The organism is Streptomyces sp. NBC_00414, assembly GCF_036038375.1.
In the GTDB taxonomy this organism is placed as follows: Bacteria; Actinomycetota; Actinomycetes; order Streptomycetales; family Streptomycetaceae; genus Streptomyces.
In genome coordinates, this window is sequence record NZ_CP107935.1 from 2,408,736 (window position 1) to 2,639,421 (window position 230,686).

A 230,686-nucleotide genomic window follows, 5' to 3' on the forward strand; every position below is an offset into this window, starting at 1 on the left:
GAGGGCGGCCGCGTGCTTGCAGGGGTGGCCGGAGTCGGGGCAGCTGCAGCGCGGGACGAGGTCGCCGGCGCCTGGAAGCAGCTCGACCCCGCTGTCGGCGAGCGCCTGGGGCAGGTCCTTGTCGAGCAACGCGGCGATGTGCGCCGGGCGTTCGGCGGCGGCGTCCAGGAAACGCTCCCAGTCCTCGTCCGAGAGCGTACGCATCCGGATCTGGACCCGGTACGGCCGCGGACGGCTCCCGTGCACGTAGGCGAGCACGAGCCCCGGGGTGACGGTGATGGCGTCGACGTGCCCCTCCCCCGCGTACGACTTCCCCCGCCCGAGCCGTGCCGCGTCGAGCGCCATCTCCTCCAGCGCGGCCACCCACGCGTTGCCCCACCATGTCTCGGCGAACCCGCCCTCGCCCGGCGCCCGCGCCGCCAACGCCGGGAACGTACGCCGCAACTCACCGTCCCTCGCCGGGGCGGCCATGGACCGCCCGGACACCGGGACGCTGCGCTGTGCGGGGGCGGGGGCGGGGGCGCTGCGGAGGGTGGGGGCGCTGTCGGGGGCCGCGTAGGGGTCAGGAGCCGCGTAGGGAGCGGGCTCGGCGTGAGAGGCCTGCGCGTCGAGGAGCCCGGCGTCGGCTGTGGCGGAGACCTCGGTGTTCGCGTCGGCGCCGGTGTCGGTGTCCGCGCCCCGACCCGCCCCTGTGCCCGTACTCGTGCCCGTGCCCGTGTCGGCGTCCGTGGGCGCCGCCGGGCGCGTGGTGCTCGGCTCAGGGTCGGGCTCGTCCGCCCGCTCCTCCCTCTCCAGCCGGGACGACAGGTCGAGGGTGTTGCCCAGCAGCTCGGCCAGTTCCCGGACCTGGGCCGCCGCCTCGCGGCTCGGCGCGGCGGGACAAGTGCCGCGGGTGGCCTCGGCGCCCCCGCGCCGCTTCCGGGCTGCCCCGGCTCCCTTGGCCTGAGCGGCGGTTCGCTCCCGCTCCGCCTGGACCCGGGCAGCCCGCAGGGCCTCCCGGGCCACGTCGCCGGGGCGGGCGGTTCCTGAAGGAGCGTCGGGCCGGTCGCCCGCGGGCGGCTCGGAATCCTCGTCGGGCCGGCCCGCCACCGTCGAGGCGGGGGCCTCATCGGGCGTGACCGTCACCGTCGCGTCGGAGGCCGGACCCGGGTTCTGCGCGGCGGGCTTGTCGGCGGCAGCGCGCCGCAGTGCCTCGCGCGCGATGTCGCCCGGCCGGGGCCCGGCCGCCGTGGTCCCTCCGGTGGCTCCCCGCCCCTGTACGCCGGTGGCCGCAGGGGGCGCGTCCGGCGCGTCGGAGTGCGGCTCCGCCGGTTCGGCACCCGGGACGGCGGCGGCATCACCGCGCCGAGCCGCCCGCAGCGCACGCCGGGCGGCGTCGGCGGGCCGCTCCTCACCGGTCTGGGGGAGTTCCTCCACCGCGTCGTCCACCGCATCCGGCTGGTCCGGCCGGTCCGGCTGATCCGTCGGAGACATCACGTGGACCTCCGGAGCGAGACCAGGTCGGACAGGTCGCGGTCGGTCAGTTCCGTCAGGGACGCCTCGCCGGAGCCGAGGATCGCGTCCGCCAGGGCCCGCTTGGAGGCGAGCATGTCGGCGATGCGGTCCTCGACGGTGCCCTCGGTGATGAGGCGGTGCACCTGCACGGGCTGGGTCTGGCCGATGCGGTAGGCGCGGTCGGTGGCCTGTTCCTCGACGGCCGGGTTCCACCAGCGGTCGAAGTGGATGACATGCCCCGCGCGCGTGAGGTTGAGGCCGGTACCGGCGGCCTTCAGGGACAGGATCAGGATCGGCGTCGCTCCGCTCTGGAAGCGGTCCACCATGTGTTCGCGCTCCGGCACCGGCGTGCCGCCGTGGAGCAGCTCGACGGGGACCGCGCGCGCCGTGAGGTGGTTCGTGATGAGCCGGGCCATCCCCACGTACTGGGTGAAGACGAGCGCCGAGCCGTCCTCGGCGAGGAGCGTGTCCAACAGCTCGTCGAGCAGGGCCAGTTTGCCGGAACGGGCTGCCTGGCGAGCCGTGCCCGAGCCGCTGGGGAGTCCGTCCGGTTCCTCCTTCAGGTACAGCGCCGGGTGGTCGCAGATCTGCTTGAGCGCGGTGAGGAGCTTGAGGACGAGGCCCCGTCTGGCGATGCCCTGCGTGGTCTCGATGGCGAGCATCGACTCGCGGACCACGGCCTCGTACAGGGAGGCCTGTTCGCGGCTGAGGGGGACCGGGTGGTCCGTCTCCGTCTTGGGAGGGAGTTCGGGGACGATGCCCGGGTCGGACTTCTTGCGCCGGAGGAGGAAGGGCCGGATCAGCCGGGCGAGGCGGGCCACGGCCTCCTCGTCCTCGCCGTTCTCCACGGCGCGCGCGTGCCGGGCGCGGAAGGATTTCAGCGGGCCGAGGAGACCCGGGGTCGTCCAGTCGAGCAGCGCCCACAGCTCGGAGAGGTTGTTCTCCACCGGTGTGCCGCTCAGGGCGACCCTGGCCGGTGCGGAGATCGTCCGCAGGGCCTTGGCCGTCGCCGAGTACGGGTTCTTCACGTGCTGGGCCTCGTCCGCGACGACCATGCCCCAGGTCTGCCGGCCGAGCAGCGCCGCCGTCGAGCGCATCGTGCCGTAGGTGGTCAGGACGAAGCCGCCGTCCATGTCCGCCAGGGAGCGGTCGGGGCCGTGGAAGCGGCGCACGGGCACGCCTGGGGCGAACCGCTCGATCTCCCGCTGCCAGTTGCCCAGCAGCGAGGCGGGGCAGATCACGAGGGTCGGCTCGGTGCGCGCCCGCTTCAGATGAAGGGCGATGAGGGTGACGGTCTTGCCGAGGCCCATGTCGTCGGCGAGGCAGCCGCCGAGACCGAGCGAGGTCATGAGGTCGAGCCAGGCAAGCCCACGCAGCTGGTAGTCGCGGAGGGTCGCCTTGAGGCCGGGGGGCGGTTCGGCGGGCCGCAGTCCGGCCGTGAGGCGGTCGCGCAGCGCGGCGAGCGCTCCGACGGGCACCGCTTCGACGCTCTCCCCGTCGACGTCCACGGTGCCGCTGAGCGCTGCGGAGAGGGCGTCGACCGGGTCGAGCAGACCCAGTTCCCGTTTGCGGGCCTTGCGGACCAGGGCCGGGTCGACGAGCACCCACTGGTCCCGCAGGCGGACGACGGGTCGGTGTGCCTCGGCGAGGGCGTCCATCTCCGCCTCGCTGAGCGGGTCGCCGCCCAGCGCGAGCTGCCAGCGGAACTGGAGCAGTTCCTCGCTCTCGAAGAAGCCCGTGCCGTCCGTGGCCGAGCCCGGCGCGGGGCGCACGACCGCGGCGGCACTCAGGTCCTGGGCGAGGTCGCGCGGCCAGTGCACGGCGACGCCTGCCGCGCCGAGGCGGGTCGCCGCGACCCCGAGCAGGTCCGTCAGCTCGTCCTCGGACAGTGCCAGTACGTCCGGCACGTCCTGCGCGGACAGCCGGTCCAGGGGCGGCCAGACGCGGGCCGCGCGGCGCACGGCCAGGGCAGCGTCGACCCGGGCGCGCGGGCCGAACGTGGCGTCCGCGGTACCGGCCCACAGGCCCGCCGCGTCGACGACAAGGGTGGGGTCGGCGAGGCTGTGGACCTGAACGACGGCCGCGCCCGCCCGCCGGGTGTCCTCGCTGTCGTCGAAGAGCTCGTAGGCGGACAGGTCCAGCCGCAGGGAGATCCGGACCCCGGCGTCCATGCCGGCTGCGACCTCCGCCGCCCAGTCCTGGGCGCCCGGCAGCCGCTGGGCGCCGGCCGCCGCGAAGGGCTTCCCCGCGGCGTACGGAGCGGCCGGGGTGCGGGGCAGGGCGTCGGCGACCGCGTCCAGGAAGGCGCGTGTCAGCGCTTCCGGGTCGGGCAGCCTGAGCGGGCCGCGGCCCGGCAGGGGGACCGCGTGTCCCTCGTACGGGAGAGCCGCCGCGACCGCTCGGAGGTGAGCGATGTCGTCCGGGTCCAGGGGACCGGCACGCCACGCGTCGAATCCTTCGGGCGTCAGTCCGGGCAGCAGCCGGCCGCGCGCCACGAGCCGCAGCGCGTGCAGGGCGGCGGCGCCCCAGCAGGCCGTGGCGGGATGCGCGGCGGGGTCACGCCTGGCCCGGACCAGCAGCGGCAGTGCCTCGGTGACCGGCATGGTCTGCGCGGGCACCGACTGCCGCCGGGCCCCCGTGCCGTGCGGCCGGACGACCGTGAGCTCGGTGTCCGGCGCGGGGACCGGGATCCCGCCGTCCGGGTCCCAGAAGGCGAACCGTCCGCTGCGGGGCAGCGCGGCGGGCAGGAACACGGCGGCCAGCCGCACGGACACCTCGGGCCCGGTGTCGGTGCCGGAATCGGCACGCGTCTCCCCCGCACTCATGCTCCCGGCCACCTCCCTCGTCCCGGACGGATCACTCGTCGGACCGGTCGCCCGATCACGACCGACCGGTCGGCTGATCAATCGGCTGATCAGTCGTCGTCGACTCTACGGGCCGGGTCTGACAATGCGGTCCGGCGGCGGGGCGGGGCGGGTCAGGGCGTCGTTCTGGAGACCACGTAGACCATGGGATGGCCGGGCTTCGCCCAGTCCACGACGATGTGATGCGTGGGCGTCGGGTTCTTCCGCTCGTGGTTCAGGCCCGACCAGGGGCCGGGGCCGGTGAACTCCCAGCCGACGACCCGCCGGTCGCGGGCGCTGATGGCGATCTCGTCCTTCTCCAGGGCGTCGAGGCTGGTCCCGATGGTCCTGAGGAACTTCTCCAGACCCTCGTCGCTGGTGAGGAACTGGACGTAGAGACGGCTGGTCTTCCAGTTGTTCGTCTCGTAGTACGCGACCTCGGCCGAGTAGCCCGGGATGGGCACCTGGTACAGGCGGCGCTGGACCCGGGAGGGCCAGCCCGGTGTGAGACCGGTCGCCGAGTACTTCGCCTCCTTGTCCTTGCCGCTGTCGCGGCTCTGGTTGGCGGAGATCACCAGATAGCCGGCCGGGACGCCGATGAGCAGCACGATGATCAGCAGGGTCAGGGCCCGGCGGCGGATCCGGTGCCCCGGCTCCTCGGGCGGGCGCGACGGCTCGTCCGGGGGTGAGGCCTGGCGCGGCAGCGAGGCCGTCACAGCGTCTCCTGGGCCTCGCGGCGCGACTCGGCGAACCGCTCGTAGCGCTCGTACCGCTCGACCCGGCGCCGGTTGGCGCGGCGGAAGCGGCGGGCCACCAGCCGGGCGAGGTCCGCGGCGCCGACCATGCCTGCCTCGGGGCCGAGCTGGGCGCGGGCGATCCGGGCCTCGGGACGGTAGCCGCGCCCGGTCAGCTGGCGCCGGAAGGCGTCCCGCGCGGGGCCGATGAGCAGGTCGTCGGCCGCGCTGACGCCACCCCCGATGACGAAGCAGGAGGGGTCGAGCGCGGCCGCGAGGTTCGCGATGCCGACGCCGAGCCACTGGCCGATGTCCTGGAGCAGCTCGATGCACATCGCGTCGCCCTCACGGGCCAGCTCGGTGATCATCGGGCCGGTGATCTCGGCGATGTTGCCCTTGACGTGCTCGATGATCCCGTAGGCCACCGGGGAGTCGGCGGCGGCGAGTTCGCGGGCCTCGCGGACCAGGGCGTTGCCGGAGCTGTACTGCTCCCAGCAGCCGCGGTTGCCGCACGGGCAGCGGTGGCCGCCGGGCACGACCTGCATATGGCCGAACTCGCCCGCCACGCCGAACTTGCCGCGCTTGACCTGCCCGTCCTCCAGGATGGCGCCACCGATGCCGGTACCGAGCGTGATCATGACGAGGTGGTCCTCGCCGCGGCCCGCGCCGAAGCGCCACTCCGCCCAGGCGGCCGTGTTGGCGTCGTTGTCGACCAGGACGGGGACGGCGAGGCGTCCGGCGATCCGGTCCCTCAGGGGCTCGTTGCGCCACGAGAGGTGCGGCGCGAACAGGACCCGGTTGCGGTCCGCGTCGACCCAGCCGGCCGCGCCGATGCCGACCGCGTGCACGTCGTGCCGGTCGGAGAGGTCCAGCACCAGTTCGACGATGGTGTCCTCGACGACCCTGGGGCTCTTGGACTTGTCGGGGGTCTCGGTGCGGACCTTCTCCAGGATGTTGCCGTCCGCGTCGACCACGCCCGCCATCACCTTCGTACCGCCGATGTCGATGCCGACGGTGGGAACGCGCGGTGCCGTCAGGTGGGAACGGCGCTCGCGCGTGCCCACGGTGCGCAGGGCGGTGGCACGGCGGGAGCCGATGGGGGCGCCCGCGGCTCTGGCGGAGCCGAGCGCCCTGGGCAGGGCGAGGTCGCGGTAGGTGCTCATCGCGCCGATTCTGCCGCACGTGGGGGTTTGGCCGCACGGCGGCGTCCCTCGCCGCGCTTCGGGTTGCCCCGGGCAGCCGCGGTCGTCTGTCATCCGCGGGTACGCCGTGGCTGGTCGCGCAGTTCCCCGCACCCCTGAAGGGCGCTCCTTACGGGGGCGCCCTCGGGGGTTGCTACGGGGTGCTGCTCTCCAGTTCGTGGCGGAGGTCGTCCAGTTCCGTGCCGCCCGCCATTTGGCGGGTCAGTTCGTCCAGGGTGATCTCTTCGCGGGTGTGGTTGCCGACCATCGTGCCGCGTTTGAGGAGGACGAAGCGGTTGCCCACGAGGTACGCGTGGTGGGGATTGTGGGTGATCAACACAACCCCCAGGCCCGCGTCACGTGCCGCGGCCACATATTTGAGGACCGTGCCGGACTGCTTCACGCCCAGGGCCGCGGTGGGCTCGTCGAGGACGAGGACCTTGGCGCCGAAGTGGACGGCCCGGGCGATCGCCACGCACTGGCGCTCGCCGCCCGAGAGGGTGCCGATGGGCTGGTTGACGTCGCGCAGGTCGATGCCCATGCGCAGGAGCTCCGCGTGGGTCGTGCGGCGCATGAGGTCGACGTCCAGACGCTTGAAGGGCCCGGAGCCCTTCCGGGGCTCGGAGCCGAGGAAGAAGTTCCGCCAGACCGGCATCAGGGGGACGACGGCCAGGTCCTGGTAGACCGTGGCGACACCGCGGTCCAGAGCCTCCCGCGGGGACGCGGGGCGGGTGTCCTCGCCCTCGATGCGGAAGGTGCCGGTGTCGTGCCGGTGCAACCCCGCGATGATCTTGATCAGGGTCGACTTGCCCGCGCCGTTGTCGCCGAGGACGCAGGTGATCTCCCCCGCGTGGACCTCCAGCGAGACACCCTCCAGGGCGCGGATGTTGCCGTAGTACTTACTGACGTCGTCGAGCTCGACCAGGGGCGTGCGCCCGGCGGCGGACGTCGTCGCGGTGGGCTGCGTCATGCCGTGGCCTCCGCGCGCTTGCGGACCCAGGCGTTCAGCAGGGTCGCGAGGAGCAGCATCGCTCCCAGGAAGAACTTGAACCAGTCGGGATTCCACTCGGCGAACACGATGCCCTTGTCGGTCATGCCGAAGATCAGCGCGCCGACCGCCGAGCCCACGGCGGAACCGTAACCGCCCGTGATCAGACAGCCGCCGATGACCGCCGCGATGATGTACGTCAGCTCCTTGCCGACGCCCTCTCCGGACTGCACGGCGTCGAAGGAGAAGAGCAGGTGCTGCCCGGCGATCCAGGCCGCGAACGACACTCCCATGTAGAGGCCGATTTTGGTCGCGGCGACCGGGACGCCCACCGCGCGGGCCGCTTCTTTTCCGCCACCGACGGCGAAGATCCAGTTGCCGACGCGGGTGCGCAGCAGGATCCAGGAGGCGAGGGCCACCAGGCCGAGCCACCACAGGATGGTGACCTTGAAGTCGACGCCGCCGACGGTGAGGACGGACGCGAAGAGCGCCTTGGCGGAGGCGAAGCCCTCCATGTCGGCGATCGACTTGGTGGAGACGGTGCCGCTGATCAGCTTGGTGAAGCCGAGGTTCATGCCCGTCAGCATGAGGAAGGTGCCGAGCGTGATGATGAAGCTGGGCAGCTCGGTGCGGGTCAGCATGAAGCCGTTGAAGAAGCCGATCGCGAGGGTGACCAGCAGCGAGACCCCCACTCCCACCCAGACGTTCGCGGTCATCCGGTAGCTGAACATCGACGAGATCAGCGCGGACGACGTCACCATGACGCCTGCCGACAGGTCGAACTCGCCGCCGATCATCAGCAGGGCGACGGGCACCGCCATGATGCCGATCGTGGAGGCCGCGTACAGCACGGTGCTGAGCCCCGCGGTCCGTACGAAACCGTCCGCGACCAGCGCGAAGAAGAGGAAGACGGCGAGCGCGCCGACCACCGAGCCGAGCTCGGGACGGCCGAGCAGCCTGCGCAGCGGTGAGGTCCGCAGCAGCCGTTCGTCCGCCGTGGGGATCGTCGACGTCATCGGGTCCCCCGGTCCGCGTAGCTCTTGAGCTCGGCGGCCTGGTCCCTGGTGATGATCTGCGGGCCGGTGAGGACGGGCCGGCCACCGCCGAGCGTGTCGGCGTTGTACCGGTACAGCCAGAGCAGGTCCACGGCCTCGTACCCCTGGAGGTACGGCTGCTGGTCGACGGCGAAGCCGAGGGTGCCGTCCTTGAGCGAGGCGGCGACCTTGGCGTTCAGGTCGAAGGTGTCGATCTCGGCCTTGCTGCCCGCATCCTCCCTGGCCTTGACCGCGGTGTCGGCGTAGGGCGCGCCGAGGGTGACGACCGCGTCGACGGACGGGTCGGCCTGGAGCTTGGCGCCGACGGAGGACTGGACGGCCGACATGTCGGTGCCCTCGACGTACAGGTTCTGCACGGTGCCGTCGAAGGTCTTCTTCACGCCCGCGCAGCGCTGTTCATGGCCGACATTGCCCTGTTCGTGGAGGACGCAGACGGTCTTTTTCCGGCCACGCCTGTTCAGCTCGTCCCCGACCGCCTCACCGGCGATCGTCTCGTCCTGGCCGACATGGGTGAGCGCGCGGAACTCCTTGGACTTCTCGGAGCCCGAGTTCACGGTGATCACGGGGATGCCGGCCTTCACGGCGCGCGCGACCGCGCTCTTCATGGCGTCGGGCTTGGCGAGCGTCACGACGATGCCGTCGACGCCCTTGTCCACGGCGGCGTCCACGAGCTGCGCCTGCTGCTGTCCCTCGTCGTCGTGGGAGTACAGGAACTTGATGTTGTCCTTGTCGGCGGCCTGCTGTGCGCCGTTCTGGACGATGTCCCAGAAGGTGTCGCCGTCACCCGAGTGGGTGATCATCGCGACGGTCCAGCGGGGCGTGCTCACCGCGCCCCCGCCCTGGGCCGACGCCGCTTTGCGGGCGTCCTCGGCGCGCTTGCCGCCGGTGCTGCTGCACCCGGCCAGGGATGCGCCCAGCGCCCCTGCCACCGCGATGCTGACCCAGGTCCGAAACCGTGCCACGAGGCCGTGCCCTTCTTGAAATCCGATACATGGAACAACCAAGTATCGGATACGGAGTGAAGGATTCCGGACAGCGGGGCCGTCGGTACCGTCGCGCGAGCGCAGGCGGGAGTGCCCGGAGTCGGCGCCGGGGCCTGTGGAGTCTTACCAGCTCAGGGGCGTACGAGCAGCTGGAACTCGAAGGAGTAGCGCGAGGCGCGGTAGGTGTGGGAGCCGAACTCGACGGCTCGGCCCGTGTCGTCGAAGGTGGTGCGCTGCATGGTGAGCAGCGGGGCGCCCGTGGACTCGTCGAGGCGCTCGGCCTCCGTGGCCGTGGCGGCCCGGGCGCCGACGGACTGGCGGGCGCTGTGCAGCGTGATGCCCGCGACCCGCATCAGCCGGTACAGCCCGGTGGCCTCCAGCTGCGAGCTGTCGAGGTCGAGCAGGCCGGGGGGCAGGTGATTGCAGAGGTACGCCATCGGGTCGCCGTGGGCCAGCCGCAGCCGCTCCACCCGGTGCACCTCGCTGCCCTCCGCCACCGACAGGGCCGCCGCCACCTCGGCCGTGGCCGGGACGACCGTGTTGACGAGGACCCGGGTCCCCGGGCGCTGGCCGGCCGCCTCCAGGTCGTCGTAGAGGCTGCTCAGCTCCAGTGGGCGCTTCACCTGGCTGTGGACGACCTGGGTGCCGACACCCCTACGGCGTACGAGGAGGCCCTTGTCCACCAGTGACTGGATGGCCTGGCGGACCGTGGGCCGGGAGAGACCGAGGCGTCCGGCGAGCTCGATCTCGTTGCCCAGCAGGCTGCCCGGGGTCAGGGCACCACGCTCGATCGCCGCTTCGAGCTGCTGGGCCAGCTGGAAGTAGAGCGGCACCGGGCTGTTCCGGTCGACGCTGAGCTGGAGCGGCGCGGTCGGGTCCACATCTGGTTTGGGCACGGGCCCGAGCGTAGCTCCGGTGCATGATGACGGGAAGTTGTGAGGTTCGATTGTCCGGACAAAGAGTTGACAGGGTGTAGGATCCGCCCTCAACTTTGTCCCATGCGCATCGGACTCATCGGGACGGGTCGTATCGGTACATTTCATGCGACCGCCCTCAGCCGCCACCGCGAGGTGGGCGGCTCCCTCATCGTCACGGACGCGGATCCCGCACGAGCCCGCCGGCTCGCGGACCGCTTAGGCGCCACCGCGGCGCCCGGCGTGGACGAGATCTTCACCTGGGGTGTGGACGCCGTGGTCATCACCGCGGCCACCTCGGCACACGGCGAACTGATCGGTCGGGCAGCACGGGCCGGGCTGCCCGTGTTCTGCGAGAAGCCCATCGCCCTCGACCTGACAGGCACCCTCACGGCCATCGCGGAGGTAGAAGCAGCGGGAACGATCCTGCAGATGGGCTTCCAGCGGCGCTTCGACTCCGGCTACACCGCCGCGCGTGAGGTGGTGCGCTCGGGGCAGCTCGGCCGGCTGCACACCGTGCGCGCCATGACCTCCGACCAGTCGCCGCCGCCGGCCGAGCATCTGCCGCTGTCCGGCGGGCTGTACCGGGACACCCTGGTGCACGACTTCGACATGCTGCGGTGGGTCACCGGGCGGGAGATCACCGAGGTCTACGCGATGGGGTCGGACGCCGGGCCCCCGATGTTCCGCGACGCGGGTGACATCGACACGGCGGCGTGCGTCCTCACGCTGGACGACGGCACGCTCGCGACGGCCACGGCGACGCGGCTGAACGGGGCCGGGTACGACGTGCGCATGGAGCTGGCCGGGGAGCTGGACCAGATCGGGGTCGGGCTCGACGACCGGACGCCGATCGCGTCCACGGAGCCGGCGGGGCCGCCTGCCGCGACCAAGCCGTGGACGGGGTTCCTGGAGCGGTTCGGGCCCGCGTACGAGGCGGAGCTGCACGCGTTCGTCGAGGTGGTCCGGGGGGAGCGGGCCAATCCTTGCGACGGGCGTGAGGCGTTGCACGCGTTGCGGATCGCGGAGGCTTGTGAGGTGTCTCGGCGGGGGCGGCGGTCCGTACCGCTCGCCGAAATCCCGGGCGGACGGGACTGACGGCCGCGGGGCCGCTGTTCGCGGGGGACGCGTGGTCGGCTGCGGCGCCGCCGTGGCCGGGCGCGCCGTTCCCCGCGCCCCTCAAAGCTTCGATCGGCTGCGGCGCCGCCGTGGCCGGTTGCGCCGTTCCCCGCGCCCCTAAAAACCTCGGTCGGCTGCGGCGCCGCCGTGGCTGGGCACGCCCGCTGGAAGCGGGGCTGCGCTCCAGCTTTGGTCTTTGGGGGGGGCGCGGGGAACTGCGCGGCCAACCCCCACCGGGCCGACGCACGACGCACGACGTACGGTCGTCACCCCCACCCCCACCCCCACCCCCACCGAGCAGGCAGGCCGTCCGCAGGGGTCAGCCGTCGTCGTCCTCCAGGAGGCCCGCGTCGTACGCCAGTAGAGCGATCTGTACGCGGTTGTTGAGGTCGAGTTTGGCGAGGATGCGGGAGACGTGGGTCTTGACCGTGGCCACGCTCATGAACAGCCCCGCCGCGATCTCGGCGTTCGAGCGCCCTCGCCCCACGGCCACGGCGACCTCGCGCTCACGGTCGTTGAGCGCGGCCACGCGCGTACGCGCACTCGCGTGCCGGGTGTCGGGCGCGGCACCCGCGGCGTGTGCCATCAACTGCCGCGTCACGGTGGGCGACAGCACGGGATCACCCGCCGCGACCCGGCGCACCGCGTGCAGGATCTCCGCGGGAGGCGTGTCCTTGAGGACGAAACCGGCGGCCCCCGCCCGCAGGGCCCGCAGCACCTGCTCGTCGGCGTGGAAGGTGGTGAGGACGATGACCTGGGGAGCGTCCTTGCGGCCCCTGAGCCGTTCCGTGGCGACCAGCCCGTCCACCGTCGGCATCCTGATGTCCATGAGGACGACGTCGGGGCGCGTGCGGTCGACGACGGCCTCGACATCGCTGCCGTCGGCGGCCTCGCCCACGATCTCCAGGTCGTCGGCGCCGCCCAGCATGAGGGAGAGGCCGGCTCTGACCAGCGGGTCGTCATCGACGAGGAGCAGACGGATCGGAGTCATGCGCCTACCGTAGTGATACGCCGCAGGGACACGTCATCCCCAGGGAAGCCATGCGTGCACCAGGAAGCCGCCGCTCCCTTCGGGGCCGTGTTCCAGGTGTCCGCCCGCCAGTGTGGCCCGCTCGGTGAGACCGATGAGACCTTGCCCCGAGCCCGGGACATGGGGGACGTCGCCGGGCGGCGGCGGATTGCGTACGGAGATCGTGAGGCCGGTGCCCGGGGCCCCGGCCACGGTGACCGTGACCTCCGCGCCGGGGGCGTGCTTGCGGGCGTTGGTCAGGCACTCCTGGGCGATGCGGTACGTGGTGCGGCCCACCGAGGCGGGGACGGTCTCCGCGTCGACGACCCGGTTGTCGAGCGTGACCTTCATGTCGGCCTCCCGGCTCTCGGAGACCAGCGCCTCCAGGGCGGCGAGCGTCGGCTGCGGCCGTCCGGACTCGTCGGCGTCGTCCCCGGAGGCCCGGAGCACCCCGATGATCTCCCGCAGGTCCTGCAAGGCCTCGTGCGCGCTCTCGCGGATCACCCCGGCGGCCCGCGCGACCTCCGCCCAGGGGGCGTCCGGGCGGATCTCCAGCGCTCCGGCGTGCACGCTGAGCAGCGTCAGCCGATGGGCGAGGACGTCGTGCATCTCGCGTGCGATCGCCTCCCTGGCCAGCCGCTGCGCCTGCTCGGCACGGAGCGCCGCCTCCGTCTCGGCCCGCCGCGCGCGGTCGCGCAGGCTCAGCATGAGCTGCCGCTTGGACCGCGCGAGCATGCCCCAGCCGACGACCGCGATGGTCAGCAGCACGCCGAGGCCCACGACCACGAGGTACGGGAGGTCGGAGTCCGGTCGCCACCAGGAGAAGAAGGGGAGCAGTACCAACTGCGCCCCGCCCACCCAGGCGACGTACTTGAAGGGGCGGTGCACGGCGAGCGTGAACAGGGCGACCAGCCCCGCGCCGCCCGCGGTGTTGGAGACGAAGCAGACCGGAACCATCGCCACGGCGAGGCCCACCGGCCAGCGCCGCCGGAGCCAGACGGCCGCACAGGCGACGGCGCCCAGCAGCTGGTCGATGACCTCCACGGCGTACGGGATGTTCGGGTCGCCGTCCGTCTGGTCCGCACCGAGCAGGCCGATCCCGACGGCGATCAGGAAACAGGCGAAGTCGACGGCCCAGTCCCGTGCGGTGCGCCGGGGGCGCCCCTTGCGGTCGGTGTGTTCCGGGTCGAGTGCCGAGGTGACGGCCGACGGCAGAAACCACCGGCGGACCGGGGGGTTCGAGGGCTTCGGCAGCGGCGCGATATCACTCACAGTCGCCAAATCTACGCATCGACATCGACCGGCGCCGCCCCCGTCACCCGATCTTCTACCAAAGTCGGGGACACGTCAGACTTTCGTCGTGCCCCCGGCGTCACCCCGGGACTTCCGGCGTCCGCGCCGGGCCCTGCGGCCGATGAACACGACGGGGCCGCGGGGCGAGCATCGTTGTATGAAGCAGGTTCTGGAGTTTCTCGGAGTGATCGCCCTTCTGCAGGGCGGGGTCGGCCTGGTGCACGAGTTCACCGGCCGGCTGCGCGGCTGGGGCCTCGTCCAACGGCTCGACTTCCTCGACGGCCGTGAGATCTACGGGAGTGTCGCGCTCCTCGTGCTGTCGTTCGCGCTGTTCGCGGCGGCCGAGAGCCAGAAGTCCGGCTGAGGTGAGGTAGGTGTCCGTTCGCCGCCAGCGTCCGGGGAGCGTGGCGGCTGGGATGGACCCATGACTTCAGAGACGACTCGGCAGACCTCGCAGACGCCTGCTCCATCAGCTCTTTCGACTTCACCGGCTTCGTCACCTTCTACAGGTTCGTCAGCTTCTTCAGCTTCTTCAGCTTCTTCAGCGATGCTCGGAACCGTGGCCCTGGTGACCGGCGGCAGCCGTGGGATCGGTGCGGCGACGGCCGTACGGCTCGCCCGGGAGGGCGCCGATGTGGCGTTCACGTATGTACGCGACAAGGACGCCGCGGACGTTGTCGTGGCCCGGATCCGGGCGGTGGGCCGGCGGGCGCTCGCCCTGCGCGCGGACTCCGCCGACGCCGAGGAGGCGGCGGGTGCCGTGCACCTCGCCGCGGAGGAGTTCGGCGGGCTCGACGTCCTGGTGAACAACGCGGGTATCGGGCTGCTCGGACCGTTGGAGAGCCTCTCCCTCGCCGACGTCGACCGGGTTCTCGCCGTGAACGTACGCGGTGTCTTCCTCGCCTCCCAGGCGGCGGCCGGCCGGATGGGGCGTGGCGGGCGGATCATCACCATCGGGTCGTGCGTGACCCAGCGGGTGCCGGGGCCCGGCGGCACGCTGTACACCATGGGGAAGTCCGCGCTCGTCGGGCTGACCAAGGCTCTCGCGAGGGAGTTGGGCGGGCGGGGGATCACGGCGAACATCGTTCACCCGGGGCCGGTCGACACCGACATGAATCCGGCGGACGGGGCGATCGCGGCGGGGCAGGTGGCGATGACCGCGGTGGGGCGGTTCGGGGTGGCTTCCGAGGTGGCTTCCGCGGTTGCCTATCTGGCGGGGGTCGAGGCCGGGTATGTGACGGGGGCGGAGTTCTCTGTGGACGGGGGCCACGCGGCCTGATCCGCAGGGGTTTTTCGCCCCCGCCGCCCCTACCCTCCCCCAGTCTCGGCTTCGCTCGACCGGGGGGACCTCCATCGTCACCGCATGGGGGCTGCGCCCCCTCGCCCCCCGAGATCGCGCTGCGCGCTCGTCCTCAAACGTCGGACGGGCTGAAGATGGCTGCCGGTCCGGCTACGTCTCAGCCCGTCCGGCGTTTGAGGACCGGGGGTTCGGGGGCGGAGTCCCCGAAACCTCAGCCCCCCAGCTCCTGGTACCGCGCATCCAAGCGTGCCGCCCCGTCCTCCGTCAGCGCCCCGAACAGCCGCAGCCGCGAGATCCCCCCGTCCGGAAAGATGTCCACGCGCGCGTGCGTCCCGAACGCGGGGGCCGCGAGGGCGAACCGGTGGTTCGTGTCGGGCTGGAGACGGGTCCGGGGCAGAACCTCCGTCCAGTCGCCACCCGAGCCTTCGGAGTCGCCGGATCCATCCGAGCCGTCACGCACGGATACGGACGCCCAACCCGCCGAGTTCCCCTTCAGATACGCCGTGTCGATCTCGATCGCGCGGATCTCGGACCGTCCGACGAGCTGGTAGCGGATCCAGTCGTTGCCCTGGTCGCGGCGCCGCCGTGTCTCCCAGCCGTCGTCCATCTTGTGTGAACGGCCGGGCTGGATGGTGTTGGTGGGGGGCGAGTAGAAGCGGTTGGAGGCGTCCTCGACCTGGCCGCCGTTCTCCAGGGCGACCACGTCGAAGGTGCCGAGGACCGACAGCCACTTCGGGTCCGGCACGACCTCGCCGTGGACGCGAAGGCGCGCGATGCCCCCGTCGGGGTGCTGGTTGACGCGGAGATGGGTGATGCGCTGTTCGACGTCGACGGCGAACCCGTTGGCCGCGTGGCCGCCGACCTCCGTACGGGGTACGAGAGTTGTCCACTTGACGTCGTCCGCGAGGAGGTCCTCAGGGGACGGGGAGCCGGGCGCCGAGGTGCCTTCGACGGACACGGCCTGTGGGTAGTTGCCGCGGAAGTGGGCGGTGTCGACGACGATGCCGCGTACGACACCGGGGGCGCCGAGGCGTACGAGCGCCCAGTCGTGGTCGTCGGCGGTGGGCCACGGGTGGGCGGTGGAGGCACCACGTCGGCGGCGGGTCTCCCAGCCGTCCATGATCTTGCCCTTGTGGCCGAAGTGCTCGGGGTCGAACTCGGCCCGGCCGGGCAGCAGCAGGTTCTCGCGCTGGGCGAAGAACTCGTCGTTGGCGGCGACGACCCCGGCGCCGAGCTGCCGGTCGGCGAGGTTGGCGTACCGGGTGAAGGGGAAGTCGGCGGTGCGGTGGTCCGCGTACGGGTCGCCCCCTCCGTAGGGGTTCGCGTCGCCGGTGAATCGAGCCAAGGAGGGTCGCTGCTGCTCGGTCACGTGATCAGGTCTTCCTTTCGGGGTCGGCCGCCGCGGGTGCCGGGTGCACGTCCCGGGTGCGGGGCGGTTCGTGGGTGTCGGTGAGGAACTACCTCCGCCGGGACAGGAGTTGACCGGTCGGGCCGGTGAACTCGCCGTCGGACATGACGCGTTCGCCGCGCAGCCAGGTGGAGCGGACCACGCCGTGCAGGGTCCGGCCCGCGTACGCGGTGATCCGGTTGCGGTGCTGGAGCGCGGCCGGATCGACGGTGAAGGTCTCGTCGGGTGCGAGGACCGCGAAGTCGGCGTCGCGGCCCGCCTCGATGGCGCCCTTGCGGTCGTCCAGGCCGACCAGCTCGGCCGTGCGGGACGACATCCAGCGGACCACGTCCTCCAGGCCGTGTCCGCGCCTGCGGGCCTCCGTCCAGACCGCCGACAGGCTGAGCTGGAGTCCGGAGATGCCGCCCCACGCGGTCGCGAAGTCGTCGGTCTTCAGGTCGGCCGTCGAAGGTGAGTGGTCGGTGACCACGCAGTCGATCGTGCCGTCGGCCAGCGCCTGCCACAGGAGGTCCTGGTTGGCGGCCTCCCGGATGGGCGGGCAGCACTTGAACTCACTTGCCCCGTCCGGGACTTCCTCGGCGGTGAGCGTCAGATAGTGCGGGCAGGTCTCCGCCGTGACCCGTACGCCCTCGCGCTTGGCGGCGGCGATCAGGGGGAGCGCGTCGCTGGACGACAGGTGCAGGACGTGGACGCGCGCGTCGAGGCGCCCGGCCTGGGCGATCAGGCTGCCGATGGCCGTGTTCTCGGCGTCGCGCGGGCGCGACGCCAGGAAGTCCGCGTACTTCCGGCCGCTCTTGCGGGGAGCCGCCGCGAGGTGGTGCGGGTCCTCCGCGTGGACGATCAGCAGTCCGCCGAATCCGGCGATCTCCGCGAGGGACTGGGCCAGTTGGTCCTGATCGAGTTCCGGGAACTCCTCCACCCCGGAGGGTGAAAGGAACGCCTTGAAGCCGAAGACGCCCGCGTCGTGCAGGGGCCGCAGGTCCTTGACGTTGTCGGGCAGGGCGCCGCCCCAGAACCCGACGTCGATGTGTGCCTTGGAGCGGGCCACGTCCTTCTTGGTACGGAGGTGGTCGACCGTCGTGGTCGGCGGAAGGGAGTTGAGGGGCATGTCGACCAGGGTCGTGATGCCTCCCGCCGCCGCGGCGCGCGTGGCGGTCCAGAAACCCTCCCACTCCGTGCGGCCCGGATCGTTGACGTGCACGTGGGTGTCGACGAGCCCGGGCAGCAGGACGTCGTCACCGAAGTCCTCCAGCCGGGCGCCGGCGGGCACCTCGGCGTCGTGCGCGAGCACGGCCGTGATCTTCCCCGCGGAGACGGCGACCGAGGCCGCCCGCGTCCCTTCGGGAGTGATCACGCGCGTCGAGCGCAGAACCAGTTCGACCAGGCCGTCTTCGGACACCGGGACTCCTTTCCATGCCGGATGTCTCATGCGGACGTCTCATGCGGACTTATCCGGCGGGCGCGTTTCCAGCGGACGTCTCCTGCGGGCGTCTGCGGCCGCCGTTAACTTCCACGTAACGGAATTCAACGTTCTGTTGAAGGAGTCTTCACTCCGCGCTCCGCGCCGTCAAGAGTCGGCCTCTCACCTTGCCCCGCAGGCGGCAGCCACTGGACGTTTCCACAGAGCGGAAATAGACTTCCGTAGAGCAGAACTTAATCACACGCAGCCGTGCAGTCAACCAACTGCCGGGTAGGCTTCCCACCTGCCTGCCCGTCTGAAAGGACCGCGCCCGTGCCGACGCCCAGCGCCAGCGACGCCCCCGCCGAGGTCGCCACCAAGCCGGCTGCCGCCAGCGGTGGCGTCCAGTCCCTAGAGCGCGCCTTCGACCTGCTGGAGAGGATGGCGGACGCGGGCGGCGAGGTCGGCCTGAGTGAACTCTCCGCGAGCAGCGGCCTGCCGCTGCCGACCATCCACCGCCTCATGCGCACGCTCGTGGTCTGCGGTTACGTACGCCAGCAGACCAACCGGCGTTACGCGCTCGGCCCGCGGCTGATCCGCCTCGGCGAGTCGGCGTCCCGGCTGCTCGGCACCTGGGCCCGCCCCTATCTGGCCCGCCTGGTCGAGGAGACCGGCGAGACGGCCAACATGGCACTGCTCGACGGCGACGAGATCGTGTACGTGGCACAGGTGCCGTCGAAGCACTCGATGCGGATGTTCACCGAGGTGGGCCGCCGGGTGCTGCCGCACTCCACCGGCGTCGGCAAGGCCCTGCTGGCCCATGTCCCGGACGACGAGGTGCGCGCGCTGCTGTCCCGTACGGGCATGCCCGCCGCGACGGACAAGACCATCACGACGCCGGACGGTTTCCTCAGCGCGCTCGAAGAGGTGCGCCGGGCCGGTTACGCGGTGGACGACAACGAGCAGGAGATCGGGGTCCGCTGCCTCGCCGTCTCCGTGCCCGACTCCCCCACCGCCGCGGCGATCTCGATCTCCGGGCCGGCCGGCCGCGTCACGGAGACGGCCACCGAGCGGATCGTTCCCGTGCTCCAGCAGGTCGCGGTGGAGCTGTCGCAGGCACTGGCGAGCTCCGGCCCGGCCGCCTGAGCCCACCCCTCCTCCCCGATCTGCCTCCAACCAGCCTGCGCGACAAGGGAGTTACCCGGAACGAGGAAGAGAAGTCACCCGGCAGGGAGCCACCCGGCACAGGGAGTCACCCGGTTTGGGGAGTCACCCGACACAGGGAGTCGCCCTGCCGGGCTCGGACGCAGGCACGCACACTCTCAGTTGCGCGGCGGCTCTCCGAAGAGCTCGACCGCGCTGCGTACGGCGGCGAGTCCGGTGGCCAGCGCGCTGACCGAGCCGATCGAACCGGCGACCAGCAGGAGCGAGCGGCGCAGGCGCGGAATCTCCGGCAGGCCGCTGCCGGCCATCGCGGCGAGCGCGGCGAGTTCGTCCTCCGCGATGCCACGGTCGGGGAACTCGGCCGGAAGCGCGGCGAGTTCACGGCGCAGCCTGGACACAGCGGTGCGCAACTCCGCCACTCTCGGATCTTCGTCGCTGCCGGTCACTGACCTCTGCCCCAAGCTCCGCAACACGGCTCTCCCCCTCGCGCACCGCTCGGCGCACGGCCTCGTCTCTCCCGCCCGACCGTCCCGTGACGCTGGTCGGGCGCCGGGGACGCGGGCCAGTAAACGCCACCCGGTGCGGTGGGCGCCACTCCACGGACCGAAATTCAGACCCCGGACATCCTGTTCTCGCCCACGGGTCAGGTATGCAGGAGGAATGACGGACAACCACGGCCAAGTGGCCGGACTCCTCCTCGCCGCCGGCGGCGGCCGGCGCCTCGGCGGACGCCCCAAGGCCCTCCTCGAACACCGGGGGCGCCCCCTGGTGGAGTACGCGGCCGGGGTGCTGCGCGAGGCCGGCTGCACCCGCGTCCACGTGGTGCTGGGGGCACGGGCCGACACCGTACGGGAGCGGGCGGAGCTGCCCGGTTGCGTACTGGTGGACAACCCGGAGTGGGAGGAGGGCATGGGGTCCTCGCTGCGGGCCGGGCTCGCGTCCCTGCGGGAGACGGGGGCCCGGGCCGCCCTGGTGTCGCTGGTCGACCAGCCGGGCATCGGACCCGAGGCCACGGCCCGGCTCCTGGCCGCCCACCGGTCCCCCGCGACGCTCGCCTCGGCCGCCTACGACGGGAGGCGGGGGCATCCCGTCCTGCTCGGTGCCGACCACTGGGCGGGCATCGCCGCGACTGCGACCGGCGACCGGGGGGCACGCGCCTATCTGCAGACCCACGCGGACGCGATCACGCTCGTCGAGTGCGCGGACGTGGCCCAGCCGTACGACATCGACACGGTGTCGGATCTCGCCCAGTACCTACAGTGATCGGGGTGGCACTGAGCGCCGCCTTGTCTCGATCCGGAGAGTCTCGACATCAACAAAACATTGAACTTCCACCATGAGGAAACTACTATCCACTGTTCAGAAGCGTCCGTCCTCTCCACGGGCGTTCACCGCCGTACCCGGTCGACTGGCACCCGGTGCCACGTTCGCTGAAGGAAGTGACAGCTCATGTCCGCACCAGCGCCGTCCCCGCTGGCCATCGTCGACGCCGAGCCCCTGCCCCGGCAGGAGGAGGTCCTCACCGACGAGGCCCTCGCCTTCGTCGCCGAGTTGCACCGGCGGTTCACCCCCAGGCGTGACGAACTGCTGGCCCTCCGCGCCGAGCGCCGCGCCGAGATCGCCCGTACCTCCACGCTCGACTTCCTCCCGGAGACCGCCGCCGTCCGCGCGGACGACTCCTGGCGGGTGGCCCCGTCGCCCGAGGCCCTGAACGACCGCCGGGTGGAGATCACCGGGCCCACCGACCGCAAGATGACCATCAACGCCCTCAACTCGGGCGCCAAGGTGTGGCTCGCGGACTTCGAGGACGCCTCCGCGCCGACCTGGGAGAACGTGGTCCTCGGCCAGGTCAACCTGATCGACGCCTACACCCGCTCCATCGACTTCACGGACGAGCGCACCGGCAAGTCGTACGCGCTGAAGGCGCCGGAGGAACTGGCGACGGTCGTGACGCGCCCGCGCGGCTGGCATCTGAACGAGCGCCACCTCGTCGACACCGACGGCACCCCGGTCCCGGGCGCGCTCGTCGACTTCGGCCTGTACTTCTTCCACAACGCGCAGCGGCTGCTCGACCTCGGCAAGGGTCCGTACTTCTACCTCCCCAAGACCGAGTCCCACCTCGAAGCCCGCCTCTGGAACGAGGTGTTCGTCTTCGCACAGGACTATGCGGGCATCCCGCAGGGCACCGTCCGCGCGACCGTCCTGATCGAGACGATCACGGCGGCGTACGAGATGGAGGAGATCCTCTACGAACTCCGTGACCACGCCTCGGGGTTGAACGCGGGCCGCTGGGACTACCTCTTCTCCATCGTGAAGAACTTCCGTGACGGCGGGCGGAAGTTCGTCCTCCCGGACCGCAACGCGGTGACGATGACCGCCCCGTTCATGCGCGCCTACACCGAACTGCTCGTGCGCACCTGCCACAAGCGCGGGGCGCACGCGATCGGCGGCATGGCGGCGTTCATCCCCTCGCGGCGCGACGAGGAGGTCAACAAGGTCGCGTTCGAGAAGGTCAAGGCCGACAAGGACCGTGAGGCGGGCGACGGTTTCGACGGGTCGTGGGTGGCCCACCCGGACCTCGTCCCGATCGCGATGGCGTCCTTCGACGCCGTGCTCGGTGACCGGCCGAACCAGAAGGACCGGCTGCGCGATGAGGTCGACGTGAAGGCCGCCGACCTCATCGCCGTCGACTCCCTCGACGCCCGGCCCACGTACGACGGACTGGTCAACGCCGTACAGGTCGGCATCCGTTACATCGAGGCCTGGCTGCGCGGACTCGGCGCGGTCGCGATCTTCAACCTGATGGAGGACGCGGCCACCGCGGAGATCTCGCGCTCGCAGATCTGGCAGTGGATCAACGCGGGCGTCGAGTTCGAACACGACGGGAAGACCGTCAAGGCGACGCCCGAGCTGGCCCGTGAGATCGCGGCCCGGGACCTGGCGGACATCCGCGCCGAGATCGGCGAGGAGGCCTTCGCGGCCGGCCGCTGGCAGCAGGCCCACGACCTGCTGCTGACGGTCGCGCTCGACGGTGACTACGCGGACTTCCTGACGCTGCCGGCGTACCAGCAGCTGACCGGCTGAGCGAGCCGCCGCCACGTACTCAGATCGCGCACTACCTCTCCGAGTGGCCCAGGGATTTCTCCGGGGCCACTCGGTCGCGTACCAGGCGCTTCACGGCCGTCGGCTCGGGGAAACCCTGCTCGCGGCGGTCCCAGACCACCTCGTCGTCGACGCGGACGACGAAGACGCCACCGGTGCCGGGCTTGAGCGCCAGCTCGGTCAGCTCCTGCTCGAATGTGGTGAGGAGTTCCTGGGCGAGCCAGGAGGCCCGGGGCAGCCAGCGGCACTGGGTGCAGTACTCGATCTGCACGCGGTGCGGCTGCCCGGCCGGAGCAGCGGGGGCGGGCGCGGTCGCGGGGGGTGTGTTGTCCGTGGTCATCCGAGGTGTACCGACCAATCCTGTTCCGCCGCCGGTTTGCCGTGCAGGTCGGGGACCCGCTTGAGCCAGTTCGGCCGGCCCTGCTGGGTTTTCGCGGCCCGGCGGGCGTCGTCGGCCGCGAGCTGTTCCCGGGTGGGGAAGTCCGTGGGAAGCCAGGCCGCCGAGGCCCGGACACGGGCCAGGAGATAGCCGACGTACGCCTCGCGGACCTCGTCCGGACCCGCGAAACCGGGCTCGTCGGCGAGCCAGGCGTCGGGCACCTCGGCCGTGATCGCGCGCAGCAGTTCCTCCGTCACCCGGGGCGCGAGTTCGGCGTCCGCCGCGCGGGTGTCGGGGGTGTGGCCGCCGAGCGCGTGCCGCCGGAAGTCGTACGCCTTCTCCGGTGACGACTTCTCCGGGGCCGACGCGTCCCAGCGGTGGTGGAAGACCAGCGCGGCGCCGTGGTCGATCAGCCACAGTTTCGGCGGCGCGACACCGAGCGTGGGCCAGATCATCAGGTTCGAGCTGTGCGTCGTGCGGTCCACGTTGACCGTGAGGGCGTCCAGCCAGACGATCCGGCCGGCCTCCAGCGGATCGACGGCGAACCCCTCGGCGACCTCCGGGGTGAAGTCCACGGCGCCCGACAGATAGTCCATGCCGAGATTGAGCCCTGCGCTGGCCCGGAGCAGGTCCTGGACCTCCTGGTGCGGTTCGTGCGCGCCGATCGCGGGGTCGAAGTGCACCAGCACCAGCTCGGGGAACCGCAGCCCCAGAGCGCGCGCCAGCTCGCCCACGATCACCTCGGCGACGAGCGCCTTGCGCCCCTGCGCCGAGCCGGTGAACTTCACGACGTACGTCCCCAGGTCGTCGGCCTCGACGACTCCGGGCACGGAGCCGCCCGCCCGCAACGGGGTCACGTATCGATCGGCGGTCACTTCGCGCAGCACACTCGCCACTGTAATTCAGCCGCTCAGGGTTGCGATCAGCCGCTCGTCGTGCCGATCAGGCGTCCGGCGCGCGCAGGGGGTCGTACTCGGGATCGCGCAGGGGGTTCGGGACGGGGCGGTAGCGGGCGTCGGCGCCGTTCGCCCCGGTCCAGCGAAGCAGCAGGTTCGTCTTGCCGGGCAGGGTCGGGGAGCGGAGGAGTTCCGTCACCTCGGGCAGCTCCGCGGCGTACCGGGTCAGCTCCCGCCGTGCGGGGTACCACGGGTCCAGCCCCGGGTGCCGCTCCCGCAGGGCCTCCGCGATCTCCAGCAGATTGTTCACGACCAGGCAGTACACGAGCCGCTCCCAGCCGGCCGCCCGCGTCACGTCCGGCAGCAGCTTCACACCCTCGGCGTCCCGGAACAGCGCCCGTACCGGCATGCCGTCGCCGTCCACGGCCACCACCGTGTTCTGCAGATGCGCTTCGAGTACGACCCCGTGCCGGGCGAACAACTCCAGCGCGGGCGGGACGACTTGGCGCAGATATGCCGTCCACCAGGCGGCCGGATCGGCGAGGGTGTCCAGAGGGTTCCCGTCGAAGCCGCCCCTGTCGGCCGGGCCCGCCGGGGCGTACGGGCCTGTCGGGTCGTACGAGCCTGTCGTGCCCTCCGTCAGCGCGGCCGCCAGCAGGGGGGTGGAACCGGGGGTCACATGCTCGCGCAGACCGTCACGCACGAGGACGGCCAGTTCCTCGAAGGCGAAGTCCGCGGTGCGGTAGCCGCGGTCGCTCAGCCATGCGGCACCGCCGGGGAGGGTTCGGAAGGCCTCCGTCACCGCGGCGTCCGTACGGCGCAGGGCGAGGAGGTCGTGACGCCACAGGCGGCGGATGTCGTTGGTGATGCGGACGTCGAGGCTGAACTTCACGAAGAGGTCGGCGTCGGGGGCGTACAGGGTGCGGACGGCCGCCGTGGGCCAGGCGGACCACGGGGAGGGCCCCAGGTGTACGAGGCGGCCGTCGGCGAACGCCTCGCGGATCTCCGGGCCGCCGCCGACGAGGTCGAGCTGCCACGGGTGGGCGGGGAGGAGCCGGTAGCCGTCGGGGGCCTCACCCAGTGCGTCCAGGGCGCTCGTGTCGCCGTCCTGCACACAGGCGTCCTCGCGCAGGCCGAGCAGCGTCAGCGGGAAGCGGGCGTACGCCTCCGGGGCGTACGGGAGCCAGCCGGTGGCCGGGCCGCCGCCGCGCGCCTTGGGTGCGGGGTGGTGGGGATGCCCGGTGATCAGGGACTGCTCGGAGCGGCGGTACGGGTCGGCGGGCGGGTCCATGCCCTCGCGGGCCGCCAGGATCGCCGCCACCGCGTCCCGGCTGTCGGTCATCTCGGCGGGCAGTTCGGAGTTGGACAGGCCGGTGTGCAGGCGCAGCTCCTCGGCGGTGAGCTTGACCAGTTCGGGGTGGCCGAGTCGCTGCCAGGCGCCGTCGGCGAACAGCTCCGGACCGCGGGGCCGGCGCCCGTCGCGCACCCGCAGGAGCCGCTCCCCGGCCGGCAGCCGGTACACACGCCGTGCGCCCGGCGTCCGCCGCCCCGCCTCGGGCCCGGGCTCCAGCTCGGGCCCCGGCCGGGGCTCGCCGATCTCCCGCAGCAGACAATTGAGCAGCGGTGCCGACGCGATCGCGTCGGCCGCCTCGGCGACACCGTCGGTGATCTGCACGGAAGGCACGGAGGGGACGGATGGCACGGAAGGCACGGGCCGCAGGGGCTGCATGGGGGGCTTGGGCTGCATGGAGGGCTTGGGTGGCATGAGATCCACGTGATCCGTTCGTTGCATACGGTGCACTTGCGCTGAGTATGTCCGGATGTCCGGCGTCGTACCCCGGCCGCGACGGCGCCCCCTCACCTTAGGAGCCCTTGTGCACCCTCCCCGCACCCCGGCCGAGACCGAGACCGCTCTCGCCGCCGAGCTGCGCACGGTACGCCCGGCCCTGCTGTCCCCGTACGCGGCCGAACTCCCCGGCGCCCGTTCCGCCGTGCTGTCCCGGCTGTGGCGTGGACTCGCCCATGAGCCGCTGCCGTGGGTCACGCGCCGCGAGGCCGGGTCCGACGGGCTGACGCTCCGGCTGGCCGACGGCCGCCGACTGCACGGGCCGCGCTCGGACCCGTACGCGACGGCCTCGACCGTCACGGAGATCGAGCTGGACGGCACGGCGTACGACCGTCCGGCCGCGCTGATGACGGCGCTCGGGCTCCCGCACGGCCGGGCCTTCGCCGTCGAACTCGCCGACAGCGTGGCCTCGTTGGCCCTGTCCCGCGCCGACCAGGTCCCGCCAAGGGGTCCGTCGGACGAGTCGCCTGGCGGTTCCTCGGAGGGGCCGCTGTACGGCTCCCGGGCGTTCTGGGAGTGGGAGCAGCAGGTCGTAGACGGCCATCCCTTCCATCCCAACTGCCGTTCCCGGCCCGGGTTCTCGGTGGCCGAGCAGCTGGCGTACGCGCCCGAGCACCGGCCCGTGGTCGAGCTCGGCATGGTCGCCGTACGGGAGGGCGACTGCCGGTCGACGGGCGAGTGGCCGTACCGGAAGGCGGGGCAATTGCTCATCCCCGTGCACCCGTGGCAGGTACAGCATGTACTGAAGGACGAAAGGTCCCTCGGGGAGGCTGGGGAGGGAATGGCCGCGCATCCCCTGATGTCCCTGCGCACCCTGGCCGTACCGGGCGGACCGCACGTCAAGACCGCGCTCAGCGCCCGGCTGACCTCCTCCGTGCGGGACATCTCGGTGTACTCGATCACGTCGGCGGCGACGGTGTCGGCGTTCATGGAGTCGATGGCCGGGCGCCTGGACGGACTGCTGCACATCACCCGGACCCTCGGCGCGGTCACCGCCGACTCCCCCGATCTGGCCGCCGTCGTACGGGAGTCGCCGGAGCTGTACGCGGGACCGGGCGAGCAGGTCGTCCCGGTCGCCGCCCTCGCCGCGGGCGTCCTGCCCCAGTCCCCGCGCTGGCTGGCGGAGTTCAGCCGGCTCGCGCTCACCGTGGGGCTGCGCCTCCTCGACCTGGGCGTCGCGCTGGAGGCGCACGGCCAGAACCTGCTCGTGGTGCTCTCCCCCTCCGGCGCCCCGGTGCGGCTCGTCTACCGCGACCTGGCGGACATCCGGATCAGCCCGGCCCGGCTGGCCCGCCACGGCATCCCGGCCCCCGACCTGACGGGCCGTATCGTCACGGACGACGAGTCCGTCCTGCGCAGCAAACTGTTCGGCTCCCTGGTCGCGGGCACGCTGGCGGCGACGGCGGGTTCGGCACCGGCGCTGCGCGAGGCACTGTCCACGGCCGTACGGGATCTGCCGCGCACCCCGGACCTCACCGCGCTGCTCGAAGAGCCGCTGCCCGCGAAGGCGTTGACGCTGATGAGGCTGTCGCCCGAGCGGCCCGGAGACATCTGGGCGCGCCTGCCCAACCCGCTCACCGGCCCCGACGACCCGGACGACTCGTCGATCTGAGCGTCGACCGGTGGGCCCGACGGCCCGTCCGCCGGTCGCTCGTTTTGAAGCGCGGTGCCTTTGCTCCATAGGATCCTTCGATGATCACAAGACAACGGCTGGCGGCGGGCGCCTGCGCCCTGCTCGCCGCCCTGACGGCCGGGATCGCGCTCCCGGCCGACGCCGTCGCCGGCGAACCCTCGGGGACCGCCGCGCCCAAGGTGAACCTCCTCCTCGACGTCAGCGGCTCCATGCGGGCCCGGGACATCGACGGCCAGACCCGGATGGCGGCAGCGAAGCAGGCCTTCAACGAGGTCCTCGACGCGACCCCCGAAGAGGTCCGGCTGGGCATACGGACACTCGGCGCCAACTACCGCGGCGACGACCGCAAGACGGGCTGCAAGGACACCGAACAGCTCTACCCCGTGGGGCCGTTGGACCGCACCGAGGCGAAGACGGCGGTCGCGACCCTGTCGCCCACCGGCTGGACCCCGATCGGCCCCGCGCTCCTCAAGGCCGCGGACGACCTCGAAGGCGGTGAGGGCTCCCGCCGTATCGTCCTCATCAGCGACGGCGAGGACACCTGCGCCCCGCTGGACCCGTGTGAGGTGGCCCGTGAGATCGCCGCGAAGGGGATCGGCCTCACCATCGACACGCTCGGCCTGGTGCCGAACACCAAACTGCGGCAGCAGCTGAGCTGCATCGCGGAGGCGACCGGCGGCACGTACACCTCGGTCGAGCACACCGACGAACTCACCGACAAGGTCAACCAGTTGGTGGACCGTGCCGCCGACCCGGTGGTGACGCCGGTCGCCGTAGAGGGCGCCGACGCGTGCGCGAAGGCACCCGCGGTCAAGTCGGGGCTCTACACCGACCGCGAGGAGTTCGGGCAGCACCGCTGGTACCGGGTGGACCTGCCGGCCGGTTCCGAACTGCGCGCCTCGGTGAGCGTCGCGGCCGACCGCCAGGTCAACCGGGACTACGGGGTGTCGTTGCGGGCGGTGACCGCGAACGGCCGTGAGATCGTGCGCGGCGAGACGACCGGCACCGGGCGGACCGATGTCATGTCGGCCGGTCTGCGCTATCCCAAGGCGGAGAGCGACGACTCCGACGACGAGACCACGACGGAGGTCGTGTGCCTCCAGGTCGCCAACTCCTTCTCGGCGGCCTCCGGGGTGAAGACCACACCCGGTCTGCCGCTGGAGCTGACCATCGACGTCGTGGACGGACCCGACGCGTCGGGCGACGTGGCCTCCTTCGGCCTCGGCCGCGGCTGGTGGCTGCTCGGCGCACTGGTGCTCACCGGCTTCGTCGCGGGTGTGCTGTGGGGCTGGGTCTCGCGCTGGCGTGTCGCGGTCTGGAGGACCAACTGATGGGTGGCAGAACTGTGTTGAGTCTCGGCGGCGCGAGGGGCCTGGCCCGTGCGGTCGGTGCCGGGCTGCTGCTGGCCGGGGTCACGGCGGTTCCCGCGGCGGCCGACTCCTCCCCCTCCGCGAGCCCGTCGGACGACTCCGGCGCGCCCACCTCGGCGGGGACGTCCTTCCGTACGGCGGCCGAGGTCGACCAGGGCCGGCGGGCGACCGCCGGGGCCTCGGCGGGCGACTACCTCTACTGGTCGTTCCCCGCCGACGCGGGCCAGCGGCCCACGGTGAGGGCGAAGGTGAAGCTACCGGACGCGCATGCCTCCGTGACCTGGCAGATCGACGTGTACGACGGGCTGCGGCGGCGGCAGGCGTGCCAGTACGGGGCGCAGACTCGGACGGCGGCGCAGGACGCGGCCTCCGTCGAGCTGTCCTGCACGCTGCGGACGGTGCGGGCCTGGTCGGAGCCCTGGGCCGATGATCCGCTGCCGGGTACGTACTACATCCGGCTGACCACGGTCGGGCTGGCGGCGGCCGATCTCGGGCTGCCGGTGAGTACCGAGGTGCGGGTCGACTCGAAGGACATCGGTGGGGCCGCGGCGGTTGACGGCTCGTTGAGCGAGCCGTTGGTGCCGGGGATCGCCGTTGCGGCCGAGTCCGAGGACGGTGACGAGGAGTCCGACACTCCTGGTGCCGTGCTGTCCAGCATCGAGCCCGACGACGGGTGGGCCTCCGGGTGGTGGTCCGACCGGTGGGTCTGGACCGGCGTCGGGGGTGTGCTTGCCGCTCTCGCGGGGGTCGGCGGGTATTCGCTGACGCGGGGAGCGGGGCGGCCCCGGCCGTAACTTCTCGCTGCGGCCCGCTACGGGCGGCCGCGCCGTTCCCCGCGCCCCTTCAAGGCGCGTCCGTGCGTCATGGGGTGCGGGTCCGCCGTGGCTGGCCGCGCAGTTCCCCGCGCCCCTTCGGGGCACGTCCGTGCGACGTCGGGTGCGGGTGCAGCGTGGCTGAGCGCGCCGTTCCCGGCGCCCCTTCGGGATGCGTCCGTGCGCCGTCGGGTGCGGGTGGTCCGTGTGGGGTTCAGTGTCGCTTTCCCGCACCCCTGGGCAGGCCCGGCAGTGCCTGCCCAGGGGCGCGGGGAACTGGGCGGCCGGCCATAGCGCGCCCGCAGGCAAAAACACACCCGGCCCGCAGGGTCCGCCGTCGCAGGCCCGCCAGGCCTGTGAAGGGGCGCGGGGAACTGCGCGGCCGGCCACGGCGCACCCGCACCCGATAACGCACCGGCGCGGTCAGCGCAGCGCACCCGCACCCCGTCAGCCCTCCCGCAGGGCCTTCGCCAGCGGGCCCTCGCCCGATACCGCGATCCGGCCGACCCGTATCGCGTCGGAGAGCGTCAGGTCGCCCCGACCGAGCGCCGTGCACGTCTCCGTGTCGAGGGAGAGCCGGGCATCGGGCTCCTCGGGCGCGGGCCCCTCCCCGTACACCGGCCCGTCCGGCGCCGCGCCGAGGTGAATGTAGAACTCGCCCTCGTCCAGGCACACTTGGACGACCCCGTCACCGAGCCCCTCCAACGACCGCAGCAGCGGCAACGCGAACCAGTGCGCGCGTACCGCGTCGGTGGGCCGCCGTTCCGCCAGCAGCGGCGCCCCCCACTCACCCAGCGCCTGCAGCACGGGCAGCAACTCCCGCCCACGGCCGGTGAGTTCGTACACGTACACCGCACCCGGCGGAGGCATCCGCCGCCGCGTCGCCAGACCGTCCCGTTCCATGTCCTTGAGGCGGGAGGCGAGCACGTCCGTGCTCACACCGGGCAGGTCCGCGTGCAGGTCGGTGTAGCGGCGCGGACCGGCGAGCAGCTCGCGGACGATCAGGAGGGTCCACCGGTCACCGACGGCGTCGAGCGCCCGGGCGGCGGAACAGTACTGGTCGTAGCTTCGGCGAGGTGACATGCGACGCAGTCTAGACAACTTGTTGGACTTTCCAAGCGAGAACTTGGTAAAACCAAGCAACACCACAACCTGGAGGTGCGCACCGCATGGAGTTCCGGCAGTCGAGCAAGCTCAGCGAGGTCTGTTACGAGATCCGGGGCCCGGTCATCGAGCAGGCGAACGCACTGGAGGAGGCAGGCCACAGCGTGCTGCGCCTCAACACCGGCAACCCCGCGGCCTTCGGCTTCGAGGCACCGCCGGAGATCCTTCAGGACATGATCCGGATGCTCCCCCAGGCACACGGCTACACGGATTCGCGAGGCGTCCTCTCGGCCCGCCGGGCCGTGGCGCAGCGCTACCAGGAGCGGGGCCTCGAAGTCGGCGTGGACGACGTCTTCCTGGGCAACGGCGTCTCCGAACTCGTCTCGATGGCCGTCCAGGCCCTCGTCGAGGACGGCGACGAAGTCCTCATCCCCGCCCCGGACTTCCCGCTCTGGACGGCGGTGACGACGCTCGCGGGCGGCAAGGCCGTGCACTACCTGTGCGACGAACAGGCCGACTGGTACCCGGACCTGGACGACATGGCGTCGAAGATCTCGGACCGCACCAGGGCCGTCGTCATCATCAACCCGAACAACCCCACCGGCGCGGTCTACCCCAAGGAGATCATCGAGGGCATCCTCGACCTGGCCCGCCGGCACGGCCTGATGGTGTTCGCGGACGAGATCTACGACCAGATCCTGTACGACGACGCCGTGCACCACTCGGCCGCCGCGCTCGCCCCCGACCTGGTGGTCCTCACCTTCTGCGGCCTGTCGAAGACGTACCGCGTGGCGGGCTTCCGCTCCGGCTGGCTGGTGGTCACGGGTCCGCGCCAGCACGCGAAGAGCTATCTGGAGGGCCTCACCATGCTGGCCTCCATGCGGCTGTGCGCCAACGCCCCTGCCCAGTACGCCATCCAGGCCGCGCTCGGCGGCCGGCAGTCCATCCACGAACTCACGGCGCCCGGCGGCCGGTTGCGCGAACAGCGTGACGTCGCGTGGGAGAAGCTGAACGAGATCCCCGGCGTCTCCTGTGTGAAACCGAAGGGCGCGCTGTATGCGTTCGCTCGTCTGGACCCCTCGGTGCACAAGATCCACGACGACGAGAAGTTCGTGCTCGACCTGCTGCTGCGGGAGAAGATCCAGGTCGTCCAGGGCACCGGTTTCAACTGGCCCCGCCCCGACCACTTCCGCATCCTCACCCTCCCGTACGCCGACGACCTCGACGCGGCGATCAGCAGGATCGGGCGGTTCCTGAGCGGCTACCGGCAGTAGGACATCGCCGGGGATGTCAGACCCGGGTCGTACTCTTCGAATGGGTCCGCCCGGTGATCGGCGAGCGGAGCGGGCCCGCCGTGGCCCGAAGAGGAAGGAGCACCCCGTGACCCGACCGCCGACCGCCGCGCAGCGGCGCGTCATCGACGCCGCCGATCCCGTGACCGGGCGCCTCAGGGGTACGGAGAGCCAGCTCGCGGCGCTGGTGAGGCATGGACTGGCGTTCCGGCACCCCCGTCCGCCGCACGGCCACTTCCTCACACCGGCCGGGCACCGGATACGCGAGGAGGCGGCCACGGCCGGGGCGAGCGCCCCCGAGGCCTCCGTACCGGCCTCCGAGCCCTCCGGTGTGTTCAGCGCGCGGATCGGTGGCGAGGAGGCCGCCGACACCGGTCCGGCGCGAGTACGTGAGGTGCGCAGCGCCTGGCAGGGCCTGCTGGAGTTGCGGCGGATGACCAACACGGGCGGCGCCATGGACCGCCCGTGCGCATGGGAGCGTACGCATCTGGTGCAGGCCGCTGCCCTGGCGCTGGAGGCGGCGGGACTCCGCCCGGCCGGGACGGGCACCGACGGCGGGGGCGGGGGGTACCGGGTGCGTGCGACGCCCCAGCCGGAGGCCGTCGCCGTGCGTGAGCCGGACGCGGCGGCCCTGAGGGAGTGCGCCGTGACGCTGGAGAAGGCGGGGTGGCAGGTCAGCGAGCACACGGAGCCGCGGACGGGGTCGCGCTATCTGCTGGCCTCGCCCCGCCGGTCGTGAAGGCCCCGAAACGCCGCGCGGTCGGTGGAAGTTGACGCCGCCCGCCATCCGTAATCCGCCAACTGCGGGAGCAGGACGAGGACAGGACGCTCCTGCGCGTCGGTCGGCCGCGGACTCACGGCTGTTCGGCCTCTGACCGCCAAGGCCGCCCCTCGGGTCAGTCCGGTCGATGGCGGGCGTCGTACGTGGCGCGCGCCTCGGCGATCGTGACGCGGTGCCGTTCGGCCCAGTCGGTCAGCCCCAGCAGCGTCGCGTGCAACTCATGTGCCACCGGCGTGAGTTCGTACTCGACCTTCGGCGGGACCGTCGGGTGGACGGTGCGTGTGAGGAGTCCGTCGCGCTCCAGATTGCGCAGGGTCAGCGTCAGCATCCGGCGGCTGATGCCCTCGATGCTGCGCTCCAACTCGGTGAAGCGGATGGCGCCGTGTGCGGCGGCCACGATGATCAGAACGCTCCATTTTCCGGCGACCCTGTCAAGAACCTCGCGGACGGGACACGCGTGCGCGTTCACGACCTGCGAGGTAACACGGGTGTTCCCCTGGGACATTCGGGTGCCTCCTTACGACTGGTCTCCACGGTCACTCACGATGTTCTCCGTTACAAGTCGTGCACCTATGGATCGTCCAGCAACTATACGGAGGCCGTGGCCATGTCGTCCCGGATCGGAGCCCTCCCGGAAGGGCTCCCACAAGGCTCTGCGGACCCAGCGCAGCACTCGCGAACGCACTCCCGGTGGGCGTCTCTCGTCGTGCTGTGCGGGGGTGCGCTGATGACGATCCTCGACGGCAACGTCGTGACGGTGGCGATGCCCGCGATCCAGAGCGACCTCGGCTTCTCGTCCTCGGGGCTCGCCTGGATCGTGAACGCGTACCTGATCCCCTTCGGCGGGCTGCTGCTGCTCGTGGGGCGGCTCGGCGATCTCATGGGTCGCCGGCGGATGTTCACCGCGGGGCTCGCCCTGTTCACCGCGGCGTCCGCGCTGTGCGGGGTCGCCACCGGCCAGGGCATGCTGATCGCGGCGCGGGCACTGCAGGGGGTCGGCGGGGCGATGACCTCGGCCGTCGTCCTGGGCATGCTGATCGCGCTCTTTCCCGAGCCGCGTGAACAGGCCAGGGCCATCGCGGTGTTCAGCGCGGTCGGCGCGGCGGGCGGGGCGCTGGGGACGCTCCTCGGCGGGGCACTCACCCAGGCGCTCAGCTGGCACTGGATCTTCCTGGTCAATCTGCCGATCGGGGTCGTGGCGTGGATCGCCGCCCTGCGTGTCCTAGCTCCCGACCGCGGCGCGGGACTCGGCAAGGGAGCCGACTATCTCGGGGCCGCGCTGGTCACCGGCGCGCTGATGCTCACGGTCTACGCGATCGTCGGTGCCGGTCAGCGGCCGGTCGGCGTCACGTCGGTCCTGGCCGTGGTCTCGCTCACGCTGTTCGTGGCCTTCACCCTGCGGCAGGCACGGGCCGCGCGGCCGTTGCTGCGGCTGAGGCTGTTCCGCTCCCGGCCGCTCACCGGCGCCAACGGTGTGCAGATCCTGATGATCGCGACGATGTTCGGCTTCCAGTACATCGGGGCGCTCTACCTCCAACGGGTGCTGGGATACAGCGAGTTGCGGACCGGGCTGGCGTTCCTGCCCGCACCCGTACTGATCGGGGTGCTGATGCTGGGCCTGTCGGCGCGGACGATCGGCCGCTTCGGCCCGTACCGGGTGCTGCTCGTGGGGCTCGGGCTCATCACCGGCGGGATGGGGCTGCTGAGCCGGGTGCCCGTGTCCGGTTCGTACGTTGCCGATGTGCTGCCTGCGATGTCGCTGCTCGCGGTCGGCTTCGCGGCCGCGATGCCCGCGGTGACCGGGCTCGCCATGGCCGGGGTGCTGGCGGAGGATGCGGGGCTCGCGTCCGGGCTCTTCAACACCACGCAGGTGGTGGGGGGTTCGCTGGGGCTTGCGGTGCTCACGACTCTTGCGGCCGGGCGCACGGACGGGCTCCTTCGTGGAGGTGAGTCGTTCGCCGTGGCAACCGCCGACGGGTATCGGCTGGCGTTCACCGTTGCGACGGGGATCGCTGTGGTGGGCTTCGCGGTCGCGGGGGTGGTGTTGCGGCCGGCGCGGGATCCTCTCGCCCCCGCCGCCCCTACCCGTTCCCGTCATTGACTCAGGGGCTCCGCCCCCGAACCCCCGGTCATCAAACGCCGGACAGGCTGAGACGCAGCCGGACCGGCGACATCTTCAGCCCGTCCGGCGTTTGATGACGAGCGCGCAAGCTCGACGGGGGTCTGGGGCGCAGCCCCAGGGGACGGGAAGGCCGAGGGCGGCGGGGGCGAAGAACCGGCTTGACGGGTATACGTCACTCCCATTCTCTGGTAGGAAACTTTCCTAACAGTACGGAAGAGCGACTCCCACCCCCACTGGAGGTCCCGTGCACACCCCCCACACCCCCATAGGCTCCTCGCGACGAACCATCCTCGCGCTGATCGGAGCATCCCTGGTGGCAGGCCCCGTCATCGCAAGCAGCCCCGCGAGCGCCGCGGCCACCGGCCTCGACGACCCGGCGAAGAAGGAGATCGCCATGAAGCTGGTGTCCAGCGCGGAGAACTCCTCGCTGGACTGGAAGGCGCAGTACGGATACATCGAGGACATCGGCGACGGCCGCGGCTACACCGCGGGCATCATCGGGTTCTGCTCGGGCACGCACGACATGCTCGACCTCGTGGAGCTGTACACCCAGCGCAAGCCCGGCAACCCCCTGGCGGGATACCTGCCCGCCCTGCGCCGGGTCGACGGCACCGACTCGCACGACGGCCTCGACCCCGGCTACCCGGCGGCGTGGCGCCGGGCGGCCCAGGACCAGGCCTTCAAGCAGGCCCAGAACGACGAGCGGGACCGCGTCTACTTCAACCCCGCGGTACAGCGGGGCAAGGCCGACGGGATCGGCACGCTCGGCCAGTTCGCGTACTACGACGCCATCGTCATGCATGGCAACGGCGGCGACAGTACGAGCTTCGGCAGCATCCGCAACCGGGCGCTGGGCCGGGCCAGGCCCCCGGCCCAGGGCGGCGACGAGGTGACGTACCTCAACGCGTTCCTCGACGCCCGCGTGTGGGCGATGAAGCAGGAGGAGGCCCACTCGGACACCAGCCGGGTGGACACCGCCCAGCGGGTCTTCCTCCGGAACCGGAACCTGAACCTGAACCCGCCGCTGGACTGGCAGGTCTACGGGGACAGCTTCCACATCGGCTGAGGGCCCCGGCAGAATCCCGATCCTGAAGGGTCCCGATCCTGAAGGGTCCCGGTCCAAAGGTCCCGGTCCTGAAGCTCCGGGCCGGTGGGCGCTCGTTCGTCAGCGAGCGGCCACCGGCTCCGGACCCTGGCCCGTACCCGTACCCGTACCCGGAGCCGGACCCGAAGTCGTCCCCGGCCCCGGCTCCATCGGGGTCGTGACCTCGTCGCACTCCCGGCTTCCGCCCAGGTGGTTGAAGACCAGGTTCAGAACGACGGCCGCCACGCACCCGGTCGAGATCCCCGAGTCCAGGATGATCTTCGCGGTCTCCGGGAACGCGTGGTAGAACTCCGGCGCCGTGATCGGGATGATGCCGACGGCCAACGAGACCGCCACGATCAGAACGTTGTTGTCCTTCTCCAGGCCCGCCTTGACGAGGGTCTGGATACCGCTCGCGGCCACCGAGCCGAACAGCACCACGCCCGCCCCGCCGAGCACGGGGCGCGGCACCACGGCGATCAGTGAGGCGGCCATGGGACACAGGCCCATCAGGACGAGGAAGCCGCCGCCAGTGGCCACGACGTACCGGCTGCGGATGCGGGTCATCGCGACCAGGCCGATGTTCTGGGCGAAGGCACTGCACATGAAGCCGTTGAAGAGCGGGCTGACGGCCGAGCCGAGGGTGTCGGCGCGCAGGCCCGCCGCGATGGTCTTCTCGTCCGCCGGCCGGCCGACTATCTCCCCCAACGCCAGCATGTCCGCGGTCGATTCGGTCATCGACACGACCATGACCACGCACAGCGAGACGATCGCGGCGAGCTGGAACTGCGGGGCGCCGAAGTGGAACGGCGTGGGGAAGCCGACGACCGCCGCGTCCGCCACCGGCGCGAAGTCGGTGACACCGAACGGGACGGCGACGAGTGTGCCGGCGACCAGGCCGAGCAGCACGGCGATCTGCTTGACGAAGCCGCGGGTGAAGCGGCGCAGCAGCAGGACGATGACGAGGGTCGCGCCCGCCAGGCCCAGGTTGGTGGTCGAGCCGTAGTCGTGCGCCGTCGGGTCGGGGCCCTGGGCCCAGCCGAAGGCGACCGGCATCAGGGATATGCCGATGAGGGTGATGACCGTGCCGGTGACGACGGGCGGGAAGAAGCGGACCGCCTTGCTGAAGAACGGGGCGGCGACGAAGCCCAGTACGCCCGCCACGATGACGGCGCCGAAGATGACCGGCAGCGCGTCGCGCTTGTCGTCGGTGGAGTTGACGACCGCGATCATCGGGGCGACTCCGGCGAAGGTGACGCCGTTGACGAAGGGCAGGCGGGCGCCGATCTTCCAGATGCCGAGGGTCTGCAGGAACGTGGCGAGTCCCGCGGTGAACAGACAGGCGCCGGTGAGGAAGGTCAGTTCGGTCGCGGTCAGGCCCACGGCGGCGCCGACGATCAGGGGCGGGGCGACCACTCCCGCGTACATGGCGGCCACATGCTGCAGACCGCTGGTCGCCATCTTGAGGGCGGGGAGTTTCTCGTCGACCGGGTGTTTCTGCACTCCGGTTGCGTTTACGTCCGTACTGCTGGGCGTGTGCTGGGCAGCCACGGCGGCTCCTCCGGTCGGTTACACGTCGGCGTTGACGTGGGTGTCAGGGAGGTCGGGGGACGGTGCCCGTCACGGAGGGGACGCGGCGGGGCGTGAAGGGGTACGACAGGGGGCGGCAGGGCGCCGCAGGGGTGATGAGGGCGACGGGAAGGGACCGTTCCGGGGCGCGGGCAGTTCGTGCCCGCGCCCCGGAGACGGTCACCGCGGACCCCGTTCGGGTCCACGGCCACCGGCCGAGGGCCGTCCCCCTCGGCCGGAGATCTGTGCGAGGTCAGGCCTGCGCGGTGATCCGCGCGAGGCGCTGGGCCTCGTCCCGCGTGGAGCGGGCGATGGTGTCCTCGTCGACGTGCAGCAGCCGACCGTTCTCGACGACCTGCTCACCGTTGACGAAGGAGGCGGTGACCGGCGCCGCCGCGCCGAAGACGAGGGCGGTGACCGGGTCGGCGATCGACGCGTGGGCCAGGGTGTCCAGCTTCCACAGCACCAGGTCGGCGAGCTTGCCCGGTTCCAGGGAGCCGATCTCCGGTGCGCGGCCCAGGACCTGGGCCCCGCCGTACGTGCCGAGCCGCAGCGCCTGACGGGCGTTCAGGGCGGCCTCGCGGTGGGCTCCGAGGCGGTTGATGAGCAGTGCGTTGCGCAGTTCGGTGTGCAGTTCGCCGGACTCGTTGGACGCCGTGCCGTCGACGCCGAGGCCGACCGGGACGCCGGCCGCGAGCATGTCGGGGACGCGCGCGATTCCGGCCGCCAGGCGGGCGTTGGACGACGGGCAGTGGGCCACGCCCGTCTTCGTACGGGCGAACGCGGCGATGTCGGAGTCGTTCATGTGGACGCAGTGGGCCATCCACACGTCCTCGCCGAGCCAGCCCGTCGATTCGAAGTAGTCGGTCGGGCCCATGCCGAACAGCTCCTTGCAGAACTGCTCCTCCTCGATGGTCTCCGAGCCGTGGGTGTGCAGCCGCACGCCCTTGCGCCGGGCCAACTCGGCTCCCTGGCGCATGAGTTCGGTCGACACGGAGAAGGGCGAGCAGGGGGCGACGGCCACCTGGGTCATGGCACCGAAGGAGGCGTCGTGGTGTTCGTCGACGGTGGCCTCGGTCGCGGCGAGGGCTCCTTCGAGGGTCTCTACGGCGAAGTCCGGGGGCAGCCCGCCGTCCTTCTCACTGCGGTCCATGGAACCGCGGGCCAGGGTGAAGCGGACGCCCATCTCGCGTGCGGCGCGGATGATCGAACCGGACAGGTCGCCGGAGCCCTGGGGGAAGACGTAGTGGTGGTCCATGGCGGTGGTGACTCCGCCGCGGGCCATCATGCCGAGGGAGCCCTGGGCCGCCGCGTACGTCATGCGCTCGTCGATGCGCGCCCAGGTCGGGTACAGGGCGACGAGCCAGTCGAAGAGGTTGTGGTCCGTGGCGAGGCCGCGGGTGATCCACTGGTAGAAGTGGTGGTGGGTGTTGACCAGGCCCGGGGTGACGAGGTGGCCGGTCGCGTCGATCCGGCGTACGACGTTCTCCAGGCCCTCGGGGGCCCTGCCCGCGCCGAGCGACTCGATGCGGTTGCCCGCCAGGACCAGGTGGCCCGACGTGTACTCGGTGTCGTCGGCGTCCACGGTCGCGATCGAACAGTTCTCGATGACGATGCGCCGGTCCGCCGCCGCGGTGTGTCCCGCCGCCGTGGTGCGTCCTTCTGCCATGGTGCGTCCCTTTCGCTGTCGGAAGTGGGCACGGCAGGACCCTGGGAGGTTTGAGTGCCGCGGCCCGGTGGACGGGCCGCGGGTGCCGAAATGGGTTGTCGGTGTGGCGAGTTGTTCCGAACGGATGCGTCGGAAGCTTCCGAACGGATGCGTCAGAGGCTGGTGAGGTCCACCGGTATGAGCGCCTCGCAGCCGTCCCGCAGGATCGTGGCCTCGATCAGGCCGTACGGCCGGTCGGCGGCGAAGTACACCTCGTTGTCGTTCTTCAGGCCGAAGGGCTCCAGGTCGACTAGGAAGTGGTGCTTGTTCGGCAGCGAGAAGCGGACCTCGTCGATCTCACCGCGGTTCTCGATGATCCGCGCGCCCATCTGGTAGAGGGTCTGCTGCAGCGACAGTGAGTACGTCTGTGCGAAGGCCTGGAGCATGTGGCCGCGCACCTGCTCGTAGGACTTCTCCCAGTCGGGCATCCGCTGCTCGTCGTCGGTCCAGTTGAACCGCCAGCGGGCGGAGACCTCGGTGGCGAGGATGCGGTCGTACGCCTCTTTCAGCGTCGTGTACTTGTCCTTGACGTAACCCCAGAACTCGGAGTTCGTCGAGTTCATCACGACCAGGTCCTTGAGGCCGGAGACGACCTCCCACGAGGAGCCGTCGTAGGTGATCTGCGTGACGCGGGTCTCCTGGCCCTTGCGGGCGAAGGAGTGCCTGGCCTCCTCGGCGCCGACGGGCAGCGGGTCGGCCCCGGAGGCTTCGATGCGCTCCCAGGAGTACTCCTCGATGCGGATCCGCGCCTGCCCTATCGGCTCCTGCGAGGTCACGAAGTGCCGGGCGAGGTGGATGCCGAACTGCTCGGCGGATTCGATGCCGTGCTCCTTGGCGAAGGCGTACACCGTGTTCTTGGTGGTGTCCGTCGGCAGGACGTTCGCGTTGGAGCCCGAGTAGTGGACCTCCTCCATGTCACCGCTGAGGGCGACGGAGACGTTCAGGTCCTTGATGTGGTGGGTGGCGCCGTCCCTGGTGATCCGGACGACGCGGTTCTCGGCCTTGCCGTACTGGTTCTGGGCCAGCACCGCCGGGCGGGCAGGACGGGAAGTGGAGGTCATGTCTGCTAGCTCCCTCGGTAAACGGAGTAGCCGAACGGGTTGAGCAGCAGCGGTACGTGATAGTGCTCCCCCGGATTGACGGCGAACGTGATCGCCACCTCGGGGAAGAACACCTGTGCGGCACCGCTGTCCCGGTTCGCGGGGGCGTCCTGCTGCGCCTCGGCTTGCTTGTTCTCTGACGTGCTCTCGGACTCGTCGACAGCGGACTCGTCGCGCTCGGACTTGTCGCGCTCGGACTTGTTCTCGAAGTACGCCTCGACGGCGAAGTCGAGCCGTACGTGTGTGGTGCCCTGCGGCAGGGCCGGCAGGTCCTTGCACCGGCCGTCCCCGTCGGTCGCGGAGGCGCCGAGTGCCTGCCAGTCCGCGTCACGGCCGCCGCGGGCCGCGAGCCGGACGGCGACCTCCCCGGCGGGGCGGCCGACGCTGGTGTCCAGGATGTGGGTGGACACCGAAGCGACCGGAGCGGCGGGAGTGACGGAAGCGGTGGTCTCGGTGCTCATGCGGGTGCGTCCTCTTCGGCGGATGGAGCGACGAGTGGGGCGAGCCGGATACGGTTGATCTTGCCCAGTTCGGCGCGCACGATCTCGCGCTCCTGGCCGGGCGTGTTCTCGATCCGCTCCTTGAGGGCGTCGCGCATCTGCTCGCCGGTGAGGCCGGTGGCGCAGATCAGGAAGACATGGCCGAACCTCTCCTGGTACGCCAGGTTCAGTTCCAGCATCTCCGCCCTGAGTTCGTCGGAGGCGCCGGCCATGCCGCGCTGCTCGCGGGAGGAGGTCGGGTCGCCCGGCTTCGGACGTCCGATCGGCGGGTGTCCGGCCATCGCCTCCGCCAGGTCGGCGGCGGTCAGATCGGCCATGGCGGCGTCGCTCTGCGCGAGGAGGTCGTCCCCGGTGGCGTACGGACGCCGGGTGAGCAGCCGGTGCGCCCACGTCGCCGAGGCGCACAGCTCGTGGAGGGCGGCGCGGGCCGCGGGTTCCTCCAGGGCGTTGAACCGGGCGAGACCGCCAGGTGTCGTACTCGACGTCACGGGAAGCCTCCGTGGCCTTGTGCTGGACGGGCTGCGGCCAGCTAACGCCCTCGGAAACTTCACGTCAACACTTTGTTGAAAATTCCGGGTAACGAAGGCGCCCTCCAGTCAGGCACCCCGCTCCCACCCCAAGCACCCTTCCCCAGCTCAGGCGTCCTTCTCTCGGTTCAGGTAGTTGTAGACGGTGAACCGGCTGACGCCGAGCGCGCTCGCGACGGTCTCCACGCCGTGCCGCACGGAGAAGGCTCCGCGCGCCTCAAGTATCCGTACGACCTCCTGCTTGGCCTTGCGGTCCAGTTCGGCCAGGGGCTTGCCTCGCTTGCGCTCCAGGGCGGCCAGGATGTGGTCCAGCGAGTCGGCGAGCTGCGGCAGACGGACGGCCACGACGTCCACGCCCTCCCAGGAGAGCACCACGTCGTCGGGTCCGGCCTGGTCGGCCGGCAGCATCTCGGCACCCATGGCGTCGACCAGCGGCTTGACCGCCGAGACGAAGGGGTCGTCCGCGGACCGGGTCACCTGCCGTCCTCCCCGATCACGTTGACCTGCAACGAGACCCGGGTGGCGCCCGCGTCCAGGGCCTTGCGCAGCAGCGCGTCGACCGCGGTGAGCACCGAATCCGCCCCGCCTTCGGCGGTGTTGCCGAACGGACCGACGTCCACCGAGTCCAGCTCGGCCGCCTCGATGACCTCGCGAGCGACCAGCGCGTGCGGCGGCGCCTCGTCGAGGTCGAAGGGTTCGGTCGTGAACTCCACTCTCAGTCGCACTGTGCCCCCATGGCATCACTTCGGCCCGTATCTCCCGGCGGCGCCGGCCCGGCCGACCGCAGAGCGACCCTAGCCCAACCGGGATCCGCCCCGACGGGGACACATGTGGAGCGGTTCGCGGGCGCGGCCCGCCTGTGACAAGTGGCCGTTTTCCCCGCCGCCCCCTCTTGACAAGGTTCCGCCACCCAGGCAGCCTTTCCATCAAGCAGAAAAGAACTTCCGCAATACGGAATCACCGGAACTGCTGAAAGTGCTGAAAGTGCTGAAAGTGCTGGACCAGCCGGACCAGCCGGAACCACTCGACACGGAAGGGAGCGCCGACCCACATGCCCGGTTTCTCGATGGATGCAGCCGCAGAGCAGCGCTTCAACGTCAACCTGTCGATCCTCTTCACCGAGCTCCCGCTCCTGGAGCGCCCCGCGGCCGCCGCCGCGGCGGGCTTCACCGCGGTCGAGCTCTGGTGGCCCTGGACCGACACCCCCACTCCCGAGCGCGCGGAGCTCGACGCCCTGAAGAAGGCGATCGAGGACGCCGGGGTACGGCTCACGGGCCTGAACTTCTACGCCGGGCAGCTGCCGGGCCCGGACCGGGGCGCGCTGTCGATCCCCGGCGAGGAGTCCGAGCGGTTCCGCGCGAACATCGACGTGGCCGCGGACTTCGCGCGGTCGCTGGGGTGCACGGCTCTCAACGCCCTGTACGGCAACCGCGTCGAGGGCGTCGAGCCGGCCGAGCAGGACGAACTCGCCCTGCAGAACCTCGTACTGGCGGCCCGCGCGGCCGACCGCGTCGGCGCGGTCCTGTTGATCGAGACGCTCAACAAGCCGGAGTCGCCGCTCTATCCGCTGGTGACCGCCGAGGCCGGGATCGCCGTCGTCGACCGGGTCAACGAGGCGACGGGACTGGGCAACGCCCGGTTCCTGATGGACCTCTACCACCTGTCCATGAACGGCGAGGACCTGCCGTCGGTGATCGAGCGGTACGCGGCCAGGACCGGCCACGTCCAGATCGCCGACAACCCGGGCCGTGGCGCCCCCGGCACCGGCTCGCTCCCCCTGGCGGACCTGCTCGGCCTGCTGCGCAAGCAGGGTTACGAGGGCTGGGTCGGCCTGGAGTACAAGCCGGGCGACCGGCCGAGCGCGGAGGCCTTCGATTGGCTCCCGCGCGAGGCCCGCGCCGCCCGCATCGCGCGCTGAGCGGCAACTCCCGGACATAGCAGCGCAGTTGGTCCAGCACAGCGTTGGACCGGCACGGCAGTCGACGTAGCACAGCAGTCAGCAGTCAGAGAGGCATCCTCACCATGAGCAACCTTGCCGACAGTTCCCACGCGTCCCGTCCGACGATCGCCTGGATCGGCCTCGGCATCATGGGCTCCCCCATGTCGGAGAACCTGATCAAGGCCGGATACGACGTCACCGGGTTCACCCTGGAGCAGGACAAGCTGGACCGCCTGACCGCCGCGGGCGGCACCGCGGCCGGCTCGATCGCCGAGGCCGTCCGGGACGCCGACGTCGTGATCACGATGGTGCCCGCCTCCCCGCAGGTCGAGGCCATCGCGTACGGGCCCGACGGCATCCTGGAGAACGCGAGGTCCGGCGCGCTCCTCATCGACATGTCCTCCATCACCCCGCAGACCTCCGTGGACCTGGCGAAGGCGGCCAAGGACAAGGGCATCCGGGCCCTGGACGCCCCGGTGTCCGGTGGCGAGGCGGGCGCCGTCGAGGCCGTGCTGTCCATCATGGTCGGCGGCGAGCAGGCCGACTTCGACCAGGCCGAGCCGATCTTCGAAGCGCTGGGGAAGACCATCGTGCTGTGCGGTCCGCACGGCTCCGGCCAGACCGTGAAGGCCGCCAACCAGCTGATCGTCGCCGTGAACATCCAGGCGTGCGCCGAGGCCGTGGTCTTCCTGGAGAAGTCGGGCGTCGACCTGAAGGCGGCCCTCGACGTACTGAACGGCGGTCTCGCCGGCTCGACCGTGCTGACCCGCAAGAAGGACAACTTCCTGAACCGCGACTTCAAGCCGGGGTTCCGGATCGACCTCCACCACAAGGACATGGGCATCGTCACGGACGCCGCCCGCAATGTGGGCGCCGCCCTGCCCGTCGGCGCCGTGGTCGCCCAGCTCGTCGCCTCCTTGCGCACGCAGGGCGACGGCGGCCTGGACCACTCCGCGCTGCTGCGCGCGGTCGAGCGCCTCTCCGGCGCGCGGGTCTGACCCGCCCGCCCCCACAGACCCGGGCGGCGCCGGCGCTGACACCTGTCCTGTCGCGCCCAAGCGGCGGCGCCGCCCGGCACCACACATGAGGACGAGGTACGCGACCCACAGACTGCGGCCGGTGTCTGACGGGAGGTCGGACGCCGGACGCACCGCCCGCGAGGACCGTGGACCCGGATGAGGGGTAGTCCACGGAACGAGCGGGCAAGGCGAGGACCGCGGCGGTGCGCACGCCAGTGCGGTGGTGAAGGCCCCGAGGCCCCCTTCTCGACATGAGGGGAGGGAAGCCCCGGAACCGTCGCGCCGCCGCGGTCCCGGCCGAGAACCGAAGACCGGCCGAGAGCCGAAGACCGATTGCGCCGAAGACCAGGAGCGCCGAGTACGGACAGTCCCGTACTCGGCGCTCTTCGCCGTGCGTACGTCCGCGGGAGTACGTCTGTGGGCGTACCCCCGCTACGGAACCCTCAAATCAACCTCTGAACATGGCCTCCAGGGCTTCAACTCACCGTGGCGTTGGGCACATTCTCAGGACAGGGCCCGCCGGCACGGGGGCGGCGGGCCCTTTACGGGGTACACACCGCGGGCTGGACCAGAAACGGGGGTGGGACGCATGGGCAGCCGGTTGAGGCTTCGGTACGAGCCGTACGCGGCGCTGTCGCGGGGCGGGCCTCCTGCCGCGGTGACGTTCACCCCACCCGACGTACCGCTCGGGGGGAAGCACGGGGGCGCCGGGTTCGGCTCGGGTCGCGGCGGGGGCGGCCGGGACTGAACACGGCGCGAGGCCCCGTCCTGATGACTCAGGACGGGGCCTCGGCTTGTCGGTGTCGGTGTCGGTTCGGCGGGGTCTGTTCGGCGGGGTCGGTCAGACCTTGAGGGTCCTGATGGACGTGGGCGCGTGGCCCGGCTCCGTCGCGATCTCCTCGAACTCCACGACGTTGCCGATGTCGTTGGTCGTGGACATCGAGATGTTGGTGACGCGCTCCAGGATCGCCTCGACGATCACCGGCACCTGGAACTCGGCGGCCAGCTTCTTCGCCTGCTCGAAGGCCGCGCCCAGTTCACTCGGGTCGGTGACCCGGATCGCCTTGCAGCCGAGCCCTTCGACGACCTTGACGTGGTCGACCCCGTACACGCCCAGCTCGGGCGAGTTGATGTTCTCGAACTCCAGATTGACCTGGAAGTCGATGTCGAACCCCCGCTGGGCCTGCCGGATGAGGCCCAGGTAGGCGTTGTTCACCAGCACATGCACGTACGGGATCCGGTGCTGCGCCCCGACGGCCAGTTCCTCGATCATGAACTGGAAGTCGTAGTCGCCGGAGAGCGCGACCACCTGTGCCCCGGGGTCGGCCTTGGCGACGCCGAGCGCGGCCGGGACGGTCCAGCCGAGGGGGCCCGCCTGACCGCAGTTGATCCAGTGGCGGGGGCGGTAGACGTGCAGCATCTGCGCGCCGGCGATCTGGGAGAGGCCGATGGTGGTGACGTACCGCGTCTCCGGGCCGAAGGCCTTGTTCATCTCCTCGTAGACGCGCTGCGGCTTGATGGGGATGTCGTCGAAGTGCGTACGCCGCTGGAGGGACGCCTTCTTGTCCTGGGCGGCCTGCGCCCACGCCGACCGGTCCGGCAGCGTGCCCGCGGCCTTCAACTCCCGTGCCACCGCGACGAAGAGCTCCAGCGCGGCCTTCGCGTCGGACGCGATGCCGTAGTCCGGGGCGAAGATCTTACCGATCTGGGTGGGCTCGATGTCGACGTGCACGAACTTCCGCCCGGCCGTGTAGACGTCGAGCTTTCCGGTGTGGCGGTTGGCCCAGCGGTTGCCGATGCCGAGGACGAAGTCGGACTCCAGGAAGGTCGCGTTGCCGTAGCGGTGCGAGGTCTGCAGACCCACCATGCCCGCGTTCAGCTCGTGGTCGTCGGGCAGGATGCCCCAGCCCATGAGCGTCGGGACGACCGGGACACCGGTCAACTCTGCGAACTCCACGAGGAGCTCACAGGCGTCGGCGTTGATGACGCCGCCGCCCGCGACGATCAGCGGCCGCTCGGACTCGCCCAGGAGTGCGATCGCCTTCTCGACCTGGGCACGGGTCGCGGCCGGCTTGTAGACCGGCAGCGGCTCGTACGTGTCCGGGTCGAACTCGATCTCCGTGAGCTGGACGTCGATGGGCAGGTCGATGAGGACCGGGCCCGGACGCGCCGAGCGCATCAGGTGGAAGGCCTGCTGGAAGACGCCCGGGACCTGCGCGGCCTCCAGCACGGTGACCGCCATCTTGGCCACCGGCTTGGCGATCGACGCGATGTCGACGGCCTGGAAGTCCTCCTTGTGGATCACGGCGGTCGGGGCCTGTCCCGTGATGCACAGGATCGGGACGGAGTCACCGGTCGCGGAGTACAGACCGGTGATCATGTCGGTGCCGGCGGGCCCTGACGTCCCGATGCAGACGCCGATGTTGCCGGGCGCGGTGCGGGTGTAACCCTCCGCCATGTGGGAGGCGCCCTCGACATGGCGGGCAAGGGTGTGGCCGATGCCGCCGGAGGCCTTGAGCGCCGCATAGAAGGGGTTGATCGCCGCGCCCGGGACACCGAACGCGTTGGTGACGCCCTCACGCTTGAGGATCTCAACTGCCGCGCGGGCAGCGGTCATACGAGCCATTGCGTACTCCTGCTTCGGCCGTCGGATTCGGGCTCCCGTCGCGCCCCGCGGGAAGCTTCAAATTCCGCAATACGGAAACTAACTTCTACTATCTGGAAGCAATGTAGGTGCGGGGCCGAAGGGCGTCAAGAGCGGGAGGCGGGCCCGGGGCGGAGGAATTGGCACGGGGTCTCCGATCGATTCCCTGCCGGAGGGCGCAGTTCCGGAGGACGATGGAGAGGCGGTCCCCCCGCTGTGTCGTGTCACGTGTTGTGGAGAGGGTCATGGCCGAGAGCGTGCCGGTGACGTGTCCGGCCTGTCGGCGCGAGCATGTCTATGCGGCGCCGACGTACCCGTGCGCGTGCGGTGCGCCGGTCACTCCTGCCCTCGATCCGCGGGCACACCCCGAGTCCGTCACCCACCACACCTGGGACGAGGGCTGGGTGACGATCCCCTGCGGGACCTGCGGGCGCGCGGACCAGTGGCCACGGCCCGAACTGGGATGCCCGTGCGGAACGGTGCTGCGGGTACCGGTGGCCGGGACCGTCCTCGATGAACGCGAGCGTGAACGGGCCGGGCGGGAGGGGGCCGTGCGTGAGGGCACCGGGAGTGAGGGCACCCACGCGCATCCCGGCCCCGACGACGAAGCACACGCCTGCGGTACGGACGGCCCGAACTGCGCAAACGACAGGGAGGGGCACGGCGGGAACGGCGGGGACGGCGGGGACGGCGGGGACGGCCGGGAGAGCGTGGCCGACCCGGACAACAGGGAAGGCACCGAGAGCGGCCAGGCCCCGGAAGCCGCTCCTGAGGATGCGGGCGCTCCCGAGGATGCGGGCCACCGCCCGTCCCCGAAGTCCCGGCCCCAGCGTCTGCCCGCCGCCGTCTCCCTCCCGCTCCCCCGCACCGAACCGGCGCCCCGCCCCGCGTTCCAGCCGGTGACCATCCGGACGGCCCGGGACGCCGTGACCGCCGCCGCGCTCTATCTGCGCTGGCTCGGATACCGGGACATCAGGCGGGCCGACCAGCGGCCGCCCTCCGGCATCGGACTCGCGGCCCGCGGGATCGTCGCCCAGGTGGACCCGACCGTGCGCCCGGCCTCCCTGCGGGACGTGGAGTGCCTCTGGCTGACGGCGATGACCGAGTCGGCCGGCTGCGTCTACTTCTCGCTGGCCGGTTACGAGAAGGACGCCCGCGCCTGCGCCGACTCCCTGGGCATCCCCCTGTTCGTACTGGACCTCACCGGCACCCCGCAGCCGGCGAACAGCCTCGCCGACGAACTCGTCGCGACCGGCGCGTGATCGACCCAACTCGCCGAAGCAGTCGCATACTTGACCCCATGACCGTCAGAGCGGCCACGTCCGCCGACCTCCCACTGCTCCAGGACATCGAACGTGCCGCGGGTGAGCCCTTCCGCATCTTCGGCATGCCGGAGATCGCCGACGACGAGCCGCCCTCGCTCGACGTGCTGGAGCGTTTCCGCAAGTCGGGCCACGCCTGGGTCGCCGAGGACTCCACGGGCCGGCTCGTCGGATACCTGATCGGTGAGCCCCTGGACGGCGCCTTCCACATCGAGCAGGTCTCCGTGCACCCGGACGCCGCGCACCAGGGCGTGGGCCGGACCCTGATCGCGTACGCCGCCGAGCGCGCGCTGGAGGAGGGGCTGATCGGACTCACGCTGACCACGTTCTCGGAGGTCCCCTGGAACGCGCCCTACTACGAGCGTCTCGGCTTCCGCGTCCTGGCGGAGCCCGACCTCACGCCCGGGCTGCGCAGGATCCGCGCCGGGGAGGCCGACCACGGTCTCGACCGCCGGCCCCGCGTGTGCATGTACCTGCCGATGGAACAGCCCGGACGGCACGTCTAGGACTCGCCCGGGACGGGCTCAGGGCGTCCGGTGGTGGATGCCGGAGCCCTCGTCCGCGTCCAGGGAGCCGCGGGCGGCCACCACGTCCGCCCGTGGCCCCGTCGCGAGCTGTGCCTGGAGCCGCAGGTGCCGGAACTCGAATCCCGCCCCCGACTGGCGCAGCACACCCCGTTGGTGCGCCTCGTCCAGGAACGCCATCAGCCGCCACGGAAGCTGCCCGGTCGCCGCCAGCCAGGCGCGCGCGACGAGGAAACGCCCCCAGGCGCTCAACGCCAGCGCCGCCGTGCCGAGCGGCAGCCACAGCTGGGTGCCCAGGTGCACCAGGCCGCCCCAGTCGCCGGGCGTCGCCACCACCGGTACACAGACGCAGGCCACGAGCAGTGCCACCATCCCGCCCCGGGTCAGCGACGCGGTCCGGTCGGTGCGCAGCGAGAGGCCGGGGCTCGCGGCGCGCATCAGGTCCGACGGCACGCTCAGCGCCCGGTAGACCCCGCACACACAGCCGCCCACCACGCCGATCAGCAGCCCCGCGACCAGGACCGGGGGCAGATCACGGGCCAGTACGCCCGCCGCGGGTCCCCGGGTCAGCCAGTCCCGGCCCTCGTCCGGCAGCACGGAGCGCAGGTTCGCCGGATGGACCGCTGTCATGCCCGGTCCGGCACCCCGGGTGATGAGCGCGACCACGTCGCCGTCGCGCGACTCGAAGACCGTCCGCCGTGAGACGAAGTCCACGCACCGGCGCCGGGGCAGCAGGGGCATCGTGCAGTTCGGCGGCCGTGCCGTCCCGGCGAAGGCCACCGGGCGCGCTCCGTCGCCGGGCAGCAGCAGCCCGCCCTCCAGCGGCCGTTGTGTGACGGCGCTGCGTACCCCCGCCCGTTCGGAGAAGTACCAGCCGTCGATCTGCTGGCCCGTCAGGTTCACCGCCGTACGGGACTTGAGCGCGGTCACGCCCACCGCCGCGAACCCGCCCGCCGTGCAGGAGGCGACCCCGATCAGCATCGCCGCGGCGGTGCCCCTGACCGTGCCCGTCACGAACCGGCGGGCGACGCGTCCCGCAAGCGGAGTGTGTGCCCCGTCCTGTCCGCCCCGGTGCGTGCCGCTGACCGTCAGGGCGGTGCCCGCCGCCGCGCAGGTCGTGCCGAGCAGCACGGTCCACGGACTGCCGTCCCGGCCCAGCAGTGCCACGCCCGCCGTGACCGTGCCGGCCACCGCCAGCGCGGCCCCGCCCAGCCGGGCCGCCGCCCGGCTCATGCCCCCGCTCCAGGGCAGCCCGAGCGGTGTCGGCCGGCGGGAGAGTCCCGCGATCCCGAGGAACAGGGTGAACAGCTGCGAGAACAGGAATCCGCCGATCAGATCCGGCATCCAGCCGTCGGTGACCCCGCCGAAGCGGAACCCGAAGCGCAGATCGTCGAAGTACGCGAACCCCGCCCACATCAGCGCGCTCACCCCGGTCGTGACGAGCGCCTGCCGCCGCCGGAAGCGCCGGTCCGTGCGACGCCGGTCCGGCCCTCGCCAGTCCGGGCCCGGCCGGCCCCGGCCTCGCCGGTCCCTGCCGTGCCACCCGGTCGGCAGCAGGTAGCGGACCCCGAACGCGAACCCCAGGGTCTGGCCGATCAGCAGGGCGACCAGGGACACCACGTTCTCCAGCCCGGCCAGATCGCCGACCGCGCGCGCCAGGGTCACCGGCAGCAGGAACAAGGAGAGCACGGTGAGGGCCAGCAGCCCCGGCGCGTACACCGCGAGGGTCGGTGGCACCAGCGACTCCAGCTCCCACCAGGCCAGCCGGCCCGTGCCGCGGCGCTGCAGCCCCCGGGCGAGCACGGTGAACCGGCGTGTCGCGTCGGCTGCGGCTCTCGGCCCGGCGTCCGCGAACGCCGCGGGTACGAACGCCTCCAGGAGGTGTCCCTCCACCGCGGCCACCGTGGGGAAGCGCCGTGGGTCGAGCAGCGGTGCGGGGTCGCGGGAGGTGTCGCCGTAGACCGTGCGGGCCAGGGCGACCATCAGCGGTGTGGTGAGTGTCTGCGCCAGCGGCAGGTCCGGGCGTTCGGCCAGTTTCCGCAGCACCGGTGTCCACACGGTGCGCGGGGCGCCGTCCGCCGACGGGTGCAGCGGTCGCGCCGAGCGTTCCAGGTGGGCCCCGGCCCCCGCGAGGTCCAGTGGGCGCAGCTCCACCACCTCGGCCCCGGTGAGTACGTCTCCCTCGTCCACGGCGGCCGTCCAGGCATCGCCCCGGCTGGTCAGCATCAGCGGCGCGCCCGAGTCGAGTTCGGCGTTGATCCGCCGCACGGCGGTCGCGTAGGCGGGCCGGGGCAGTTCGTCGAAGCCGTCGAGGACCGGCGCCACCAGACCTGTGTCGACCAGGACGCGGGCCAGGGTGCGCCGGTCGTCCGCCTGGGCGGCCAGCGGCCGGTAGTCGGCGGCGAGCCGGTCCGCGAGCCAGTCGCGCAGCGGTGAGCGCAGGGGATCCCACGAGGCGAGCGGGAAGATCACCGGGACGGGGCCGCCCTCCTGGCGCGCCGCGAGGCGGCCGAGGACGTAGCGCATCGCCAGCACGCTCTTGCCCGAGCCGGGCCCGCCCAGGACGACGACACGAGGGCCGGGCGGCGGGGCTGCCGGGCCCGCGGTCCCTCGCGGACCGCCGCCCGCACGGGGGCCCGGCAGCACGGCACCGGACGGGATGTTGTGCGGATGGTCGGCCAGGCGGCGGTCCGCGAGGGACCAGTCCACCTCCAGCGGCACCGGGTCCTGGAGGCGCCGCAGCCGCGCCTCGGCCGCCCACTGGTCCCGTACGGCCTCGGCCAGTTCCTCGACGGCCCGGCGCCGGTGCGCCCCGTCGCCGTCCGGCCGGGGGGCGGTGTCGCCGCGCAGTACGTCCGCCATCAGCGCCGCCACCGACATGAAGGCGCCGAGTGCCGTCAGCAGGACCCCCGCGGTGGCGGAGTCCTGCCACCAGAACCGCAGGATCGCGGCCAGCGCCGCGAGGGCCACCGCGCACACGGCGAACCACAGGCGTCTGCGCGCCTGCGCACTGTGCCATCCGACTCGCATCCTCACCGCTCCCCCGTCGGACCCCTCGGTCACGTGACTGCCGAAGTGACCTGTTGTAGTCCTCGCGGCGGCGGCAAACAGGCTGTTCGAGACACGTGTGAGTGAGCGCGTGGGGGTATTCAGGGGGCGGTCGGGAGCACGCCGGGACTTCCGGTGCAGTGGTCAGAGGCATACCCAAAGAGCATGAGCAGGCAGTTCAGGGGCCTTTGCGGTCGTGTTCCGCGAACTTCTCCCGCAGCTCGATCTTGCGCACCTTCCCGGACACCGTCATCGGGAAGGACTCCATGATCCGCAGCCGGCTGGGCACCTTGTAGTGCGCCAGCCGCCCCTCGCAGAAGGCCCGCAGCTCCTCCAGCTCCGGCGGGTCGGCGGGGTCGCGCGGGATGACGCAGGCGAGCACCTCCTCGCCGTACCGCTCGTGGGCCACGCCGACCACCTGGACGTCGGCGATCTTCGGGTGCGCGTACAGGAACTCCTCGATCTCGCGCGGGTAGATGTTCTCGCCACCCCGGATGATCATGTCCTTGATCCGGCCGACGATCTGTACGTATCCGTCGTCGAGCATCACCGCGAGGTCGCCGGTGTGCATCCACCGGCCGGCGTCGACGGCCTCGGCGGTCCTCTCGGGCTCGTCCCAGTAGCCGAGCATCACGCTGTAGCCCCGGGTGCACAGTTCGCCGGAGGAGCCGCGCGGCAGGGTCACGCCGGTCGCCGGGTCGACGACCTTGACCTCGATGTGCGGCAGGACGCGTCCGACGGTGCCGGTGCGGTGTTCCAGGTCGTCGTCGCGCCGCGTCTGGAGGGACACGGGCGAGGTCTCGGTCATGCCGTAGCAGATGGACACCTCCGCCATGTGCATCTCGGAGACGACCCGTTTCATCACCTCGACCGGGCAGGGCGAGCCCGCCATGATGCCGGTCCGCAGGGAGGAGAGGTCGTACGCCGCGAAGTCCGGGAGGTTCAGCTCCGCGATGAACATGGTCGGCACGCCGTACAGCGAGGTGCAGTGCTCCTCCTGCACCGCCCGGAGCGTCGCCGCGGGGTCGAAGGAGGGCGCGGGGACGACGATGCACGCGCCGTGCGAGGTGGCGGCGAGATTGCCCATCACCATGCCGAAGCAGTGGTAGAAGGGCACGGGTACGCAGATGCGGTCCTGTTCTGTGTAGGCGATCGACTCGCCCACGAAATAGCCGTTGTTGAGGATGTTGTGGTGGGAGAGGGTCGCGCCCTTGGGGAATCCCGTGGTGCCCGAGGTGTACTGGATGTTGATCGGGTCGTCGCAGGACAGTTCGCGGGCGATCGCCGTCAGTCGCTCGTGCAGTTCGGGCGTGGCCCGGCCGAGCAGTTCCTCCCAGCTCGGGTCGCCGACGTACACGGTCTCCCTGAGCTCGGGGCACTTGCCCCGCACTTGGCCGACCATCGCCCGGTAGTCGCTCGTCCTGTGGCTGAGGGAGGCGAACAGGAGGGAGATCCCGGCCTGCTTCAGGACGTACTCGACCTCGTGGGTGCGGTAGGCCGGGTTGATGTTCACCATGACGGCGCCGATGCGGGCGGTGGCGTACTGGACGAGCACCCACTCGGGGCAGTTGACCGCCCAGATGCCCACCCGGTCGCCCTTGACGACGCCGCTCGCGAGCAGCGCGCACGCCAGCCGGTCGACGTCCGCGGCGAACCGGGCGTACGTCCAGCGCCGGCCCGACGGCACGTCGACGAGCACCTCACGGTCCGGCCAACGGCCCACCGCCCGCTCCAGGTTGCCCCCGATCGTGTCCCCGAGCAGGGCGGTACCGCTCGTCCCGTGCGCGTACGACTGCGCGTCCGGGAGTTGTACGTGTGCCGGTTGCTCGTGCGGCGGTTCGGTGGGCGGTGTCTGTGGGCGCGTCGGTTCGGTCACCGGAAGTCCTCCTCGCGGTACTCGGCGTCGGAGCCCGCGGCCGTGGCCTCGCGCAGCTCGATCCGCCGGATCTTCCCGGACACGGTCTTGGGCAGCTCGCCGAACTCCAGCCGGCGGATGCGCTTGTACGGGGCGAGCACGGTGCGCGAGTGCTCGAAGAGCACCTTCGCGGTGCCGGGTCCGGGCTCCCAGCCCTCGGCAGGCACGATGTACGCCTTCGGGACGGCGAGCCGCAGCTCGTCCGGCGCGGGCACGACGGCCGCCTCCGCGACGGCCTCGTGCTCCAGGAGCGCGCTCTCCAGCTCGAAGGGGCTGATCTTGTAGTCGCTGGCCTTGAAGACGTCGTCGCTCCGGCCCACGTACGTGATGTAGCCGTCGGCATCACGCGCGCCGATGTCACCGGTGCGGTAGTAGCCGCCCGCCATCGACTCGGCCGTGCGGTCCGGGTCGCCGTGGTAGCCGGTCATCACGCCGACGGGCCGCACGGACAGGTCGAGCGCGATCTCGCCCTCCGCCGCGCCGGGGGCGCCCGTCACCGGGTCGAGCAGCTCGACGCGGTAGCCCGGGCTCGGGCGCCCCATCGACCCCGTCTTCAGTGCCTGGCCGGGGCTGTTGGACACCTGGACGGCCGTCTCGGTCTGCCCGAAGCCGTCCCTGATCGTGACCCCCCAGGCCCGGCGCACCTGCTCGATGACCTCGGGGTTGAGCGGTTCACCGGCGGCGACGGCCTCGCGCGGGGGTGTGCCGAGGCGGCTCAGGTCGGCCTGGATGAGCATGCGCCACACGGTGGGCGGCGCGCAGAACGTCGTCACGCCGACCCGGTCGATCTCCGCCATCAGCCGGCTCGCGTCGAAGCGCGTGTAGTTGTGGATGAAGACGGTCGCCTCCGCGTTCCAGGGGGCGAAGAGGTTCGACCAGGCGTGCTTGGCCCAGCCGGGCGAGGCGATGTTCAGATGCACGTCACCCGGCTTGAGACCGATCCAGTACATGGTCGCCAGATGGCCGACGGGGTACGACACATGGGTGTGCTCGACGAGTTTGGGGCGGGCGGTGGTGCCCGAGGTGAAGTACAGCATCAGCGGGTCGTCGGCCCGGGTCGGCCCGTCCGGCACGAAGGGTCCGAAGTCACGGCCCCGGACGTCCTCGTACGCCCGCCAGCCCGCGCGTTCACCCCCGACGCCCCCAACGGCTCCCACCGCTCCGACGGCTCCGACGGCTCCGACGGCGATACGTGTGTAGTCGCCGGGCACCTCGTCGAACTTGGCCGTGTCCTCGGCGCGCACGATGACATGCCGGACCTGACCCCGCTCGACACGGTCGCGCAGGTCGGCCGGGCCCAGGAGGGGGGTCGCGGGGATGACCACGGCGCGCAGCTTCATCGCGGCCAGTGCGGTCTCCCACAGCTCGGCCTGGTTGCCGAGCATGACCAGGACGCGGTCGCCGGCGCGGACACCCAGCTCGCGCAGCCAGGCGGCGGCCCGGTCGGAGCGGCCGGAGAGTTCGGCGAAGGACAGCTTCGTCTCCCGGCCGTCCTCCTCGACGATGTGCAGGGCGGTCCGGTCGTTGCCGGCCGCGATGACGTCGAACCAGTCGAGTGCCCAGTTGAAGTACTCCGGGCGGGGCCAGGAGAAACCCTCGTAGGCCGTGATGTAGTCCTCGCGGTGCTCCAGCAGGAAGTCCCGTGCGCTGCGGAAGCTCTCCGTCGGCGTCGTCGGCGGCGTCGTCATCTGTCCTCCTCGGTCCCGGACCATTGCCGGGCGGCTCTCTCACATCGTGTAATCCGTGATGCGGATCTCACTACCCCCGGACGGGGGGTCCGTGACGGAGAAGGGACGGGCACGTGGCAACTGGTGCCGCCGATGCGGTGGAGATGCGCGGCGCGCTGATGCGGCTGCGGCGGGAGACGGGTCTGGCCGTCGCGTTCGGCGGGCTGGTCGAGCCGGGCCGCGCCCAGGTCCGTATCAGCGAGCTGAACGGCACGACGACGGCCGCCCTGAGCGCGCTGGCGGTGTCGTCGGGCAACGGTCTGGGCGGCAAGGCGGTCGCCCTCGCCCGGCCGTGCGCCGTGACGGACTACTCCTCGTCCCGGCGGATCAGCCACGAGTACGACGTCGCGGTCGCCGCGGAGGGCCTGAGGTCCGTCCTCGCGGTGCCCGTCGTCGTACGCCGCCGGGTGCGCGGTGTCCTGTACGGCGCCCTGCGCTCGGCCCGGCCCCTGGGCGACCGGACCCTGTCCGCGGCGGTGGAGGCGGCCCGGGACGTGGAGCAGTCACTGGTCGTACGGGACGAGGCGTACGACCTGCTGGCGGCGGCGCGCCTGCCGGAGGCGGCCGGGGGTTCAGTGAGGCACACGGGGGCGCAAGGGGCTCAGGGCGCGGCCTGGGAGCGGCTCCGGGAGGCGCACGGGGCACTGCGGACGCTGGCTCCGCGCGTCGTGGACCCGGTGCTGCGGGCCGAGCTGCTCTCGGTGTGCGAAACGCTGGCGGCCTCACCAGGACCTGCGCGGTCCTCCGGCTCGGCGCAGTCGGCGGGGCGGGTCCGGCTCACCCCGCGTGAGCTGGACGTTCTCACCTGTGTGGCCGTCGGCGGGACCAACGCGGCCACCGGGGACCGGCTCGGGCTGCGCACGGAGACGGTGAAGGCCTATCTGCGGTCGGCGATGCGCAAGCTGGGCGCGCACACGCGACTGGAGGCCGTGGTGGCGGCGCGGCGGGCGGGGCTGCTGCCGTGAAGGTCCGTACCTCTCCGCGCGTCCTATACATGTACAGGCGCGGTGAAATCTCGTATACCGAATCCCTGTTATTTCCCTCACGGTGCAACCCCCCGAAATTCAGGGCCTCTTTGCATAATATTGATCCGGACACGACTTGAAGGGAGCGGTGCGCGTGCGACGGGATTTCGAAGAGCCTGTCAGACCCCGTTCCGAGCAGGTCATCGGGCGGGAGGAACTGCTCGTACGAGCACGTGGCCAGCTCTCCAGAGGGGGCAGCCTCCTCTTGCACGGTCCGCCCGGAATAGGAAAGTCGACCGTCCTGCGGGCAATTACTGGGGAATACGCCGAATCGGCCCGGACCGTGTTGCGCTGCGCGGCCACCGAGTCCGAATCGCATCTCCCCTTCCTGGCGCTGGTCGATCTGCTCGGCCTGGTCGCCGGCGAGGTCGCGGACGCGCTGCCCGCACCGCAGCAGGCCGCGCTCGAAGCGGCGCTCACCGGGCGCGCCGAGTCGTCCCAGCACCAGGACGGCCTGGCGCTACGGCTCGCCGTGCTGTCGGTGCTGCGCGCGCTGGCGGCCAAGGGGCCCGTCCTCCTGGTCGCCGACGATCTGCAGTGGCTGGACGCGCCGAGCGCCGAGCTGCTGGCGTTCGCCGCCCGCCGCCTGGGCGGCATGCCGGTGCGGATGCTCGGCGCGGTGCGTACCGGGACGGAACCGAAGGAGCAGGAGCACGACCCGTATCTACGCGCGTATCCGCCGGAGACGCTCGCATTGAGGCTTCCCCCGCTGTCCCGGCCGCAGACCTCCGAGCTGCTCGGCGTCCGCGGATACACCGGTCTGCGCCGCTCGACCCTGCGGGACATCCACCACACCAGCGGCGGCAACCCCCTGTTCGCGCTGGAGCTCGGCCGTGCCCTGGCCGAGAGCCCGACGCCGCCCCGGCCCGGCGAGCCGCTGCCCGTGCCGACCTCGCTGCGTGCCCTCGTGCTCAGCCGTCTGGAGCTGCTGTCCGCCGAGGCCCGGCAGACGCTTCTCGTGGCGAGCGCGGGGGCCCGCCCCACCCAGTCTTTGCTGGGGTCCGCGGGCCGTACGAACGCGGAGTCGGAGATCGCCCTCGCGGCCTCGCTCGGGCTGGTCGCGGCCCAGGGCCAGGACGGTCAGGGCCCGGACGGCCAGGAGGGTGCCGTGCGGTTCGCGCATCCCCTCGTCTCGGCCGCGCTGTACGCCCAGGCGACACCGCAGGAACGGCGGGCCGCCCATGCCGCCCTGTCCACGGCCGCCTCCGAGCCGATCGAGCGGGCCCGGCATCTCGCGCTGGCCACCACCGGCACCGACGAGCAGGTCGCGGCCCGGCTCTCCGAGGCGGCGGCACTGGCCCGGGACCGCGGCGCGCCCTCGGTCGCGGCCCAGCTCGGGCTGCTCGCCGCCCGGCACACCCCGGCGGACGGCAGGCCCGGCGCGGACGAGCGGCGGTTGCGGTCCGCCGAGGACGCGCTGACCTCCGGCGAGATCGACCTGGCCCGCGAGGTGGCCCGTGACGTCCTGGAACGGGCGACGGACCCGGCGGTCCGGGTGCGTGCCTGGATGGTCGTGATCGACTCGGCCGGGCAGGCGATGGCCGACGTCGAGGCGGTGTTCCCGCAGGCCCTCGCGGACGCGGGCGAGGATCCGCGGCTGCTGGCTCTGGTCCGCTACCAACTGGCGTGGCGGGCGCTGCTGGTGGAGGGCGCGATGGGCAAGGGCCGCGAGGAGGCGGCCCGCGCGGCCCGACTGGCGGCCACGGCGGGCGACCGCAGCACGGAACTGCTCGCCCTGTCCTTCCAGGCCCAGATGGAGACCCTGATGGGTCACCCCGCGGCCCCGGTGACGCTGGAGAAGGCCCTCGCGGAACCGCAGGACCTGCGGGTGGCCTGCGACCACAACGGCGCGGGCGCCACCCGTTTCCGCTGGCTGATCATGAGCGACCAGCTCACCGACGCCCGGGTCTCGATCACCCGGCTGCTCGGCGAGGTCCGCAGGCGCGGCATCGTCGAGAGCGAGGTGCACTTCCTGCGCGGGCTCGCCGAGACCGAACTGCGGTCCGGGCACTGCGGGCGGGCGCTCGACCTCGCCCACGAGAGTCTGCGGCTCGCCCGGGACACCGGCATCGGCGAGGCCGCGGGCAACATGTTCACCTCGCTCGCCGAGGCCGCGGGCGGCGATGTGCACCGGGCGCTCGTGCTGGCAGGCGACGCGGTGCGCCGCGCCGAGGACGACGGCGACCTGATCTACCTCTCGCGAGCCCTGGGGGCGCTCGGACACGCGCAGCTGGTGGCCGGGGACGCCGCCGGCACGGTCCACTCCCTGCGCAGGGCGCGGGAGTTGGAGCAGGGGCTCGGCATCTCCGACCCTGCGCGCGGCCGTTGGCACGGCGACCTCGCCGAGGCGCTCGTCCTCATCGGCGAACCGGCGGAGGCGCAGGACGTCATCACCGCGACGCGCGAGCACGCGGTCCGGCTGCGGCGGGCGAGCGTTCTGGCCGTACTGGACCGGGCCGAGGCCCTGGTGAAGGCCGCGACCGGTCAACACGAGGCGGCTGAGCGGCAGTTGACGTCAGCGCAGGACCGGCTGGCGCAGCTCGGCTACGGACTCGAAGAGGCGCGGGCCGCCTTCGCGCTGGCCCGGCTGCGCGCGGAGCAGTCGGGGCGGGGCTCGTACGACGAGGCGGCGCGGCTGTTCCGGCGCTGCAGGGCGATGCCGTGGCTGCGCCAACTGGAGGCGATCTCGGCGGCGGCCTCGGCCCCCGCCTCCACCGCCGTCTCCGCGCCGACGGCCCCCGAGTCGGTGCTGCCGCATCTCGACCGGCTGGCCTCGACGGAACGTCAGGTCGCGGCGCTCGTCCTGGAGGGCGCCACGAACCGCGAGATCGCCGCACGCCTGTTCATCAGCGTGAAGACGGTCGAGGCGACCCTCACCCGCGTCTACCGAAAACTGGGCATCCGCTCCCGGGTGGACATAGTAAGACTGGCAGCAGGCCAACACCGAGGAGACTGAACACCCGCCCCTTGACAGGCACTTGACCGCCTGACGCCGTTCCCCGCGCCCCCAGCTGCGGACCCCCTGGGGGTGCGGGGAACGACGCAATCCTTAGGCATTCAAGGGGCGCGGGGAACGGCGCAGTCTTGTCGCTTTTCAGGGGCGCGGGGAACGGCGCAATCTTTTGCCTTCAGGGGCGCGGGGAACGGCGCGACAAGCCCCCACCGGCGGCCACCGGACACACAACCCCCAACCAGCCGGCCGCCAGGCCAGCCCAAGAAGATGACCGAGGGTTATCCCTCGGTAACTGCCGCAGGGAGTTCCCTCATTGGGCAGACCCCCGCTCAACTCCTAGCGTGAGACCCGCCCCGCAGGCCGTCGCACCACCCCACAGTGCATCCCCCCACCGGCACTCCTGAGGAGATCCATGTTCGGGCTCACCCTTGCCAAGAAGGCCGCCGCCGTCACCGCGGCGGTCGCCGCCGCGGCGACGACCTGTCTTCTCGGCGCGACCACCGCAACTGCCGCTCCCCAGCCCATCGTCGGCGGTTCGACGACCACGGCCGCCGCGTACCCGTACGTCATGCAGATCACCACCGCCTCGCAGAGCCAGTTCTGCGGCGGCACCCTCGTGTCGGCCACCAAGGTGGTCACCGCGGCCCACTGCATGGTCGGCGAGACCCCGAGCGGTATCCGCGTCGTGGGCGGCCGTACGTACCGCAACGGCACCAACGGCACCGTCGCCCAGGTCAGCAAGATATGGATCAACCCCAGCTACACGGACGCCGAGGAGGGCGACGACGTCGCCGTCCTGACCCTGTCGTCGTCCATGCCGTACACGCCGATCAGCTACGTCTCCGCCTCCGAGACCAGCCTCTACACGGCCGGCACCACCGCCCGCATCCTCGGCTGGGGCACCACCAGCTCGGGCGGCTCGTCCTCCAACCAGCTGCGTACGGCCACGGTTCCGACCGTGTCCAACTCCACCTGCTCCTCGGCGTACGGCTCGTCGTACATCGCCTCCGACATGGTCTGCGCGGGCTACACCTCCGGCGGCGTGGACACCTGCCAGGGCGACAGCGGCGGCCCGCTCATCATCGGCGGCAAGCTCGCCGGCATCACCTCGTGGGGCTACGGCTGCGCGGACGCCGGCTACCCGGGCGTCTACACCCGCCTGACGACGTTCTCCAGCCTCGTGACGGCGCAGGTCAACTCCTAGTCCGAGGGATCCACCCCGAGTACTCCCTGAGCGCGACTCAGGTAGAGCCAGGGGGCGTTGCGGGCCTCCACGAGCGGCCCGCAACGCCCCCTATCCACATGCCCGGCCGCATCGGACCGCCTCACCGCCGGACAGCCTCGCCTCCCCACATCCGCCCCTCGGCTTCGTCAGCCTCGTACGACGGTGCCGAACCGGATGTCGTACGAGGGCGCACCGCTCAGCATCGCGAGCATGCGCGCCGCCTCCTCGGTCACCTCCTCGCGCTGCCGCTCGGTGAGCGTGCCGAAGGGCTCGACGGTGAGCACGGCCCGGTCGCCGGTCTCCTCCAGCCGCCACAGGCCCGCCAGGAACCCGTCGACGAGCAGGGTGCAGTACGCCTGGTTGCCCTGCCAGGTACGGCCCTTGTAGTCGGTGGACACCACCCGGGAGCGGTCGGCGTGCGAGAGGAGCAGGTTGTCGAACTCGGGCAGCAGGCGCACCGGCGCCGGGGTGTCCGCGTCCGGGCGGGGCGCGTCCGGCAGGTCGAAGAGCTCGACACCGTGCTCGTCGACGAAGGTGACCAGCTGGGGCCGCAGCCGTTCGAAGGCCTCGCGCAGCCGGGTCAGGCCGGCCCAGGTCTGCATGTCCTTGACGGAGGCGGGACCGAAGGCGGCGAGGTAGCGCAGGACGGTGGCGTCGGGGGCGGGAACCGGTTCGGCCCGCCTGCCGAGCCAGTGCTCGGCGGTGGTGAGCGCGACCTGGCCGCTGCGGCCCCACAGTCCGCGCGGGGTGACCTGGACGAGGGGCAGCCGGCAGCGGGCGGCGATCGCCAGGGCCTGCGGATCGGCGTTTGGCCACTCGGTGAGCAGCGCCTCCCGAAGCTGCTTCATCGTGCGCGGCTCGGCCTCGACCAGCTCCCGGCTGATCGCGGCGAGCCGGTCGAGGTCCACTCCGGTGAGCCCTTTGCGGAAGCCGTACAACTCCCTTTCCCGGGCGGCCTGTACGAGCGGACGCAGCGTCAGGCAGTCGTCGGCGGTGTGGGTGTGGATGGTTGACCGCATGGTGACGATGCGGACGACCTCTCGCGCCTCCATGGCGGCCGAGAGCTCCTCGGGCGTGAAGCCCTCCAGGCGGGCGGCGAGCGCGAGGTACGGGGGCTTCACGTTCTGCGCCTGGAGACCGACGAGGTGCTCGACGGCGTCCTTCGCGGACAGGGCGGCCCGGCGCAGGAGCAACTGCCGGGCGAGGGTCGCACGGTTCAGTTCACGGACGCTCAGTACGGGAGCGGTCGAGGTCTTCGTCATGCTCCGCACGCTACCGGGGCTTGCGGACACCCTCTGTCCGCAAGCCCGGCCGTTCCCTCCCCCATGGTGATCCCGCCCCCAAGGCCCTCCCCCTCTCCTTCCCCTTCCGCTCCCCGCCGCTCAGCCGCTCCGGCCATTTGACCCGTATATCCTGCCCGTGATCGGTAAGACAGGCGTGCGAACAGGCACGCGACACGTTCGACACGGAGGCAGCCGCGATGCCGGAGCGCCGAGCCCGCCCCGTACCCGTCACCAAGGGCAACCGGAAGTCGATGTGGCGACGCGCGGTGGCCATGCCCCCCGCCGCGCCGTCGGAACCCCCGGCACCCGGCCCCGCCCCGGCCGACGCGAAAACGGACGCCGCGGAGTCCGGCAGCGTCGTACAGGCGGCTCTCTACCGCGACGGCGTGCGCGTCGCGACCCCCGCTTCCCTCGCGGACACCTTCCGTGAGCTGCGCGACCAGCCGGACGGCATGGCGTGGATCGGTCTGGCCCGCCCCACGGAGAACGAGATCCTCACCCTGGCGGCCGAGTTCGACCTCCATCCGCTCGCCGTCGAGGACGCGATGGAGGCGCATCAGCGGCCCAAGCTGGAACGGTACGGCGAGACGCTCTTCGTCGTCCTGCGCGCCGCCCGCTACCTCGACGCGTCCGAGGAGGTCGACTTCGGCGAACTGCACGTGTTCCTCGGCCCCGACTTCCTCATCACCGTCCGGCACGGCGCCGCTCCCGACCTCTCCGCCGTGCGCCGCCGCATGGAGGAGACCCCGGAGCTCCTGAATCTCGGCCCCGAGGCGGTGCTGTACGCCATCCTCGACGCGGTCGTGGACGGCTACGCGCCGGTCGTCTCCGGTGTCCAGAACGACATCGACGAGATCGAGACCGAGGTCTTCGGCGGCGACCCCTGGGTCTCACGCCGCATCTACGAACTCTCCCGCGAGATGGTCGAGTTCCAGCGCGCCACCCGCCCCCTGGTCGGCATGCTGCACGGGCTGATGGCGGGCTTCGCCAAGTACGGCACCGACGAGGAGCTCCAGCGCTACCTCCGCGACGTCGCCGACCATGTCACGCACACCAGCGAACGCGTGGACGGTTTCCGCCAGGCCCTCACCGACATCCTCACCGTCAACGCGACGCTGGTGACCCAGCAACAGAACGCGGAGATGCGGGCGTTGGCGGAGGCGGGCTTCGAGCAGAACGAGGAGATCAAGAAGATCTCGTCCTGGGCCGCCATCCTCTTCGCCCCGACTCTCGTCGGCACGATCTACGGCATGAACTTCACGCACATGCCGGAGTTGCACTGGGCACTCGGATACCCCTTCGCGGTCGCCCTGATGGCGGTCGTCTGCACCAGCCTGTACGTCATCTTCAAGAAGCGGGACTGGCTCTGAGCGGCCGAGGGGCGGTGGCCGAGTACGTGTCGGCACGCACGGGCAGCCGCGGGGACAGAGACAGGGGCGTCCACGGGACACCAGGACCCAGGACGCCCTGGTACCCGTCCGCGCACCTGTCCCACGTACAGCACACCCACGGAGACCGTCATGGCGCCGCCGCTCGACGACTTGGGAACCGTCGTCCCCCTCCCCCGCCCGCCACGGCGGGTGGTGTCACTCGTGCCGTCGCTGACGGAGGCGATCGCGCACAGCCGGCCGGACGTCCTCGTCGGGGCGACCGACTGGTGCACCCACCCCGGCGACCTCGACGTGACACGGGTGCGCGGCACCAAGAACCCGGACCGCGCGGCGATCGCCGGGCTGCGGCCGGATCTCGTGATCGCCAACAAGGAGGAGAACCGCGAGCTCGACGTCACCCGGCTGCGCGCCGCGGGGGTGCCGGTGTGGGTGACCGTCATCGAGACTCTCCCCCAGGCCCTGACCTCGCTCGAACGGATGTTCGTCGAGGCCCTGAGGGACCCCGTCCCTGACTGGCTCAGCGAGGCTCGGACCCTGTGGTCCGGTCCTCTGCCCGACGTCGCCGCGACCGTGGCGGTGCCGATCTGGCGGGATCCCTGGATGGTGGTCGGCAGCTCCACCTTCACCGGCGACCTGCTGCGCCGGGCCGGTCTCGCCAACGCGTTCGCCGCGCACGCGGACCGCTATCCGCACATGGCGCTGGAGCGGATCGACCGGCCGGACGTGGACTTCGTACTGCTGCCCGACGAGCCGTACACGTTCAGCGGGCAGGACGGCCCCGAGGCCTTCCGCCAGGCCCCGACACGCCTGGTGAGCGGCCGGCTGATCACCTGGTACGGACCGTCGCTGCTCCAGGCGCACACCGTGCTGCACCAGGTCGCACAGGGGCACTGAGCGCACACCGGGCCCTCGACGCAAGCCGCCCGCTCCATCCTCTTCCGCGCTTCCGGTCACACCGCCTCCCCGCAAAGTACTAGGACGTCCTACTATCTTCGGTGTGAGTACTCTTCCGAACTCTTCCGATGTGCTTGGGAAGGCCCCCCATGAGTGATCTGCACCGACCCGTGCACCCCGTCCGGCTGGTCACGGCCTCGGCCCTCTTCGACGGACACGACGCGTCGATCAACATCATGCGGCGGATCTTCCAGTCCCAGGGCGCCGAGGTGATCCACCTCGGGCACAACCGGTCGGTGCAGGAAGTGGTGGACGCGGCGCTCGAGGAGGACGTGCACGGCGTGGCGGTCTCGTCCTACCAGGGCGGACACGTGGAGTACTTCGAGTACCTGGTCGAATCACTGCGCCGGCAGGGAGCAGGCCACATCCGGGTGGTCGGGGGCGGCGGTGGTGTGATCGTGCCGGAGGAGATCACCCGGCTGCGCGCGAGCGGAGTGACCATCTTCTCCCCCGAGGACGGCCAGCGCATGGGCCTCGCCGGAATGGTCAACTCCGTCATCAAGGACTGCGACTTCGACCTCTGGGACAGCAGGCCCGCCGACGCCACCGCCCTGCTCGCCGGCGACCGGTTCGCCATCGCCCGCGCCATCACCGGCGCCGAACTGGGCAAGCTGCCCGCGGAGCTGCTGGAGCGGGTGCGCTCCGCCGCCGCGGAGCGGGTCACGCCGACCCTGGGCATCACCGGCACCGGCGGCTCCGGCAAGTCCTCGCTGACCGACGAGTTGGTGCGCCGGTTCCACCTCGACCAGCGCGGCAAGCTGCGGATCGCGGTGATCGCCGTCGACCCGACCCGCCGCCGTGGTGGCGGAGCACTGCTCGGCGACCGGATCCGGATGAACTCCCTCGACGGGGACCAGGTCCTCTTCCGGAGTCTCGCCACCCGCGGCAGCCACGAGCTGCCGGAGCACCTGAACGACGTGATCGACGTCGTCAAGGCGGCCGGCTTCGACCTGGTCATCGTGGAGACGCCGGGTATCGGCCAGGGGGACGCGGCGATCGTGCCGTACGTCGACGCCTCGCTGTACGTGATGACGCCGGAGTTCGGCGCCGCCTCGCAGCTGGAGAAGATCGACATGCTCGACTTCGCCGACGTGGTCGCCATCAACAAGTTCGAACGGCGCGGCGCGAAGGACGCGATGCGCGACGTGGGCCGCCAACTGGTGCGCAACCGCGAGGCGTTCGGCATGAAGCCCGAGGACATGCCGGTGTTCGGCACCTCCGCGGCGACGTTCAACGACGACGGCGTGACCGCGCTGCACCAGCACCTGAAGACCGTCCTGCACGAGCAGGGGCTGCCGGTCGCGGAAGGCGCGCTGCCGCAGGTGGACGTACGCCATTCGTCCGGAATCCGGCAGGTGGTGCCCGCGGACCGGGTGCGCTACCTCGCCGAGATCACCGAGACGATCCGCAAGTACCACGCCGAGACAGAGCGGCTCGCCGAGGCGGCACGGCGTGTGGAGCGGCTGGAGGCGGTGAGGAACGAGCTCCTCGGAGCCGGCTCCGAGGCCGGGAACGTGGAGTCGCTGCTCGACCCCGCCCGTACGCGGCTTCCGGCCGACGTCACGGAGCAGATCGAGAACTGGCCCGCAGTCGTGGAGGCCTACTCCGGCGACGAGCAGATCGTGAGGATCCGGGACAAGGAGATCCGCACCAAGCTGACCCGCGAGTCCCTGTCGGGCAACAAGGTTCCGCGCGTGGCGCTGCCGGGCTTCACCGACCACGGAGAACTGGTGCGGTTCTGGCGGCGGGAGAACCTGCCCGGCCGTTTCCCGTTCACCGCCGGAGTGTTCCCGTTCAAGCGCGACGGTGAGGACCCGGCCCGGATGTTCGCAGGCGAGGGCGACCCGTTCCGTACCAACCGGCGCTTCAAGCTGCTGTCCGAGGGCCAGCCGGCCACCCGGCTGTCGACCGCGTTCGACTCGGTGACCCTCTACGGCCGCGACCCCGACGAGCGTCCCGACATCTACGGCAAGGTCGGTACCTCCGGTGTCTCGGTCGCGACCCTGGAGGACATGAAGGCGCTGTACGACGGCTTCGACCTGGTCGCGCCGACGACCTCGGTGTCGATGACGATCAACGGCCCGGCGCCCACCGTGCTGGCGTTCTTCCTCAACACCGTCATCGACCAGCAGACCGAGAAGTTCACCGCCGCCGAGGGCCGCGCCCCCTCCGCCGAGGAGGCGGCCGGCCTGCGCGCGCACGCGCTGGCGACCGTGCGCGGCACGGTGCAGGCCGACATCCTGAAGGAGGACCAGGGCCAGAACACCTGCCTGTTCTCCACCGAGTTCTCCCTGCGGATGATGGCCGACATCCAGGAGTGGTTCATCACCAACCAGGTCCGCAACTTCTACTCGGTGTCCATCTCCGGCTACCACATCGCCGAAGCCGGCGCGAACCCCATCAGCCAGCTCGCGTTCACCCTCGCCAACGGCTTCACCTACGTCGAGGCCTACCTGGCCCGCGGGATGAGCATCGACGACTTCGCGCCGAACCTGTCGTTCTTCTTCTCCAACGGCATGGACCCGGAGTACTCGGTCCTCGGCCGGGTCGCCCGCCGGATCTGGGCCGTCGCGATGAAGGAGAGGTACGGCGCCAACGAGCGTTCGCAGAAGATGAAGTACCACGTCCAGACTTCCGGCCGCTCCCTGCACGCCCAGGAGATGGACTTCAACGACATCCGCACCACGCTGCAGGCGCTGACCGCCATCTACGACAACGCCAGCTCGCTGCACACCAACGCCTACGACGAGGCCGTCACCACCCCGTCCGAGGAGTCGGTGCGCCGGGCCCTGGCGATCCAGCTCATCATCAACCGCGAGTGGGGCCTGGCGATGAACGAGAACCCGCTGCAGGGTTCCTTCGTCATCGACCAGCTCACCGACCTGGTGGAGCAGGCCGTACTGGCCGAGTTCGACCGGATCAACGAGCGCGGCGGTGTGCTCGGCGCCATGGAGACCGGCTATCAGCGCGGCCGTATCCAGGACGAGTCGATGCTGTACGAGCAGCGCAAGCACGACGGCTCGCTGCCGATCATCGGTGTGAACACCTTCCGCCGGCCCGGCGGCGACGCCCCGGCCGGGGAGGTCGAACTCGCCCGCGCCACACAGACGGAGAAGGAGTCGCAGCTGGCGCGTGTCCGCGACTTCCAGAGCGCGCACGGGGAGGAGGCCGCGCTGGCGATCACCCGCCTGAAGGAAGCGGCCATCAACGGCGACAACGTCTTCGAGGTCCTCATGGACGCCGCCCGGGTCTGTTCGCTGCGGCAGATCACCGAGTCCTTCTTCGAGGTCGGCGGGCAGTACCGGCGGAACGTGTGAGCGTCGGGCCGACGCCATGAACTGATCGGGCAGGTCTCACCCAGGGGGTACCGGCACACCTTGCCGGTACCCCCTTCAGTCACGCCGTCACGCCGTCAGGCGGCCAGGGCGGCGGCCGGTTCCTCGGCCTCGGGGAGCAGGCCGGTCCCGGCCAGTGCGTCGGTCGCGCCGACTGCTTCGGCCCCGGCGAGTGATTCGGCCTCGGCGAGCCGGCCGATGAGGGTGGCCCGGGCGCGGGCCACCCGGGAGCGGACCGTTCCTACGGGGCAGCCGCACAGCTCGGCCGCCTCCGCGTAGGGCAACCCCATCAGCTGCGTGAGGACGAACGCCTCACGCCGCTCGTCGGGCAGCGCGGCCAGCAGGTCGAGGAGCACGACCCCGTCGTCGAAGCCGGGCAGGCCACGCGGCTGGGCCCGTTCGATCGCCAGCCGCCAGTCCGACACGTCGGACAGGCGCGGCCGGGTGGCGGCGTACCGAAGGCTGTCGACCACCGCACGACGCGCGATGGCCAGCAGCCACGTACGGGCCGAGCAGCGGCCCTCGAACCTGTGCAGGCTGCCCAGCGCCCTCAGGAACGTGTCCTGGGCCAGGTCGTCGGCGGCCTGGGGGTCGGCGGAGAGGTGCGCGACATAGCGCACGACGTCACGGTGCAGGGCACGCACGAAACGTTCGACGGCCTCCGGGTCGCCGCCCCGGGCGGCCAGCGCCCACGCGGTTATCGACTCGTCGACGGTCGGGACAGGAGTAGTCACCAGGTGTCCTTCTCGGGTCATCCGTGATCCGGACGGACGGCGCGCACGCACGTGCGCACGCACGTCGGTCCGGTGAGGTGGTACGGCCGTACGCGCAGGTACGGCCGACGCCCGAGGCGCGCGTGACGGCGCCTCGGGGATCCGGCTGTCTAAAGAGCAGCGGACCCCGCGGGCGGACCCCGAGAAGTGAGGGCGTGGACGAGAAGGAACAGCCGCGGCGACCGGTCGGAGGAACCGCGGCGAACACGGATACGCGGGCGGTGCGGGGGTGTGGGCAGCGCGAGCAGCAGCCGCAGGGGTGCGGCCAGCCGTCCGGCCACCGCGCGCAGGATGCGGAAGGCGGCGCGCTCGCCGTAGGCCAGCCAGAGTCCGCACAGCAGCGCGGCCAGCAGGTGGGCGGCGAGCATGCCGAGTGAGGACGTTCCGTCCATGTCGTGCGCCGACTGGCCCATGGTGCCCGAGCCCATGTGTCCGGCACCCATGTGCTCCGCAGCCATGTGTCCGGAACTCATGTGTCCGGAGCCCATGTGCCCCGCGTGCCCCATGTCCATGGAGTCCATGGCTCCCATGCCGGCCATGGCGTCCGTGGAATACGTCCGCGCCGAGCCCGTCCCCCGGCCGGAGGCCACCGGCCCCGCCGCCGACTGCGCGAGCGAGAACGACCAGTGGAGCAGGCCCTGGACGACGACCACCACGGACACGATCAGCGGGAGTCCGCGCTCCCGGCCGGCCAGGCACCAGCCCGCGCCGCCCGTCGCCACCGTCCCGGCGGCCATCGCCCACCAGGCCACCGGTGAGCCGGACATGAGCACGTGCCCCAGGGCGGCGAGCAGCACGCAGACGACCGCGAACACCGCGGCCCGTACCGTGCGAACACCCCACCCAGCAGTCATGACGGGCCTCATCCTCGCATTCGTCGCGCGTGCGTCGTGGTGAGGTACGGGAATTGCCCCTGCCCCACGCTCAACACGCGCCACGTGATCCAGGACACACGGCCGTCCGGTCGTCCGGGCCCCTGGTCACCCGGGCGCGCGTGCGCCTCCCACGCGAGCGGGCATCCGCACGTCCACCGCCGTCAGTGCCATCGCCAGGGGTCCGGGGGCCAGGAACGCCAGCGGCAGCAGCATCCACGCGCACATCACGGCCGCCGCGAGGGCGAGCAGAATGAGGCCGCTGCCGCCCGCGTCCCCGACGGAGTCCCGGGCGGCGCCACTGACCGCCGTACGCCAGTCGGTGAGCGACTCGGGGCGCCCGCAGGCGCGCAGGCCGACGACAGCCGCGTACCCGCCGATCGCCGCCGCGACGACCGCGAACACCGGGGCGCCGGGAAGTCCGGCGCGGGCCAGGGCCAGGTCCGCCCAGAGCAGCAGGACGCCGGCCAGGGCCAGCGCCCCGGCCGCGAGGTCGGCCAGGCGCAGCCGTCGTCGCAGAACCGTCAAGTACCGTCCCGCCGTGGCCGGTCGGTCCTCGCGTGCGCCACGCAGGACCGCGCACGCCGTGGACAGGGCCGCCGGCAGGGTGACGACCGGCAGCGACGCGAGGGCCGTGCACACGCCCACGCTCAGCACGTCCGCGAACAGCGTCATACGCGGCCCGAAGACCTCGCCCGCCTCCCGGGCCTGACCGCCGTTCATGCCCCGCCTCCGCTCGTACCTCGGCTGCCGCTCATCCCCAGGTCTCCGCTCATCCCTTGATCCCGGAGTTCGCCATGCCCTCGACCAGGAACCGCTGGAAGGCGAGGAAGAACAGCACGATCGGCAGCAGGGCGATCACCGACATCGCGAACATCGGGCCGAAGGCCGAGGTGCTCGACGCGTCCACGAACGACCGCAGGGCCAGCGTGAGCGTGAACTTCTCCGGTGAGAAGAGGTAGATCAGCTGGGTGAAGAAGTCGTTCCAGGTCCAGATGAAGGTGAAGATCGCCGTGGTGATCAGTGCGGGCCGGGTGAGCGGCAGGACGACGAGGAAGAAGCTGCGGAACGGCCCGCAGCCGTCGATCCGCGCCGCCTCCTCCAACTCGCGCGGCAGCCCCCGCATGAACTGCACGATGAGGAAGACGAAGAACGCCTCCGTGGCGAGGAACTTGGGCAGGATCAGCGGCCAGTAGGTGTTCACCATGCCGAGCTGGTTGAAGATGATGTACTGCGGGATCAGCACGGCGTGGTGCGGCAGCATGATCGTCGCGATCATGAAGGCGAAGAGCGGCCCGCGGAAGCGGAACCGCAGCCGCGCGAAGGCGTACGCGGCGAGGGAGCAGCTGAGTACGTTGCCGACGACCGCGCCGCCCGCGATGAGCAGCGAGTTGCCGAGCAGCCGCCACACGGAGACGTCGTTCACCCCGTCGAGGGCGGTCGAGTAGTTGGACCACTCCAGGCTGCCGGGCAGCAGGTCGAGGCTGGCGATCACCTCGTCGGCCGGCTTGAGCGACGTCGCGAGCAGCCAGGCCAGCGGGTACAGCATCACGAGGAGCGCGGCGAGGGCGCCGAGGTGCAGGACGACGCGGCGCCGGGCAACCGGCCTGCGCACGACGGCGGTTGCGGCACTCGTGCCAGTTGTGGCATCGGTGCCGGTCGAGGCATCGGTGTCGGTCGAGGTGGTCATCGGTCCCCCTCGGACGCGTAGAAGACCCAGTTGCGTGAGGTGCGGAACAGCACCGCGGTGACGGCGCCGATGACGAGGAGCAGCACCCAGGCCATCGCGGACGCGTAGCCCATGTGGGAGGCGACGAAGCCGCGGTCGTAGAGGTAGAGGGTGTAGAAGAGCGTCGAGTCGGCGGGTCCGCCCTTGCCGCCGCTCACCGCGAAGGCGGGGGTGAAGACCTGGAACGCCTGGATGGTCTGGAGCACCAGGTTGAAGAAGATCACCGGGGAGAGCATGGGCACGGTGATGGACAGGAACTGCCGCCACCTGCTCGCCCCGTCCACGGACGCCGCCTCGTACAACTCGGTGGGGATCTGCTGGAGTCCGGCGAGGAAGATGACCATCGGGGCGCCGAACTGCCACACCGTCAGCAGCGCGACGGCGAACAGTGCCCAGCCGGGCCGGTTGACCCAGCCGCCGGTGCCCAGCAGGTTGTCGACCGTGCCGCCGTCGTTGAAGAGGGCACGCCACACGAGGGCGATGGATATGGAGGCGCCGAGCAGCGAGGGCGCGTAGAACGCCGAGCGGTAGAACCCCCGGCCGCGCCGCATGGACTTGAGGGCGAGCGCGACGACGAGGGCGAGGCCCAGTTGCAGGGGCACGGCGATCACCACGTAGGTGAGGGTCGCGCCGACCGAGCGCCAGTAGCGGGGGTCCTCGGTGAACATCTGCGTGTAGTTGCGCAGGCCCACCCAGTGGGGCGGGTTGAACAAGTCGTAGTCCGTGAAGGACAGACAGAGCGAGACGGCCATCGGGAGGAGGGTCAGCACGGCGGCGCCGAGCACCCATGGGGAGAGGAACACCCAGGCGGCGCCCTCCCGTCGGCGTCCGCCCGGCCGCTTCGCGGGCATGCTCCTCGCGGCGGGGACGGTCACGGGAGTGTCGGTGGTGGTGGTCATGACCGCAGCTCCGCCTTCGCCTCGGTGACGTAGTCCTCGGCCGCCTCGCGGGGCGACATCCGCTCGTACGACACCTGGTCGTAGTCCCGCTGGAAGGTGGTCTGCAGCGCGCTGTCCCCCGAAGGCGGGGCCTGGGGCGGGGCGTTGAGCTTTCCTTCCAGGGATGCCTGGTAGTCGAAGACCGTCTTGTCGAAGTCCTTGAGTCCGGGGGCGATCTGCTCGCGGAGCGCCTCGTTGACCGGGATGCCGCGGGTGGCTCCGAGGATCTTCGCGGCGTCCGGGTCGTTGAGCATGAAGTCGACGAGCCGCACGGACTCCTTCGGGTGACTCGTGTCGGCGGCGACGCCCATGAACATCGAGGGCTTGAAGTACTGCCCCGGTGTGCCGTCCTCGCCTGACGGCATGGGCGCGAGGGTGACCCCGTCCGGCACGAGTGCGACGAACCCGCTGGAGGGAGCGTCCCAGTTGGTGTCGGAGATCGCCCTGCCGCGCCCCAGCGGGGTGTTCTCGACCGTCCCGTCGAGCTGGGTGGTCTGCTCGGCGGGCGAGACGGCGCCCTCCCGGCGGAGCCCGTCGGCGAAGGTCCACCAGCGGGTCAGGTCGTCGACGGTGAAGCCGAGGCGGCGGTCCTCGGTGTAGAGGGTCTTGCCCCGGCCGCGCAGCCAGACCTCGAAGGCGTCCTCGCTCTGCCCGGGGTCGGTGGCACCGGGTCTGCCGGTCCGCTTCGCCAGCTCCCGCATGGCGTCGGCCCATTCGCTCCAGGTCCAGCCCTGACGCGGCAGGTCGACCCCGGCCTTCTTCCACCGGGTGGCGTCGTACACCACGGTCTCCGTGCCGCGGGCCTGCGGGATCGCGTACTGCTTGCCGTCCACCTTCCCGGTGGCCAGCAGACCCGGGTCGAACTCACCGGTGTCCAGCGCGGCGCGCTGCTCGGCGAAGTCCAGCAGGACGCCCCCGGAGGCGTACTGGTCGATCATCCGGTAGTCGAGCTGCATGGCGTCGGGGGCGTCGCCGCCCGCGGCCTGGGTGGCGAGCTTCTGCTTGTAGGCGTCGTAACCGGAGAACGACGTCTGCACCTCGATGTCCGGATGCTTCTTCTCGAAGAGGTCGACGACTTCCTGGGTTCTGGCCGCTCTGTCCGGATTGCCCCACCACGTGTAGCGCAGGACCACCTTGCCACCGGCACCGCTCGCCCCGTCCGACCCCGAGCAGCCGGCGAGGACCGAGCAGGACACCAGCATCGCCGTGGCCGCCGCGATGCGGGGCTGCCAGGACTTCCTTGTCCTGTTTCCGGGCATGAGTGGGTCACCTCAATCGCTAGAAAGCGCTTCCACCCCCCTGGACCCGACTCTAAGGATGGTCCTGATGTCAGAACAAGCCCCGCGCATCGGTTCCCGTTCCGGTACCGGTTCCCGCCCTGCCACCGACCCCGACCCCGACTCCGACTCCGGCTCCGACTCCGGCTCCGGTTCACGTCGCCGCTGTGCCGTGGTGGGCCTGGGTGCCCGGGCCCGGATGTTCACGGAGGCACTGGCCGGGACATACGCGGACAGCGTCGACCTCGTCGGATTCTGCGACGTCAACGCGCACCGGATGGCGGTCCACAACGGCTGGCTCGCGGACGACCATCCCGGCCGCGAGCCCGTACCGGCGTACGCCGCCGAGGACTTCGACCTGATGCTGCGGCGCGAGCGGGTGGATCTCGTGGTCGTGTGCAGCGTCGACCGGACCCATGACGACTACATCGTGCGCGCACTGGAGGCGGGCCGCGATGTGGTCACCGAGAAGCCGATGACCACCGACGCCGACCGCGCCCGCCGCATCCTGGCGGCCCGGCAGCGCTCCGGCCGCGAGGTGCGGGTCGCGTTCAACTACCGCTACAACCCCGTGCATTCGGCCGTACGGGAGCTCGTCGCGGCCGGGGAGATCGGCGAGGTCGGCTCGGTGCACTTCGAGTGGCTGCTCGACCTGCGGCACGGCGCGGACTACTTCCGGCGCTGGCACCGCGACAAGGCGAACTCGGGCGGCCTGATGGTCCACAAGGCGACCCACCACTTCGACCTGGTGAACTGGTGGCTGGGCACCGAACCGGAGACCGTCTTCGCCCAGGGCGGCCTCTTCTTCTACGGCGACGAGGCCGGCGGGCGACGCGGGCTCGCCCGGCCCTACACCCGCGCCCACGGCTCCCCCGCCGCCCAGGGGGACCCCTTCGCCGTACACCTCACGGACTCGTCCGTGCTCAGCGCGCTGTACCTGGACGCCGAGGGCGAGGACGGCTACCACCGCGACCAGAACGTCTTCGGGCCCGGCGTGACCATCGAGGACGACATGGCGGTCCTCGTGCGGTACGCGTCCGGGGCGTCCCTGACCTACCACCTCACCGCCTACGCGCCCTGGGAGGGCTATCGCGTCGCGTTCAACGGGAGCAAGGGGCGGCTCGAACTGCTCGTCGAGGAGTCGACGTGGCTGCGCCCCGAGGTACGGACCGACGGCGCGAGCGCGGTCATGCACGGCGCCGACGTGGGCGACGGGGCGGGCCGCACCGAGATACTGCTGCGCCGGCACTGGGAACGGCCGCGCGAGGTGAAGGTGCCGACCGGCGAGGGCGGGCACGGCGGCGGGGACGCACGCATGCTCCAGGACCTGTTCGGCCCCCGCCGCTCGGCCCCGGACCCGCTGGGCCGCGCGGCGGACGCGACCGACGGAGCGAAGTCGCTGGTCACGGGGCTCGCGGCCAATGAGTCGTTCACTACGGGGGTGCCGGTTCGGGTGCGGGATCTGCTGGACGTCTGAGACCCCCGTGACACCCGTGACACCCGTGACAGCCACGGTCCGGTCCGGCGGACGGGGGGTGGCTCCGGCAGCGACAGCGGCGCGTCGTCGCCGCCGTGTGCATACGATCCGGGGGTGGCTCTATTTCTTGTGCGCCGGGACACCCCCCTGAGCGCCGATGAGGCGTGGCGGCGGCTCACCGTGTGGGAGCGGCATGCGGACGCGGTGCCGTTGACGCGGGTCCGGGTCGTGACGCTGCCGCCGCGCGGGGCGGGCACGGTGTTCGTGGCGCGGACCGGTGTGGGGCGGGTGGCGTTCGACGACCGCATGGAGGTCGTCGTCTGGCGGCCGCCCCGGGACCGCACGCCCGGGCTGTGCCGGCTCGTCAAGCGTGGCGGCCTCGTCCTCGGGTGGGCCGAGATCGAGGTACGGCGGACGGCGAACGGCGGCTCACAGGTGCTGTGGCGGGAGGAGCTGCGAGTGCGAGGGCTGCCGCGGGTCTTCGACCCCGTGCTGGGGCGGGCGGGCCGGTGGATGTTCGGACGGGCGATGGACCGGCTGCTGTCGCACCCCTGACGGCTGAGCCTCGAAGGAAGCCGCCACCCGTCACCCGTCACCCGTCACCCGTCACCCGTCACCCGTCACCGGAAGCCCTACCTCCGGAAGTCTTGCCTCCGGAAGTCTTGCCTCCGGAGGGCTCTCCGCCGGGGGTCTCTCCGCCCAGGAGTTTCACCGCCTCCCCCACCACCACCTCCAGCATCGCCTCCGGGTCCGGCGCCCGGGCGAGGAGCATGCCTCCCTCGCGCAGGGCCCCGAAGACGAGCTGACAGCGGGCCGTCAGGGCCGCGTCGGGTGTGCCGCCCTCCTCGCGCGCCGCGTGCTCCATGGCCTCGCGCAGGACGCGCAGGGCGTGCTCGTACTCGATCTCGCGGACCACCTCCCAGCCGAGGACGGAGGGACCGTCGAGGACTGGGCGCGCCGGCCGATTCGGGCATCTTCGAACTCACCCTGCCCGGCTGACCGTCAGGGGCCGGCACCGGCGGTTCGTCGACGCTCCGCCGGCCCGGCCGACTCCCCGACACGGGTACCGGCGACGCCCTCCGCCGAGGCTCCCGCGGTGTGCCGGGGCGAAAGTCTGTGGATCGGGTCCGCTCGGAGTTGCGAGACTGGGACTCATGAACGACACGGGGCGGTTCCGGCAGGCAGTCGTCGAGTGGGCGGCAGGCGGCGCGGGGGCATCGGAAGCAGGCGCGAGCGCACGGGAGCTGGCGGCCGGCGCCGGGCTACGTACGGTCGTGCTCGTCGAGGGCGGCAGCGACCAGGTCGCCGTCGAGGCGCTGGCCGCCCGGCACGGCCGGGACCTCGACGAGGAGGGGGTGTCGGTCGTGCCGCTCGGGGGCGCGACCAGCATCCGGAGGTTCGTGGATCTGTGCGGGCCCCAGGGGCTCGACGTACGGCTGGCGGGTCTGTGCGACGTCGCGGAGGAGAGGTTCTTCCGGCGCGCGCTCGAGCGGGCCGGGATCGGCTCCGACCTGACGGCCGACGGGCTGGAGTCGCTCGGGTTCTACATGTGCGACGCGGACCTGGAGGACGAGCTGATCCGTTCGCTGGGTGCCGACGTCATCCAGCAAGTGGTGGAGGAGCAGGGCGAGTTGCGTGCGTTCCGCACCTTCCAGAACCAGCCCGCGCAGCGGGGGTGGACCGTGGAGCAGCACCTGCACCGCTTCATGGGGACCCACGCCGGCCGCAAGGCCCAGTACGCGCGGGAACTCGTCACGAGCCTGGACCTCGACCGGACACCGCGCCCGCTGGAACGGCTCCTCGCCCACCTCTGACACCCCGCGCCACGTGCCCGACCGGGAGAGGTCAGGCCACCGATCCGATGCGGCGCACCGGCGGCGACGACCCGTCGTGGTGGATCGGCGTGTGCGCCCCGGTGAGCGACACCCCGCTCCCGCCCCGCCGGTTCGCGACGATCTCCGACGCGATGGACAGGGCGGTCTCCTCGGGCGTACGGGCGCCGAGGTCGAGGCCGATGGGTGACCGCAGCCTGGCCAACTCCAGGTCCGTCACGCCCACTTCACGCAGGCGTTCGTTGCGGTCGAGGTGCGTGCGGCGCGAACCCATCGCCCCGACGTACGCGACCGGCAGCCGCAGCGCCAGCGCGAGCAGCGGTACGTCGAACTTGGCGTCGTGGGTCAGGACGCACAGGACCGTACGGGCGTCGACCTCCGTGCGCTCCAGGTAGGTGTGCGGCCACTCGACGACGATCTCGTCCGCCTCCGGGAAGCGCGCGGCCGTGGCGAACACGGGACGCGCGTCGCAGACCGTCACGCGGTAGTCGAGGAACTTGCCGATGCGGACCAGGGCGGAGGCGAAGTCGATCGCCCCGAAGACGATCATCCGGGGCGGTGGGACCGAGGACTCGACCAGCACGGTGAGCGGTGCCCCGCAGCGGGAGCCCTGCTCCCCGATCTCCAGGGTGCCGGTGCGGCCCGCGTCCAGGAAGGCCCGCGCCTCCTCCGCCACCGTGCGGTCCAGTGCGGGGTGCGCGCCGAATCCGCCCTCGTACGGGCCGTCGGGGCGTACGAGGAGGGCGCGGCCCAGTAGTTCCGGCGGGCCGGAGACGACGCGGGCCAGTGCGGCGGCCTGCCCGGCGGCGGCTGCGGAGGCCGCCGACGCGAGCACCTCCCGGGCGGGTGAGGCGGCGTGCACCGGGGTCACCAGGATGTCGATGATCCCGCCGCATGTCAGGCCCACGGCGAAGGCGTCCTCGTCGCTGTACCCGAAGCGTTCGAGTACTGGGTGGCCGTCCTCCAGCGCCTGTTGGCACAGGGCGTAGACCGCGGCCTCCACGCAGCCGCCGGAGACCGAGCCGATCGCCTTGCCGGCGGTGTCCACGGCCAGGGCCGCGCCGGGGCGCCTCGGCGCGCTTCCGCCCACGGCGACGACGGTGGCCACGGCGAAGTCGCGGCCCTGCGCCACCCACCGCTGCAGTTCCTCGGCGATGTCCAGCATCTCTCGGTCTCCTTTTCCCTGCGGGTGAGTTGTGACCGGCCGCGCGGTTCCCCGCGCCCCCGTTGGTGCGGGCCGGTGGGGGCTCGCTGCGCAGTTCCCCGCGCCCCCTAAGGGCAGAAGCTGGGGCGCAGCCCCGTTTTTGAGGGGCGCGGGGAACTGCGCGCTCAGCCCTCACCGGCCCGCGGGTTGTTCATCGGCGCCCCCACCGACCCGCAGGTTGTTCATCGGCCCCCCAAGCGGAGGAGCGCCTAGTGGATGCCCATCCAGCTCTCGATCGGGCTCAGGGCGAAGAAGACCAGGAAGATCACCGTCAGGCCCCACATGAGCGCCCCGGTCTCCCGCGCCTTGCCCTGGGCGACCTTGATGGCGACGTAACTGATGACCCCGGCCGCGACACCCGCGGTGATGGAGTACGTGAACGGCATGATCACGACGGTCAGGAAGACCGGGATCGCGGTCGCGCGGTCGGCCCAGTCCACATGGCGGGCGTTCATCATCATCATGGCGCCGATGACGACCAGCGCCGCCGCCGCGACCTCGCCGGGGACGATCGCCGTCAGCGGGGTGAAGAAGAGGCAGGCCGCGAAGAACAGCCCGGTGACCACGGAGGAGAGCCCGGTGCGGGCACCCTCGCCGACCCCCGTCGCCGACTCGACGAACACCGTCTGGCCGGACGCACCCGCGACCCCGCCGATCGCGCCGCCCGCGCCGTCGATGAACAGCGCCTTGGACAGGCCCGGCATCCGGCCCTTGTCGTCGGCGAGACCGGCCTCGGTGCCGACCCCGATGATGGTGGCCATCGCGTCGAAGAACCCGGCGAGCACGAGCGTGAAGACGATCATGCCGACCGTCATCGCGCCGACCGAGCCCCAGCCCCCGAACTCGACGTCGCCGAAGATCGAGAAGTCGGGCATCGACACCGCGCTGCCGTGCAGTTCGGGTGCGCCGCTCGCCCACTGCTTCGGGTCGATGACGTCGAGGGCGTTGAGGACGACGGCGAGTACGGTGCCGCCGACGATGCCGATCAGGATCGCGCCGGGGATGCCGCGGGCCTGGAGCATGAAGATGGCGAGCAGGGTGACCGCGAAGAGCAGCACCGGCCAGCCGGCCAGTTCACCCGTCGCGCCGAGCGAGACCGGGGTCGCCTTGCCCTGGTGGACGAAGCCCGCCTTCACCAGGCCGATCAGGGCGATGAACAGCCCGATGCCCATCGTGATCGCGTGCTTCAGCGCCAACGGGATCGCGTTCATGATCATCTCACGCAGTCCGGTGACCACCAGAAGCATGATCACCACGCCGTACATCACGCACATGCCCATGGCCTGCGGCCAGGTCATCTGGGGCGCGACCTGCGAGGAGAGCACGCCCGAGACGGACAGTCCCGCCGCGAGGGCGAGCGGCACCTTGCCGAAGAAGCCCATCAGGAGCGTGGTGAAGGCCGCGGCGAACGCGGTCGCGGTGATCAGCGCCTGCTGGCCGAGCGTGTTCCCCGCCGCGTCCTTGCCGGACAGGATGAGGGGGTTGAGGAGGAGGATGTACGCCATCGCCATGAAGGTGGTGACGCCGCCGCGCACCTCACGCGCGACCGAGCTTCCTCTCAGGGATATGTGGAAGTAGCGGTCGAGCCAGGACCGGCCGGCCGGGACGCGGGTTCCTTCACCCGCGTCGTCGGCGGTGGTCCTGGGCTCCAGTGACTGCTGGGTCATGGTGCCTTCTCCCAAGGTTCATAGGGGCACCCGCGGCTCGCTCTCTGCTCGCGCGGGTTTTGGGAAGGTGCACGACCCGGGGGACGGCCCGGACGCTGTGCTGCTTGAACGGGTACCGGTCGCCGTCGGATGAGCGGCAACCGGTACCGGGGTGACCGTCGGTGCGGCGGCTACGCCGTACCGGTCAGATGCTCCGGCCGGACGGGCGTCCTGTTGAGTTCCAGGCCCGTCGCGTTGCGGATCGCCGCAAGGACGGCCGGAGTCGACGACAGGGTCGGGGCCTCGCCGATGCCGCGGAGCCCGTACGGCGCGTGGTCGTCGGCGAGTTCGAGCACGTCGACGGGGATGGTCGGCGTGTCGAGGATCGTGGGGATGAGGTAGTCGGTGAAGGACGGGTTCCTGACCTTCGCCGTCACGGGGTCGACGATGATCTCCTCCATCACCGCGATGCCCAGGCCCTGGGTGGTGCCGCCCTGGATCTGGCCGATGACGGACAGCGGGTTGAGCGCCTTGCCGACGTCCTGCGCGCAGGCCAGTTCGATGACCTTCACCAGGCCGAGTTCGGTGTCCACCTCGACGACCGCGCGGTGTGCGGCGAACGAGTACTGGACGTGTCCGTGGCCCTGCCCGGTGCGCAGGTCGAAGGCCTCGGTCGGCCGGTGCCGCCACTCCTCCTCGACCTCGACGGACGCGTCCTCCAGTACGTCCACGAGGTCCGCCAGCACCTCGCCGCCGTCGGTGACGACCTTGCCGCCCTCCAGGAGGAGTTCGGCGGTGGCCCAAGCCGGGTGGTACGTACCGAACTTGCGGCGGCCGATGTCCAGGACCTTCTCGCGGACCAGTTCGCAGGCGTTCTTCACGGCGCCGCCGGTGACGTACGTCTGACGGGACGCCGAGGTCGAACCGGCGGACCCCACCTGGGTGTCGGCAGGCTGGATGGTCACCTGGGCGACGCCCAGTTCCGTGCGGGCGATCTGCGCGTGGACGGTGACACCGCCCTGGCCGACCTCCGCCATCGCGGTGTGGACGGTCGCGACGGGTTCGCCGCCGACGACCTCCATCCGGACCTTGGCGGTGGAGTAGTCGTCGAAGCCTTCGGAGAAGCCGACGTTCTTGATGCCGACCGCGTAGCCGACACCGCGTACGACGCTCTCGCCGTGGGTGGTGTTGGAGAGGCCGCCGGGCAGCTGGCGGACGTCCGCCGCCTCGCCGGCCGCGAGCCACTGCTGCTCCGGCGGCATCGGCATCGCCTTGACGCGGCGCAGGAGTTCGGCGACCGGCGCGGGCGAGTCGACCGGCTGGCCTGTGGGCATCAGCGTGCCCTGCGACATCGCGTTGAGCTGCCTGAACTCCACCCGGTCCATGCCCACCTCGTCGGCGAGCTTGTCCATCTGCGCCTCGTAGGCGAAGCACGCCTGGACCGCGCCGAAACCTCGCATGGCGCCGCAGGGCGGGTTGTTGGAGTAGAGCGCGACGGCCTCGATGTCGACGTCTTCGAGGACGTACGGGCCGACCGCCAGGGATGCCGCGTTGCCGACGACCGCCGGGGAGGCGGAGGCGTACGCGCCGCCGTCCAGGACGATCCGGCACTTCATGTGGGTCAGCCTGCCGTCCTTCGTCGCCCCGTGCTCGTAGTGGAGCTTCGCGGGGTGGCGGTGGACGTGACCGAAGAAGGACTCGAATCGGTTGTAGACGATCTTGACGGGCTTGCCCGTGCGGAGCGCGAGCAGGCAGGCGTGGATCTGCATCGACAGGTCCTCGCGGCCGCCGAACGCGCCGCCGACGCCGGAGAGCGTCATCCGGATCTTGTCCTCGGGCAGCCCGAGGACCGGGGCGATCTGGCGCAGGTCGGAGTGCAGCCACTGGGTGGCGACGTAGAGGTCCACGCCGCCGTCCTCGGCGGGCACGGCGAGGCCCGACTCGGGGCCGAGGAACGCCTGGTCCTGCATGCCGAAGGTGTACTCGCCCTCGACTACGAAGTCGGCGCGCTCGCGGGCCGCCCCGACGTCACCGCGGACGATCGGCTGGCGGTGGACGATGTTCGGGTGCGAGACGTGCCCGATGTGGTGGTCGTCGCGGTTCTCGTGGATCAGCGGGGCGTCCGGCGCGGTGGCCGAGGCCTCGTCCGTGACGACGGGCAGCTCCTTGTACTCCACCTTGATCTTGGCGGCGGCGCGGCGGGCCGTCTCGGGGTGGTCGGCGGCCACGATCGCGACGGGCTCGCCGTGGTGGCGTACGCGGCCGTGGGCCAGTACCGGGGTGTCCTGGATCTCCAGGCCGTAGTTCTTCACGGCGGTCGGCAGGTCGTGGTACGTCATGACGGCGTACACGCCGGGCGTCGCGAGGGCCTCGCCGGTGTCGATGGAGAGGATCTCGGCGTGCGCGACCGTGGAGCGCAGGATCTGGCCCCACAGCATGTCCTCGTGCCACATGTCGGACGAGTAGGCGAACTCTCCGGTGACCTTGAGGGTGCCGTCCGGGCGGAGCGTGGACTCGCCGATGCCGCCCTTGGTCCGCGAACCCTGGGTGACCTCGGTGGGAGTGCCGAGGGGCGCGGCGTTGCGCGTGGTGCGGGGAGGGATGCCGGTAGTCATCGTCAGACCGCCTCTCCCTGACGGGCGGCCGCCAGGCGGACCGCGTCCATGATCTTCTCGTAGCCGGTGCAGCGGCAGAGGTTGCCCGAGAGCGCCTCGCGGATGTCCGCGTCGGTCGGGGTCGGGTTGCGCTCCAGCATCTCGTCGGCCGCGACCAGCAGACCGGGGGTGCAGAAGCCGCACTGGACGGCTCCGGCGTCGATGAACGCCTGCTGGATCGGGGCGAGTTCGGCGCCCTCACCGGTCTGCGAGTCGGCGGCGGGCCTGGCCTCCCACCGCTTGGCGGAGTCCAGCGGCGTACCGCAGGCTCCCGGGGCCGCCGAGGCACAACCCCCTTGCTCCGCGCGCTGTTTGGCGAAGTCCGCGAGGCCCTCGACCGTGACGACGTCGCGGCCCTCGACCTGTCCGGCGGCGACCAGACACGAACACACCGGAACGTTGTCGAGGCGGACCGTGCAGGAGCCGCACTCGCCCTGCTCACAGGCGTTCTTGGAGCCGGGAAGGCCCATGCGCTCGCGCAGCACGTACAGCAGGGACTCGCCCTCCCACACGTCGTCGGCTTCCTGCGGACGGCCGTTGACCGTGAAACTGACACGCATTACGCGACTCCCTCCGTGGCGGCGGCGGTGCCGCGGTACGACTCCCAGGTCCAGGTCAGCGTGCGGCGGGCCATGATGCCGACCGCGTGGCGGCGGTAGCTCGCCGTGCCCCGGACGTCGTCGATGGGGTTGCAGGCGCCGGAGCACAGCTCGGCGAACTGCTTGGCCACCGACGGGGTGATGATCTTTCCGTTGTCCCAGAAGCCGCCCTCGTCGAGCGCCGCGTTCAGGAACTCCTCTGCCGCCTTGGCCCGTACGGGCGTGGGCGCGGCCGAGCCGATGCCGGTGCGGACCGTGCGGGTCTCGGGGTGCAGGGCGAGGCCGAAGGCGCAGACCGCGATCACCATGGCGTTGCGGGTGCCGACCTTCGAGTACTGCTGCGGGCCGTCCGCCTTCTTGACGTGGACGGCCCGGATGAGCTCGTCGGGAGCGAGCGCGTTGCGCTTCACCCCGGTGTAGAAGGCGTCGATCGGGATCAGCCGGGTGCCGCGTACGGACTCGGCCTCGACCTCGGCGCCCGCCGCGAGGAGGGCGGGGTGGGCGTCACCGGCCGGGGAGGCGGTGCCGAGGTTGCCGCCGACCCCGCCGCGGTTGCGGATCTGCGGGGAGGCCACGGTGTGGGAGGCCAGGGCCAGGCCGGGCAGCTCGCCGCGCAGGTTGTCCATGATCGCCGTGTACGGGACCGAGGCGCCCAGGCGGACCGACTCCTCGCCGACCTCCCAGTCACCCAGCTCGCCGATTCGGTTCAGGTCCAGCAGGTACTCGGGCCGGCGGTGGTCGAAGTTGATCTCGACCATCACGTCGGTGCCACCCGCAATCGGCACAGCTGTGGGATGCGCTGCCTTGGCGGCGAGCGCCTCCTCCCAGCTGGCGGGGCGAAGGAAGTCCATGACCGGCTCTCTTCTTCGTCTCGTTGATGGTGCTGATCAAGCCAGATCGTGTGCGGCGGCCCGGGCTCGTTCATGAGTTGTTCACGTGGATGGGAGCCAGTACACAGCCCGTTCCACCAACGGGGTCAGTCACCGAAACCATGAAGGAGTTGGCTGGCCAGGGCGCGCATCTTGTAGATTCGTATGAACGGAGGTCATCGGTAACCTCTTGGCCTTTCTCCGGAAACGCCAGACGCAGCCATGCGAGCGCCGGGCCCCGGCCCGAGTCGGTCCCCACCTCTCCCCGACCATCGGTTCCTCACCATCCATCGTAGATTTCGAGACAGAACGGCGGCGACGAGATGCGGCTGCGCGCACTGCTGGACACGGACGCGCTGGGCCTGCGGCTGCTCGGCGGCCAGGACGAGCTGGACCGCACGGTGCGTGGCGTGATGACCACGGACCTGCGGGACCCGAGCCGCTACCTGTCGGGCGGTGAGCTGGTGCTCACCGGGCTGGCCTGGCGCCGCGGCGCGCCCGACTCCGAGCCCTTCGTACGGATCCTCGCGGGCGCCGGGGTCACGGCGCTGGCCGCGGGCGAGGCCGAGCTGGGCGCGATCCCGGACGACCTGGTGGCGGCCTGCGCGCAGCACCGGCTGCCGCTGTTCGCGGTCAACGAGTCGGTGGCCTTCGCGACGATCACCGAGCACGTCGTACGGCAGGTGTCGGGCGAGCGCGCCGGGGACCTGGCGGCCGTGGTGGACCGGCACCGCCGGATGATGACCTCCGGCCCGGCGGGCGGCGGCCCGGACGTCGTCCTGGACCTGCTCGGTTCCGACCTGGACCTGCGGGCCTGGGTGCTCTCCCCCGCCGGACGCCTCATCGCGGGCTCGCACCTCGCGGAGAGCGAGCTGCCCGCGGGGGTGTGCGCCGCGCTGGCCGGCGAACACCTGGCGGCGGTCCGCTCGGGCCGCCGCGGCCCGTACCGGGTGACGGTGGGCCCGGCCACGTACTCGCTGTTCCCGGTCCGCGGCGGCCCACGCGGTGCGGCGGGGGCGCGCGACGTACGGGAGACGGTGCTCTCGGACTGGCTGCTCGCGGTCGAGGCGGACGCCGGGGACTGGCCGGCGGAGCGACTCGACCTGCTGGAGGGCGTGACCCAGCTGATCGCCGTGGAGCGGGACCGCCGGGACGCGGCGCGCACCGTGCGGCGCAGACTCGCGCAGGAGATCCTGGAGCTGGTGCAGACCGGTGCCGCGCCCGCCGAGATCGCGGCGCGGCTGCGGGTCGCGGCGCCCGTGCTGCTGCCGGGACTCGGCGCGGCCCCGCACTGGCAGATCGTGGTCGCCCGCGTCGAATGGGACGAGGCCAAGGGCGGGCCCGTGGGTTCCCCGGCCGAAACCGGCAGCGGAAGACGTGCCGAAGGGCTGTCGGGAGGACCGGCGGGCGGTCCGGTTGCGCAGGCGCTGCTGGAGGAGATCCTCGTCGACCCGCTGTCGTCGGGGCCCGAGCCGTCCGACCGGATCGCGGTCGCCCACACGGGTGACGAAGCCGTCGCGCTCGTACCGCTGCCGGCCGTCTCCTCGGAGCACGACGGCTCGGAGACGGGGCTGCTCGCCGACGTGATCCTGGCGGCCGTACGGGATCCGCTGTCGGCCGGGCTCGACGGCGACGGGCGGCTCACGCTCGGCGTCAGCGCGGCCGTGCACTCGGCGGAGGGCCTGCGCGGCGCCCTGGAGGAGGCCCGGCACGCGCGCCGGGTGGCCGCGGCCAGGCCAGGACGGGTGTGCGCGGCGGGCCACCAGGAGCTGGCGTCCCATGTGCTGCTGCTGCCGTTCGTGCCGGACGACGTGCGTCGAGCCTTCACGGCCCGGCTGCTGGATCCGCTCCGCGACTACGACCGCCGGCACCGCGCCGAGCTGATTCCGACCCTGGAGGCGTTCCTCGACTGCGACGGCTCCTGGACTCGCTGTGCGGCCCGGCTGCATCTGCACGTCAACACACTGCGCTATCGGGTCGGGCGTATCGAGCAGTTGACGGGCCGAGATCTTTCCCGGCTCGAGGACAAGCTGGACTTCTTCCTCGCCTTGCGGATGAGCTGAGGTCACAGCGCTGCGGGCGGTGCGGCTCCCGTCGCCCGGGGGCGGCCGGGAGCGCGAGGTCGGCACCAAGTGTCTGCTCTGTCCCACGACTTTGTGAAATCCTTCACCTACCCCCTTGGCCGGGCGCGCTGATTCGTGCTGAGATGCCGCCACCACTCAACAGCTCAATGGCGTGCTCGGGGAGGGCAACGTGGCGCATCCCGCCATGTCTGGTTACGGAACGACTGCAGGGGACGATCCACTCCAGACCGCGGTATGGCGGTTGCGTTCGCGCGCCTGCTGGGCCGACGCGGCCGCTCTCCTCGAACCACACACGGCCTCGGCGGCTCTCCAACGGGCCTCGCTCCTCGTCGAACGCTGCCTCTACACCGAGCAGGGCTGGGCGGAGGCGGAGGACGCGCTGCGTACGGCGGAGGCGCTGGCCCAGAGCGACGACGAGCGGGGCGCCGCCGCGTGCGAGCGCGGACAGCTCGCGTACGCGTCCACGCTGCTCGCGGTGCGTGACCGCGCCGACGAGGCACGGGCCGCGCTCGGCCGGGCGGCGGCCCTGATCGCGCCGGGTGCCAAGGGGCGGGCGCTGCTCGACTTCCGGCGCGGTCTGCTCGCGGAGAACCTCGCGCATTCCCCGCAGTCCGCGCGTGCCGCCTACCGCCGCGCGCATGCCGGTGCCACCGCGAACGACGACCCGCTGCTCCTCTCGTTCACCTGGCGCCACCTCGCGGGACTCGCGCTGCGCGAGGGCGAGTTGGCGGAGGCCCGGCACGGCTTCGCCGAATCCCTGCGGATCCGCGAGGAGTTGGGCTACCTCGTCGGTACGGCCCCGGCCCTGGCGTCCCTCGCCGACGCGGAGACCGACCCGGAGGCATCCCGCCTACGAGCGGAAGCGGGCCGCCTGTTCCGCCTCCTCGGAGGCGTCCCCACCTGGCTGGCGGACCAGCTGACACCACCGGCGGCAACGGCCTGACGCTCACGGCCGTGCCGGTTTCCCGGAAGGGCGCGCCGTACCCCGCCCACGCATCGGTGAGGGCGACGCGCCGTGACCGGCTACGCGCCGTCGAAGTGGTCCCGTATCAGGGCCTGCGCGGCCCGGACGTCCGCGGCGGTCAACGCGTCGAGGATGGCCGTGTGCTGGGCGGCGTCGGCCACGAGATCGGCGCGCGGACGCCGGGCGGGGGCACCGGCCATGGGCCACTGGGCCCGCCGGTGGAGGTCGTCCGCGAGCTGCACCAGCTGACGGTTGCCCGAGAGGGCGAGCATCGCCGCATGGAGGACACGGTCGGACTCGGCGTAGCGCGCGTGATCGCCGCCGGCCGCCGCGGTCACCGTCGCATCGACGAGCGGACGCAACTCCGCCCAGCAGGGCGCGGCCACCGTCCGGGTCAGCCGCAGCATCACCGGCATCTCGACGAGGGCCCGTATCTCGGCCAGCTCGGCCAGTTCCCGGGCCCCGCGCCGGATGACCCGGAAGCCGCGGTTCGGCACGACCTCGACGGCGCCCTCGCTCGCGAGTTGCTGCATGGCCTCGCGCACGGGGGTCGCCGAGACGCCGAAGCGCTCGCCCAGCACCGGGGCGGAGTACACCTCACCGGGAGCGAGGTCACCGGCGACGAGGGCGGACCGCAGCGCGTCGAGGACCTGACCGCGGACGGAGGCCCGCTGGATCACGGGCCGGGGCGCCGCTGCGGCGAAGGCGGGCCCGGCGGCGGACACGGCGTCCGGCCGGTCGAGGTCGCCCGGGGCCCGCAGATCCCGGACACCGTCCCGTGTCACGCGGGGCTGGGGAATCGGCGCCTCACTGTGGGTGTGCTCACCGCGGACCGCGTGTTCGACACGGGTCGCGTGTTCGACGGGGGCGGCGGAACCCACCGGAGCCGGCCGCACACCGCCCGCGCCCTCCGACCGAGCCTGCTGAGGCACCCGTACGGCACCCGTCGCGGGACGGGCTTCCGCCGGGCGGACCCCTGCGGAACGGACCGCTGCGGGACGGACCTGTGCGGGGCGCGCCTCGGAAGGATCTCCGGCAGAACCGGCAGAACCGGCTGAGTCGGCAGAGCCGTACGCCTCGCGCGAACCGGCCTTCTCCACGGGAGCCTCCTCCGGGGTGGGCGCTGGTGACGGGGATGTCGGACGGGGCAGTCGTGACCCCGACAGAACAGGGTAAACCTCGACCCTATCGGGTAAGGTAAGCCTTACCTGTCGAAGATCGAGGAACGGGGTCCTTGCATGTCCGCTCCCGCCCCGGCCATGACCGCGCCCGGTACCGGCGCGTACCCGGCCCGCTCGGCCCTCACCGAGGCGTACGCGCGGATGACCGAGGTGTTCCCGGCCCTGGGAGTGACGGAACTCGCCCCGGGCGAACCCGCCCCGACGGGCGACGGGCGGATCTCCGTCGCGAGGCTCGCGGAGGCGGGGGCGGAGTTCGACTCCTACCTCGCATGGGACGACGAGCAGGTGCTGGCCGACCACGGACTGCGGGCCCGCCCGGACGTCATCGCCAGCTTCGGCCTGCACCGGTACGCCTGGCCGGCCTGTCTGCTGATCACCGTTCCGTGGTTCGTGCTGCGCCGCGTCCCCCGCTTCCCCGTGGAGGACGTCACCTTCCAGCGCATGCCCGGCCGTATCGCGGTGCGCGTGGGCGGGTTCGCCTGCCTGCCGGACGACCCGGCGGCCTCGCTGCCCGGCGCCCGTGTCGTTCGGGACGAAGAGGCCCTGCGCGCGGAGGTACGGGCCGCGGTCGCCGAACACCTGGAGCCGGTCCTGGGCGGTTTCGGCCCGCGCATGCGGCGCCGGGGCCGCGCCCTGTGGGCCATGGCCACGGACGAGGTCGTCGAGAGTCTCCATTACGTCGCCGGTCTCCTCGGTGAGCAGGAGCGCGCGACACGGGAGCTGGAGCGGCTGTTCCCCGGCACCACCAAGCCGTACGTCGGCACGGCCGGCTTCCGTGAGGTGACCGGTTCGAACGGCGAGTGCCTGCCCACCCGGGACCGGGCCAGCTGCTGCTTCTACTACACCCTCGACCCCGAGGACACCTGCGCCAACTGCCCCCGGAACACCGAGGCCGAGCGCTTCGCGAAGCTGACGGCCCAGGCGGCCGAGGCGGCGGGCTGAGCCGCGCGTTCGCGCACCCTCCGCATCCGGTAAGATCAACTCGGCGTGGACCCGGGTGTTTTGGCCGTGTCCCGGCCGAGCCCCGGCCATGGACGCGGACGCTGAGGTTACGGCTGGTTCACAATATCCTCACTCGGCGCAGGAACTTTCCGTGGAACCACCCGTACGGGTAATCTAACTCGAACTCAACTCCCGCTCCTCAAGCGGCAGTTCGAGGAAAATGCCGCCCACGCGCATCCCCTTGCACTCTCTTGGCGGCCTCTTGCCCCGAAACCCCCTGAGGACCCGCGGGATTGGGCCACTATGACGGGCGTTACGCCCTATCCCAATGCAAGGGACCCCAGATGAGACTGACCGACATATCGCTGAACTGGCTGCTACCCGGCGCCGTGCTGCTCCTGGGCCTGCTGGCGGCGGTTGCGGTGCTCGCGCGTGGCAAGCGCGCCGGGGAGAAGACCCACGCCGAAGACTCGTGGGAGCGCACGGAAGAACGCCGCAGGCGCAAGGAGGCCATCTACGGCACCGCCTCCTACGTACTGCTGTTCTGCTGCGCCGCGGTCGCCGCCGCACTCTCCTTCCACGGCCTGGTCGGCTTCGGCGAGCAGAATCTGAACCTGTCCGGCGGCTGGCAGTACCTGGTGCCGTTCGGCCTGGACGGCGCGGCCATGTTCTGCTCCGTGCTCGCGGTACGCGAGGCCAGCCACGGCGACGCGGCACTCGGCTCCCGGATACTCGTGTGGACGTTCGCGGCCGCCGCGGCCTGGTTCAACTGGGTGCACGCCCCCAGGGGCCTCGACCACGCGGGTGCCCCGCACTTCTTCGCCGGCATGTCCCTGTCGGCCGCCGTTCTCTTCGACCGCGCGCTGAAGCAGACCCGTCGCGCCGCTCTGCGTGAGCAGGGCCTGGTGCCCCGGCCGCTGCCACAGATCCGGATCGTACGGTGGCTGCGTGCCCCTCGTGAGACGTACGGCGCCTGGTCGCTGATGCTGCTTGAGAACGTGCGCAGCCTGGACGAGGCCGTCGAGGAAGTACGCGAGGACAAGCGGGAGAAGGAGCAGAACCGCCTGCGCCGGCGCGACCAGGAGAAGCTGGACCGTGCCCGTATCAAGGCGATCACCCGTGGCCACCGCGGAGCGCTCGGCCGCGGCGGACGTCAGGCGGAACTCCAGGCGGCCCAACCGGCCACCCAGGTCGCCTCGGAGCCTGCCATATCAACGCCGGAACTACCTTCACGCGCCCGACCCTCGTTGCAGCCGGTCCGTCGAAGCGGGGATTCGGGGACAGTCGATCTCACCGCGGAGGACGACACAATGGCCCTCCCTCGCCTCGACTCCCTTGAGCGCAAGCTGAAGGACCTGGAGCAGCAGTTCGGCTGACCGGGACCCGAGGCCCCGGGCGGCCTCGACTCCGGATGGGGGCGCGGCATCTCATGCCGCGCCCCCATCCAGTTCGAACCACACCGCCTTCCCCACCCCGTGCAGGCGCACGCCCCACGCGTCGGCGAGCGACTGCACCAGGATCAGCCCCCTGCCGTGCGTACCGTCGTCGGCGTTCGGAACACGGAGCCTCGGCCTGCGCCCCTCGAAGTCCCGCACCTCCACCCGGAGTCCGCGCGGACCGACGGTCGCCGTCAGCAGCGCCTCCTGATCGGTGTGCACGAGCGCGTTGGTCACGATCTCACTGGTGAGCAGTTCTGCGGTCTCGGACCTGCCGGGCCTTCCCCAGTGGGCGAGCAGTTCCCGCAGCGCCCGGCGGACCTCGGGCACGGCCCGGAGGTCGCAGCGCCCGAGCCTGCGCCTGATGTGCGGCAGACCTTGCTGATCGAGCGCGATCTCCGCCATGTCCTCCACGGTCGTGGCCGTATTCGCCGTCTCCGCCGAGAAGGCCCCGGATAAGACGGGACCGCCTCCTCGTGCATACCTCTTCATGACCCCCGCCGCTCTTGGTACCCCTCCTGCTCGAACACGTTCACGGAATGCATGCCCCGCCCGGAATCCCGGCAGTCATGTCGATTCTTCAACCGCTTTCCGTACGTGGGTCGTTGACCCCTGCAGGAAGCGGTCCGTCCGGCGAGGAGCCATCCCGGTGAGGCCGCCGGGAAAGTCCCGCCGGCTACGACGAACGGCGGGTGGGGGCCGTACGGCGTCCGTCGGTGGGCCGGTGCCGCGCGGTATGTTCCGTACCGTCCTGCCCGGACGACCGGAGAACGCACTGGTGACGCGGGGGTTCCGCTTGGCCGGCGGGTGCTGCGGAGCGGGCGGGCCGTCGGACACGCGCCACGGCTCCGCCCGACGGCCTCGTCGGACGGCCGCGCCCCGGGGGCGGAAGGCCCTGCCGTCGTGAGGGAGGCGACCCGGTCCATCTGCCGCGCAGGGCAGTGGCGTACCAGGCGGGCGCACGCCGCTCCCGGCCGATGTCCCGGGCTGGCGGAGTGGCCGCCGGAGCTCGGTCCATCTGCCGACACCCGCCTGTCGCGCCGACCGTACGCAAGTCGGTCGAGGACCGCCTGGAGGGCTGAGTCCGCCGGGCCAGGGACGGGGTAGGGGCGGCGGGGCTGTCTCAGCCCCGCCGCCCCTGTCCGCCCGTACGGGGCCGGCTACTTGCCGCCGATTCCCTTGTCCCCGATGTGGATGATCTCGTGGTCACGGTTCATGTCGACGATGATCGTGGTCTTGGTCCTGTCGCCCCAGGTCAGTGTCACGACCGCTTCCGTGTGGTCCGCCGTGCCGTTGTCGGTGACCGTCCACTTCGCCGGCACGTTCTGGGCCCGCAGGACACCGTCCGCGTGGTTCTCGTCCTCCCAGGCCTCAAGCTCCTTGAGGTAGTCGGCGTGCACGTAGTACTTCCGGAGCTCGGTGACCAGGTCTCCGCCCTCGCCCGGGCCGCTCTGCGCGTCGATGTACGCGCCGTAGAAGTCGGTGATCCGGGTCACCGAGTTCGACGGCTGTCCGCTGACCGACCGGAACGCGGTGACCCCCGCCGTCGCCTCGGCCGACGCGGTGATGCCGAGCGGCAGGGCGGTCGCGACGACGAGACCGGCGATCAGAGCGGCACGACGGCCCCGCCTGCGTGCGGTGGTGCTGTCCGCTGCCCCGGTGTCGGCGCCGGTGCTGGCGCCGTTGGCGGTGCTGGTGGTCGTGCTGTTCATCGGTCTGTACTCCCCGTTTTCGTGATGCTCGTCGGTCGTGCCGGTGCGATGGTCGGTCGCACCGATTGGGGCCGCCCTCTCGACCCCCGTCGCGTGAGGGCGGCCCCGGTTCTCGGGTGGGTCAGCGGAGCTTGTCGACCGCGGTGGTCGTCGTCTTCTTGAAGGCCTTCACCGGGGCGTCGGAGAAGTCGCCCATCTGCCCCCACTTCACGACGGTGACGGCCCGGCCGTCCCTGCCGACCGAGTAGAGGTTGATGTCGGTGGCGCCCCACGAGGTGTCGGTGTGCACCCCGTAGACATGGGCGCCCTCCTCGACCGGCAGCTTGCCGTAGTCCTTCAGCGTGGCGTCGACCTCCGGGTCGGCCTGCTCGGCCTTGGCCGCGCAGGCCCTGATCTCCTTGTTCAGCCGCTTCGCGAGGGCATCGGCCTTCGCGTTGCTGCCGACGACGAAGGTGAGCTGCTGGGCGTTGGTCTCCAGATCGGTCCGGAAGTCGCGGTACGAGGAGTCGTAGCCCGGCAGCACGTCCTCCAGGCAGAACACCAGCTCGTCGGGAACGCCCGGCGTGACCTTGCCCGCCGTCCAGGCGGACGAGGGGTGCGGGGGCAGCTGCGAGGCCGACAGGAACCTGGGCGTGCCGCTCGCCGCCACCGAGACGGGTGCCGAGGTGTTCACCACGGCACCGGCCGGGCCGGCGAGCACCGTGCCGACGGCGAGGGCCGCCGCGGCGAGTGCGGTGAACGCCATACCTCGATCGCGCTTGGTCATTGGGTGTCCCCCTGTGTTCTGAGTGCGTGCACTGTCCGAGTGCGTGCGCTGTCTGCGTGCAGGCCGATCCGCGTGCGGGGCGAACCGCCTGCACACGTGGTGGGTGTCGTCGCGAAGCCCGTCACGGGCTGCCGCCGGCTGGTCGGTCCGGCGGCGGTCGTTGCGACACCAGAAGCATCAGCCGTCACTCGCAGTCCGCGCAACAGGCGGCGCCGTTCACGCCACGGTGGAACCATCCCAGCCCTCCTGACGTGCAGGTATATGGAGTGCCTGGGATGCTCTTCCGGGACGGGACAGGCCCCTCGACCGGGGGCGACGGCCAGTACGGACAGTACGGACGACCAGTACGGGGGAACGGTGTCGACTCGGGACGACGACGTCGAGGAGTTCGCGGCACTGCTGAGACGTCTGAAGGCACGGACGGACCGCAGTTACGGCGCCCTCGCGCGCCGGGTGAACATGAACACCTCGACGCTGCACCGCTACTGCGCCGGCGACGCGGTGCCGCTCGACTTCGCCCCCGTGGAGCGGTTCGCCGTGCTGTGCGGGGCGACGCCGGACGAGCGGCTCGAACTGCACCGCCGGTGGATCCTGGCGGTCGCCGCCCGGCAGCGGCCACGTACACCCGCTCCGTCCGAGAGCCCGACATCAGCACCGGCACCGGCATCAGCCCCCGCACCCGCACCGGACATGACGGAGGACGGCGGACCGCCGGACCCCGCGAAGACCCCGGACTCGCCCGCCCCCAGCCCGGCACCCGGCACCGGCCCGGCATCCGACTCCGGTCCCGGGTCCGACTCCGGTCCCGATTCCGTGGACGCACTCGTGTCCGACGCGGGCGCGGGTGCGGGTGCCGGTTCCGCCGACGCGCGCCCCCGCCGCGCCTGGTACCGGCGGCGGATCGCCGTCACCGTCGCGGCGGCGTCCGCGCTGCTCCTCACGCTGGGCGGCCTGTCGGCTCTCTCCGACGACCGGTCCTCCGACGACGCCTCCGAGAACGTCCGCCCGTCCCCCACTCCGACGGCCGGCCCGGGCACCCGTGACCGCTCGTCCGCGAGCCCCTCTCCCGGCAGGAGCGGCTTGTCGCCCTCGGCAGGCGCCACGGGCAAGGCCTCCAAGTCCCCCGGCGGGAACGGCACGCCTTCCCGTTCGGAAGGCACCAAGCGGAAGCAGGGCGGCAGCGGACCCGTCGCCGCGCCCCTCACCTGGACCGCGAACTCGCAGGCCTGGAAGCTCGGTTGCGGCCACGACTACGTCATCCGCAAGGAGCCGCAGCAGGTTCCGCCGCCACCGGCTCCGCAGGACGCCGGGACCTGGGCGGCGACCCAGCGCGCGGTGCACGGCCGGGAGACCAATGTGGAGATCTCGGTGCAGGGCCGGACCTCGACGGCCGTCGTCCTGACGGATCTGCGGGTCCGGGTGGTCGGCCGCACCGCTCCCGACCCCGGCACGGTCTACGCCATGGACCAGGGCTGCGGCGGCTCGATCACCCCGCGCTCCTTCGCCGTCGACCTGGACAAGGACCGTCCGATCGCCCGCGCGGTGCCCGGCAACGACACCGGCACGCCGATCCCGGCATTGCGGATGCCGTACCGGGTGTCGGCGAAGGACCCGGAGGTGCTGCTCGTCACCGCGCAGACGGAGACCTGCGGCTGCTCGTGGTACCTGGAGCTCGACTGGTCGTCCGAGGGGCGCACCGGCACGGCCCGCATCGACGACCACGGCCGTCCGTTCCGTACGAGCGCCATCAAGGGTCTGCCGCGCTACTGGTACGGAACGGAAGGCTCGGAGCGCAAGTGGGTCCCCGCCGGCTGACCGCCGGCGCCCCGGTTCTCGTCGGGGAGCCCTACGGTCGGGGCATGTTGCGGAGGTTGGAGCGGGCCATCTGCGCCATGCGGCCCACTCCCCCGTCGAGGACCATCTTGGACGCCGACAGGGCGAAGCCCGTGACCATCTCCTTGCTGATCTTCGGCGGGATGGACAGGGCGTTCGGGTCGGTGACGATGTCGATGAGAGCGGGGCCCTTGTGCTTCAAGGCGTCCTTCAGGGCGCCCGCGAGCTGCTTGGGCTTCTCGACGCGTACGCCGTAGGCACCGCAGGCCCGCGCCACGGCGGCGAAGTCGGGGTTCTTGTTGGCCGTCCCGTGCGCGGGGAGACCTGCGACCATCATCTCCAGCTCGACCATGCCCAGGGACGAGTTGTTGAAGAGGACGACCTTCACCGGCAGGTCGTACTGGACGAGGGTGAGGAAGTCGCCCATCAGCATGGAGAATCCGCCGTCGCCCGACATCGAGACGACCTGGCGGCCCCGGTCGGTGAACTGGGCGCCGATGGCCTGCGGCAGGGCGTTCGCCATGGAGCCGTGCGAGAAGGAACCGATGATGCGGCGGCGGCCGTTGGGCGTGATGTACCGGGCCGCCCACACGTTGCACATACCGGTGTCGACGGTGAACACGGCGTCGTCGTCGGCGAGTTCGTCGAGGACGGAGGCGACGTACTCCGGGTGGATCGGAACGTGCTTCTCGACCTTGCGGGTGTAGGCCTTGACGACCCCGTCGAGGGCGTCGGCGTGCTTCTTGAGCATCTTGTCGAGGAAGCGGCGGTTGCTCTTGGGGCTCACCTTCGGGGTGAGACAGCGCAGGGTCTCCTTCACGTCGCCCCACACCGCGAGGTCCAGCTTCGAGCGGCGCCCGAGACGCTCGGGCCGCACGTCGACCTGGGCGATCTTGACGTCGTCCGGCAGGAAGGCGTTGTACGGGAAGTCGGTGCCCAGCAGGATCAGCAGGTCGCACTCGTGGGTGGCCTCGTAGGCGGCGCCGTACCCGAGGAGTCCGCTCATGCCGACGTCGTACGGGTTGTCGTACTGGATCCACTCCTTGCCGCGCAGGGCGTGCCCGACCGGGGACTTGATCTTCTCGGCGAACTCCATGACCTCGGCGTGCGCGCCCGCCGTGCCGCTGCCGCAGAAGAGCGTGACCTTGTCGGCCGCGTCGATCATCGCGGCGAGCTTGTCGATCTCGGTGTCTCCCGGGCGCACGGTCGGGCGGGAGGTGACGAGGGCCGTCTCGGCGGCCTTGTCCGGAGCGGGCTGGTCGGCGATGTCGCCCGGCAGCGTCACCACGCTGACGCCGCCCTGTCCGACCGCGTGCTGGATGGCGGTCTGGAGCAGGCGGGGCATCTGCTGCGGGTTGGAGATCATCTCGCTGTAGTGGCTGCACTCACGGAACAGCTGGTCGGGGTGGGTCTCCTGGAAGAAACCGAGGCCGATCTCGCTGGACGGAATGTGCGAGGCGAGGGCGAGCACGGGGGCCATGGAGCGGTGGGCGTCGTACAGGCCGTTGATGAGGTGGAGGTTTCCCGGGCCGCAGGAACCCGCGCAGGCCGCGAGCCCGCCGGTGATCTGGGCCTCGGCGCCCGCGGCGAAGGCCGCCGTCTCCTCGTGCCGGACGTGGATCCAGTCGATGGCGGAGTTGCGCCGGATCGCGTCGACGACCGGGTTGAGGCTGTCGCCGACGACTCCGTACAGACGTTTGACGCCGGCACGGACGAGGATGTCGACGAACTGCTCGGCGACGTTCTGCTTGGCCATGAGTCACACGCCCTTTGCTGTCGATCGCTGGCGATCGCTGTCGTTCGCTGACGATCGCTCTCACGGGATCCCCTCAGGTCCCATCTGTTCACAGCGGGCGCGGTTACGCCTCCCAAACGGCGGCGGCTGTCCGGTCGTCGGCGTACCCCTTGACCCGGACCGTGCTGTCCGCGAGGAACGCGGCGACCCCGGGCGGCTCGGCCCGCGACCAGCGTGCGGTGAGGTGTTCGACCAGGCGCGGCTCGCCGCGCAGGGGTTCGGCGAGCCCGCCGCTGCACAGCAGGAGCGTGTCGCCCGGGCGGGCGACGGAGGCCCGGAAGCGGAAGGGGTCGCGGGGCGGCGGCTCGGGCGCCGGTTCGTACGGGCTCGGGGGTGTGGTGATGCCCAGGTCCATGGTGAGGCGATCGCCCTCGGGCGTCTCGTGGGGCAGCGATCCGAAGCCGACGACGGCCTCGCCCGCGGTGTCGGCGACGCGCGGTTCGATGTCCTGCCACTCGCCGTCCCGCAGCCGGAAAAGGCCGCCCGCGCCGACGCCGAAGAAGACGCGCGTACGGCACTCGGGGTCGGCGGGGAGCAGCAGGCAGCGCAGGCTCGCGGTGTACTCCTCCGGTTCGACGCCCCGCTCGACCGCGCCGGCCCGCAGCTTGCCGAGGCTGCGGTCGGTGAGGCGGTGCAGGCCCGACTTCAGGTCGCCGCGTCGGGCGGCCCTGATGTCCTCGGCCAGCCGTGCGTGGCTGCGGCCCACGGCCCGTCCGATCCAGTGGCATGCCTCGGCGGCGGCCCGGTGGGCGTCGGGGGTGGCGCGGGCGCCGGTCGCCATGGCCACCAGGACGAGCGCGCCGTCACCTGTGCCGAAGCGGGCGGTGAGCAGGGAGTCCCTGCGCGGTTCGCCGCGGAACCGGGCCGAGTCCCCTCGCACCGACACGGCTCGCAGGGTGTACGTGCCGTACGAGGCCCCGTCCAGCACGGTGTCGGCCACGAGGTCGTCGAGGTCGTCCGGGTCGGCGGGCGGCAGCGCGGTGGGCTCGGGGTCGTAGGTCGGCGGGCCGGAGCCCACGTGGTCGAGCGGGGTGGGGGTGTCGGGCACCTGGAGGACGGGCTGGTCGGACGCGGCCGGGGTGCCCGTGGGGACGTCGAGGAGGGTGGCGTGGCGGGGGTTCGCCGGGGATTCGGCGGCCTCTTCGGCCGCGGGCGCCTCGGCCTCGGCCCCGTCCGCGGGCCGGTGGCCGGTGGCGGGCTCGCGACGGGCGGTGTCCCCGACGGACGGGGTGCCCACGGTGGGCGGGGGGCCGATCGTGGGCGGGCCGCCTGGCGGTTGGGGCCACTCGGACGGCCGACCTGACGGGCGGTCCGACGGCTGGTTCGAGGGCTGGTCCGACGGCTGGTCCGACGGTGGGCGTGAGGTCGGGGCCGGCGAACCCGGTACTTCGGTGGACATGGCCGTGGGCGGTGGTGTGCGGTAGGCCGTCGGGCCCTGTCCCTGCTGGAAGGTGGTCGGGCCCGGGGGGTCCTCGGGCGGGGCTTCCCAGGGGGCCCGTTGCCGCCGTAGTCCGCTGCGCCACAGGGGGTCCGACTGGGGGTCCGACCGGGCGTCCGGCTCCGGCCGCTCGTCGGGGCGGGGCTCGCCTCGGGCGGGGCCGGGGTTGTCGGTGACCGGGCCGCCCGTCCCCGGGCCGCCCGTCCCCGCGCCGCGTGGGTCGGTCGTCCACGGGCCGTGGGGCGCCCACGGTGCTGCGGCCGCCGGGCCGCTCGGGGGCCACCAGGGTGGGGGCATCTTCTCCGCGGAGCCGTCATCGGTGGGCGTCCCCGCGGGTCGTGCGTCGGGGGCGGGCCGTGAGGGCCGGCCGCGCAGTTCCCCGCGCCCCTCACGGGGCTCGAAGGGTGGGCCGGTGCGTGGCGCTTCGCCGTGCGCCTCACGGGGCTCGGGTGCGGGTGCGGGGCGTTGTGGCGGGATGCTCCGGCCCGTGGCGGGCGGTGTCGGGGGCTCGGTGGGGCGTTCCGCGGGGTCGGCCGCGGGCGGGTCCGTGGGGGTTCCCAGAGTGTCCGTCGCCGAGGCGAAGCGGTCGTCGAGGGAGTCCGACGCGGGCGCGGGCCCGGTGTCCCCCGTGGAGTCGTCGTACAGCTGCCCCCACCAGTCGTCCTGCTGACCGGTCGGCCTCTCCCCCTGCTGGCTCATGCCCGTAATTGTCCACCGCTGAGGCCGGATGAAAACGGTGCATCGGTAAAAACCAGCGATACGGGACCGCCGGGCAGTCCCACCCCCCACGGGAGAACCACCCGGCGGCGCCGGTGTGACCGGGCTCCGGCACGCAGCCGGCACCCGCGTCACAATCTGGGCGGCCGGGCCCCTCGCGGAACCGGCCGGTCCGGCCCCGAGTGTGACCTGCTTCCCCGGGGCCGGGCTGTGTTCACGGGTCGGGTTCCACCTGCCGTCCCGTTCATCCGCCGGGGCCCCGTTCTCCCGGTCATCGGCCGGTCCTCACCGGTCCGTGGCGGGGCGGCGCCCCGCACCGTCCTGGCGCCACCTTGGCAGAGACCCGCACGGTACGGCGATGATGTGCCGAGGCGGTTTTACGCCGTGGCCGTTTTCCGCCACGGCCGGTGTTCGGGGAGGGGCGTCGCCGCATGCTGGGAGCGACAGGTCTGGCAGCACTGGGGCTGGACGACACACACGAGTCGGCGTACCGGGCACTGGTGTCCGTGGGCGCCGCCGACGTGCCCGATCTCGCGCGACGGCTCACGCTCGGCGAGCACGACACCGAGCGCGCGCTGCGCAGGCTGGAGCGGCACGGGCTCGCGGCCCAGTCGTCGGCGCGGTCCGGCCGCTGGGTCGCCGCGCCGCCCGGTGTGGCGCTCGGCGCGCTGCTCACCCAGCGGCGCCACGAGCTGGACCAGGCGGAGCTGACGGCCGCGCTGCTCGCCGAGGAGTACCGCGCGCAGGCCACCGAGCCCGCCGCGGTCGACCTGGTGGAGGTGGTGACCGGTGCCGCCGCGGTCGCGCAGCGCTTCCTGCAGCTCCAGCTCGGTGCGAGCGACGAGGTGTGCGCCCTGGTCACCGGCAACCCCGTCGTGGTGTCCGGGACGGACAACGACGCGGAGGAGCAGGCCGCCGGCCGCGGTGTCCGCTACCGCGTGGTCGTCGAGCGGTCGGTCCTGCACCTGCCGGGCGGCATCGCCGAACTGTCCGCGGCACTCGGCCGGAACGAGCGGGTGCGGGTCGTGGACGCGGTGCCGACGAAACTGGTGATCGTCGACCGTGCCCTCGCCATGGTGCCGCTGACCTCGCAGTCCCTGGAGCCCGCCGCGCTCGTCGTGCACGCCAGCGGGCTGCTCGAATCGCTGTCGGGCCTGTTCGAGTCGGTGTGGCGCGACGCCCTGCCGCTGCGGCTCGGCGCGCCCGGAACGCCCGACGGGCCCGGCGCCGTCGTCGAGGAGGAGCGGGACGGGCCCGACGGCACCGACCTCGAAATCCTCTCCCTGCTCCTCGCGGGACTGACCGACGCGAGCGTCGCCAAACAGCTCGACCTGGGGCTGCGGACCGTGCAGCGCCGGGTGAAGCGGCTGATGGAGCTGACGGGCGTGACGACCCGCCTCCAGCTCGGCTGGCACACGTACGAGAAGGGCTGGGTGGCCCGGGGCCCACGGGACTGACCGGGGCCCGCTGTTCTGACCTGCGGGTTCACCAGTACTGGGGCACCCTGGGCAGATGGGAGCGTGGGAACTCCTGCTGGTCGGTGTGGTGATACTGCTCGGCCTGAGCGGGGTGCTGGTGCCCGGCGCGCCGGGGTCGTGGCTCGTGTGGGCCGCGGTCCTGTGGTGGGCGTTCGAGGTTCCCCGGGCGCTGTCCTGGGGGGTGCTCGTGGGCGCCACGGCCGTTCTCCTCGTCGCCCAGGTGGTCCGCTGGCGGTTGCCGCCGCGCAGGCTGCGGTCGAGCGGCGCCACCCCCCGAATGGCGGTGTACGCGGGCGTCGGGGCGCTGCTCGGCTTCTTCGTCGTGCCGGTGCTCGGTGCGATACCCGGCTATCTCGGCGGCGCCTACCTCTCCGAACGGCTGCGGCTCGGCGGCCACGGGGACGCGATGGCCTCGGTGCGCAGGGTGATGCGCCGGGGCGGGACGAGCGTGCTGGTGGAGCTGTTCGCCTGTCTGCTGATCGCGGGGGCCTGGCTGGGGGCCGTGATCTGGGGCTGACCCAACCCCAAGTGATACATAGGATCTATCCCTCCTTATTGACGTCTTCGTACACCTTCTCTACGTTGCGTCACGAGATAGCTCCGATGAATCACCGCATAAGCTGCCGGGAGTCGCGATGCCCAGCCCGTCCAGACGTAACGTGCTCGCCACCGGATCCGCCGTAGGCGGGGCGGCCTTCCTCACCGCGGGCCTGCCGGCGCAGGCGAGCGCGGCCGGCCTCGAAAGCGCTCCGATCGCCCGGACCGTCCCGACCGTCCCGACCTCCGCGATTTCCGACCCCTGGCGTACCGTCCTCGACGACGCCGACCTCGTCTGGCAGCGGATGCCGAAGACCTGGTACGAGGGTCCGTTCCTGGGCAACGGCTTCCTCGGTTCCGGCATCTACGCCGAGCCGGGCAGGGAGACCGAGGCCGTCCGCTTCAACGTGCAGCACTCCGAGGTGCAGGACCACCGCCCGCGGTTCGGGTCGCTCTTCGGGCTCGCTCGGCTGCCGATCGGCCACTTCACCCTGGAGCCGGTGGGCGCGATCACCGGCCTGGACTTGCGGCTCGGGCTGCGGGACGCCGAACTGACCGGGACGCTCACCACGGACCGCGGCACCCTCGCGATCCGCGCGCTGGTGCACACCACCCGCTCGGTCCTGGCCGTCGAGGTGACACCGAGCAGGGGCGAGCGCGACTTCCGGTGGGTGTTCCGTCCGGCGGAGGCGATCAGCCCGCGCGCCGCGTTCAAGCCACTGCCGGAGGGGTACACCGGGAATCCGCCCGCCGGGATCGAGGAGCACGACGGCGTCTCCGCCGCCGTACAGCCGCTCCTGTCCGGCGGCCAGCACGTCACCGCATGGCGGGAGCGGACACATGGGTCCCGCCGGACCCTGTACGTCCATGTCACGCACTCGTATCCGAGGGCGACGGCACGGGGGCGGGCCCTGGCGGCGGTCCGCAAGGCGGCCCGACTGCCGTACGACGGGCTGGCGGTGACGCACCGCTCCTGGTGGCACGCCGCCCACGCCATAACTCAGCTCAATTCACGGTCTGTTACCGGTAGAGGTCGGCGAGATCGATGCTGTCGGCCAGTGCCCGCATGCCCGCGTCGTTGAAGTGGAGATGGTCGCCGGGATCGTAGGCGGCGCGCATACGGTCAGGCCGGGACGGGTCGCGGACGACGGCGTCGAAGTCGGCGACCGCGTCGAACAGCCCGCCGGTGCGGATGAGTTGGTTGACCGACCTGCGTACGCGTTCGCGGGCAGCCGTGTGGCTGCCGTGGCCACCGAACGGGGTGAGCGTTGCCCCGACGACCCGGATCCCGCGGGCGTGGGCGCGCCGGACGATCTCGCGGTACGCGGCGCCGAGGGCGGCCGGGTCGGTCTGGTTCGGCGCGCTCTTGATGTCGTTGACGCCCTCCATCACGATCAGGGTGCGCACCCCCGTGCGGGAGAGCACATCGGCGTCGAACCGGGCCAGCGCGCTGGGCCCGCGGCCTTCGAGCAGCAGCCGGTTGCCGGCGACGCCCGCGTTCAGCACGCCCTGCCGCCGGTCGGCCGGCAGGGCGCGGAGCCGTTCGGCGAGCCGGTCGGGCCACCGGCGGTTGGCGCTCGGTGTCGAGCCGGAGCCGTCGGTGAGGGAGTCGCCGAGCGCGACCACGCTCCCCGGGGCCTGCGGGCGGCGGACGTCGACGCCGGTCACGTAGTACCAGGACCGGGTCGTCGCCTTGTAGGCCGCGCCGCTCACGTCGGCGACGCGATTGCCTTCCAGGGCGAGGAAGTTGGTCTGCAGCGCGTCGCGGTGGTAGGTCGCGGGGCCCGAGTCTCCGGGCGTGTGGAGGGTGACGAGGAGGTTGGCGGCGGCGGGGACGTGCAGGGTGAGGGGGTCGCTGACGACGTCCTTGCCGGCCGGCACGGTGACCTTCTTCCGGCCGCCGAAGGTGAGCGTGCGCATCGTGCCGGAGAGGGCGTCCGGGCTCTTGGGCGCGTTCGGCCGCTGCCTGGCGAGGGTGGCCGCGCCGAGCACGAGCGGCAGGGTGCCGAGCCGGTTGGACACCCGTACGCGGACGGCCGTACCGCCGACGCTCGTGCGGACGACGTTACGGATCGAGGCGCCGGGGAGCGGGGCCGCGGTGCCGGAGGCGGCGGCTTCCCAGGTGCCCGTCCAGTGCTCGGGGGCGGCCCGCGCGCCCGTGCGGTCGGGGGCGGCCCGGGGCCCTCCGTGGGCCACGGCCGTGCCCGCCAGGGTGAGCGCCAGCGCGCCGGCCAGGGCGGCCAGGGCCCGGCCGGCAGCTCTTCGTCGGACCTCGACCATGCGTTCGTGCCTTCCGCCGATGCAGCCTGAGTCAAACCCGGACGGACCCCGGATGGAGCCCGGATGGAGCCCGCGGGGGAAAGGTCCTGGGGCCCGGAGTCAGGATCCGGTGCGGAGGGCGGGAAAACCGTGTTTGGCTGCTGACATGACCGCATTCAGTGAAGCCGAACGGGCGTACCTAAAGTCCCAGCGGCTGGGCCGCCTCGCCACTGTCGACCAGCACGGCCAGCCGCAGGCGAACCCCGTCGGCTTCTTTCCGCAGGACGACGGGACGATCCTCATCGGCGGCTATGCCATGGGAACCACCAAGAAGTGGCGCAATCTGCAGAAGAACCCGAAGGTCGCCCTGGTGATCGACGACATCGTCAGCGTCCGGCCCTGGAAGGTGCGCGGGGTGGACATCCGTGGGGATGCCGAACTCCTGACCGGGCCGCACGAGTTGGGTCCGCACTTCAGCGAGGAGCTGATCCGCATCCGTCCCCGGCGGATCCACAGCTGGGGTCTGGAGGACTGACCGAGGGGGACGGCCGGGCCGTCGCCCGGCCGTCCGTCAGCGGCCTTCGAGGGTGAGGAGCCGGACCTTGCGTTCCAGCCCGCCCGCGTACCCGGTGAGGGATCCGTCGGCGCCGATCACGCGGTGGCAGGGGCGGACGATCAGCAGCGGATTGGCGCCGATCGCTCCGCCGACGGCCCGTACGGCGACCCGCGAGGCACCGATCCGCGCGGCGATCTCCCCGTACGTGGTGGTCGTGCCGTAGGGGACGGAGTCGAGGGCGTCCCAGACCTTCTCCCGGAACTCGGTGCCGCTCGCCCGCAACTCCAGCCGGAACTCCTTGAGTTCACCGGCGAAGTAGGCGGCGAGCTGCCGTTCGGCCTCCTCGAACAGCTCCGGCGCGTGCCGCCAGCCGGGCCCGACCGTGCGGCCGCCCTTCTGGCCCGGCACGGACAGGGAGGTCAGCGCTCCGGACTCGTCCGCGGTGAGCAGGAGTTCACCGACGGGGCTGTCGAGGGTGGTGTAGTACGTGGTCACTTGTCTTCGCCTTCCGGCTGCTGGGCCTGCTGGGCCTGCTGGGCTGTTTCGAGGTGACGCAGGGCGTAGGAGCGCCAGGGCCGCCAGGTGTCGGGGACCCGCGCATCAGGCGGGCCCACATCGGGGTCGCCGAGCGCCCGGGTCCGCATGGCGGCCACGACGCGGGCGTCCAGGCCGGGCAGGGCGAGCAGCGCGGCCCGCGCCGCCTCCCGGTCGGCGCCCGGGTCGAGCCGCAGGCTGCCGTCCGCGAGGGCTCCGCAGAGGACTCCCAGGGTGCCGCCGGACTCCGCGAGCGAGGCGGGCTCGGGAAAGACGTGCGTGAGCGTCCCGCAGGGCGAGTCCAGCGCCTTCCCGTACGCCCGCACGAGCCGCTCGGCCTCGTGGGGTCCGACGAGCGCGCGGACGGCCAGTTCCTCCGGGTCGGCGGCGCCGGGCGAGCGCAGGCCCGGCCTGGCCGCGACCAGCGGGGCCAGCCGCGGGTCGGCGCCGAGCCGCTCGTCGACCGCGTACGGGTCGGCGTCGAGGTCGAACAGGCGGCGCAGGCGCTGTACGGCGGTGGTGAGGTCCCGCAGGTCGGTGAGGTGCAGCCGGGCGTCGAGCCAGCCGCTGCTGTGGGCGGAGGCGTCCGACAGCCGCTCCCCGACGGCGACGACGCCCGTCCCGTACGGCAGCCGCAGGGTCCGCCGGTAGGTACGGGACCCGGGGGCGCCGCTCACCTCCTCGACGCCCGGGACGGCCTCGGCGCCCAGCAGGTCGAAGACGGCGGCGGCCTGGTACGGGCCGCGGTGGGCGAGGCGCAGCGGGATGCCCGCGGAGGGGGTGGCGGAGGGGCGTGTCCCGCCGCGGTTCGCGGCGGTGCGCAGCCCGGTCGGGGTGGACGCGTACACCGTGCGGATCGTGTCGTTGAACTGGCGCACGCTCGCGAACCCGGCCGCGAAGGCGATCTCGGTGACCGGCAGCCCCGTGGTCTGCAGGAGCACCCGTGCGGTGTGGGCCCGCTGGGCGCGTGCCAGGGCCACCGGGCCCGCGCCCAGTTCGGCGGTGAGCTGCCGTTGCACCTGGCGGGCGCTGTAGCCGAGCCGGCCGGCGAGCCCGGCGACGCCCTCGCGGTCGACGACCCCGTCGCCGATCATCCGCATGGCGCGTCCCACGACGTCGGCGCGTACGTTCCACTCGGCGGACCCCGGGGCGGCGTCCGGGCGGCATCTGCGGCAGGCCCGGAAGCCCGAGCCCTGTGCGGCGGCGGCCGTGGCGTAGTACCGCACGTTCTGCCGCTTCGGCGTCACCGCGGGGCAGCTCGGGCGGCAGTAGATCCCCGTCGTCTCCACGGCGAAGAAGAACGCCCCGTCGAACCGGGCGTCCCGGCTGCGTACGGCTCCGTATCCGGTCTCTTCGTCAATCACCCCTCCAGTCTGCGCCGCCGGTGACCTGCGGGCTGGCGGATTTCGGACGCGACGCTGCCGACGGCTCGCGCGGCCGGGTGGGGGCGGGACCGGCCGGTCCCGCCCTCACTCGGTCAAGGACTCAGGCGCGGCCCTGATATCCGCGCTTGGCCTCCATCGCGGCCCGCCCTTCGGCGCCCCGGCGCTTCCACTCCCGGCGCAGTTCGTTGCGGACGCGCGCGTCGGTCTTGGCCACGATCCGCTGGTTCTCGCGGAGGAGCTTGCGGTAGCTTTCGAGCCGCCGCTCGGGCAGCACCCCGGAGGCCAGCGCGGCCAGCACCGCGCAACCGGGTTCGGCCACGTGCGCGCAGTCCAGGAACCGGCAGCCCTGGGCGAGCTCCTCGATCTCGGAGAACACCTGCCCGACCCCGCTACCGGCGTCGAAGAGCCCGACCCCCCGCAGACCTGGGGTGTCGATCAGCACGCCGCCGCCCGGCAGCACGAGCAGATTCCGGGTCGTCGTGGTGTGCCGGCCCTTGCCGTCGACGTCACGCGCCGCCTGGACGGCCATCACGTCCTCCCCGAGCAGCGCGTTGGCGAGCGTCGACTTGCCCGCTCCGGACTGGCCGAGCAGCACGGAGGTCCCGCCGGACACGACGGCGCCGAGCACGTCGAGCCCGGCCCCGTCCGTGGAGCTGACCGCCAGCACCTGCACGCCCGGCGCGGCGGTCTCCACGTCCTGCACGAGATAGGCGAGGCCCACCGGGTCGGGCACGAGGTCGGCCTTGGTCAGCACGACCAGCGGCTGGGCGCCGGACTCCCAGGCCAGGGCCAGGAACCGTTCGATCCGGCCGAGGTCGAGCTCCACCGCCAGGGACACCGCGATGATCGCGAAGTCCACGTTGGCGGCGAGGATCTGCCCTTCCGACCTCTTGGACGAGGTCGACCGCACGAAGGCGGTACGACGCGGCAGATACGTCTGTACGTAGCGGGGGTCCCCGCCGGGGTCGACGACGGCCCAGTCCCCGGTGCAGATGACCCGGAGCGGGTCGTTGGGAGTGACGAACTCGGTGTCGACCCGCACGGGCCCGTCGGCGGTGATCACGTCGCACTGCCCGCGGTCGACCCGCACGACCCGTCCCGGTACGAGACCGCGTTCGAGGTGGGGGGCGAATGCGGCGGCCCACGCGTCGTCCCAGCCATAGGGCACGAGCGGATGAACCGAGGAAACAGAAGACGCGGAAGAAGAGATGGAGGAAGACGAGAAAGACAAGGGGTGACCCTTCGAAGGGCGGCCCCGGCCGCGCGCACTCGGGCGCGGAAGAAGGTTGTCAGCCGGTGACCACAGAGGTGGATTCGATGTACTTCCGGATGCGGGCAGCGCCCATCGCCAAGACAGCCATCGTTCACACCTCCCTGATCACATCGGTACGACATCGGCGGCGGAGTACGTCCGCCGCTCGAACAACCCGACCATAGCCCGAGCCCGCGGCCGGGCCAACCGGTTTTTCCGACCCGGTCGGCCCCGCCCGGCCCAGCCTCGTACGCTCAGCTGGAGTGCGTACAACTCCGCCCGTTCAGCGTGAAGTCGACCGGGGAGGAGTTCTCGCCGTGCCACGAGGCGAGGAAGCCCACGGCGAGTGAACCTCCCGCGGCGACGGACTTGTTGTAGTCGGCGGCGCTCGCGGTCACACGCGAGCCCTCCTGGTCGAAGCTGCCGTCCCACATCTGTGTCATCTTCTGCCCGTCACGGAAGGTCCAGCCGACGCGCCAGGTGTCGAGGGCGTAGTCGGACTTGACGGTGACGGTGGCCTGGAAACCGTCCGGCCACTCGCTGACCAGGTCGTACCTGGCGTGGCAGACGGCGGGCTCGCTGGGATTGGGCGCGGCGTCGTCCTCCTCAGCGGAGGACGAGGAGTCGCCCTGTGCCTCCTTCTCCGACTCCGGGTCCGTACTGACGCCCGCGCCCGCGCTGGACTTCGGGGTCTCCGGGGACGAGGTGGACGATGTCGATTCGCCGACCGATCCCGGCCCGGACGGCAGGCCGTCGAACGAGGGCACCTGCTCCCCCACGGGCTGCCGTCCCGCCGACTCCACGGCGGTGTCGTCGGTGCCGTCGTCCGAGCCGAAGGGCACCAGGGTGACGACGAGGGCGAGGAGCGAGACCCCGGCGGCCACGGCCAGCAGCCCGGCCCGCCCGATCCGGGCCCGGCCGCCGCGCTCCTTCACCCAGCCGGCCGGCTGTTCGTCCGTGTCGTCGGCGGCGCTGCGGCTGAGCCCCGACTCGACGGCCCTGCGGCGCCGTTCCAGGTAGGCGAGTCCGCCCCAGCCGATCACTCCGCCCGCGAGCGCAGAGGGCAGGCCGCCCCCGCTGTGCTTCAGACAGGCGGCGGCCTCCGCGCACTCGACGCAGCGTGCCAGGTGCCGGGACAGGTCGTCCGGCACGTCGGCCGCGGGCGAGCGGGTGACCGCGTCGAGCAGCCGCGCGTAGCTGCGGCACTCCTCGGAGAGCGGGGTGTCGAGGTGATTGCGGTGGCAGCGGTCGCGGAACACTCCGCGTACCTGCTGCAGTTCCTCGACGACGCCCGCCGGATCGAGGCCGAGCCGTCGGGCCACCGCGGCCGTCGGCATGGCCTCGACCTCGGTCAGCCACAGGAGCGCGGCGTCGGGTTCCTGCATGTCCCGCAGTCCCCGCAGGGCCAGTGGACGGTGCAGGGGTGGTCCCGAAAAGCGCTCGGCCTTCTCGGAGTTGAGCCACAGACGCAGTTCGGGGTCGAGCCGGCCGCCGTGTCCCTGGGCCTCCCAGGCGGCGGTCGTCTGTCGTACGGCGGTCAGCAGGAGCGGTATTCGGGGCAGCCGGGGCGCACGCGTCCGGCGACCGAAACTCCTGCCGCCGGTCTCGGCCTCCGCGGCACGCACTTCGCGTATGCCGCGGGAGAAGGCCTCGGAGGCCAGTGGGCGTGCGTCGGCGGAGCCGCCGGTGCAGAGGTCCGCGTAGGAGAGAACCGCGTCCCAGCACTCCGAGAACAACGTTGCCTCGGCGGCGTCCTGTGGGGTCGGCAGGTCTGGCATCGGTGGGGGTTTCACCTGCATCCAGATGGGGGCTCAAGTGGGGTCAACTAACCCGTTTAATACGGGAGTTGAAGGGGACGTCTCGCGACCGGCCGAGTTTTTCACGCTTCCTGCACAACTGACAAGCGGCACCGCCAAATCCGGTTACCGCCGGTCGCATGCCCCACCAGGCCTCACAGCCCCGGACGTACGTCCCCATCGGCCCCTCAGCCCACCGGCACCTCTCCCGTGCCCGCTTCCCTCTCCTCCCCCACCGGCTCGTTCGCCGGGAGGCTGTCCATGAACGAGCTGACCGAGAACACCGCGTTGCCGGGTCCGGGCGGGCCGTATCCGGGCGGCGAGGAGAGCCCGAAGTCGTCCATCGTCGCCCGGTAGGCCTCCAGCAGCCGGATGTGGTACTCCAGCGGCGCGCCCTGCGGGTTGGCCTTGCCCAGCGGCGTCGTCGGCTCGGGGCACCAGGTGGTGAACCGGGGGGTGATGCCGTGCGACATGAAGAACCGCAGCCCCTCCGTCGTGGACGCGATGGCCTCGTCGACCGTCGTGAACCCGGAAGGCGCGGCCATCTCCACGCCCGCGACGAAGTTGGGGATGACGTTGCGCGCGCCGAAGACCTCCGCGGAGTCGAGGATGCGCTTGTGCCACTCGTCGCGGCCCACGTAGCGCTCCTTGCCCGGGCAGTACAGCTCGAAGAGCTTGCGGTCCCACACCTCGTAGTTGGGGTGGTAGATCTGCACGCCGTAGTCCTTGAAGCGCTGCACGTCGTCGCGGGGCAGTGCCTGGGCGACGACCTTCCCGATCCACCGTCCCGGGAAGTGCTCCTCGATGGCCTTGGCGTACATGCCGTAGAAGTCGGCCTCGTCGCGGCCCTGGAGCTTGGAGGTGATCGCGCCACCGGTCAGCGTGTACGCGGTGGACACCTTCGCCGTGTCGTACCGGTCGATGATCTCCAGCGCCTCAAGGATCTCGTCGACGTCCTTGACCCCGGTGTACGGGCGGCCCGCCGCCTTCTGCTGGCGCCAGTTGTGGTTGATGTCGCAGTAGCCGCACTCCTCCTTGGCGCCGAAGTACTGGCAGACGCGGAAGACCGTGAGGTAGATCAGGTAGCCCCACTGGATCGTCGGCGCCACCTCCATGACGGACTTCCCGTTGGAGAGCTTGTGCCGGTAGTACTCCGGCATCGGCGGCACCCCGACGTCCGCGATCCGCTTCCCGTCGAGATACAGCCCGAGCAGGCCGTCGGGGCCGGCGGCGACCCGGTACGGCGAGGACGGGTTGACGCGCACGGACACGACGGTCCGCCGCAGGTCGTACGGGCCGCCGGTGAGGATGATCTCCTCGGGCGGCCGGCGCAGCGCGGCCTCGCCCAGCTCGGGCAGGGTGCTGTGGTCGAAGGAGAAGATGAAGTAGGACTTCGGCTTGACGTCGCCGTTCTCGTTGTCGCTGAGCGCGGAGTCGTCGAAGGCCACTCCCCCGCGGAGGAGGTCTTCTTTGAAGACGGCCTCTCGCGGTACGTGCGGGAACCTTTCCATCAGATCCTCGACCAGCGCGGTTCGGCTGTCCATCCCGTCCTCCTCGCTCCCGGCGCGTGCTCCCGGCGGCTGTGTTCGACTCCTCACGGTATGCCCCGCCTCCCGGCCGCCCCGTGCCGGGTCCCTCCCCGGCCGTGGAGGGACCCTGGCCACGTCACCTCGAACCGTCGACCCCACCCGTCGCCACCTGCGAGAACTCCGCGTCGCCCGTCGCCGCGAAGCCCGCGTGGACGGCGTACGGGAAGGGTGTGAAGAGGGTCGCGACGGTCTCCCAGGCCGTGCCGTCCGGTGACACCTGGCCGTGTACGAGGTGGGTGCCGGCCTCCCGGACGATCCGGAGGTACGGCGTCGTGGCCAGGGTCCGCCCGTCGAGCGGCCGGGTGATCGGTGAGCGCGGGTCGTCCTGCCAGTCGTGGCGGCTGTCGCGGGTGCGGTTGTGCAGGACGAGCCGCCCGTCGCCGTCCGCGCCGAAGAACAGGTGGCGGGTGTCGGCGGTCACACGGTCGCGGAGCATCAGCCCGGTGAGCGGGCCGCGCGCCCCCGAGACGCGGGCCGTGAGGGTGAAGCTCCCCGCCAGCGGGCGGCTGACGTAGTGGAGCCGGTCCTCGATGTCGCGGGAGGACACCCGATAGTCGTCGCCCTCACCCAGTCCGTCGCCTCGCGCGCCGAGCACCCGGACGGTCGAACCGCGCACCGCCGTGCTGCCCGGCCGCGCGCCACGCAGGGCGTCGTCGCGCCAGCCCGAGTTGCGCAGGCCGGGTGAGGCGGGCCGCGGCAGTTCGGCCCGGACGGTGTGCGAAGTCCAGCCGGGGCCGTGGGAGTTGACCGCGGTGACCGTGTAGAAGTACGTCTCGCCGGGGCGGGCGGAGGTGTCCGTGAAGTGCCGTCCGGTCTCCTTCGCCGACAGGACCTTGTACGGGCCGCGGCGGCGCGTGGCCCGTCGCACCTCGTAGTGTGCGGCACCCGCTGTCGTCTGCCAGGTCACCGTGACCGACCCGTCGCCTGGCAGGGTGTGCACGAAGTCAACGTGTGCGGGCGGGAGTTCGGCCTGCAGGGCGGTCGGGAGTTTCAGCACCAGACCGGTCTTCGGCGGCACCCGCACCTTGCCGCCGCGTACCGGTAGCTCTCTTCCGGTGACCAGGTCGAGGACTGTCCGCTCGTGGGCGAGCGGCACCTCCACCTCGTACGCCCGCTCGTTCCCGTACGCCTTGCGGGTCGTGTTGAAGACGAAGAGGTAGCGGCCGTAGCGGACGGTCAGCAGGTCCGGGTAGCCCGAGTACGCGTGGTCGGCCTCGAAGTTCTCGCGGTGGACCGTGCCGACGCCCGGCTGGAAGGTGATCGGCGCGAGTTCGCCCGCCAGGGCCTGCGGCGCGGAGGAGTCGGCCGTCTGCTGGTCCTCCATGAAGTCGACGTCGATGTTGTCCATGCGGGCCCAGTAGTCCTCGTACTGGAAGCGGGCGTTGGTGTTGATCTGGACGATGTGGTCGCGGTCCGCCCGCCGCACGTGCAGGCGTCCGTTGCGGGCGAACCCCCGCTGCCGCTCGTTGAGTTGGCCCCAGAGGTGAAGGCCGTCGTCCTTGAGGGTCACGAACATACAGTCCACGTCGACCCACGCGAAGCGCTCGTATCCGCTCTCGTCCACCGCGAGGGCTTCGAGTTCCGCGGCCGTGTAGTGGGCGAAGTCCGTGTGCGGGTGGACGATTCCGGTCGGCGCGTGGGCCTTCAGGTAGGCGTAGGTCTCGCCGAGCGTGAGGTCGTACTTGTTCTTGCCGGTGACGGCCGCGAAGTTGCCGAAGTACTGGTGGTCGGACAGCTGTTGCTGGGCGAAGCCGACGGCCTCGCGGGCGTACGAGCGTGTGGTCGCCCAGTGCTCCGCCGCGTACCGGTCCGCGTGCTCGGCCATGTGCCGGGCCAGCGATACGTAGTTGAGGATCCGCCCCTCGGATATCCGCAGCGCGTAGCCCGGGAAGCCCGGGTAGTTGGTGTTCCGCTCGTCGATCACCATCTCCATGCGCATGGTGCGCTTGAGGTTGTCGTCGAGGTCGGTGGTCCGGGCCAGGGAGCGGGCGTGCAGGTTGCGCAGCGCGGTCTCCAGGATGCGGTCGTTGAGGTGCTCGTCGCCCCGGTGTCCCCAGGTGCGGTGGAACCACTCGGGCAGGTAGTTGGTGGCCTCGCCGTAGTTGGCGACATAGCCGTTCTCGCGGGTGTGGCCCGCCTCGGTCATGGTGGTGTAGTGCCTGCCGAGCGGCAGCCGGCGCACCACGTCACCGTCCTTGTCGAGCTTCGACCCGGCGAGACCCTTGATCACGTAGTTGAGGTAGTCGTCCGTCCAGCGGGCCGTGGTGTCGTGCTGGAACAGCGAGTGGAAGAGGTCCAGGTCCTGGCCGTCCGGGCCGACGAGCACCTCCTCGCCCAGGAAGGGCAGCCAGCCGAGCGCCTCGCCCGCGATGCGGTGACTGCGCGCCTTGCCCTCGTAGAACCGCGAGCCGATGACCCGCAGCCCCTCGTGGGCCTCCCAGGCACCCTCGTACGTGTACATCACCTGGTTGTAGATGTACGAGAGCCGCGAACGGGCGTAGTCGAAGTTGGCCTTCAGGACGCGGCCCCACGCGGCCCGGCGGGTCAGCGGCGAGCCGTCGAGGTCGACGTCCTTGAGCGAGGTCTCCCCCTCACTCGTCCCGGTGGTGAACGGCTCGTCCAGGTACGCCTCGAAAGCCCGACGGCCGAGGACATCACCGTCGGCGATGAGATTCTCCACGACGTACAGCGCCTCGCCGAGGGCCCCGTAGTACCCGCCCCAGTCGCCCTGGTGACCGCCGCGGGCCAGCAGTCTGGTGTCCGCGTAGTAGTCCCTGGTGTGGTTGTCGACGCACTTGAAGACCCGGAACAGGGCGAGCGTCCGATCGGCGGCGGACTGCGCGGGGCACCAGCTCGACTGCGTCAACGCCGTCGCGTAGAAGCGCAGTTCGTCCTGGTAGCGGACGATGCTGAGCCGGGCGGTAGCCGAGGCGTCGACCTTCGCCGAGTACGCGCCGAAGAGCTTCACCTGCCCGGCCACGTAGCCGTCGACCAGTGCCTGCTTCTGCTCCTCGGACAGGTCCGCGACCGTGTCCGTGGGCGGGGTGAAGTCGGCCTGCGGCTCGTCGCTCACGTCGAGGTACGCGCCGGTGTGGGTGTACGCCCGGTAGTAGCCGCGGGAGTCGGCGGTGACCTTGGCGCTGAAGGCCGCGTCGTAGGTGCGCAGGGTGATCTCGGCCCGCTCCCGGCCCTTGGTGCGCTCCAGGGGCAGCATCACCGTGGCGTAGAAGAACCGGCCGGGCAGCGGACGGACCGTACCGGTGTTCAGCGCCTCGTAGTCCCCGGAACGCCGATAGCCGATCTGCTCACCGTCGATGTACGCGATCGTCTTGTACGGGGAGGTGTCGCCGCCCCAGAACTTGACCGTCAGGTAGTTCTGGTGGAGGGGGTCGACCCGGACCGTGAACCGGAGGTCGCCGGTCTTGATCCCGGGGGTGGCCAGGGGTTTCGCCACGCGGGCCCGGTCGCCCGCGTTGCCGTCGACGACGGCGGAGTCGGGGGCGTCGAGGCCGTGCGCCGACTCGGAGGCCGGGTCGCCGAAGTCGACGAGGTCGAGGCGTCCGGCGCTCCCGGCCTCCACGCCCCCGGCCGCGGACGGTTCCTCGGTCCCGGCCGCGGATGCCTGTTCGGCGGCCGTCCAGGACCAGCCGGTCAGCGCGAGGGAGCCGGTGCCGGCGGCGGCGCTCATGACGGATCTTCTGGTGACTCTTCTGGCGACGGACATGCGGAATCCTCACAACGACGAAGAAGAGGGGCGGATTTGGCGGGTCGGCCGCGGGGGCTACTTCAAGGAGCCGAGCGTGACGCCCGAGCGCCAGAAGCGCTGCATCGAGATCATCAGGATCACCATCGGGACGAGGGAGATCAGCGAGCCCACGACCACCATGCCGGTCAGGTCGGCGGACGTGTCGACCTTGACCCTGAGCCAGGAGTACAGGCCGACCATCACGGTCCACTTCTCCGGCGTACGCAGGAACACCAGGGGCCCGAAGAACGAGTTCCAGGAGCCGACGAAACCCAGCAGGAAGATCGTCGCCGCGCCCGTGGACATGAGGCGGGCGCCGACCGTGAAGAAGATCCGGTACTCCCCCGCTCCGTCGATCCGGGCGGCCTCAAGCAGTTCGGGCGGGACGGCGCCCTCCGCGTACACCTTGGCGAGGTAGACGGAGAAGGCGTTGAACAGGCTCGGCACGATGATCGCCAGCGGGCTGTCGACGATCCCGAGGTCCGTGTAGAGCAGGAAGGACGGGATGGTGAGCAGAGCGTGCGGGACGAGGAAGGACCCGATGACACAGCCCATCAGCAGGCCCCGGCCGCGGAACCGGTACATCGCCAGCCCGTAACCGCAGGCGACGCAGACCAGGGTCATGCCCGCGGTGCCGAGCATCCCGTAACAGAGCGTGTTCCAGAGCCACTTGAGGAAGATGCCGTCCTGGTACGTGAACAGCGCCTTCAGGTTGTCCGTGAAGTGCGGCTCGGAGAACCACAGGCCGTTGGTGGTGTAGAGGTCGGACTGGTTCTTGGTCGCCGAGACGATCAGCCACCACACGGGGGCCAGCGAGTAGAGCGTGAAGAACGCCACGCCTCCGAGGACCAGGGCCCTGGTCCGGCGGCTGTGCCGGACAGGGCCGGTGCCCTCGCGGACAGCGCCGCTCCGCCGGGAGCGCGGGCCCCCGGGCGTGGTCGGGGACGGAGACGGAGATGGGGACGGGCCGACGGTCACGGTCATGAGGTGGGTGCCTTGTTCGTGAGGCGGTAGAACAGTGCGGACGTGGTGCCGACGACCAGGGCGAGGATGACCGAGAGGGCGGAGGCGTAGTTGAAGTCGCCCTGCTGGAAGGCCCAGTCGTAGATCGCCATGATCGGGGTGAAGTCTCGGGTGACGGTCTCCGGCGCCATGGACTTGAAGAGCATCGTGTCGCTGAAGATCTGCAGGGTGCCGATGATGCTGAGCACGGTGGTGAGCACCAGGGAGCGGCGGACCAGCGGCACCTTGATCGACCAGGCGATCCGCCACTCGGACGCGCCGTCGATGCGGGCCGCGTCGTGGACGTTGGCGTCGACCGAGCGCAGCGCCGAGTAGACGATCAGCATGTTGAAGCCGATGCCGCTCCACGCCATCAGGTTGCCGATGGACACCCAGATGAGTTCGCCGCCGTAGAAGTTCGCGTCGATGCCGAAGAGTTCGAAGAACGGGGTGAGCGGTCCGACCACCGGGCTGTAGAGGTAGATCCAGATCAGTGTGGCGACGATGCCCGGGATCATGTACGGAATCAGCAGTGGGATGCGGAAGCGGTCGGCGACACGCTGCGAGGCCGCGTCGAGGAGCAGCGCGAGCCCCACGCTTGCGACCTGGATGACCGGGATGCTGATCACCGCGAAGAGGCCGACGCGCAGCATCGAGGACCAGAAGCGGCCGTCACCGAAGCCCTCGACGAAGTTGTCCAGACCGACGAACTCGACGGTCTTCGCACCGAATCCGAGCCCGGAGCCCTTCTCCCTGTAGAGGCTCTCCTTGAGTGCCATGACGAGGGGGGTGACGGTGAACAGGGCGAACCCGAGGAAGAAGGGGACCGTGAACGAGGCGCCCTTGAGGGCCATGATCCGCCGCCATCCGAGGCGCGCGGCCCGGGACGGCGACCCGGTGACGGGCTCAGCGACAGGCTCGGGGACGGACTCGGTGACGGGCTCGGTGCCGGCTGCCACGCCGATCAGCCCTCGACGTTGATGTTCTTGGACTTCAGGTCGTCGACCGTGAACTCCTGCAAGTGCTTCAAAGCCTGCTCGACCGTGGTCTTCTTGGTGACGATCCTCGCCCACTGGTCCTGCAACTCGGCGAACACTCCGGTGTAGTTGGGGCCGACCGTCCACTTGCTCCTCGCGTGCTCGACGGACTTGAGGATCACCCCGCGGGCCTCGGACCTGTGGGTGCCGAAGAGCTTGTCGGTGACCACCGAGTCGACCCAGGGTGTGACGTCCTTGAGGGCGCCCGGCCACTCGTACTGCTTGGTGTCCTTCTGGTAGGTGGCGTCGATGCCGGCCTTGTCGGTCTTCATCCACACCGCCGCCTCGACGGCTTCCTCGACGTGCTCGCAGCCCTTGGGGACGAGCACACCGTTGTTTGCGCTGTACGAGGAGGTGGTGAACTCCGTGGCGTCGGCGAACTGGGGCAGGTCGATGGGCTGCCAGTCGCCGAGGGACTTCTTGTAGTTCAGCTCGTAGTTCTGCAGCTGCCAGGTCTGCGTGGGCAGCGAGACCATCTTCCCGGAGTCGAAGTAGCTGATCAGGGCGGGCCGGTCCTGGTAGGTCTGGTTGGCGACCAGTCCGCCGTCCACGAGCTGCTGGACGACGTCGGCGGCCTTCAGGGAATCCGGTGACAGGAAGTCGATCCGCCAGCTGTCGCCCTTCTGCTCGTACCAGGTGCCGCCCGCCTGCTGGACGAGGTTGACCAGGGTGGACGGGTCCTCGCCGGCCAGGTTCATGACGTACACGTCGTGCTTCTTGAGCCTCTTGCCCGCGGCGATCACGTCGTCCCAGGTCTTCGGCACGTCGACGCCGTACTTGTCGTACACCGAGCGGTTGATCATCATGAAGGTCGGGTTGAAGCCGGTCGGTACGGCGTAATAGGTGCCGCCCGCCTGCACGTTGGGGAGCGCGGCCGGGTTGAAGCGGTCGAGGTAGGGCTTCAGTTCCTTGTCGACGCTGCTCAGCAGGCCCTCACCGACGAGGCTGGGCACCTCGCCGAAGTTCTGCACCAGGCAGGGGACGTCCTTCCGGGCGGCGACCGCGTTGCGCAGGTTCTGGGCCGTGCCGGGGTTGTCGGCCTGCTTGACGAACTTGAGCTTGATGTCGGTGTGGGTGGCGTTGAACTTCGCCACCACCGGGTCGACGTTCTTCGTCTCCGTCCAGCTCCAGTACTCGATCGTGACCGGCCCCTTCGAGCGGTCCGAGGAGTCGTCGGAGTCGCCGCCGCAGGCCGTCGCGGTGAGTGCGAGCGCGGTGGCGAGGGCGGCGGCCGGCGCTGCCGCGCGGTGCGGGACACGGGAGTGGGGCATGGCTGCTCCTGAGGGACGAAGGCCGGAACAAAGACAGGACGAAGGCAGGGGGGACCGGCCGCCGCTCGGGTCGTACGGTCCGAAGGCGCCTTAGAAACCGGTCTCTATGGAAGCTAGAACCGGTACCGGGGGTCGGCAAGACATCGGGCAGAGAAAACTGAGGAACGGGGCCAACTGGCCCTTATTTGCACGGTATTTCGAACCGGTGGGCATGAAATCGGCGCCTATCAGACAGGCGATCCCTTAGAGACCGGTTGTCCGGAGGGTGCGGAGCGCGTTGCCCAGTGACTTGTCCGGCACCTGCTCCGGCGCCTTGTCCGCCGGTGCGGGGTTCGGCGCAGCGAGGAGAGGCCGTGCACAGGGAGAGAGCGGTACGGGGAACTCAGTGCCCCGGTCGTCGCGTGGAGTCCCGCAGCACGATGTGGGTGCCGAGCACCAGGTGCTGGCTTCCGGGAAGTTCGTCACGGTGCAGGGCCAGCCGGACCGCGGCGCGGCCCAGCTCCTCGTGGGGGACGTTGACGGTGGTGAGGGCCGGGAAGAGGTCGAGGGCCAGCGGCACGTCGTCGTAGCCGACCACGGACACGTCGTCGGGGACCCGCACGCGCGCTTCGCGCAGCGCCTGCAGCGCGCCCGCCGCGACCATGTCGGTGGCCGCGAACAACGCGGTGAACTCGGCGCCGGCCAGCAGGAGTTCACGGGTGCCCCGGTAGCCGTGCGAGCGGCTGAACGCGCCGTCGAGGATCAGGGCCGGGTCCGGGGCGAGCCCGAGCAGTTCGTGGGCGCGCCGGTAACCGCTGAGGCGCTGACCGCTGGTGGACAGGCCGGGGACCCGGCCGAGGTAGGCGACGCGCTGGTGGCCCGAGGTGAGCAGGTGGGTGGTCATAGCGAAGGCGCCGCCCTCGTTGTCGTACTCGACGACCGTGGCGGGCACCCCGGGGCCCAGCGGGGGTCTGCCGACCAGTACGAGCCGTGAACCGGCCCGGTCCAAGGCGTGCGCGAAGTGCGTCATACGGTCCTGGTAGGCCTTGTCCTCCCAGGCACCGCCGACGACGATCACGGCGTCGGCCCGCTGTTCGCGCATGGTCTCGACGACGGCGAGGGTCCGCTGCGGATCGCCGTGCGTGGTGCAGAGCATGCACAGCCTGCCCTCGGCGGACGCCTGCTCCTCGACGCCGCGTGCGATGTGTGCGTAGAAGGGGCCGGTGACGTCGTCCACGACGAACGCCACCGCCTTGTTGGTGGAGCCACCGAGCGCGCGGGCGTGGGCGTTGACCACGTAGTCGAGGTCGCGCATCGCCTTGAGCACCCTGGTACGGGTGCTCGCGGCGACCGGGTAGGTGCCGCCCAGCACCCGGGAGACGGTCGAGGCGGAGACACCGGCCCGCGCGGCCACGTCCCGGACCGTGGAAGCGTCCTTGACCGGAGCGGGCTCCGGCTTCTTGGCCACGGGTGGCTCTCCTCCTGTGATGTGAACCGGTCCTCTGGTGCGCGGGGGTGCGACCGGTCCCCTGGTGTGCACCGGTCACCTTATGGGGGTGTTCCGGGGCCCGCCGTCCCGGCTCCCGGTGCCCGGCGGCCCGGTGCCCGATGCCCGGGCGGCCCGGCGTCCTGAGTCCGTTGGACTGCGGGGACGGGCTCGGCGTCAGGCGGTTCGTTCCAGTGCTGCGTGGTCGATGGCGTGTGCCAACTCCCTTCCGGCCAGGAGTCGTTCGGCCTCCTGGGTGACGGCGAGGCCCAGCCGGGCCACCTCGTTGCCCTGCGAGCCCGCGAGATGCGGGGTGATGAACGCGTTCGGCAGGTCGAAGAGCGGGGAGTCGACGGGCAGCGGCTCAGGGTCGGTGACGTCGAGGATCGCCCCGAGCCGGTCCGCGCGCAGTTCGTCGACGAGGGCGTCGTGATCGAGGAGGGCGCCGCGTGCGGTGTTGATCAGCACGGATCCCGTCGGCATCAGGGCGAGTTCGCGGCGGCCGATCAGATGGAGGGTCTCGGGGGTCTGCGGGGCGTGGACCGTGACGATGTCGCTGGTGCGCAGCAGTTCGTCGAGCGGCAGCAGCCGGACGCCGAGGGCGGTGGCCTCCGCCCCGTCCACGTACGGGTCGGCGAGGCTCACCTTCAGGTCGAAGGGCTTCAGCAGTTCGATGAGCCGCCGGCCGATACGGGAGGCTCCGACGACGCCCACGCGGCGGCCGAAGTTGCCGATGCCCGGCACGATCTCCCCCTGCGGGAAGGCCCGTTGGGTGCGGAAGCGGTCGCGGTGGGCGAAGAGGTCCTTGCCGGCGAGCAGGATCATGCCGAGCGTGTACTCGGCCACGGGCAGCGCGTTGGCGTCGGCCGCCGAGGAGACGAGGACTCCGCGCTCCCAGACCGCGGGCGAGGTGAGGCCCTTGACCGAGCCGGCCGCGTGCAGGATCGCGCGGAGCGCGGGGGCCGCGTCGAGGACGGCTTCGTCGATACGGGGTGAGCCCCAGCCGGTGATCAGGATCTCGGCGGTGGCGAGGGCGGTCCTTGCGCGCGGATCGGTGAAGTCCTCGACCGTCAGAGTGGGATCGATTTCTACTGTGTCGCGCAGACGGGCCATGACGTCCGGCGGGAAGATCTGGGGCAGGTTCTGGGCTGTCATCGCGAAAAGGGCGGCGGGGCGTGGGCGCAAGGTGGGTGGCCTTCCCGGTCGGTGACTCCTGTGTAGCAACCGGTCTCTACGGTAGGTGCCGCGGAGCGAGGGGGTCAATGGACGGGGGTGGGGGCGGCCGGGGGCGGCCCGCGGTGGCGGTGGCCGTGGGTGCGGGCCGGTGGGTGGGTGCGGGCCGGTGGGGGGGTGCGGGCCGGTGGGGGGGTGCGGGCCGGTGGGGGTCGGTGGGGGTCGGCCGCGCAGTTCCCCGCGCCCCTCAAAAGCGGGGCTCCGCCCCTGCTTTTGCCCCTTCGGGGGCGCGGGGAACTGCGCGGCCGACCCCCACGGCCCGCAGACAAAGAGTGGGTCGGGGCGCAGCCCCCCTCAAGGGGCGCGGGGAACTGCGCGGCCGGCCCTCACGGACCCGCAGCCGACGAACAAGCCGGGCGCAGCCCGACCCGCACCCACCCGCACCGCACCGCCGAGGTAGGTTCCAGCCGTGGCCGTCTTCCGGTCGCGGGAACTTCCGGGAAGGACGACGGATGGCTGAGGCCCTGAAGAACTGGGCGGGGAACATCACGTACTCCGCCAAGGAGCTGCAGCGCCCGCGCTCGCTCGACGCGCTCCGATCCCTGGTCGCGCGCAGCGGCCGGGTGCGCGTGCTCGGCAGCGGGCACTCGTTCAACCTGATCGCCGACCCGGGCAGCGAGGGCGTCCTGCTCTCACTCACCGGGCTGCCACCGTCGGTCGAGGTGGACACGATGGCCCGTACGGTCCGGGTGGCGGGCGGGGTCCGGTACGCGGAGCTGGCGCGGGCGGTCCACGACCAGGGGCTCGCCCTGCCCAACATGGCCTCGCTGCCGCACATCTCGGTCGCGGGCTCGGTGGCGACCGGCACACACGGCTCGGGGAACGCGAACGGCTCGCTCGCGTCCCCCGTACGGGAGGTCGAACTGGTCCTCGCCGACGGGTCGCCCCTGACCATCGGCCGTGACGACGCCCGCTTCGACGGGGCCGTGACCTCGCTCGGCGCCCTCGGTGTCGTCACCGCGCTCACCCTCGACCTGGAGCCCGACTTCGAGGTGGCCCAGCAGGTGTTCGGCCGGCTGCCACTCGCCGGGCTGGACTTCGAGACGGTGTCGGCATCGGCGTACAGCGTGAGTCTGTTCACGGACTGGCAGCGGTCGGGGTTCGTGCAGGCCTGGGTCAAACGGCGTACCGACGTGCCGTGGGACGGCTTTCCGTGGGCCGAGCCCGCCGCCGAGGCGATGCACCCGGTGCCGGGCATGCCCGCCGTGAACTGCACGCAGCAGTTCGGGGTGCCCGGACCCTGGCACGAGCGGCTGCCTCACTTCCGGCCCGAGTTCACTCCGAGCAGCGGGGCCGAGCTCCAGTCGGAGTACCTGCTCCCGCGCTCGTACGCCGTCGAGGCGCTGCACGCCGTCGACGCGATCCGTGGGACGCTCGCGCCGGTGCTGCAGATCTGCGAGGTGCGCACGGTCGCCGCCGACAGTCAGTGGCTGAGTCCGTCGTACGGGCGGGACACCGTGGCGTTCCACTTCACCTGGGTCGAGGACACGGCGGCCGTGCTGCCCGTGGTGCGGCGGCTGGAGGAGGCCCTCGCGCCCTTCGACGCGCGTCCGCACTGGGGGAAGGTGTTCGTGGCGGAGGCCGCGGACCTGCGTGGGCGCTATCCGCGGATGGGTGAGTTCAAAGCCCTGGTCGGGGACCTCGACCCGACGGGGACGTTCCGGAACGCGTTCGTGGGTGCGCTGCTCGATTGAGGCGCTCGCTCCCGGCGCTCGGGGGAGGTGTTCGCGCGGGCCCCTGGTCCGCCGCCGGGTGGGTTCATCGGGTGAGGACGATCGTGAGGAGGCCGGCCAGCGCGACGGTCTGGAGGAGGGCGCGGGGCCAGATGACGCTGTCCCAGCGTTGCTGGAGTTCCCTGGTGTCCGCCGGGACGGCGTGATCGGCCGCGGCCGCGCGGAGCCTCTTGTTGATGGGTGCGCTGATGCGCAGGTAGACGGCGAGCCACAGGAGGAGCGCGGCCAGGGCGACGGCTCCGCCGATGCGCGCCGGGGTGCCGTCACCGGTGACGGTGGCGAGAGCCGTGGCGACGATGGACAGGACGCCCGGCACGGGCAGCCGGCGGTCTCCGTACTCGTGGACCCTGCCGAGCAGGTCGGCCACGGAGGCGTCGGCCGCACCGCTCGCGGCCGGGCGCAGGACGAGTGCGCAGAACAGATCGGTGCCGTAGATGATCGCGGCACAGAAGACGGCGACGAGCGCGGCGATGTCGGCGAGGGTGTTCATGGCTGCTGGGGTGTCCCTTGCGTGCGGCCGGGAATGGTTCCGGGCGTGATCGGTGTGTCCGGTGTGTCCGCTCCGGGCAGGACACGGGTGAGGCAGTCGGTCAGCGCCTCGTCGAGCAGGGCGTGCAGTCCCTCGGCGTCGACGCCCACGCGGCCGACGACCAGCAGCGCGATCAGTCCATGGGCCGTCGCCCACAGCCGCAGCACGTGCCCCTCGGGCCGGGTGTCCCCCGCGGTGGCGAGAAGGCCCGCCAGGAGATCGCCGACGGCCTGCCCCTCGTCCCAGGCGTCGGTGGCCGGTACCCGCACCCCGCCCAGGCCGTACATGAGCTGGTACAGATCGGGCTCGGTCAGGCCGAAGTCGAGGTAGGCATGACCCGCCCGCCGCACGGCGGCGGCGGCCGTGCCCGACGCGCCCGCCGTGGACCCGCCGTCGGTGCCGGGCCCCTCGGGCGCGGCAGCGGTGGCCATGGAGTCCCGCAGCCGGGCGAACCCCTGGCGCACCAGGGCGAGCAGGATGTCGTCGCGGCCGGTGAAGTACCGGTAGGCGAAGTTCGCGGAGTACTCGATCTCATCGGCGAGCCGGCGCATGGTCACCGCGTCCCACCCGTCGCGGCGGGCCACGTCGAGGGCCGCGGACAGGATCGACTCCCGCGCGTCGGCCCGCTCCCGTTCCCTCCGCCGCTGCGCAGGAGTCAGGGTCGGCTCCGGCTCCGGCCGGTCCTGTTCGTCGCGTGTCATCGGCCGGCGTCCTCGCCCGACAGCTGCGCGAAGAACGCCTGCCCGTCGAGCTGGTCCCAGTGCTCGACGGCCATCCCGTCGACGACGCGCCAGATGTCGATCGAGTGCATCACCACCGGGCGGCCGGTGGGCGGCAGCCCCATGAACGGCCCCTGGAAAGTCGCCCGGTAGGTGAAGCGGCCCGCGACCCGGTCACCGTCGACCAGCACGTCGTCCAGGCTCACCTCCGTGTCGGGAAACGCCGCGAACCACTGCGCCCAGAACGCCCTGTTCGCCTCGCGGCCGTCCTCGACGTGGGCGTTGTGGTTCACGTAGCCCTCGGCGACGAAACCGTCGACCGCGTCTGGGTCGTGCCCGTTCATCAAGTTCGCGAACGCGTGGGCGACGGTCTCCCGGCTGCTCTGCATGGTGCTCATCCTCATGACCCACCTTCGATTGCGGTTACGTTGTAACCATCGTGTACTGCGTAACCAGATAAGTCAACCGGTCGGCGGGCGGCCATGCCTCACGCGGCAGGCGGCCGGGTCTCCACGTGGCGTCGCAGCGCCTGATCGAAGGCTTCGAACCCCTCGCCGCCCGCGCTCGCCCCTTCCTCGACCAGCCGTGCCAGCAGCCCGCCGAAGGACTCGCGGTGCGTCACCCTCGTCCCGCCGCCCGGCAGTCCGGCAGTCCGGCAGTCCGGCCAGTACGAACTCGTGGACCCCGGTGAAGATCGCGTGGGGCAGCCAGGCCGCGCCGGGGATCACGGCCGCCCACGCCGGCCGGACACCGGGTGTCGCCTCCAGGACGGGTGCGTGCACGACGTACGGCTTCCTGCCGGGCGGCCCCAGCGTGACCCGCAACCGGCGGCCGACTTCGGCGCGCCCGTGGAGTTGGCCCTGTTCGAGGAGCGCGGGTTCGACACGGTGACCGTCGACGAGATCGCGGCCGCGGCCGGCGTCGCACGCGGGACGTTCTTCAACTACTTCGAGAGCAAAGAAGCCGTCGTCGTCACCTACGGCCCCCACGAGGCCGAGGTCCAGCGCCGCCTGATGGAAAAACGGCCGCCGGGCGAGCCCGTGTGGGACTCGATGGTGGGGATCATCCTCGGCCACCTCGACGAGTTCGAGGCGCAGATCGTCGTGCACCTGCGCCTCAAGGTCGGTTCCCCCACCCTGAGCCGCTCCGCCCGGCCGATGACCGACCGGCTGGTGGCCGACCTGCGCGCTTGGGGGCTCGAACGTCACCCCGAGCTGTCCGAGCCCGAACTCATGCTCGTGATCAACGTCGCGGTCACCACCCTCGGGACCGCCGTCCAGTACTGGCAGGTCGACCGGCCGGCGGCGGAGCGGATCGCCACGGTTGCACGCCATGCTGGACCGCGTCGGCGCCGGCCTCGCGGCGACCGAGGACTGACAGCGCGCCCGGCCCGACGCTTCGGCTCGGGCTCGGGCTCGGGCTCGGGCTCCGGCTCCGGCTCCGGCTCGCGGTGATGCGAGTGATGTGTCCCGGTTGCCTCCTGTTCACCTTGACGTCCCCTTGAAGACTCCTGAAATCAACCCATGTTTCTCATGGGCTCCTCATGCGCCGTTGGTTGCGTGTGCGAGGCCGGTCGGTCCGCAACGTACGAGCAAGGGAGGCGCATGGTGTTCCTTTCGAAGGCAGCCGCGGCGCGCAAGGGCCGGGCAGCCGAGCCCTGGGGGACGGACAGCGGGGGTCGAGGAACCGGGGATCCGGAGACCGGGGATCAAGGGACCGGGACTCAAGGGAGCGGGACTGAAGGGAGCGGAGGTCAGCGGACCGAAGATGAGGGGACCGGGGGTCAGGGGAGCGAAGAGCCCCTGCATGTGGCCAGTCGGCTGCACGCGTTCAACCGGTTCGAGCTGAAGTACCTGGTCCCGGTCGATCAGGCGGCGGAGATCCGCGACGAGCTGGCCGAGCGGATGGACCGCGATCTGCACAGCCCGGTCGGCGGGTACGGCGTGTGGAGCCTCTATTACGACACTCCTCAACTCCGCTTCTACTGGGAGAAGATCGAGGGTCTCAAGTTCCGCCGCAAGCTGCGTATCCGGCACTACGGCGACCTCGACGGAGTCGGTGACGAGTCGCCGGTCTGCGTGGAGATCAAGCAGCGCGTCAACCGGGTCACGCAGAAGCGCCGCATCACCCTTCCCTACGGCGTGGCACGGCGGTTGTGCGACGGCCGGGAGATGGTGGAGCACTCCCCGAAGGAGAGCGCCTTCATCCAGGAGGTCCTCGACCTGGTCGTGCGGCTGAACCTGAAGCCCACCGCGATCACCGGATATCAGCGCGAAGCCCTGGTCGGGCGGGGCGCCGACACCGGACTGCGGGTCACCTTCGACCGCCGTGTCCGCGGCCGGGACCGGGACTTCCACTTCGGCCTGCAGACGCCGGAGAACCGGTTCACGATCCCGCCGCACATGTCGGTCATGGAGATCAAGGTCAACGAGCGCACCCCCCACTGGATCACCGACCTGGCCGCGCGGCGCAACCTCAGCCTCGTACGGATCTCGAAGTACGTGCAGTCCGTCGAGGCGTTCGGCCTGGCCCCGCGTTCGGTCTTCCACATCGATGAGGCGGACTGTCCGCCGCCCACCCCCACTGAAGAGCAGCCGCTGCAGCAGCGGCCGGCGCAGCCCGACGCGCCGTTGAAGGTAGGAGCACAGTGAATCTCGAACTGCAGGAACTCAGCGGCACGTTCAGCGTGGCCGACGTCGTGGCGGCGATGGCGCTCTCGTTCATCCTGTCCACGCTGATCGGTTACGTGTACCGGTACACGCACCGCAACGTCTCCTACAGCCAGTCCTACGTGCAGACCCTGGTCATCGTCGGCATGATCGTCGCCCTGATCATGCTGGTCGTCGGCTCGAACCTGGCCCGCGCGTTCTCCCTGGTGGGCGCCCTGTCCGTGGTCCGCTTCCGCAATGCGGTCAAGGAGACCCGCGACGTCGGCTTCATCTTCCTGGCCATGGCGATCGGCATGGCCTGCGGTGCCCGGTTCTACACGCTGGCCGCGGTCGGTGCCGTCGTCATCTGCACGGTCATCCTGGTGATGTTCAAGTTCAACTGGTTCGCGCTGAACGTGCAGCGCCAGGTCGTCAAGGTCCAGGTCCCGGCCGGCGAGGACTACACCCCGCAGATCCGTGACGTACTGATCAAGTACACCAGCGAGTTCGAGCTGGTGAGCACGGAGACGATCCGCGGCGGCGCGCTGAGCGAGATCTTCTACACCGTGCGTCTGAAGAAGGGCGCCGAACCCGGTGACCTGGTCAGCGCGCTGCAGGAACGCACGTCGGGTCAGCGCGTCACGGTCCTGACCGGCTACGACACCACGGACCTGTGATGAGCGGCGAGACCGGCGTGCGGCGCCGGCGGCGGTTGAAGGACCGGCTGCCCGTGAGGCTGCGCCATCACTGGAAGCCGGCCGCGGCGCTGGGCGTCGGGCTCGCCACGATGGTCTGTTTCCTCGGCGACACGCGGATCTCCCCGTACGTCACGTCGTCGTCGCGGGTCGAGGCGGACGCCATCACCGACGACGTCGGGGGCACGGTGGACCTGTACGACACCGCGGTGGCGCACTCGGTCCAACTCACCTACCAGCAGGCCGACTTCGAAAAGATGATGAAGGAGTTCGAGGAGGACGGCACCAAGGACTACATCGAGGCCGACCTCGTGATCGACGGCGTCTACCTCAACGACGTCGGGATCCGCCTCAAGGGCAACTCCACCCTGTCGTCCCTGCGCGGCAACAAGGGCATGCCCGGTGGCGGCCGGGCCCTGCCCGATGCCGCGCAGGGCGCTCCGGCCGGCGCCGCCGGCGGAGCCGGAAGCCGGGACCGCGGCCAGAACCAGAACACGGGCGGCGGTCCCGGCACAGCCGGTGCGACCGGAGGCACGGACGACACAGCCGGTGCGGACGGCACAGCCGACGCGACCGGCGGCACAGCCGGTGCGACCGGTGCGGGCGGCGCAGGCGGCGGCGGTCGTGGTGGTGGCATGGTGCAGTTCGACCTGTCCGCCGAGAAGCCCGAGGAACTGCCTTTGCTCGTCAAGATCGACGAGTACGTCGAGGGCCGGGCCTACCAGGGCGAGCGGGAGATCTCCCTGCGCCCCGGCAGCAACGGCCAGGTGCCGGTCAACGAGGCGCTGTCCCTGTCGCTCACCGGGAAGAGCGGACAGAAGGCCGAGCGGTACGCCTTCACCGAGCTGAAGGTGAACAACAGGCCCGCCGCCACCCGCCTCATGGTCGAGGCGCCCGACACGGACTACGCCGATGACGTGGGCGACGGCAACGGGGTGCTCTACAAGGCGAGGGCGGGCAGCAGCTTCGAGTACCTCGGCGAGGACCCCAGCGAGTACGAGACTTCCTTCAGGCAGCTCAACAAGAAGGGCAGCCAGGACCTCGAACCGCTGATGAAGCTCATCAAGTGGGTCGACAGCGCCTCGGACGAGGAGTTCGCCCGTGACCTCGACCGGTACGTCGACGTCGAGTCGTTCGCCTCCTATGTCGCCTCGCAGAACCTGCTGCTGAACTTCGACGACATGGCCGGCCCGGGCAAGAACTATCTGCTCCGGTACGACCTGGACAGCAAGAAGTTCTCCGTCCTCGGCTGGGACTACAACCTCACCTTCAGCGGGGACACGGCGTCCGGGCCGGACGACTCGATCGGCATGGGCGGCGGCATGCCGGAAGAAATGCCCGAGGGTCTGCCAGAGGGAATGCCCGAAGGGGCTCCGGAAGGGATACCCGAGGGGGCTCCGGAAGGGATGCCCGAGGGGATGCCTGGTGGCGTCAACGGCGGCCAGGCGGCGCCCGGTCAGGAAGACCGTGCGAACGGGAACGCCGGCAGGGGTGGCCTCATGGCGGGGCACGCCCTGAAGACCAGGTTCCTGGCGGCCGACGCCCTCGACCCCGTCTACAAGAAGGCGTACCGGGAGCTGTACGAGGAGTTCTTCGGCTCGGGCACGGCGGCGAAGGAGCTGAAGGTCGTCGCGGAACAGGCACGCTCCGCGGGGGCCGACTCCGGGGAACTGGACACCGCAGTGACCAGCCTCACGAAGACCGTCACCGACCGCACCGAGGCCCTGGCCGAGGACAAGGAAGTGACCGGCTGAGACCCCGGCATCCCGGGCCGCCCTTCCCCCGAGGGCGCCGCCCGGGATGCCGGCCCCGCCCCGGCGGCCCCGCGGTTCCTTCCGGGACACCACAGGTTCCCGGGACACCACAGGTTCGCCGTCTAGCATCGCGCCGCACGACCAGGACCCGCCCAGCCGCGGCTCCATCTGCCCGTACCACGAGGTGCCGACCGTGATCGACCAGCCCAGCCCCCCGCGCACGCCCGTCGCCGGGCACACCGTCCTGGTCGTGGAGGACGATGCCAGCATCCGTACCCTGCTCACCTCCGTGCTCGGCGTGGCCGGGTATGCCGTGGCGAGCGCCGCCAGCGGTCAGGAAGCCATGTTCGAGGCCGGCAGCCGCAGGCCCCACCTGATCGTCCTGGACGTCATGCTGCCCGACACCGACGGCTTCCGGCTCACCCGTGACCTTCGCGCCCTGGGCATCTACACGCCCGTGCTCTTCCTCACCGCCCGGACCGGCGTCGAGGACCGCATCATCGGTCTGAGCTCCGGCGGCGACGACTACGTCACCAAGCCCTTCCACGTCCAGGAGGTGTTGCTGCGCATCCGCGCCATCCTGCGCCGCAGCAACGCGCCCGCCTCCACCACCGGGGCCGGCCCGCCCCTGCGCTACGCCGACCTCACCCTGGACGAGACCACCCACGAGGTACGGCGGGGGAACCGGCCGCTGAAGCTGTCGCCGACCGAGTTCCGGCTCCTGGCCTGTCTGCTGGCCCACCCCGAGCGCGTTCTTGAGAAGGCCGAGATCCTGCAGCAGGTCTGGAAATACGGCTTCTCCGGCGACACCCGTATCGTCGACACCTACATCAAGAACCTGCGCCGCAAGATCGACCACGATCCGCCCGCGCTGATCCACACGGTGCGCGGGGTGGGGTACTGCCTGCGGCTGCCGCGCGGCGAGACGCACCCGGCCGACCGATGAGCTGGTCCCGCCGACTGCGCCCGCGCTCCCTGCGCAGCCGTATCGTCCTGATCGCCGGTCTGCTCGCCACCAGTGCCGTCCTGCTGTGCCAGCTCGCGGGACTGACCGTGCTGCGCGGCTGGCTCACCGACCAGGTCGACGACCGGCTCTCCCATTTCCGGCCTCCCCAGCGCCTCTACGAGGACATCGCCGACAACAGAACGCTGCGGCCGCAGCCCGCGGACGACGCCCTTCCCTCGGACTACCGCGTCTACTTCTACGACGCGGACGGAAAGCTGCTGCGCACCTCCCTGGGAAGCAGCACCGGTCCCGGCCCCGGCCTCCCGCGGCGGGCAGCCGACCTGCACCTGACCACCGGGCGGCCGACCACCCTCCCGGCCGAGGACGACGCCGGGGGCTCCGGCTGGCGAGTGATCGCCCTCTCGGGACCCGATCGCATGCGGGCCGTGATCGCCCTGCCACTGGACACCGTGGACGGCGCCACCACCAAACTCCTGTGGCTCAGCCTCGGCCTCGGCAGCGCCGTCGCTGTAGGAGTCGTCACCCTCGGGAACGCCGCCGTCCGCCTCGGACTGCGCCCGCTCACCCGTGTCGAACACACCGCCCAGCACATCACCGACGGCGCCGTGGAACTGAACGTCCCCGTGACGGACCCGGACACCGAGGTCGGCCGCCTAGGCATGGCCCTCAACACCATGCTCGACCGCCTGCGCACCGCCCTGCGCCACACCGAGACCTCCGAGGCTCAGCTGCGCCACTTCATGGCCGACGCCGGACACGAACTGCGCACTCCGCTCACCGCCATCCAGGGCTTCGCCGAACTCCTCCTCGACGAACCCGACATGCCCGGCCGGCGGCGCCGGGAGGCCCACACCCTGATCGCCCACAACGCCGGCCGCATGAGCCGTCTCGTCGACGACCTGTTCCTCCTCGCCAAACTCGGCGACACCCCCATGACCCACCGGGAACCCGTCGACCTCCTCTCCCTGGTGGCCGACGCCATCGCCAACACCGCGATCCGCCACCCCCACCGGGCCATCACCCTGGAGCCGCTCCCGGCGCACCCCGCCGGCCCCGAACGCGATCTCGATGTCATCGAGACACCCGGCGACCCCCACCAACTCGCCCAGATACTGGGCAATCTGCTGTCCAACGCCTGCGCCCACACCCCTGCCGACTGCGGCGTCCACGTCCGTATCGGCAGCGCCCGCACCCCGGTCGGCACAGGCTTCGGCAGCGGCCGGCCCCTGCCGCCCGGCACACCCGTCTCGGTCATCGAGGTGGCCGACCATGGCCCCGGCATCAGGCCCGACGAGGCTCCTCAGGTCTTCGACCGCTTCTTCCGCGCCACGCCCCTCGACCCGCCCGCCCCACCGAACCCCGACGCCGCCGGCTACCGACCCGGCTCCGGCCGCGAACCCGGTTCCGGCCTCGGACTGGCCATCGCCGCCGCCATCGCCACGGCCCACGGCGGACGCCTCGAACTGGACAACCGCCCCGGCGACGGCTGCACCTTCCGCCTGCTCCTGCCCGAACCGACGACCAGGCCGGCCGACACCGGGGCGGCGGAGGGCTTTGTAAAGCCCCTTTCCTAAGGGGTTGTCGAACGAGCCCCGCGGTCATAGCCTTGCGCGGCGCCGGAGCCGTCGGGTTCCGCCATGGGCTGGAGGGACCGAGGGGGCACGTTCTGGTGAAGCGCACATCCCGCGACATCCGCACCGCGAACCGCTACGGGGTGCTGCGCCAGATCATCGCCCATTCACCCACGTCCCGTCAGGAGCTGGCCGCCGCGACCGGGCTGAGCATCGCCACGGTCGCCACCCTCGTCGGGGAACTGCTCGACCTCGGGATGCTGACCGAGGTCGGCTTCGAGGACTCCGCGGGGGGCCGCCCGCGGGGACTCGTGGCCGTCAACGCGTCGGGGGGCGCGCTGATCGGCGTCGACATCGCGGAGACGTACGTCCGTGTCGAGCTGTTCGATCTCGCGCTGGACGTGCTGGCCCGTGCCGACGAGGACATGCGCCCCGGCGAGATCCGCCCGGAGCAGGTCGTCGGGCATGTCGCCTCGGCCGTCGGCTCGGTGGTCGCGCAGGCCGGGATCGAGGGCGCTCGCGTCCTCGGGGTGGGCGTCAGCGTGCCGGGGCAGGTGGACCGCGAGTCCGGCGTCTCGGAGTACGCGCCGAACTGGGACTGGCACGACGTGCCGCTGCTCGACCTGCTCGCGGAGCACATCGCGTACCCCCTCCATCTGGACAACCCGCTGCGCGCCTGCGCGGTCGCCGAGCTGTGGTTCGGGGCCGCGCGCGGGCGCGGCGACGCCGTGGTGGTGAACCTCGGTACGGGCGTCGGCGCCGGACTCGTCCTGGGCGGCGGGCTGCACCGCGGTGTCAGCAACAGCGCGGGCGAGTGGGGCCACACCACCCTCGTACTGGACGGGCGGCTGTGCCACTGCGGCAACCACGGGTGCGTGGAGACGTATGTCGGGGCGCCCGGAATCATGCTGAACCTGCGGGAGTCGAGCCCCGACAGCACGCTGCTGCACGCCGAGGACCAGACGGCCACGATCGACGCGCTCGCACGCGGGGTCGCCGCCCAGGACCCGGTGGCCGTCGCGGTCGTCCGGGACACCGCGCGCTATCTCGGCGCCGCCATCGCCGACCTGGTGAATCTCCTCAACCCCGAGGTGGTCGTGCTCAGCAGCTGGGTCGCGGCCGCCCTCGGCGAGCCGCTGCTGCGGGAGGTGCGCGCGGCCGTGGCCCGGCGCGCGCTGAAACGGCCGCTGGCCGGCACCGAGATCGTCCTCTCCCCCATTCCCACGGACCCGGTCTGCCTGGGCGCGGCGACGTTCGCGCTCGAAGGAGCCCTCAGCTCGGTGGGCCTCCGGCCCGCGAAGCCACGGCGTGGTGCGAAGTCCGGCTGAGCGCCGCCCCCTCCCGGAGCCGTACCGCACCGTCTGTGTGACGACCGCGCTGGCCGACCACGGCGACCATGTGCGCCCGCAAATCCGACATCGGTCCGGCCTGGCCCTGACAGCGTCCGGCCGTTGGGGGTCAACGACATCGGACCCTTTGATGCATGGCCTGCACACCTTTGCGTCCGGCATCCCGGACACCGCACAACGCTTCGAACAGACTTCGTCCAACCCCTTGCCGAAGCATTAGCCGAAGGTTAACGTCCCGCACCGCACAGCGATTTCGAGGCGCAGCCGTACCCGGACCACACCCGTACTCGGATCACAGCCGTACTCAAGACAAGGACGTCAGAATGTCGGCACTGAGCAGCAGAAACTGGGATCGTCGTTCCGTACTGCGGGCCACCGCGGGCCTCGCCGCCCTGGGCCCGCTCGCCGCCTGTGGCGGCAACACCGGCCGTGAGGGCGGCGGCAGTTCGGGCAAGAGCCTCGTGCAGTACTTCCACGCGTACGGCGAGGCCGGTACGCAGGAGGCGATCAAGCGGTACGCCAAGGCCTACGACGAGGCCCGTGTGACCACTCAGTGGATCACCGGCACCAACTTCGAGAGCAAGCTGTTCTCGTCGCTGCTCACCGACAACGCGCCGGACGTCTTCGAGTTCCACCCGCAGCTCCAGCTGATCAAGAGCGGTCAGGTGGCTCCGCTGGACGACATCATCGGCCCGGTCAAGGACGACTTCAATCCGGCGGACATCACGTCGCACACGGTCGACGGCAAGGTCTACGGCGTCCGCATGATCGACGACCCGCAGTTCTTCTTCTACCGCAAGTCGCTTCTGGAGAAGGCGGGCGTGGAGGTCCCCCAGACGCTCGAAGAGCTGGCCGAGGCGGCCGACAAGCTCACCACCGACAAGGTCAAGGGCCTGTTCCTCGGGAACAACATGGTGTCGACGAACTACGCCCTGGTGTGGGCGGCCGGCGCCGACCAGCTGAACGACAAGAACGAGATCGCCTACCACACCGACGACGTGGCCGCGGCGCTGAAGGTGTACCGCAGGATGTTCACGAGCGGCCATCTGCTCCTGGACGCCCCCGCCGACTACTGGGACCCCTCGGCCCTCGTCCAGGGCCTCACCGCGATCCAGTGGTGCGGCATGTGGGCCATGCCCGTGATGCAGAAGGCCCTCGGCGACGACCTCGGCGTCTTCCCCTTCCCCTCGGCGGCCTCCGGTGCCAAGCCCGCTGTCTACAACGGCGGTTGGTCCATGTTCGTCAACGCCAAGGGCAAGAACGTGGACCTGGCCAAGGAGTACGTGAAGTGGCTCTGGATCGACCAGAAGAAGTACCAGGAGGACTGGGCGCTCAGCTACGGCTTCCACATACCGCCGCGCACCTCGCTCGCCGCGTCCGCCACCAAGCTCAAGTCGGGTCTGCCCGCTGAGGGCGTCAAGCTCTTCACCGAATACGGGCGCTTCGACAACATCTCCTGGACCCAGGCGATGATCACCGCGCTGGAGGAAGTGATCGCCAACTCGGTGCGCAAGGGCATGGATCCGGAGAAGGCCCTCGACGCGGCGGACGTGAAGGTCGACCGCGAACTCAAGAAGCTGTTCGGATAGGCCGGTGGTCAACGGACAACGGGCAGGAGACAGGCAGCGGCATGTCGACCACCACGACGCGTGACGCCACCCGCCCCGCCCCGGCGGAGGTTCCCGGGGCCGGGCGGCGGCGAAAGGGCGTGCGGGGCAGCACGCTCAGCTTCTGGATCTTCACCGGGCCGTTCCTCATCGGCCTGGTGATCTTCGTCTACATCCCCATCGGGTGGAGTGCCTGGCTCAGCTTCTTCGAGGCGCGCTACACGGTCACCCCCGACAAGTTCGTCGGCTTCGAAAACTACGAACTGATGCTGACGAACGGCGACTTCACCGGTTCGCTCGTCACGTTCACCGTCTTCGCCGCGATCATCGTGCCGGTCACCTGGGCCCTCTCGCTGGGCCTGGCGCTGATGGTGCACCGGCTGCGCTTCATGCAGGCGTTCTTCCGGTCGGTCTTCTTCCTGCCGACGGCGTGCAGCTTCGTCGCCGCCTCGCTGATCTGGAAGATGTCCCTCTTCAGCGGCGTCCGCTTCGGCATGATGAACACGGTCCTCGGCTGGTTCGGGGTGGAGAACATCGCCTGGCTGGCGGACCCGAACCCGCCCTGGTACTGGCTGGTCATCGTCAGTGTCCGCCTGTGGCTCCAGGCCGGCTTCTACATGATCCTGTTCCTGGCCGCCCTGCAGAACATCCCGCCCGAGCTGTACGAGGCCGCCGCGATCGACGGTGCCAGGCCGGGCTGGCAGACCTTCCGCCACATCACCCTGCCCCAGCTGCGGGCCACCTCGACGGCCGTGATCCTGCTGCTGCTCGTGGCCGCGTACCAGGCGTTCGACGAGTTCTTCAATCTGCTCTCCAAGACGACGTGGGGGCGCCCGCCCCTCGTCGAGCTGTACTACACGGCTCTGGGCGACGACCAGGACTACGGTGCCGGCAGTGCGGGCGCGGTCATCCTGACCCTGCTGATCTGCATGGTGACCCTGCTCCAGGGCAGGTTCCTGGGCTTCGGAAGGGGTGACGACTCCAAGTGACGACCGTCATCGAAACACGCAAGGCCGATGCCGAGCCACCCGAGCCGCCCAAGTCTCCCGGACGGCCCGGGCGTCGGCGCGACCGGCGCGGGGTGCTCGGCTCCGCCGGCCTCTACTTCGCCACCGCCGTGTGCGCCCTGCTCTTCCTCGTCCCCTTCTACCTGATCGTCCGCAACGCCCTGTCCACGGACGCCGAGATCACCGGCGAGAACTGGCAGTGGTTCCCCACGACCGTCCAATGGGGCAACCTCACCGAGCTGTTCGACGACGCGACGGTCCCGTTCGGCCGCTCCCTGTGGAACTCGGCGGTCGTCGGGGTCCTGCACACCCTCGGCACGCTGCTGGTCTGCTCGCTCGCGGGCTACGGCCTCGCCCGGATCCCCTACCGGCACGCCGACAAGATCTTCTACGCTGTCCTGGTGACCCTGATGGTGCCGGCCGCAGTCACCTTCGTACCGAGCTTCGTGCTGGTCTCGTCGCTCGGCTGGGTGTCGAGTATGCAAGGTCTCATCGTTCCGGGGCTCTTCAGTGGTTTCACCTGCTTCCTGTTCCGGCAGTACTTCCTGGGGTTCCCCAGAGAACTGGAGGAGGCGGCGCGCGTGGACGGGCTCGGGTACTGGGGTGCGTACTGGCGCATCGTCGTGCCCAACTCGCTGAACTTCTTCGCCGCGATCGCGACCATCACCTTCATCAGCGGCTGGAACGCCTTCCTGTGGCCCCTGGTCATCGGTCAGGACCAGGAGGCGTGGACCGTGCAGGTCGCGCTCTCCTCGTACATGACGAACCAGACCGTCAACTTCCATCTGATCTTCATGGCCACCGCAGTCTCGATCCTGCCCCTGGTGCTCGTGTTCCTGTTCCTCCAGCGCTGGCTGGTGCAGGGGGTCGCGCAGACCGGCATCAAGGGCTGACCTAGGAGAACGATGACAGTCCGCACCACCTCCCCCTCCTCCCCCGACTTCTCGTACGTCGAGGACGTCTCGCCCGGGACCGGCGCGCTGCCGCCCCGGTCGTGGTACGCGTCCTCCGACGCCGCCTCCCTCTCGCTGAACGGGAGTTGGCGTTTCCGGCTGTCCGCGACGGCCGACGCCGAGGACGACTCCTTCGCCGGACAGGGGTACGACTGCGGGGACTGGGCGGAGTTGACGGTGCCCGGGCACTGGGTCCTCCAGGGCGGGGTCGGGACCGGGGACGGCGGCGGGGCCTTCGGCGCACCGATCTACACCAATCACCGCTATCCCTTCCCGGTGGACCCCCCGAGGGTGCCGACGGAGAATCCCACCGGGGACCACCTGCGGTTCTTCGACCTGCCGGACGACTGGCCCACGCTCCTGGCGAAGGGCGCGGACGCCGACGGGACCGGGAGCGCGGTCCTGCGCTTCGACGGCGTCGAGTCCTGCGCCCGGGTGTGGCTGAACGGCACGGACCTCGGGGAGTTCAAGGGGTCCCGGCTGCCGCACGAGTTCGCGGTGGGACACCTGTTGCAGCCCGCCGGGAACATACTGGCCGTGCGGGTCCACCAGTGGTCGGCGGGCTCGTACCTGGAGGACCAGGACCAGTGGTGGCTGCCCGGCATCTTCCGGGACGTCACGCTGCTGCACCGGCCCGAGGGCAGCGCGCGCGACTTCTTCGTGCACGCCTCCTACGACCACCGCGAGGGCACCGGCACCCTGCGCGTGGACTCCGACGTGGACGGGCGCATCCTCGTCCCGGGCCTGGACATCGATGTCGAGACCGGACAGGTCATCACGGTGCCCGTGCGGCCGTGGACGGCGGAGACACCGCACCTGTACGACGCGACGCTGGTCGTGCCCGGGGAGCGGATCCCACTGCGCATCGGCTTCCGTACGGTCGCGCTGGAGGACGGCCTGATCAAGGTCAACGGCAGGCCGCTCCTCTTCAAGGGGGTCAACCGGCACGAGTGGCACCCCGAGCACGGCCGCGCCCTGGACCTGGAGACCATGCGCGAGGACGTGCTGCTGATGAAGCGGCACAACGTGAACGCGGTACGCACCTCGCACTACCCGCCGCACCCCGCTTTCCTCGACCTGTGCGACGAGTACGGGCTGTGGGTCGTCGACGAGTGCGACCTGGAGACCCACGGCTTCACCGAGCAGGCGTGGCGCGACAACCCGGTGGACGACGACCGCTGGACCCCGGCGCTCCTGGACCGGGCGGCCCGCATGGTCGAGCGCGACAAGAACCACCCCTCGGTCGTCATCTGGTCGCTGGGCAACGAGGCAGGCACCGGACGCGGCCTGACCGCGATGGCCGAGTGGATCCGAGGCCGGGACGGATCCCGTCTCATCCACTACGAGGGCGACTGGAACTGCCGTGACACGGACGTGTATTCACGGATGTACGCGGACCACGCGGAGGTCGAGCGGATCGGCCGGGGCCTGGACGGCGGCCCCCTCAAGCGGCGCGAACTCCCCTTCATCCAGTGCGAGTACGCGCACGCCATGGGCAACGGACCGGGCGGACTCGCCGACTACCAGCGGATCTTCGAGGCGCACGACCGTATCCAGGGCGGCTTCGTCTGGGAGTGGATCGACCACGGCGTCAAGGACCAGCGGTACGGCTTCGCGTACGGCGGTGACTTCGGCGAGGAACTGCACGACGGGAACTTCGTCTGCGACGGGCTGCTCTTCCCCGACCGCACCCCCTCCCCCGGTCTCCTGGACTACAAGAAGGTCGTCGAGCCGGTCCGCATGGAGGGCGACGGCGTCGACGGCGTGGTCCGGATCACCAACCGGTACGACTTCGCGGACCTGTCGGCGCTGGCCTTCACCTGGTCGTACGACGTCGACGGCGAGTCGGTGGCGACTGGCACCCTGACCGTGCCCGCGCTCGCGCCGGGCGACTGCGCTGACGTGAAGCTGCCCGAGCCGCCGGTGGACGCGCGCGGGACGGAGACCAGGTGGACGGTTCGGGCGGTGCTCGCAGGGGACACGGCCTGGGGCCCGCGGGGGCATGTGGTGGCGTGGGTGCAACTGTGGTGTTCGCCGAGGCAGTTGCTCGGTGTCACGGCCAGCAGTCGCCCCGCCCTCGACGGCCGGGGAGGCATCACGCTCGGACCGGCCGTGTTCACCGCCCGCACGGGTGAGTTGGCGACCCTCGGCGGGCTCGACGTCGGCGACCTGAAGCTGGACGTGTGGCGGGCCCCGACCGACAACGACGAGGGCGCGCCCTGGCAGCCGGACATCCGCTACGGCGTGCTGTGGCGCAAGCTCGGCCTGCACCGGATGCAACACCGACTGGACGCGGTGGAGTTGTCCGAGGAAGCCCTGACGGTACGCACCCGGGTGGCGCCCGCCGCGGCGGATCTGGCGCTGCGCACGGTCTACCGGTGGACCTCCGACGGGACGAGGCTGAGGCTGGCCGTGTCCGTGACGCCGGAGGGCGACTGGCAGGTGCCGCTGCCCCGGCTGGGCGTCCGCCTCGGGCTGACCGCCGCGGACCGGGTGAAGTGGCACGGCGGCGGCCCCGGCGAGGCGTACCCGGACACCGGTTCGGCCGCGATGCTGGGCCGTTGGGAGTCCACGGTCGACGACCTGCAGACGCCCTACGTCCGGCCGCAGGAGAACGGCGCCCGCGCCGGCGCCCGCTGGGCGGAGGTCGGCCGGGGGCCGGACTTCCCGGCCCTGCGCGTCGAGGGCGGGTCGGAGTTCTGGCTCACGGCCCGCCGCTGGACGAGCGAGCAGCTGGACGCGGCGAACCACCTGACGGACCTGACACCCGGCGACACGGTGTGGGTCAACCTCGACCACGGCCAGCAGGGCATCGGTTCGCAGTCCTGCGGCCCGGGCGCGCTGCCGCGGTACCAACTGCAGGTGCGGCCGACCGAGTTCTCGTTCGTGTTCTCGGTGCCGGAGCAAGGGGGCGCTTCCTGAACAAGGGGGCAGGTACTAGAAGTCGTCCACCCGGACCACGATCCCCGTCCAGCCGGAGAGCACGGCCGCCGTGCCCGCCCGGACCGCCGCCGCGCAGCGGGCCGCGGTGAACGATGCGGGGTCGTAGGTCGAGGACATGCCCAGCCCCTCGCCGCGGAAGGACGCCCCGGACCAGTCGACCGCGGTCACGTTGTGGGTGGGCTCGGCCAGTTCCGCGCCCACCACCAGGAACTGCTGGGAGAGATGGTTCGGGGTGACCGTCGCCAGCGCGTCGATCAGGTCGTTGCCGGCGCCGACGACGAGGTCGGGCTTCATCGCGATCACCCGGTCCGCGGCGTGCACCATGTCGGCGGGGTCGGTCACGGTCTCCGTGCGCAGGTCCACCTGCTCACGGTCGGCCCAGTCCCGTACCGCGGTCACGAGTGCCTTCGTCGGCCGGTCGTCGCCCGCTGTCAGCAGGACCACCCGGTAGCCCTCGGAGGGCCGTACCGCGGACCACGAACCGGGCCGCGGGGTGATCGTCGCCTCCGGCGCGGGTGAGGCGGCCGGATCGACGAACCCCGCGCCCAGCGCACCGACGGCGGAGGGCCGGGGGCGCGGCTGCGACCAGTCGTCGCCGTCGCCCCCGCATCCGGTGACGACGGCGGTGGCGAGGACGACGGCCGCGGCCAGAGCGGTGGCGGCCAGGAGCGGGCGGCGCAAGACGATCGTCCTCCGTGACGGGGCAAGGGCGGAAACAGGGGCGGGGGCAAGGAGGCCGGGACAAGGAGGCCGGGGCGGGTACGGCCACCATCCTGCGCCCCCGCTGACCAGCATCTCCATCCGCTCGGCCTTGATCGGGAAGGTGTTCCCCCACGGTTCGCCGAACGGCCGACTCCGCTTCACTCCGGACCAGCACGGTGCACGGGCAACCTCAAGGAGCCCCATGTCACACCCTGTGCGCCGCCCCCTGGCCGTTCTGGCCGCGGCGGTGTTCCTCATCCTGCTCGGCCTCGGCCGGCCCGCCTCCGCGCACGGCTTCACCTCGACCGTGTACGCCCATGTCACCGACGGCGGTGACGACCGGCTGCGGACCGAGCTGAAACTTGAGTACGACCTCCTGGTGGTGTCCGCCGCCGACGCCGGACACGACGACCCGCTCTTCCGCACCGGGACCGGGGCGTTCGACGCCGGGGACACCGACGCGCAGGCCGCCGCGCTGGAAGCCCACCGCGCGACCGTCCTCGGCTACGTCACCCGGCGCTTCACGGTCACGGCGGCCGGTGACGCCTGCCGGCCCGCCCCGGCCGGCGGTTTCCGCATGGGCCGCGAGGAAGGCGTGCCGTACGCCCTGCTGACGCTCGACTGGACCTGTGCGGGCGGCGGCGACGACCACGTCACCGTCGACCACGAGATCCGCAGCGGCCTCTTCCCGGACGCCGAGGAGTACGTCAAGGGAACCAAGACCATCGCCACGTACGACGTCGGCGGTCGCACCGGCAGCGCGGCCCTCGACGCGGCCCATCCGGCCTTCTCCCTCGGTCAGTCCTGGACCGAGCGCTTCTGGGAATTCTTCAGGCTGGGCGCCGAGCACCTGCTGACCGGCGTCGACCACATCCTGTTCCTGCTCGCGCTCATCGCCGGATCGCGTCGGCCGCGTGAGATCGTCCTGGCGGCCACCAGTTTCACGCTGGCCCACTCGGTGACATTCCTGCTCGCCGCGCTCGGCCTGGTGGACGTGCCGGGGAGCGTCGTGGAACCCGTCATCGCGCTGTCCATCGCCGTGGTCGCGGGCTGGCACCTGTGGCGCATCCGGCAGCGCGGTGTGCACGTCACCGACCTGCCTGTCGCGGACGGCGGCGGACACTTCGCGCTGGACCGCGCCGGATGGACGCGCCTGGGTGTCGTGTTCTGTTTCGGGCTGGTCCACGGGCTGGGCTTCGCCGGAGCGCTCGGGATCGACGCGGCCTGGTCGTGGACCCTGCTGTGGTCGCTGCTCGTCTTCAACGTCGGAATCGAGGCCGTGCAGTTGGCCATCATCGCGGTCCTGTTCCCGCTGCTGCTCCTGCTGCGGCGCCGCTCCCGCCGGGCGGGCCTGTGGGCGACCGGCACGATCAGCGCGGGCGTCGCCGCCATGGGGCTGGTCTGGTTCGTACAGCGCACGTTCGGCCTGTGAGGGCCCACCCGACACCCCCGCACCCCGCTCACCTGGATGTTCAGCAGACCCCGCGACCACATTTGTGCGGGGTTCACCTGGCACCGAAAGCTTGACGATCTCCATTGCGTGCACACCGCACGCACACGGCAGAACAGAAGAAACGACACGTCATGAGAACAAAGCTCTTCGCACCGGCCGGAAGACCGGTGCGGCGCCGCGTGGCGGGCACCGCCGTCGCGGCATCCGTGGGCCTGATCCTGGCCCTCGGCGGTGGCGGACTCACGACCCCCGCGGTCGCCGCCGACTCAGCCACCCTCACCGGCATCGTCCTCGGCGTCGGCGCCGACGAGACCCAGCGCACCGTCAGCTGGTACTCCTCCGCCGACACCACGCAGAAGATCCAGGTAGCCCCCACCGCGCTGGTGACCGCGGGCGAGTTCCCCGCCGACGCCGCCACGTTCGACGCGCTGGGCGGCGCCAACATCACGACCAGCGGCGGCCACAACCGCCACGCCACCATCACCGGCCTCAAGGAGAACACCGCCTACTCCTACCGTGTCGGCGGTGAGGGCAACTGGTCGACCGCGTACGCGTTCCGCACGCAGGACTTCGAGGGCGAGTACGACTTCCTCTTCCTCGGCGACCCGCAGATCGGTTCCTCCGGCGACACGGCGAAGGACCAGGCGGGCTGGCAGGACACCCTCGACGTGGCCACCAAGGCCAACAAGGACGCCGAACTCCTCGTCTCCGGCGGCGACCAGGTCGAGAGCGCGAACAACGAGTCCCAGTGGAACGCGTTCCTCGCCCCCGACCAGCTGCGCCAGGTGCCGTTCGCGGCGACCATCGGCAACCACGACGTCGGCGGCAAGGCGTACGAGCAGCACTTCTCCACGCCGAACACGGACCGGTCGGGCGCGTACTACTCGAACGGCAACCCCGCCTCCAACACCTCGGGCGGTGACTACTGGTACATCTACAAGGATGTGCTGTTCATCGACCTGAACAGCAACAGCTATGCCACCTCGCAGGGCGGCGGCGGTGACGAGGCGCACACCAAGTACGTCACGGACGTCATCAACCAGCACGGCTCCGAGGCCAAGTGGAAGGTGCTCGTCTACCACCACTCGATCTACTCCCCCGCCTCGCACGCCAAGGACGGCGACAACAAGGCGCGCCGCGTGGACTTCCCGACAACGTTTTCCAAGCTCGGCGTCGACATCGTCCTCCAGGGCCACGACCACAGCTATTCGCGCAGCTACCTCATCAAGAACGGTGAGAAGGCCGACAAGGACGAGCAGCCCGGCGCGGCCGACGTCTACCCCGGTCCCGGCGGCGTGCTGTACGTCACCGCCAACTCGGCCTCAGGCTCGAAGTACTACGACATCACCAAGCCCGACAGCAGCGGTACGAGCGGTGCGGGCAACGGCGCCGACCCGCTGAACCCGGACAGCTACTGGTACAACTCCGTCCAGAACCAGGAGCACGTCCGCAGCTACGTCAAGGTGCAGGTGCGCGACGAGAAGCTCGTCGTGGAGAACATCCGCAGCGGCACCTGCGCGGCCCCCAACTCCGAGGTGGAGCACGGCGACTGGTGCAACAACACCACCGAGGACCAGCCCGTCGGCTCGGTCGTCGACAAGGTGAGCGTCCACCCGTACAACGGTGACGGCCAGTCCCTCCAGGTCAACGTGCCGGACGCGGCCCCGGGCGAGTTCGGCTGGACCATCGACGGCTACAACGGCCTGGTGGACCTGGGTACCGCCAAGGAGGAGAACGGTGACCACTTCACCGCCTCCGGCAAGATCAACCCGATCCTCGTCACGGACTCCCGCCGTTCGCTCTCGCCGTGGTCGGTGTCGGCCGCTGTGAGCGACTTCAAGGACGCCGACAAGACGTTCCCGGGCTCCTACCTGGGCTGGTCGCCGTACATCCTCGACCAGGGCGCGGGCGCCGAGGCCGGTGCCTCCGTGGCCTCGGGCTACGACGACCAGGGCAAGGGCCTGTCCGTCTCGCGCGGCCTCAGCTCGGCCGACCAAGGCCACGCCCGCGGCAAGGCGAGGCTGGGCGCCGACCTGGACCTCAAGATCCCGGACAGCGTCCGGAAGGGCGGCTACCGCGCCACCCTGACGATCACCGCGCTGAGCAGCTGATCACCGCCGCGCGACCCGCTCAACCCGCTCAGCCCGCTCAACCTGTTTGACCAGCTCCATCAGCGGGGCAGGCGATCGGCTCACCGGCCGCCTGCCCCGCCCTTTCCAGCACCACCCAAGCCCGGAGAGCCCCGCCATGCGCATGTCCCCGACACCCCGCCGTACGCCGCCCACCGACCCGAGTCGCCTCATCCCTCGGTACGCGATCCTTGGGTACGCGATTCCGCGTCACACGCTCCTGCGGTACGCGGTCCTGGCGCTGCTGGTGGCTCTCGCGTTCGCCGGTACGTCGGCGGAGCCGGCCCGGGCCTCCGAAGGTGACGTGACCTGGACGGTCCGAACGGCCGCGAACGGGTACGGGGACGACCGCTCCAGCTTCAGCTACGGCGTCAACCCCGGCAGTCAGGTCGAGGACGCCATGGTGGTCGCCAACCGCAGCAGGAGCGAACTCACGCTGGCGCTGTACGCGGCCGACGGCTACACCACCGAGAAGGGCCAACTCGACCTCCTCACACGGGAGAAGAAGTCCCTCGGCATCGGCGCCTGGGTCCGCGCCACGAAGACCAGCGTGCGGATCGCGCCGGGCAGGACGGCGGAGATCCCCTTCACCGTCGCCGTCCCGCGCGACGCCACCCCCGGCGACTACGTGGGCGGCATCCTGACCTCGCTCAAGCAGTCCGACGACACCGACGACACCGAGGGCATCGCCGTCGACCGCCGCCTCGGCATCCGGATCAAGCTGCGGGTCAGCGGCGCGCTGAAGCCCACGCTCGCGGTCGAGGACCTGCACGTGGACTACCGGGGCACGGCGAACCACTTCGGCCAGGGCGACGCGACGGTCACGTACACGCTCCACAACACGGGCAACGCCCTGCTCTCCGGCGCGCAGAAGGTCACGCTGACCGGCCCCTTCGGCACGTCGGAGACGCGGGCCGGGAAGATCGCCGCCGCGCCGGAACTTCTCCCCGGCGAACGCTGGAAGGTCGAGGTCCCGGTCCACGACGTCACCCCCGCCCTCCGCCTGACCGCGAAGGCGACGGTCACGCCCGCGCTCACGGACGCGGCCGGTTCGACCACGTCCCTCAAGCCCGTCGAGGCCACGACCACGGGCTGGGCGATCCCCTGGACCCTGGTCCTGCTGATCGTCGTGCTGCTCGCCGGGGCCATGGGGGCGTACGTCCTCCGCCGCCGCGCCCGCACCCGCCGCAAGGAGCGCGAGGACGCGCGGGTACGGGACGCCGTGGAACGGGCGCTCCAGGACCGCACCCAAGGCACCCAGGACACCCGTGCCCCGCACTGACTCAGAAGTGTCCTGGTTGTTCCGCCCCGAGAAGTCGGGTGAGGGCGCCCCGGGAGCGGACTCCGAGCTGGGTGAAGACGTTCCGCAGGTGGTACTCGACCGTGCGCGTGCTGATCGAGAGCTTCTGCGCCACTTCGCGATTGGTCGCGCCCTCCGCCACCGAGCGGGCTATGCGCAGTTGCTGGGGGGTGAGCAGGCCGAGGGAGCCGGTCTCGGGCGCGGTGGTGAGCGTGTCCCCCGCCGCACGCAGTTCCGCGCGGGCGTGCTCGGCCCACACGTCCGCGCCACACTGCTCGAACCCCAGGACGGCGGCGCGCAGTTGGGGCCTCGCTTCCACGGGGCGGCGCCTGCGACGCAGCCACATCCCGTAGGCGAGCTGGGTCCGGGCGTGCTCGTAGGGGCCGTTGGCCTTCTCGTGTTCCGCCAGTGCCTCGGTGAACAGTTCCTCGGTCCGCCCGTCGCTCGACACGAGGGCCCGGCAGCGCGCCAGCAACGCAGGCGCCTGCGGATCGGCCCCCATGGCCGCCCACACGGCGTACTGGTCGATCAGGGCCGCCGCGTCGACGTCGTGGCCCGCGAGCACGGCTGACTCGACATAGCAGGGGACCACCATCACCCAGAGGCCGAAATGGCCCTGCCGTGGGCCGCCTTGGACGAGGGGGGCCAGGCGGGCGGCAGCGTGTTCGGCGTCTCCGTGCCCGAGGTCGGCGCGGGCCTGCGCCCATTCGGCGAGTGTGCTCGTCTGACTGAGTCCGTGCGCGTGGGCGGTACGCAGCGCCGCCTGGGCGTGCGCGGCGACGGTGGCGGGGCCGCCCGCGATCGAGGCGGCGAGCGCGAGCACGGCCGACAGACCGGCCACCACGTTGCGTTGACCGCTTTCGCCCGCTGCCTCCAGACCGGCCTCGGCGTGCACGCGGGCCTGGTGGTAGCTGCCTTCCCGCAGTTCGGCGTAGGCGAGGTGCTCAAGGATGCGCGGTACGAGTGCCGTCGATCCCGCGGCGCGGGCGGTGGCCAGCGCGATGCCGAGCACCTGGCGTGCCGTCGCGAGGTCGCCCAGCATGAGGGCGATCGTGCCGGCCGACATCAGGCCGGGTGCGTCGGCACGGGCTGTCAGGATGCCGAGCACGGGACGCAGCAGCGCGTTGGCACGGCGGAAGTCCCCGTTCATCACGCAGCGCATGCCGTCGCGGTAGTCGCGCCAGAAGGCGTCGACCGGGTCACGGCCGGCCGCTTCCTGCTGTGCGGCGCTCCCGGGACCGTCGGGGGCGCACAGCGCGTCGAGGGCTCCGCGGTATCCGTCGCGGTCGCCGCCGGCCCAGGCCGCGAGCGTGGCGTGTACGCAGGCCGTACGTGATTGGGCCGGGTCGCTCGTACGGGAGGCGGTGGCGGTGAGGAGGAGCAGGTTGTAGGCGTCGGTGACCGGACCGTCGTGCAGCAGCCGGAGGCCTTGCGTCAACTCGACGCTTTCACCACTCATGTGCATCACCGTTCCCTGCGGCACCACTATTCCCTGTGGCCCCACTGTGCCGAGCGTAACGAGCGACGGACGGGCTCGTGCGCGATTCCTTCTATTGCCGACCGGCCGTCCAGCAGGGCCCCCTCGGTGGGCGACCGGTGGGCGACTGGTGATTCCACCGATGCGTACGAGGCGCGGGGCTTCCTACGTTGCTGTTGCGCTCGACGAACGGATCCGTGGAGACAGATCCGTGGAGCCGGATCTGTGGAGCCGAATCCGTGGAGAGCGCTCGTGCCACCGCTCAGGAAAGAGGTACCGCCATGTCTCATCGCGCGTCACGTCGCAAGCTCACGATCGTGTCCGTCGGCGTCGCCGGCGCCCTCGGTGCCGCCGGACTCACGCTGCTGCCCTCGATGGCCTCCGCCGCCCCGTGTTCCGACGTCGAGGTGGTCTTCGCCCGCGGCAGCGGCGAGGTCCCCGGGCTCGGCATCGTGGGAGCGCCGCTGGTGAGGAACATCAAGAGCGGGCTGCCGGGCAAGTCGGTCACCTCGCACGCCGTCGACTACGCGGCGAACTTCTCGCAGACCAGCGCGGGGCCCGGTGCCTCCGCCATGACGGACCACGTCAGGTCCACCGCGGCGAACTGCCCCGACACCTCGTTCGTCCTCGGCGGCTACTCGCAGGGTGCCAGTGTCACCGACATCGCCCTCGGCATCCGTACGACGCTGGGCACCGGCCGGACCATCCCCACCGATCTCGCGCCCCGGGTGAAGGCCGTCGTGGTCTTCGGGAACCCGCTCCAGTTGTCGGGCAGGACGATCAACACGGCGAGCGGGCTCTACGGGGCGAAGGCGAAGGAGTTCTGCAACACCGGCGACCCGGTGTGCGGCAACGGGCGCAGCACGGCGGCGCATCTCAGGTACCACGTCAACGGCAGCGTGCAGACGGGGGCGAGTTTCGCCGTCGACAGGATCGACGCGGGCTGAGCGCGTCCGGCGTCACCGCGGCGGTCCGCTCCTGACATCTGTCAGGTACGTGCCGCGCGGGTCCTCCTTACGGTGAGTGCCGAACCCGACCACTCACGCAGTCACGAGGGGACTTTTCATGCGCAGGATCGCCAGGGCCGCGGCAGCCGTGTCACTCGCAGTCGGTGTACTGACCACCGTCGGCTCGACCACCGCCAGCGCCGCCACGGAGCACGGGTGTCAGGACGGGTACGTCTGCATCTACCCGGGCGCCGGATGGAACAACGATCAGCCGTCGCACGTCTACTACGACTACGGGTCCTACAACCTGAGCGGCATGTTCGGCACGTACCGCATCTTCAACAACCAGACCGGTGAGGCGACCATGAGCACCTGCACCGGTTACAACGGCACGGGCTGCGAGGGGAACCTGCCGAGCGGCTGGTTCATCGACAAGAACATGACGCCGATCAACTCGATCACGCTCCAGCCGTAGGTCTCGTGTCATAGGACCTGTACCGCGTCACGCGGGAACCACGGGTCGGGCCTCCACGGGGGAAGGCCCGGCCCGCTCCGCGCTCCCGCTGTGCCGTCGTCACCTGTCCAGGCGCAGGTCGCGGGCCGTTCGGCCGTAGTGCGACTTGAGGCCGCGGGCCAGGTGGCGCGGGTCGTGGATGCCCCAGCGGGCGGCCACGGCGGCCGTCGTGCGGCTGTCATGGGCCGGGTCGAGGAGGTCGCGCCGTACGCGGCCGAGGCGTTCGGCGCGCAGCCAGGTCGCGAACGGGGTCCCGGAGCGGCCGAACAGCCGGTGGAGCTGACGGGCGGAGATGCCGTGGGCCGCCGCGACCGACTCGACGCACAGGGACGGGTCGGAGATGTTCGCCAGGGCGTAGACGCGGATGCGGTCGGCCAGTTCGGTGGCCGTGTCCGCCCGGCCCGCCTCCGTCTCGGTGAAGGCGGCGATCAGGAGCGACACCAGGGCGTCGCCCACATGCGCCTGCGCGGGACCGGCCAGTTCGTCGAGGTGGGTGCCGAGTCCCCGCAGAAACCCGGAGAACACGGCCTGCGCCCCGGTGCCGGCGGGCAGCCGGCGGGCCGCGCGACCGGCCACCACCCCTGCGTGCGGCCCCAGTTCGGTGCGCGAGACGCCGACGGCCAGCACGTCACACCCGTCGGGGACGGCCATGCGATACGGGCGTGTCATGTCGAGGACCACTAAGTCACCCCGGTAGGCCCGGGACCGGCTGCCGTCCTGATCCACCTCAGCAGGGACGGCCGACCCGTGCAGGGTGATCTTCAGCAGTTCGGGATCCGTGGACGAGATGGCCCGGGTCGACCGCCGGACCAGATGCGCCGAGCCCCGGACCCGCGCCACCGCGGCACGGCCGACCGCCGCCGCGTCGATGTCGGCCCGGAACGCGCTCCCGTGCCCCTCGGCATCCGAGGCCGCAGCCGTCACGGCCAGCGGAGCGAGGACCGTCGACGCGGCGGTCTGCAACTCCCCGACACTGGCCTGGTGTACGTGTAAAGCGCCACCGTTCATGGGGCCGCTCCCTGCTCGCCGGGCATCTGACCGGTATACCGATCGCTGTGCCCGTCAGTCACCCGCTCTCCCGGGGCGCGAAGAGGCGACGGCTCCGGCAGGCAATGGAGACTTCGCACGCCCCCTCCCCCCTACCTTCTTCTGGGGGGGAGCGACGTCGGCTGGAACCCTCACCACAGTTCCAGCCGACTGCTCCTCACCGGGCCCGGCTGCCCATCCCCCGGGCCGTTACAGGTCCGCGATGGTTCCCCCGAGGCTGGCGTGCTGCATCCAGGGGCCTCCGGGGGTGAACTCGGCTGTGTGCCATACGGTGTTGTCGGCGCCGCGGTAGAAGACTTCCAGACGGCCGTCGGCGTTACGGGCGGCGGTCGGGCCGGAGATGTCGAGGCTGCCGGTGTCGTGGCGGAAAGGCGCCCAGGCGCCGTTGACCACCTTGTAGTGGTTGATGTGGGTGGCGTGGGAGCGGGCGAAGACCTCGATCTGGTTGTTGGAGTTGAGGACGGCGGCCGGGTGGTGGCTGAGCGGATCGCTCGCGCTGGAGACCTGCTGCCAGCTGCCCCAGCTGCCGTTGGGGCTGAGCTGGGGCAGGTGCCACAGGGCTCCGTCGGCCCCGATGGTGAAGACGTGGATGGTGCCGTCACCGCCCAGGATGGGTGTGGGGTCACTGTGGAGGATGCCACCCCGGTCCACCCAGCCCCCGTAACCGCCTCCCGGGCTGCTCTGGGCGTTCTCGTAGAGGTGGTTGTCACCGCCACGAGTGAAGATCACCAGGCGGCCGTCCTCGGCCTGGATGAGGGAGGGGTCACCGATGGTGCCGCCGCCCGGCGTGGGCCAGCGGCCCTGTTCGCTGGTCCAGGTCCCCGACGGTGCGCCCTGCTGGTAGGTGACCGCGACCTGCCGGTTGGTGTCGGCGACGGCGACCTCCATGCGGTCGTCGGCGTTACGGAAGACCGCGGGCTCGCTGGTGATCTTTCCGTTGAGGGTCTTCCAGATCCAGTCGCCCGTGCCGCCGTTGGGTTTGGTCTGGTAGTCGCACCACAGGGAGTTGTCGGCGCCGCGGGCGAAGACCTCCAGGCGGCCCTTGTCGGAGGCGGGGAAGACGACCGGGTTGGTGGTGATGATGCCGCCCAGGTTGACCCAGTTGACGGCCGCCGGCCAGACGCCGGGCGAGGTCTGGGTGAGATTGTGCAGGGCGTTGTCCATGCCGCGGGCGAAGATGGCCAGCCGCCCGTCGGCGGCCTGGGCCACACGGTGCCCACCGGAGTACAGAAGTCCCATGGTCGATGTCTCCTTGCAGGCGATGAGTGATGGCGGGGGGTGCCGCAGGTGCGGATCGGTCGATCCACAACATCGCGGTCACAGAACGAAGTTATCCGGGCACCTACAGTGACGAAAGAGGTGCGCGGAGTATCCGCCCGAACGAATCACCACCCCCGCCTCAAACCTGCCAGCAGGGGCTTGAGCTGCGGAAAGTGCTCCACGGCGCGCACCGGCGCAAGCGGCGGATGCGGGTTGTCAGCGGCCCGGCACCCGGACCTCCGCCCACACCGTCTTGTACGTTCCGCCCGTACAGAGGGTCGCCCCCCACCGCTCGGCCAGCGCGTCGACGAGCAGCAGTCCGCGACCGCCCTCGTCGTCCTCACCGGGGCCAGGCAACTCCCGTAGCACGGGCCGTCGTTCGGGGAGCGCGTCGGCCACCTCCACCCGTACGACGTCCTCGCCGGACCGCATGACCAGCCGTACGCGGAAGTCTCGGCCCTTGACCCGCCCGTGCGTCACCGCGTTGGCCGCCAGCTCGGCGACGACCAGGGTGACGGACTCGCTCGCCTCGCTGTCGTACACGTACCCCCACACGTCCATCCGGTTCGCGACCAGCCGCCGGGCGAGCCGGGCCCCTCGCGGGGTGCAGCTGAAGAGCTGGGTGAACGTACGTACGGTGACGGGGACTTGGACCCCGATGTGTCCTTGCATGGGCCAAAGGTCCAGGGTGGCCGGGCGGCCGACCAGCACCGACACTCGTACGCCGCACTCCGTACGAGTTCACTCCGTGGACAGTCGGAGTGACTTTCCGTGACCATGAGTTCATGACCAACAGCACGGCGAACGAGCAGGGGAGACGGCTGCCGCCGAGGGTGTATGTCGAGCGCGCGGAGGAGGTGTTGGACGCGTTCGGAGTGCTTCGGGCGGCGGCGAAGTACGCGACGCGGCAGCCGGGTCTGGCGTCCTGGTTCCGCAAATGGGCGGACCTGGAGGGGCAAGCGATCACTCTGTGCACGTACGAATGCCGGGTGATTCCGGGTCTGTTGCAGACGGAGGCGTACGCACGCGCGGTGATCTGGAGCGTGCCGCTCCGACCGACCGATGAGCAGGTCGAGCAGCGGGTGGCCGCGCGCTTCGCACGGCAAGAGCTGCTCAGCACGAGCCCGGAGCGGCCTACCGCATTCAACTTCATCATCGAACAGGCCGTCCTGGAACGACACACGGGCGGCGAGGACGTGACGCGCGAACTGATCGACCACCTGCTCGACGTGAACGAGCGGCACTGGAACGTCGAGATCCAGCTGATGCCACTCCGGCAACCCGTGCACGCGGGGCTCGACGGACCGATGCGCTTGCTGGAAACCCCTGAGCACGAATGGTTCGCGTACGCGGAAGGCCAGAAGACCGGCCACTTGATCAGCGACCGTCAAGCCATCAGCGTGCTCCAGCAGCGTTATGCCAAGATGCGCTCACAGGCACTCACCCCAGAGGACACGGTGAGCCTGCTCCAGCAGATGCGAGGGGCGCTATGAACAACAACACGACCGAACTCACCTGGTTCAAGAGCAGTTACAGCGGCTCGGAGGGCGATGACTGCGTCGAAGTTGCCGCCTGCCCCGCCACCATCCACGTCCGTGACTCCAAGAACACCCGCGGGCCTCAGCTCACCCTCTCCCCCAGCGCCTGGGCGGGATTCATCCTCGACCTCAGTGGTCCGCGCAGCACGGCGTAGGGTCCGGGACCTCGAACGGGACCAGTACCCCGCCCGCGGCCGGTTGCAGCGTCAGGACCAGCTCACCGTCCTGCCACTGCGGCCGTACGTGGTCCCGGGTCACCACCCGCTGCGAAGGCGGCGGCTCGCCGGGGGCACCCAACACCACCACCCTGCCGATCGCGGAGCGAGCCAGCAGCTCCGCGACCGTCAGCGTGCCGGTCAGGTCGGCCGAGCCGGGGTAGACGACGGCCCGGCCCACCTCGTCGGGTGCGCCGGCCGTCACCTCGTAACCCTTCGCCGCAAGGCGTCGCGCGGTGTCCGCGGACGCCGTGGCGAACGACAGCACCACCCGAGGCCGCTCCCCGCGTACCAGGTGCGTGCAGCCGAACGTGCCCTCAGGGGGAGCGAGTTCGGCTGCCAGCTCCAGCAGCAGGTGGTCGGCCGCGCGCAGCTCGGGTACGTCGGCGTCGACCGTCGTCACGTAGGGCGGACGGGTCACGCGGGCAGGACCCAGACCGGGTTGGAGTAGAACCACAGGTCCTTCCACGGGTCCGCGTCGCCGACGACGTCGATCGCGGGACCGGCGGGGTCGACGGCCGCACCGCGCGCGCCGACGGCGGACCGGTTGCCGTCCGAGCCGCGCAGGCGCAGGTACAGCGGGCGGTCGACGCGGCCGAGGGAGTACGTGATCCGGACCGTGCCGGTCGTCTTGTCGACCTCGTACGACTTGACGACCTTCGTGGTCGGCGCGACGAGGGTGTCCCTGTCGGCGGCGGGGCCGGTCACGTCACCCTGGATGACGTCGACGCGGGCCAACTTCGGGATGAATCCTGCCCAGTTCGCGTCCTGGGCGGGCGCGATGTCGACGGTCAGCGTGACGTTCGTGCCCTTCTTGACGTGCAGTGCGCCACCTAGGGTCGCCCAGCGGCTGCCCCCGGAGACCCGGACGTCGAGGCCGCTGATGAGCTGGCCGTGGTCGACCCAGACCCGTCCGGCGCGGATGCCGTCCATCACGGCGGCGTACGAGAAGTCCTCGGCGCCGACGTGGGTCCTGCTGTACTGGCCGGGCCAGTAGTCGCCCTGCGTGGTGTCGATCTGGCCGTTGTAGACGGGGTCGCCGTAGCGGCCGTCGGTGTTGAAGTCGCCGCCACCACGTGCGGCGGTGTCCGCGTACACCTGGTGGGAGTCGGAGTTGGCGCTGATCCACCAGGCCTTGCCCTCGGCGAGCAGGCTGTCCCACAGGCCGCCGACCGTGGACGTCATCCAGTCGAAGCCGCCCCAGGTGCGGTAGCTCTCCGGCGGGTAGCCGGGGAAGGAGTTGGCGCTCGGGTTGTTGTCGTAGATGCCACGCGCCCGGCCCATGCCGAGGGGGGCGGGGAGGCCGGCGGCCTGGTGGCCGGGGGCACCCTCGAAGCCGACGGCTATCTGGTGGCTCGCGGGGGTCGCGTCGCGCCAGGCGCGGATCTCGTGCGGGGAGTCGACACCGCGGCGCGCCGGGTGGTTGGCGAGCATCAGCGCGTCCTTGACCTTGCGGCGCTGGACCTGCTCGCCGAGGAACGCGATACCCGCGACGGCGAGCGCCTCGTTGGCGGGCGTCGAGTCGGAGGCGTTCTTCACGCTGCCGTCGTAGTCGTTCTCGAACTGCTTGAGGACGGAGACCTCGTTCTTGCCGGGGTGCACGAAGACCGTGCCGTGCTCGGCGCCCGGGATGTTCCATTCGAGGCCCTGGAAGACGAGGGTGTCCTCGTACGCGTCACGGGCTCTCTTGATGTCCGGGTTGACCTTGTCGACGCCGATCTTGGCGTGCGCGGCGCTGCCGTGGTCCGTGATGACCAGCCAGTCCATGCCGTGCCTGGCACCCTGCCTGACCTGGTCGACGACGCGGTACTTGCCGTCGCTGCTGTACTGCGTGTGGATGTGGTGGTCGCCGGCCAGCCAGAGGAAGCCCTTGCCCTTGCGGCCACCGGAGGAGTTCCGGGCGCCGGTCGCGGTCTGCGCGGCGGCCGTTCCGCTCGCCGCCGCGCCGAACGCTCCCACAGTGGCCAGACCAGCGCCGAGCAGGCCCGCGCGACGGAGCATGGAACGGCGCGACTGCTGCTCGGGGGTCAGGGCCTCGTCGGGTACGGAGGTGTCGAAGGCGGCGGGGAGCGGGGCGCTGTCGTGCCCGTGGTCATGGTCGTGACCGTGGTGACGCCCGTGTCCGTGCCCGTGACTGTGTCCGTGCCCCATGTCGGCCTCCTGAGTCCGGCGCCGCAGGTGCGGTCGCGCGCTATGGAGACTCGATGTGAAACATGAACGCCGGTCGACACGGGAGTGATCTGCGGGCGACTCCGGCACGGCAGCTCGCCTCTGTTCTCACAGTTTCCCCAACTACCCTTGTACGCCACACTAGTTGCCCTTGAGGCTCCCCCACGTCACACCAGCCCAGTTCCCGTACTTCTCGCACGTCCCCGCACTCCTCCCACGCTCCCTCCGACTGGAGGCACCCCCCATGAGAAGACTCATCGGCACCCTGATGGCCGGCGCGCTGGCCGTCGCCGGGCTCAGCACCACCGCCACGGCCGCCGCCTCCCCCGCTCAAGCGGCTGCCGCGGCTCCCTCCTCCGGCACCTTCAACGTCCTCACGTACAACGTCGCGGGCCTCCCCGAGGGGCTCAGTTCCGGCAATCCGGAGGTGAACACCCCGCTGCTCGCGCCCCGGCTGGGCGCGTACGACATCGTGAACGTCCAGGAGGACTTCAATTACCACGCGGCGCTGTACGCGGGCGACAACCACCCGTACCGCACGGCGACCAGCGGCGGTGTGCCCTTCGGCGACGGCCTGAACACCCTCTCGGACCACACCTTCGAGGACTTCGAGCGGGTGGGCTGGAACAACTGCACCGGCACCAACTGCCTTACGCCCAAGGGATTTTCACTGGCCCGGGTCCGGCTCGCGGAGGGTGTCTTCGTCGACCTCTACAACGTGCACACGAACGCCGACGACACGGACGACGCCCTCGCCGCGCGGCGCGCCAACATCGAGCAGCTCTCGGACTTCGTCCAGGCCAACTCGGCGGGCAACGCGGTGATCGTCATGGGTGACACCAACACCCGGTACACCCGCTCGGGCGACAACATCCGTACCCTCGCGAGCGAGAACGGGCTGACCGACGCGTGGGTCCAGCTGGTCCGCGGCGGCAGCGCGCCCGCACAGGGCAGTGACGCGATCGTCTGCCCCACCACCGCGCCGACCAACTCCTGCGAGGTGGTGGACAAGATCCTCTACCGGGGCAGCAGCCTGGTGAACCTCTCCGCGACCCGTTACAACAACGAGTGGGCGAAGTTCCTGGACTCGGCCGGCGGCAACCTCTCCGACCACTTCCCGCACACCGTCGACTTCTCCTGGGCCCTGCCCGCGAAGCTCCGCGCGAGCGACTTCTTCGGCGGCCCGCACGGCACCGCCTTCAACGACGCGGACGACCTCACGGCCACGCCCTCGCCCCGCACGCTGACGCTCCGCGGTGGCTCCCGCCTGGACGCGGTGTCGCTCACGCTGGACGGCGGTACGTCTCTGGCCCACGGCGGGACGGGTGGTACGGCCGCCTCCCTCACCCTCGCCACCGGCGAACACCTCACCTCGGTGAAGCTCACACAGGGCCAGAAGGACGGCCGGACCCGGATCTTCTCGGCGGCCTTCACCACCGACAAGTCCCGTACGGTGTCGGCCGGTTCGGCCACGTCGGACGCCGTGACGTACACGGCTCCGGCCGGCTGGCAGATCGTCGGCTTCACGGGCCGAGCGGGCACGGAGGTCGACAAACTGGGGGTCCTGTACGCCCCCATCGGCTGAGCCGGCTCGCCTGCGGGTCCGGCGGGGCGGGCCCAAAAGATCGCGCAGTTCCCCGCGCCCCTTCAGGGGCGCGGGGAACTGCGCAACGGGGGCGAGGGGGCGCAGCCCCCATGCAGTGACGGGAAGGGTAGGGGCGGCGGGGGCGAAACCGGTCCGTACGAGAGGGACACGGTCGCTATCCTGGCCTGCACACCCTAGGAAGGGGTTGCAGAACATGGCCCGTGCCGGACTCACGGCTGAGCGGGTCGTAGCAGCCGCCGCCGACCTCGCAGACGAGGTGGGCTTCGACAACATCTCCCTCTCCGCCCTGGCCAGACACTTCGGCGTGAAGGACGCGAGCCTGTACTCCCATGTCAGGAACCTGCACGACCTGCGAACCAGAATCGCCTTCCTCGCGGGCGGCGAGATGATCGACCGCATCGCCGACGCGGTGGCCGGCCGCGCCGGCAAGGACGCCCTGGCCGCCTTCGCGGACGCCTACCGGGAGTACGCCCTGGAACACCCCGGCCGCTACGCGGCGACCCAGATCCGCGTCGACCAGAGCCTCGCGGCAACGTCCCCCGCCTTCGCACGGACCGCCGAGGTCACCTACGGGATGCTGCGCGCGTACGGCCTCGACGAGCCCGACCTCACCGACGCGGTACGCCTGCTGCGCAGCACCTTCCACGGCTACTGCGCCCTGGAGGCCACCGACGCCTTCGGAGCCTCCCGCGACGTACGGACATCCTGGACCCGAGCCATCGAAGCCCTCCACATCACGCTGCGGCACTGGCCCACCGCAGTCGAGGGCACGCCGTCATGACGACGATCTCGACGCTCGCCGCCGCAGCCGACGCCCGCAGCCGCGACGGGTTCGCCCTCGTCGCGGTCGACGGAATGGGGGGCGCCGGGAAATCGACCCTGGCCGCGGCCCTTGCCGAGGCTCACGGCGCCGCCGTTGTGCATGGCGACGACTTCTACCGCCCCATGGACGCGCAGGAGCGCGCCGGGCTGGATCCCGCGCAGGGCTACCAGCGCTATTTCGACTGGCAGCGGCTGCGTGACGAGGTGCTCGCCCCGCTCGCCGCCGGCCGCGGGGCCGCCTACCGGCGCTACGACTGGAGTACCGGGGAACTGGCGCCGGACGAGATCCACACCGTCTCCCGCTCGGGCCTGGTCGTCGTCGAGGGTGTCTACACCGCCCGGCCCGAACTCGCCGACCACTACGACCTGTTGGTCTACGTCGACACCCCGCACGCGGAATCCATGCGCCGACTCCGGGAGCGCGGTCACGATCACGGGCCGATCGACTGGGAGTCCCGCTGGCGCCTGGCCGAGGAGCACTACGTGGCCACGACCCGCCCTCGGGAACGGGCCCACCTCGTGGTCCCCGGCCATTGAACGCCCGACACCCGAGGACTTGAGGAGGCGTACCGATGAGAGCCGCACTTCCGACCGGCAGGGCCGCAGCCGTGTGGACGCTGCTGTCGGCGGTCCTGGTCGGCCTGTCCGTCGCCTGCACCTCGTCGAGCGACAGCGGCGGCGAGTCCGCGTCGTCCTGCGCGTACCTGGCCGAGTACCGGAACCGCACCTACTCGGGCGCGGAAGCCGACGGTTTCACCCTCGGGGACAAGCTCGGTACCGCCACCCTTCCGCCGTGCGACGACACCCCGAACGACGACAGCGACGGTGAAGCGGCGGCCTCGACGACCGCCCATGCGATCGAGGGAGTGGATCCCGGCATCGCCATCGCGTTGGAACAGGCACCTGACGACGTCATCTTCGTCAACCTCGACTCCCCCACGAAGCTGCCCGAGATCAAGAAGATGATCCGGTCCCAAGCGGCCCGGGGGTGAGGGGACGCGGAGGCTGCTCGGCCGCTCTCTTCCTCCGCGCCACCCCACCGAGCGACACACGTCCCGCGAACCACTTAGACTGAAAGCTTCGCCGGTATCACGTGCCGCCCCGGGGGAGGAAGCGGACCTTGTCCCAACCGCAGCTCCGACGCGGCCCGTTGAGACCGGACCCCGAGCCGCACATACCGCACGGGCCGCGCCCCGCACGCCTGGTCCGCTGGCTGGGCGGACTCGGCGCCGCGGCGGCGGGCTACGCGGTGTTCCAGTCCCTGGTGGGCGTCCTGCCGGACAACATCGGTGGCCAGTCCGCGCGTTACAGCATCGCCGTGGTGAGCGGGCTCGGCACGGCCCTCGCGGCCTGGCTCTCGGCGGCGCTTCTCCGGGCCCGGCACGAGGACAACTCGCCAGTTGTGACAGGCCAGTTGACCGCATCCGGTACGGGCCTGTCGGGTCCCGGGCCACTCACCGACGTCTTCTCCACCGCGTACGGCACGCTCTCCGAACAGATCTGCGTGGTCGACGACCCCGTACGCGGGCGCCTCACCGGCTGGCCGCACTCCCTCGGCGAGAGCGGCCCCGGCCGGCCCACCTCCGTGGGCACCGCGTACGGCCTGCACATCATGCTCGACCTGGGGATGCCCGAAGGGCGGGTCGGCGCGGGCGACCTGATCGACACGCTGTGGCGGCTGCGCCTGCCGGACGGCGGCTGGTCGGCGCGTTCGCAGGGCTCCCAGGCCCGCCCGGAGGTGACCGCCCTGGTGCTGGGCGCGCTGGCCAGGGCCGGCGCCTCCAGGGAGCGGCTCGCCGCGGAGGTGGCGCTCTGCGAGGCCGGCTTCACCCACGAACTCGACCGCACAGGGCGCGAGTTGACCCACGTACTGACGACCGTGCTGCGCGGCCTGCTGCGCGCGGCGCCCGACTCGGCGGCGCTGCCGCTGTTGCGTGACGCGCTCGTCGAGGGCGCGGTCACCGATCCGCGCCGTCTGCACCACCGCTGCTGGGGGTACCGGCTCGCCCCCCTCCACGGACCGCCGTCGCCGCTGCACACGGCCCAGGCAGTGGTCGCCCTGGACCGCGCGGCCCGCGTCCTGGGCAGCGAGAGCGCCAACGCGTCCGCCGCCCGCGAGGACGGCGTGCGCTGGCTGCTGGCCTGCCCGGACGCCCCGCACGACGCCTGCCTGGACCTGTCCAACCTCCGCGAGGACGTGCGCAGGCCGCGCACCGACGACCCGTCCCGCCACGAGGTCCTGAACGTCCGGCACTTCACGGCCTCCTGGATCGTCCGGGCCCTGCTCACCCCCGGCGCCCGCGACATCGCGCGCGAGGACGGCGTCGAGGAGGGGTGGCGCGAGCGGCTGAACGGCGCGGCGAGCGCCGTGTGGGCCGGGCAGACCGACGGCATATGGACCTGGGAGCGCGACGACGCCGGCGAGCTGCGCCGCCCCATGTGGATGACCTACCAGGGTCTTTCGGCACTGCGGGCGCATGCCGTATGGATGTACCAACCGTAGATCCACCAACCGAACGGCTGAGCCGGAGGAACGTGCATGGGTGGCCGACAGGTCCTGGCGGCGCGGCAACTGCTGGCCGAGTTACTGCACGACGAACTGTCCGAGCACGAGCAGCTGTCGGCGGCCCGCTCGGTGGTGGCCGAACTCGGCTCCTCCGAGCGCCTGTTGGAGCTGACGGCCGAACTGGCGTCCGGTGAGGGGGATCCGCACGGCTGCGCCCGGCTCTCGTACCGCCACGTCCTCGGTTTCGACAAGCTCCTGCTCATCGACGACGGCCCCCATCACATGCTGCGCGCCCATCTGTGGCATCCGGGGCGCGGCGCGATCGGCAAGGAGGACATCCACAACCACCGCTCCCCGCTCGCCTCCTCCGTCGTACGGGGACGCCTGTCGATGGAGTTGTACGCGCCCCGCGGCGACGCCCAAGGTGAGGCACGCGGTGACACCCGTGGTGACGGCCCCGGCGGGATCGCGGCGGACCACTACCAGGAGTCCCTGGCGGACGGTTCGGCCGACTGGCTGCTGGAGCCCACGGGCCCGGCCCGGCTGCGTCTCACCCAGGTCGCGCAGTACGCGGCGGGCAGCACCTACGCCCTGCCCGCGCACACCCTGCACCGGGCGTGGTGCGACACGACCGAGCCGACGGTGACGCTCTTCCTGGAGACGGGGAACGGCCGGCGGCGGCACACCGACGTGTTCACAGCGGCGGGGCCCCACCCGGGGGCCGTACCGAAGGTGCCGCTGGACGTGGACGACTACCTGAGCGAACTCGACGCGCTGGCGGAGCTGCTCAGAAGCTCTTGATGTTCGTGGAGCGCCTGACCTTCGTGGCGCGGCCGACGTTCGTGGGCCGCGTGACCTTCGTGGACGTCGTGACCTCCGTTGAGGTCCTGAGGGCCTGACGCACGATGTCGGCGTTGTACTCGTCGATGTCGACGGTGTGCAGTTCGTCCGGGCTCAGCCAGCGGTGATCCTGGTCCGGCTCGGGAAGGGTGATGTGCCGGGAGAGCGGCCTGACCAGGAAGTTGTCCTGCCAGTTCTTGATCTTCTGCCCGCGGTACTCGCTCATGAAGGACGATTCGCCGACCTTCCGGACGACCTCGCCGAGCAGCCCGGTCTCCTCCTTGAGCTCCCGCAGCACACCGTCCTCGGCGCTTTCGCCGGGCTCCAGCTTCCCGCAGGGCACGCCCCACACCCGGGGCAGGAACCGCTCGGTCTCACTGCGGCGGACCAGCAGGACAAGGCCCCTGCGCATCACGACGGCCGCGGCCAGTCGCTTGGTGCCGGTGATGCCGCTACTACCGGGGATGTCCATGATTCCTGGGTCCCTCGCCGGTCGGAGTCCACAGAGTTTCATACCCACGAAAGCATCAACGCTACCAGGAAGCCCCCGGGGCTTGTGTCGAATGTGTGGGTCACAGTCACTCGTCCACGGCCACGCGGAGAACATCGGCAGCGCGGAGGACGTCGTCCGCGCAGAGGACATCGCCTCGTAGCGGGATCGCGAGCCCACGCGGACGGCCGGTTCCCCAGGGCATGGTCAGGACGGGTCCGCCACGGCGGTCACGGTCAGGGCGGGTCCGCCACGGCGGCGGTGAGACGCGCCACGAGCGCCGCAACCGCGGCACGCAGTTCCTCCCCGCCGTCGACGCGGAAGGCGAACGGCATCCTCGCCAGCCATTCCTGCGCATACATGTCCGGGTTGCGGGTGCTGCCGACCAGCACGCATCCGTCCCTCAAGGGCTCAAGGCGCCCCATGGGCGGCCGGATCCACGGGGTCACCTCGGCCAGGGGGGCATCGAACACCACACGGGTGGAGAACTCCCATCCGAGGCCCAGGTTCTCCTCAAGCACCGCTACCGGGTCGAGGCCCTTGGGTGGCTCGAACCCGTGCCCGGTCGGCCGGACCGCGCGGACCCGGTCGACCCGGTAGGTGCGGATCGCGTCCGCGCGATGGGAGTGGCACAGCAAGTACCAGCGCCCGTGGCGGACGACGACGGACCAGGGATCCACCTCCGCCTCCCACTCGTTGCCGGCCTCGCTGCGGTACGTGAGCACCACGCGGCGCCGGGCCGCGATGGCGTCGACGAGTTCGCTGGTGACGGCCGGATCGGGGTGGGCCGCGTACGGATCCGCCGCGGCCGACGCGTACTCCCGCAGCATCGCCGCCTGTTGACCGACGCTCTCCGGAAGCGCCTTGACGACCTTGCCCAGGGCGGTGCCGATCAGGTCGTCGGTGTCGGCCGCGGCCGGCTGGCCGCTGAGTACCGCCATCACCAGGCCGAGGGCCTCGGACTGCGTGAAGTGCACAGGCGGCAGCCTCGTCCCGCGCCCCAGCCGGTACCCGCCGTGCGGCCCCCGGGCCGACTCCACGGGGATGCCGGCCTCCCGGAGGATCCCGACGTACCGCCGTGCGGCCCGCTCCGTGACGCCCAGCCGCACGGCGAGTTCGCCGGCTGTCGTACCGGGGCGGGTCCGGAGGATCTCCAGGGCGCGCAGCGCCCGCGCGGTGGGGCTGAGATCGTTCGGCACGGGAGCAGGCTAATCCGCTCCGCCGAGCTCCGCAGTCGAAGGACTTCCCCCGGGGCGCTTGGACAGTCACCGGATGAATCGGCAGTGAATCGTCCGGATCTCCTCCTACGGTGGCATCCACGCAGTTGGAGAAGGGGAACTGACCATGGACATTCTGCTCATCGGCGGCCTGTGGCTGAACGGATCCGTGTGGGGCCGTGTCGCGTCCGCGCTGGAGCCGCTCGGCCATCGCCCCGTGCCGCTCACCCTCCCGGGCCAGGGGGACGGCTCCGGGTCCGCCACGCTCGACGACCAGTTGGCGACGGTGCTCGCCGCGGTGGACGCGGCGCCCGGCAAACCCATGGTGGTGGGGCACTCCGCCGCCTGCACACTGGCCTGGCTGGCTGCCGACCGGCGGCCGGAGCGGCTGGCGAAGGTCGCCCTCATCGGTGGTTTCCCGACCGCCCACGGTCAGCCGTACGCCGACTTCTTCGAGGTGATCGACGGCTTCATGCCCTTCCCCGGCTGGGGCCCGTTCGAGGGGCCGGACGCCGCCGACCTCGACGACGGGGCCAGGCGAGAGTTCGCGGATGCCGCGATTCCCGTGCCAGCGGGCGTGGCCGAGGGAGTGGTGCGGCTGACGGACGAACGGCGGTTCGACGTTCCGGTCGTGGTCGTGTGTCCGGAGTTCACGCCCGCACAAGCGCGGGAATGCATCGCCGACGGCGACGTCCCGGAGCTCGCCCGGGCCAAGCATGTCGACTTCGCCGATATCGACTCGGGCCACTGGCCCATGGTCACGCGGCCTGACGAACTGGCCCGGATCCTGGCCGCGGCGGCCAACCCGGCCTGACGGGGAATCACCGATTACAGGGGTGGCCCGTGGTCGGTCCAGGCCGACCGGGGCCACCCGGCCGAACCAGCGCCTGCACCTCGCCGTACGCCGGAGCGGCCCCCTCGACGGGCAGTCCCGCCCTGATCAGGGCGGCCGTCTCCAAGGCCGCTCCCAGGGCACGCCGGTAGAGGAGGGACCCGAGGCTGACACGGCGAACTCCCAGCTCGGCGAGGGCCGGAACGGTCGGTCCCGTGGGCGAGTAGAGGACATTGAGGGGTACGTCGAGGGCCTTGACCAGGCCGGCGATCCGGTCCGCGTCGCTCAGTCCGGGGACGAACACCCCGTCGGCGCCCGCCTGTCGGTAGGCGTCGAGGCGGCGGATCGTCTCGTGTCCCTCGCCGTCGCCCAGCCAGTGGGTGTCCGTGCGGGCGTTGACGAACAGAGCAGGTACGGCGGCCTTCACCGCGGCGATCTTCGCCGCGTGGAGTCCGGCGGGGACCAGGGTGCCGTCGGCGCGACCGTCCTCCAGGTTGATGCCGACCGCTCCGACGGCGGCGAGTTCGCGGGCCACCTCGGCGACCTCGGCCGGGTCGTCGCTGAAACCGTCCTCGGCGTCGACCGAGAGGAGGAAGGGTCCGTTGCCCAGCGCCAGGGCCAGTGCCAGTGACGCGTCCCGGGTCGCCGCCGAGCCGTCGGGCAGGCCGGCGGCCGCGGCGACCCCCAGGCTGGTCGTGCCGATGGCCGCGAAGCCCTGGGCGGCCAGGGCCGCCGCCGAGGCGTGGTCCCAGGCGTTGGGGAGCAGCAGCGGGGCGCCCGCGTCGGCGTGGTGGAGTGCGGCGAAAGCGGCGAAGGTGGGGTCCATACCGCAACGCTAGGTCCGGAACGCTTCGGCCCGCGCCGAAGCGTTCCGGCCGTCTCTCTCCCCCGCGCAACCACCCTCTCCCCCGACCCCTTGGTCCCCGGAGCGAGCCCGGGGACCGAGGGAGGGCTCAGCGCTTGAGGGTGAAGGTGAAGTCGCCGGTGAGCTTGCCGCCCAGCCGCACGGCTGAGACGAGCTTGCCCTCCGTGACCAGTCTCTCGACCCCGGCCCGCGAAAGACCGCACCCTTCAGCGATCAGCCGTACCGGCCGGACAGGTATCCGCGCCGCGAAACGGACCGAGACGTCGAGGACCTCGCGGTCGGGGACGTCGAGGCCTTCGCGGACCGGGTGACCCGGGACGTCGAGCACCTCAGGGTCCAGGGGATCCGATCCGCCGGTGTCGAGGCGCCAGGCGTCGTCCCAGTCGAGGGCGATGCGACTACGGCGCCGTACGACAGGATGCTGCAGCAACTCGGCTGCCAGATCAGCGTCGTTGGCGTGCAGCCGGTCCAGCAGTTCAGGTCGTACGTTGCGCACGTTCATCCGCTCCAGGACCGTGAGCTTCGCGGTGTCCCCGCAGGTGACACAGAGCACGAGGAGCCAGGCGTCGATGAGCTTGTGGTTGGCGTTGACGCGGAATTTTCCGCTCGCCCGGAAGCGCCCGGACGCGCACGCGTGACAACGGCGGCGGACGAGAGGCAGGCGGGTGGGTACGACCACCCAGTTTTCGAGCACAGAAGTACACCGGTTCCAGTGAGAAGTCCGCAGCAAAGAGCAGCGCGGCGCACAGGTGCGACGCGCGACAGATCAGCACTCGGGAGGTCTCACACGGTGTACAACGGCACGTCCTTGCCCAGGCGACTCGGTTCGGCAGCACGGTAGCGGCGCCGAGCGGCGTGGCTCCACCGGTTTTCCGGGCGCTCCGCGGACGCGCGACCGGGGCGCCCCGCAGACGTGCACCTGGGGCGCCCCGGTTCCGGACGGGACGCCCCAGGCGTCCAGCTCACCTCACAAGGCGCCCGGACACCAGGCCTTGGGCCAGGAGTTCGTCGCGGACGAGTGCCGCGTACGCCGTCGCGCCCTGTGCCGAGGTGTGGGTGTTGTCGCGCTTCTCGTTGTAGAGGTACAGCGCCTTGGAGCCCTCCACGCCCAGCGACTCCACCAGGGCCTTCGTCCTGGTCGTGAGGTCGATGAGGGGGACGTCGTGGGCGACGGCGACCGAGCGGGTGACGGCGGGGTGGTCCACCCCGAGGCCGTTCACCAGGAGGGCCGTGCCGTTGTTCAGTGTGCCGTCGCTGTTGAACCAGCGGCGGACGATGGGAGTGACCAGAACCGGACGTCCGCCCTCTTCCCGGACGCCCGCGACGAGCGTTTCGAGATTCGCCCGGTACGTCGCCTCGTCGGTCTGCTTGTCGTTGTGGGCGAGCTGGACGAGGACCAGGTCGCCCCTGCGGATGAGCGGCTTGACGGTCCCGAAGAGCCGCGGGTCGGCCAGGTAGGTGACCGTACTCTCGCCGGAATCGGCGTAGTTGGCGACGGAGACGCCCTTGCGGAGGTACTGCGGGAGCTGCTGGCCCCAGCCGGAGTAGGGATCGCCCGGCTGGTCGCAGACCGTGGAGTCGCCGACGAGGAAGATCTGCCGGGTGTGCCGGGCGACGGCCGGGGTGACGCGGATGCCGGCGAGCGCGGGCGCCGAGCCGCCGACGGCCAGGTCGAGTCCCGCGGTGCCGTCGGGTCCGGTGGGCTCGCCCTCGGGGGTGCGGACGTTCACGGTGAAGCTGCGGGTCACGAGCTCGCCCGCCCCGGTGGGCGTCTCGGCGAGCAGGGTGCGCCGGGTCTCGCCGCTGATGCCGGTGCTCGCGGCGGCCTCACCGCCGAGCCGTACCCGTACGTCGTAGGTGCCGGGCGGGACGTCGAAGTGGCAGGCGTTCGCAGTGCAGTTCTCCAGCCCCGGCCCCTGCCCCAGCGCGTGCCCGTGGCCCTTGCCAAGGCCGTGCGCCTGCGCCTGCGCTTGCGCCTGCACCGGGGTGACGGACAGGGCCGAGGCGAGGGTCAGCGCGGCCAGCAGGGTGATCGTCGTGCGTCTCAACGCGGCTCCTCCAGCAGGTCCAACAAGGCGGCGGATCCTGGAGGACCTGCCCGGCGGAACGCGCCGGACAGGCCCTGGCGGCTGGACCGTACCTCGAATGGCAAGCGCTTTCTAGAGGGTGTGGCGCGTTACGTCACGGGTGGAACCGCCACCGGCCCTCGGTCACGACATCCACCTTGCCGTCCCTGACACGAAGGGCCGTCTCGTCGTCGATGAAGTAGATCGGGAAGTCCGCCCGCCCGGCGATGGCGTCGGCCCAGGCGTCGTCCCGCTCGGGGAAGTCCGGCGAGTCCAGGTGGGGCTTGAGATACCAGTCGAAGAGACCGAACGGCGGCTCCACGGTCGTCGCGCCGAGCACGTGCAGGTCAGCGGCGTCCCCGATGACGTCGGCGGAGTGTGCGGTGAGGTTGCGGCTGAAGATCATCGATCCGGCGCTGACCCCCACGTAGACCCGGTTCTCCAGCGCCTCCAGGAACCCGTCGGCCAGGCCGTTGCCGGTGATGCTGCGCGCGAGGTGGTAGTGATTGCCGCCCTCGACGTAGATGACGTCGGCGTGCAGCAGCCGGTCGAGCACCATCCGCCGGGGCAGGCCGTTCAGCTCCAGGATGTCGAACTCCCGCCAGCCCAGGCCCCGCAGGCGGTTGATGTCCTCGACGACCCACCCGTGGTCCCCGGGCTCGGCGACCGACGCCGTGGGAACGAACACGACGTTCGCCGATTCGAACGGCTTGCCCAGCATCTCCCGCAGCGCGTCCCGCTGGGTCTCGTTGCGCAGACCACTCGCCGTCAACAAAAGGTTCATCGGGCGAGCCAAGCACGGCTGCCGGGCGGGCGCAAACAAGCCCGGGAGCCACCCGTTCGGTCAGGGCGCAACCCCGTCGGAGCAGGCACTCAGCCGGCGGGCGGGTGGTCCGGGAAGGGGACGGCATACGCCGGGTCGCGGTTCGCGGTGATGCGGGCGTGGCGAAGGAGTTCCCGGACGATGCCCGCGTTTCCCATGGCCCAGCCGGTGGCGGGGGCGAGGTCGCCGGGCGTCTCGCGGTGTTCGAAGTTGGACCAGCGGACGCCGTCGCCGTCGGCCGTCGCGCGGGCCGCGAGGTCGGCGACGAGCACGCCGGCGAAGTCGCCGCCGTCGCCGCGTTCGACCTGGCGGTCGCAGGCGAGGGCGAGGACGCCTGCGGTGCCGCAGCAGCGGCCGTTGTTGTCCCAGAAGCCGGGTCGGATCCGCCGCGGGACGCCGGAGTCGACGACAGTGCGCCAACAGCGTTCGACGAGGGCGGGCCAGGCGGGATCGTCGGGCAGGACGTGGCTCAGCAGGCGGAACACCTGGGCGTCGCCGGCGGGGCCGTGGCACCAGCCGTAACTGTGGCGCTCGATCTTCTCGTGTTCCTGCTGCGGGTCGGAGTGCGGTACGAGGAAGCCGTCCGGGCCCGCCTCGTCGCGGGAGACGACATCGGCGGCTCCGGCCAGGGCGAGGTCCACGAGGTCGGGGCGGTCGGTGGCCCGGCCCACGGCGGCGAGCGCGTGGACGATGCCGAGGGTGCCGTGCGAGATGTGGTGCAGGCGCGGGACGGCGCCGGCCCGGATCTCCCACTGAACGCCGGCGGTGGTGGGTTCGGCGGTGCGCGTGTAGCGGTCGACGGCCCGCTGGGCCAGCTCGGGATCACCGCATTCCAGCGCGGCGAGCGCGATGCCCGCGTTGCCGACGAGGAGTTCGTAGTGGTCGTTCCACCCCGTGCCGTCGAAGCGGGACCGCAGGACGTCCAGAGCATGGTCCGCCGCTGCCCCCGCCTCGGTGTCACCGAGCACGCGGTGCACCCCCCGCAGCGCGACGGCCATCCCGGCCACCCCCATGTACAGGCCGCTGGCCTCCCGGTCGTCGACCGCGTCGGCGACGCTGCGGGCACCACGCACGGCCGCGTCCGCGTAGCGGTCGTCGGCGAAGTACCGCCATCCGTCGAGGAGCGCCGGCAGCACTCCCGAAGTCCCGCTGTAGAGATGCGGAGCGACTTGCTCGTCGGCGGGGCGGGCCGGCCAGGCCACACCCCGGCCGGTCTCCCGGGCGGTCTTCAGCAGCCACTGAAGAGCTCCGACGGCAAGCGACTCCGCGTCGTCCGGCGCACTGGTGATCATCGCCCCAGCCTTCCACAGTCACCGGCGCCGGTCATCGACGCCGTCCCGGACGCGGATCGGGCGGTCTCCGGTCAGGGCCGGGCGCTCAAGTCCCCCTCGTCCACTGCTGGTTGGTGGCCCCGTTGCAGGTGTACGTGATGAGCGCGGTGGAGTCCGCGGTGGACTCGCCGTTCACGTCCAGGCACTCGCCGCTCGCGCGGGACAGGACGTTCACGTAGGAGCCGGTGGTGGTGAGCGACCACTGCTGGGTGGTCGCCGACGCGTTGCAGTTCTCCTGCGTGACGGTGCTCGCGTTCTCCTGCACGCACAGCGAGCTGCCCCGCACGGCCAGCTGGTAGTAACCGCTGCCGACCGGCCTGAACCAGTACTTCTGGTTGGTGCCGCCGTTGCAGGTGTACTGCTTGATCTGGGCGCCCGCCCACAGCGACTGGCTGGTGACGTCGGCGCACTTGGAGGAGTGCCGGGCGATCAGCGAGTTGTACGTGGCACTGGTCCCGGTGACGGTCCCGGTGGCCGTGTCGACGGTGACCTCCGGCGACCAGGACATGGACATCGTGGTCGAGCTGGGGAAGGTCAGCGGCAGCCAGACGTAGCGGGAGTCGTTGACCGTACCGCCGAAGGAGTTGCCCCAGCGGTCGCCCATGTAGAGGTAGGAGGTGCCCGAACTCCCCTGCACGGGCAGGACGTACGCGGTCTGCGAGTTGTACGTCGTGGAGTCGCCGACGTTCGTCATCGCCGTCCAGGGGCCCGCGATCGAGGTCGCCGTGGCGTACTGCTGCTGGTTGGCGCTCCAGCCCGTGGCGCCCGAAGTCAGCATGAAGTAGACGCCGTTGCGCTTGAAGAGCGCGGGTGCCTCGCGGTGGCCGCCGTGCCAGGGGTCCGCGACGAGACTCGCGATACCGGTGTAGTCGGCGGTCAGCCGGTAGATCTGCAGGTCGTAGTTCTCGCGGGCGGCCGAGACCATGTATCCCGCGCCGTCCGTGTCGACGAACACCGTGATGTCCCGGGACATGTGGGTGCCGAGCGGCCGGAAGCTGCCCTGCCAGGTGTAGTCGCCGTCGACCGTGTCCGACACGGCGACCGCCGCGCGGGCCTCGCCGTAGTCGACGCCGTTCTCCTTGTGCATCCACATCACGAACTTGCCGGTGGACGCGTTGTACATGACCTTGGGCCGCTCGATGTTCGCGGTCGCCAGTTCCGAACTGCTCGACTGGGTCAGGACGTGGTTGCGGAACTCCCAGTTCTTCAGGTCCGTGGAGCGGTAGGCGTCCACGTACCGGAAGGTGTTGTCGGAGTTCCGGTTCTCACCGAACCAGTAGTAGTACGAGCCGACCTTGACGACCCCGCCGCCGTGGGCGTGCACCGGGCTGCCGTCGGTGGCGGTGAACTGCGTGCCGGTGGTGACGGTCTGGGCGGCGGCCTGGGCCGGTCCCGCGGTCACGAGTGCGCCGGCCAGGGCCAGGCAGAGGGCGAGAAGTACCGCGTACACGCGTCTCATCTCAGGCACGCTCCTTCAGGGGTTTCGGGGATCGTCTCCGGGGTGGGGCCACAAAAGAAAACAGAACCGTTCGACATTTCGCACAAGATCTGTCATCCCGAACGCCGAAAAGGTAAGGGCGTGGTACGAGGAGGTCAACGGGTCGGGCGTGAACCGGGGAGAACTGACAAGAACCGACACCGCCTGCCGGCCGGCCCGTCGACAGGGCTCAGCGGTCGAGCCCCAGGTCCGCCGCGATGCGGCGGGCCTCCTCCGCCCGCTCGCCCAGGAAGGCCAGCACCGTGCCGCGTTCCCGGTAGCGGTGTTCGGCATCGACCGTGCGGGTGCCGCCGTAGTCGAGCTGCCGTTCGTCGGCCGCTCGGGACAGCATCAGGGCGGTGAGCCAGTCGTACTTGACGGCGGACGCGCACACCCCGAGCCTGACCAGGCGTTCGTCGCCCCGCCAGCCGCTCGCGCGCAGACCGCGTACATAGCTCTCGTACACGGCGCTCGCCAGCTCGGGCAGTAGGGCCGCGGGCAGGAACAGGTCGAAGAAGGTGTCGGGGATGTAGTTGCCGATGTCCTCACCGACAGCGCCGTCACCGGCGAACGCCCAGTCCAGCAGGACACTTTCGCCGCGGTACGAGACGAGGTTGGCGGGCCACTGGTCGAGGTGGCTGAAGACCCGGGGCAGCGACTCCACGGTCCGCAGGAACCATTCGCGTTCGTGACGCAGCCGCACCATCTGCTCGCGCAGCCCGGCGGGGAAGTGGTCGCGCACGAGGGGCTGTTGCCACGCGGCGTCGTCGTCGAGCAGCTCCCGGCCCACGGTCTGTCCGGAGGTGTAGTCCCGGAGGAAGTGGCGGCTGAGCCAGGGGCGGTCCAGGAGCAAGCCGTCCGCCAGGGCTCTGCCGTGGGCCGCTCCGAGCCGTTCGGCGTGCAGGGCGTGCCGGTCCGGCTGCCAGGTGGTGGCCGGTTCGCCGTGGCGAACGTCCTCCAGCCACAACGCCACGTCGCCGTCCGGCCGTTCGACCGACGCCAACAGCCGGGGCGCGGTGATGCCCCAGGGCCGCCAGGCCCCGGCGAGCCCCTCCTCGTACACATGGGCCTCGCGGCGCCAGAAGTTCCAGTGGCGCGGGTCCTGTGAGGCGGCCCAGGTGCCGGTGGTGTTCCCGGAGCCGGTCAGCACCTTCAGGACGGCGGACCGCTCTGCGGCGGTGACGCGCCAGACGCCGCCGGTGACGCCGTTCTTCGGGTTGTGCGTGAGTGTCTCGAATCCGACCCTCTCCAGCGGCAGCCGGAACACCTCGCGAACCTCGTCGGCGAGCTGCGGGGAGTGCGGGGCGGCCTCACGCATGCGCTGATCGTAGGTGATCGGCGGGAGGAGGCACTGCCCGTGCTTCGGCTGCCGCCCGTCACGGCGCTAGCGTCGGGGCATGACCAGCGACAGCTCTCCCGCGGCCTCCCCCGGCTCCGCCCGCTCCCTCGCCGACGCCCTCGCCACCCGCACGGTCGTTCTCGACGGCGGCATGTCCAACCAGCTCAGGTCCGCCGGGCACGATCTGAGCGACGAGCTGTGGTCGGCGCGGCTGCTCGTGGAGCGGCCGGAGGCGATCACCGAGGCGCACCTCGCCTACTTCGAGGCGGGCGCGGACGTGGCGATCACGTCCAGCTACCAGGCGACCTTCGAGGGCTTCGCCCGCCGTGGCATCTCCGGGGAGCGCGCGGCCGGGCTGCTCGCGCTGAGCGTCGGACTCGCGCGGGAGGCGGCCCGGCAGGCCGGGGCGAAAGGCGTCCGCCGGCCCAGGTGGGTGGCCGCGTCGGTGGGCCCGTACGGGGCGATGCTCGCGGACGGCTCCGAGTACCGGGGGCGGTACGGGCTGAGCGTGGCCGAGTTGGAGCGCTTCCACCGGCCGCGGGTGGAGGTACTGGCGGAGGCGGGTCCTGACGTCCTGGCCCTGGAGACCGTGCCTGACGTCGACGAGGCGAGGGCGCTGCTGAGGGCGGTGCGCGGGCTCGGCGTACCGGCGTGGCTGTCGTACAGCGTCGCCGGTGACCGGACGCGGGCCGGGCAGCCGCTGGAGGAGGCCTTCGCGGTGGCCGCCGACGCCGACGAGGTGATCGCGGTCGGCGTCAACTGCTGTGCCCCCGAGGACGTGGACGCCGCGGTGGCGACCGCCGCGCGGGTCACCGGCAAACCGGTCGTCGTCTATCCGAACAGCGGGGAGACGTGGGAGGCGGAGGCGCGGGCGTGGCGGGGGCGCGCCACGTTCGCGCCTGAGCGGGTCGTCGGCTGGGAGCGGGGTGGGGCGCGGTTGATCGGCGGATGCTGTCGGGTGGGGCCGGGGGCGGTTGCCGCTATCGCCTCCGCCGTGGGGGCCCGGTGACCGCTCCTCGAGGGGGTGGGGCGATGGGTCGTGGGGCGCTGACGGTCGGCCGTGGCTGGTCGCGCGGTTTCCCGCGCCCCTGAAGGGCGCCCCAGCGGGCCCCCCGGCGGGCGCAGGGCTGGAGGCGTGGGCACCTCCGCATGCGGCACTTTGTCCTCGGTGGGGAAAAAGTGTCGGGAACTTGTGCTCGATGGGTTACGGCGTTCGACAAAGGTCGCTAACTTCCTTGAAATGAACCGGTCATAGAGCTGCGGCCGGTCATGACGGCGCGACGGCGCGCGCCTGTGCACCGCTTGGCAGCCCGCTCAGGGCTGCCGTCATCCCACCCCCCTATGGGAGACCTCTGTGCGCACGAAACCGCTCGGACACAGACGTGTCCGTCATCTGCTGACCGCCGTGGCCTGTGCCGTCGGCTGTCTGCTGCCCATCTCCCCGGCCGCCGCGGACACCGCGGATCCGGGCGGCGGACCCAAGGCTGCCGCCGTCGAGTTCCAGCAGGTCACGCTCGCCAAGGGCGTGGCCGAGACGGGCGAGCCGATGACCCTGGCGGTGCTGCCGGACCGCTCGGTCCTGCACACCTCCCGGGACGGCACGCTCCGGCTGACCAACGCCGCCGGGACCACCTCCGTCGCGGGCAAGCTGAACGTCTACAGCCATGACGAGGAGGGTCTGCAGGGCGTCGCCGTGGACCCCGGCTTCGCCTCCAACCGGCAGATCTTCCTGTACTACGCGCCCCCGCTCAGCACGCCGGCCGGTGACGCCCCGGCCGACGGCACGACCGCCGACTTCACCCCCTTCGACGGGGTCAACCGGCTGTCCCGGTTCGTCCTGAAGACCGACGGCACCCTGGACCTCGCCAGCGAGAAGAAGATCCTCGACGTGCCGGCCTCCCGCGGTCTGTGCTGCCACGTCGGCGGCGACATCGACTTCGACGCGGCCGGGAACCTGTACCTGTCCACCGGCGACGACACCAACCCGTTCGCCTCGGACAGCTACACCCCGATCGACGAGCGCGCCTCCCGCAATCCCGCCTTCGACGCCCAGCGTTCCGCGGGCAACACCAACGACCTGCGCGGCAAGCTCCTGCGGATCAAGGTCAACGCGGACGGGTCGTACTCCATACCGAGCGGCAACCTCTTCCCCTCCGGGACCGCGAAGACCCGCCCCGAGATCTACGCGATGGGCTTCCGCAACCCCTTCCGGATGAGCGTCGACAAGGCCACCGGCATCGTCTACCTCGGTGACTACGGCCCCGACGCCGGCACCGCCAGCCCCACGCGCGGGCCCGGTGGACAGGTGGAGTTCAACCGGATCACCAAGGCCGGCAACTTCGGCTGGCCGTACTGCACCGGTAAGAACGACGCCTACATCGACTACAACTTCGCCACCGGCGCCTCCGGGTCCGCCTTCAACTGCTCGGCGCCCACCAACAACTCGCCGAACAACACCGGCCTCACCGGCCTGCCGCCGGTCCAGCCCGCCTGGATCCCGTACGACGGCGCGTCCGTCCCGGAGTTCGGCAACGGCTCGGAGTCCCCGATGGGCGGCCCGGTCTACCGCTACGACGCCGCCTCCACCTCGGAGGTGAAGTTCCCGCAGGAGTACGACGGCGACTTCTTCGCCGGGGAGTTCGGCCGCCGCTGGATCAAGCGCGTCGAGGCCGGCACCGACGGCACGGTGCAGTCCATCAACTCCTTCCCCTGGACCGGTACCCAGGTGATGGACATGGCCTTCGGCCCCGACGGCGCCCTGTACGTCCTCGACTACGGCACCGGCTACTTCAACGGCGACGCGAACTCCGCGCTGTACCGCATCGACCACGTCACGGGCGGGCTCGCCCCGACCGCGCAGGCGAAGGCCGACGTCACCTCGGGCAAGGCGCCGCTGGCCGTCGCGTTCTCCTCGGCCGGCAGCACCGATCCGGACGGCGACGCCCTCGGCTACTCCTGGAACTTCGGCGACGGCGGCACGTCCACCGCGGCCAACCCCTCGCACACCTACACGGCCAACGGCCAGTACACCGCCACGCTGAAGGTGACGGACAGCACCGGCAAGTCCGCGACGGCCTCCGTGCAGGTCACGGTGGGGAACACCGCGCCCACGGTGAAGCTGGACCTGCCGCTGGACGGCAGCATCCACGACTTCGGCGACGCCATCCCGTTCAAGGTGACGGTGACCGACCCCGAGGACGGCACGATCGACTGCTCGAAGGTGAAGGTCACCTTCATCGTCGGACACGACAGCCACGGCCATCCGCAGACCTCGGCCACCGGGTGCACCGGCACGCTGCAGACCCTGGCGGACGGTGAGCACGATCCCAACGCCAACATCTTCGGCGTGCTCGACGCCGAGTACACCGACAAGGGCGCCGGCGGCCAGCCCGCGCTGACCGCGCACGACCAGCACGTCGTCCAGCCCAGCCATCGGCAGGGCGAGCACTACGGCGACTCCGCAGGCGTCGACGTCATCTCCCACGGCCCCGCGCACGGCGGGAAGACCGTCGGCAACATCGAGAACGGCGACTGGATCTCCTTCAGGCCGTACGCCCTAGGCAACGCGGCCCAGTTCACCGCACGGGTCTCCTCGGCGGGCGCGGGCGGCACCATCGAGGTCCGCGCCGGTTCCACGACCGGCACCCTGCTCGGCACGGCGACCGTGCCGGTGACCGGCGGCTGGGAGACCTTCCAGGACGTGACGGCCGCCCTGAGCAACCGGCCGACCGGCTCCACCTCCCTCTACCTCGTCTTCAAGGGCGGCAGCGGCGCGCTCTTCGACCTGGACGAGTTCTCCTTCACCACCTCCGGCGGCGCCGGCCGCACGGGTGAGGTGAAGGGCGTCAACGGCAAGTGCCTGGACATCGACAACGCCCAGACCACCGACGGCACCAAGGTGCAGATCTGGACCTGCAACGGATCCGCCGCCCAGAAGTGGACCGTCGGAGGTGACGGCACGCTGAAGGCACTGGGCAAGTGCCTGGACATCTCCGGCGGAGCGACCGCCGACGGTACGAAGGTCCAGCTGTGGACCTGCAACGGCTCGGGCGCCCAGACCTGGGCCGCCCAGACCGACGGCACCGTCCGCAACCCGCAGTCCGGCAAATGCCTCGACGCGTCCGGCGGCACCTGGAACGACGGAACCGCCGTCCATCTGTGGACCTGCCACACCCAAGCCAACCAGAAATGGACCCTGCCGTAGGAGGGAGGAGACCGACCATGCGTACTTACCTGAAAGCGGCCCTCGGCCTGTTCGTGGGCGCCACGCTCTGTCTGACCCCGCAGGCCACGGCACTGCCCGACGCCGTGGGCCGGTCCGTCACCGGATCGGCGACCGCTGAGGCACGGCCGCTCGCGGCGGCCGACCCGGCGTACAAGATCCTCGTCTTCTCCAAGACTGCGGGCTTCCGCCACGACTCGATCGACGAGGGCATCGCGGCCCTGCGCGGCCTCGGCGGCGCGAACAACTTCACCGTGGACGCGACCGAGGACGCGGGGACCTTCACGACCGGCAACCTCGCCCAGTACAAGAGCGTCGTCTTCCTGTCGACGACGGGCGACGTGCTGAACGCCGCCCAGCAGACGGCCTTCGAGAGTTACGTCCAGGGCGGCGGCGGTTACGTCGGGATCCACGCCGCCGCCGACACCGAGTACGACTGGCCCTTCTACGAGGGTCTGGCCGGCGCGCTCTTCCACTCGCATCCGGCGATCCAGTCCGCCACGGTCAAGGTGGAGGACCGGGCGCACGACGCCACCGCCCATCTGGGCAGCACCTGGCAGCGCACCGACGAGTGGTACAACTACCGCACCAATCCCCGTACCACCGCCCATGTCCTGGCCTCGCTCGACGAGTCCAGCTACTCGGGCGGGAACATGTCCGGGGACCATCCGATCGCCTGGTGCAAGGACTACCAGGGCGGCCGGTCCTTCTACACGGGCGGCGGGCACACCGCCGAGTCGTACGACGATCCCGCTTTCCGGCGCCACCTCCTCGGCGGCATCCGCTGGGCCTCCGGGATGACGGACGCCGACTGCCGCCCGGAGACCGGCTACACCTCGCTGTTAAACGGCTCTTCCACCACCGGCTGGAAGCAGGCGGGACCGGGGCAGTTCAGCCTCGCGGACGGCACGCTCACCTCCGTGGGCGGGATGGGGCTGTTCTGGTACAACGCCCAGGAGTTCACCGGTGACTACTCCCTGAAGCTCGACTGGCGGATGGCCGGGGACGACAACTCCGGGATCTTCATCGGCTTCCCGGCCTCCGACGACCCGTGGTCCGCGGTGAACAACGGTTACGAGATCCAGATCGACGCCACCGACACCGTCGACCGCACCACGGGCTCCGTCTACGGCTTCAAGTCCGCCGACGTCGCCGCACGGGACGCGGCGCTGAACCCACCGGGTGAGTGGAACACCTACGAACTCCGGGTCACCGGCGAGCGGTTGGAGATCTTCCTCAACGGCCGCAAGATCAACGACTTCACCAACACCGACCCCGTACGGAGCCTGCGGCAGGGGCACATCGGCCTCCAGAACCACGGTGACGGCGACGACGTGTCCTTCCGCAACATCCGCGTCAAGCGCGCGGGCGGCCAGGATCCCGGGCCTCGCTCGGGTGAGGTGAAGGGCGTCAACGGCAAGTGCCTGGACATCGACAACGCCCAGACCGCCGACGGCACCAAGGTCCAGATCTGGACCTGCAACAGCTCCGCCGCCCAGAAGTGGACGCTCCCGGGTGACGGCACGCTGAGGGCGCTGGGCAAGTGCCTGGACGTGAGCGGCGGAGGCAACGCCGACGGTACGAAGATCCAGCTGTGGACGTGCAACGGTTCCGGCGCCCAGGCCTGGACGCCCCAGACCGACGGCACGGTACGCAACCCGCAGTCCGGCAAATGCATGGACGCCTCGGGCGGTACCTGGAACGACGGAACCGCCGTCCATCTGTGGACCTGCCACACCAACGCCAACCAGAAATGGACCCTGCCCTGACCTACCCTGACCGGTCCTGGCAGGTCTGAAGTCTTCGCCCCGCTCACACAGCAGTGAGCGGGGCGAAGACGCGTCAGTGCGGTGGAGGCGCACGAACGGCGGCGAAGGGCGCCGATGAAACGGGAGGCCGCTGGAGCTAGGAGGCCGCGCTCAGGGCGGGATCGGTGCGCCAGACGCTGGCGAGTTCGGGCAGGGGTACGCCGAGTACCTCGCTGAGCCGGACGATGGTGCCGAACGCGGGCGTCGGCATGCGGCCGGTCTCGATCTTGCGGAGGGTCTCCGGCGAGATCTCCGCCGCCGAGGCCACTTCGACGGGACTGCGGCCGGCCCGGGCGGTGCGCAACGCTGCCCCGAGACGTCGGCCCGCCTCGATCTGTTCGGGGGCGAGCGGATGGCGGACCATCCCCACATGCTAGGTGCGCAGGTGTCCGGCGGGCAACCACCCCACCCTCTGGTATAAATATACCGGTCGGCCGCCCTGGGAATCGAGGAACGCAGTGATCGAGCACAAATCTCCCGCAGACATCGAGCGTATGCACGTCACCGGACAGTTCCTCGGTCAGGTGCTGGCCGAGCTGGCCGACCTCGCGGCAGTGGGGGTCAACCTGCTGGACCTGGAGAAGCAGGCCCGCCGCCGGATCAAGGAGCGCGGCGCGGAGTCCTGCTACTGGGACTACGAGCCCTCCTTCGGCAAGGGCCCGTTCCGCAACGTGGTCTGCCTCTCGGTCAACGACGCCGTGCTGCACGGCCTGCCGCACAGCTACAAGCTGCGCGACGGGGACCTGCTGACCATGGACATGGCGGTGATGATCGACGGCTGGGCCGCCGACTCCGCCCTCTCCGTCGTGGTCGGCACACCGGCCGCGGAGGACCTGCGGCTGATCGAGGCGACCGAGGTCGCCCTGGAAGCCGCCATCGAGGTCGCCCTGCCGGGCAACAGGCTCGGGGACATCTCGGCGGCCATCGGCGGGGTCGCGGCCGACTACGGCTACCCGGTCAACCTGGAGTTCGGCGGTCACGGCATCGGCCGCACGATGCACGAGGAGCTGCACATCCCCAACGACGGCCGCCCCGGCCGCGGCTGGAAGCTGCGTCCCGGTCTGACGATCGCGATCGAGCCCTGGTTCGCCGCCGGCACCGACAAGATCGTCTACGACCCGGACGGCTGGACGATCCGCTCGGCCGACGGCTCGCGCACCGCCCATTCCGAGCACACCGTCGCCATCACCGAGGACGGGCCGCTCGTGCTCACCCGCCGCCCGCGGCGCGGCTGAGGAAGTTTTTCCGGGAGACGGCCCTCGTCCCCGCACCCGGTTTCGCCGACACCGGCCTCCCCTCGGTCCGGGCGGGAGCCGACTCGGCCTCCCACAGGCCCAGTTCCCGGTCCCGAAGACCCCGCACGACCTCGGGACCACCGGCCCCGAAGACCCGTACCGGATGTGTGTCGTCCCAGGCGGGCCAGCCCGGATCACCCGTGGCGGCGAACCGCACCCACGCCGAGTGCATCTCGTCGGCGAGGGGCCGCGGCGCCCCGGGCCCCGCGAGCTTCGCCGCCTCCGGCGCCTCGGTCGTGTCGAAGACGAAGCCCAGCTCCAGGGCGTGGCAGGCCCCGAGGCCGGGAACGTTCGACGGCCAGGCGAACTCGTAGACGTACGAGCGCGCCCGGTGGGCGTCCGCGAGCCGGCGCAGCGGCACCCGGAGCAGGAAGTCGGTGACCAGCTGCCCGACCAGGTCGGCGGTGCTCGCCCCGGGACGCGCCAGGCGGTAGCCGCGCGGCACCTCCGGGCCGCAGCGGCAGCGGGCCCTCGCCGCGGCCAGGGCGACCGGGCCGAGCCGGTCGACGCGTTCGAGGAGGCCGGTCGGCGCGAGCCACAGCCGGTACTCCTCACTGGTCCAGCCCAGCAGCAGCTCCACGTCCTGGGCCACGCCGCCCCCGGTCAGCGCCTCCATCGGATCACGCGGCACCAGATCGCCGTCGACGACGATGCCGAAGGCGGGCCCGCCGACGACCGGGCTCGACCTGCGGCCGGCCTCCGTCTGCGCCTCGATCAGGTCGCCCCGGTCGACGGCGGCGAACGCCCGGGCCGTCGCCGGGACCTTCAACCGGGCGGCCATCCGCCGCACCACGCGCCGCACCTTGTCCCGGTCCGTCACCTCGGGCGGGCCGCTCTGCAGCGCCGCCCGCCGGAACAGCCCCTCGGCACGCGGGCTCGCCAGCAGCGCCCCGATACTGATGGCCCCGGCCGACTCGCCGAAGACGGTCACCCGGTCCGGGTCACCGCCGAACTCCGCGATCGAGTCCCGCACCCACTCCAGCGCGGCGAGCTGGTCGCGCAGGCCCGGGTTGGCGGGGGCGTCCGGGAAGAGGCCGAACCCCTCCACTCCCAGGCGGTAGTTGAAGGACACGAACACCACACCGTCACGGGCGAAGGCCCGGCCGTCGTACACCGGGATCGCGGACGAGCCCCGGGTCAGCGCGCCTCCGTGGATCCACACCATGACCGGGAGACGGGCGCCCGGACCCGGTTCCGGCGTCCACACGTTCAGGTTCAGGCAGTCGTCGCCCGGCACGACCGGGTCGGAGAGCAGCTTCGCGAAGGGCTCCGAGTACGGCGGCTTGGGCGGCGTCGGGCCGAACGCGCCCGCGTCGCGCACCCCGGCCCAGGGCTCGGGCGGGACGGGCGGCCGGAAGCGGTGGGGGCCGAAGGGCGGGGCCGCGTACGGGATGCCCCGGAAGACGGCGAGACCGTTCTCGTGACGGCCCCGCACCGCACCGTACGGGGTGTCCACCACCGGATCCTCGGCCATCGCCTGTCCCCCTCCTCGTCGCCACCCTCGTCGCCGCCTTCACGGCAACCCTCACCGCCATCTTCACCGTCACCGTCATCACGGCCGTCACCGCGGCCCTCGGTGTCACGGGAACCGCACCTCCAGCGCATCACGGAACCCTCCGTTCCGCAGCCTCCGGGGGCCGGAGAACCGCGTGTCGCCCGCCCTGAACCGCTCACGACCAGCGCGTTCGGCATTTCGAGAGTTTCGGCTTTGTGGAATTCCACTGAATACCCGCTCTTCCACGGCGAGTTGAGGCGGCCTTACTGTAGGAAGCGCTTTCTACCCGAAACTTTCGCGGGCCCTCGGGACGGGGCCGGAGAGGTGGGCTCCATGGTGCGTACCGGGAGCGTGGCGGGGCCGACCCTCGCGGTCGTCGCCCGCGAGGCAGGGGTGTCCGTACCCACGGCCTCGAAGGTGGTCAACGGCCGCGAGGACGTGGCACCGGAGACCCGCCGCCGGGTCACGGAGGCACTCGACCGGCTGGGCTACGTGCGCAGACCCCGGTTCGACGCGGCGAAGTCGCCGGGGCTGGTCGATCTCGTCGTGCACTCGCTGGACAGCTCCTGGTCGGGCGCGATCCTGCACGGGGTGGAGGAGGCCGCGCACGACGCGGGTCTCGAGGTGGTGGTCTCGGCGGGGCTGACCCGCACCCGGGGCGGCCGTCCGGAGCGGGGGTGGCTGGACAAGCTGTCCATTCGGGGTTCCTCCGGGGTGCTGTTCAACCTCGCCGAGCTGACCGCGTCCCAGTACGCCTGGCTGGAGCAGCACCGCATCCCGTTCGTGCTGATCGATCCGGTGCTCGAACCGCCCCCGGGCGTCGTCTCGGTCGGTGCGGCCAACTGGCACGGCGGGGTGATCGCCACCGAGCATCTGCTCTCGCTCGGGCACGAACGCGTCGCCGTCATCGCGGGATACCGCCGCAAGATGTGCAGCGGGGCGCGCGTGGCGGGGTACCGGTCGGCGCTCGCGGCGGCCGGGGTGCGGCATCGGCCCGAGTACCTGCGGTACGGCAGCTTCGACGAGGTCTGCGCGCATCGCAGGATGCTGGAGCTGCTCGATCTGCCGGAGCCGCCCACGGCCGTCTTCGTCTGCTCGGACCGGATGGCTCTCGGGGCGTATCGGGCGCTCGCGGAGCGGGGGCTGTCCGTGCCGGGCGATGTGAGTGTGGTGGGGTTCGACGATCTGCCCGAGGCGCGGTGGGCTTCGCCTGCCTTGACGACTGTCCGGCAGCCGTTGTCCGAGATGTCTGCGGTTGCGCTGCGCTTGCTTGTGCGGATGATGGCCGGGGAGCGGCCCGAAGGTACTCGGACCGAGTTGTCCACGCGGTTGGTCGTGCGGGCCAGTACGGCGGGGTGTTGAGGTGCGGCTCGGGTCGTTCGAAGGGTGCGGGTGCGTTGGGGTTGAGTGCGCCGTTCCCCGCGCCCCTAGAGGGCGGCTGCCCAGGTGATTCCGCCCAGTAGGTGGGTGCGGAAGTTGGTGTTCTCGTAGGCCTCCGGGGCGTGGCCGAAGGCCGTGTAGAAGACTCGGCCGGCGCCCTGGTTGCGGCACCAGGCCAGGGGGTGGTCGGGGCCCATTCCGCCGCCCTCGTACGAGGTCTCGTCGGCGGAGACGAGTACGCGTACCGAACCCCTCGGGCTGGCCCGGAAGTCGTACCACTCGTCCGTGAACTCCCAGGTGGCGGGCAGATGCCGGGTGGCCGGATGACCGTGGTCCTCCACGACCGCCCTGCCCGGCTGATGGTCGGGGTGCCGGGCGAAACGGGCCCCGAGCAACTCCCCGTAGTAGGGCCAGCCGTACTCCGTGCAGGCCGCCGCGTGCACCCCGACGAAGCCGCCGCCCGCCTCGACGTACGCGGCCAGGTGCTCGCGGCCCGCGGGTGTCAGGACGTCACCGCTGGTGGAGAGGAAGACGACGGCCGCGTACGGGCCGACGGGGGCGTCGAAGAAACCGGGGTCCTCCGTGGCGTGGACGGTGAAGCCGTGCGCGGCCCCGAGTGACCGTACGGCGGCCGTGCCGTCGGGTATCGAGTCGTGGCGGTAGTCGGTGGTGCGGGTGTAGACGAGGACACGAGGGCCGGGTCCGGGATGCCGTGTTGCCGGTTCTGCCATGGGGGCGACCCTATGAGGCGGGTTCGGCGGCCGGTCAGGGCGATGGCGGGGTTCGAAATTTTCGCTCGCCCGGCTCGGCGGGGTCGCCGGTGGTCGTTTCGGGCTTCGTGTAGAGGACCTCGCGGGCCTGTTCCGCGGCGCGGACCATGCCCTCGCCGACGAAGTCGACGAAACGGGCGATGCCTTCCAGCCGGGCGGCGGCCGGGGTGTCGGGTCCGAGGACGCCTACGCCCTGCCGTGCGGTCTCGGCGAGCTGGGCGTGGGACCGGGCGGAGGCGATCATCCCGTCGTACCAGACGTCGTTGTCGACGACATAGCGCTCGCGGCGGCGGCCGTCCCGCTCCCGCCGGATGAGGCCCTGGCTTTCGAGGAGCGTGACCGCTTTGGAGATGGACGCCGGGCTGACCTGGAGGTGCCGGACGAGTTCGGACGCGGTGAGGCTGCCCGCGTCGGTGGTGTAGAGGTGCGCCAGCACCCGGGAGGTCATCTTGGGCAGGCCCGACTTCATGAGGAGGGTGGTGAACACCTCCACGTACTCGCGCACGGCCTCGGCATCACGCCCGTGGGCCTGCGGGAGTGCTTCCGGACCTCGGGGCGCGGCTTCCCTGCGCCGGTGGGCGCGGTGTTCGGTGGCGCGATGGGCCAGGTCGGCGCGGTAGGCGAGGGGGCCGCCGTTGCGCATCACCTCCCGGGTGACCGTCGAGGTCGGGCGGTCGAGTCGTCTGGCGATCTCCGCGTAGGCGAGGTCGTCGGCCAGGCCCAGCGCGATCTGCTGGCGTTCCTGCTGAGTGAGCCTGCCTCCCGGCATCGCGGTCTCCTTGGTGCTTCTCGGTTGCCCCTGCTGCCGCGACTATAGCGTTCACTCCAAGTACATTGCAACGAAGGCGATGCACGCTGTTGCATTAGATTCAATCCCATCGCAACGAAAACTCCTATTTCACCTGCGGTTACTGCGTTGCAGTGCAACAAATCTGTTGCCGTATCTATGAACGCAACGTAGCTTTTCCCTTGTCGGAAACACCGACCGAACAAGCGGAACGAACAGAACAAGGGAGAGCACGATGCAGAAGTTCGACACCCCCGACCAGGTCTCCGCCGTCCTCGACATCCCCGCGGGGCACATCCGGTTCATCGCCGCCGACCGGGCCGACACCACGGTCGAGGTCCTGCCGGCGGACACCTCGAACAGCCGCGATGTGAAGGCGGCTGAACGGATCGAGGTCGTGTACGGCGAGGGCGTCCTGCGGATCGAGGCCGCACCGGCGAAGCACCGGGTTCTCGGCAACTCCGGTTCCGTCGAGGTGACCGTCCAACTGCCCGCCGGCTCCCGCGTCGAGGCGAAGACGGCCGCCGGCGAGTTCCGGGGCGTCGGGCGCCTCGGCGACGTCACCTTCGAGGGGGCGCAGGGCTCGGTCAAGCTCGACGAGACCGCGAGCGCCCGTCTCACCCTCCTCGCCGGTGACGTCTCGGTCGGCCGCCTGGGCGGTCCCGCGGAGATCAGTGTCCAGAAGGGCGACATCCGTATCAACGAGGCCGTGCGCGGCACGGTCGAGCTGCGCACCCAGGCCGGCGAGGTGTCGGTCGGCGCCGCTCGCGGGGTCTCCGCCTCCCTGGACGCCGGGACCTCCTTCGGCCGGATCCACAACGCGCTCAAGAACGCCGACGGCGAGGCCGCTCTGAACATCCACGCGACCACCGCCTACGGCGACATCACCGCCCGCAGCCTCTGACCCGCGGTCCCGCCCGCGATCCCACCCTCAGTCCCACCCGCAGTCTCCGAAGGAGCACCCACTCATGACCGACCCGGCCATCGCGGCGAACGGGCTGCGCAAGTCCTACGGCGACAAGGTCGTGCTCGACGGCATCGACCTGGTCGTCCCCGAGGGAACGATCTTCTCCCTGCTCGGCCCGAACGGCGCGGGCAAGACCACAGTCGTCAACGTCCTCTCCACCCTCGTCTCCCCCGACCCCGCCTCCGGCGGGATCCGGGTCGGCGGCCACGACCTCGCCGCCGATCCGCGGGCGGTGCGGGCCGCGATCGGTGTCACCGGCCAGTTCTCCGCCGTCGACGGCCTGATCACCGGCGAGGAGAACATGCTCCTCATGGCGGACCTGCACCACCTGCCCAAGGCCGAGGGCCGCCGGGTCACCGCCGAACTGCTGGAGCGCTTCGACCTGGCCGAGGCCGCGAAGAAGCCCGCCTCCACCTACTCCGGCGGCATGAAGCGCCGCCTGGACATCGCCATGACCCTGGTCGGCAGCCCGCGGATCATCTTCCTCGACGAACCGACCACCGGCCTCGACCCCCGCTCCCGCCACAACATGTGGCAGATCATCCGCGAACTGGTCTCCGGCGGCGTCACCGTCTTCCTCACCACCCAGTACCTGGAAGAGGCCGACCAGCTCGCCGACCGCATCGCCGTGCTCGACAACGGCCGGATCGCCGCCGAAGGAAGCGCCGAGGAGCTGAAGCGGCTCATCCCCGGCGGACACGTCCGGCTGCGGTTCGCCGATCCGGACGCGTACCGGTCCGCCGCCTCCGCCCTGCGCGAGGTGGCCCGGGACGACGAGGCCCTCGCGCTGCAGATCCCCAGCGACGGCAGCCAGCGCGAGCTGCGCTCCATCCTCGACCGCCTCGACACGGCCGGTATCGAGGCGGACGAACTGACCGTGCACACCCCCGACCTCGACGACGTCTTCTTCGCCCTGACCGGCAGCACCGGTCCCGCGGACGTCCCCGGCCAGACCGACCGGTCCACCACCCAGCCCACCGACCAGCCCAAGGAGAACGTCCGATGAGCTCCCTCTCCCTCGCCGTCCGCGACTCGTCCACGATGCTGCGCCGCAATCTCCTGCACGCCCGGCGCTACCCGTCCCTCACCCTGAACCTGCTGCTCACGCCGGTCATGCTGCTCCTGCTCTTCGTCTACATCTTCGGCGACGTGATGAGCGCCGGCATCGGGGACGGCGGTGCCGACCGCTCCGAGTACATCGCCTACATCGTCCCCGGCATCCTGCTGATGACCATCGGCAGCACCGTGATCGGGGCCGCGGTGTCCGTCGCCACCGACATGAACGAGGGCATCATCGCCCGCTTCCGCACGATGGCCATCCACCGCGGGTCCGTGTTCATCGGACACGTCGTCGGCAGCGTCCTGCAGGTGCTGGCCAGCCTCGCCCTGGTCGGGGCGGTGGGCGTGGCCATCGGCTTCCGCTCCACCGATGCCACGGCCCTGGAGTGGCTGGCCGCGTTCGGGCTGCTCGCCCTGTTCGCCCTGGCGCTCACCTGGATCGCGGTCGGCATGGGCATGGCCAGCCCGAACGCCGAGGCGGCCGGCAACATGGCCATGCCGCTCATCCTGCTCCCCCTCATCTCCAGCGCCTTCATCCCGGCCGACACCATGCCGGGCTGGTTCCAGCCGATCGCCGAGTACCAGCCCTTCACCCCGGCCATCGAGACCCTGCGCGGCCTGCTGCTCGGCACCGAGATCGGCTACAACGGGTGGCTGGCCGTGGCCTGGTGCCTGGGCCTGGCGGCACTCGGCTACTACTGGTCGGCCTCGCAGTTCAACCGCGACCAGAAGTGAGCGCCTGGGAACGGGACGTCCGATTCCTTCAAGACCCGCGCCCGCCACGATCCCTACGGTGGTCCCATGACTACACGAACCACTCCACAGACCACTCCGCGATTCGATCTCATCGGCCTCGTCGTCTCCGACATGGCCGCGTCGCTCGCCTTCTACCGCCGTCTCGGTCTCGAATTCCCCGAGGGGGCGGAGAGCGCGCCGCACGTCGAGGCTCAACTGCCCGGCGGTCTGCGCTTCGCGCTCGACACGGAGGACACGATCCGTTCGTTCCACCCCGACTGGCGGCCTCCGACGGGCGGGGGCCGGGTCGGACTGGCCTTCCTGTGCGACAGCCCCGCGGACGTCGACGCCACGTACGAGACGCTGCTGGCCGCCGGCCACAAGGCCGAACTCAAGCCGTTCGACGCCCCCTGGGGCATGCGATACGCAGTCGTCCAAGACCCGGACAACAACGGCGTGGACCTCTTCGCCCACCTGACCACCCCGTAGAGGCCCTGCCGCCCGGGGGCGCGGGCAACGGGGAACGGGGAACGACGCAATCCTTCGCCTTCAGGGGCGCGGGGAACGGCGCAATCTTTTGCCTGCAGGGGCGCGGGGAACGGCGCATCTTTTGGGGGCGCGGGGAACGGCGCAATCTTTTGGGGGCGCGGGGAACTGCGCGACCAGCACCTCAACGGCCCGCAGTTCAAACACCGCACCGCACCCGCACCCGCACCCCGCAAGCTCACTGCCGCAGCAGCACCCCCAACGGCGCCCCGGCCAACTCCCGCACCTCCCGCGCCAGATGAGCCTGGTCCGCGAACCCTGCAACCACCGCGACCTCCGCCGCGGCGGCCCCACCCCGCACCAACGCCAACGCCCGCTGCAGGCGAAGAACACGAGCGAGCATCTTCGGCCCGTACCCGAATGCGACCAACGCCCGCCGGTGCAACTGCCGTTCGCCCCAGCCCACCTCCTCCGCGGTCGAGGCGACAGCCGCCCCCGCGGACAGCGCCGCGACAACGGCCCGCAGCCGCGGATCGGGCGGCTCGGCGTCGGCCGCCCGCCGCACGGCCACCGCCTCCAGCGCCGCGGCGGGATCGCCCGCCGCGTCGACCCGCTCGGTCAGCCGCCGCACCGCACCCCCGCCCCACAGATCCGCGAGGTCGACGCGCCGGTCGCGCAGTTCATGGGCGGGTACACCGAGATAGGAGGGCGCGGTTCCGGGAAAGAAGCGGACGCCCGCGTACCGCGTCACCCCTCCGGGCCCGTCGGCCTCACTCACGTACGCACGGGTGTCGGGGCCCGCGACGAACAGCCGGCCCTCGGTCCACAACAGGTCCATGCATCCGTCGGGCAGGACCGGCGCGGAGTCCCCCGGCACGGCGGTACGGGTCCACACGACCGCACCGGCCAGCCGCGACGCCCGCTCCCGGTACGGCGCCTGCGACGACTCGGCGTACGGCTCGGCCACAGTCAGAAGGGTACGCCGATCGCAGGCCGGCCCGCCCGCGTACGGTGCTCCTGCGGACTGACCCCGTACACCCGTTTGAAGGCGCTGGACAGGGCGAACGCGCTGCCGTAGCCGACCTGGCGGGCGATCGCCTCCAGGGTGTCGCCGGTGTCGCGCAGTCGGTCCGCGGCGAGGGCGAGGCGCCAGCCGGTCAGGTACGTCATCGGGGGCTCGCCGACGAGTTCGCTGAAGCGGCGGGCGAGCGCGGCCCGCGAGACACCGGCCTTCGTGGCGAGGGAGGCGACCGTCCAGGGGTGCGCGGGGTCGTCCTGCACGAGCCGCAGCGCCCGGCCGACGACCGGGTCGGCCAGCGCCCGGTACCAGGTGGGCGCCTCGGCCTCCGGACGGGAGAACCAGGCCCGCAGCGCGGCGATGACCAGCAGGTCGAGCAGCCGGTCGAGGACGACCTCCTGGCCGGGCTCGTCGCGCACGATCTCCTCGGTGAGCAGCGGGGTCAGCGGGCACTCCCACACGTCGGAGGTCAGCGTCAGCACCGGCGGCAGCGCGTCGAGCAGCCGCCCGCCGGCCTCGCCCTGCACCGGGTACGTACCGATCAGCATCACCATGGAACCGTCGAGGCGCTGCCCCCAGGTGCGGACGCCGAGGTCCATGTGACCGCGCATCGAGCGCCCGTCGGGGTAGGTGCACTCCTGGCCCGGCAGGATCACCGCGATCGGCGGCGTCGCGGGGTCGTCGGCGCAGGTGTACGGGTCGGGGCCGCGCGCGATGGCGAGGTCGCCGGCCCGCAGCAGCACGGGCTCGCCCGCGTCGGGGGTGATCCAGGACTCGCCGCGGATCATCAGCATGACGGTGAGGGGGGCGCGGTCCTCGATCCGAAGGGACCAGGGCGGTTCGAAGCACGCCCGGATCATGAAGGCGCCACGCGCCCGTGGACCCTCCAGAAGGCCTGCGAGTGCGTCCATGGCCCCAGAGTAGACGCGCGATTATGGGAACGAGAGGTTCAGCGATGTTCCCTTGCGGCGTGCGGTCGTTGACTGGGCCCATGACGGAGAACACGGGCAACGGGACGGTGTTGGTGACGGGCGCCTCGGGGAAGACCGGGCGCCAGGTGGCGGAGGCCGCGAAGGCCGCGGGCTTCCGCGTACGGGCCGCTTCGCGCGGTGGTGAGACGCGCTTCGACTGGTACGACCCCTCGACGTGGGACGAGGCGCTGCGCGGAGCCGACGCGGCGTATCTGGCGTACGCGCCGGACGTCGGTGCGCCGGGCGCGGCCGAGAACGTCGCCGCGTTCGCCCGGCGGGCCCAGGACCTCGGCGTACGCCGGCTGGTGCTGTTGTCCGCGCGCGGGGAGCGTCAGGCGGAGCCGACCGAGCGGGCGCTGCGCGACTCGGGAGCCGAGTGGACCGTGGTGCAGGCCGACTGGTTCTTCCAGAACTTCAGCGAGGGTCTGCTCTTCGAGGGGGTGCGCGGCGGGGAGTTCGTGTTCCCGGCGGGCGAGGTGCCGGTGCCGTTCCTCGACGCGCGCGACCTCGCGGAGGTCGTGGTGAAGGCGCTGACGGACTCCTCGTACGTGGGCCGGACGCTGGAGATCACGGGGGCGCGGCTGCTGTCGTTCCGGGAGGCCATGGCAGAGATCTCCGCGGCGGCGGGCCGGGAGATCCGGTACGTGCCGGTGCCGACGAAGGAGTACGGCGCGATCCTGGCCGGGTTCGGGCTGCCCGCCGAGGAGGTCGCGTTCATGGAGGAGGTCTTCGACGGGCTGCTCGACGGCCACAACGCGAGGGCCACCGACGTCGTGGAGCAGGTTCTGGGCCGTGCGCCGCGCGACTTCGCGGACTTCGCGAGGGAGCACGCGGCGGACGGGGTGTGGAAGGTCTGAACCCCCAGGAGTCCCGGGATCCACCGGAGTCCCCGGATCCACCGGAGCCACCGGAGCCACCGGATCTCCCGGATCTCCCGGATCTCCCGGATCTCCCGGATCCAGCGGTCCCCCTGGCGCCCCCGTCGTGGTCATCGCGGCGGGGGTGTCCGTCACTGCGGCGGCGGAGGTGCCTCGTCGCCGTTCTTGGGGGTCGTCTTGGCGTGGGTCCGCAGCCGGGAGGTCACGTCCTCCGGGGGCAGGAAGCGGGACCAGCGCTCCGGGAACTCGGACGGCATGTCCGGGTCGTCGGGGTCGTCGTAGCCGTCCTCGGCCCGGGCGGCGCGGGCCGCGGCCGCGCGGGCCACGAGGTCGGCGGCCTGCTCGGCGCGCAGCCGCTCGTTGACGGCGCGGGCGGCCGCGGTGGCGGCGGCGGGCCAGACGCGGTCGATGGCCGCGTTGACGGCGGCGCCCACGAGCACGGCGAAGGCGGCGACACCGATCCACAGGAGGACGGCGACGGGCGCGGCCAGGGAGCCGTAGATCGTGGGGCCCTCGACGGTGTTCGTCAGGTAGATGCGCAGCAGGAGGCTGCCCAGCACCCACATGGTGAGCGCGACGAGGGCGCCGGGCACGTCCTCGATCCACGGTGAACGCACCGGTACTGACACGTGGTACAGCGTCGTCAGGAAGACGATGGACAGGACGATGACGACAGGCCAGTAGAGCACCTGGACGACGGTCGTCGACCAGGGCACGACGTTCACCACGGCGTCCGGGCCCGCGACCATCAGCGGCAGGGCGACCGAGCCGATGAGCAGGGCCACGAGGAAGAGCAGGAAGGCCATCAGCCGGGTCCTGACGATGCCGCGCACCCCGTCGAGGCCGTACATCACGGTGATGGTGTCGATGAAGACGTTCACCGCGCGCGAGCCGGACCACAGGGCGAACAGGAAGCCCAGGGAGATGACGTCGGGCCGGCCGCCCTCCATCACGTCGTGCAGGAGCGGTTCGGCGATCTGGGCGACGCCCTTGTCGGTGAGGACCGTGCGGGAGGCCTCCAGGAGGCTGGTCTCCACGCTGGCGATGGTGTCGGCGCCCGTCCAGTCGTCGACGTAGCCGAGCAGGCCGATCATGCTCAGCAGCAGGGGCGGCACGGACAGCAGCGTGAAGAACGCCGCCTCCGCCGCGAGTCCGAGGATCCGGTACTCGATGCACGAGTTCACGGTGTCCTTGAGCAGCAGCCAGGCGGTCCTGCGCTTGGAGACGTTCCGATAGAGGGCACGCGCCCGGTGGAGACGACCGGACGTCCTCTGAGGGGGTTCACTTGCTGGCTGCACGCCCTAAAGGTATCCGCCGCGCGGGGTCCCACTCATCCCCCGGTGCCACGGACCGGAGCCGGTGTGGCGGGAGCGGCGCACGCGGCCCGGTGGCAGGACGGTGCTGATCCGGTTCCGTCACACGACGGAAAAGCGGCAGCAATTTCGCGGTAATCGTAAAGGTAAATCGAACCCTTTTTCTGTCATGCCCGCGTGGCTGAATCGCCCGCCTCCCAGAAGTGGAACACGCAACAACACATGCACTGTCCACGGGTGAGTTCCCCGGTGGCACGGACGGACGAGATCATTCAGGTGACCGGCCGTTGAAGCATCGAACAGCGAGAAAGCGCCACAGTCCGAAACGCCCTTGACCCGTTCATGAGCCCGCCGAAACAATTCGGATTGCATTGTGCTGGGCACGTGGGGACGGCTCAGTAGCACCACGACACGGGGGACTCAGAAGGGCCCGGAGGAGGGCCGAAACAGCCGCGTTACCCGTGATCCGCGTGGAAACCACGCGGATCATGCCGTGCTGCACCGCACCCTTTTTCCACGCGGCCACTTCACACACTCACCGAACCGCCTCTTCTCGCATGCCCTCTCGCAACCATGTGCCCATTCAGTCCCAGGAGCACAACACCGAGCACATGACTTCCTCGCGGAACACATCTTGCGCGAGAAACAACTCTATCTGCCGGCACACCGGAGTCACACAGGAATCACCGTGGTTCACCCAGACATCTTTCGTCACCAATTCAGGTGCGCAATGAAACTGCGGGCGTGAATCCTTCGTATTCCCCTCCGAAGAGCCAAACACTCCGAACAGTCCACAAGTAGCCGTAATCGCCAGCAAGGAGATCAAGTGGTGGGAAATCCCACTGAGGTCACGACCGTCGCCCCGGCGCCGTCGCCGACCACCCGCGCCCCGGTGAACGGGATCGAACCTGTCCTCGCGGAGGTGCTCGCCGGTGTCGTACGCGCCGAGCAGGTCCCCGTCGACAGCCACTTCTTCGACGACCTCGGTGCCAACTCCCTGGTGATGGCACACTTCTGCGCCCGGGTCAGGAAGCACCCCGACCTGCCGGCCGTGTCGATGCGTGACGTGTACGGGCACCCGACGATCCGCGGCCTGGCGGCGGCGCTCGCCGAGGTCCCGGCCGAGGAGCCCGCACCGCCGGCGGAACCGGCCGCGCCGCCCGCGCGGGGCAGCAGCGCGCGGTACGCCCTGTGCGGGGCACTGCAGTTCCTGGCCTTCGCGGTGTACTGCCTGCTCTCCGGGCTCGTCACCGCCCAGGGGTACGACTGGGTGTCCGCCGGGGACGGCATCGTGGACGTCTATCTGCGGTCGGCCGTCTTCGGAGGCGCCGTCCTCCTCGGCCTGTGCACGATTCCGGTGGTGGCCAAGTGGGTGCTGGTCGGCCGCTGGAAGGAGACCGAGTTCCCGGTCTGGAGCCTGGCCTACCTGCGTTTTTGGACCGTCAAGGTGCTGCTGCACGCGAACCCGATGGTCCTGTTCGCCGGCAACCCGCTCTACGTGCTCTACCTGCGGGCCCTGGGCGCGCGGATCGGCAAGAACGTCACGATCCTCTCCCACGCGGTACCGGTCTGCACCGACCTGTTCACCGTCGGCGCGAACACCGTCATCCGCAAGGACTCGCACTTCCTCTGCTACCAGGCGCACGCCGGGCGCATCCGCACCGGCCGGGTCACGCTGGGCCAGGACGTGTTCGTCGGCGAGAACACCGTCCTCGACATCGGTACCGCCATGGGCGACGGGTCCCAGCTCGGCCACGCGTCGGCGCTGTACGACGGCGCGCAGGTGCCGGCCGGCCAGCACTGGCACGGCTCCCCCGCCCAGCGCACGGACGTGGACTACGTACGGGTCGCCCCGGCGGAGTGCCGCACCGCGCGCCGGGTGGGCTACGGCCTGGCCACCGTGTTCCAGACGCTCCTGGTCACCATGCCGCTCCTCGTCGGGGGCACGTACATGCTGCTGACGGTGGCGCCCTCGCTGGACGTGCTGCTGAACACGGAGGCGCAGCACATCACCTCGGGACGGTTCTACGCCGAGGCGTTCGCCCTGTCCGTCGGGCTCTTCGTGGGCTTCATCGCGGTCGGCTTCACCGTCGTGACCGTGATCCCGCGGCTGCTGAACCGGTTCCTGGAGCCGGACCGGGTCTACCCGCTCTACGGCTTCCACTACTCGGTGCAGCGGGCCGTCGCACGGCTGACCAACGTGAAGTTCTTCAAGTGGCTGTGCGGGGACAGCTCGTACATCGTCCACTACCTGCGGGCCATCGGGTACGACCTGTCGCACGTCGAGCAGACCGGTTCCAACTTCGGCACGGGGGTGGCGCACGAGACGCCGTTCCTGGCCACCGTGGGCCGCGGCACGATGGTCGCCGACGGGCTGTCCATCATGAACGCCGAGTTCTCGGGCTCGTCGTTCCGGGTCTCGCGCGCGACGATCGGGCCGAACAGCTTCCTGGGCAACCACATCGCCTACCCGGTGGGTGGCCGCACGGGCGAGAACGTCCTGCTCGCGACGAAGGTCATGGTCCCGCTCGACGGCGAGGTCCGCGAAGGGGTCGGACTGCTGGGCTCGCCGCCCTTCGAGATCCCGCGGACCGTGGAGCGCGACACCCGCTTCGACCACCTGCGCGAGGGCGACGAGCTGCACCGCCGCCTCGCCGCGAAGAACGGCCACAACCTGCGCACCATGGGCCTGTTCCTGTTCCTGCGCTGGTTCGACTGGTTCGTCCTCACCGTCCTCGGCTTCGCCGCCTTCGACCTGTACGGGGAGTACGGCACCGTCGGCGGCCTGCTGATCGGGGCGTCCCTGATGGTCGGCCTCGCGTTCACCACCTGCTACTACGCGCTGGTGGAGCGGATCATTCTGCGGTTCCGTCCGCTTCAGCCGCGGCTGCACTCCATCTACGACCCGCTCTTCTGGCAGCACGAGCGGCTGTGGAAGGTCCCCGACACGCACTTCGCGATCTTCAACGGCACTCCGTTCAAGAGCCTGCTCTGGCGGCTGCTGGGGGTCCGTGTCGGCCGTCGGGTCTTCGACGACGGGGCCTACATCACCGAACGCACACTCACCGCCATCGGGGACGACTGCACCCTCGGCGCGCACAGCAAGATCCAGTCGCACTCGCAGGAGGACGGCACCTTCAAGTCCGACCACATCGAGATCGGGGACGGCGTCACGCTCGGCGTCGGCGCTCTCGTCCACTACGGCGCGTCTGTGGGGGACGCCGCCGTACTCGCCGCCGACTCCTTCCTGATGAAGGGCGAGGAGGTACCGCCGGGGGCGCACTGGGGCGGGAACCCGGCGGCAGCGCAGCGGCGCGCCTGACGGCGCCGCACGCACCACAGCACTTACGGAACACAGGGGGGAACAGACCATGGACACGATCCCGAGGTGGACGCTCGACCCGGTCCCGGGCACGGCGGTGTACGAAGTCCCGCTGCCCGAGGGCACGGTGGTGGAGCCGTCCGCGCTCCTGGCCGCGCACGCCAAGGTTCTCGCGGCGCTGTCCGGTGAGCGCGAGGTCGTCACCGGCCACGTCGCGGCGAAGGGCGCGGCACCGCGGCCGCGCCGGCTGACCGTCGGCTCCGGCACCTGGCGCGACCTGGTGGCACAGGCCGGCCCGGCGGTCCGGGAGGCCGCCGACGAAACGGCCGGGGAGCCGCCCGTGCGGGAGGCGGGCGGCGACCCGGTCCCCTTCGCGGCCGTGCTCGACCCGCACGGCGGCGATGTCGCCGAGGCCGCCCAGGACACCGCCGGCACCGTGCTGCACGTGAGCGTGGCGGACCACACCCTGAGGCTGCGCTATCGCACCGACGTCCTGGACGCCGGGGCCGCCGCCCGCGTCGCCGGCTACCACCTGACCGCACTGCGGCTGCTGGCCGCCGACCCGGACGCCGAGCACGACCGGCACGGCCTCCTGGGCGACGACGAACTCCGGTTCCAGCTCGACGGGCTGGCCGGGCCGCACCGCGAACTGCCGGACCGCCGCGTGCACGAGCTGTTCGAGGAGCGGGTGGCCGCGCATCCGGACGCCGTCGCCGCCGTCCAGGGGGACGAGGAGTGGACGTACCGCGAGCTGAACGCGCGGGCCAACCGGATCGGCCGGGCGCTGCTCGCCCGCGGGCTGCGGCCCGAGGGGGTCGTCGCGGTCGTCATGGAACGCGATCTGGACTGGATGGCCGGTGTCCTCGCCGTCCTCAAGGCGGGCGGCGTCTATCTGCCCGTCGAGCCGCACTTCCCGGCCGGCCGCATCGAGAAGACGCTCAGGCGCGCCGGCTGCGAACTGGTCCTGACCGAGCACGGCAGCACCGCCACCCTGGAGGGGGCCGACACCGGCGCCCGCACGCTGCGTGTCGAGGAGGCCTACGCGGAGGACCACTCCGACGGCGACCTCGGTGTCGCGGTCGCCGCGGACCAGCTCGCCTACGTCTACTTCACGTCCGGTTCCACCGGTGAGCCCAAGGGCGCGATGTGCGAGCACGCGGGCTTCGTCAACCACGTCCTCGCCAAGATCGACGACCTGGGGGTCGGCGAGGGGCAGGTCGTCGCGCAGACGGCGCCCCAGTGCTTCGACATCTCACTGTGGCAGCTGGTCTCCGCGCTGCTGGTCGGCGGGCGGACCCTGCTGGTCGCCCAGGAGGTGATCCTGGACGTCCCGCGGTTCGTGGACACGATCGCGGAGGGTGGGGTCAATGTCCTCCAGGTCGTCCCGTCGTATCTCGAAGCGGTGCTGGGCGAGTTGGAACAGCGGCCGCGCGAACTGCCCGGCCTGCACTGCGTGTCGGTCACCGGGGAGGCCGTGAGGAAGGAGCTCGTACAGCGCTGGTTCGCGGCCGAGCCGGGTATCCGCCTCGCGAACGCGTACGGGCTGACCGAGACCTCCGACGACACCAACCACGAGGTCATGTCGCGGGTGCCGGACGAGGACCGGGTCCCGCTCGGCCGGCCGGTCGCCAACGTGCGCGTGTACGTCGTCGACGAACACCTGATGCCCGTGCCGCTCGGCGCGCCCGGCGAGATCGTCTTCTCCGGGGTCTGTGTCGGCCGCGGATACGTCAACGACCCCGAGCGCACGAAGACCGCGTTCATGGACGACCCGCACCGGCCGGGCGAGCGGCTCTACCGCAGCGGGGACCACGGCCGGTGGCTGCCCGACGGAAAGCTGGAGTTCCTGGGCCGCCGGGACAGCCAGGTGAAGATCCGCGGCTTCCGCATCGAGATCGGCGAGATCGAGAACGCCCTGCTGCGGGTGCCCGGCGTCCGGGACGGCGCCGTGGTCGTCGCGGGCGGCACCCGGCTGGTGGCGTTCTGCGCCGGACCCGAGCCCCTCGACCCGGGGCCCGTGCTGGAACGGCTGGCCCGGTCGCTTCCCGCGTACATGGTGCCGTCGGCCGTCCACCGGCGCGAGCAGCTGCCGCTGACCGCCAACGGCAAGATCGACCGCAAGACGCTGACCGCGCTCGCCGAGGACCTCGGCTCCGCCGACAGCGGTGCGGACGACCGGGACGGCGCACACGCGCCGGGCACACCGGGCGAGCGGCGCCTGGCCGCGGCCTGGGCCGAGGTGCTGGGCATCCCGCAGGACCGGATCGGCCGCCTCGACCACTTCTTCGAGCGCGGCGGCACCTCCCTGGCGGCGGTGAAGCTGGCGGTCGCCCTGGACCGGGCGATCACCCTCAGGGACGTCACCCGCCTCCCGGTCCTCGCCGATCTGGCGGGACTGCTCGACGCCCCGGCGGCCCGGGAGGCGTCGTGAACCGCGCCGGGGGCCGGGGCCGGAACCCGGCACGACAGCCGACCGAAGACCACACGTACGTGCGCGCACAACCCGAACGGCGCGAGACCGAAAGGAACCACACGATGTCCTCGACACCGACGCTGCTGCCCGACGTCGACCTGCGCCCCGGCAGCCCTCCGATCCTGCGCACCGACGTGGCGGGGGACACGGCGGGCTGGGCGGCGGTGCACCGCGACGCGCTGCGCGCCGTGGTCGCCGAGCACGGCAGCGTCCTGGTCCGCGGCCTGGGTCTGAGCGACCCGGACACGACCGCGGACGTCTTCGGGCGGCTGGCCGGCGGCCTGATGCCCGACCGGGAGTCCTTCGCACCCCGGCGGACCTACGCGGACGGCGTGTACTCGTCCTCCAAGTGGCCGCCCAACCAGCAGATGTGCATGCACCACGAGCTGAGTTACGCGCTGGAGTTCCCCGGTCTGATGCTGTTCGCGTGCCTCGACGCGCCGGCCGAGGGCGGAGCCACCGCGGTCGCCGACGCGCCCACCGTGCTCGACGCGCTGCCCGCCGGTCTCGCCGAACGGTTCGCCCGGGAGGGCTGGCTGCTCACGCGCACGTACAACGACGAGATCGGGGCGACACTCACCGAGGCCTTCGGCACCGAGGACCGCGGCGCCGTCGAGCGCTACTGCCGGTCCCACGCGATCGAGTTCGCCTGGCAGGGCGACGGCTCCCTGCACACCCGCCAGCGCCGCGCCGCGGTGGTCCGGCACCCCGTCACCGGGCGGCTCTGCTGGTTCAACCAGATCGCCTTCCTCAACGAGTGGACGATGGACCCCGAGGTGCGCGAGTACCTGGTGGACGTCTACGGCCCCGACGGACTGCCCTTCAACACCCGCTACGGCAACGGCGATCCGATCGGCGAGGACGTCGTCCGGCAGATCAACGAGGTGTACGAGGCGCACACCGCCCGCGAGCCGTGGCGCTCCGGCGACCTGATGATCGTCGACAACATCCGCACCGCGCACAGCAGGGAGCCCTTCGAGGGCCCGCGCGAGGTGCTCGCCGCACTGGCCGACCCGGTCCGGCTGACCGACTCCACGCCCACCACCGAAGTGAGGACCGCATGACCGGCACGGACCGGGCGGCACAGACCGCCGAGGCGCCCGCGACGCTCACCGCTCCCCCGTTCTCCGTCGTCTCCGGCACCCAGGTCCAACAGGCCCTGGAGGGACGGGAGTCCCAGATCGTGGATCTCGTCGAGACGGTGTACCGGCTGCACGGGGCGGGCGACTCGGTGAACCCGCCGTCATACTTCCTGCGCTTCCCGGACCGCCCGTCGTCCCGGATCATCGCGCTGCCGGCGTCGATCGGCGGGGACGTCCGGGTGGACGGCCTGAAGTGGATCTCCAGCTTCCCCGGGAACACGGCGTCAGGACTGCCGCGCGCCTCGGCCGTGCTGATCCTCAACGACCACGACACGGGCTATCCGTTCGCCTGCCTGGAGAGCTCGATCATCAGCGCGGTCCGGACGGCGGCCTCGGCGGCCCTCGCGGCCGACCGGCTCAGCCGCGGCCGCACCCGGCCCGCGCGTGTCGGGTTCGTCGGCACGGGCCTGATCGCCCGCTACATCCACACCTATCTGGCCGCCACCGGCTGGTCGTTCGAGGAGACCGGGGTGTACGACCTCTCCGCGGACAGCGCGGCGGGTTTCAGCGGCTATCTGGAACGGTCCGGCGCCAAGGGCCGGACCACCGTGCACGACAGCGCCGAGTCGCTGGTCCGCTCCAGCGATCTGCTGGTCTTCGCGACCGTCGCGGGCGCGCCGCACATCCACGAACCCGCCTGGTTCGACCACGCCCCGCTGGTGCTGCACGTGTCGCTGCGCGACCTCGCACCCGAGATCCTGCTCGCCTCGGCCAACTTCGTGGACGACATCGAGCACTGCCTGAAGGCGGAGACCTCTCCGCACCTGGCCGAACGCCTGACCGGCGGCCGGGACTTCATCGACGGCACGTTGGACGACGTGCTGTCCGGGCGGGTGACCGTACCGGCCGACCGGACGGCCGTCTTCTCGCCCTTCGGCCTCGGGGTCCTCGACCTCGCGGTCGGCAAGTTCGTCCACGACGAGGTGGCCCGGCGGGGCGAGCCGCACGTCGTGGACGGCTTCTTCCACGAACTGCGCCGGCACGGCTGACCGGCGGGCGCCGTGCCGCACGGGACGTGGGCACGGCGCCGCACGAAGGCCGCATGAATGAGGGGGACTCATGCCTGTCATTTCCGATCCTTCGGAATTCAACGAGAACGAGCTGTACGTCGACCTGCGGGCGACGATGGGGCTGCCGCTCTTCCTGAAGTGCGAGGGGTTCAATTTCGCGGGGTCGATCAAGATGAAGGCGGCCACCGAGATGGTGGACGCCGCCGAACGCAGCGGCGCTCTGCGACCCGGCTCCGTCCTGGTCGAGTCGTCGTCCGGGAACCTGGGCGTGGCACTGAGCGTGATCGCCGCGAGCCGTGGCTACGGGTTCCGGTGCGTGACCGACGCGCGCTGCAACCCGGCGACCCGGCGGATGATGGAAGCTCTGGGCAGCGTGGTCCACGTCATCGAAGAACCCGCTCTGCACGGCGGTTTCCTGGGCGCCCGGATCGCGTACGTACGGGCGCTGTGCGCCTCGGACGACCGGTACGTCTGGCTCAACCAGTACGCCAACGAGGCCAACTGGCGTGCGCACTACCGCACCACGGCGCCGGCCATCGCCCGCCGCTTCCCGGACCTGGACGTGCTGTTCGTCGGGGCCGGTACGACCGGCACCCTGATGGGCTGCGCGCGCTGGTTCTGGCAGTGGCGGCGCCGGGTGCGGATCGTCGCGGTGGACACCGTCGGCTCGGTGACCTTCGGCGGGCCCGCGCGGCCCCGGATGATTCCGGGCCTCGGCATGGGCGTACGTCCGCCCCTGCTCGACGCGTCGTACGTGGACGACGTGGTGCATGTGGAGGAGTCGGACACCGTCCGTGTCTGCCGCCGGCTGGCCGCACGGGGATTCCTGTTCGGCGGCTCCACCGGCACGGTGGTGAGCGGGGCGACCACCTGGATGGACCTGAACGGGGCGCGGGACCTCACGTCGGTGGCGATCGCCCCCGACCTCGGCGAGCGCTACCTGGACACCGTCCACAGCCCGAGCTGGTCGGTGGGCTCGCGCGAAGGGGACACCCTCGGCTCCGGCGACCTGGCCACGCTGTCCCGTCCGGCCTGACCGGACGGAGGCGTTCCGGTGTACGGGGAGGTGCGGCGGGAGTTTGGTGACGATCGCCGCACCACGGGTAGGTTCGCACTCATGGCAGCCCGCACCCACACCGTGACCAACCAGGCTCCGCCGCTGGTCGCGTACGACCTCTTCAACGCAGACCGGGCCCTGGTGGAGGCGGTCGACCGGCACCTCGATCCCGCGCTGCTCGACGAGGCGCACGGCGAACTGTCGGCACTCGGGGTCACCTCCGGCTCCTCGCAGGTCCAGAAGTGGGGAACGCTGGCCAACGAGAACCCGCCGAAGCTGCACACCCACGACCGCTACGGCGAGCGCCTCGACGACGTCGAGTTCCATCCGTCCTGGCACCGGCTGCTCGGCAAGGGCGTCTCGGCGGGACTGACGGCGGCCTGGTCGCGGCCCGGCGGGCATGTCCGGCGCGCGGCCGGCTTCCTGGTCTGGAGCCAGGTCGAGGCGGGCAACGGCTGCCCGCTGTCGATGACCCACGCGGCGGTGCCCGCGCTGCGCACCGACCCGGCGCTCGCCGCCGAATGGGAGCCCCGGCTCACCTCGACCATCTACGACCAGGACCTGCGCCCGGCCGCCCGGAAGGCCGGTGCCCTGTTCGGGATGGGCATGACGGAGAAGCAGGGCGGCAGCGACGTACGCGCGAACACGACGGCCGCGCGGCCGCTCGCCGAGGACGGGACGTACGAGCTGACGGGCCACAAGTGGTTCTGCTCGGCGCCGATGTCGGACGGCTTCCTGGTGCTGGCGCAGGCGGGGCCCACCGGCGGACCCGGCGAACGAGGCGGGCAGGACGCGCTCACCTGCTTCCTGGTGCCGCGCGTGCTGGCCGACGGCACCCGGAACGTGTTCATGATCCAGCGGCTCAAGGACAAGCTGGGCAACCGGTCGAACGCCTCGGCCGAGGTCGAGTTCGACGGGACCTGGGCGCGCCGGGTGGGCGAAGAGGGGCGCGGGGTGCGCACCATCATCGGGATGGTCGCGGCGACCCGGCTGGACTGCGTGCTCGGTTCGGCGGGTCTGATGCGGCAGGCCGTCGCGCAGGCCGTGCACCACTGCACCTACCGCGAGGCGTTCGGCGGCAGGCTGGTCGACAAGCCGCTGATGCGCAACGTGCTGGCGGACCTGGCCCTGGAGTCCGAGGCGGCGACGACCCTCGCGCTGCGTCTGGCCGCCGCGTACGACGACGGCGGTGAGCAGGAGCGGGCCTTCCTGCGGCTCGCGGTGCCGGCGGCCAAGTACTTGGTGACCAAGCGGTGCACCCCGGTCGTGGCGGAGGCCCTGGAGTGCCTGGGCGGCAACGGGTACGTGGAGGAGTCCGGCATGCCGCGGCTGCTGCGCGAGTCACCGCTCAACTCGATCTGGGAGGGCGCGGGCAACGTCCAGGCGCTCGACGTGCTGCGGGCGCTGCAGCGGGAGCCGGCGGCCCTGAACGCGTATCTGCAGGAGGTCGGTCTGGCGCGCGGCGCCGATCACCGGCTGGACGGCGCGATCAAGAACCTGCTGACCGAACTCGCCGATCTGAGCGGCGTCGAGGGGCGTGCCCGCCGCGTCGTCGAGCGGATCGCCGTGGTGCTGCAGGGTTCGCTGCTGGTGCGCTTCGCGCCGCCGGAGGTCGCGGACGCGTTCTGCGCGTCACGGCTGGGCGGGGACTGGGGATCGTCGCTGGGGACGCTGCCGCACACCCTCGACCTGGCGTCGGTGGTGGAGCGGGCACGCCCCGTCTCCTGAACCGACTCCAGACCCGACTCCCGGCCGCCTCCCGGTGGTTCTCCGCCACGGGGGTGGTACCGCGCCGACACGGCACCACCCCCGTGCGTCGTAAAGTTTCAGCCGCGCACCAGGAGTCGCACCAGGGTTGCAGAGGGTTGCAACCTCTCCTCACCCTGCCCTTACCCTGCATGGGATCTCCGCCGTCCGCTCAGGCTCTTCGGGAGGACACAGTGGCGCACTCGCCATCGGATGTGGCACGGCTGACGGCCGTGGACACGGCGCGGGCGGCGCGCGTACTCGACGAGGTGCGCGACGCCACGCTGTCCGGGCAGCCGGGACCGCTCGATCCGCGGCCGGTCATCGGGGAGTCCTGGACGCGCATGCTGCGCGGCGGCGTCGACCCCGACCACGACTTCCGCGCCGGGCTGCTCGACCACGAGGAGATCGAACGGCGGCGACGGGACTCCCCGCTGCGGCACGTCCTTCCGGTGCTGCGCCAGGGGCTGTTGTCGGTCGCGGACATCACCCACCACATCATGGTCGTGGCGGACGGCGAGGGCCGGCTGCTGTGGCGCGAGGGCAGCCGGCCCGTGCTGCGCAGGGCCGACGGCTTCGGTTTCGAACTCGGCGCGGACTGGGGCGAGAACGTCGTCGGCACGAACGGCATCGGCACCCCCGCGGTCGTCCGCCGCCCCGTCCAGGTCTTCGCCGCCGAACACTTCGTACGCACGCACGCCACCTGGACCTGCACGGGCGCACCGATCACCGATCCGCGCGACGGCCGGCTGATCGGGGTCGTGGACATCAGCGGACCGTGGGAGTCGATGCACCCGTCGTCCCTCGCGTGGGTCGACTCGGTGGCCAAGCTCGCCGAGGCGCGGCTGCGGGAGCGGCATCTCGCCTCGCTGGACCGGCTGCGCTCGGTGGCCGCGCCGGTCCTCGCCCGGATCACCGGCCGGGCCCTCGCCGTGGACCGGGACGGCTGGACCGCGGCGGTCACCGGCATGCCGCACCTGGACCGGGTCGCGCTGCCCGCCGTGCTCGGCACCGACCGGATCCGGCTGCCCTCGCTCGGCCTGTGCTCGGTGGAGCCGTTGCCCGGTGGCTGGCTGGTGCGCGTCTCGGACGAGCGCTGCGCGCCGCGCGGGGCCACCCGGATCGAGCTGGACCTGGGGCAGCCGCGCCGCTGGTCGGTGACCGTGGCGGACGGAGCGGGCACCTGGAGCCACGAACTGAGTCCCCGCCACACGGAGTTGCTGTACCTGCTCGCGCTGCACCGCACCGGGCGCAGCGCCGCCGACCTGGCCGACGACGTGTTCGGCGACCCGGGCCGCACGGTGACCGTGCGGGCCGAGATGTCGCGGGTGCGCCGGTATCTGGGGTCCGTCCTGGAACACCGGCCGTACCGTTTCCCCGAGGATGCCGAGGTACAGGTGGTCCTCCCCGAGAACCCGCTCGACCTGCTGCCGCACTCGACGGCGCCGGGGGTGCTCCGTTCGCGCGTCCTCCCACCCCGGGAGTCATGGGCGCAATCCCGACCTATTACAGGGTATTCGGCCTAGCTCGCCACCCTCTGCCGTACCATCCAACGCACGGCCCCCCACATCCGTCTCCTCCGGCCCAACCGCCGGAGCGCCCGAGGCAGTTGGCCGCCGACGGGAGGACCTATGACATATCGAGGCAGACACCGCCGCCGGCAGAAGGGGCGTGTCCTGCGGGCCGCCCTCTCCGGGACCGCCCTCGCCCTCACCGCCGCCGCCACCATCATCACCACCTCGCAGGCCGCCGGCAGCGACAACCCCGGTCCCCTCACGAAGCTCACCTCGTCGTCCGAGATCGGCAAGCTCCAGCTGCACGAGAACCTGGTCGCCGAGTCGACGCTCGACACCCTGCAGAGCGGAATGGGCGGGACCGTGGGGGTCGACTCCGTCCTCAGGAGCGCCAACCACTCGATGCGCAACAAGGCCGACTGCGCCGCCACCGAGTCGGCGGCCCTGCCGGTCGAGCCCACCGCCGCCCGCGCGTACTGCTGGGACAGCGGGGACGCCACGACCCAGAAGTGGCTGCCGCAGTCCGTCACCACCTCCGGGGACGCCGACGACGACGGCAGGTGGGGCTCCGACCGGGTCATCCTGGCGGGCTGGACGCACAACGACCACAAGGCGGGCGAGCCCGCGGACGACAAGGGCCTGGCCCGGGTCGCGTTCATCGACGCGAACGACCCCAAGAACCTCAAGTACCGCTGGGTCCTGCTGGTCGCCCCGCTCTCCGGCGGCAAGGACTTCGGCGCCGTCCGCTCCCACGTCGGCGGCATGGTCTGGTACCAGGACAAGCTGATCGTCACCGCGAAGAACGGCGCCGACCACGACAACGCCCTGTTCGTCTTCGACATGAACCGCATCCTGCGGGCCGACGTGAACAGCGACGAGGTGGGCAAGGTGAGCGACGGCTGGTCGGCGCGCGGCTACCAGTACGTGCTGCCGGCCATCGGCTCGTACAACCTCACCGGCGGGGCGTGCAGCGCGAGCAACAACAACGCGCGCCCCTGTTTCGCGTCGGTCTCCCTGGACCGCACCTCGACACCGGACAGCCTGGTCGCGAACGAGTGGTTCAGCTCCGGCGGTACCGAACCGGCCCGCGTGTGGCGCTACCACTACAGCACCGCGAGCGACCGCACGGGCCTGCTCGGCAGCAACGGGAGCGGCATCGTGAACGCCGACGAGGCGTTCGAGACCGAGGCCGTGGGGCTGCAGGGCGTCCTCTCGCACAAACCGAGCGGGGCGGACAAGGCCGACTGGTACACCGGCTACGCCCCGGGCAGCCGCGACAGACACGGCACGCTCTGGCGCCAGAACGAGAGCACCGCGAAGGCCGCGCAGTGCGGCGACGGCGGAACGTCGTACGCCTGCTGGGGCCGGCACACCGAGTCCCTGTCGTACTGGCAGGAGACCGGCGAGCTGTGGACGCTCACCGAGTGGGCCGCGAACAAGGACAACGACTGGGAGCCACCGGTGATCCCGGAGCGGGTGCTGTACGCGGTCCCGCTGTCGGCGGTCGACGACTCCGTGCAGTGAGCCGCGGCCCTACGCCGTGATCCACCCGGCACCGCGCCGGGGGCCGACAGCCGGTGTTCCGCGGAGGCGGTCCCGCTTTGGAGGAGAGCCCGCCTCCGTGGTTCGCTGACCCGCATGAGCATCGCTGTGACCACCTGGTCCCTGGAGCAGACCTCCCCGGCCGACCTGCTGCCCGCCGCCGCCCCCGACGGTGACGTCCGGATCGTCCGCGCCGAGGTGCCCTCCCCCGAGTTCAGCCGCTTCCTGTACGCCTCCGTCGGCGGCGACATCCGCTGGACGGACCGGCTCGGCTGGACGTACGCGCGGTGGCGGGAGGACCTGGAGCGGCCGGGCGTGGAGACCTGGGTCGCGTACGACCGCGGGACGCCCGCCGGGTACGTACAGCTGGAGGCGCAGGACGACGGCGCCGTGGAGATCGTCTACTTCGGCCTGATCCCTGCCTTCCGCGGCCGGCGCATCGGCGGACACCTCCTCTCGTACGGCGTCGCGCGGGCCTGGGACCTGGCCGACCGCCTGCCGGGGCGGGCGCGGACGAAGCGCGTCTGGTTGCATACATGCAGCAAGGACGGCGAGCACGCGATGGACAACTACCGGCGCCGTGGCTTCAAGCTCTTCGACACCAAGGTGGAGGAGGAGCCGGACGTGGCCACCCCCGGACCCTGGCCGGGGGCACAGGTCGGCTGACCTGGCAGGATGTGATCCGGTCCGGATCTTGTGACTGTCACCACCCGCGTCTCATGTATCGGGACAAGGGTGTCCGCATCCTGGACGAAGCTGGACTGTGTCCAGATCGCCGTGACACGCTTCCGTCATGTCTGGAACTGGAATTGCCTTGGTGAGTCGGCGGCACGTCGACCTCGGCCGCATGTCCAGCGCCATCTGTCCGGTCCGCTGACACACGGCACCAGGGGCTTGCGGCCCCGGGCCCAGCACCACCGACATTCCCCCTGTCTCGACTTGCGCAATGCCGCGCACGCATGCCCGTGTGCACCCATGCGCGCAGGTCAGAGCCGCATCCGCCTGTCCCGGAGGACGTAGAACCATGGCCGCCACCCCGCAGGATCCCGCTGCCGCAACGCCCCGCCGCAAGGTGAGCCGTCACCGCGGTGAGGGTCAGTGGGCCGTAGGTCACTACACCCCGCTCAACGGCAACGAGCAGTTCAAGAAGGACGACGACGGTCTCAACGTGCGGACACGCATTGAGACGGTCTACTCGAAGCGTGGCTTCGACTCGATCGACCCCAACGACCTGCGCGGCCGTATGCGCTGGTGGGGGCTCTACACCCAGCGCAAGCCCGGGATCGACGGCGGCAAGACCGCGGTCCTGGAGCCGGAGGAGCTGGACGACAAGTACTTCATGCTGCGGGTGCGGATCGACGGCGGACGCCTCACCACCCAGCAGCTGCGGGTCATCGGCGAGATCTCGCAGGAGTTCGCGCGCGGGACCGCCGACCTCACCGACCGGCAGAACGTCCAGTACCACTGGATCCGCATCGAGGACGTCCCGGAGATCTGGGAGCGCCTGGAGGCCGTGGGGCTGTCCACGACCGAGGCCTGCGGTGACACGCCCCGTGTGATCCTCGGCTCGCCCGTCGCCGGCATCGCCGAGGACGAGATCATCGACGGCACGCCCGCCATCGAGGAGATCCACCGCCGGGTCATCGGCAACAAGGACTTCTCGAATTTGCCCCGCAAGTTCAAGACCGCGATCTCCGGCTCGCCGCTCCTGGACGTGGCGCACGAGATCAACGACGTCGCGTTCGTCGGCGTGAACCACCCGGAGCACGGTCCCGGCTTCGACCTCTGGGTCGGCGGCGGCCTCTCCACCAACCCGAAGATCGGCCAGCGCCTCGGCGCCTGGGTCCCGCTCGACGAGGTCGCCGACGTCCACATCGGCGTCCTGTCGATCTTCCGCGACTACGGCTACCGGCGTCTGCGCACCCGCGCCCGGCTGAAGTTCCTGGTCGCCGACTGGGGTGTCGAGAAGTTCCGCCAGGTCCTGGAGGACGAGTACCTGCAGCGCAAGCTGGTCGACGGCCCGGCCCCCGACCAGCCGCTCGCCCGCTGGCGCGACCACGTCGGCGTGCACCGGCAGCAGGACGGCCGCCACTACGTCGGCTTCGCCCCGCGCGTGGGCCGCGTGGACGGCGCCACCCTCACGAAGATCGCCGAGCTGGCCGAGGCGCACGGCTCCGGCCGCCTGCGGACCACCGTCGAGCAGAAGATGATCGTGCTCGACGTCGAGCAGGACCGGATCGACTCCCTGGTGGCGGGCCTTGAGGCGCTCGACCTGCGGGTCAGGCCGTCCACCTTCCGGCGCGGCACGATGGCCTGCACCGGCATCGAGTACTGCAAGCTCGCGATCGTCGAGACCAAGGCCCGCGGTGCCTCGCTGATCGACGAACTCGAACGCCGCATGCCCGAGTTCGACGAGCCCGTCACCATCAACATCAACGGCTGCCCGAACGCCTGCGCCCGTATCCAGGTCGCGGACATCGGTCTCAAGGGCCAGTTGATGCTCGACGACAAGGGCGACCAGGTCGAGGGTTACCAGGTGCACCTGGGCGGGGCGCTCGGACTCGAAGCCGGCTTCGGCCGCAAGGTCCGTGGCCTGAAGGTCACCGCGGAGGAACTGCCCGACTACGTCGAGCGGGTCCTCAAGCGCTTCGAGGAGGAGCGCGAGGACGGCGAGCGCTTCGCGACCTGGGCCACCCGCGCCTCCGAGGAGGCGCTGTCATGAGCGAGCGCGCGGCGCCCTTCTACTGCCCCTACTGCGGCGACGAGGACCTGCGTCCGAGCGAGCAGGGTCACGGCGCCTGGGAATGCGGAGCGTGCAATCGAGCCTTCCAGTTGAAGTTCCTCGGGTTGCTGACCCGTGGACTTCAGCGCAACGACGGTGGAGGGGACGAGATATGACGACCGTTCAGACCGATACCGGCACACCGACCGAGACCGACGCACCGAACGAGATCGACACACAGACGGACACCGAGCGGGACGCCGAGCTCAGGGCGCTCGCCGAACAGGCCGGCCGCGACCTGGAGGACGCCTCCGCGCTGGAGATCCTCCAGTGGGCCGTGCGGACCTTCGGCAAGCAGTTCTGCGTGACCTCCTCGATGGAGGACGCGGTGGTCGCCCACCTCGCGTCGCGCGCGAACCCCGGCGTGGACGTCGTGTTCCTCGACACGGGCTACCACTTCCCCGAGACCATCGGCACCCGGGACGCGGTCGAGGCCGTGATGGACGTCAACGTCATCACGCTCACCCCGCGGCAGACCGTGGCCGAGCAGGACGCCGAGTACGGGCCGAAGCTGCACGACCGCGACCCCGACCTGTGCTGCGCGCTGCGGAAGGTCGCGCCGCTTGAGCAGGGGCTGACGAAGTACCGCGCCTGGGCCACCGGCCTGCGCCGCGACGAGTCCCCCACCCGGGCCAACACGCCCGTCGTCGGCTGGGACGAGAAGCGCCGCAAGGTCAAGATCTCGCCGATCGCCCGCTGGACCCAGGACGACGTGGACGCGTACGTGAGCGAACACGGTGTCCTCACCAACCCGCTGCTCATGGACGGCTACCCCTCCGTGGGCTGCGCCCCCTGCACCCGCCGGGTGCTGGAGGGCGAGGACGCGCGCGCCGGCCGCTGGTCGGGCAGCTCGAAGACCGAGTGCGGGCTGCACGGCTGACATGACCGAGACCTCGACGCACCCGACGACCGCGACGGCCGTGCCCGCCACGGCGTCCGCGGCCGGCTCGACGACTTCGATGAACCAGGAGAACCAAGTGACCGGAGCCACCATCTGGCTCACGGGTCTGCCAAGCGCCGGCAAGACCACCATCGCGTACGAACTGGCCGGACGGCTGCGCGAGGAGGGCCACCGCGTCGAGGTGCTCGACGGCGACGAGATCCGTACGTTCCTGACGGCGGGCCTCGGCTTCAGCCGCGAGGACCGGCACACGAACGTTCAGCGCATCGGCTTCCTCGCCGACCTGCTGGCCCGCAACGGCGTCAAGACGCTGGTGCCGGTCATCGCCCCGTACGCCGACAGCCGCGAGGCGGTGCGCAAGCGCCATCAGGCGAGCGGTGCCGCGTACCTGGAGGTGCATGTCGCGACGCCGGTCGAGGTGTGCAGCGAGCGGGACGTGAAGGGCCTGTACGCCAAGCAGGCGGCGGGCGAGATCTCCGGGCTCACCGGGGTCGACGACCCGTACGAGGCGCCCGAGTCGCCCGATCTGCGCATCGAGTCGCACACCCAGTCCGTGCAGGAGTCCGCGGCAGCGCTCCACGCACTGCTCGCCGAGAGGGGTCTCGCATGACGACCGTCGCCGGCGTCTCCGAGGAGGAGACAGACAGCCCGTACGCCTTGAGCCACCTGGACGCCCTGGAGTCCGAGGCGGTGCACATCTTCCGCGAGGTGGCGGGCGAGTTCGAACGGCCGGTGGTCCTCTTCTCCGGCGGCAAGGACTCCATCGTCATGCTCCACCTGGCACTGAAGGCCTTCGCGCCCGCCGCGGTGCCGTTCTCACTGCTGCATGTGGACACGGGACACAACTTCCCCGAGGTCCTCGAATACCGCGACCGCACGGTCAAGAAGCACGGCCTGCGGCTGCACGTGGCCTCCGTACAGGACTACATCGACCGCGGCACGCTCAAGGAGCGCCCGGACGGCACCCGCAATCCGCTGCAGACCCTGCCGCTGACCGAGAAGATCCAGGCCGAGCGCTTCGACGCGGTCTTCGGCGGCGGACGCCGCGACGAGGAGAAGGCCCGCGCCAAGGAACGCGTCTTCTCCCTGCGCGACGAGTTCTCCCAGTGGGACCCCCGCCGCCAGCGCCCCGAACTGTGGAACCTCTACAACGGACGCCACGCCGCCGGCGAACACGTCCGCGTCTTCCCGCTGTCCAACTGGACCGAGCTGGACGTGTGGCAGTACATCGCCCGCGAGGGCATCGAACTGCCCGAGATCTACTTCGCCCACGAACGCGACGTCTTCCAGCGGGCCGGCATGTGGCTGACCGCGGGCGAATGGGGCGGCCCCAAGGACGGCGAGACCGTGGAGACGCGCCTCGTGCGCTACCGGACCGTCGGCGACATGTCCTGCACCGGCGCCGTCGACTCCGACGCCACCACCCTGGACGCCGTGATCACCGAGATCGCCGCCTCCCGGCTCACCGAGCGGGGCGCCACCCGCGCCGACGACAAGATGTCCGAGGCCGCGATGGAAGACCGCAAGCGCGAGGGGTACTTCTAGCCATGACCAGCACCATCGAGCCCACCGAGCCCGTCGAGCCGCTGTCGGTCGAGCAGTTGTCCGGGACGACCCTGCTCCGGTTCGCGACCGCGGGTTCCGTCGACGACGGCAAGTCCACCCTCGTCGGCCGCCTGCTCCACGACTCCAAGTCGGTCCTCACCGACCAGCTCGAAGCCGTCGAGCACGCCTCGCGCAACCGCGGCCAGGACACCCCCGACCTCGCCCTCCTCACCGACGGCCTGCGCGCCGAACGCGAACAGGGCATCACCATCGACGTCGCCTACCGGTACTTCGCCACGGCGAAGAGGCGGTTCATCCTCGCCGACACCCCGGGGCATGTGCAGTACACCCGCAACATGGTGACGGGGGCGTCCACCGCCGAGCTGACGGTGGTCCTCGTCGACGCCCGCAACGGCGTCGTCGAACAGACCCGCCGGCACGCCGCCATCGCCGCCCTGCTGCGCGTCCCGCACGTCGTGCTCGCCGTCAACAAGATGGACCTCGTCGACTACCAGGAGCCCGTGTTCGCCGCGATCGCCGAGGAGTTCACGGCGTACGCGTCCGAACTGGGCGTTCCCGAGATCACCGCGATCCCCATCTCCGCGCTCGCCGGGGACAACGTGGTGGACCCGTCCGCGAACATGGACTGGTACGGCGGGCCCACCTTCCTGGAACACCTGGAGAACCTGCCGGTCAGCCACGACCTCGCGACCTGCCACGCGCGGCTGCCCGTGCAGTACGTGATCCGCCCGCAGACCGCCGAGCACCCGGACTACCGCGGGTACGCCGGTCAGATCGCGGCCGGGGCCTTCCGGGTCGGCGAGCAGATCACCGTGCTGCCCTCCGGACGCACCTCGCGGATCGCCTCCATCGACCTGCTGGGCGAGCAGGTCGACCTGGCCTGGACGACGCAGTCGGTGACGGTCCTCCTGGAGGACGACGTCGACATCTCGCGCGGCGACCTGATCGTGCCGACCAAGGACGCGCCCGCGACCACGCAGGACATCGAGGCGACGGTCTGCCATGTCGCCGACGCGCCGCTGACCATCGGCCACCGCGTGCTGCTCAAGCACGGCACCCGCACGGTCAAGGCGATCGTCAAGGACATCCCGTCGCGGCTCACCCTCGACGACCTGTCCCTGCACCCGCACCCGGGCCACCTGGTCGCCAACGACATCGGCCGCGTGAAGATCCGTACCGCCGAGCCGCTGCCGGTGGACTCGTACGCCGACTCCCGGCGCACCGGCTCGTTCATCCTGATCGACCCCTCCGACGGCACCACGCTCACCGCGGGCATGGTCGGCGAGTCCTTCGCCTCCCCGGAGCCGGTCAGGTCCGAGGCGGACGAGGACGGGTGGGACTTCTGACATGACGGCCACCAGGGACTTCTACTCCACGTTCGCGAAGGAGGGCGGCCGCGTCGGCAGCGGCGCCCTCGGCAGCGGGCAGGGCGGAGTCGCGCGATGTGCGTGCTGACGTACGCGCACTGCCTGCGCGCCCCGTCCCCCCGCCCGCCGTCGCGGATACGACGAAGACCTGCCGACCTCCCGGCCACGACCTGAAGAACCGTGACCGCCGGGCCAACGAGAGGAAACCCTCCCGTGCCTGCCAAGGGCTCCACACTGCTTCGCCGCGGCATAGCCGTGGCCGCCGCTCTTCCCCTCCTCACCCTCGCCGCCTGCGGCTACGGCTCCGACAAGGACGAGGACACCTCGAAGGTCGCCGCCGAGGGCAAGAAGCTCTCCGCCGACACCGTCCGGATCGGCTACTTCCCGAACCTGACGCACGCCACCGCTCTCGTGGGTGACCAGGAGGGGCTGCTGCAGAAGGAGCTCGGGGGCACGAAGGCCTCGTACTCCCAGTTCAACGCCGGCCCGTCCGAGATCGAGGCGCTCAACTCCGGTTCGATCGACATCGGCTGGATCGGCCCCTCCCCCGCCATCAACGGCTACAGCACGACCGACGGCAAGGGTCTGCGGATCATCGGCGGCTCCGCGTCCGGCGGGGTGAAGCTGGTGGTGAACCCCAAGAAGATCAAGTCCCTGAAGGACGTCAAGGGCAAGAAGATCGCGACCCCGCAGCTGGGCAACACGCAGGACGTGGCGTTCCTCAACTGGATCGCCGAGCAGGGCTGGAAGGTGAACGCCCAGAGCGGCAAGGGCGACGTCTCCGTGGTCCGCACGGACAACAAGATCACCCCTGACGCCTACAAGTCGGGCTCCATCGACGGCGCGTGGGTGCCTGAGCCGACCGCGTCGAAGCTGGTCGCCGAGGGCGGCAAGGTGCTGCTCGACGAGGCCGACCTGTGGCCGGACAAGAAGTTCGTGATCACGAACATCATCGTGTCGCAGAAGTTCCTCAAGGAGCACCCGGACGTCGTCGAGGCCGTGCTGCGCGGCTCGGTGAAGACCAACAAGTGGATCAACGCCAACCCGGACGAGGCCAAGGCCGCCGCCAACACCAAGCTCAAGGCGCTGTCCGGCAAGGAACTGCCCGCCGACGTCATCGACCCGGCGTGGAAGTCGATCCAGTTCACCGACGACCCGCTGGCCTCGACCCTCAACACCGAGGCGGAGCACGCGGTGAAGGCCGGTCTGCTGGAGAAGCCGAAGCTCGACGGCATCTACGACCTCGCCCCGCTGAACAAGGTCCTCAAGGCCGAGGGCGCGAGCGCGGTCGACGACGCCGGTCTCGGCGTCAAGTAAGCCCGGACAGCCGAGAGTCAGGCCCACACCCATGAGTTCCCAGGAGGTGACGACCATGGCAACCGCCCTCGCCAAGACCGCCGACGCCGGCACGTCGGTGGAGTACGCCGCCCGGATCGAGCACGTCTCGAAGTCCTTCGCCGGCCCCGCCGGGCAGCAGCTCGTCCTGGACGACATCACGCTCGATGTCGCACCCGGTGAGTTCGTCACCCTCCTGGGAGCCTCCGGGTGTGGCAAGTCGACGCTGCTGAACCTGGTCGCCGGGCTCGACAAGCCGTCCGCGGGCGGCATCAGCACCGACGGCCGGCCGGCCCTGATGTTCCAGGAACACGCCCTCTTCCCGTGGCTGACCGCGGGCAAGAACATCGAACTCGCCCTGAAACTGCGGGGCGTCCCCAAGGCCGACCGCCGCACCAGGGCGGAGGAGCTCCTGGCGCTCGTCCGCCTCGAAGGCGCGTACGGCAAGCGGGTGCACGAGCTGTCCGGCGGTATGCGGCAGCGGGTCGCGCTGGCCCGCGCGCTCGCCCAGGACAGTCAACTGCTGCTGATGGACGAGCCGTTCGCGGCCCTCGACGCCATCACGCGGGACGTGCTGCACGACGAACTGACCCGTATCTGGCGCGAGACGAACGTGTCGGTGCTGTTCGTGACGCACAACGTGCGCGAGGCGGTACGGCTCGCCGAGCGCGTCGTGCTGCTGTCCTCGCGCCCGGGGCGCATCGCGCGGGAGTGGACGGTCGACATTCCGCAGCCGCGCCGCATCGAGGACTCCGCCGTGGCGGAACTGTCCGTCGAGATCACCGAACAACTGCGTGGGGAGATCCGCCGCCATGGCCAGCACTGAGACGAGCACCGTCAAGGACGGTGACGCTCCCGCCGCGAAGGACGGCGGGAGCGATCTCGCCGGGCTCGAAGCGGGCCTCGACGCGCTGGACACCGTCCAGACGAAGCGGACCCCGTTCCGCAGGACCTTCGTGGAGAAGATCTTTCCCCCGATCGTCGCCGTGGCCCTGGTGCTGGTCGTCTGGCAGGTCCTGGTGTGGGCGGAGGTCACCGACAGCTACAAACTGCCGGCGCCGTCCGCGGTCTGGGACGAGGTCCAGGAGGCCTGGCTGGAGGGCACGCTCCTCGAATACATCTGGACGAGCGTCTCGCGCGGTCTGCTCGGCTTCCTGATGGCCCTCGTGATCGGCACCCCGCTGGGGCTGCTGGTCGCGCGGGTGAAGTTCGTGCGCGCGGCGATCGGCCCGATCCTGTCCGGACTCCAGTCGTTGCCGTCGGTGGCGTGGGTGCCGCCGGCCGTGCTGTGGCTCGGGCTCAACGACTCGATGATGTACGCGGTGATCCTGCTCGGCGCGGTCCCCTCGATCGCCAACGGGCTCGTCTCCGGCGTCGACCAGGTGCCGCCGCTGTTCCTGCGGGCGGGCCGCACGATGGGCGCGACGGGCCTGCGCGGCACCTGGCACATCGTGATCCCGGCCGCGCTGCCCGGTTATCTCGCGGGGCTCAAGCAGGGCTGGGCGTTCTCCTGGCGCTCGCTGATGGCCGCCGAGATCATCGCGTCCTCGCCCGACCTGGGCGTCGGCCTCGGCCAGCTGCTGGAGAACGGCCGTACGGCCAACAGCATGCCCATGGTGTTCCTCGCCATCCTCCTCATCCTGATCGTCGGTATCGCCATCGACCTGCTGATCTTCAGCCCGCTGGAGCGGTGGGTGCTGCGCAGCCGCGGTCTCCTGGTGAAGAGCTGAGGGAAAGGCGAATTCCATGCCGGATCCGGTACTCCTCGTCATCGCCCACGGCAGCCGCGACCCGCGTCATGCCGCGACCGTGCACGCCCTGGTACGCCAGGTGCGGGCGCGGCGGCCCGGGGTGCGCGTGGAGACCGGCTTCCTGGAGTTCAACGTCCCCTCCGTCCCGGGCGTCCTGGAGTCGCTGGCGGCGGAGGGTGTACGCGACGTCGTGGCCCTCCCCCTCCTCCTGAACCGCGCCTTCCACGCGAAGGCGGACATCCCGGCGGTGCTGAGCCAGGCACCGGCCCGGCTGCGGATCCGGCAGGCCGAGGTGCTCGGCCCGTCACCGCTGCTGACGACCGCGCTCGAACGGCGGCTGTACGAGGCGGGGTTGTCGCCCGCCGACAAGTCCTCGACCGGGGTCGTACTGGCCTCGGCGGGGTCCAGGGACCCGGAGGCGATCGCGGTGATCGCAGAAATCGCGCGGGAGTGGCGGCGGGCCGGCTGGTGCGCCGTGCGGCCCGCGTTCGCCTCCGCGTCGCTTCCTCGCACGGAGGATGTGGTGCGGGCGTTGCGGGCGGCGGGGTGTGCGCGGGTGGCTGTGGCGCCGTACGTTCTCGCGCCCGGGCGGCTGCCCGACCGGATCGCTCGGGGGGCGGCCGACGCGGATGTCCTGGCGGACGTGCTGGGCCCCGCACCGGAGGTGGCCAGCTTGCTGCTGGCCCGCTATGACGAGTCCCGGTTCTCGCCCCGTCTGACCGCGGTCGGCGCCTGACCCCTTCTCCTCGCCCCCGCCGCCCCTACCCTTCCCGTCACTGCATGGGGGCTCCGCCCCCTCGCCCCCGAGATCGCGCTGCGCGCTCGTCCTCAAACGCCGGACGGGCTGGTGGTTAGCCCGTCCGTCGTTTGAGGACCGGGGGTTCGGGGGCTGGCCCCCGAGGCAGGTACGGGAAGGGTAGGGGCGGCGGGGGCGAGGAAAGGTCACCCCGCGGACGCAGCCGCCTCGTCGGCCAGCCTGGCCAGCTCGGCCACCCGCATCGACCCCGCCCCCCGCCCCTCCCGCGCGAAGCCGTTCGCAAGCCGCTGCAGCAAGTCGTTGAGCGGGGTCGACACCCCGTGCAGCCGCCCCAGCAAGCCGATCTCCCCGTTGAGATAGTCCGCCTCGATCGTGCCCGTCCCCCGGCTCAGCGACTGCCACGACGACCCCCCACCACGCCCCGGCCCGCCGTCGAGCGGCACCAGTCGCATCTTGTCGGCCCGGGCCTCCTTCTGCTCCTCCTCCGAGGCGTACGGAATCCCCGCGGCGACGAGCACCGCCTCCCCCTCGGCACGTACCCGGCCCTGCAGCGCGACAGCCTCCTCGCTGTCGACGACCCCGCTGACCGCCTCGATCGCGTTGGCGAGGTTCGCGAGCAGCTTGGCGTACTGCCAGCGCGCCACATCGGCCACGACCGGCGCCTCGAAGCGGGAGGCGGACAGGTCGGCGGCGACGGCCCGCACGGTGTCGTCCGTCCCGTGCGGGAAGCGTCCGAGGTGCAGGATGCCGGTGAGGGGCGCACCGGCCGCCGACACCACTCCCGGCTCGACGAAGGTGGCGGGCAGCCACACGCACACCCCGTACACGCGGCGGAAGCGGCGCAGCGCGAGCCGCTGGCTCTCCACCCCGTTCTGCGCGCAGAACAGCGGCAGCCGCTCGGCCGCCGTACCGCCGCCCGCCACGGGCGCGGGCCCCCACGCCTCCAGCGCCGCCACGCTGTCCTGTGTCTTGACGGCGAGCACGAGGACGTCGTCCGCACGCAGTTCGCCCAGGGCTCCCGGTCCGTCGGCCGTGGGCAGCCGGTGGGTGCTCGGCCCGTCGGGCGTCACGAGTCGCAGTCCCCGCTCGCGCAACGCCTCGTGGTGCGCGCCGCGCGCGACGAGCACCACGTCGTGTCCCGACCCGGCGAGGCGTCCGCCGATGGCCCCGCCCACAGCCCCTGCTCCGATGATGATGTAGCGCATGCGTCCGAGCCTGCCACAGCCGCGTTCACACCCCTCAGGGGGCCGCCCCGGGGTCGAAGGGCGTCCCCTGGTGGAAGTACATGAGCCATTCCTCCCCGGCCGGCTCCTCCGACCTCCGCCACAGTGAACTGCGGTGCACGTGGCGGCCGTCGTTCTCCGTGTCGAAGGTGAGGTGGACGAGGTCCGGTGCGAGGCGGACGCCTGTCATCCGGGAGGTGACCACAGGAGCCGCCTCGGGTTCGGCCGTCGTGGTCGTCGTGGGCGTCGCGGCCAGCGCGTCGATGATCGCGGCGCGGTCCCAGTGCCGGCCGGAGGCGCCGAACTCGTGGAACTCGGGGTGCAGCAGCGCGCCGACGAGTTCGGGCGAACGGCGGACCTCCGGGTCCAGGAGCCGCAACTCGCCCTCGACGGCCGCCTGGACGGCCTCCCGCGAGGTCACCCCGGCAGCGGTGTCGCGCTCAGACACCGGTCAGCTCCACGAGCTTGACGACCGTGTTCCAGTTGCGCGTGGTGGCGACGACACCCTTCGTCACCCGGGGTTTCGCGAGGCTCTCCGCCAGCTTGGAGCGGCCGAGGCCGTCGGGGGCGTACAGGTACAGCACACGGTCGCCGAGGCGGAACTCCTCGGGGAGGAAAGCCTGTTGGTCGACCGACTCGAAACGTTCGGGGCCGACCGGCGCCGAGAAGTACGTGGCGTGCAACTGCTTGGCCTCCAGCTCCGCGGCCGGGAACGGGCAGGCGTCGAGGACGGCCCGTAGATAGGCGTGGTCGCGCACCAGTACGTCGACCGTGAACCCGAAGTGCTCGGCGAGGGCCCCCGACAGCTCCTCGGCGAGGGAGTCCTCGTCGCCGTGGTCGCTGGAGAAGACGGCGTTCCCGCTCTGCAGATACGTACGTACGCCGCCGTGCCCGAGGCCCTCCAGGAGGGTGCGCAGCTCGGCCATCGGCACCTTCCGGCTGCCGCCCACATTGATCCCGCGCAGCATCGCCGCGTACGTCGTCGTCCCCACAGCCGTCCCCACAATCGTCCCCCGCCGTTGCGCCCAGTTGTCCGCACACCATAAAGCGGCCGTCGTGCCCCGTGGGGGTGGGCACGACGGCCGCCCGGTACCGGCCGTGCCGGCACCTCAGGTTACCGACCGGTCGGCACGATCCACCCTCCGATCGCCGCACTCGATTCAACACCTCCACATCGCCGTGACTTCTTCGACAAGGCTTCGCGACACCGAACGGGATCCGCCGCGACAGACCGGACACCCTGGCTCCGACCCCCGAGGAGCGCCTTTACATGTAAGGGGCTCTCATCCTCCTCAGTGCTGAGGTCGCGGGGTCCGAGGGGAGGATTTCCACGCGCCGGACTTCACCGAATAGCACGAGGAGAGGCTCTTATCCGCGCCATACCTTCATAACGGAAGGTGTCGGCAGGGGGTCGACATCCAGGACGAGGGGGCAAGCCCGTCATGGGGAAGCGAGACACGCGGGTACGGGGCATAGCGGCCCGGGCCGGTGGCTGGAGCGCCCGGCACCGCTGGGCGGCCGTCGGGATCTGGGTGCTGTTCGTCGTTCTGGCGATGGGGCTCGGCTCGGCGGCGGGCACGGTCGAGCTCAAGGACAGCGAACAGCTCGGGGGCGAGACGGGCCGGGCCGCGGCCATCGCGGAGCAGGCGGGGATCGACGAGCCGGCCGGGGAGACCGTGCTCCTGCAGGGCAAGGACGCGGGGCTCAAGGCGACGGACAGCGAGTTCCGTGCCGCCGTCGCCGCCGTGATCAAGGCGGTCGAGGGCACCGGCAAGGTGACCGACGTGACCTCGCCGTACGACACGAAGACGATCTCGAAGGACGGGCGCAGCGCGCTGGTCCAGTTCGACATGCGCGGCGAGGCGGACACGGCGGGCGAGCGGGTGGAGCCCGTGCTGAAGGCCGTCGAGGAGGTCCAGAAGGACCATGAGGCGTTGCGGATCGAGGAGATCGGCGGCGCCAGCATGAACAAGACGTTCGACGACGCGTTCGGCGACGACTTCCAGCAGGCCGAGTTCTCCGCCGTGCCGGTGGCCCTGGGCATCCTGCTGGTCGCGTTCGGCGCGTTGGTGGCGGCGCTGGTGCCGGTCCTGCTCGCGATCACCGCGATCATGGCCACGATGGGTCTGATGATGATCGTCAGTCACATCCAGCCGATGGACGACACCTCCAGCTCCGTGATGCTGCTCGTCGGGCTCGCGGTCGGCGTCGACTACTGCCTGTTCTATCTGCGGCGCGAGCGTGAGGAACGCGCGGCGGGCCGGGACCCCGAGACCGCGCTGCGGATCGCCGCGGCGACCAGCGGCCGGGCCATCATCGTCTCCGGCGTCACGGTGTGCGTGGCGATGGCGGGCATGCTGTTCACCGGGATCGCCACCTTCAAGGCGATGGGACTCGCCTCGCTGATGGTCGTGGCGGTCGCCATGGTCGGCTCGGTGACAGTGCTGCCCGCGGTTCTCTCGCTGCTCGGCAAGCGGGTCGAGAAGGGGCGCATCCCGTTCCTGCACCCGGACAAGCGCCGCAAGACCAACGGCGCGTCCGGCAACGGCGGTTCGGGCAACGACAGCCGCTTCTGGACGAGCGTGCTGCGCGTGGTGCTGGCCAGGCCCGCGATCTCGCTGGTCGTCGCGGCGGGAGCGCTGCTGGCCATCGCGGCTCCCGCGCTGGGCATGAAGACCCAGAACCTCACGCTGGACCAGGAGTTCGGCGACTCGCTGCCGATCGTGGCGACGTACGAGCGGGTGAACGCGGCCTTCCCGGGTGGTTCCGACCCGGCCGAGGTGGTCGTCAAGGCCGACGACATCAACTCCGCCGAGGTGAAGTCCGCGCTCGCCGACTTCCGCGAGCAGGCGGTCAGTTCGGGTGCCTCACGCGGCCCGGTCGACGTCAAGGTGCACGACGCGCAGAACATCGCCTTCGTGTACGTACCGCTGGTGGGCGGCTCGAACCTCGACAAGGCCGAGAAGAGCCTGGAGATCATCCGGGACGAGGTCCGTCCCGCGACGCTCGGCAAGGTCGACGGGGTCGAGGCCCCGGTGTCCGGTCAGGTGGCGGGTTCGAAGGACTTCAACGACCAGCTCGTCAGCGCGGTGGCCCCGGTCTTCGCCTTCGTCGTGATCTTCGCCTTCCTGCTGATGCTCCTGTCCTTCCGCTCGCTGACGATCGCGGTCACCTCGATCATCCTCAACCTCCTGTCGGTCGGAGCGGCGTACGGCATCCTCGTCGCCGTCTTCCAGCACGGCTGGGGCGCGTCGCTGGTGGGCGCCGAGGGGGTGGGCGCGATCATCACCTGGCTGCCGCTGTTCCTCTTCGTGATCCTCTTCGGGCTCTCGATGGACTACCACGTGTTCGTGGTCTCGCGGATCCGTGAGGCGCGGCTGCGGGGGCTGACGACCCGGGACGCCATCCAGCACGGGGTCGTCACGACGGCCGGTGTCATCACCAGCGCCGCCGTCATCATGGTCGCCGTCTTCGCGATCTTCGGCACGCTGTCCATGCAGTCCATGAAGCAGATGGGTGTGGGCCTCGCGGCGGCGGTCCTGATCGACGCGACGATCATCCGCGGTGTGCTGCTGCCGGCGGTCATGGCCCTGCTCGGCGAACGCAACTGGTACTTCCCGAAGTGGCTGCACCGCCTGCCGGACCTCAGCCACGACGAGTCGGTCGAGGAGCCGTCGCCGTCGCCCCCGGCGGTCGAGGGTGAGAGGGTCCACGTCTGACCGGCCGACCGACCGACCGACCGGCTGACCGACCGGCTGACCGGCTGACGACTTCAGCACCGACAGAACGGCGGAGTGGCCGGGGCGATCGCCCCGGCCACTCCGCCGTTCATTGCCGTCCGCGGTTAGTTCAGGCCGCGGTGGTCACCTCGTCGCGCTCACCGTCGCGCTCGGCATCGCGCACACGGTCGCGCTCGAAGGAGTCGATCGTGCGCGTGAAGTCACGGGTGGAGAGCAGCAGCTTGTAGATGATGGCGAGCTCGAAGACGAGGAGCAGGGCTCCGGAGACGATGGTCGCCTCGATGACCGAGTCGAACAGCGGGCCCAGGATGAAGACACCCATCTGGAACTCGATACCGCTCACCAGGTGCGTACGGATGCGGTGGCGCAGGAAGAAGGACCGGGCGCGGAGATACGACGGGAAGCGGTGCCGGAACTCCTGGTGCAGGTCGATGACCCGGGCCGGGGCCTGCTTCTGCCCCTGCTCGCCCTCCTGCCCCTGTACGGCGTCCTGCTGCAGTTCCTCGGCCGGTCCGTCCAGGTGGCCCGTCTCCTCCAGCGGGATCTCGGCCGCGGTGCCGGGCAAGGAGCCGGGCGTCGCCGCCGCCTGACGGATGTCCTGCTCGATGTCCGCCTCGGGGTTGTTGCGCAGCAGGTCTTCCATGAAGGCGAGCTCGGCGGAGTTCTCCGCACGCCGGGCCTCCCGCACCCGCGCCTTGATCTGCTTGCGCATGGTGTGGCGGATCTTGAAGATCTCCAGGCCGTTGATGTAGCGCAGCGTGTCGAGGAAGACGACGGCGGCGGCCAGCCAGATGTAGATCGTCTCGCCGGTGCGGTCGTACTGCCCCGCCATCAGCGCGACCCCGCACACCGCCACCCGGATGCGGTCGAAGACGAAGTCCAGCCAGGCGCCGAAGACCGACCCCTGGCCGGTGAGGCGGGCGACCTTCCCGTCCATGCAGTCGAGGATGAAACTCAGGTGGTAGACGAACGCGCCGGCGATCAGCCACCGCCAGTCACCGAACGCGAAGAACGCCGCGGAGACCAGGCCGAGCAGGAACGCGCCCCAGGTGATCTGGTTCGGTGTGATCCTCGTGTACTTCGCGGTCAACCGCACCAGCGGGGTGGCGACCGGGTCGACGAGCAGCACGGTCCACCACGCGTCCCGCTTCTTCTCGGTGATGCGGCGCACCTCTGCGAGGGGCGGTATGTCACGGCGCATAGGTCAACTTCCCAAAGTTCGTATCGAGTTCACCTCACGCTAAGAACCTGTTCGGGAAAAGAACAAGAAGATGCCCGTGCAACCTTCTGCGGGGGTCAGGGGTCGAACTCAGCAACCGGATCCATGACCCGACAGCAAGGACCCTGCGTTACCTGAGCGTTACCTAATGACCTTCCCGTTATACAAAGTGCGCCATGGCTTCACCAATTCCATGGAACCGTGACCCGGGGGAATTCCGAGTTCGCTGACGGTCACCCGATCAGGCTTTCCGTGCCCCGTGATCAGGCCTTCTGTGCCCGAGCATGCCCTTCGGGAATTTCTGCCTCGATCAAATCCGCGGCACGAAGAGTTCCTCCTTCGGCTGCCATCTCCGCCTGGATCACCTTCAGCTTCCGGGCCACTTCCGGGTCGTGGGCGATCGCGAGAACAGCCTCTCGCAGGGTGTCGGCGGTTGCCTCTTCCATGGGCAGATGTCGGGCCACTCCGAGCGACTGGAGCACGTCCGCGTTACCGAACTGGTCGACGGCCTGCGGTACGCAGATCATCGGCGTGGCGGTCGCCATCCCCTCCTGGCTGCCGCCCGCTCCGGCGTGCGTGACGAAGGCGTCGGCCTCCTTGAGGATCGCCAACTGCGGGACCCAGTGGTGGACTTCCACGTTGCCCGGCAGCTCGCCGAGTTCGGCCGGGTCGACGTGCTTGCCGATCTGGAGCACCAGGTGCCAGTCCGGCAGAGCGGCGAACGCCTTCACGCACTCGCGGTAGAAGGCGGGCTGCTTGGTGAAGGAGGATCCCAGGGACACGAGGGCGACCCGCTCGGCACCCTCGGGCCGCCGCCACTCCCCCTGGGCGGTGCGGTGCCCCTGGCAGGCGCCGACGAACGTGTATACGGACTCGTCGACACGGTCGGCGTTCGGCTGGAGGGCCTTCGGGATGAGGACCAGGGAACGGTCGGGACGCCCGCCGAACGAATCGGGGTCCAGGTCGACCCCGTTCTCGTCCAGCCAGGCCTGGAATCGGGCGTAGTACGCCTGCCCGCGCTCGGTCTTCCTCGGCTCCGCCCACATGGGCTCGGCGACCTCCTTCTCGTACCCCTCCCAGGCGACGAGGTTCGGGGAGAGCGAGACGGCGGGGACGCCCCAGCGGTGGGCGAGGACGCGGGCCGGGTACGAGGTGATGTCGTGCAGCACCAGGTCCGGCTCGTCGCCCTCGTACGCCTCGATGAGCTGCGGGAGCGCCTGGACGGCGTCGGCCAGGAAGGGTTCCACGTTGTCCAGGAGCGTGCTCCCCCACGCCGAGGGGTCGTCGTCGGGCGACGGCAGGCTCGACCTCCACGGTTTCGGCTCGGCGCCGGTCTCCGCGACCTTGTCGGCGAAGACCGGCGGAATCGCGTACGTGACCCGGTGGCCGCGGGCGACGAGCTCCCGGATCACTTCGAGGCTCGGGTTCACATGGCCGTGGGCGGCGACGGAGAACATGGCGATGTGGGCGGGGCGGGAGGTGGTCATGACGCGACCTTAAACGAGACGAGACGTCTCGTGCAAGCTAAATGAGCGCCTTGTGCAGCCCCAGCCACCGTTCGGGATCCACCTCCCCGACGAGCGCGCGGGGGTCGAGGCGAGCGGCACGGAACGCCGCGTCCACCCGGCGCCGCGGGTGCGCCCGGCGCAGCGAGGCGTGCAGCGACCCGCCGACTCCCGAGAAGCCCAGCTCGACCTGGAGCCGCCAGACGTCGTACGCGGCCGGGTCGAGCAGTGGGGTGCGGCGCCGCTCGATGCGTACGATCCCGGCGTCGACCCGGGGCACGGGCCGGAACCGGGTTCTGGCGACCCGCCCGAGGTAGCGCCACTCGAAGCGCGGCCAGCTCAGGACGGTCAGCCGGGTCCAGCTCCCGTAGTCCCCGGCGCGCTTGCGGGCGTATTCGAGCTGGGTGAGGAGGGTGGCGTCGTCGAGCCCCGGCGCGCGCAGGCACCAGTCGACGACGTCCGCGGTGCGCGAGAACGGCACGTTCCCGGCGACGGAGAAGGCCGTGCGCGGGGACCGCGCGGCGAGGAAGTCGCCGCCGATGACGCGCACTCGGGGCCGCTCCGAGAAGCGGGCGCGCAGCGGGGGTACGAGTCGCGGGTCGATCTCGTAGGCGAGGAGTTCCCGGCAGCGGGGTACGAGCGCCTCGGTCAACGCGCCTTTCCCGGCGCCCACTTCGAGCAGCAGCGGCTGCCGGTGGGGGTGGGGTACGGCGAGCCGGGCGAAGCGGTCGGCGGTGGCGCGGTCGGTCAGGAAGTTCTGCGAGAGCGCGCGCGAAACGCGGGTGGGGCGGGCCATGGCCTGCGGTCCTTGTCTTCCGTGGGGCGGGAACGGGCAGCCGAAGGCCCCGACCGGAAGGAGGGAGGAAAAGGACGCGCGCGAGGAGGGCACGCGGGTTGTACCGCGTGCCTGCTTCAAGTCGTGCGTGGGAGGGAGTGCCCGGCGGCGAGTGCCGTCAGCGGACGCCGGCCCCCGGTCCGGTCAGGGCGCCGGGGCACGCCGCATCCGAATGGAATACGTGCAGCCCCGGCCGAGACCGGAAGAGAAAATCGCGTTGATACCCACGTGCGGCACGGTAGGTGGGCTCCACCTCGCCCTACAACTGATTTTCGAGCGGGCTTCCGGGGGGTGCGGCGGTGTGCCGGGTGCGGGCCGGTGGGGGCTGAGCGCGCAGTTCCCCGCGCCCCTCAAAAGCGGGTCTGCGCCCCAGCTCTTGCCCTTCAGGGCGCCGGGAACTGCGCGGCCGACCCCACCGGCCCGCACCCGGCAGCCCACCCAGCCCCCACCCCCGAGCGGAGCGCTACGTCACCTCTGGTAGCGGGCCAGGACCAGGTTTCCGTCCTTCACCAGGCGGCGCCTCAGCTCGCCGAGCCCGATCGCACCGCTGTAGTACTCCTGGAACGCGGGCGTCGCCACCTTGTCCTTCCACTCCGGATACCCCCGCACGGACTGCGCGGGCGCCGACCGCAAGTCCGCGGCGAGCGCGGTCCCCACCGCCCAGCCGTCCTTCTCGCTCCGCAGCGCCGGATCTCGCAAGGCCTCACTCCCGGTGGGCAGCATCCAGTCCCCCCGCGCGAGTCGCACCATGTTGTCGGGCCGGAGCAGGAAGTCGATGAAGGCGGCGGCCTCCTTCTTGTGCGGGCTGTCCTCGGCGACGGACAGCGTCTGCGGGCTCACTCCCTGGGTGAGCCCGTCGGCCCCGGCGGGCGCGGGCAGCACCTGCCAGTCGAACCCCTTCGGTGCCTGCTGCACGATCTGCTGCCGGTAGGAGAACCCGAGCGGCACCATCGCGTACTTGCCGCCGAAGAAGCCGGGAAGGGTGTCGGAGCCGCCGCTGCCGAGCGTCGAACCCGACGCGCTGCCATCGGTGTTGACCTGGTCGTGGATGGTGCGCGGCACCACCTCGTCGCCCTCCTCGAACCGGATCCGCACCTTGCCGTCGGCGCCGCGGTGGAACAGCTGCCCGCCGGTCGACAGCGACAGGTTGAGCGTGGCCGAGACAGGCTCCTTGAGCGGCCAGGCCACCCCGTACTTCCCGTCCCCGCCGCTCAGTTCGTCGGTGATCCTCCTGAACTCGTCCCAGCTCCAGGGCTTCTCAGGGGTGGGGATCCGTACCCCGGACTCCTTGAGCCACTCGGCGTTGGCGATGAGGACCCGGGGCTCCTGGAGGAACGGCACGCCGTAGACCCCGTCCCCGAAGGTCGTCGTCTCCCAGCTCCGCTCCGGGATGTCGGAGGTGAGCCGCTGCGACAACAGGCCGCTCAGATCCGCGAGATACCCGCCGTACGCGAAGTCCGCGAGGTCGTCCGAGGCGTCGTGGATGATGTCCGGCGCCTCACCGCCCTCGAAGGACGTGAGCAGCTGGTCGTGGACGCTGTCCCAGGAGCCCTGCACGTACTCGACCTCGACGTCCGGATGCGCGGCGTTCCACTCCCGCACCAGCTCCTTGTTGGCGTCCACGGACTCCTTCTGCCAGGCCAGCGACTGGAAGCGGAGGGTGATCCGCCCGTCCTCGGAGCCGCTCCCGTCGCCGGAACAGCCGGAGCCGGTGACGATGAGGAGCCCCGCGACCAGCCCGGTGAGCCATCCCGTACGCATCCGCATCAGCTCTTCACCGCCCCGGCGAGCATGCCGCCCGTGATCCGTTTCTGGATGAGCGCGAAGACGACCAGCGACGGGATCGTCGCCAGGAACGCGGCGGCGGCGAGGGGGCCGAGGTCCGCCACGCCCTCCGCTCCGAGGAAGTGGGTCAGGACGACGGGCAAGGTCTGTTTCTCCGGGGTCTTGAGCAGCACCAGCGCGAAGAAGAACTCGTTCCACGCGCTGATGAACGCGAACAGGGCCGTGGCCACGATGCCCGGCGCGAGGAGCGGCGCGGTGATCGAGACCAGCGTGCGCACCTTGCCCGCGCCGTCCACCGCCGCGGCCTCCTCCATCTCGGCCGGCACCGCCCGTACGTACCCCACGAGCATCCAGAGCGCGAACGGCAGGGCCCACACCACGTACACCATGATCAGGCCGGGTACGGAGTCGATCAGGCGCAGGTTCTTCAGGACCAGGAACAGCGGAATGATCACGAGGACGAACGGGAACGCCTGGCTGACCACCACCCAGCCGGTCGCCGCCTTCGCGAGCCGGGTGCGGTGCCGGGCCATGACGTACGCCATCGGGGTGGCGATCAGTACGGCGATCACCGCCGCGCCGAGCGCGGCGACCAGGGAGTTGGCCGCGGCCCGCAGCAGGGGCTGTTCGTCGAAGGCCTGCCGGAAGTTGTCGAGGGTCGGGTCCTGGGGCAGCCAGGTCGGATGCAGACTGGCCAGCTCGCGCGCCGGTTTGAAGGCGGTGGAGATCAGCCACAGGAACGGGAAGGCGAGGAAGACCAGATACGCGAGGAGCGCGGCGTACTGGCCCGCGCGGGCCCTTCTGCTCGTCCTCACGCGTCCTCGCCTCCCCGCAGCCGGCCGACCAGTTGCACGGCGAGGATCACCGAGATCACCGCGACCATCACACATCCCATCGCCGCCGCGTAGCCGAACTGCCCGTAGCGGAAGGCCTCTTCGTAGGCGAACAGCATCGGCAGCCGGGTACGGCCGCCCGGGCCGCCGCTGGTCAGCACGTAGACCAGGGCGAAGGAGTTGAAGTTCCAGATGAAGTTGAGCGCGGTGATGGCGAGCGCGACCGGCTTCAGGGCGGGCCAGGTGACCGTGCGGAACCGCCGCCAGGCGCCGGCGCCGTCCATCGCGGCGGCCTCGTGGAGTTCGCGCGGGGTGTTCTGCAGTCCGGCGAGCAGGGCGACCGTCGTCTGGGGCATACCGGCCCAGATGCCGACGACGATCACCGCGGGCAGCGCGGTCGCGAGGCCCGACAGCCAGTCCCGCCCGTCGCCGAGACTCAGGTCGCGGATCGTCTCGTTGAGGATGCCCGCGTCCGGGTTGTAGACCAGCCGCCACATGATGCCGACGACGACCTCGGGCATCGCCCACGGGATGATCGCGAGCGCCCGCGCCAGCCAGCGCAGCCGCAGTTCCTCGTTGAGCAGCAGGGCCAGTCCCAGTGCGAGCAGGAACTGCGGGACGGTCACCCCCACCGCCCACACCAGGCCGATCCGGAACGAGTCCCAGAACAGGGTGTCGTGCAGCAGGTCCTGGAAGTTGAGGGTCCCGATCCACTGCGTGGGCTCGGTCCGGCCCGACTGCGCGTCGGTGAACGCCAGCACGATGCCGTACAGGAGCGGACCGACGCTGAGCACCAGGATCGGGATGAGCGCGGGCAGCACCAGGAACCAGGCGCCGTGGTCGACGGGGCGGCCCTGCCCGCCGGCCCGCGGCGCGGGCTTCGCTGACCGCTTCCTTGCGGTCGCCAATGTCACGGAATCGGCTCCTCTGAGCGGTTCATAGCGGTTCATATCGATCTGGCCGTCCCGGTGGCCCCCGTCATCGTGCTGACCCGCTGACATCGCGTCAAGACAGCGCGCACGCCGCGATGGCGGCCCCCGCGGGCTCTCACCAGTGCGAATGTGACGCTGGGCGACGTATGGAGTGATCTCGGCGTCCGGCGCGCGAGGCAGAATGGCGTCCGACGGCAAACGAGAGAACAGCGGGAGCCCAGGGCTTCACGGAAGGCGAGTGATGGACGAGGCACAGGCGCGGGACGTACTCGCCGGGGCGGAGGTCGTCGGGGACGGCCGGGACGCGGTGCTGCTCGCGCTGGGCGAGAACGCCGTCTTCGCCGTCGGTGACCTGGTCGTCAAGGTGGGCCGCGACACCGAACTCCTCGACCGGGCGCGGCGGGAACTGGCCGTCGCGCTCTGGCTCGCCGAGGCGGGTGTCCCGGCGGTGCGGCCCGCCGAGCCCGAGGCACGGTTCGTCGCCGGTCACCCGGTGACGCTGTGGCACCGGCTGTCCGACCCCGTCCGCCCGGCCGAACCGCGTGATCTCGCCGAGCTGCTGCGGGTGGTGCACGCCCTGCCCTCCCCCGCCTTCGAACTGCCGCGCCGTGAGCTGCTCGGCGGGGTGGAGCGGTGGCTGCGGCTCGCGGGGGACGTGATCGACCCGGCGGACGCGGCGTTCCTGCGGGACCGGCGGGACGGTTTCGCCACGGCCGCCGCCGCGCTCACGCCCGCGCTGGAGCCGGGGCCGATCCACGGGGACGCGCTGCCCCGCAACGTGCATGTCGGTCCCGACGGGCCCGTCCTGGTCGACCTGGAGACGTTCTCCGCCGACCTGCGGGAGCACGACCTGGTCGTGATGGCCCTGTCCCGCGACCGGTACGGGATGTCTGCCGAGGCGTACGACACGTTCACGGGGGCGTACGGGTGGGATGTGCGGGAGTGGAAGGGGTGCGGGGTGTTGCGCGGGGCGCGGGAGACTGCCAGCTGTGCGTGGGTCGCGCAGCATGCGCCCAGTAATCCTCGGGCGCTCGCCGAGTTCCAGCGGCGGGTCGCGTCCTTGCGGGACGGGGACGAGACGGTGCGGTGGTATCCGTTCTGACGGCTCCGTAGCCAGGACGGGTCGCTGCCTGCGGGTGCGTTGTGTGTGGCTGGTCGCGCCGTTCCCCGCGCCCCTAGGAGCGGTTGTTCGTCGTCTGCGGGTACGCCGGGGCTGAACGCGCAGTTCCCCGCGCCCCTCAAAAGCGGGGCTGCGCCCCGGCTTTTGCCCCCTGAGGGGGGCGCCGTGGGGTCTCCTCATCCGGCGGCGCGGATCGTGTCGGCCGCCCGGTGCAACTCGGCGAGCACCGTGCGGACTGCCTTTCGTGCTGTGCGTTCGGGGCGGTGGAGGGCGTCGATCTGGCGGCGGGCCCGGATGCCGCTGAGCGGTTTGAGGACCAGCGCGGGGTGCGGGCGCATCGTCCAGCGGGGCATCAGGGCGAGGCCCCCGCCGGCGGCGACGGCCTCGGCGACCACCGCGAACTCGTTGATGCGGTGGACCAGCCGCAGCCGACGGCCCGCGGCCGTGGCGATGGCGTCGATGGTGGCCACCACCGGGAACCCGTCGTGCGCGGTGATCCAGGGCTGGTCGGCCACGTCGAGCGGGGTGAGCCGCCGTTTGACGGCCAGCGGATGGTCGGCGGGCATGGCCACGTCGAGCGGTTCGCGCAACAGCGTCGTGGCGGTGACCGTCCTCGGCCATCCCGGGGTGTGTTCGAGACGGTGGGCGAGCACGAGGTCGTACTCCCGGGTCAGCGGCGGGAAGTCGTCCTGTGTCACGTCCGCGTCGGCGAGGGACAGGCGAGGGCTGCCGGGTGCGGCCAGTGCCCGAAGCAGCAGGGGGAAGAACGCCGAACCCCCGCTGTGGAAGGCCGCCACCGACACCTCGCCGTCCGGCCGGTCGACGAACTCCTCCACGGTGTGCCGGGCCCGCTCCAGCGCCGTCTCCACCTCGATCGCCGCACCTGCCAGGGCCTGCCCGGCGTCCGTGAGGACCAGCCGCCGCCCCTGACGCTCGGTGAGCGGTACGGGGATCGCGCGCTGCAGCAGCCTCAGTTGCTGGGAGATCGCCGAGGGGGTGACCAGCAGCGCGTCGGCGACCGCCGTGACACTGCCCAGTTCGCCCAGCTCACGCAGGATCCTCAGCTGCCGTTCGTCCATGCCCTCGGCCCTCCTCCCGGCCCTCTGTCAGCCTTCCTTCCGATGTAGTGATGCTAAAGGATCGTTTTAGAAGTTGGCTCTTTGCTTCAGGGTCGTGAGAGGGCAGGGTGAGCGCGTGCCTGATGCCCGCCGTACCGATGCGGTACTCCTCCTCGTCGCCCTCGTCTGGGGTTCCAGCTATCTCTCCGCCCAGACGGCGACCGCCGTGCTGCCCGTCCTGGTGGTGCTGTTCGCGCGGTACGCCCTGTCCGCCGTCGCCTGTCTCGGCCTGGTCGCGGCCGACCGCAGGTCCGGCCCGTGGACCCGCGACGAGATCCGGATCGGTGTGCCCCTGGGCGTCACCCAGGCGGCCATCCTCGTCGTGGAGACGTACGGCGTCGCGCACACCAGCGCCGCCAACGCGGGACTCATCATCAGTCTGACCATCGTGATCACCCCGCTGCTGGACCGCTCCGGCCGCGGCGGCGGCCTGCCTCCCGCCTTCTACGCCGCCGCCGGTGTCTGTCTGCTGGCCGTCGGCCTCCTGATGTCGGGCAACGGTTTTCACGCGCCCCGTCTCGGCGACCTGCTGATGCTCGGCGCCGCGGTGATACGCGCCGGGCATGTCGCGCTCGTCGGCCGGCTCACCGTGGGCCGCGCGATCCGGCCGCTGCGGCTGACCACCGTGCAGACCCTCGTCGGGACGGGGCTGTTCCTGATCCCCGCGTCCGGCGATCTGCCCACCCTCGTCGACGTCGGCGCGGCGGGCTGGGCCCAGCTGCTCTATCTGGCCCTGTTCTGCAGCGTGTTCGCCTTCCTCGCGCAGACCTGGGCCGTCCAGCGCACCTCGGCCAGCCGCGCCAGCCTCCTGCTGGGCACCGAGCCGATCTGGGCCGCGGCCGTGGGAATCGCCTTGGCCGGCGACCACTTCACCCTGCTCACAGGCCTGGGCGCGACCCTGCTCGTCACCGGCACCTATTGGGGCCAGGCAATAGAACGCGCCCACCGAGCACGGACGGCCAAGGCCGCGCGCAGCGCGCCGTCAGGGGATCGGGGCCGTGACATCAGCGGCTCGGCCGCGCGGGCGCGACCAGCCCCCACCGACCCGCAGCTCACCTCAGACGTCACCTGATGCCGGAGGCATCCGCCCTCACCTGACGCCGGAGGCGCCAGCGAGGTCCCGCACGGGCCACACCCCGTCCACCACGGCCTCGGCGTCCCCCTTGCGCCGCAGAAAGCTCTGAAAGTCCGCCGCCCACTCCGCGTACCACTCGATCTGGCGGCGATGCAGCTCCGCCGGACCGAGCGCGGCCACCTTCGGATGCCGGACGGCTATCGCGGTGGCCAGCCGACCCGCGGCCAGCGCGTCCGCCGAGGCGTCATGGGCGGAGTCGAGCGGAACACCGTACTCCGCGCAGACCGCTTCGAGATTCCGCTTGCCGCGGCGGTAGCGGTCCACCGAGCGGTCGATCGTGTACGGATCGATGACCGGCCCCGGTTCGGCACCGCCGAGCCGCTCGCGCAGCGACGGCAGTCCGTACCTCCGCAGTTCGGCGGAGAGCAGGGTCAGGTCGAAGGCCGCGTTGTACGCCACGACCGGGACGCCCGCCTGCCAGTAGGCGACGAGCACCGAGGCGATCGCGTCGGCCACCCGGTCGGCGGGGCTGCCCTCGGCCGCCGCTCTCTCGTTGCTGATCCCGTGCACCGCGACCGCGTCCGCCGGGATCTCGACCCCCGGGTCGGCGAGCCACTCCCGGTGCCCGGCGGGCTCCCCGCCGCGGACCTCTATCACCGCTCCGGTGACGATGCGCGCCTCGCGCGGATCGGTCCCGGTCGTCTCCAGGTCGAAGCCGATCAGCAGCTCCCCGTGCCAAGCCATGCCGGCCCCCTTCTTCGTGGTGCGTTCCCCCAGTGATCTCCACGATGCCATGGGCCACTGACAATCCGAGGACCGCGTTCCGCTTACCGGTCGGCCCATCACCCGGGGAACGGGACCGGTCAGGACACAGGCCGCGAATCCGCCCAGGCCACCTCGAACTCCTCGCGATACGTCCCGAAGAGCCCGTCCTCGCCCGCGTCGTCCGGCTTCAGGACGCGCCCTCCGCCGCGCAGGACGAGCACCGGCGCCTCCATCCCGCGGGTGCGCCGCAGATACGACTGCACGACCGCCACACCGTCCGAGCCGTCCCCGTCCACGAGGTACGCCGTGAAGCGGGGCGTCTCGTCGTAGACCTGGATCTCGAAGGCGCCGGGGTCGCGCAGCCGGGCCCTGACCCGGCGCATGTGCAGGATGTTCATCTCCACGGAACGGCTCAACTCGCCCCGCTTTATCCCCAGTTCCCGCTCGCGTCGCTTCACGGCGCTGGACGCGGGGTTGAGGAACAGCAGCCGGGTACGGCAGCCGGACTCGGCCAGCCGCACGAGCCTGCGCCCCGAGAAGTTCTGCACGAGGAGGTTCAGGCCGATACCGATCGCGTCGAGGCGCCGGGAGCCGCCGAAGAAGTCCTCGGCGGGGAACTGCCTCAGCAGCCGCACCCGGTCCGAGTGCACGGCCACCACGTCCGCGTAGCGGTCGCCGACCAGGTTCTCGACGGCGTCGACGGGCAGCCGGCGGGCGGACGGCACGTCGCTGCCCGCGCCGAGGATCTCCAGGAGCTTCGCGGAGGCGCGCTCCGCCTGGGCGAGGACGGCCTCGGACAGGGCCCTGTTCCGCGAGACGACGTTGCGGGTGACTTCCAGCTCGTCCAGGGCGAGTTCGACGTCCCGGCGCTCGTCGAAGTACGGCTCGAAGCACGGCCAGTGCTGCACCATCAGCTCGCGCAGCTGCGGCAGGGTGAGGAAGCTCAGGACGTTGTCGTCGGCGGGGTCGAGCAAGTAGCCCTTGCGACGGCTGACTTCACGTACGGCGACGGCACGCTGGACCCATTCCTGGCCGGCGGGTCCGGCGGCGGCGACCACCCAGTCGTCCTCGCCGTGCACGGGTTCGTAGATCGGGCGCAGAACAGCGGCCACGACCGCGCGCAGCCGCTGTTCGACGAGGTTCAGCCAGATGTAGGCCCGGCCGGCCCGCTGGGCGCGCGTACGCACCTCACCCCAGGCTTCGGCGCCCCAGTCCAGCTCCGCGCCGATCTCCATCGGACGGGCGAGGGACACCGCTCCCGGTGGGGCATCTGCGGAGCTCCCCTCGTGACCGCCGTCACCAGGGGGCAACTCCAGCCCTCCGGACCCCACCCGCACACCGCCTTCCGCTCCCCCGAGCACTCCCCCAGCCAACGATCAAGGAAGGGTACTCCGGGAGCGGCGGGCGGTGCAGCCGGATGGACAGGTCGTTTCTCAACTACCGCCTTGTACTTGCCCGTTCTGGTCGGCCAGCTCCGGCGGAGTGAGCGGATTCATAGCGGTGACGTCCCGCGGGGCCATCGAGAAGCCCTGCCAGTGGACCGGCATGGGCTGCTGGTCCTCGTCCCGGGCGACGTGGTGGAAGCCGATGTTCACCCAGCCCACGGGGTGCGTGAGGGCCTGTCCGTTGACCCACTTGTCGACGGACTTACCGCCTCCGGTACCGCAGTTGCGGAGGTTGTTGCTGGCGAACTGTTCGCACTTCTTGTACTCGGTGAAGTACATGTCGTGCTTGGTGAAAGCGCGGCCCGGGTACTTCGAGGTGGCGCCCGGCACGAACTCGTACGAACGGGCGTGCTCGTCCTTGTTCTTGCCGGTCGTGCTGACCACGCGCCACCAGCGCATGTTCTTGGCGTCGCCCGCGAGTTCCTTGGTGATCTTCGTGCGGGTGGTCTTGTTGCGCGGGGCCTCGCCGCCGGCGGCCGGCGGGCTGACCACGGAGTCGTACTGCTCGATCTTGTTCTTGGAGGTGCCGTCGAGGCCGAAGTTGAGCCGCCAGAAGACGTTGTGGCTGTGGCTGGTGGCGTACGACCTGGCGCCCTTGCCGATCGGCCAGCCGCGGCCGTCGCCGGCGTCGTAGTCACCGGGCGAGAGGCTGCCGGTGGCGCCGACGTTCATGTTGATGGTGCCGTCGTCCTGGAAGCGCCACTCGGTTATGTACTCGTACCAGCCGACCTGGTTGACCGTGTAGACGAGCAGGTCCTTGCCCTGCTGCTGGAAGACCTTGCTCGCCGAGTCGCCCTGCATGCGGTAGGCGTGGCCGCGCGAGCGGGTCGTGGTGCACAGGCCCTTGACGTCCGGGTGCTCCGGGTCCCAGGAGTCCGGGACCTTGACGGTCTTGATGGTGCCGCCGGGACACTCGCCGGGGGCCATGTTCATCAGGCCCTGTCCGAAACCGGCGCCCGTGAGGTCGTCGTACTCGACCGAGCCGTCGTCGTAGGGCACGTGGATCTGGGCGAGCTTCGCGCTCGTCAGGACCCGGATGGGGGCGGCCTCGCCCTTGGGCTGGTACGAGACGTTCTCCAGGACGAGCCCGGCCTCGCTCTCGTAGTGCCAGCACATCGTCCAGGTGGTGCCGGTGGCGAGCTTCTGCTCGATCTTGTACGCCGCGCTGCAGTCGGCGGCGGCAGCGGCCGCGGGGGCGGCCCTGGTCTCGGCGACGGCCGGTCCCGCGGCCGTCGTGACGCCGACGGCCAGGGCGGCCACCGAGAGGCCCGCCGCCGTCCGCCTGCGGGCGCGGCTGATTCTGTTCAGGCGC

192 protein-coding genes and 2 pseudogenes (2 of these 194 only partly in view) are annotated in these 230,686 nt (G+C 71.2%); 94 read left to right on the top strand and 100 right to left on the bottom strand.

Translation table 11 applies throughout. The annotated features are described in order from the left end of the window. The 8 genes from OHS59_RS10320 to OHS59_RS10355 form a co-directional block, all read right to left on the bottom strand. Nucleotides 1-1,473: the 5' portion of an SWIM zinc finger family protein gene (locus OHS59_RS10320; RefSeq protein ID WP_328493088.1), read on the bottom strand. Its footprint begins 792 nt before the window's first position; the window shows 1,473 of its 2,265 coding nt (coding positions 1-1,473); it begins with the start codon at nt 1,471-1,473; its stop codon lies off the left edge, out of view. Further along, on the bottom strand, nt 1,473-4,319 hold the full coding sequence (locus tag OHS59_RS10325; RefSeq protein WP_328493089.1) for a DEAD/DEAH box helicase: 2,847 nt from the start codon (nt 4,317-4,319) through the stop codon (nt 1,473-1,475). The genes OHS59_RS10320 and OHS59_RS10325 overlap by 1 nt, the downstream gene beginning before the upstream one ends. Nucleotides 4,320-4,471: 152 nt before the next feature. Beyond that, nucleotides 4,472-5,053, bottom strand: a complete 582-nt coding sequence (locus OHS59_RS10330) for a sugar kinase (protein WP_328493090.1) — start codon at nt 5,051-5,053, stop codon at nt 4,472-4,474. Then, a complete protein-coding gene (locus OHS59_RS10335) occupies nt 5,050-6,234 on the bottom strand; it encodes an ROK family glucokinase (protein WP_328493091.1) in 1,185 nt (394 codons plus the stop codon). Before OHS59_RS10335 ends, OHS59_RS10330 begins: the two co-directional genes overlap by 4 nt. A gap of 172 nt (nt 6,235-6,406) precedes the next feature. Then, entirely contained in the window at nt 6,407-7,222 is an 816-nt protein-coding gene (locus tag OHS59_RS10340) for an ATP-binding cassette domain-containing protein (protein WP_328493092.1), read from the bottom strand. Continuing rightward, a complete protein-coding gene (locus OHS59_RS10345; RefSeq protein WP_328493093.1) occupies nt 7,219-8,256 on the bottom strand; it encodes an ABC transporter permease in 1,038 nt (345 codons plus the stop codon). Before OHS59_RS10345 ends, OHS59_RS10340 begins: the two co-directional genes overlap by 4 nt. Further along, nucleotides 8,253-9,257, bottom strand: coding sequence for a sugar ABC transporter substrate-binding protein (locus tag OHS59_RS10350; protein WP_328493094.1), 1,005 nt, complete (start codon nt 9,255-9,257; stop codon nt 8,253-8,255). The genes OHS59_RS10345 and OHS59_RS10350 overlap by 4 nt, the downstream gene beginning before the upstream one ends. Before the next feature lie 152 nt (nt 9,258-9,409). After that, nucleotides 9,410-10,159 (bottom strand): GntR family transcriptional regulator, encoded by a 750-nt coding sequence (locus OHS59_RS10355; protein WP_328499153.1) that lies wholly within the window; start codon nt 10,157-10,159, stop codon nt 9,410-9,412. Between the two features lie 117 nt (nt 10,160-10,276). Between OHS59_RS10355 and OHS59_RS10360 the strand changes: the two genes are divergently transcribed. Further along, nucleotides 10,277-11,290 (top strand): Gfo/Idh/MocA family protein, encoded by a 1,014-nt coding sequence (locus OHS59_RS10360; protein WP_328493095.1) that lies wholly within the window; start codon nt 10,277-10,279, stop codon nt 11,288-11,290. Between the two features lie 340 nt (nt 11,291-11,630). Here OHS59_RS10360 and OHS59_RS10365 read toward each other — a convergent pair whose 3' ends face one another. Both OHS59_RS10365 and OHS59_RS10370 read right to left on the bottom strand, forming a co-directional pair. After that, nucleotides 11,631-12,302 (bottom strand): response regulator transcription factor, encoded by a 672-nt coding sequence (locus OHS59_RS10365; protein WP_328493096.1) that lies wholly within the window; start codon nt 12,300-12,302, stop codon nt 11,631-11,633. A gap of 33 nt (nt 12,303-12,335) precedes the next feature. Then, nucleotides 12,336-13,592: a sensor histidine kinase gene (locus OHS59_RS10370; RefSeq protein WP_328493097.1), complete on the bottom strand. Its 1,257-nt coding sequence runs from the start codon at nt 13,590-13,592 to the stop codon at nt 12,336-12,338. Nucleotides 13,593-13,770: 178 nt separating this feature from the next. On the opposite strand from OHS59_RS10370, the gene OHS59_RS10375 reads away from it, so the two are divergent. Next, complete coding sequence (locus OHS59_RS10375; protein ID WP_328493098.1) at nt 13,771-13,977, top strand: hypothetical protein; 207 nt, start codon at nt 13,771-13,773, stop codon at nt 13,975-13,977. Nucleotides 13,978-14,160: 183 nt separating this feature from the next. Further along, entirely contained in the window at nt 14,161-14,892 is a 732-nt protein-coding gene (locus OHS59_RS10380) for an SDR family oxidoreductase (protein ID WP_328493099.1), read from the top strand. Nucleotides 14,893-15,124: 232 nt separating this feature from the next. Here the strand turns inward: OHS59_RS10380 and alc are convergent, their stop codons facing one another. Further along, the gene (gene alc, locus OHS59_RS10385) at nt 15,125-16,282 is read right to left on the bottom strand and encodes an allantoicase (protein WP_328493100.1); all 1,158 of its coding nucleotides are present in this window, start codon (nt 16,280-16,282) and stop codon (nt 15,125-15,127) included. An 88-nt stretch (nt 16,283-16,370) separates the two neighbouring features. Next, a complete protein-coding gene (gene allB, locus OHS59_RS10390; protein ID WP_328493101.1) occupies nt 16,371-17,750 on the bottom strand; it encodes an allantoinase AllB in 1,380 nt (459 codons plus the stop codon). Nucleotides 17,751-18,053: 303 nt separating this feature from the next. Here allB and OHS59_RS10395 point away from each other — a divergent pair, with 303 nt between their 5' ends. Then, entirely contained in the window at nt 18,054-18,866 is an 813-nt protein-coding gene (locus OHS59_RS10395) for an IclR family transcriptional regulator (RefSeq protein WP_328493102.1), read from the top strand. Nucleotides 18,867-19,042: 176 nt separating this feature from the next. Here the strand turns inward: OHS59_RS10395 and OHS59_RS10400 are convergent, their stop codons facing one another. Then, a complete protein-coding gene (locus tag OHS59_RS10400; RefSeq protein WP_328493103.1) occupies nt 19,043-19,357 on the bottom strand; it encodes a DUF5955 family protein in 315 nt (104 codons plus the stop codon). A 187-nt stretch (nt 19,358-19,544) separates the two neighbouring features. On the opposite strand from OHS59_RS10400, the gene OHS59_RS10405 reads away from it, so the two are divergent. After that, the gene (locus tag OHS59_RS10405) at nt 19,545-20,147 is read left to right on the top strand and encodes a nucleotidyltransferase family protein (protein WP_328493104.1); all 603 of its coding nucleotides are present in this window, start codon (nt 19,545-19,547) and stop codon (nt 20,145-20,147) included. Between the two features lie 186 nt (nt 20,148-20,333). Beyond that, on the top strand, nt 20,334-21,968 hold the full coding sequence (gene aceB / locus OHS59_RS10410; protein WP_328493105.1) for a malate synthase A: 1,635 nt from the start codon (nt 20,334-20,336) through the stop codon (nt 21,966-21,968). 31 nt (nt 21,969-21,999) lie between these two features. On the opposite strand, the gene OHS59_RS10415 is transcribed toward aceB, so the two are convergent. Genes OHS59_RS10415 through OHS59_RS10425 form a run of 3 tightly spaced genes read right to left on the bottom strand, consistent with a single transcriptional unit; the run spans nt 22,000 to nt 24,990 of the window. Further along, on the bottom strand, nt 22,000-22,326 hold the full coding sequence (locus OHS59_RS10415) for a SelT/SelW/SelH family protein (RefSeq protein WP_328493106.1): 327 nt from the start codon (nt 22,324-22,326) through the stop codon (nt 22,000-22,002). After that, on the bottom strand, nt 22,323-23,252 hold the full coding sequence (locus tag OHS59_RS10420; protein ID WP_328493107.1) for a HipA family kinase: 930 nt from the start codon (nt 23,250-23,252) through the stop codon (nt 22,323-22,325). Before OHS59_RS10420 ends, OHS59_RS10415 begins: the two co-directional genes overlap by 4 nt. Nucleotides 23,253-23,307: 55 nt before the next feature. Beyond that, entirely contained in the window at nt 23,308-24,990 is a 1,683-nt protein-coding gene (locus OHS59_RS10425) for an IucA/IucC family protein (protein ID WP_328499154.1), read from the bottom strand. Between the two features lie 145 nt (nt 24,991-25,135). Between OHS59_RS10425 and OHS59_RS10430 the strand changes: the two genes are divergently transcribed. The 3 genes from OHS59_RS10430 (at nt 25,136) to OHS59_RS10440 (ending at nt 28,904) form a co-directional block, all read left to right on the top strand. After that, the gene (locus OHS59_RS10430) at nt 25,136-26,719 is read left to right on the top strand and encodes an IucA/IucC family siderophore biosynthesis protein (protein ID WP_328493108.1); all 1,584 of its coding nucleotides are present in this window, start codon (nt 25,136-25,138) and stop codon (nt 26,717-26,719) included. Between the two features lie 80 nt (nt 26,720-26,799). Then, entirely contained in the window at nt 26,800-28,071 is a 1,272-nt protein-coding gene (locus tag OHS59_RS10435) for a VWA domain-containing protein (protein WP_328493109.1), read from the top strand. Then, nucleotides 28,071-28,904: a hypothetical protein gene (locus OHS59_RS10440; RefSeq protein WP_328493110.1), complete on the top strand. Its 834-nt coding sequence runs from the start codon at nt 28,071-28,073 to the stop codon at nt 28,902-28,904. Before OHS59_RS10435 ends, OHS59_RS10440 begins: the two co-directional genes overlap by 1 nt. Nucleotides 28,905-29,369: 465 nt before the next feature. Here the strand turns inward: OHS59_RS10440 and OHS59_RS10445 are convergent, their stop codons facing one another. Beyond that, nucleotides 29,370-30,005: a helix-turn-helix domain-containing protein gene (locus tag OHS59_RS10445; RefSeq protein WP_328493111.1), complete on the bottom strand. Its 636-nt coding sequence runs from the start codon at nt 30,003-30,005 to the stop codon at nt 29,370-29,372. Between the two features lie 86 nt (nt 30,006-30,091). Here OHS59_RS10445 and OHS59_RS10450 point away from each other — a divergent pair, with 86 nt between their 5' ends. Together OHS59_RS10450 and OHS59_RS10455 are read left to right on the top strand one after the other, a co-directional pair. Then, entirely contained in the window at nt 30,092-31,300 is a 1,209-nt protein-coding gene (locus OHS59_RS10450) for a pyridoxal phosphate-dependent aminotransferase (protein ID WP_328493112.1), read from the top strand. 106 nt (nt 31,301-31,406) lie between these two features. Continuing rightward, entirely contained in the window at nt 31,407-32,057 is a 651-nt protein-coding gene (locus OHS59_RS10455; RefSeq protein ID WP_328493113.1) for a hypothetical protein, read from the top strand. 157 nt (nt 32,058-32,214) lie between these two features. Here OHS59_RS10455 and OHS59_RS10460 read toward each other — a convergent pair whose 3' ends face one another. After that, complete coding sequence (locus tag OHS59_RS10460) at nt 32,215-32,604, bottom strand: winged helix-turn-helix transcriptional regulator (RefSeq protein ID WP_328493114.1); 390 nt, start codon at nt 32,602-32,604, stop codon at nt 32,215-32,217. A 102-nt stretch (nt 32,605-32,706) separates the two neighbouring features. Between OHS59_RS10460 and OHS59_RS10465 the strand changes: the two genes are divergently transcribed. Continuing rightward, the gene (locus tag OHS59_RS10465; protein WP_443061416.1) at nt 32,707-34,200 is read left to right on the top strand and encodes an MFS transporter; all 1,494 of its coding nucleotides are present in this window, start codon (nt 32,707-32,709) and stop codon (nt 34,198-34,200) included. Nucleotides 34,201-34,465: 265 nt separating this feature from the next. Continuing rightward, nucleotides 34,466-35,287 carry a chitosanase gene (locus tag OHS59_RS10470; RefSeq protein ID WP_443061417.1) on the top strand — a complete coding sequence of 274 codons (822 nt, stop codon included), beginning with the start codon at nt 34,466-34,468 and terminating at the stop codon, nt 35,285-35,287. A gap of 99 nt (nt 35,288-35,386) precedes the next feature. Here the strand turns inward: OHS59_RS10470 and OHS59_RS10475 are convergent, their stop codons facing one another. The 7 genes from OHS59_RS10475 to OHS59_RS10505 all read right to left on the bottom strand — a co-directional run bounded on the left by OHS59_RS10475 (nt 35,387) and on the right by OHS59_RS10505 (nt 41,434). Further along, a complete protein-coding gene (locus OHS59_RS10475) occupies nt 35,387-36,766 on the bottom strand; it encodes a nucleobase:cation symporter-2 family protein (RefSeq protein WP_443061621.1) in 1,380 nt (459 codons plus the stop codon). A 361-nt stretch (nt 36,767-37,127) separates the two neighbouring features. Beyond that, the gene (locus OHS59_RS10480; RefSeq protein WP_328493116.1) at nt 37,128-38,543 is read right to left on the bottom strand and encodes an 8-oxoguanine deaminase; all 1,416 of its coding nucleotides are present in this window, start codon (nt 38,541-38,543) and stop codon (nt 37,128-37,130) included. Nucleotides 38,544-38,695: 152 nt separating this feature from the next. After that, complete coding sequence (gene pucL / locus OHS59_RS10485) at nt 38,696-39,643, bottom strand: factor-independent urate hydroxylase (protein ID WP_328493117.1); 948 nt, start codon at nt 39,641-39,643, stop codon at nt 38,696-38,698. 5 nt (nt 39,644-39,648) lie between these two features. After that, nucleotides 39,649-40,143 carry a hydroxyisourate hydrolase gene (locus OHS59_RS10490; protein WP_328493118.1) on the bottom strand — a complete coding sequence of 165 codons (495 nt, stop codon included), beginning with the start codon at nt 40,141-40,143 and terminating at the stop codon, nt 39,649-39,651. Continuing rightward, the gene (uraD, locus tag OHS59_RS10495) at nt 40,140-40,670 is read right to left on the bottom strand and encodes a 2-oxo-4-hydroxy-4-carboxy-5-ureidoimidazoline decarboxylase (RefSeq protein WP_328493119.1); all 531 of its coding nucleotides are present in this window, start codon (nt 40,668-40,670) and stop codon (nt 40,140-40,142) included. The genes OHS59_RS10490 and uraD overlap by 4 nt, the downstream gene beginning before the upstream one ends. A gap of 147 nt (nt 40,671-40,817) precedes the next feature. Further along, entirely contained in the window at nt 40,818-41,129 is a 312-nt protein-coding gene (locus OHS59_RS10500; RefSeq protein ID WP_385835493.1) for a helix-turn-helix domain-containing protein, read from the bottom strand. Between the two features lie 53 nt (nt 41,130-41,182). Then, the gene (locus tag OHS59_RS10505; protein WP_328493121.1) at nt 41,183-41,434 is read right to left on the bottom strand and encodes a hypothetical protein; all 252 of its coding nucleotides are present in this window, start codon (nt 41,432-41,434) and stop codon (nt 41,183-41,185) included. A 326-nt stretch (nt 41,435-41,760) separates the two neighbouring features. Here OHS59_RS10505 and OHS59_RS10510 point away from each other — a divergent pair, with 326 nt between their 5' ends. Together OHS59_RS10510 and OHS59_RS10515 are read left to right on the top strand one after the other, a co-directional pair. Continuing rightward, nucleotides 41,761-42,627: a TIM barrel protein gene (locus OHS59_RS10510; protein ID WP_328493122.1), complete on the top strand. Its 867-nt coding sequence runs from the start codon at nt 41,761-41,763 to the stop codon at nt 42,625-42,627. Between the two features lie 104 nt (nt 42,628-42,731). Continuing rightward, a complete protein-coding gene (locus OHS59_RS10515; RefSeq protein WP_328493123.1) occupies nt 42,732-43,646 on the top strand; it encodes a 2-hydroxy-3-oxopropionate reductase in 915 nt (304 codons plus the stop codon). Between the two features lie 862 nt (nt 43,647-44,508). On the opposite strand, the gene gcl is transcribed toward OHS59_RS10515, so the two are convergent. Next, entirely contained in the window at nt 44,509-46,293 is a 1,785-nt protein-coding gene (gene gcl / locus OHS59_RS10520) for a glyoxylate carboligase (RefSeq protein WP_328493124.1), read from the bottom strand. 422 nt (nt 46,294-46,715) lie between these two features. Here gcl and OHS59_RS10525 point away from each other — a divergent pair, with 422 nt between their 5' ends. After that, entirely contained in the window at nt 46,716-47,573 is an 858-nt protein-coding gene (locus OHS59_RS10525; protein ID WP_443061622.1) for a hypothetical protein, read from the top strand. A 38-nt stretch (nt 47,574-47,611) separates the two neighbouring features. Continuing rightward, nucleotides 47,612-48,139 carry a GNAT family N-acetyltransferase gene (locus tag OHS59_RS10530; RefSeq protein WP_328493126.1) on the top strand — a complete coding sequence of 176 codons (528 nt, stop codon included), beginning with the start codon at nt 47,612-47,614 and terminating at the stop codon, nt 48,137-48,139. Nucleotides 48,140-48,157: 18 nt separating this feature from the next. Here the strand turns inward: OHS59_RS10530 and OHS59_RS10535 are convergent, their stop codons facing one another. The 3 genes from OHS59_RS10535 to OHS59_RS10545 all read right to left on the bottom strand — a co-directional run bounded on the left by OHS59_RS10535 (nt 48,158) and on the right by OHS59_RS10545 (nt 54,808). Further along, nucleotides 48,158-51,187, bottom strand: a complete 3,030-nt coding sequence (locus OHS59_RS10535) for an NACHT domain-containing protein (protein ID WP_328493127.1) — start codon at nt 51,185-51,187, stop codon at nt 48,158-48,160. A 196-nt stretch (nt 51,188-51,383) separates the two neighbouring features. After that, nucleotides 51,384-52,967 carry an AMP-binding protein gene (locus OHS59_RS10540; RefSeq protein ID WP_328499157.1) on the bottom strand — a complete coding sequence of 528 codons (1,584 nt, stop codon included), beginning with the start codon at nt 52,965-52,967 and terminating at the stop codon, nt 51,384-51,386. 110 nt (nt 52,968-53,077) lie between these two features. Continuing rightward, on the bottom strand, nt 53,078-54,808 hold the full coding sequence (locus OHS59_RS10545; protein WP_328493128.1) for an AMP-binding protein: 1,731 nt from the start codon (nt 54,806-54,808) through the stop codon (nt 53,078-53,080). Nucleotides 54,809-54,921: 113 nt separating this feature from the next. On the opposite strand from OHS59_RS10545, the gene OHS59_RS10550 reads away from it, so the two are divergent. From OHS59_RS10550 to OHS59_RS10560, 3 genes are all read left to right on the top strand, one after another. Next, entirely contained in the window at nt 54,922-55,812 is an 891-nt protein-coding gene (locus OHS59_RS10550; RefSeq protein WP_328493129.1) for a helix-turn-helix transcriptional regulator, read from the top strand. A gap of 154 nt (nt 55,813-55,966) precedes the next feature. After that, on the top strand, nt 55,967-58,828 hold the full coding sequence (locus OHS59_RS10555) for a helix-turn-helix transcriptional regulator (RefSeq protein WP_328493130.1): 2,862 nt from the start codon (nt 55,967-55,969) through the stop codon (nt 58,826-58,828). Nucleotides 58,829-59,237: 409 nt separating this feature from the next. Further along, a complete protein-coding gene (locus OHS59_RS10560; RefSeq protein WP_328493131.1) occupies nt 59,238-60,029 on the top strand; it encodes a S1 family peptidase in 792 nt (263 codons plus the stop codon). A gap of 167 nt (nt 60,030-60,196) precedes the next feature. Here the strand turns inward: OHS59_RS10560 and OHS59_RS10565 are convergent, their stop codons facing one another. Next, complete coding sequence (locus OHS59_RS10565) at nt 60,197-61,312, bottom strand: winged helix DNA-binding domain-containing protein (RefSeq protein WP_328493132.1); 1,116 nt, start codon at nt 61,310-61,312, stop codon at nt 60,197-60,199. Between the two features lie 218 nt (nt 61,313-61,530). On the opposite strand from OHS59_RS10565, the gene OHS59_RS10570 reads away from it, so the two are divergent. The 3 genes from OHS59_RS10570 to icmF all read left to right on the top strand — a co-directional run bounded on the left by OHS59_RS10570 (nt 61,531) and on the right by icmF (nt 66,995). Next, nucleotides 61,531-62,703, top strand: coding sequence for a magnesium and cobalt transport protein CorA (locus OHS59_RS10570; RefSeq protein WP_328493133.1), 1,173 nt, complete (start codon nt 61,531-61,533; stop codon nt 62,701-62,703). 150 nt (nt 62,704-62,853) lie between these two features. Further along, nucleotides 62,854-63,618: a helical backbone metal receptor gene (locus OHS59_RS10575; RefSeq protein WP_328493134.1), complete on the top strand. Its 765-nt coding sequence runs from the start codon at nt 62,854-62,856 to the stop codon at nt 63,616-63,618. Between the two features lie 149 nt (nt 63,619-63,767). After that, nucleotides 63,768-66,995, top strand: a complete 3,228-nt coding sequence (icmF, locus tag OHS59_RS10580; RefSeq protein WP_328493135.1) for a fused isobutyryl-CoA mutase/GTPase IcmF — start codon at nt 63,768-63,770, stop codon at nt 66,993-66,995. Between the two features lie 95 nt (nt 66,996-67,090). Here the strand turns inward: icmF and OHS59_RS10585 are convergent, their stop codons facing one another. From OHS59_RS10585 to OHS59_RS10610, 6 genes are all read right to left on the bottom strand, one after another. Then, nucleotides 67,091-67,768, bottom strand: a complete 678-nt coding sequence (locus OHS59_RS10585; protein ID WP_328493136.1) for a sigma-70 family RNA polymerase sigma factor — start codon at nt 67,766-67,768, stop codon at nt 67,091-67,093. A 128-nt stretch (nt 67,769-67,896) separates the two neighbouring features. Then, complete coding sequence (locus tag OHS59_RS10590) at nt 67,897-68,640, bottom strand: hypothetical protein (protein WP_328493137.1); 744 nt, start codon at nt 68,638-68,640, stop codon at nt 67,897-67,899. 126 nt (nt 68,641-68,766) lie between these two features. Continuing rightward, nucleotides 68,767-69,381 carry a hypothetical protein gene (locus OHS59_RS10595; RefSeq protein ID WP_328493138.1) on the bottom strand — a complete coding sequence of 205 codons (615 nt, stop codon included), beginning with the start codon at nt 69,379-69,381 and terminating at the stop codon, nt 68,767-68,769. Nucleotides 69,382-69,430: 49 nt separating this feature from the next. Beyond that, entirely contained in the window at nt 69,431-70,348 is a 918-nt protein-coding gene (locus OHS59_RS10600) for a carbohydrate ABC transporter permease (RefSeq protein ID WP_328493139.1), read from the bottom strand. Beyond that, complete coding sequence (locus OHS59_RS10605; RefSeq protein WP_443061418.1) at nt 70,345-71,286, bottom strand: carbohydrate ABC transporter permease; 942 nt, start codon at nt 71,284-71,286, stop codon at nt 70,345-70,347. Before OHS59_RS10605 ends, OHS59_RS10600 begins: the two co-directional genes overlap by 4 nt. Then, on the bottom strand, nt 71,283-72,584 hold the full coding sequence (locus OHS59_RS10610; protein WP_328493140.1) for an ABC transporter substrate-binding protein: 1,302 nt from the start codon (nt 72,582-72,584) through the stop codon (nt 71,283-71,285). The genes OHS59_RS10605 and OHS59_RS10610 overlap by 4 nt, the downstream gene beginning before the upstream one ends. 67 nt (nt 72,585-72,651) lie before the next feature. On the opposite strand from OHS59_RS10610, the gene OHS59_RS10615 reads away from it, so the two are divergent. Together OHS59_RS10615 and OHS59_RS10620 are read left to right on the top strand one after the other, a co-directional pair. Next, nucleotides 72,652-74,079 (top strand): Gfo/Idh/MocA family protein, encoded by a 1,428-nt coding sequence (locus OHS59_RS10615; RefSeq protein ID WP_443061419.1) that lies wholly within the window; start codon nt 72,652-72,654, stop codon nt 74,077-74,079. Between the two features lie 114 nt (nt 74,080-74,193). Beyond that, nucleotides 74,194-74,634 carry an SRPBCC family protein gene (locus OHS59_RS10620; protein WP_328493141.1) on the top strand — a complete coding sequence of 147 codons (441 nt, stop codon included), beginning with the start codon at nt 74,194-74,196 and terminating at the stop codon, nt 74,632-74,634. Nucleotides 74,635-74,692: 58 nt separating this feature from the next. On the opposite strand, the pseudogene OHS59_RS10625 reads toward OHS59_RS10620, so the two are convergent. Next, nucleotides 74,693-75,013: pseudogene (locus OHS59_RS10625) on the bottom strand (hypothetical protein); the annotation flags it as partial. A gap of 220 nt (nt 75,014-75,233) precedes the next feature. Here OHS59_RS10625 and OHS59_RS10630 point away from each other — a divergent pair. After that, entirely contained in the window at nt 75,234-75,893 is a 660-nt protein-coding gene (locus tag OHS59_RS10630) for an ATP-dependent endonuclease (RefSeq protein WP_328493142.1), read from the top strand. 31 nt (nt 75,894-75,924) lie between these two features. On the opposite strand, the gene OHS59_RS10635 is transcribed toward OHS59_RS10630, so the two are convergent. From OHS59_RS10635 to OHS59_RS10655, 5 genes are all read right to left on the bottom strand, one after another. Next, nucleotides 75,925-77,076, bottom strand: a complete 1,152-nt coding sequence (locus OHS59_RS10635) for an XdhC/CoxI family protein (protein ID WP_328493143.1) — start codon at nt 77,074-77,076, stop codon at nt 75,925-75,927. Nucleotides 77,077-77,324: 248 nt separating this feature from the next. Next, nucleotides 77,325-78,782, bottom strand: coding sequence for an NCS2 family permease (locus OHS59_RS10640; RefSeq protein ID WP_328493144.1), 1,458 nt, complete (start codon nt 78,780-78,782; stop codon nt 77,325-77,327). A gap of 170 nt (nt 78,783-78,952) precedes the next feature. Beyond that, nucleotides 78,953-81,376, bottom strand: a complete 2,424-nt coding sequence (locus OHS59_RS10645) for a xanthine dehydrogenase family protein molybdopterin-binding subunit (protein ID WP_328493145.1) — start codon at nt 81,374-81,376, stop codon at nt 78,953-78,955. Nucleotides 81,377-81,378: 2 nt separating this feature from the next. Next, nucleotides 81,379-81,975: a (2Fe-2S)-binding protein gene (locus OHS59_RS10650; protein ID WP_328493146.1), complete on the bottom strand. Its 597-nt coding sequence runs from the start codon at nt 81,973-81,975 to the stop codon at nt 81,379-81,381. Beyond that, the gene (locus OHS59_RS10655) at nt 81,975-82,865 is read right to left on the bottom strand and encodes an FAD binding domain-containing protein (protein WP_328493147.1); all 891 of its coding nucleotides are present in this window, start codon (nt 82,863-82,865) and stop codon (nt 81,975-81,977) included. Before OHS59_RS10655 ends, OHS59_RS10650 begins: the two co-directional genes overlap by 1 nt. Nucleotides 82,866-83,206: 341 nt before the next feature. Here OHS59_RS10655 and OHS59_RS10660 point away from each other — a divergent pair, with 341 nt between their 5' ends. Together OHS59_RS10660 and OHS59_RS10665 are read left to right on the top strand one after the other, a co-directional pair. Further along, complete coding sequence (locus OHS59_RS10660; RefSeq protein ID WP_328493148.1) at nt 83,207-84,946, top strand: PucR family transcriptional regulator; 1,740 nt, start codon at nt 83,207-83,209, stop codon at nt 84,944-84,946. 190 nt (nt 84,947-85,136) lie between these two features. Then, nucleotides 85,137-85,910 carry a hypothetical protein gene (locus OHS59_RS10665; protein ID WP_328493149.1) on the top strand — a complete coding sequence of 258 codons (774 nt, stop codon included), beginning with the start codon at nt 85,137-85,139 and terminating at the stop codon, nt 85,908-85,910. A gap of 80 nt (nt 85,911-85,990) precedes the next feature. On the opposite strand, the gene OHS59_RS10670 is transcribed toward OHS59_RS10665, so the two are convergent. Continuing rightward, nucleotides 85,991-86,863, bottom strand: coding sequence for a GntR family transcriptional regulator (locus OHS59_RS10670; RefSeq protein ID WP_443061420.1), 873 nt, complete (start codon nt 86,861-86,863; stop codon nt 85,991-85,993). Between the two features lie 306 nt (nt 86,864-87,169). Between OHS59_RS10670 and OHS59_RS10675 the strand changes: the two genes are divergently transcribed. Together OHS59_RS10675 and OHS59_RS10680 are read left to right on the top strand one after the other, a co-directional pair. Next, nucleotides 87,170-88,054, top strand: coding sequence for a (2Fe-2S)-binding protein (locus OHS59_RS10675; protein WP_328493150.1), 885 nt, complete (start codon nt 87,170-87,172; stop codon nt 88,052-88,054). Between the two features lie 344 nt (nt 88,055-88,398). Next, complete coding sequence (locus OHS59_RS10680; protein ID WP_328493151.1) at nt 88,399-89,430, top strand: DUF2637 domain-containing protein; 1,032 nt, start codon at nt 88,399-88,401, stop codon at nt 89,428-89,430. 51 nt (nt 89,431-89,481) lie between these two features. Here OHS59_RS10680 and OHS59_RS10685 read toward each other — a convergent pair whose 3' ends face one another. The 3 genes from OHS59_RS10685 to OHS59_RS10695 all read right to left on the bottom strand — a co-directional run bounded on the left by OHS59_RS10685 (nt 89,482) and on the right by OHS59_RS10695 (nt 91,968). Then, nucleotides 89,482-89,895, bottom strand: a complete 414-nt coding sequence (locus tag OHS59_RS10685) for an ATP-binding protein (RefSeq protein WP_443061623.1) — start codon at nt 89,893-89,895, stop codon at nt 89,482-89,484. Nucleotides 89,896-90,650: 755 nt separating this feature from the next. Then, nucleotides 90,651-91,202, bottom strand: a complete 552-nt coding sequence (locus tag OHS59_RS10690; protein WP_328493152.1) for a hypothetical protein — start codon at nt 91,200-91,202, stop codon at nt 90,651-90,653. A 121-nt stretch (nt 91,203-91,323) separates the two neighbouring features. After that, nucleotides 91,324-91,968 (bottom strand): hypothetical protein, encoded by a 645-nt coding sequence (locus OHS59_RS10695; RefSeq protein ID WP_328493153.1) that lies wholly within the window; start codon nt 91,966-91,968, stop codon nt 91,324-91,326. 261 nt (nt 91,969-92,229) lie between these two features. Here OHS59_RS10695 and OHS59_RS10700 point away from each other — a divergent pair, with 261 nt between their 5' ends. Next, on the top strand, nt 92,230-93,783 hold the full coding sequence (locus OHS59_RS10700) for a helix-turn-helix domain-containing protein (protein WP_443061421.1): 1,554 nt from the start codon (nt 92,230-92,232) through the stop codon (nt 93,781-93,783). A gap of 31 nt (nt 93,784-93,814) precedes the next feature. Here the strand turns inward: OHS59_RS10700 and OHS59_RS10705 are convergent, their stop codons facing one another. Together OHS59_RS10705 and OHS59_RS10710 are read right to left on the bottom strand one after the other, a co-directional pair. Next, nucleotides 93,815-95,557, bottom strand: a complete 1,743-nt coding sequence (locus OHS59_RS10705) for a pyruvate dehydrogenase (RefSeq protein ID WP_328493155.1) — start codon at nt 95,555-95,557, stop codon at nt 93,815-93,817. A 103-nt stretch (nt 95,558-95,660) separates the two neighbouring features. Continuing rightward, nucleotides 95,661-97,733, bottom strand: a complete 2,073-nt coding sequence (locus OHS59_RS10710) for a protein phosphatase 2C domain-containing protein (protein ID WP_328493156.1) — start codon at nt 97,731-97,733, stop codon at nt 95,661-95,663. A gap of 449 nt (nt 97,734-98,182) precedes the next feature. Between OHS59_RS10710 and OHS59_RS10715 the strand changes: the two genes are divergently transcribed. The 3 genes from OHS59_RS10715 (at nt 98,183) to OHS59_RS10725 (ending at nt 100,848) form a co-directional block, all read left to right on the top strand. Next, nucleotides 98,183-99,208: a winged helix-turn-helix transcriptional regulator gene (locus OHS59_RS10715; protein WP_328493157.1), complete on the top strand. Its 1,026-nt coding sequence runs from the start codon at nt 98,183-98,185 to the stop codon at nt 99,206-99,208. Between the two features lie 55 nt (nt 99,209-99,263). Further along, complete coding sequence (locus tag OHS59_RS10720; protein WP_328493158.1) at nt 99,264-99,746, top strand: DUF456 domain-containing protein; 483 nt, start codon at nt 99,264-99,266, stop codon at nt 99,744-99,746. A gap of 118 nt (nt 99,747-99,864) precedes the next feature. Next, on the top strand, nt 99,865-100,848 hold the full coding sequence (locus OHS59_RS10725; protein ID WP_328493159.1) for a hypothetical protein: 984 nt from the start codon (nt 99,865-99,867) through the stop codon (nt 100,846-100,848). Here the strand turns inward: OHS59_RS10725 and OHS59_RS10730 are convergent. Continuing rightward, on the bottom strand, nt 100,787-102,046 hold the full coding sequence (locus OHS59_RS10730; protein WP_328493160.1) for an SGNH/GDSL hydrolase family protein: 1,260 nt from the start codon (nt 102,044-102,046) through the stop codon (nt 100,787-100,789). The genes OHS59_RS10725 and OHS59_RS10730 overlap by 62 nt on opposite strands. A 145-nt stretch (nt 102,047-102,191) precedes the next feature. On the opposite strand from OHS59_RS10730, the gene OHS59_RS10735 reads away from it, so the two are divergent. After that, the gene (locus tag OHS59_RS10735) at nt 102,192-102,560 is read left to right on the top strand and encodes a PPOX class F420-dependent oxidoreductase (RefSeq protein ID WP_328493161.1); all 369 of its coding nucleotides are present in this window, start codon (nt 102,192-102,194) and stop codon (nt 102,558-102,560) included. Nucleotides 102,561-102,596: 36 nt separating this feature from the next. On the opposite strand, the gene OHS59_RS10740 is transcribed toward OHS59_RS10735, so the two are convergent. The 11 genes from OHS59_RS10740 to OHS59_RS10790 all read right to left on the bottom strand — a co-directional run bounded on the left by OHS59_RS10740 (nt 102,597) and on the right by OHS59_RS10790 (nt 118,842). Then, complete coding sequence (locus OHS59_RS10740) at nt 102,597-103,076, bottom strand: methylated-DNA--[protein]-cysteine S-methyltransferase (RefSeq protein WP_328493162.1); 480 nt, start codon at nt 103,074-103,076, stop codon at nt 102,597-102,599. After that, nucleotides 103,073-104,476: an AlkA N-terminal domain-containing protein gene (locus OHS59_RS10745; protein WP_328499162.1), complete on the bottom strand. Its 1,404-nt coding sequence runs from the start codon at nt 104,474-104,476 to the stop codon at nt 103,073-103,075. The genes OHS59_RS10740 and OHS59_RS10745 overlap by 4 nt, the downstream gene beginning before the upstream one ends. Before the next feature lie 124 nt (nt 104,477-104,600). After that, complete coding sequence (gene rsgA / locus OHS59_RS10750) at nt 104,601-105,731, bottom strand: ribosome small subunit-dependent GTPase A (RefSeq protein ID WP_328493163.1); 1,131 nt, start codon at nt 105,729-105,731, stop codon at nt 104,601-104,603. 275 nt (nt 105,732-106,006) lie between these two features. Next, a complete protein-coding gene (locus OHS59_RS10755; protein ID WP_328493164.1) occupies nt 106,007-107,530 on the bottom strand; it encodes a cellulose-binding domain-containing protein in 1,524 nt (507 codons plus the stop codon). A 206-nt stretch (nt 107,531-107,736) separates the two neighbouring features. Next, entirely contained in the window at nt 107,737-109,092 is a 1,356-nt protein-coding gene (locus OHS59_RS10760; protein WP_328493165.1) for a radical SAM protein, read from the bottom strand. Between the two features lie 121 nt (nt 109,093-109,213). Next, complete coding sequence (locus OHS59_RS10765) at nt 109,214-112,825, bottom strand: fibronectin type III domain-containing protein (protein ID WP_328493166.1); 3,612 nt, start codon at nt 112,823-112,825, stop codon at nt 109,214-109,216. Nucleotides 112,826-112,918: 93 nt separating this feature from the next. Continuing rightward, the gene (locus OHS59_RS10770) at nt 112,919-113,719 is read right to left on the bottom strand and encodes a carbohydrate ABC transporter permease (protein WP_328493167.1); all 801 of its coding nucleotides are present in this window, start codon (nt 113,717-113,719) and stop codon (nt 112,919-112,921) included. Between the two features lie 143 nt (nt 113,720-113,862). Beyond that, complete coding sequence (locus OHS59_RS10775; RefSeq protein WP_328493168.1) at nt 113,863-114,843, bottom strand: carbohydrate ABC transporter permease; 981 nt, start codon at nt 114,841-114,843, stop codon at nt 113,863-113,865. Nucleotides 114,844-114,848: 5 nt separating this feature from the next. Then, on the bottom strand, nt 114,849-116,192 hold the full coding sequence (locus OHS59_RS10780; RefSeq protein ID WP_328493169.1) for an ABC transporter substrate-binding protein: 1,344 nt from the start codon (nt 116,190-116,192) through the stop codon (nt 114,849-114,851). Between the two features lie 382 nt (nt 116,193-116,574). Then, nucleotides 116,575-117,639 carry a LacI family DNA-binding transcriptional regulator gene (locus OHS59_RS10785; protein WP_328493170.1) on the bottom strand — a complete coding sequence of 355 codons (1,065 nt, stop codon included), beginning with the start codon at nt 117,637-117,639 and terminating at the stop codon, nt 116,575-116,577. Between the two features lie 195 nt (nt 117,640-117,834). Beyond that, nucleotides 117,835-118,842, bottom strand: a complete 1,008-nt coding sequence (locus tag OHS59_RS10790; RefSeq protein WP_328493171.1) for a hydroxyacid dehydrogenase — start codon at nt 118,840-118,842, stop codon at nt 117,835-117,837. 500 nt (nt 118,843-119,342) lie between these two features. Between OHS59_RS10790 and OHS59_RS10795 the strand changes: the two genes are divergently transcribed. After that, on the top strand, nt 119,343-120,584 hold the full coding sequence (locus OHS59_RS10795) for an FAD-binding protein (RefSeq protein WP_328493172.1): 1,242 nt from the start codon (nt 119,343-119,345) through the stop codon (nt 120,582-120,584). Between the two features lie 64 nt (nt 120,585-120,648). On the opposite strand, the gene OHS59_RS10800 is transcribed toward OHS59_RS10795, so the two are convergent. From OHS59_RS10800 to OHS59_RS10815, 4 genes are all read right to left on the bottom strand, one after another. Then, nucleotides 120,649-121,113 (bottom strand): anthrone oxygenase family protein, encoded by a 465-nt coding sequence (locus OHS59_RS10800; RefSeq protein ID WP_328493173.1) that lies wholly within the window; start codon nt 121,111-121,113, stop codon nt 120,649-120,651. Further along, complete coding sequence (locus tag OHS59_RS10805) at nt 121,110-121,853, bottom strand: TetR/AcrR family transcriptional regulator (RefSeq protein ID WP_328493174.1); 744 nt, start codon at nt 121,851-121,853, stop codon at nt 121,110-121,112. Before OHS59_RS10805 ends, OHS59_RS10800 begins: the two co-directional genes overlap by 4 nt. Beyond that, on the bottom strand, nt 121,850-122,269 hold the full coding sequence (locus tag OHS59_RS10810) for an ester cyclase (protein WP_328493175.1): 420 nt from the start codon (nt 122,267-122,269) through the stop codon (nt 121,850-121,852). Before OHS59_RS10810 ends, OHS59_RS10805 begins: the two co-directional genes overlap by 4 nt. Nucleotides 122,270-122,358: 89 nt before the next feature. Continuing rightward, nucleotides 122,359-122,493, bottom strand: a complete 135-nt coding sequence (locus OHS59_RS10815) for a hypothetical protein (RefSeq protein WP_328493176.1) — start codon at nt 122,491-122,493, stop codon at nt 122,359-122,361. Nucleotides 122,494-122,647: 154 nt separating this feature from the next. Here OHS59_RS10815 and OHS59_RS10820 point away from each other — a divergent pair, with 154 nt between their 5' ends. The 11 genes from OHS59_RS10820 (at nt 122,648) to OHS59_RS10870 (ending at nt 137,344) form a co-directional block, all read left to right on the top strand. Beyond that, nucleotides 122,648-123,325: a TetR family transcriptional regulator gene (locus tag OHS59_RS10820; RefSeq protein WP_328493177.1), complete on the top strand. Its 678-nt coding sequence runs from the start codon at nt 122,648-122,650 to the stop codon at nt 123,323-123,325. Between the two features lie 354 nt (nt 123,326-123,679). Continuing rightward, nucleotides 123,680-124,522, top strand: a complete 843-nt coding sequence (locus OHS59_RS10825; RefSeq protein WP_328493178.1) for a polyphosphate polymerase domain-containing protein — start codon at nt 123,680-123,682, stop codon at nt 124,520-124,522. Then, nucleotides 124,519-125,196, top strand: coding sequence for a DUF4956 domain-containing protein (locus OHS59_RS10830; protein ID WP_328493179.1), 678 nt, complete (start codon nt 124,519-124,521; stop codon nt 125,194-125,196). Before OHS59_RS10825 ends, OHS59_RS10830 begins: the two co-directional genes overlap by 4 nt. Then, nucleotides 125,196-126,968 carry a CotH kinase family protein gene (locus OHS59_RS10835; RefSeq protein WP_328493180.1) on the top strand — a complete coding sequence of 591 codons (1,773 nt, stop codon included), beginning with the start codon at nt 125,196-125,198 and terminating at the stop codon, nt 126,966-126,968. The genes OHS59_RS10830 and OHS59_RS10835 overlap by 1 nt, the downstream gene beginning before the upstream one ends. 193 nt (nt 126,969-127,161) lie before the next feature. After that, nucleotides 127,162-127,914 (top strand): response regulator transcription factor, encoded by a 753-nt coding sequence (locus tag OHS59_RS10840; RefSeq protein ID WP_328493181.1) that lies wholly within the window; start codon nt 127,162-127,164, stop codon nt 127,912-127,914. Continuing rightward, a complete protein-coding gene (locus OHS59_RS10845) occupies nt 127,911-129,509 on the top strand; it encodes a HAMP domain-containing sensor histidine kinase (protein ID WP_328493182.1) in 1,599 nt (532 codons plus the stop codon). The genes OHS59_RS10840 and OHS59_RS10845 overlap by 4 nt, the downstream gene beginning before the upstream one ends. Nucleotides 129,510-129,601: 92 nt before the next feature. Beyond that, nucleotides 129,602-130,834: an ROK family transcriptional regulator gene (locus OHS59_RS10850; protein WP_443061624.1), complete on the top strand. Its 1,233-nt coding sequence runs from the start codon at nt 129,602-129,604 to the stop codon at nt 130,832-130,834. A gap of 344 nt (nt 130,835-131,178) precedes the next feature. Next, the gene (locus OHS59_RS10855; RefSeq protein WP_328493184.1) at nt 131,179-132,444 is read left to right on the top strand and encodes an ABC transporter substrate-binding protein; all 1,266 of its coding nucleotides are present in this window, start codon (nt 131,179-131,181) and stop codon (nt 132,442-132,444) included. Between the two features lie 41 nt (nt 132,445-132,485). Continuing rightward, nucleotides 132,486-133,451: a carbohydrate ABC transporter permease gene (locus tag OHS59_RS10860; protein ID WP_328493185.1), complete on the top strand. Its 966-nt coding sequence runs from the start codon at nt 132,486-132,488 to the stop codon at nt 133,449-133,451. A gap of 92 nt (nt 133,452-133,543) precedes the next feature. Beyond that, complete coding sequence (locus tag OHS59_RS10865; protein WP_328499163.1) at nt 133,544-134,362, top strand: carbohydrate ABC transporter permease; 819 nt, start codon at nt 133,544-133,546, stop codon at nt 134,360-134,362. Nucleotides 134,363-134,374: 12 nt separating this feature from the next. Next, entirely contained in the window at nt 134,375-137,344 is a 2,970-nt protein-coding gene (locus tag OHS59_RS10870; protein WP_328493186.1) for a glycoside hydrolase family 2 TIM barrel-domain containing protein, read from the top strand. A 15-nt stretch (nt 137,345-137,359) separates the two neighbouring features. On the opposite strand, the gene OHS59_RS10875 is transcribed toward OHS59_RS10870, so the two are convergent. Further along, the gene (locus tag OHS59_RS10875; RefSeq protein WP_328493187.1) at nt 137,360-138,046 is read right to left on the bottom strand and encodes a hypothetical protein; all 687 of its coding nucleotides are present in this window, start codon (nt 138,044-138,046) and stop codon (nt 137,360-137,362) included. A gap of 223 nt (nt 138,047-138,269) precedes the next feature. Here OHS59_RS10875 and OHS59_RS10880 point away from each other — a divergent pair, with 223 nt between their 5' ends. From OHS59_RS10880 to OHS59_RS10890, 3 genes are all read left to right on the top strand, one after another. Then, complete coding sequence (locus tag OHS59_RS10880) at nt 138,270-139,499, top strand: HupE/UreJ family protein (RefSeq protein ID WP_328493188.1); 1,230 nt, start codon at nt 138,270-138,272, stop codon at nt 139,497-139,499. Between the two features lie 152 nt (nt 139,500-139,651). After that, nucleotides 139,652-141,631: a metallophosphoesterase family protein gene (locus OHS59_RS10885; RefSeq protein ID WP_328493189.1), complete on the top strand. Its 1,980-nt coding sequence runs from the start codon at nt 139,652-139,654 to the stop codon at nt 141,629-141,631. 136 nt (nt 141,632-141,767) lie between these two features. Further along, on the top strand, nt 141,768-142,931 hold the full coding sequence (locus OHS59_RS10890; RefSeq protein WP_328493190.1) for a COG1470 family protein: 1,164 nt from the start codon (nt 141,768-141,770) through the stop codon (nt 142,929-142,931). Nucleotide 142,932: 1 nt separating this feature from the next. Here OHS59_RS10890 and OHS59_RS10895 read toward each other — a convergent pair whose 3' ends face one another. Next, nucleotides 142,933-144,408 (bottom strand): helix-turn-helix transcriptional regulator, encoded by a 1,476-nt coding sequence (locus OHS59_RS10895; protein WP_328493191.1) that lies wholly within the window; start codon nt 144,406-144,408, stop codon nt 142,933-142,935. Between the two features lie 299 nt (nt 144,409-144,707). On the opposite strand from OHS59_RS10895, the gene OHS59_RS10900 reads away from it, so the two are divergent. Next, a complete protein-coding gene (locus OHS59_RS10900) occupies nt 144,708-145,373 on the top strand; it encodes a cutinase family protein (protein WP_328493192.1) in 666 nt (221 codons plus the stop codon). 118 nt (nt 145,374-145,491) lie between these two features. Further along, nucleotides 145,492-145,848: a hypothetical protein gene (locus OHS59_RS10905; protein WP_328493193.1), complete on the top strand. Its 357-nt coding sequence runs from the start codon at nt 145,492-145,494 to the stop codon at nt 145,846-145,848. A gap of 99 nt (nt 145,849-145,947) precedes the next feature. Here OHS59_RS10905 and OHS59_RS10910 read toward each other — a convergent pair whose 3' ends face one another. The 3 genes from OHS59_RS10910 to OHS59_RS10920 form a co-directional block, all read right to left on the bottom strand. Further along, nucleotides 145,948-146,895 carry a helix-turn-helix domain-containing protein gene (locus OHS59_RS10910; RefSeq protein WP_328493194.1) on the bottom strand — a complete coding sequence of 316 codons (948 nt, stop codon included), beginning with the start codon at nt 146,893-146,895 and terminating at the stop codon, nt 145,948-145,950. Between the two features lie 228 nt (nt 146,896-147,123). Continuing rightward, entirely contained in the window at nt 147,124-148,173 is a 1,050-nt protein-coding gene (locus OHS59_RS10915) for a hypothetical protein (RefSeq protein ID WP_328493195.1), read from the bottom strand. A 237-nt stretch (nt 148,174-148,410) separates the two neighbouring features. Then, nucleotides 148,411-148,866, bottom strand: a complete 456-nt coding sequence (locus OHS59_RS10920) for an ATP-binding protein (RefSeq protein WP_328493196.1) — start codon at nt 148,864-148,866, stop codon at nt 148,411-148,413. A 113-nt stretch (nt 148,867-148,979) separates the two neighbouring features. Between OHS59_RS10920 and OHS59_RS10925 the strand changes: the two genes are divergently transcribed. Both OHS59_RS10925 and OHS59_RS10930 read left to right on the top strand, forming a co-directional pair. Next, on the top strand, nt 148,980-149,687 hold the full coding sequence (locus OHS59_RS10925; protein ID WP_328493197.1) for a DUF5753 domain-containing protein: 708 nt from the start codon (nt 148,980-148,982) through the stop codon (nt 149,685-149,687). Next, on the top strand, nt 149,684-149,887 hold the full coding sequence (locus OHS59_RS10930) for a DUF397 domain-containing protein (RefSeq protein ID WP_328493198.1): 204 nt from the start codon (nt 149,684-149,686) through the stop codon (nt 149,885-149,887). The genes OHS59_RS10925 and OHS59_RS10930 overlap by 4 nt, the downstream gene beginning before the upstream one ends. Here the strand turns inward: OHS59_RS10930 and OHS59_RS10935 are convergent. Beyond that, complete coding sequence (locus OHS59_RS10935) at nt 149,862-150,368, bottom strand: hypothetical protein (RefSeq protein ID WP_328493199.1); 507 nt, start codon at nt 150,366-150,368, stop codon at nt 149,862-149,864. The two genes, OHS59_RS10930 and OHS59_RS10935, sit on opposite strands and share 26 nt — an antisense overlap. After that, nucleotides 150,365-152,098: a PHP domain-containing protein gene (locus tag OHS59_RS10940; RefSeq protein ID WP_328493200.1), complete on the bottom strand. Its 1,734-nt coding sequence runs from the start codon at nt 152,096-152,098 to the stop codon at nt 150,365-150,367. Before OHS59_RS10940 ends, OHS59_RS10935 begins: the two co-directional genes overlap by 4 nt. A 262-nt stretch (nt 152,099-152,360) precedes the next feature. Between OHS59_RS10940 and OHS59_RS10945 the strand changes: the two genes are divergently transcribed. From OHS59_RS10945 to OHS59_RS10970, 6 genes are all read left to right on the top strand, one after another. Further along, entirely contained in the window at nt 152,361-153,701 is a 1,341-nt protein-coding gene (locus tag OHS59_RS10945) for a jacalin-like lectin (RefSeq protein WP_328493201.1), read from the top strand. A 214-nt stretch (nt 153,702-153,915) separates the two neighbouring features. Next, on the top strand, nt 153,916-154,503 hold the full coding sequence (locus OHS59_RS10950; protein WP_328493202.1) for a TetR-like C-terminal domain-containing protein: 588 nt from the start codon (nt 153,916-153,918) through the stop codon (nt 154,501-154,503). Beyond that, a complete protein-coding gene (locus OHS59_RS10955; RefSeq protein ID WP_328493203.1) occupies nt 154,500-155,081 on the top strand; it encodes a uridine kinase family protein in 582 nt (193 codons plus the stop codon). The genes OHS59_RS10950 and OHS59_RS10955 overlap by 4 nt, the downstream gene beginning before the upstream one ends. A 35-nt stretch (nt 155,082-155,116) precedes the next feature. After that, complete coding sequence (locus OHS59_RS10960; RefSeq protein ID WP_328493204.1) at nt 155,117-155,536, top strand: DUF6281 family protein; 420 nt, start codon at nt 155,117-155,119, stop codon at nt 155,534-155,536. A gap of 128 nt (nt 155,537-155,664) precedes the next feature. Beyond that, nucleotides 155,665-157,047: a hypothetical protein gene (locus OHS59_RS10965; RefSeq protein ID WP_328493205.1), complete on the top strand. Its 1,383-nt coding sequence runs from the start codon at nt 155,665-155,667 to the stop codon at nt 157,045-157,047. 36 nt (nt 157,048-157,083) lie between these two features. Continuing rightward, on the top strand, nt 157,084-157,851 hold the full coding sequence (locus tag OHS59_RS10970; RefSeq protein WP_328493206.1) for a hypothetical protein: 768 nt from the start codon (nt 157,084-157,086) through the stop codon (nt 157,849-157,851). 88 nt (nt 157,852-157,939) lie between these two features. Here OHS59_RS10970 and OHS59_RS10975 read toward each other — a convergent pair. Together OHS59_RS10975 and OHS59_RS10980 are read right to left on the bottom strand one after the other, a co-directional pair. Continuing rightward, nucleotides 157,940-158,362: pseudogene (locus tag OHS59_RS10975) on the bottom strand (NUDIX hydrolase); the annotation flags it as partial. Between the two features lie 254 nt (nt 158,363-158,616). Then, nucleotides 158,617-159,579 (bottom strand): helix-turn-helix transcriptional regulator, encoded by a 963-nt coding sequence (locus tag OHS59_RS10980; RefSeq protein WP_328493207.1) that lies wholly within the window; start codon nt 159,577-159,579, stop codon nt 158,617-158,619. Between the two features lie 145 nt (nt 159,580-159,724). Between OHS59_RS10980 and OHS59_RS10985 the strand changes: the two genes are divergently transcribed. After that, nucleotides 159,725-160,411, top strand: a complete 687-nt coding sequence (locus OHS59_RS10985) for an alpha/beta fold hydrolase (protein ID WP_328493208.1) — start codon at nt 159,725-159,727, stop codon at nt 160,409-160,411. 7 nt (nt 160,412-160,418) lie between these two features. On the opposite strand, the gene OHS59_RS10990 is transcribed toward OHS59_RS10985, so the two are convergent. The 7 genes from OHS59_RS10990 to OHS59_RS11020 form a co-directional block, all read right to left on the bottom strand. Then, nucleotides 160,419-161,255, bottom strand: a complete 837-nt coding sequence (locus OHS59_RS10990) for an isocitrate lyase/PEP mutase family protein (RefSeq protein WP_328493209.1) — start codon at nt 161,253-161,255, stop codon at nt 160,419-160,421. A gap of 127 nt (nt 161,256-161,382) precedes the next feature. Next, nucleotides 161,383-161,988: a DUF1062 domain-containing protein gene (locus OHS59_RS10995; RefSeq protein WP_328493210.1), complete on the bottom strand. Its 606-nt coding sequence runs from the start codon at nt 161,986-161,988 to the stop codon at nt 161,383-161,385. Between the two features lie 268 nt (nt 161,989-162,256). Continuing rightward, complete coding sequence (locus OHS59_RS11000; RefSeq protein ID WP_328493211.1) at nt 162,257-163,342, bottom strand: rhamnogalacturonan acetylesterase; 1,086 nt, start codon at nt 163,340-163,342, stop codon at nt 162,257-162,259. A 133-nt stretch (nt 163,343-163,475) separates the two neighbouring features. Further along, the gene (locus tag OHS59_RS11005; protein ID WP_328493212.1) at nt 163,476-164,144 is read right to left on the bottom strand and encodes a Type 1 glutamine amidotransferase-like domain-containing protein; all 669 of its coding nucleotides are present in this window, start codon (nt 164,142-164,144) and stop codon (nt 163,476-163,478) included. An 89-nt stretch (nt 164,145-164,233) separates the two neighbouring features. Then, nucleotides 164,234-165,475, bottom strand: coding sequence for a lanthionine synthetase LanC family protein (locus tag OHS59_RS11010; RefSeq protein ID WP_328493213.1), 1,242 nt, complete (start codon nt 165,473-165,475; stop codon nt 164,234-164,236). An 85-nt stretch (nt 165,476-165,560) separates the two neighbouring features. Then, a complete protein-coding gene (locus OHS59_RS11015; protein WP_328493214.1) occupies nt 165,561-166,973 on the bottom strand; it encodes an RICIN domain-containing protein in 1,413 nt (470 codons plus the stop codon). A 208-nt stretch (nt 166,974-167,181) separates the two neighbouring features. Next, nucleotides 167,182-168,309 (bottom strand): aminoglycoside phosphotransferase, encoded by a 1,128-nt coding sequence (locus tag OHS59_RS11020; RefSeq protein WP_328493215.1) that lies wholly within the window; start codon nt 168,307-168,309, stop codon nt 167,182-167,184. Nucleotides 168,310-168,388: 79 nt separating this feature from the next. Here OHS59_RS11020 and mmuM point away from each other — a divergent pair, with 79 nt between their 5' ends. The 3 genes from mmuM to OHS59_RS11035 all read left to right on the top strand — a co-directional run bounded on the left by mmuM (nt 168,389) and on the right by OHS59_RS11035 (nt 174,321). Further along, nucleotides 168,389-169,339 (top strand): homocysteine S-methyltransferase, encoded by a 951-nt coding sequence (gene mmuM, locus OHS59_RS11025; RefSeq protein ID WP_328493216.1) that lies wholly within the window; start codon nt 168,389-168,391, stop codon nt 169,337-169,339. Nucleotides 169,340-169,684: 345 nt separating this feature from the next. Continuing rightward, nucleotides 169,685-172,534 carry a PQQ-dependent sugar dehydrogenase gene (locus OHS59_RS11030; protein WP_328493217.1) on the top strand — a complete coding sequence of 950 codons (2,850 nt, stop codon included), beginning with the start codon at nt 169,685-169,687 and terminating at the stop codon, nt 172,532-172,534. 17 nt (nt 172,535-172,551) lie between these two features. Next, the gene (locus OHS59_RS11035; protein ID WP_328493218.1) at nt 172,552-174,321 is read left to right on the top strand and encodes a ThuA domain-containing protein; all 1,770 of its coding nucleotides are present in this window, start codon (nt 172,552-172,554) and stop codon (nt 174,319-174,321) included. Nucleotides 174,322-174,457: 136 nt separating this feature from the next. Here the strand turns inward: OHS59_RS11035 and OHS59_RS11040 are convergent, their stop codons facing one another. After that, complete coding sequence (locus OHS59_RS11040; RefSeq protein WP_328493219.1) at nt 174,458-174,724, bottom strand: helix-turn-helix domain-containing protein; 267 nt, start codon at nt 174,722-174,724, stop codon at nt 174,458-174,460. Between the two features lie 94 nt (nt 174,725-174,818). On the opposite strand from OHS59_RS11040, the gene map reads away from it, so the two are divergent. Then, entirely contained in the window at nt 174,819-175,595 is a 777-nt protein-coding gene (gene map, locus OHS59_RS11045; RefSeq protein WP_328493220.1) for a type I methionyl aminopeptidase, read from the top strand. On the opposite strand, the gene OHS59_RS11050 is transcribed toward map, so the two are convergent. Next, nucleotides 175,570-177,129: a carboxylesterase/lipase family protein gene (locus OHS59_RS11050; RefSeq protein WP_328493221.1), complete on the bottom strand. Its 1,560-nt coding sequence runs from the start codon at nt 177,127-177,129 to the stop codon at nt 175,570-175,572. The two genes, map and OHS59_RS11050, sit on opposite strands and share 26 nt — an antisense overlap. Nucleotides 177,130-177,483: 354 nt before the next feature. Here OHS59_RS11050 and OHS59_RS11055 point away from each other — a divergent pair, with 354 nt between their 5' ends. After that, nucleotides 177,484-178,512 carry a LacI family DNA-binding transcriptional regulator gene (locus OHS59_RS11055; RefSeq protein ID WP_328493222.1) on the top strand — a complete coding sequence of 343 codons (1,029 nt, stop codon included), beginning with the start codon at nt 177,484-177,486 and terminating at the stop codon, nt 178,510-178,512. 65 nt (nt 178,513-178,577) lie between these two features. On the opposite strand, the gene OHS59_RS11060 is transcribed toward OHS59_RS11055, so the two are convergent. Both OHS59_RS11060 and OHS59_RS44530 read right to left on the bottom strand, forming a co-directional pair. Next, on the bottom strand, nt 178,578-179,261 hold the full coding sequence (locus OHS59_RS11060) for a ThuA domain-containing protein (RefSeq protein WP_328493223.1): 684 nt from the start codon (nt 179,259-179,261) through the stop codon (nt 178,578-178,580). A 34-nt stretch (nt 179,262-179,295) separates the two neighbouring features. Beyond that, nucleotides 179,296-180,069 (bottom strand): MarR family transcriptional regulator, encoded by a 774-nt coding sequence (locus OHS59_RS44530; RefSeq protein ID WP_443061422.1) that lies wholly within the window; start codon nt 180,067-180,069, stop codon nt 179,296-179,298. A gap of 253 nt (nt 180,070-180,322) precedes the next feature. On the opposite strand from OHS59_RS44530, the gene OHS59_RS11075 reads away from it, so the two are divergent. The 4 genes from OHS59_RS11075 to OHS59_RS11090 all read left to right on the top strand — a co-directional run bounded on the left by OHS59_RS11075 (nt 180,323) and on the right by OHS59_RS11090 (nt 183,337). Beyond that, entirely contained in the window at nt 180,323-180,991 is a 669-nt protein-coding gene (locus tag OHS59_RS11075) for a DUF4097 family beta strand repeat-containing protein (protein WP_328493224.1), read from the top strand. 64 nt (nt 180,992-181,055) lie between these two features. Beyond that, nucleotides 181,056-182,060 (top strand): ATP-binding cassette domain-containing protein, encoded by a 1,005-nt coding sequence (locus OHS59_RS11080; RefSeq protein WP_328493225.1) that lies wholly within the window; start codon nt 181,056-181,058, stop codon nt 182,058-182,060. Then, on the top strand, nt 182,057-182,848 hold the full coding sequence (locus tag OHS59_RS11085; RefSeq protein ID WP_328493226.1) for an ABC transporter permease: 792 nt from the start codon (nt 182,057-182,059) through the stop codon (nt 182,846-182,848). The genes OHS59_RS11080 and OHS59_RS11085 overlap by 4 nt, the downstream gene beginning before the upstream one ends. 66 nt (nt 182,849-182,914) lie before the next feature. After that, nucleotides 182,915-183,337, top strand: a complete 423-nt coding sequence (locus tag OHS59_RS11090) for a VOC family protein (protein ID WP_328493227.1) — start codon at nt 182,915-182,917, stop codon at nt 183,335-183,337. Between the two features lie 235 nt (nt 183,338-183,572). Here OHS59_RS11090 and OHS59_RS11095 read toward each other — a convergent pair whose 3' ends face one another. Both OHS59_RS11095 and OHS59_RS11100 read right to left on the bottom strand, forming a co-directional pair. After that, nucleotides 183,573-184,301, bottom strand: a complete 729-nt coding sequence (locus tag OHS59_RS11095; RefSeq protein WP_328493228.1) for a DUF6597 domain-containing transcriptional factor — start codon at nt 184,299-184,301, stop codon at nt 183,573-183,575. 2 nt (nt 184,302-184,303) lie between these two features. Further along, nucleotides 184,304-185,263, bottom strand: a complete 960-nt coding sequence (locus OHS59_RS11100) for an AraC family transcriptional regulator (protein ID WP_328493229.1) — start codon at nt 185,261-185,263, stop codon at nt 184,304-184,306. An 80-nt stretch (nt 185,264-185,343) separates the two neighbouring features. On the opposite strand from OHS59_RS11100, the gene OHS59_RS11105 reads away from it, so the two are divergent. Next, entirely contained in the window at nt 185,344-186,180 is an 837-nt protein-coding gene (locus OHS59_RS11105) for an NmrA family NAD(P)-binding protein (protein WP_328493230.1), read from the top strand. Nucleotides 186,181-186,332: 152 nt separating this feature from the next. Here OHS59_RS11105 and OHS59_RS11110 read toward each other — a convergent pair whose 3' ends face one another. Next, on the bottom strand, nt 186,333-187,499 hold the full coding sequence (locus OHS59_RS11110) for a YihY/virulence factor BrkB family protein (RefSeq protein WP_328493231.1): 1,167 nt from the start codon (nt 187,497-187,499) through the stop codon (nt 186,333-186,335). Nucleotides 187,500-188,340: 841 nt separating this feature from the next. Here OHS59_RS11110 and OHS59_RS11115 point away from each other — a divergent pair. The 20 genes from OHS59_RS11115 to OHS59_RS11205 all read left to right on the top strand — a co-directional run bounded on the left by OHS59_RS11115 (nt 188,341) and on the right by OHS59_RS11205 (nt 211,758). Next, nucleotides 188,341-190,836 carry a Pls/PosA family non-ribosomal peptide synthetase gene (locus OHS59_RS11115; RefSeq protein ID WP_443061423.1) on the top strand — a complete coding sequence of 832 codons (2,496 nt, stop codon included), beginning with the start codon at nt 188,341-188,343 and terminating at the stop codon, nt 190,834-190,836. Nucleotides 190,837-190,885: 49 nt separating this feature from the next. After that, complete coding sequence (locus OHS59_RS11120; protein ID WP_328493232.1) at nt 190,886-193,267, top strand: non-ribosomal peptide synthetase; 2,382 nt, start codon at nt 190,886-190,888, stop codon at nt 193,265-193,267. A gap of 104 nt (nt 193,268-193,371) precedes the next feature. Next, nucleotides 193,372-194,373: a TauD/TfdA family dioxygenase gene (locus OHS59_RS11125; RefSeq protein ID WP_328493233.1), complete on the top strand. Its 1,002-nt coding sequence runs from the start codon at nt 193,372-193,374 to the stop codon at nt 194,371-194,373. Next, nucleotides 194,370-195,440: a 2,3-diaminopropionate biosynthesis protein SbnB gene (gene sbnB, locus OHS59_RS11130; protein ID WP_328493234.1), complete on the top strand. Its 1,071-nt coding sequence runs from the start codon at nt 194,370-194,372 to the stop codon at nt 195,438-195,440. The genes OHS59_RS11125 and sbnB overlap by 4 nt, the downstream gene beginning before the upstream one ends. 70 nt (nt 195,441-195,510) lie before the next feature. Beyond that, nucleotides 195,511-196,497: a 2,3-diaminopropionate biosynthesis protein SbnA gene (gene sbnA / locus OHS59_RS11135; RefSeq protein ID WP_328493235.1), complete on the top strand. Its 987-nt coding sequence runs from the start codon at nt 195,511-195,513 to the stop codon at nt 196,495-196,497. A gap of 81 nt (nt 196,498-196,578) precedes the next feature. Further along, complete coding sequence (locus OHS59_RS11140; RefSeq protein WP_328493236.1) at nt 196,579-198,246, top strand: acyl-CoA dehydrogenase family protein; 1,668 nt, start codon at nt 196,579-196,581, stop codon at nt 198,244-198,246. 212 nt (nt 198,247-198,458) lie between these two features. Next, nucleotides 198,459-199,790 (top strand): helix-turn-helix domain-containing protein, encoded by a 1,332-nt coding sequence (locus OHS59_RS11145; RefSeq protein ID WP_328493237.1) that lies wholly within the window; start codon nt 198,459-198,461, stop codon nt 199,788-199,790. Nucleotides 199,791-199,895: 105 nt separating this feature from the next. Next, on the top strand, nt 199,896-201,302 hold the full coding sequence (locus OHS59_RS11150) for a hypothetical protein (protein WP_328493238.1): 1,407 nt from the start codon (nt 199,896-199,898) through the stop codon (nt 201,300-201,302). Between the two features lie 114 nt (nt 201,303-201,416). Next, nucleotides 201,417-201,986: a GNAT family N-acetyltransferase gene (locus OHS59_RS11155; RefSeq protein WP_328493239.1), complete on the top strand. Its 570-nt coding sequence runs from the start codon at nt 201,417-201,419 to the stop codon at nt 201,984-201,986. Between the two features lie 127 nt (nt 201,987-202,113). Further along, entirely contained in the window at nt 202,114-202,197 is an 84-nt protein-coding gene (locus OHS59_RS44535; RefSeq protein WP_349817346.1) for a putative leader peptide, read from the top strand. Nucleotides 202,198-202,344: 147 nt separating this feature from the next. Continuing rightward, nucleotides 202,345-204,042 (top strand): nitrite/sulfite reductase, encoded by a 1,698-nt coding sequence (locus OHS59_RS11160; protein WP_328493240.1) that lies wholly within the window; start codon nt 202,345-202,347, stop codon nt 204,040-204,042. Continuing rightward, a complete protein-coding gene (locus OHS59_RS11165; protein ID WP_107016475.1) occupies nt 204,039-204,218 on the top strand; it encodes a hypothetical protein in 180 nt (59 codons plus the stop codon). Before OHS59_RS11160 ends, OHS59_RS11165 begins: the two co-directional genes overlap by 4 nt. Next, nucleotides 204,215-204,982: a phosphoadenylyl-sulfate reductase gene (locus OHS59_RS11170; RefSeq protein ID WP_328493241.1), complete on the top strand. Its 768-nt coding sequence runs from the start codon at nt 204,215-204,217 to the stop codon at nt 204,980-204,982. Before OHS59_RS11165 ends, OHS59_RS11170 begins: the two co-directional genes overlap by 4 nt. Nucleotides 204,983-205,061: 79 nt before the next feature. Beyond that, a complete protein-coding gene (gene cysC / locus OHS59_RS11175) occupies nt 205,062-205,613 on the top strand; it encodes an adenylyl-sulfate kinase (protein WP_328499166.1) in 552 nt (183 codons plus the stop codon). After that, nucleotides 205,610-206,548, top strand: coding sequence for a sulfate adenylyltransferase subunit CysD (cysD, locus tag OHS59_RS11180; protein ID WP_328493242.1), 939 nt, complete (start codon nt 205,610-205,612; stop codon nt 206,546-206,548). Before cysC ends, cysD begins: the two co-directional genes overlap by 4 nt. 2 nt (nt 206,549-206,550) lie before the next feature. Then, nucleotides 206,551-207,915 carry a sulfate adenylyltransferase subunit 1 gene (locus OHS59_RS11185; RefSeq protein ID WP_328493243.1) on the top strand — a complete coding sequence of 455 codons (1,365 nt, stop codon included), beginning with the start codon at nt 206,551-206,553 and terminating at the stop codon, nt 207,913-207,915. 234 nt (nt 207,916-208,149) lie between these two features. After that, nucleotides 208,150-209,253 (top strand): aliphatic sulfonate ABC transporter substrate-binding protein, encoded by a 1,104-nt coding sequence (locus OHS59_RS11190; RefSeq protein ID WP_328493244.1) that lies wholly within the window; start codon nt 208,150-208,152, stop codon nt 209,251-209,253. Nucleotides 209,254-209,308: 55 nt separating this feature from the next. After that, nucleotides 209,309-210,097: an ABC transporter ATP-binding protein gene (locus OHS59_RS11195; protein ID WP_328493245.1), complete on the top strand. Its 789-nt coding sequence runs from the start codon at nt 209,309-209,311 to the stop codon at nt 210,095-210,097. Continuing rightward, complete coding sequence (locus OHS59_RS11200) at nt 210,084-211,001, top strand: ABC transporter permease (protein WP_328493246.1); 918 nt, start codon at nt 210,084-210,086, stop codon at nt 210,999-211,001. Before OHS59_RS11195 ends, OHS59_RS11200 begins: the two co-directional genes overlap by 14 nt. A gap of 16 nt (nt 211,002-211,017) precedes the next feature. After that, nucleotides 211,018-211,758, top strand: coding sequence for a sirohydrochlorin chelatase (locus OHS59_RS11205; RefSeq protein ID WP_328493247.1), 741 nt, complete (start codon nt 211,018-211,020; stop codon nt 211,756-211,758). 206 nt (nt 211,759-211,964) lie between these two features. Here OHS59_RS11205 and OHS59_RS11210 read toward each other — a convergent pair whose 3' ends face one another. The 3 genes from OHS59_RS11210 to OHS59_RS11220 are packed head-to-tail and all read right to left on the bottom strand — an operon-like array spanning nt 211,965 to nt 213,994. Beyond that, nucleotides 211,965-212,984, bottom strand: a complete 1,020-nt coding sequence (locus OHS59_RS11210) for a ketopantoate reductase family protein (RefSeq protein WP_328493248.1) — start codon at nt 212,982-212,984, stop codon at nt 211,965-211,967. Nucleotides 212,985-213,018: 34 nt separating this feature from the next. Further along, a complete protein-coding gene (locus tag OHS59_RS11215) occupies nt 213,019-213,450 on the bottom strand; it encodes a nuclear transport factor 2 family protein (RefSeq protein ID WP_328493249.1) in 432 nt (143 codons plus the stop codon). Next, a complete protein-coding gene (locus OHS59_RS11220; protein WP_328493250.1) occupies nt 213,443-213,994 on the bottom strand; it encodes a DUF1697 domain-containing protein in 552 nt (183 codons plus the stop codon). The genes OHS59_RS11215 and OHS59_RS11220 overlap by 8 nt, the downstream gene beginning before the upstream one ends. A gap of 450 nt (nt 213,995-214,444) precedes the next feature. Between OHS59_RS11220 and OHS59_RS11225 the strand changes: the two genes are divergently transcribed. Beyond that, nucleotides 214,445-216,721 carry an MMPL family transporter gene (locus OHS59_RS11225; RefSeq protein ID WP_328493251.1) on the top strand — a complete coding sequence of 759 codons (2,277 nt, stop codon included), beginning with the start codon at nt 214,445-214,447 and terminating at the stop codon, nt 216,719-216,721. Nucleotides 216,722-216,851: 130 nt separating this feature from the next. Here the strand turns inward: OHS59_RS11225 and OHS59_RS11230 are convergent, their stop codons facing one another. From OHS59_RS11230 to OHS59_RS11255, 6 genes are all read right to left on the bottom strand, one after another. Continuing rightward, nucleotides 216,852-217,943 (bottom strand): CDP-alcohol phosphatidyltransferase family protein, encoded by a 1,092-nt coding sequence (locus tag OHS59_RS11230; RefSeq protein WP_328493252.1) that lies wholly within the window; start codon nt 217,941-217,943, stop codon nt 216,852-216,854. Between the two features lie 281 nt (nt 217,944-218,224). Continuing rightward, entirely contained in the window at nt 218,225-219,448 is a 1,224-nt protein-coding gene (gene mgt / locus OHS59_RS11235; RefSeq protein WP_328493253.1) for a macrolide-inactivating glycosyltransferase, read from the bottom strand. 37 nt (nt 219,449-219,485) lie between these two features. Beyond that, complete coding sequence (gene erm, locus OHS59_RS11240) at nt 219,486-220,262, bottom strand: ErmE/ErmH/ErmO/ErmR family 23S rRNA (adenine(2058)-N(6))-methyltransferase (RefSeq protein WP_328493254.1); 777 nt, start codon at nt 220,260-220,262, stop codon at nt 219,486-219,488. Nucleotides 220,263-220,769: 507 nt separating this feature from the next. After that, entirely contained in the window at nt 220,770-222,062 is a 1,293-nt protein-coding gene (locus OHS59_RS11245) for an ABC transporter substrate-binding protein (RefSeq protein ID WP_328499167.1), read from the bottom strand. Nucleotides 222,063-222,067: 5 nt separating this feature from the next. Continuing rightward, nucleotides 222,068-222,901 carry a carbohydrate ABC transporter permease gene (locus OHS59_RS11250; RefSeq protein WP_328493255.1) on the bottom strand — a complete coding sequence of 278 codons (834 nt, stop codon included), beginning with the start codon at nt 222,899-222,901 and terminating at the stop codon, nt 222,068-222,070. Beyond that, complete coding sequence (locus OHS59_RS11255) at nt 222,898-223,833, bottom strand: carbohydrate ABC transporter permease (protein ID WP_328493256.1); 936 nt, start codon at nt 223,831-223,833, stop codon at nt 222,898-222,900. The genes OHS59_RS11250 and OHS59_RS11255 overlap by 4 nt, the downstream gene beginning before the upstream one ends. Nucleotides 223,834-224,092: 259 nt before the next feature. Here OHS59_RS11255 and OHS59_RS11260 point away from each other — a divergent pair, with 259 nt between their 5' ends. Continuing rightward, on the top strand, nt 224,093-224,953 hold the full coding sequence (locus OHS59_RS11260; RefSeq protein WP_328493257.1) for an aminoglycoside phosphotransferase family protein: 861 nt from the start codon (nt 224,093-224,095) through the stop codon (nt 224,951-224,953). Nucleotides 224,954-225,147: 194 nt separating this feature from the next. On the opposite strand, the gene OHS59_RS11265 is transcribed toward OHS59_RS11260, so the two are convergent. Beyond that, the gene (locus OHS59_RS11265; RefSeq protein WP_328493258.1) at nt 225,148-226,050 is read right to left on the bottom strand and encodes a LysR family transcriptional regulator; all 903 of its coding nucleotides are present in this window, start codon (nt 226,048-226,050) and stop codon (nt 225,148-225,150) included. Nucleotides 226,051-226,165: 115 nt separating this feature from the next. On the opposite strand from OHS59_RS11265, the gene OHS59_RS11270 reads away from it, so the two are divergent. Then, complete coding sequence (locus OHS59_RS11270; protein WP_328493259.1) at nt 226,166-227,161, top strand: DMT family transporter; 996 nt, start codon at nt 226,166-226,168, stop codon at nt 227,159-227,161. 18 nt (nt 227,162-227,179) lie between these two features. On the opposite strand, the gene OHS59_RS11275 is transcribed toward OHS59_RS11270, so the two are convergent. From OHS59_RS11275 to OHS59_RS11285, 3 genes are all read right to left on the bottom strand, one after another. Beyond that, nucleotides 227,180-227,908 (bottom strand): 3'-5' exonuclease, encoded by a 729-nt coding sequence (locus OHS59_RS11275; protein WP_328493260.1) that lies wholly within the window; start codon nt 227,906-227,908, stop codon nt 227,180-227,182. A gap of 119 nt (nt 227,909-228,027) precedes the next feature. After that, nucleotides 228,028-229,260, bottom strand: coding sequence for an SAV2148 family HEPN domain-containing protein (locus OHS59_RS11280; RefSeq protein WP_328493261.1), 1,233 nt, complete (start codon nt 229,258-229,260; stop codon nt 228,028-228,030). Between the two features lie 102 nt (nt 229,261-229,362). Beyond that, on the bottom strand, nt 229,363-230,686 hold the 3' portion of the coding sequence (locus OHS59_RS11285) for a copper amine oxidase (RefSeq protein ID WP_328493262.1). The gene runs 2 nt beyond the window's last position; 1,324 of the gene's 1,326 nt are visible here — the last part of the coding sequence; its start codon straddles the right edge of the window (only 1 of its three bases is visible, at nt 230,686); its stop codon occupies nt 229,363-229,365.

Coding starts and splice junctions, on each gene's coding strand:
- OHS59_RS10955 (WP_328493203.1), top strand. CDS start 154,500: ATGACGACGATCTCGACGCTCGCCGCCGCAGCCGACGCCCGCAGCCGC.
- OHS59_RS11055 (WP_328493222.1), top strand. CDS start 177,484: ATGGTGCGTACCGGGAGCGTGGCGGGGCCGACCCTCGCGGTCGTCGCC.
- erm (WP_328493254.1), bottom strand. CDS start 220,262: ATGGCCCGCCCCACCCGCGTTTCGCGCGCGCTCTCGCAGAACTTCCTG.
- OHS59_RS10405 (WP_328493104.1), top strand. CDS start 19,545: ATGACGGACAACCACGGCCAAGTGGCCGGACTCCTCCTCGCCGCCGGC.
- OHS59_RS10795 (WP_328493172.1), top strand. CDS start 119,343: ATGGCTGAGGCCCTGAAGAACTGGGCGGGGAACATCACGTACTCCGCC.
- mgt (WP_328493253.1), bottom strand. CDS start 219,448: ATGACCACCTCCCGCCCCGCCCACATCGCCATGTTCTCCGTCGCCGCC.
- OHS59_RS11230 (WP_328493252.1), bottom strand. CDS start 217,943: ATGCGCCGTGACATACCGCCCCTCGCAGAGGTGCGCCGCATCACCGAG.
- OHS59_RS10930 (WP_328493198.1), top strand. CDS start 149,684: ATGAACAACAACACGACCGAACTCACCTGGTTCAAGAGCAGTTACAGC.
- OHS59_RS10810 (WP_328493175.1), bottom strand. CDS start 122,269: ATGAGCACCATGCAGAGCAGCCGGGAGACCGTCGCCCACGCGTTCGCG.
- OHS59_RS10835 (WP_328493180.1), top strand. CDS start 125,196: ATGAGCGGCGAGACCGGCGTGCGGCGCCGGCGGCGGTTGAAGGACCGG.
- OHS59_RS10950 (WP_328493202.1), top strand. CDS start 153,916: ATGGCCCGTGCCGGACTCACGGCTGAGCGGGTCGTAGCAGCCGCCGCC.
- OHS59_RS11275 (WP_328493260.1), bottom strand. CDS start 227,908: ATGGCTTGGCACGGGGAGCTGCTGATCGGCTTCGACCTGGAGACGACC.
- OHS59_RS11170 (WP_328493241.1), top strand. CDS start 204,215: ATGACGACCGTTCAGACCGATACCGGCACACCGACCGAGACCGACGCA.
- OHS59_RS10575 (WP_328493134.1), top strand. CDS start 62,854: ATGGCGCCGCCGCTCGACGACTTGGGAACCGTCGTCCCCCTCCCCCGC.
- OHS59_RS10610 (WP_328493140.1), bottom strand. CDS start 72,584: ATGCCCGGAAACAGGACAAGGAAGTCCTGGCAGCCCCGCATCGCGGCG.
- OHS59_RS10595 (WP_328493138.1), bottom strand. CDS start 69,381: ATGAACGGCGGTCAGGCCCGGGAGGCGGGCGAGGTCTTCGGGCCGCGT.
- OHS59_RS10500 (WP_385835493.1), bottom strand. CDS start 41,129: ATGGGTGCCGAGATGCTGCCGGCCGACCAGGCCGGACCCGACGACGTG.
- OHS59_RS10915 (WP_328493195.1), bottom strand. CDS start 148,173: ATGGGACTTCTGTACTCCGGTGGGCACCGTGTGGCCCAGGCCGCCGAC.
- OHS59_RS10780 (WP_328493169.1), bottom strand. CDS start 116,192: ATGCCCCACTCCCGTGTCCCGCACCGCGCGGCAGCGCCGGCCGCCGCC.
- OHS59_RS10445 (WP_328493111.1), bottom strand. CDS start 30,005: ATGTCACCTCGCCGAAGCTACGACCAGTACTGTTCCGCCGCCCGGGCG.
- OHS59_RS10940 (WP_328493200.1), bottom strand. CDS start 152,098: ATGGGGCACGGACACAGTCACGGGCACGGACACGGGCGTCACCACGGT.
- OHS59_RS10365 (WP_328493096.1), bottom strand. CDS start 12,302: ATGACTCCGATCCGTCTGCTCCTCGTCGATGACGACCCGCTGGTCAGA.
- OHS59_RS11090 (WP_328493227.1), top strand. CDS start 182,915: ATGACTACACGAACCACTCCACAGACCACTCCGCGATTCGATCTCATC.
- OHS59_RS10855 (WP_328493184.1), top strand. CDS start 131,179: ATGTCGGCACTGAGCAGCAGAAACTGGGATCGTCGTTCCGTACTGCGG.
- OHS59_RS10630 (WP_328493142.1), top strand. CDS start 75,234: ATGAACGACACGGGGCGGTTCCGGCAGGCAGTCGTCGAGTGGGCGGCA.
- OHS59_RS10720 (WP_328493158.1), top strand. CDS start 99,264: ATGGGAGCGTGGGAACTCCTGCTGGTCGGTGTGGTGATACTGCTCGGC.
- sbnB (WP_328493234.1), top strand. CDS start 194,370: ATGACCGGCACGGACCGGGCGGCACAGACCGCCGAGGCGCCCGCGACG.
- aceB (WP_328493105.1), top strand. CDS start 20,334: ATGTCCGCACCAGCGCCGTCCCCGCTGGCCATCGTCGACGCCGAGCCC.
- cysD (WP_328493242.1), top strand. CDS start 205,610: ATGACGACCGTCGCCGGCGTCTCCGAGGAGGAGACAGACAGCCCGTAC.
- OHS59_RS10560 (WP_328493131.1), top strand. CDS start 59,238: ATGTTCGGGCTCACCCTTGCCAAGAAGGCCGCCGCCGTCACCGCGGCG.
- OHS59_RS10845 (WP_328493182.1), top strand. CDS start 127,911: ATGAGCTGGTCCCGCCGACTGCGCCCGCGCTCCCTGCGCAGCCGTATC.
- OHS59_RS10805 (WP_328493174.1), bottom strand. CDS start 121,853: ATGACACGCGACGAACAGGACCGGCCGGAGCCGGAGCCGACCCTGACT.
- cysC (WP_328499166.1), top strand. CDS start 205,062: ATGAACCAGGAGAACCAAGTGACCGGAGCCACCATCTGGCTCACGGGT.
- OHS59_RS10705 (WP_328493155.1), bottom strand. CDS start 95,557: ATGGCCAAGCAGAACGTCGCCGAGCAGTTCGTCGACATCCTCGTCCGT.
- OHS59_RS10890 (WP_328493190.1), top strand. CDS start 141,768: ATGCGCATGTCCCCGACACCCCGCCGTACGCCGCCCACCGACCCGAGT.
- OHS59_RS11020 (WP_328493215.1), bottom strand. CDS start 168,309: ATGCGTGAGGCCGCCCCGCACTCCCCGCAGCTCGCCGACGAGGTTCGC.
- OHS59_RS10990 (WP_328493209.1), bottom strand. CDS start 161,255: ATGGACCCCACCTTCGCCGCTTTCGCCGCACTCCACCACGCCGACGCG.
- OHS59_RS11050 (WP_328493221.1), bottom strand. CDS start 177,129: ATGGCCGAGGATCCGGTGGTGGACACCCCGTACGGTGCGGTGCGGGGC.
- OHS59_RS10640 (WP_328493144.1), bottom strand. CDS start 78,782: ATGACCCAGCAGTCACTGGAGCCCAGGACCACCGCCGACGACGCGGGT.
- OHS59_RS10880 (WP_328493188.1), top strand. CDS start 138,270: ATGTCACACCCTGTGCGCCGCCCCCTGGCCGTTCTGGCCGCGGCGGTG.
- OHS59_RS11205 (WP_328493247.1), top strand. CDS start 211,018: ATGCCGGATCCGGTACTCCTCGTCATCGCCCACGGCAGCCGCGACCCG.
- OHS59_RS11140 (WP_328493236.1), top strand. CDS start 196,579: ATGGCAGCCCGCACCCACACCGTGACCAACCAGGCTCCGCCGCTGGTC.
- OHS59_RS11060 (WP_328493223.1), bottom strand. CDS start 179,261: ATGGCAGAACCGGCAACACGGCATCCCGGACCCGGCCCTCGTGTCCTC.
- allB (WP_328493101.1), bottom strand. CDS start 17,750: ATGAGACATCCGGCATGGAAAGGAGTCCCGGTGTCCGAAGACGGCCTG.
- OHS59_RS11005 (WP_328493212.1), bottom strand. CDS start 164,144: ATGAACCTTTTGTTGACGGCGAGTGGTCTGCGCAACGAGACCCAGCGG.
- OHS59_RS11040 (WP_328493219.1), bottom strand. CDS start 174,724: ATGGTCCGCCATCCGCTCGCCCCCGAACAGATCGAGGCGGGCCGACGT.
- OHS59_RS11155 (WP_328493239.1), top strand. CDS start 201,417: ATGAGCATCGCTGTGACCACCTGGTCCCTGGAGCAGACCTCCCCGGCC.
- OHS59_RS10900 (WP_328493192.1), top strand. CDS start 144,708: ATGTCTCATCGCGCGTCACGTCGCAAGCTCACGATCGTGTCCGTCGGC.
- OHS59_RS11080 (WP_328493225.1), top strand. CDS start 181,056: ATGACCGACCCGGCCATCGCGGCGAACGGGCTGCGCAAGTCCTACGGC.
- OHS59_RS10690 (WP_328493152.1), bottom strand. CDS start 91,202: ATGAACAGCACGACCACCAGCACCGCCAACGGCGCCAGCACCGGCGCC.
- OHS59_RS10335 (WP_328493091.1), bottom strand. CDS start 6,234: ATGAGCACCTACCGCGACCTCGCCCTGCCCAGGGCGCTCGGCTCCGCC.
- OHS59_RS10960 (WP_328493204.1), top strand. CDS start 155,117: ATGAGAGCCGCACTTCCGACCGGCAGGGCCGCAGCCGTGTGGACGCTG.
- OHS59_RS10515 (WP_328493123.1), top strand. CDS start 42,732: ATGAGCAACCTTGCCGACAGTTCCCACGCGTCCCGTCCGACGATCGCC.
- OHS59_RS10585 (WP_328493136.1), bottom strand. CDS start 67,768: ATGACCCGAGAAGGACACCTGGTGACTACTCCTGTCCCGACCGTCGAC.
- OHS59_RS10440 (WP_328493110.1), top strand. CDS start 28,071: ATGGGTGGCAGAACTGTGTTGAGTCTCGGCGGCGCGAGGGGCCTGGCC.
- gcl (WP_328493124.1), bottom strand. CDS start 46,293: ATGGCTCGTATGACCGCTGCCCGCGCGGCAGTTGAGATCCTCAAGCGT.
- OHS59_RS10565 (WP_328493132.1), bottom strand. CDS start 61,312: ATGACGAAGACCTCGACCGCTCCCGTACTGAGCGTCCGTGAACTGAAC.
- OHS59_RS11120 (WP_328493232.1), top strand. CDS start 190,886: ATGGACACGATCCCGAGGTGGACGCTCGACCCGGTCCCGGGCACGGCG.
- OHS59_RS10360 (WP_328493095.1), top strand. CDS start 10,277: ATGCGCATCGGACTCATCGGGACGGGTCGTATCGGTACATTTCATGCG.
- OHS59_RS10490 (WP_328493118.1), bottom strand. CDS start 40,143: ATGAGCACCGAGACCACCGCTTCCGTCACTCCCGCCGCTCCGGTCGCT.
- OHS59_RS11210 (WP_328493248.1), bottom strand. CDS start 212,984: ATGCGCTACATCATCATCGGAGCAGGGGCTGTGGGCGGGGCCATCGGC.
- OHS59_RS10345 (WP_328493093.1), bottom strand. CDS start 8,256: ATGACGTCGACGATCCCCACGGCGGACGAACGGCTGCTGCGGACCTCA.
- OHS59_RS10735 (WP_328493161.1), top strand. CDS start 102,192: ATGACCGCATTCAGTGAAGCCGAACGGGCGTACCTAAAGTCCCAGCGG.
- OHS59_RS10925 (WP_328493197.1), top strand. CDS start 148,980: ATGACCAACAGCACGGCGAACGAGCAGGGGAGACGGCTGCCGCCGAGG.
- OHS59_RS10860 (WP_328493185.1), top strand. CDS start 132,486: ATGTCGACCACCACGACGCGTGACGCCACCCGCCCCGCCCCGGCGGAG.
- OHS59_RS10650 (WP_328493146.1), bottom strand. CDS start 81,975: ATGCGTGTCAGTTTCACGGTCAACGGCCGTCCGCAGGAAGCCGACGAC.
- OHS59_RS10480 (WP_328493116.1), bottom strand. CDS start 38,543: ATGGCAGAAGGACGCACCACGGCGGCGGGACACACCGCGGCGGCGGAC.
- OHS59_RS11010 (WP_328493213.1), bottom strand. CDS start 165,475: ATGATCACCAGTGCGCCGGACGACGCGGAGTCGCTTGCCGTCGGAGCT.
- OHS59_RS10645 (WP_328493145.1), bottom strand. CDS start 81,376: ATGACTACCGGCATCCCTCCCCGCACCACGCGCAACGCCGCGCCCCTC.
- OHS59_RS11265 (WP_328493258.1), bottom strand. CDS start 226,050: ATGGACGAACGGCAGCTGAGGATCCTGCGTGAGCTGGGCGAACTGGGC.
- OHS59_RS11185 (WP_328493243.1), top strand. CDS start 206,551: ATGACCAGCACCATCGAGCCCACCGAGCCCGTCGAGCCGCTGTCGGTC.
- OHS59_RS10970 (WP_328493206.1), top strand. CDS start 157,084: ATGGGTGGCCGACAGGTCCTGGCGGCGCGGCAACTGCTGGCCGAGTTA.
- OHS59_RS10695 (WP_328493153.1), bottom strand. CDS start 91,968: ATGACCAAGCGCGATCGAGGTATGGCGTTCACCGCACTCGCCGCGGCG.
- sbnA (WP_328493235.1), top strand. CDS start 195,511: ATGCCTGTCATTTCCGATCCTTCGGAATTCAACGAGAACGAGCTGTAC.
- OHS59_RS10920 (WP_328493196.1), bottom strand. CDS start 148,866: ATGCAAGGACACATCGGGGTCCAAGTCCCCGTCACCGTACGTACGTTC.
- OHS59_RS10325 (WP_328493089.1), bottom strand. CDS start 4,319: ATGAGTGCGGGGGAGACGCGTGCCGATTCCGGCACCGACACCGGGCCC.
- OHS59_RS10475 (WP_443061621.1), bottom strand. CDS start 36,766: ATGGCGACCAGCGGTCTGCAGCATGTGGCCGCCATGTACGCGGGAGTG.
- OHS59_RS10435 (WP_328493109.1), top strand. CDS start 26,800: ATGATCACAAGACAACGGCTGGCGGCGGGCGCCTGCGCCCTGCTCGCC.
- OHS59_RS11125 (WP_328493233.1), top strand. CDS start 193,372: ATGTCCTCGACACCGACGCTGCTGCCCGACGTCGACCTGCGCCCCGGC.
- OHS59_RS11160 (WP_328493240.1), top strand. CDS start 202,345: ATGGCCGCCACCCCGCAGGATCCCGCTGCCGCAACGCCCCGCCGCAAG.
- OHS59_RS10530 (WP_328493126.1), top strand. CDS start 47,612: ATGACCGTCAGAGCGGCCACGTCCGCCGACCTCCCACTGCTCCAGGAC.
- OHS59_RS10340 (WP_328493092.1), bottom strand. CDS start 7,222: ATGACGCAGCCCACCGCGACGACGTCCGCCGCCGGGCGCACGCCCCTG.
- mmuM (WP_328493216.1), top strand. CDS start 168,389: ATGACCAGCGACAGCTCTCCCGCGGCCTCCCCCGGCTCCGCCCGCTCC.
- pucL (WP_328493117.1), bottom strand. CDS start 39,643: ATGACCTCCACTTCCCGTCCTGCCCGCCCGGCGGTGCTGGCCCAGAAC.
- OHS59_RS10415 (WP_328493106.1), bottom strand. CDS start 22,326: ATGACCACGGACAACACACCCCCCGCGACCGCGCCCGCCCCCGCTGCT.
- OHS59_RS10765 (WP_328493166.1), bottom strand. CDS start 112,825: ATGAGCGCCGCCGCCGGCACCGGCTCCCTCGCGCTGACCGGCTGGTCC.
- icmF (WP_328493135.1), top strand. CDS start 63,768: ATGAGTGATCTGCACCGACCCGTGCACCCCGTCCGGCTGGTCACGGCC.
- OHS59_RS10945 (WP_328493201.1), top strand. CDS start 152,361: ATGAGAAGACTCATCGGCACCCTGATGGCCGGCGCGCTGGCCGTCGCC.
- OHS59_RS10600 (WP_328493139.1), bottom strand. CDS start 70,348: ATGACCACCTCGACCGACACCGATGCCTCGACCGGCACCGATGCCACA.
- OHS59_RS10450 (WP_328493112.1), top strand. CDS start 30,092: ATGGAGTTCCGGCAGTCGAGCAAGCTCAGCGAGGTCTGTTACGAGATC.
- OHS59_RS10905 (WP_328493193.1), top strand. CDS start 145,492: ATGCGCAGGATCGCCAGGGCCGCGGCAGCCGTGTCACTCGCAGTCGGT.
- OHS59_RS10710 (WP_328493156.1), bottom strand. CDS start 97,733: ATGAGCCAGCAGGGGGAGAGGCCGACCGGTCAGCAGGACGACTGGTGG.
- OHS59_RS10725 (WP_328493159.1), top strand. CDS start 99,865: ATGCCCAGCCCGTCCAGACGTAACGTGCTCGCCACCGGATCCGCCGTA.
- OHS59_RS10605 (WP_443061418.1), bottom strand. CDS start 71,286: ATGACCACCACCACCGACACTCCCGTGACCGTCCCCGCCGCGAGGAGC.
- OHS59_RS10700 (WP_443061421.1), top strand. CDS start 92,230: ATGGAGTGCCTGGGATGCTCTTCCGGGACGGGACAGGCCCCTCGACCG.
- OHS59_RS10380 (WP_328493099.1), top strand. CDS start 14,161: ATGCTCGGAACCGTGGCCCTGGTGACCGGCGGCAGCCGTGGGATCGGT.
- OHS59_RS11245 (WP_328499167.1), bottom strand. CDS start 222,062: ATGCGTACGGGATGGCTCACCGGGCTGGTCGCGGGGCTCCTCATCGTC.
- OHS59_RS10510 (WP_328493122.1), top strand. CDS start 41,761: ATGCCCGGTTTCTCGATGGATGCAGCCGCAGAGCAGCGCTTCAACGTC.
- OHS59_RS10755 (WP_328493164.1), bottom strand. CDS start 107,530: ATGCCAGACCTGCCGACCCCACAGGACGCCGCCGAGGCAACGTTGTTC.
- OHS59_RS11035 (WP_328493218.1), top strand. CDS start 172,552: ATGCGTACTTACCTGAAAGCGGCCCTCGGCCTGTTCGTGGGCGCCACG.
- OHS59_RS10870 (WP_328493186.1), top strand. CDS start 134,375: ATGACAGTCCGCACCACCTCCCCCTCCTCCCCCGACTTCTCGTACGTC.
- OHS59_RS10760 (WP_328493165.1), bottom strand. CDS start 109,092: ATGGACAGCCGAACCGCGCTGGTCGAGGATCTGATGGAAAGGTTCCCG.
- OHS59_RS10535 (WP_328493127.1), bottom strand. CDS start 51,187: ATGCGAGTCGGATGGCACAGTGCGCAGGCGCGCAGACGCCTGTGGTTC.
- OHS59_RS11150 (WP_328493238.1), top strand. CDS start 199,896: ATGACATATCGAGGCAGACACCGCCGCCGGCAGAAGGGGCGTGTCCTG.
- OHS59_RS10895 (WP_328493191.1), bottom strand. CDS start 144,408: ATGAGTGGTGAAAGCGTCGAGTTGACGCAAGGCCTCCGGCTGCTGCAC.
- OHS59_RS10545 (WP_328493128.1), bottom strand. CDS start 54,808: ATGACGACGCCGCCGACGACGCCGACGGAGAGCTTCCGCAGCGCACGG.
- OHS59_RS11200 (WP_328493246.1), top strand. CDS start 210,084: ATGGCCAGCACTGAGACGAGCACCGTCAAGGACGGTGACGCTCCCGCC.
- OHS59_RS10655 (WP_328493147.1), bottom strand. CDS start 82,865: ATGGACTTCCTTCGCCCCGCCAGCTGGGAGGAGGCGCTCGCCGCCAAG.
- OHS59_RS10800 (WP_328493173.1), bottom strand. CDS start 121,113: ATGAACACCCTCGCCGACATCGCCGCGCTCGTCGCCGTCTTCTGTGCC.
- OHS59_RS44535 (WP_349817346.1), top strand. CDS start 202,114: ATGTCTGGAACTGGAATTGCCTTGGTGAGTCGGCGGCACGTCGACCTC.
- OHS59_RS10615 (WP_443061419.1), top strand. CDS start 72,652: ATGTCAGAACAAGCCCCGCGCATCGGTTCCCGTTCCGGTACCGGTTCC.
- OHS59_RS10460 (WP_328493114.1), bottom strand. CDS start 32,604: ATGTCCCAGGGGAACACCCGTGTTACCTCGCAGGTCGTGAACGCGCAC.
- OHS59_RS10570 (WP_328493133.1), top strand. CDS start 61,531: ATGCCGGAGCGCCGAGCCCGCCCCGTACCCGTCACCAAGGGCAACCGG.
- OHS59_RS10675 (WP_328493150.1), top strand. CDS start 87,170: ATGTCCGCTCCCGCCCCGGCCATGACCGCGCCCGGTACCGGCGCGTAC.
- OHS59_RS11100 (WP_328493229.1), bottom strand. CDS start 185,263: ATGGACGCACTCGCAGGCCTTCTGGAGGGTCCACGGGCGCGTGGCGCC.
- OHS59_RS10985 (WP_328493208.1), top strand. CDS start 159,725: ATGGACATTCTGCTCATCGGCGGCCTGTGGCTGAACGGATCCGTGTGG.
- OHS59_RS11075 (WP_328493224.1), top strand. CDS start 180,323: ATGCAGAAGTTCGACACCCCCGACCAGGTCTCCGCCGTCCTCGACATC.
- OHS59_RS10425 (WP_328499154.1), bottom strand. CDS start 24,990: ATGCAGCCCCTGCGGCCCGTGCCTTCCGTGCCATCCGTCCCCTCCGTG.
- OHS59_RS10885 (WP_328493189.1), top strand. CDS start 139,652: ATGAGAACAAAGCTCTTCGCACCGGCCGGAAGACCGGTGCGGCGCCGC.
- OHS59_RS10375 (WP_328493098.1), top strand. CDS start 13,771: ATGAAGCAGGTTCTGGAGTTTCTCGGAGTGATCGCCCTTCTGCAGGGC.
- OHS59_RS11165 (WP_107016475.1), top strand. CDS start 204,039: ATGAGCGAGCGCGCGGCGCCCTTCTACTGCCCCTACTGCGGCGACGAG.
- OHS59_RS10660 (WP_328493148.1), top strand. CDS start 83,207: ATGCGGCTGCGCGCACTGCTGGACACGGACGCGCTGGGCCTGCGGCTG.
- OHS59_RS11225 (WP_328493251.1), top strand. CDS start 214,445: ATGGGGAAGCGAGACACGCGGGTACGGGGCATAGCGGCCCGGGCCGGT.
- OHS59_RS11085 (WP_328493226.1), top strand. CDS start 182,057: ATGAGCTCCCTCTCCCTCGCCGTCCGCGACTCGTCCACGATGCTGCGC.
- OHS59_RS10910 (WP_328493194.1), bottom strand. CDS start 146,895: ATGAACGGTGGCGCTTTACACGTACACCAGGCCAGTGTCGGGGAGTTG.
- OHS59_RS10590 (WP_328493137.1), bottom strand. CDS start 68,640: ATGACTGCTGGGTGGGGTGTTCGCACGGTACGGGCCGCGGTGTTCGCG.
- OHS59_RS11105 (WP_328493230.1), top strand. CDS start 185,344: ATGACGGAGAACACGGGCAACGGGACGGTGTTGGTGACGGGCGCCTCG.
- OHS59_RS10715 (WP_328493157.1), top strand. CDS start 98,183: ATGCTGGGAGCGACAGGTCTGGCAGCACTGGGGCTGGACGACACACAC.
- OHS59_RS11260 (WP_328493257.1), top strand. CDS start 224,093: ATGGACGAGGCACAGGCGCGGGACGTACTCGCCGGGGCGGAGGTCGTC.
- OHS59_RS10730 (WP_328493160.1), bottom strand. CDS start 102,046: ATGGTCGAGGTCCGACGAAGAGCTGCCGGCCGGGCCCTGGCCGCCCTG.
- OHS59_RS10635 (WP_328493143.1), bottom strand. CDS start 77,076: ATGCTGGACATCGCCGAGGAACTGCAGCGGTGGGTGGCGCAGGGCCGC.
- OHS59_RS11195 (WP_328493245.1), top strand. CDS start 209,309: ATGGCAACCGCCCTCGCCAAGACCGCCGACGCCGGCACGTCGGTGGAG.
- OHS59_RS10685 (WP_443061623.1), bottom strand. CDS start 89,895: ATGGCGGAGATCGCGCTCGATCAGCAAGGTCTGCCGCACATCAGGCGC.
- OHS59_RS44530 (WP_443061422.1), bottom strand. CDS start 180,069: ATGCCGGGAGGCAGGCTCACTCAGCAGGAACGCCAGCAGATCGCGCTG.
- OHS59_RS10465 (WP_443061416.1), top strand. CDS start 32,707: ATGTCGTCCCGGATCGGAGCCCTCCCGGAAGGGCTCCCACAAGGCTCT.
- OHS59_RS10680 (WP_328493151.1), top strand. CDS start 88,399: ATGAGACTGACCGACATATCGCTGAACTGGCTGCTACCCGGCGCCGTG.
- OHS59_RS11015 (WP_328493214.1), bottom strand. CDS start 166,973: ATGAGACGCGTGTACGCGGTACTTCTCGCCCTCTGCCTGGCCCTGGCC.